This is a genomic window from Candidatus Zixiibacteriota bacterium, assembly GCA_018820315.1.
In the GTDB taxonomy this organism is placed as follows: Bacteria; Zixibacteria; MSB-5A5; order JAABVY01; family JAHJOQ01; genus JAHJOQ01.
Genome location: JAHJOQ010000073.1, coordinates 1 through 168,228, shown reverse-complemented (window position 1 = coordinate 168,228; position 168,228 = coordinate 1). Strand labels below are relative to the sequence as shown.

Here is a 168,228-nt window from a genome sequence, read left to right as displayed (position 1 = left end):
GAGGAAGAAGGAACAGTTGATCCGGATTGTACTCTCGAAAATGTCTCTTGTTCTTCATGCCCCAATTCTAATACAATTCTATAACTCCTCAAAATGATCTGATAAAATCAAAAAGCAGAGGTTCTCCGACAGGCTCCTAGTTGTTGGGATATTCGAGTTCACAATGATGCGGACCGGCAGCAACCTCAACACGAAAGAATGGGCACGGCTCTTCCACTCATATCTTGATGATCAGAGTACATTCTATAAGGCTAATCTCAGCAAAGGGCAGTCGGTCATGCCTCTGCGGGCACTCCCCCACGAGGAAGTTATCGATACTTCCGACTATGTGGAGATACTCGACTACGAGAAAGCATCTGCCATTGTAGAAGACTCGGACAAATTCGCGATAGGTATCTGTTCCTGCCGCCATGAGAAACTGCATACCGGGAAAAAGAGCTGCGACATTCCACTTGAGACATGCTCCACATTAGGGCCGTCAACCGACTACATGATCCGTCACGGATTTGCGAAGGAGGTCTCCAAGACGGAGATGGTCGAGAACCTTGCGCGCTCACGGGAGCTGGGTCTCGTGCTGTGTGCAGACAATGTTCAGCAGAACGTTTCGTTCATTTGCCATTGTTGCGGCTGCTGCTGCAACGTGTTGCTTGGAATCAGCCGCTTTGGATATACCAACGCGATTGTTACGTCGAGCTTCATCGCTGAGATTGACAGAAGCAGCTGCATCGAATGCGCAGAATGCGTCGATCGGTGCCCGATAAACGCAATCAGCATCGGTCCCAATGGAGAATCCGTGATTGATGAGTCTGTCTGCATCGGCTGCGGCGTTTGCGGACTGGAATGCTCAAGCGGAGCGATGCGACTTGTGAAGCGGGGTCAGCGAGTTCTTCATCCCGAAAATACATTCCAGAGAGTCATTCTGCAGAGTCTTGAACAAGGAACTCTACAGAATCTTCTATTCAGCAATCCTCAAAGCATGACACACAGATTCATGCGGGGATTCGTCGGCGGATTTCTGAAGCTGCCGCCTCTAAGAAGAGCGCTTATGAGCGACACACTTCGCTCCTCCTTCCTCGACTTCATGAGCAAAGGCGCCTGATACTCTACTCCGGCAGTTTGAATCCTTGACAGCATCGCAGATTGATATATATTGAGAGTAGAGTTACTTGCAGATGAATATCATCTCATTTCTTGGAACGATGAAAGTCGAATGACCCAATATCTGTGCTTCCCTGCATAAATGCGTGGAGTTTTATGTCACGGATGCGGGGTCAAATGCCGAATAGGAAACTAGTTAAACATGAGGCAGGCACCAGTCGTGCCAGCCTGCGAATGACATGGCGGAGCGGGAGAGTTACGCCGTGCACGGATCGAGAGGATTGATATCATGTCAAAGAGACAGAGATTCTTAGCAGCGTTTGATTATCGGCAACTAGCCTTTGTCATTCTCCTTCTGGTAATGGGAGCTTCTTTGCTCTATGGCGCGGCAGAACGAGCCGTCACTCCACTTTACTATGTTGAAACCGGCCCTGTGCAGGAAGCGATTGACCGCATCGATGGATCTCTGACTCAAATGCCTACAAACATCCTCTGGCGTCCCGTGCTCGATCAGCAATCGGATGATGTCTCTCTCGAGGAGTTTGAGAACTACATCCGCGAGAGAAGAACCAGGCACCCTTTGACATATGGGAAGATTGACGCAGCGAAATCTCCGCAAGCAGGTCTCAACGTAATGTTTTTTACGGATGGGACTGTCCCGGCAGAAGCGGTGACTGCGCTCGGAGTAGTGGAAGCATATCTGGAAAGCCTCTTCTCTGATCCTGTGACGGTATCCGTCTATATCGATTTCGACAACACACTGCCGTCCGGCGTCCTCGGTGCGACGGGTACATACACCGCTGCCACGCCGCCGTCATGGAGCGCGACACGCACCCATCTGCTTGACGACAGAGATGCGGACGATTTTATTCAGAGTTGGCTGCCGGTGACCTCACTACCTGTGCGCTATAACGGAGCCAGTTCGACTGTAACAAATGAGAACCGCTGCAATTTTGCCTGGGCAAACTACGGAGCCGTCGGATACACGATTGGCGGCGCGTCCGGAGAGACCTCTTTCAACCCAGACGTGAACTGGGACTACGACCCATCAAACGGCGTCGTTTCATACAAGTACTGCTTTCAGTCGGTCGTGGCGCACGAGGTGGGGCACGCTTTGGGCTTCCTGTCGAGGGCCGAACAGTGGTACGATCCTGCCTCTGATGTCTTCAGTATGGATATCTTCAGATTCCAGCGAACCGACGGCACGGAAGACTACAATCCGGATACGTATGAGGAGTTCCAAACCTGCCCGCGGCTGGTCGACTACAATTATCCTAACGATTCTCACAACTCCAATCTCTTCTATTATGATGGTACAGATGTCGAGTACCGGATGCAGGACGGAAGTCCTGCGCAGGCATCGCATTTCAGAGATGGATCAGTCTACGGCATAATGTGCGCGTACGCGAATGCCGGCCAGACTTACTATCCGGACTTCTACAAAACAGCCGACAAAGACATGTTCGACGCCATAGGATGGGACTATTCCGGTTACATACCTGACCTCGACAATGATGGTATCGCCGACTTCAACGACAACTGTCCGCAGAACTACAATCCATCGCAGGAGGACAACGACAGCGATGCTGTCGGCGACAGCTGTGACAACTGCATATATGCTGCAAACAACAAGCAGGAAGACCGCGATGGCGACACGGTGGGTGATAGTTGTGACAACTGCCTGTTCATTCCAAACCCCGATCAGACTGATACGGATGGCGATCAAATAGGCGACGCTTGCGATTGGATTTGCGGCGACGCTGACGGTAGCGAAGCGGTCGATATCGACGACGTTGTATTTCTCATAGCTTATATTTTCGGCGGTGGCCCAGCCCCCGATCCTGAGATAAAAGCTGATGCTGACTGCTCCGGCGCGGTCGACATCGATGATGTTGTGTATTTGATAGCCTACATTTTCGGTGGCGGCACGGCCCCTTGCGATCCGAGCGGCGACGGCATTCCCGACTGTTGATTGGGTCGCGCGCTCAGCACCTTTCGAGAACAGCGCATCTTCGCAAAATGGTTAGCGCAGCGATTGTGTCGTTGCGCTGAAGCGCGTCTGCAATCTCTTCTCTACAGACATTTAGATACGTGAGATTTAAGGAGAATCTGTGCATCGGAGATGCGATGAATTGGCCGCTAAACCCAGAGTGAGGCTGTTATGTCCACGATAATGTAGCTCTAAGTGAACATAAGTACCTCTGATCCTCACCCAAGACAATCTGCATGGGAGCCGCTCTCACGGCACCCATGCTCTTTTGAGAGACTTTCTTCAGCGAATCAGCAATCCGGCACTTCATCACTATCCGGATCGCAGGAATCGGGATCGTCTAAACAGGGCCGCGAGTAGTGGCCGTCAAGCCAGCCATTACGTCAAACGGCTTGGCACTCATCTCGCTAAGGGCCGGATGACCTTTCACTTTAGCGCACAGTGGTCCCTCCAAATACGCCTGCAGCGACGCCTCGTCATCAAAGAGATAGATGCCGCCAGCCTCACTTTCCGATTCATTCATGAGCCAAATCTTCCAGCGAAGGCCAGCAACCTTGGCAAACTCCTCAGCAAGCAAGGATGCAGCCTGCTCATACTCGGCACCCGTTACGCTGAACTTAAAATTGACTTGCAGGATTTTCTCAGCCATGGCTGTTTTTCCCCATTCTTGTTTGGTCACATTTACATTTGCCCGTCGTTGCTGTTTTCTGGATGCTCTATCACTACTATAGACATATATTCTCAGTTCTGTCAAGCAAGTTTCTCGAGTACCAACACTCCGGCACTTCATCACCGTTCGGATCACACGGGGCGTTTGGTGTCCGAAGAGGACTGAACAGAGCTTGGCGCGAATTCATGATAGTACCGGCAGATTGAGCAGTCTCTCTTGAAGCCCAGCAATCGACAAGAACTCGTCTTCTCATGTTCCCAACAGTTCCGGCTGCTATCAAGATAGGCCGGACACCCACAACGAGTTGATTCGGGGCAGAAATTGAAATCCCAGCAATGCTCAGGTCTATTATTCACGCTATGTTCCTTTGAATTCAAATGCCAACATATAGTAAATTGCTTAGATTCGACTGATTACTCAGTATAACTTCATGACCCATCAGACGCAAGCGGAAATAGGTGGCAGGTTGCGATTCTGTGTCCACATTGATGGTGATATCAGCCACCAGGATTATCCTGATCCCCGACATAACTCGTGGATTAAAGTTCAAATGCGAAGACGAATGGCAGGTCTTGACTGGCGAGATTACATGTTTACGATAATTATAGTTTGGGTGCTCATACCTGCACCCGTCCTGCGAGCTTCTTGGCTATTTCGCCAACGTGCAGAAATCCAATATCCGCTATTCCCAGTTTACGGACATTGATAGCCCAACTGACGGGTTGAATCGGATCTGTTTCTTGAGGTGAGTACCGAGAATGCTGAAATTGCTCGGAATGGTCGACATCAAGGCACGTACGAATGATCGATCTCATTACCTCGAGCCCCCATATGACAGCCCACTACAGCAACATGCACTCGAGCAACTGAAAAGGCAACTGCTGGATGAAGAGCGGTACCAGACCATCGCAGCCCTGCAAAAGAAACAGTTTCTGGCAGCAGGCGGCGATCCCGATGACTATCAGCGATACAGAACAACCGTGGACAGGCAGATGACCATTTTCCGCGAGCAGATCGAAGCAGGCGAATACTACACTTGCTCGTCCGGCGGTTTCTTATATGCTGTGCGAGCCCGGAAGCCATCGGAATAGAACTCGATTGTTGTGTTTGACGTATTCATATCATTGGATTATGTTCGCTTAATCTGTGGATTGATTAGATTTGATGAAATTATCCGATCTGACAGACCGATCCTGTATTAATAAGAGAAAGGAGCTACACCATGAAAATCCGGGGACATATACTGCTGGCCGCATTCGCTGTTTTCCTTATGGCAATCACGGGAGCATTTATCGGATGCGGAGATGATGAGACTGTCAATCCGCCTGTTGTCACTCCACCGGATCTTCCGCCACAATCGACATTTGTGATGGATTTCGACGATTTCACACAGTACGTGCTTTGGTCTTCAAATGCTGGAGATAACACTGAGGCATTGACAAAGCAGAACTGGGGGCAGTCGGCAGTTCGCGTCGCGTTCTGGAATATCGCGCTGACAGTCACTCTTGCCGTGCCGGTTGCAGCATTTGTCGAAGCATTCCAACATGATCCGATGCAGCTTGAAGATGGCTCATGGCAGTGGACGTACAGCGTGACTGTAGGCGTCGAACACACATGCCGTTTGGTCGGAAATGTCGAAGAAAACGAAGTTTCGTGGAGCATGTATCTCAGCAAAGAGGGCGAATTCACAGACTATCTCTGGTACAGCGGCACACACAATCTTCCGGCAACCGAGGGTGAATGGACCGTCAATCGCGGCCATGATCAAGCTAACCCCTTCCTCGGCATCGAATGGCATCGCAATGTCTCGACCGCTACGGGCGATCTGAAGTACACCAATATCATTCCAGGTGACGCGGAGAACGGCGGCTACATCTACTATGGATCGACAACGGATACTGACTATGACCGATTCTATAACATATACAATAAGGGTCAGGACAACCTCGCAGAAATCGAATGGAACTTCACAGACAAGAATGGCCATGTAAAAGATGAGAACTTCTACGGCGACACCGACTGGCATTGTTGGGACACAAACCTCGATGATGTTGATTGCCCGTAGATTGTAGTATGCAGGTCAGGCCCCGGCGAGATCTGCCGATTACCGGGAAAGTGGTCGGTGTTCACCAAGTGTGTCGACTTGGGATTCTTGCCTACCCCTATTGCGAAGGCCCGCAGGCATTGCCTGCGGGCTCTTATATTTCGTGCCGAGGGCGGGATTTGAACCCGCACGAGTTGCCTCACTACCCCCTCAAGATAGCGTGTCTACCAATTCCACCACCTCGGCTGAGGTCTCTATATCATCAGGCCTGTCTTTATGCTTCCCTGCATGCAGATTCAGACCCGTGAATATCTACTATTCTCCGCCAGATCCTTCCGGCGGTTTCTCCTTCTGCTGACCCTGGTCGGTTTGACCTGTTGGCGTCGGCGTCACAGTGATCGGAAGATCCTGCTGCGGCTGGCCTTCCATCGGCTGTCCAACATTGACCTCCGGTACGTCAGTCGGCGTCACCTGTCCCGCCTGGTCGCGTGCATAGTCCTGCACTGCGGATGAGCCACCGGCAACAGCTTCGCTACTACGCCCACCACCTGTGGTCAGCGTCAGCAGAAGACACATCCCCATGAACATGATCGCCAGGGCAGTCGTAGCTTTCGAAAGAAACGGCGCCGCGCCGCGTCCACCGAATACCGCTCCGGAAACACCTCCGCCACCGCCGAACGCTCCAGCCAGGCCCTCACCCTTGGAGGACTGCATCAAAACGCTGATGATCAGCCCAAAGGAGACGAGAACATGAATCGTAATCAGAATCGTGAACAAGAACTGTTCCTCCTCATGCGCCCCGCAACATGCGAATGCGCTCTATTTTATCGTAGATGCAATTCCAAGAAAACTATCGGCTTTCAACGATGCTCCGCCGATCAAACCACCATCGATGTTCGGCTGCGCCAGAAGTTCGGCTGAGTTTGTCGGTTTCATCGATCCGCCGTAGAGTATCCTCATCTTCTCAGCGCTGTCGCGTCCGAATCTCTCCTCCACCTTCCCCCGTATGAACCTGTGAACATCGTCGGCCATCTCGGGAGTTGCGGTCTTTCCGGTGCCGATCGCCCAAACCGGCTCGTAAGCGATCACACACTTATCAAAACCAGCTTTGTCGATATTGGCAAAAACGCCGTCGAACTGACCGCCGACGACATCCTCCATCCGTCCCGATTCGCGCTCATCAAGCTTCTCGCCGACGCAGACAATCGGAACGAGTCCTTCCGACAGTGCCAGTTGAACCTTCGTGCCAATCAACTGGTCACTTTCCGAGAGATATTCCCTTCTCTCAGAGTGGCCCAAGATAACATATTTGCATCCCGCTGTCAAGAGCATCCGCGCGCTCACTTCGCCCGTAAAAGCGCCTTCCGCCTCCCAGCAGATGTTTTGTCCCCCGATGGCGATATCTGTGCCTTTGACCGTTTCGACGGCACTGGCGATCGACGTGAAGGGTGGACAGATAACGAGTTCATAACGATCATCCGGCTTGTAGCCGCTCCTGATAGCGTTGCAGAGTTCAACCGTTTCGTGGTCATCTTTCTGCATTTTCCAGTTTCCCGCAATTACGTATCTTCTCATTTCTAATCTCGTTCCTTGAGATGAATCCTATTTGTCGCTGAGTGCGGCAAGTCCCGGAAGAGGCTTGCCTTCGAGCAACTCCAGGCTGGCGCCGCCGCCGGTGGAGATGTGCGTCATTCTATCCTGCAGTCCGGACTTGGCGACCGCCGACGCAGAGTCACCACCGCCGACTATGGTCACCGCACCTCGACCGGTAATGTCGGCGAGTATTTTGGCGATCCTGTATGTTCCAGTTGCGAACTTATCGACCTCGAACAGACCCATCGGTCCGTTCCACACGACGGTTTTCGCACCGGACAGAATCTTCTCGAATCGGGTAATGCTGACCTCCCCGATATCAAGGCCCTTCAGGCCTGCTGGAATCCCATCGAATGGTACTGTCCTGATTTCGCCACTTCCGTCCGCAGCGTTTGAGACAACAATATCCACAGGGAGAGTCAATTCAACATTCTTAGCTTTAGCCTTGGCGAGAACCTCCCCCGCCATCTCGACTCTATCCTCTTCGAGTAGTGAATCGCCAACCTCATATCCCATGGCTTTGAAAAAAGTAAACGTCATTGCGCCACCGATGAGAATCGAATCAACTTTATCGAAGAGGTTCTTGATTACTTCTATTTTGCCTGAGATCTTCGCCCCACCGAGGATTGCGACAAACGGTCGCGCAGGATTCGAAAGCGCTCCGATCAAATACTGAAGCTCCTTCTCCATGAGATATCCCGCTGCGCATTGATCGAAGAACTTCGTGACTCCCTCGGTTGATGCGTGCGCTCGATGCGCCGTTCCGAATGCATCATTGACATACACATCACCCAACTTCGACAGCTTCTCTGCAAAGGCGGGATCGTTCTTGGTTTCCTCGATGTGGAATCTCAGATTTTCGAGTAGGAGAGTTTCGCCCGGCTCGAGCAATCGCGATTGCTCTTCGACATCAGTGCCAACACAGTCAGAAGCGAACTTCACCGGACTGCCCAGCAAACCAGTGAGACATTGCGCCACCGGTTGCAGGCTGAACTCGCTCTTGCGTTCACCCTTGGGACGGCCAAGATGCGACATCAAGACAGGAAAGCCACCGGAAGAAATGATCTTCTTGATAGTCGGCAGTGCAGCTCGAATCCGAAGATCATCGGCAACCATGCCATCAGGAGTCAGCGGAACATTGAAGTCGACCCTGACTAAGACTCTCTTGTTTGATAGGGACAGATCATCTATGGTTAGCTTGTTCATGATCTTTCTTCTCCGCTTCGGAGAGCAGTCAGATTACTCTCCGATTATATATCTGTGAAATACGGTCTATTCTACAGCATTCTCTCCATCATGTCGACCATGCGGCAGGAGAATCCCCACTCATTGTCATACCACGAGAACACTTTCACCATCCGCTTCGCCATGACAGATGTCAGCAGCGAATCGAAGATCGACGAATGCGGGTTACCTACAATATCGATCGAGACGATTGGATCGGTGCAGTACTGGAGATATCCCTTGAGTGAACCGCTCTCTGAAGCCTTCTTCATTGCGGCATTTACTTCATCCTTCGTGACATCTTTGCCGACTGTGGCGACCAGGTCCACTATCGACGCATCGGGTGTTGGAACACGAATCGAGAGACCGTCGAGTTTGCCTGCCACGTCCGGGATCACAAGTGAGATAGCCTTTGCCGCGCCTGTCGTGGTCGGGATCATAGATACCGCCGCCGAACGAGCACGGCGCAGGTCCTTATGCGGAAGATCGAGTATGCGCTGATCATTTGTGTAAGAATGGATGGTCGTCATAACACCGTGCAGGAGGCCGAAATTATCATTGAGCACCTTCACAACCGGCGCGAGGCAGTTCGTGGTGCAGGAACCGATCGAGATTATGTGGTGTTTTGATTTGTCATATTGAGCACAGTTTACTCCGATGACGAATGTGCCATCCGGATCCTTTGCCGGTGCTGAAATCAGGACTTTCTTGGCGCCGGCTTGAATGTGCTTACCGGCACTCGCTTTGTCGCGAAACAGACCGGTGCATTCTATCACTATGTCCACACCATGAGCCTTGTGAGGAAGCTCCGCGGGGTCCTTTATCGCTGTCACAGCGACCTTCTTGCCATTGATGACCAGGTTATCGCCGTCAACCTTGACCTCGCCGTCGAAGATGCCATGCACTGAGTCATACTTGAAAAGATGTGCAAGCGTTTCGGCGCTTGTTATATCATTGATGGATACGAAATCGAGTGCAGATTTGTTCTTCATGGCGGCGCGCAGAACGAGTCGTCCGATTCTGCCAAATCCGTTAATAGCTACCTTCGATCCCATGGTCTCCTCCTTGAGTTTACTCCTATTTCTTTCTGAAAATATAGGCTATCCCTACGGATATCTGATAGCCGGAATGATCTTTGTATCCTGCGATATACTTGGAGTAGTCGATAGAATAGTATTTGAAATTCGATGTCACTGCAATTGTCGACGACACGTAAGACTCGAATCCGCCTCCAGCCCACCAACCAAAAGCGGTTCTCGATTTTGATCCGAAATCGTAGTATGCATACTGATCAGTGTAGAGAGTTCCCCCCTCGAATATCTCTCGCGTGACAACGAGAGAGCCGCCCCCATGAATATACGGCTGATAATGACCGCTGACAATCCCCGATAGCGGCGTGATCTTGAGACCTAACGTCATCGGATAGACGCCTGCCGATCCGAAGAGCCTCCCTATCGATTCATTCTCGTACAGAATGTCCCCGCGATTTGCATTTCCGAGAGAGACTTCAAGCGCCGTCTGATCAAGGAAGAAGTAATTGAAGAACACTTCTGCTGCAAATCCGTTATTCGTGGTGCTTGACGATATGAGGTTGTCCCCGAAAATCGATTCCTCGTTTGACGTAAAATGATAGATGCCAAGGCGCACGCCTACAAGCTGATTGCCTCGATTGCCCTTGATGGTGTTGTGGGAATCATCTTGAGCCCAGGCAGCTTGAAGAAGCAGGGTGAACAGCAACGCTGTCATGAGTCTCAATCTCAAGAAATACTCCTAACCGAAAAACACCGCAGCCGTCTCATAAAGCTCGTCATCAATTGTTCTTGTCTCATACACAGCCTTTCCGAGCTCGACCGCTACAATATCTTTGCCGCGCAAAGCGACCATCTTGCCGAACTCTCCGCGCTCTATTAGATCCACAGCTTTGACCCCGAATCTGGTGGCGAGAATCCTGTCAAATGCCGTCGGCGATCCACCGCGCTGAATGTGCCCGAGAATCACCATGCGACTCTCGAAACCGGTTCGCTTCTCTATCTCGCGAGCAATAACATTTCCTATGCCGCCCAGACGTACATGTCCGAATTCATCCGTGCCGAGCTCCTGGACAATGAATGAGCCATCTCTGTCTTTCTCTTTCTCCAGCGATATTTTGGCACCCTCGGCCACGACGACAATCGAGAAATCTTTCCCCCGATTGTGACGCTTCTTAAGCAGTTCACACACGTTGTCCATTTCGACCGGACGTTCAGGAATAAGAATAACATCTGCGCCGCCCGCGATTCCGCAGCCAATAGCAATCCATCCGGCATGCCTTCCCATCACCTCACAGACCAGAACTCGGTTATGTGATTCCGCTGTTGTGTGAAGCCTGTCGATCGCTTCGGTCGCAATATTAACAGCCGTATCATATCCGAAAGTATAGTCTGTCCCTGAAAGGTCGTTGTCGATTGTTTTCGGAATACCGATCATATTGACACCTTTGTGGAATAGCTTTTCGGCGACTCCCAGCGTGTCCTCTCCACCCACTGCGACGAGGCAGTCTATTTCAAGCTTCTTGATGTTTTCCAGAACCCGTTGCTCACCATTCTCGATCTTCTTGCTGTACGGATTTGTACGGGACGTCTTGAGGATTGTCCCTCCTCGGTGGAGTATTCCGGACACTTCCGCGAGTGTCATCGGACGGGTCAGGCCTTCATCGATGAGCCCACGCCAGCCCTCGAAAATGCCAATTACTTCCCACTGTTTCTGAGAGATCGATTTGCGAACTACTGCCCTGATGACAGCGTTCAACCCTGGACAATCACCGCCACCCGTCAAGATTCCTATCTTCATACAATCCTCCGACTCAGATAAAGGCCGAATATAGCCGATTTCAAGCACCTGTCAAGCATGTCGGTCTATGCCTGCTCCCACAATCAGTTATCGGCCAACTTCGGTCAAACCAAATGCCTGATTTGCCGAGGGTTTCAATATAATGGCGTGCTCTCCAGCTTCACCCTCGTCACGATGCCATCCCGTTCTATTTCAAGTTCTATTACAGCGTCGTTGTCTGAATGTAACATCTCGTTGACCTGATAGAGTTCCATCGATTCTACAGAGATGCCGTTGACGGCAATAATAATGTCCCCGACCTTCAATCCATTCTTGTCGGCAGGGGTTTCATCCAAGACAATATCAACGATTATCCGATCATCAACCTTCCTGAGGGATATCCCGGTTGAAACGACTTCGTCCTTTTCGCGGATACTGGCATTCGGCGTCAGAAACAGCAACTCGTGAGGATAGTCGAAGGTACACGTAAACTTGGCAAGAAGCCCGCCACCGATGTTGCCGTCAACACCTTCGATCGCCATAATTCCTGAGTCGACAGTCGTGAAACTGCATGGGACATCACGGAGTATCTCTGTTCCAAGACGAAACGATTCGAGTCTCCCGCTCACAGACATGACGGTCGCGCCGCCGATACCTCTTAGCTGCATTCCCTCCCGCGTGCTGCGGGATTCTTCGATCAGATTGTATTGATTCACTACATCAAAACCGAGATCGAGATAATTTGCCGAGCCAGTATCGATCCTGAATCTCCGCAGAATCGTATCGTTGATCGTCGCGGCAACCATCGGGTGGTTCGACTCGATCTCCAGAGCAAGAGTATCCCTGCCACCGTATGTCAGTGAATCATCCGGAAGGAAGAGGGTCAGAAGCGAATCATAATAGTCAATCTGCACCACAAAGCGAGCGAACAAACCGTAACCGAGGATGCCGTCGATCGGCTCTTGTGCAATCTCATTGATCGATGACAGATCAAGCTCTCCGGCAACCAGGTTGCGCATCACTGCCTGGCCTACAGACAGCGAGTCTATTGCAACGAAGCTCCCGGCTTCCACTCCGCCGACACCGACCGCAGGAAGTTCTCCTGTTCTTTCAAGAACAAGACTAGTGGCAGCATCCCTTCCGATAATCGTCATGCCCGCACCGCTGTCGAGAAGGAAATTGTAAGGTCCGTCGGCACCGATCATCACCGGCAAGTAGATGTGATTCGAACGAATCTCCAGATCAACGGTCGTGAATTTTTCTCTATAGATTCCAAAATCGGGACGATCCGCTCCCTGAAATTCAAAAAGCTCATCATCGATAGAAACATTGAATTCTTGAGAGATTGTGACGGCCTCGGCATCCAGCATCGCGACACCGGTCTCCTGCCTCGTGCGGAAGGCAACCATAAGACCGTCGACATCTCTGTAGTCCTCCTGCCAGGATCGGACTTTGAACATCTGAACAGTTTGCTCTGAGAATGCTATCAGATTTGTCTCCGGATCGATGAAGAGGGTCATATCGAGTCCGCCATCAGGGGCGATAAGAAGCTTGTGATAGCTCACACCCTCAGATTCCTGGTCGCCGGTATAAGTAACCGCTGTTCCGCGATACTCTTTCCTGATATAGCCGCCGGATGTGACAAACAGAGTAGTCACGAGCTCCTTTGCTTCCTCCCCGGCAGCACGTCTCTGCTGGCCGTTCAAATCGACCATCCAGAGATCATCGCCATCCGCAGCTTGGATTATGGTTGCCATCGGAAGCTGCACTTCGCTGCGGAACTTATCAGGATGCTTGTAATAGATGGTAGACGTTCCCTCCATTCCGGCAACCTTGATCTCGGACACAGTCCGGGAAGACTGAATGTTCTGTATTCTATCGAACCCACCCATAGCCTCTATGTGATTCTCCAAGATCTCATCAAGTGTAACAGCGCAGGAATCTCCAGCCATCGCCATCAAGATCAGACAAAGGAGTATTAAAACCGCTTTCATTCCATATCTCCTTCAGACAATAGATAATCTGGCTCCACAGACATCATCAGCAAGGACGCGTGATAAGGCCTTGAGTGAATCATCTTCGTTCCGGCTGCTTCCGGCATGTCAGTACTCCTGCCAATTCAGCTCAGCGTTGAACATAAGGCCGAGGATGATCCAGCACAGTAGCAGGGATGAACCACCATACGACAGAAATGGCAGCGGCAGCCCCGTGACAGGCATTAGTCCAAGTGTCATACCCATATTCACTACGACCTGAAAAGCGAGAATCGTAATTCCCCCGATCGTCACTAATGATGCGAAGCGATTGCGGCACTTATATGCAATCCTTACTCCGACGAGGATTATCGCAAGGAAAGCCAGCAGGGTTAATGCTCCACCCCAGAACCCGAATTCTTCCCCCAGAACCGAGAAGATGAAATCGGTGTGTCGTTCTGGTATAAACGCAAGACTTGTTTGAGTTCCTGCCATGTATCCTTTTCCCCACAAACCGCCGGAGCCGATTGCGACTTTCGACTGAATAATCTGGTATCCCGCTCCCAACGGATCGCGCGATGGATCAAGGAACGCCAGGATTCTCAGCTTTTGATAGTCCTGCAGCTTGTTCCAGACAAAAGGCATGATCATTCCGGAGCCGAGGTTGGTAGTGATCACAAGTGAACTGAACAGTGTTCCCGGTTTGATGACCTGCAGCAATACCAGCAGCAGAACAAAGAATACTACCCACGATACCCAGTGAGAGGATGCCACCAGGCTGACCGCCGGAGATATCAACAGCAGCATATAGGTAGCGGGCAGTCCCGACCAGAATAGTATCAGAACAAGCACCGCAAGAAAGACGAGAGAAGTGCCGAGATCGGGCTGTCTCAAGATCAGGAGCATCGGTACGAGAACCAGAAACAGCACAACTGCGAGCTTCAGGACAGAATTGGGCAGTCTCCTCGAGTAGGATAGATACCTTGCGAGAACGAATACCACTACGATCTTGGCCAACTCAGAAACTTGAAAATTGAAGAATCCGAGACTGTACCATCTCCCGGCCTTTCCGGAACCGACAAACAGCAAACCTATCAGAAGCACCACTGTTATTGCATAAAATACGTAGGAAAATACTTCAAAGAAGCGCATCGGCATCAATGCCACCACCGCAAAAGCTACCAGTGAGGCAACCAGCCACACAATCTGCCGCTTGTAATAATCCTGCTGGTACTTAGATGACGCGTCGGACATGGCGCTGTGGATCGTCAGCACTCCGGCAATACTGAGAAACAGGCCGCATGCCAGAATGATCAGAGCCATCCTTGACACTCTTCCCTCAAGGAACGGCATTGGCAACCTCCGGGACTATCAAACTTGTAGGAATTGTATCTTGAATGATCCCCTTCGACTTGAGATACTGATCGATCATCTTTGCGACCAGAGGAGCCGCCACTGAGCCCCCATGCCCGGCATTCTCGACGATGCACGCGATGGCTATTACCGGATTATCAGCGGGCGCATAGGCACAGAACCATGCATGCTCATTGCCGTGTGGATTTTGCGCTGTTCCAGTCTTACCCGCGACAGTGGTCCCCTTTACCTGCGCCAGATGCGCAGTCCCGAGCTTACCATTCACAACTTCGACGCACGACCTCCGCAGGATACGCATGGTCGATTCCGAAAATGGTAATCCGCCGACTTCTTCCGGCTCCTTGAATATCTCTTCTCTGCCGGTACCGAGGCTGTACAGAACATGCGGCCGCAGAATTCTGCCACCATTAGCAAGTGCAGAATAGAAAGATGCCATTTGAAGTGGAGTAACAAGGATCTCCCCCTGACCTATCGCCAGGTTGAGAATCAGAGCCGACGACCATTTTTCCTCTCCAAATCGCTTGTCATAATAGGCCACGTCAGGAACAAGTCCGGAGACTTCGTCGGCGAATTCTATGCCGGTTTTCTTGCCGAATCCGCAGGCGCGCGAATACTCCGCCCATCTGGTGACTCCAAGCTGCCTCCCGAGCTGATAGAAGTAGACATCGCAGGATGCGGCAATCGCGTCGACCAGAGTAAGGACCCCATGTCCCGATTGCTTGTGACAGCGAAAAGTCCTCGTTCCGTAGCGATAACCACCGGTGCAAGAGAGAAACCGCGTGTGCTCTGTTATTGTACCCGTTTCGAGCCCGGCCCCCGCCACAATAAGTTTGTACACTGAACCGGGAGGATATGTGGCCTGAATACATCTATTGAGAAGCGGGTGTCGCTCATCCGTCGACAGCATATTCCAATCCTCAGGAGACAAGGGTCCCGTGAAGAGGTTTGCATCGAAGCTGGGCTGCGAAACGAATGCCAGCACAGCCCCGGTGTTCGGATCCAGCGCGACGACAGAGCCCGTTAGCGTATCCCCAAACAGAGACTCGCCAAGCTGCTGCAAATCGTAATCAATTGTCAGCTTGATATCGTAACCGGGAGATGGGTTAATCGGAGCACGCTCCTTGAGGGGACCAAGAATCTGCCCTTTCGCAGTCACTTCCAGATATGTGGTGCCGTCCGCGCCTCGCAAGTAATCATCAAATGCTCTTTCCGCACCCTTCCGGCCGACCAACGAACCTGAGTGATACCCTTTGCTCCGAAGCTTCTCCAGCTCATCACCCGTAATTTCGCTGAGATAACCAAGGAGATGTGCAGCCATGCCCCCTGACGGGTAGTTCCTCGATTGATTCAGTTGAATCACAACCCCTGGATATCGGCCCGAAGTCTCTTCGATGTTGCACACAACTTCGAATGGAGCGTCGCGCTTCAGCCGCACAGGTTCGTACCTTCGGAATCCACTTTCGCTAATTTTCTTCGAGATGCGCTCCTGTGGCATTTCAAGGAGCTCCGAGAGGTTTCCAGCGGTCGAATCGAGATTGGTTATCTCGCTCGGCACAGCCGCAACTTCATAGGAGGGCCGATTGTCGATAAGCAGTCTGCCGTTGCGATCGGTGACTCGTCCTCGCACGGCCATCTCCGGTACTATTCGAATGCGGTTCTCTTCTGAGATCTCCAGATAGCTCTTATGCTGGAATACCTGCATGTAGAACATTCGTCCGAGAAGCAATAGCATCAGCGCCGCGAGGATACCTGCCAGCAGGTTCGCTCTCAACTCTTGTGAATAGTGACTCTCCATCAGGACTCGAATCTGATTGTCAGTTGACGCTCGGACAAGTACAGCACTCCCGCCGCGACCAGAGACGTGTAGAGTGCGGATGGGATTATCATATTGAGAAGCGTGATCAATTCAAGATGAGGGTCAAACGAGTAAACAACAAGGAAATACAGAATATCATGTGCGGTCACGACACCGGCGACGAGTCCGATACGAATGACAAGGCTTTCGGTACGAACCCTGTGTGAGATCAGGAAAACCGCGATCGCTGCGAAGACTTTCAAGAACGCACCCAGACCGAGGAACTGTGGGCTCTGCGAATCGAGGAGAATTCCAGCTCCAAAACCGAACGCAACTCCCCAGGTGAGATCACGTGTGAGCGTAAGCCACACAATAATGATAATGATCAGGTCAGGCCTGGCCAACCCAATGTTGACAACATCTACACCGAGCGTCTGGTAAAACAGAACGACCAGGATCAGTCCCAGGAAAAGTAGTATGTCTCTGACCATGCTATCAGTTCTCACTTCGCTTCAAAATTGTCAATTCATCCAGTGCCCTGAATTCTACGAACGGCCGGATATAGATCGACTTGAAAAACGGAGATTTCCCCCGGGATATCGAGACGATCGTGCCAATCGGGAGATTCTCCGGGAATACCCCGCCCAGGCCGGAAGTAATGACGGTGTCGCCCATACACACGCTGTCAGACAACTCGACGTTGTCGAATAGCAGATGCCTGCCACCATCCCATCTTACGATTCCAAGCACACGTGTGTTTGCATCGCGTGCGGCAGCCCTGCAATCAGGTGACGTCAGCAGTTCTATGGTCACTACATCGCCCATCGTCGACATCGTCTTGCCCACCAACCCTTCAACATTCACGACAGGCAGATTCGGTGTGACAACTGCGTCTGAGGCTACTTCGGCAATTACCGCATTCTGCCGCCTCTTTGGATCGACAGCGACGATTTCCGCGGGAATCAGCTCGTATTCGACAGATTCTTTGAATCCGAGTAGGTCTCTGAGCCTGATATTCTCTCTCTCGTGCGCACGTAGCGTCGACAACTCGAGCATCTGCCCGGTAATCGTACGCTTCAACTGCCGATTGATCTCATAGACCTCAAAGGCGCCTGTCAGCTTGCTTGAAATGCCCCAGAAGGGCGTGTAGACGATGTTGAGATTAGAGGATATGAACGCCTTGACACCGAAAGGCAAGAGCAGACAAGCGAGGCTGACTCCGGCCAGAATCAGGCTCGTCCTAAACGGTTTCTGCTTTATGACAAAAGGCGAAATCCATTTCATTCCATTGTCATTCTACTGTGTCGATTATCTGCAGTAGTTCTCCCGGGCTCTTGACATTCATCAGCTTCTCGCGATTCTCCTCGCTTTTCATGATGAAAGACAAGCGAGCCATAACATTTAGATGCGCTCCGATGGCGTCCTCGGGAGCAGCAATCAGAAAGAAAAGACTCACGGGTTTCTTATCCATGGCATCGAAATCGACTCCATCGTCTGATCTTCCGAAAGCGATTACGATCCCGCGGGTGGCTCTGGTCTTGGCATGCGGAAAGGCGACACCATAGCCTACTCCGGTCGTGACAAGATTTTCTCTCTCTATGACATCTCGATACAAGTCGTCTCTGTCTTTCACAAGATTCGATTTGGCAGCTAGATCGACAAGTTCTCGGATCACTCCTTCTTTGTCCGTGCTTTTGATCTCGAAGGTGATCAACTCCTCAGAAGAGAACTTGGATAACTTCATCGCAAACTCCTTGGGCTAATTTAGAACTGTTCCGCTTCATCAATGACCATGACAGGAATGTCGTTCTTAACTCCATATTTGAGTCTGCAAGCGTCGCAGATCAATTGGTCGTTGTTTCTATCATATTCAAGACTGCCCTTGCATTTAGGACAGGCTAATATCTTCAGTAGCTCATCGCTTGGCATTCCGCCACCTACTCATGGTAGAAGACTCCCATATTACGGAATTTCTCCAGCCGTTTGTCCAGGAGTTCTTCGATACTGAGTTCCACTAACATGTCGAGATATTCTTTGATCGCAGAGCCGAGAACTTCCGCAACGCCCTTGTGGTCTCTGTGGGCGCCGCCTGCCGGTTCCGGCAATATCTTGTCTATTATCTGCAGCTCTATGAGATCATCCGCGGTGAGCTTCAGCGACTCGGCCGCATCCGGAGCTTTGGCAGCGTCACGCCACAAAATTGCTGCACATCCCTCCGGCGAAATAACGGAATACCACGAATTCTCCAGCATGAGCACCACATCGCCGATCCCAATACCGAGCGCGCCCCCTGATGCACCCTCACCGATAATAGAGATTACGATGGGGACCCTGAGCCTCGCCATTTCCTTGATATTGCGAGCTATTGCCTCCGCCTGACCCCGTTCCTCGGCACCCAACCCTGGGAATGCGCCGGGAGTGTCGATGAATATCAAGACGGGAAGACTAAATTTATCGGCCAACGTCATCATTCGCAACGCCTTGCGATAACCCTCCGGATGCATCATGCCAAAATTTCGATACAGTTTTGACTTGGTGTCACGCCCCTTCTGCTGACCGATAATCATCACCTTCCGTCCCCTAAAGTACGCTGGGCCGCAGACTACCGCTTTGTCGTCGGAGTAGCCCCTATCGCCGTGCAGCTCCACAAAACCTTCCGTCATGTGCTCGATGTAATCAAGCGTGTACGGTCGCTTCGCGTGACGTGCGAGTTGCACCCGTTGCCATCGCGTGAGATTCGAGTATATCTCTCGCGTGAGCTTAGCGAGCTTGCGCTCAAGGCTCTCTATCTCTCGTGTGAGCTCAATAGATTCCCCCTGCGCGAATTCGCGCATTTCGAGAATCTTCTTTTCAAGCTCCACGATCGGCTTCTCAAAATCTAGTAATACACCATTTGCCATTTCACCGACCCTGGCTGCGTTTCAGCTTTAAAACAAATGACGAAGCGAACAAAATCAAGATAAATGTTGCGAAGATTGAAAATACTTTGAGCCGATCAAACCAGAACAGCGCCGGAATGAACGCCGTAAACGCAAGCGATACACCGGAAAGGATTGTCAGAGTTGTCTTCTGGCTGAACCCGTAGTCAAGAAGGTAGTTATAGATATGCCGGTTGTCCGCCACATAAAATCTCTGCCCGGTCACTGACCGTCTTATAAATGTGACAAGAACCTCAGTAAGCGGCACACCGACAGCGACTAAAGGAACAAACATCGCCACTGCGGTGAAGCTCTTGATCGGGCATATCACTGCAAGCATTGAAAACATGAATCCGAGGAAAAGCGAGCCTGAATCCCCCATAAAAAGCTTCGCAGGAGGCTTGTTGAAGAACATAAAGCCGACTATTGCTCCCGCAAGACACACAGTGATCGCTACCACCGACTCGACTTCAAGAAGCACACCAGTCAGAAGCATACCGAAGCAGACTGTCAGCGATACCGAGCCGGCGAGCCCATCCATCCCGTCGATGAGATTCACGCTGTTCGACAGAACTACAATCCAGAGAGTTGTGACGGGATAGGCAGCCCATCCCAGTTCGACAGCCCCAGAGAACGGAATGTGAAACATCGGGATCGTAAAACCGCCGAGCATCACTATTGCTGCCGCGACGAGCTGTCCGAGCAGCTTATGTACGAATGAGAGATTTCGCAGATCATCCACAAGACCGGTGAGAAACACCACAAGCGATGCCAGAAATATCACAATCAGTCGACCGGACAGTTCCTCCTGAATGGTAGCAGAGGCCTGGAAAGCTACTGCGAACACTATCCAGAACGAAATGAATATAGCAGCGCCGCCGAGATGCGGCATGGGCATCTGATGCCGCTTGCGAGCAGTCGGCATATCAAACACGCCGAGACGCCTGCAAACCTGTATCGAGACCATTGACAGAAGAACTCCGCCTACGAGAGCTGTAGCGAAGTACAGCGGATATGTGCTCATCTCGGCCTCCGTAAGATGGAGAGAATGATCCTCACACCGAGGCCCAGAATAAGCAATAGTTCCAGAAGGACAAGTTTGACTCTTTGGTCAGGGAAATGCTTTTGAAATAGACGATTGACCGAGCTGTGGTGATGGTAATAGCGAGTGTGAATCGACTGCCGCCAACTCGCCGCCCACTCGTGCACAATTTCCGCTGCGGGAAGAAATACGACTTTCCATCCCCTCTCTGCAAACCTGATGCACAGATCAGTATCCTCGCAGTACATGAAAAACCGGGCGTCAAACCCGCCGACCTCCTCGAAACAACTCCGTCGTATCATTGTGTGAGTACATGAACAGGCTTCTACCGACGTCGGTTGACTGTAATCCGGAAGCGTGTAATCATGCCGAGATGACCAAACTAATGATAATGGCGATTGCCGGGAATGAAGCACGTTGCTGAAAGTCGGAAATCGTCTGCAGGATGCCTGAAATGAACCATCATTAGAGACAAGCCTACCGGCAACCGCAGCAGTGTCGGGATGTTCGTCAAGATATTCCGTCATGACGATCGATACATCGCTCCGCAGTCTGCAGTCGCTGTTAAGCAGCCACAAGTACTCGCCGGTGCATTCTGATGCTGCAAGATCGACAGCAATTCCGAATCCCAGATTCGTATCTGAAGAGAGAAGCTTCACGTCCGGGAATCTGCGGCTTATAGACTCCACCGAACCATCGCAAGAATCGTTGTCGATGACGCATACTTCGTACTCTGGCTGCCTGACATGCCGATAGATCGAATCGATCAGCGCGAGCGTGAGCCGACGTGTATTATAATTGACAATTATGATGGAGAACACGCTATTGGGCCTACTTGAGCTTGCCAAGAATGCTCCAGATTCTGAGTCGCCACACCATTACGACAGCTTCGCGAATAATCTTCTTCGACATTTTCGACTGGCCCGCCGTGCGGTCATAGAAGATGATAGGTATCTCCTTGATCTTGAAGCCCTTCTTATGTGCACGCAAACTCATCTCTATCTGAAACGAATAGCCGTTTGACTTCACATCATCAAGGTTGATCGCCTCGAGCACTTCCCGTCTGAAACATTTGAACCCGCCCGTGGCATCTCGCAAAGGAAGCCCTGTCACAATTCGTGAATAGACATTGGCATAGTAGGATAGCAGCAGCCGCATGATCGGCCAATTGACTACATTGACGCCGGAGATATAGCGCGATCCGAGGACAATGTCATATTTCTTGATACTTACCAGAAAATCCTTGAGATATATAGGATCGTGAGAGAAGTCGGCGTCCATCTCGAATATGTAATTATAATCACGCTCCAGAGCCCACCTGAAACCTGCAATGTATGCCTGCCCGAGGCCCTCTTTCTTCTCCCTGTGCATAACCATCACGCGTGGGTTTGCACTCGCGATTCGATCTGCAATATCGCCGGTGCCGTCCGGGGAGTTGTCATCAATAACGAGCACATAAAGGCGATCATCCTGTTGAAGGATCTTCGGGATAATCCTCTCAATGTTTTCCTTCTCGTTGTAAGTCGGCAGAAGAACCAGCGCTTTGTCAGCCATGTCTCTCTCCTCGTCTGGTCCGTGAAGCAACAAATCCTATCACCAGCGACAGTGCGACAAATATGACAGCACCGTAAGTCACTGCCCGGGACGTCTCATATATCTCTGACTCATAGACAAATTCAACAACATGCTCACCTTTCGGAACACCGATCGCCATGAGTGCGCTGTATGCTCGATAGACTTTAGTCGGCTCTCCATCAATGAAGGCCTTCCATGCCGGGTAATGCGGATCGGTGAGACAAATGAACGCATCTTCCTTAACCTGAGTAGCAATCTTTGCATAACCCGGTTCGTACTCGATCAGCTCGCAATCCTCGACCTTGTCATAGAGGGGCTCCTTCGGCTTGAACTCCGGCTCTTCATCGAGCAGCATGAATCTGCGCGGATCGAATCTCTGATCACCTACTATTGCAACAGTGGAGTCAGGGTCGGCGATCACTCTGTAATCGTGAACCAGAAACGCGCGCGGCAGTGCTGATCTGTTCATATAGATCGTGACACCATCGGTGTCGTAGACTCTCGATAGAGTTGTATCCGATACTTGAAATCCGGCTCTGTACACAAGAAACTTCGTGCTAAGCAGATTCAATACCGGCAGTTTCGGTGCACCTCTCCGGTCATAGAGGTTTGTGAATGACAAACCACCGATCAACCTGTCATATGCCGCAATCTGGTTGCCGTGATATCCGGTCACCTGGGGAAGATTGAAATAGGCATAGTAGTCCATCGATCCGAACATCCGGCCGGTCATGTCAATCAAGCGATCGTTTCCTATGTTCCTCTGGAGATATGCCACCGACGAATGCGGTGAGAATCGCAGCGTCGGGTCCTCAATACTGATAAACTTGAAATCTACGCGCCAAGCCTCGGCCACAGAGAACAATGCGATCAATGCCAGCGCGGCAATCCCAACCTTGCGTTCGCCAAACATCTTGATCAGGAGAAACGTGCCCGCGACAAACAGCGCAATCAGCCAGAGTCCGCCCTGAATCGTGCCGATATTCGCCGATGATGCCGCAAACTTGTTCTGGCTCATCGCCGAATACCGCGCGATATCCATAAGCGTTTCGCCGGCAACCGTCCAGAACAGCGCGAATGCAGCATAGACTCCTGTCACTACGAGCAGAACCGTCAGCAGCTTCTTCCGCCTAACAGACTTATCACCCCGGAATTCCTTCACAAGATACTGGATTCCCATCGCACCGAGCAGTGCAAACGAGAATGACGCCAGAAACATAATCATACTCGGCGCGCGCATCGACTTGACATTCGGCACCAGGTAGTAAAATAAGTAGAACAGAGGCGTGGTGGCGCCAAGTGCATATATCAATGCTATGATCCCGAGGCCGAGAAAGAACCATTTCCGTTTGTCATGGAAGAAAATCAGGCCGAGAACACCGAGCAGCAGAGGGAAAAATCCAATGTACTCCGAGTTGTCTTTAAAAGGATTCCTTCCCCAATATGTCTGCCCTGAATGACCATCGACACCGGCATACAAAGGCACGAACATCCCGACGAGCTCTTCGGGATGCATCGACCACGATGTTGCCCACTCGTATCCGCCTCTCCCCTCGCCCGCTCTCGGAGAGTACTCTTTGACATACTTGTAACCGGGATAGAACTGGATCGCGGAGAGCGCAAGCCCGATTATAATCGCGACCAGGAAGAATCCGGTCAGGACGCCCCCAACCGCGAGCGATCTTTCCCTGATATATCTCGTTATTAACTTGAAGATGAAATACGATCCGATTGCCCAAAGAGAGAAGTATGCCATCTGCGGATGTGGTGTCAGAATTATCAACCCGATGACTGTACCGAGGCCGACAAAATCAAGGTATGATTTCTTGTCCATTCCCCGTTCAAGAAACATGATCGTAAGTGGGAAAAGTGCCGTTACGAACATCTTGCCGTCATGTCCCGGCGCGACAAGCGACACGAAGTATGGCGCGAACATGTAGAACAGTCCCGCGAATGTAGCCGCGAACTTGCCAAGTTTGAATGCGCGTGTACAGAGATACATCGTTATGCCCGCCAGGAAGACATGAAACACAAGCGCCCAGCCGAGCGCCCTGAAAAGCGGGAATATCATCTTGAACACGAAGCTGATCGGGTAGAGAATGTCACCGTGGAACGCATCGACATACGGCATCCCGCCAAAAATATACGGATTCCACTGTGGCACAGAGCCATGAGCCTTAACATACTCGACAAAGAAATTGCGGAAGAAGACCCCTGCCTGCAGCATATCTGATCCGAAGAGCATCTGATTGGAGAAGACAAACTTGTGGAAGAGGATCAGTGTCAGGATACCGATTGCGACGGCATAGTAGAGAAAATAGAACTTTGACTCAAAGATGGCATCGAGCGCAGGTGGTTTCGATGATCTCGGTTTCTGTTCGCCTTCAGCCGCCTTCTTGCTCTTTTTCTTTGCCACAATCTATCCTTTCGAATAGTGTCTGCAAGAAACGGCCTGTCGATATATCTGAAGTGACATCAGAAAGTTATAGCGCGCCAGGCCATCCGAGTTCCAGCCGACAAAATACACTAAATGATCTACACCGCCAACCTTTTTCTTGAGCCCAACTGAATGCCAAGATAGCAGGGCAGAATCCCGAGCGAAGCGGAGCGAGCAAAGTGGTTCTGCCAGACTTCGAGTGTAGCGAAGCGCCGTCATATCGTCAAAGGGCTTGTTGAAAAACCACAGACATTTTGTCATTGTGTGGACGGCAGATGTCCACATCGGTACTCCCCTTTTCCCACAAACCGCTTGACATCCGAGATTCCCAGCATTATTTACGCCTCAACGTGAACCTTTAATCCGGTCCCGCGAGGCCGGAAAGGGAACAGAACATGGAAACCACTCCAGAACCTCCCTCCACAATGCACGGGAGGATTTTTTCTATATACAATCTGACAATAGAAAGGAGGAGTCTTGACTTCCAGTGTGACAGAAGTACTCGATGACAAGAAGGTCGAGCGCGCATTGATGCGCATCGCCCACGAGATTATCGAGCGAAATGCCGGCGCGGATGACTTGGTTATCATCGGTATACGAACACGCGGTGATCATCTCGCGGACCGAATAGCCGAGAAGATCAGCGAGGTCGAGGGAACCGAAGTGGATGTCGGCTACATGGACATCACCTTCTACCGCGACGATGTCCACTCGCGACTTGAACAGCCGGAGATTCACCAAACGGAGATACTCTTTCCAATCGACGACAAGATTGTCGTGCTTGTGGATGATGTCCTCTTCACAGGCCGTACAATTCGCGCCGCGCTCGATCAGATAACCGATTTCGGCAGGCCGCGCGCAATTCAACTCGCGGTGCTGGTAGATCGCGGCCATAGAGAGCTGCCGATCAAAGCTGACTATGTCGGGAAGAATATCCCAACGTCACCGGATGACGAAGTTGTCGTGACGCTCAAAGAGACAGATGAACATGACTCGGTCAAACTGCATCAGGTGATGCGTAAGTCCACGGCCAAGTCATCGAAGAGTAAACCTTCCAAAAAGAGAAAGTGAGGTAACCGATGGCTTTTGGACTCAAGCACTTGCTCGGCCTGGAAGGTGTGGATCGCGAGGATATCGAAGAAATCCTTAATGCAGCAGACAGTTTCCGCGAAGTGCTCGACAGACCGATCAAGAAAGTCCCGACTCTGCGCGGTGTCACAGTTGTCAATCTCTTCTACGAACCATCCACGAGAACCAGACTATCGTTCGAACTCGCTGAAAAACGACTCTCCGCCGATCTGCTGAATTTCTCAACATCAGGATCATCGGTATCGAAAGGCGAGACATTCAAAGACACAGTCCGCAATATCGAGGCTATGAAAGTCGATATGATCGTCATGCGCCACAACTGCTCCGGCGCGCCGAAATTCCTGACCGAGTTTTCATCCTCACAGGTGATCAATGCCGGTGACGGTTCCCACGAACATCCGACTCAGGCTCTGCTGGACATGATGTCGATCCGGCAGAAATACGGCAAGCTCGACGGCCTGCGTGTCGTGATAGTCGGCGACGTGCTTCACTCGCGAGTCGCACGATCGAATATATGGGGACTTAAGACAATGGGAGCGTCCGTGGCTGTATGCGGGCCGACGACCCTTCTGCCTGTCGAGATCGAGAAAATGGGCGTTGACGTTTACTACGATATTAACAAAGCTCTCGATGGAGCCGATGTCGTAAACGTTCTGAGGCTTCAGTTGGAGCGTCAGCAGGCGGGCCTTCTCCCATCGCTTCGCGAATACACGAATCTCTTCGGCATAACATCAGCGCGACTCCGCCTGCTGAACAAGAACCACACGATCCTGCATCCCGGTCCGATGAATCGCGGAGTCGAAATATCATCAGAGGTCGCAGACGCCGACGATTCGGTCATTCTCACTCAAGTTACAAACGGCGTTGCGGTACGAATGGCCGTGCTGTACCTCATCAAGGGAGGAGGAGCAAAAGAAGATGAATGAGTCAAATCTGAAAGTAATAGCCGGCGGCCGGGTAATTGATCCCCAAGCGAATCTGGATTGCAAGGCTGATGTATATATCGAGAACGGAAAAGTGAAGAAGATCGAAACAGGCTCTCTGCTGGCAAAGAAAGATGTGAAGAAATACAAAGCTGGCGAGTGCATCTGGGTAGAAGGATTCATGGTCACTCCCGGGCTGATTGATATCCACGTCCATCTGAGAGAACCGGGTCGCGAGGATGAGGAGACAGTCGTCACGGGCGCCGAAGCTGCCGCTGCCGGTGGATTCACTGCGATCTGCTGCATGCCGAACACATCACCACCGATTGACAATCAGGAAACTGTGCAGTTCATTCTCGATCGCGCAGCCAATGCGCCGGTCAAGGTTTTCCCCATTGCCGCCGTCACAAAGGAGCGCAAGGGCGAGCAACTCTCTGAGGTGGGTGATTTGGTCAACGCAGGTGCGGTTGCAATCTCTGACGATGGCTCCCCGGTGAGCAGCGCGGTCGTCATGAAGCGCGCTCTCGATTATGCGCGGATGTTCGATATCGCAGTCATTTCGCATGCTGAGGATAATTCTCTGTCAGGCGGCACTCACATGAACGAGGGATACACTTCGACCACGCTCGGCATAAAAGGAAATCCGTCGATATCGGAAGAGATTTGCATCACCCGCGATATGCTTTTGGCTGATTACACAAAGTCGAGGCTTCACATTGCGCACGTTTCTACGAGAGGATCGGTTGAGCTGCTCCGTGAGGGCAAGCGTAGAAATATCGCAGTGACGGCGGAAGTCACGCCGCATCACTTTACGCTCACCGATGATCTGATCGCTGAACGATTCGACACCAATCTCAAAATGAATCCGCCGCTGCGCACCAAAGCTGATGTCGAAGGAGTGATTGCCGGATTGCAGGACGGCACAATCGACTGCATTGCGACCGATCATGCGCCGCATTCAATCGAAGAGAAGGATGTAGAGTTCGATCTTGCTCCCAACGGAATAATCGGCCTCGAAACTGCACTCGGCCTCGCGGTCACACATCTCGTCAAGCCGGGTCTCCTCAGCTGGTCCGACCTGATCGAGAAGATGTCTGCAAATCCGGCGAAAATCATGAAGCTGGAGATGGGAACGCTGAAAAAAGGATATCCAGCGGATATTACCGTGATAGATCCGGAACGATCATGGCAGGTAAATGTCAAGAAGTTCAAGTCCAAATCGCGCAACAGCCCGTACCATGGCAGACGATTGACCGGTCGTGCAATCATGACAATTGTCGACGGCAAAGTGGTCTACCAGACGGTGTGAATGTAACGGCTGCTTTCGAACATTTCATTTGCGGCAGGTACACGCGTCTGCCGCAACGATCGAGTGAGGATTAGGAGTATGAAACTTGCAGGAGAAGCAGTACAATAGCATATATAGCGAGCATTCTAACTATTTCGGTGATAAGCCGGATGAGATGCTTGAGAATCACTGCCGACTAATCAATAGAAGCAAGCCGGTGCTCGATATCGGCGCCGGGCAGGGGCGCAATTCACTCTTCCTCGCCGGACAAGGTTTCAATGTTGACGCAATCGACACTTCGTATGTGGCAGTCGAGCATCTCGCAAGCCGCGCAAGAAAGCAAAACCTCCTGATCAACCCATGCAATGTGAGCTTTGAGGACCTTCGAGTTGAGGATGGATACTATTCCGCAATCCTGCTGTTTGGAATCATCCAGCTCCTTAGATGGGAGGATATATCTTTCCTCATCCACAAAATTCACAAATGGCTAACCGATGACGGTCTCGTCTTCGTGCTCGCATTCAGAAAAGATGATCCATCGTACGAGCGCTTCTCGAAAGAGAAGCAGATCGGCACGAATTCATTCATCACCACTTCAGGTGGCGTGAGAACATTTCTGGAACCGAATGAAATTCTTAAACTGTTCGACGGCTTCGATGCTGTCTATCATTGGGAAGGTCTCGGCCCGGTACATAAGCATGTCGATAACCCGCCGGAACAGCATGCGGAGGTGCATGCAGTGTTACGGAAACATTGACTTGCTAATTCTCGGGAATCAGGAACGAGCAGTGTGACTCATCTTTAGTTCCTCCCACACCGGATACATTCCCGCCGCACATTTCGACGGGTCACCAAAGCTGCCACAAGCACCTAAAGATGTCAATGAACTATCTACAGAAGTTGGATCGAATGGGGTCGAGGACAATCGCTACGCAACGAGTGAGCACAGCCATGCGGCGGCAAGTGCACCGTAGTTGCCGATTGCATAACCAATCAGCGCCATCAGAATGCTGACGGGTACGAGCGCCTCATTATGGTATGCGGCTACTATTGGCGCAGATGCAGCGCCTCCGATGTTAGCGGCCGACGCAATCGCGACTGTATGAACATCAACTTTAAAGATCTTCGCCCCGAGCAGGCAGAATACTCCGTGAATGAATATCCAGATATATGCTCCCGCAACGAACCATGGTGCATCTTCCGCGAGTCCGGAAATATCGGCGCTTCCTCCCATTTTGGCCACAAACAGATAGACCAGAGCCATGGCGAGAGGATGCGATCCGGGGATTTTCCTCGCTCTGGTCAGAGACAGCAGCAAGGCCAACGAAGTTACGAGGAGTATCTTCCATGTGCTGGCTGTGAGGATAGGAGATTTGGTAGGCAGCACGCCTGCAAGAGAACTCGCGACAAATGTCACCGCAAGTCCGAAGAAGAGGAGATAGAGAATATGCCTCATCTCCACTTTTCCCTTGTCGGTGCTCAGCTCGCCCGCGGCAGCATGCATATCATCGAGCCGTTTCTGACTAACTCCGGTAAACTTATTGAATCGTTTGGCCAGGTTCTTGGAACCGAGCATGATCGGCAACCAAATGAGATAAACCATATTGTCGGCGATAGCGGCAAGTCCATAGTTCTTGGCAGCAATCTGTTCGGCAATCGACGGATCGACACCCTGAATTGTCTTCAAAGCCTCGTTGACAGCCGCCATATTGCCGGTTCCTCCGATCCAGCTTCCGGCGAGAGTTCCGAATCCGCGCCACGCTTCCGGATCGAGCGCGGACTTGACGCAGAAGTAGCCGATCGGTGCGCCGACAATGACTCCGACGGTGCCGAGCAACATGACAAAGATCCCTCTCCCCATTACCCTTACGGCTCCCTTTACGTCGACATCGAGCAGCATGATGGTCAGAAACAGCGGCAGCAACAAATCGCTCATCCAGCCATACACTGGAGAGTCATTAGTCATCACACCGGTATTCGACAATACCGCAGGAATCATATAGATGAAAATCAGAGGAGGAAAGAAATTGAATATCTTCCAACCGGTCTTCTTCTCCAGCATGAAAAAGAACGAACAGACGCCTGCAAGGATTGCGAGAATGCCGGTCGGGGACGTGATTAGTGGTGTCTCCAGAAGTTTCCTTTCGTCAACTTATTCAGTAACGATGATAATAAATAAGATCGATTGTAATCGCAATGCAAATCTGACCGTTTAATCTTGACAGAGTCCTGCCGAGAGATATATTCACCCCGAGCGAGGCACCGTGGCGAGTCCGATACAATGCAATTCTCGCCACCGATGACTTATCGCACAACTTTGATTGAGGATTCGCTTTGTCTAAAGCATTTGGCATCACATCGCTTCTTGTCATTCTGACTGTTGCAACGCTTCTCTCTTTCGCACTTTTGGGCCACAACAACCCGGAGACAGATCACTTCTTCACCGCTGTGTTGATCGCCGCTGACAGCATGGAGGCACCAGATTTGGAATACGTCGGTGCCCAAAAATGCAGATTGTGTCACTTCGAGATCTACGAATCGTGGAGAGGCACAAAACATGCCAGGGCGATAACGCTTCTTGAGGGCGACCAGCCAACCAGCCCCGAATGCATCCGCTGCCACTCGACCGGCATCAAGGCTGACGGCACATTGATTGAGAATGTCGAGTGCGAGTCGTGCCACGGGCCCGGATCCGAATATCGCAAAATGCGAGTAATGAAGGACCTTGGCAAAGCGATTGAACTCGGCCTGGTAGTCGCCGGCGAAACAGCTTGCCTGGGATGCCATAACGAGGATTCACCCGACTTCAAAGGTTTCGAATATACCCCTGGCCAGACAACAGGCGTGCACATTCTCGTGTCATCTGCCTCAAAGTAGACATGCCCGCCTAAAATTCGGAATTTGGTCGATCTCTTTATCGAGAGCACCTCCAATGTCAGATATTGGATAAGCACAACCGAGCGCTACGTGCACAAAAACTATTGACGATCTGCTATGCAACTGTCTCCGGCGCCTGGTTGTGATCTGCTTGTGGCTTAACGGTTAAGGAATGTCGAAATGTTGACGATAATGCTACTGACGCTTGGACTGCTTCTTCACGAGAGGACTTGAGTATGCTCGCATTGCTAGGCTTTCTGGTAGTACTCGGAGCTGTAGTAGGCGGTTTCATATGGGAGGGTGGACATCCGCTCGCCCTTAACCAGCCCGCCGAGTTCCTAATTATCGGCGGCGCAGCTATGGGCATGCTCCTGATCGGAACTCCCCTGAAAACACTGAAGAGGATGATTCACCAGGTTTTGAGCATTACCAAGTCCGGCCCACAGAAAAGTGATTACATAGAGCTGCTCGTGATGATGTACGAAATCTTCAATATAGCTCGTCGAGACGGCGTCATCGCGCTGGAAGTTCACATTGAGAAACCAGATGAAAGCGAAATCTTGAACAAGTACAAACGATTCATAAATGACCATTTCGCTGTCGCGTTTTTCTGCGACACTGTCCGCAGCATCACAACCGGAGCGGTGCCGGGGCACGAACTTGATGAAATAATGGACCTGGATCTGGATTCGCATCACAGCGAAGAGGAAACACCGACCGGCATACTCAGCAAAGTTGGTGATGCGCTGCCCGGTTTCGGTATCGTTGCCGCCGTGCTCGGTGTCGTTATCACGATGGGTGCTATCGATGGTCCCCCCGAAGTGATAGGACACAAGGTCGGAGCGGCATTAGTCGGCACGTTTCTTGGAATTCTCGCATCCTACGGATTCGTTCAGCCGTTGACAATCAACATCGAGCAGAAGACGAATGAGGCTCTCGGCTATTATAAGTGCCTCAAACAAGGATTGCTTGGATTCAACCGAGGATATGTTCCGTCGTTCGTAGCCGAGTTCGCACGCCGAGGTATCTCACCGGAAGTCCGGCCTACATTTAAAGAAGTCGAAGACGCCTGCAGAGAAGCTAAACAAAAGAAAGGCTAAGCACCGGAGTCATGGTCGACGAGAATCAGGACAACAATCAGCAGCCAATCATAATCAAGAAGAAGAAGGGTGGCCACGGCGGCCATCACGGCGGGGCGTGGAAAGTAGCCTATGCGGATTTCGTCACCGCGATGATGGCATTCTTCCTGGTCATGTGGATTGTCAGCCTTGATGACTCAATCAAGGAAAATGTCGCCCAATATTTCAGGGACCCGGGCGGCCTCTCAGGAGCCGGCGCCGAGGGAGTCCTTCCCGGAAAGAAAGGGCTGTTCAAGGATGGGTCCGGGAGCAAACCCGTAAAGGATCTGAAACGTCAAGAAAAAGCCGCAGAGACCTTCAAGAGTCTCAAAGATGTCGGCAAGAGAATCGGCGAAAAGCTCGAGTCTATGAGCAGCTTCACAAGATTCAAAAACCAGATCGATATCGAGCTCACACCTGACGGCCTCAGGATACTGCTGATAGAGAACAATGACAAATCGTCATTCTTCGCGAGCGGATCTGCAGAGATGAGCATAGATGGTCAGGCGATCCTGGATGCTATTTCCGCCGAAATCTCGACACTCTCCTACAGTGTAGTGATCGAAGGTCACACTGACAGCAAGAAGTATCGGGATGGTGCGAATTACACTAACTGGGAGCTGTCCGCCGATCGCGCTAATACTGCGCGACGCGTTATGCTGAGCGCTGGCATGGATGAATCGCGGATCAAGGAAATCAGAGGATTCGCAGCCAATCAACCGAGATTTGAAAACGATCCAGGGAACCCCGGCAACCGACGAATTGCTATCATAGTCTTGAACGAATTCGCTGCCAACAACTACAAGGACGTCATCGCTTCTTCTGATGGAGAGTTCTCGGTCGAGTAGTCTCCCTTCATGACTAAGGCAATCCTCATTGTGTCAGTATGACATCCTTGTCTCATTCGGAGTTTTCTCCTGTTGCGGTCGACACTGCAAATTGATTATAATAAGATGGCGATGACATCATGAGCGAACTGAGGTGAAGAATGAAGAAATACACTATCCTTGTAGCTGCGCTTGTCCTGCTCTTCCTGGCGTACAAGTTTCTGTTGAATACCGACAATGAGGCGACATCCACAGCCAACACCTCCGCCGACGCGACCGAAGGTGAACACCCAAGGATCGTCGATGGCGCCGATTTTGCCATCTCCGACTACGCCGGCAAAGTGGTCATACTCGATTTTTGGGCTTCATGGTGCGGACCGTGCAAGAGACAGATACCCGTCTTGGATCGATTCTACGAAAGTCTGAAGAGCCACGATTGCCTGGAAGTGATCGCTATTAACCTCGGTGAATCGCAGAATAAAGTGGAGCGATTTCTTGCACGATATCCAATGCCTTACGATGTAATGCTGGATCAGAGTCGCGCTCTTGGTAACAGGTTTGGTATACGCGCGATTCCAACACTCATTGTGTTCGATGCATCGGGGAAGATTATAGACAGAATGCAAGGATTTAACCCAAATCTTGACTCTCACTTGCGATCCCTCCTTAGAGATTTGATCCCGGATTGCATTTCATCCTGACGGCGATCAACCCGATTCGTATCTCAGACGTCTGATACCCGCGAAGAACTCAACTATAGCTCACCCACCACCACCCACGCTTATAATCTATTCCATATTAACGACTTAGCTGGAACACTGGCAACCGTTGCATCGTCTGCCTTCCCAGATGGACCGACCTGGTAATCCTGCCGGGAACCTGGAGAGATCGGGATCGGTTCAATGTGTAGATAATGGTTCCAATTAGGAATTTTTCCCTTGCGTTGCAAAGGAAAATGCGTAAACTGAACGGGTTATAATGGTGGTGTTTGGAGTTCGGTATTATCCATGTTGGAATTGCAAACAGCTAGAAGTTGTCTCAAGCAGTGAGGAATTATGCACATTTCAAGAAAATCCGACTACGCACTCAGGGCACTGGCGTATATCGCAGGACAGAAACCGGAGAAGAAAAGCTCCATATCGGAGATCGCGGAAGCAGAAGCTATACCTCGCGACTTTCTCGCCAAGATTCTCAAAGAGCTTACCAGAGCAGGAATCCTGAAGTCATTTCAGGGTGTCACCGGCGGTTACCAACTCGCGAAACCGAGAGAGACAGTTTCCTTCCTGGATGTCGTGGAAGCTATGGAAGGTCCACTTCAGGTGAATCTGTGCGCAGGCTCAGACATCGATTGTGGATGCAGCCGATTCAGCAATTGCTCCATGAAGACATTCTGGGATGAAGTTCAGGACAGCCTCAAGAAGACTCTTACAGCGGCTAACTTCGGAGATCCTCGCCTTAGATCGCAATAATAGATCAAGAGTCAGCTTTCTCGCACTGTCGCTCATCCGTATTACTTGCCGCCGCCGCACGAGGACTCACTGTCCGGAAAACCAGGCTTGGTATGTCTTCGGGAAGGCCGATGGCACTCCGCTGGAGCGCTCCGAATGATCACTTTGCTGGATTGTCGACACCTTGTTGGTGTATTGATCTCGCACTAAGTTGAGCAGAATTCTCTTGTAAATGTCCCGGTCTCGCTTTATTATTGGTCAGCCGTGGGGCAGTAGCTCAGCTGGGAGAGCGGTACGTTCGCAACGTACAGGTCGGCGGTTCGAGCCCGCTCTGCTCCACCAAAATATCAGACCCTCTAACGAGGGTCTTCTTAGTTAAGACGATTCAATATCATAAGAAAAAGTAAAGGCGCTGATCAAATCAGCGCCTTGAATATCCGCTCTTCAACGTCAGAAAGCTTACATGGATTTCTTGCGTAACCGGGTGCCCAGACCAAGTAGTCCCAATCCGAGAAGTCCGAGAGTGGTCGGTTCCGGGATAACCTCAGTATACGTATCCGGCCGCAGAATCTTATATCCGATCGAACCATCGGATGGAGCATCCATCGGGTCCGGATCAAAGAAACCGGTATTCCAGGCATAATTGAAGATCCCCTGGTCGTTTCCGGCGGTGCCATCCTTCGCGAAGAAGTCACCCCACACCGGGGCGCGGTTGGAATAGAATGAGTAATGCGTCGCACCATAGTCGAGCTTGAGAGCACGTCCGACAAATGTGAACCCAGCCGCTGTCTGCCAGTTGTCCTGCACCTCTGTTCCACCACTAAATCCCCAGAAGTCTGTTCCCGTATCAGTACGGGGTGAGACTTCCAGCAGCCAGTGACTGACAGCACCTACAACCAGAGGCTCATTATTGGTCTGTGTCAACCAGTACTCGTAATACCAGTCATTGCCCTGCTGAGTGACATCCCAGGATATCTTGAAGTTGTCAGCCCAGATTCCTGTGCCAGTCACTCCTGATGGCGTCGAAAGCCAACCTGTGAAGCCGAACGCCGACGAAGCGAGAAGGCTAACAATAGCCAGTGTGAGCAAGATAAATTTCATGTGCTCTCTCCTTCTGATAATACTCGAATATACTATTAATATGTATTCTTCAGCATCAATCCCAATACTTAGCTATGAAGTCAGCAATTAATGAACCGATTTGCAGGAAATTTCTCGAACCTAAACACATTTCAGCCAGAATCCAGTCACTGACACGTGCCGAAAGAACTTACAGTGCGACAAGCACTTACGAAACACTGACGGGGTCGCATGGATTTGTGTGATGGAAGATCGAGCTGTCGGGCGCAGAAAGGCGAAATCGCCTGATTTCGAAGACAAATCAGATTCACAAAAAGTGCAACCGTACAACCATATATGATTGCGCTGGCATGCGCAGAAGATAAAATGCTCCAGCGACAGACTGAAACTGGGAGTGAAAGCCATCTTTTCGAGACCTTGAGGCAACCGACACTTGCCCACGCCGTGCGAAAGTCTTATATTCAGTCTGTTCGTTTTCGGCTATATGGCGAGTAATGATTCGCCGAGCCGAGCACATAGGCTGAAGGCGCGCGAAAATATTCCCGTGCTAAGTGGGGAGCTAGCGGTGCCCTGTTACCCGGAATCCGCTATACCGGGACTGATGCCCACCCGAGGTCCGTCAGCAGCTTGCACGGCCCGGTTAAGTGGTGTTGACGGTCAGGTCCCGTGCAACTTGAGGCTGCCCAATCCCGTCAGGTCCGGAAGGAAGCAGCGGTAAGCATGTCTTTGAGTGTGATGCGGGGAAGCTTGACCTGAGCTAACTGGCCGTACCGTTGTTAGGTCAGCGGGATCGGAGGTGGGTGCACGGGTCAAATATGGAGCTGTCGAATTCGTGACATATCTGGTACTTGCACGGAAACTCCGCCCTCAGACGTTCGACGAGATCGTTGCGCAGGAGCATATCACTGAGACGCTGAAGAAGGCCGTCCAGATGGGACGAATCGCTCACGCATACATCTTCTGCGGCACGAGAGGAACTGGGAAGACGTCAACTGCGCGAATCCTGGCGAAAGCCCTCAATTGTGTTGAGGGACCGACTGCGGAACCGTGCCTGAAATGCGTCAACTGCAGGGAGATCGTTTCATCATCGTCGATGGATGTCATCGAAATCGATGCTGCGTCGAACACAGGTGTCGATTCCATACGCGATCTGCGTGAGAATGTCCGCTACGCTCCTGCCGGAAGCAGGTACAAGATATATATAATCGATGAAGTGCACCGCCTTTCCGGCGCAGCGTTCGATGCGTTGCTCAAGACTCTCGAAGAACCTCCTGCACACGTTGTCTTCATGTTTGCGACTACTGAACCGCACAACCTGCCGGCGACGATTCTCTCCCGGGCGCAGCGCTACGATTTCAGGAGGATACCACTAACCAAGTTGACGGAAAGTCTTAGAAGCGCCGCCGAGAAAGAAAATATCAATATCACCGACGATGCCCTCGCGCTGATCGCCAGGAAAGGTGATGGATCACTGCGCGACGCGCTGTCGCTGTTCGAGCAGGTGCTGGCTTACGCCAATGATGGTGTCACTGTTGAATTAATCTCCGATGCACTCGGTCTTGTCGATCTAAACCTCTTGTTTAATCTAACTGAGACGATCCATAATCACGACACCAGGTCACTACTTGAGCAGGTTTTGAAATTAACTGAGAGCGGATCCGATATTGGACAATTCCTGATCGACTTTCAGGAGCATCTCAGAAATCTCTTGATCACTGCCTCTGTACCGGAACCATCCCAGTTTCTCGAACTCTCAGACCTTTACATCGAGAAGTACGTTGCACAAGAGGGCTATTTCTCCGAAAGCGACATCCTTCGAATGGTGCAGGTAATCTCCGACTTGAGACAACAACTGAAAGAAGGTGCCGAGCCGAGAATATTCCTCGAAATGGCTCTGCTGAGATTGGCCAGGATGGACACGACCGCCACTCTTGCTGACGTGCTCAAGAAACTTTCGGAGATCTCTTCATCGCGACAGGAATCCGCCCCTCCCAAGGATCTCTTTAATGGAACATCGTCGGGAGAGTCTTCACCGGCGGAAAAAAAAAGCCCGATTCTGAATAAACCTGCCGGGGACGATGAGGAAGTGCGGAGTAAAGCCCCCTCGGATAAACCCGGCACCGGATGGAAGGGATTTCTGGACGGCTACACACAGATCAACGGCATGCTTTCGATGATGCTCAGGAAAGGCAACGCGGAATTTGTCAGTGACGGCATCCTGCAGTTGACTTTCCCTCCTGATTCCGGTATTGATACTTTGTTGACGTCGGCGAAGATCAAGCAGCTCGAGATGGAGCTCCAAAAATACTATGGAAGGTTTGTCAAATTCCGAGTGGAGACGGATCCCGGGTTGCGGCTGGATGAACCGAAGATGACACTCGATCCGAGGTTTGATATTAGTCCGGAAGATGTCTTCAGGAAGAACCCCGACATCCAAAAAATCGTTGAGAGATATGATGGAAAGATTACCAGCATAAAAAGGATAACCCCCAAAGGAGCAAACAATGGGTAAAGGTTTAGGCGATATGATGAAACAGGTTCAGAAGATGCAGGCCAAAATGGAAGAGATCCAGGCCGAGCTCGAAGAGGAGCGCATCGAGGGAACTTCAGGCGGCGGCATGGTAAAAGTGATCGCCAACGGTAAGCAGGAGATCGTTCAGGTCAAGATAGAAAAAGAAGTCGTGGACCCCGAAGACGTTGAGATGCTCGAGGATCTGATAGTTGCAGCAGTCAATCAGGCTCAGCAGAATGCACAGGAACTTGCTGCCGAGAAAATGGCCGCAATAACCGGTGGCATGAAAATCCCCGGCATGAATTTGCCGTTCTAACTATTATGTTCAAGTCAGCACAATCGGTTGAGAAGCTGATCGGAGAGCTGTCGAAGCTTCCCGGCATAGGTCGCAAGACCGCCCAGAGACTTACATTCTGGATTCTCAAGATGAAGAAAGAGGATGCCAGAAGTCTGGCGAGGGCGATTGTCGATGTTAAGGAAAAAATCGTCCGCTGCTCGATCTGCTCCAACATCACCGAGACCGACCCGTGCGCTATATGTACCGATCCCAAACGGGACAATACGACAATCTGCGTCGTCGAAGAAGCCAACGACATCCTGGCGATCGAGAAAAGCGGCGAGTACCGAGGATTGTACCACGTCCTTCAGGGTGCCCTCTCCCCTCTCGACGGCATCGGCCCTGAGCAACTTAGATTCAAAGAGTTTGTTTCGCGACTGAAAGACGAGATCAAAGAGGTAATAATCGCAACCAATCCTAATGTCGAGGGCGAGGCCACAGCCGTCTATGTCTCTCGACTCGTCAAACCGCTAAAAATCAGAGTCACGCGGATCGCGCGCGGCCTGCCGATCGGATCCGACATCGAATACGCCGATCAGAACACCCTTACCAAAGCGCTTCAGGGCAGACAAGACTTCTGACGATTCCATTCCACTGCAGTCCCTCATCGTCAGTTTTTTCTTCACAACTCCCGAATCGTGTGCTACATTTACTAGTGAGTCCATCAGGTAGCAACAACTCGAATGTACATCAGGGATGACCTCTCGATAAGTAACGACCAATTGGTCATACTAATAGATCGAAATTAACGGAGGTGTTCAAATGAAGACATTTATGCTGATGACGAAACTGTCGCCAGAGGTCGCAGCGAAGATAAAGGACCGCGAAACAATCGGCAAGAGCTGGCTGGAACAGGTCAGGGAAAAATGTCCCGAGGTGAAATTTCTCGCTCACTACGCCCTGCTCGGTTCTTATGATTTCTGTGACATCTATGAAGCTCCCGATGAGGAGACAGCTGCCAAAGTCTCGATGATCAGCATGGCCAACGGCGCATTTTCGGCAGAGAGCTGGATCGCGATTCCGTACAAGCGCATTGTCGAACTGGCAGGTGAGATTTAGTCATAGAATATTGGTTGGTGTATATCCCCGCGCACCAACAGAACACGATTTGTGGTTGGTGTACGTCCTCGTGCTGTCAGTAATTATCATGCTCAAAGTCATCAAACGTATCAAGACCAGAAGTCAGCGCAAAATCAAAGAATAGCGTCCGTTTCAAGCTGTGTTCAGCATTAGGATTAAGATACATGTGCGCGATCAAATTGTGATGATCAGGATTCTCACCCTGTATGACATTGTCCTCTAAGAAGAGTATCCCAGAAAGGCTCTGCGATACTTCGCATATAGTACAATCACTATGAAAGTCATCAAGTACGGTATCTAAACGCGTCTTATGACCGATCCATTGACAGAAAACCCGTCTAGTTAACGCCCGATAAAATGTCAGACTTTCGCCCCCATGCGGCCTGAGAGTGTTGTTAAACCATGGGAATACGACGTACACAAGCATAAACGGGCTGTTTTTCACAAACTTGTCACAATGCCCGAAAACTCTAGACCAATAGACTTCTGCATGACGGTACGGATTGTGGCTGCTTTCGGTTGCCATTACTCCGGGTCCGCGCTTCAGACTGAAACCAAGCCCTTTCACGACATTTGATTTCACTTGATTCACTACTTGGTTGTGTCGTGCAGCCCGAATTAATTCGTGCTTGAGGGCACACCAATTGTCTTGAATCAGCTCGTAATCCAAGTCCTTCGCGAATTCCGGGACTATCCACAAACCTGGAATATCGAGTTCGCTAACGATCTCCTTGATTGCACTTCTAAGCAACGCCGAAGCAGCGTCACCGAGACATTTGACGTCGAAGTAAACGTCAATTCCCCTAAAACAACCGTCAACATTTGCGAACTTCTTACCGAGTTCCGCCGCATATGTCTGCTCCTTTCTCAGATCTACATTCAACTCGGCAGGTTCAGACAGTATCCGATCCCCTTCGAGTATCTTCCAACTTAAGAAGTCGTAGGCAGCCAACTCGGCTACTGCACCACGCCAAAGACCACTTTCAGCTACAATATTGACTTGTCTGAGGAGGTCGCCGAACGAGACATGGCCTTCGTAAGTCGTTCTAAGTCTCTCCAGTCTGGCGACAAAGTTTCTCGTGAATGGCCGGTAGTTTTCATTATTGATGGCACCGGTCACATTGTTTCGAATGTCCTTGCTGCAATCAAAAGTGCTCACGCCAGCCCCGAAGATATCCTCAATGACCTGTTGGTAGCTTTCTCTGCTATTCACCCTGCCCTCCTTCACCATTGGCAATTGCCGGGCGACCAGAGATCGCATCCGTTATGCTGCGCCCCACAGCCATCTACCTCCTCTTCGACTCGTCCCAGAGTTTGTCCATTTCCGCAAGGGTGGCGTCTGCGACAGTGCGATCCGATTCAGCGAGGCGGGTCTCGATATATTCGAACCGTGTCTTGAACTTATTCGTGATGCGATTCAATGCGCGTTCGGGGTCGATCTTCAGGAACCGCGCGATATTTACGACGGTGAAGAGCAGATCGCCCAGTTCCTCGATAATGCCGGATTCATTCTTATCTGCAAGTTCAGACTTCAATTCAACGGTCTCTTCGTCGAGCTTGACTATTATATCCTCGATCTTCTCCCAATCAAACCCGAACCGCGCCGCCTTCTCCTGCACCCTATACGCCCGCAGTAGCGCCGGAAGGCTCTTCGGCACACCAGACAACACCGAGTTCCGCTCGCCGTCGCGAGGCTCGTCTTTTTCGAGCTTTATATGCTCCCAGTTGACCGTTACCTGATCAGGCGTGAGATCAGCCTTCTTCTCGAAAACATGTGGATGCCGCCGTACAAGCTTATCAGATATAGCCTTCGAGATATCCTCTATGTCGAATTCGCCCACATCGGACGCGATCTGAGCATGAAACACGATCTGCAGCAGAAGATCCCCCAGCTCATCCTTCAGCTTCACCGGGTCAGCCTCTTCAATCCGCTCGATAACCTCGTACGTCTCCTCTAATAAATAGGGAATCAATGACTTATGGGTCTGCTCTATATCCCATGGGCAGCCCTCAGGTCCCCGCAGTTTCTTCATGATATCAACGAGTTCATAAAAGCTTGACATAAGAGAGAACCTTTCGTCAACAATACACGTATTAATCCGATACTTCTGGATAATAGTCAACTGGACGCCCCAGGTCAAAGTCTAAATAGGTTTGCCTTGACTTCCGGGCACATTTCCCTGTAATTGACGGCTGAATTTTCAGGAAGCGGAGAAATGACAGAGATACCGAAACATTACGACTTCAAGTCCGCCGAGAAGAAATGGTACAAGCATTGGCTCGACGGCGGGTATTTCCACGCTGACGCTACCGACAATGGCAAGACACCGTACACGATTGTCATTCCGCCGCCGAACGTCACTGATATACTCCACATAGGCCACGCCCTCAATAACAGTCTGCAGGACATAATGATCCGTTACAGACGCATGGCTGGCTTCGAAACCGAGTGGCTGCCGGGCGTAGATCATGCCGGAATCGCCACTCAGGTTGTGGTCGAAAAGCAGCTCGTGAAAGAGAAAACGACCCGCCAGGAGATCGGAAGAGAGAAGTTTGTCGAGCGTGTCTGGAAGTGGAAAGAAGAGAAATTTGACGCCATCATAGACCAGTTGAAGCTCATTGGCTGCTCCTGCGACTGGGATCGTACGAGATTCACGATGGACGAGGGACTATCAGATGCCGTGAAAGAAGTCTTCATCCGGCTATTCAACGAGAAGCTGATTTACAAGGGTCATTACATCACGAACTGGTGCCCGAAGGACCTTACATCGCTGTCGGATGACGAGGTCGAATATCAGGATCAGCATTCGCACCTCTGGTATATCAAATACAAAATCGCCGGAGCGGACCAGTTTCTGACGGTGGCGACGACACGTCCCGAGACTATGCTTGGCGATGCCGCGTTGGCTGTGTCCCCAAAAGATCAACGCTACCAGAAATATGTCGGCCAGACGGCGATCCTGCCGATTCTCGATCGCGAGATACCGATCATTGCGGATGACTATGTCGACCCCGAATTCGGCACCGGTGTGGTGAAAGTCACACCCGCGCACGATCCGAACGACTTCCAGATCGGTCTTCGGCATGATCTGCCGCAGATCAATGTCATGAATCCCGATGCCTCTCTCAATGAGAACGCAGGCAAGTTCAAGGGTATGGATCGTTACGAGGGTCGCAAGGCGCTGCTCAAAGAGCTTGAGAAGAAAGGGCATCTCGAAAAGACGGAGAAGTACGATCTTTCGGTTGGCGTCTGCTATCGATGTGGTACTGTTCTCGAACCGTACCTGTCGAAACAGTGGTATGTTCGCATGAAGCCGCTTGCAGAACCCGCAATCGAAGCTGTTAAGAGCGGCAAATTGCGGTTTCATCCAGAACATTGGGAAAAGACTTATCTCTACTGGCTGGAGAACGTGCGCGACTGGTGCATCTCGCGGCAGCTCTGGTGGGGACATCGGATTCCGATATTCTACTGCCAGGATTGCGATCATGTCTGGGTGGCAAAGGATACACCGCGAGAGTGCCCTGAATGCAAGTCGAAGGATGTTGAGCAGGATCCCGATGTTCTCGATACATGGTTCTCGTCATGGCTCTGGCCGTTCTCGACATTCGGCTGGCCGGAGGAGACTCCGGATCTGAAGAGATTCTATCCGACGAATTCGCTCTTCACGGCGTCCGAAATCATCTATCTCTGGGTGGCCAGAATGGTGATGGCCGGGTACAAGTTCCTCGGAGATATCCCTTTCACCGATGTTTACATTCATGGCACAGTTCGCGATTCGCAGGGACGCAAGATGTCGAAATCGCTCGGCAACGGCATCGATCCGCGCGACATCATCAAGGAACATGGCGCCGATGCGCTCAGGATTTCGCTCGTGCTGTCGACACCTGAAGGTCAGGACCCATGCATATCGTTCAATACGTTCGAGCAGGGTCGCAATTTCGCGAACAAGCTTTGGAATGCATCTCGCTTCGTGATGATGAATCTCGGCGACAACATATCGCCGGAGTACTTCGCAGATATCAAACAGAACGGCAACCTCGCGCTGATGGACGAGTGGATTCTGTCGCGGTTGAACCAGACGATCAAAGCTGTACGAACCAACCTCGATACATTTCGTTTCAACGCCGGCGCGAAAGTGCTATACGACTTCATCTGGCACGATTTCTGTGACTGGTATGTGGAGCTTGTCAAGTCGCGCCTCCGGGATGATGCGAATGCTGATGATAAAGAGGCAGCGCGCAACGTTGTGAGCTTTGTGCTCAACAAGATTCTGCTGCTGCTAAATCCATATATGCCGTTTGTGACCGAGGAAATCTGGCAGGGACTGCACAGCTCCGACGGGGAGGCTAAGGGCCACACTATCATCGTGGCGGAATATCCGAAACATGACAACAAGTGGATCGATCCGCAGCTTGAATCGGGAATGGAGAGCATCCAGTCGGTGGTGAACGCGATAAGAGCGGTCCGTGCCGAGATGAACGTTCCCCCATCGAAGCGTGCTGATGTGCACGTGAGAGTAGCGTCAGAAGAGCTTGCCGAGGCCCTGAAGACTCATTCGACCTACATTACTGAATTGGGCAGAATCAACGATTTCCACGTCGGGTCCGACACCAAACGGCCGAATTTGTCGGCTTCTGCAGTGATCAAGGACGCGGAAGTGTTTATACCGCTTGAAGGTCTGATCGACATTGATAGAGAGCGATCGCGGCTCAAGAAAGACCTCGATCAGGTCCGGGATCAGTTGTTCAAGATCGGCCGCAAACTCGGCAATCCGGAGTTTCTGTCGAAGGCTGCGCCCGATGTTGTTGAGCGCGAGAAGCGGAAACGGGACGATTTTGAGTCGATGGCAGACAAGATAAATAACAATCTGGAACAGCTCATGGGCTGGTAGAAAAGACTTGCCAGATCGGATTCTGTACATATATTACAGGGCTAACTTCTTAGAGGAGCAAAAATGGCGAAAGTTTGTGACATATGCGGAAAGAAGCCGATGTTCGGCTCTACGATCTCTCACGCGCACAATGTGAGCAACCGGAGATTCAACCCGAATCTTCATCCGGTGCGCGCGAAGATCAACGGACAGACGAAGAAGATCAGAGTCTGCTCTTCCTGCCTCAAAGCAGGCAAAGTCACCAAAGCCGCATAATAAGAATCTCGATTCCGATTTCAAAACCCTCGGCATGCCGGGGGTTTTTTGCGTTTGTGATTGCGCGACGCACTGGTTATCGATATAATGAACTGATTAAGAATACGCGGCAGAGCAACAGGGGCACAGCAAGAGACGCAACGGCAAATGCGCCGTCAGGAATCCCTTCCTGACGGAATCGCAAAGAACAATGCAAAGCTGAGGACGTTGTATGTGGATTGATTTCAGCAAAGCGAGCAGTTGTGAGCTGAACTACCTTGCAGCAGTGGGCCGAGCGTTGGTGCTGAGTCAGCATTTTGAGTATACATGCAAGGATGTCCTTTGCCTTTTTGACTTTGTCAAAGGCGTCAGAGAAGGCAAAGAACAAGACCTTGACACTTGGCAGAATATAGCGGAGAAGACGATGGAGAACCGGCTTGCCAACGCCGTGAAGAAGTATGGCAATGTGCACGGAACAACGGAAGGCAATCTGTCACTGCTCGACATGGCGAGACTTGCCCGGAACTATATTGCTCACGATGCAGCTCTTCTGTGGTACTTTCCCAGTAATGACGATTTGAGACTATCCGCACGAATCTCCACGCTACGAGAGGCCGCCAATGATCTCGCCGCAGCGCACAATCTCGTGAGCGACTGGGGATACTCAATGAAAAACATCAAACCACCGCCGCCTGCTCTTGAATCCACGTATGTACACCGAGCCGTTGGATGGGTCATGGAACCTCTCCAAAGTACTAAAGAACTGCAAAGCGGGACTCGGGACGATAGCTCTTCACAAATGACTGATTCCCCGGAGCCGTCAGGAAGGGATTCCTGACGGCACAAGTGCTGACCCAGCAGCATTCCGCCAGGAAAGAATTCCTGACGAAACAAAGGAGGCGTAATTGAGAAGCCGCGACCGTGCACTTTTCGATGTCCACGGAAAAGTGCACTTCGTAACATCCACAGTGGCGGGATTCATCAACGTATTCAATAACAAGCAGACATGTGCCATCTTCGTCGACTGTCTTCGCTTCTGTCAGAGGCGAGGTGATTTCACTCTGTTGGCATGGGTTCTGATGGCGAATCACTTCCACATGATCGTCAAACGGGCAGAGGACAAGACAATCTCTGAAATAGTCGGCAACCTCAAACGCTACACAGCAAGACAAATCGGGCGGCTGGACGCGGGGCCAGACATACAGGAGACTATCTGCCGCGCTCGGCGCGCCACAGCGCGCGAATCGGGGAAGGGATCGGCTCTATGGAAGCCACGGTTCGATAGTCTGGTGATCTCATCTGAGGATATCTTGCGACAGAAGATTGAGTACATTCATAACAACCCTGTTCGTAAGGGTCTGGTTGAGGAACCGTGGCAGTGGCGGTACTCGAGCGCGTCAGCATATGGTGGCAGGGAGGACATATTGATTCCCGTTGACAGTGAATGGACGTGCATTGGTTACGGTGGGATTCCGTCAGGAAAGGATTCCTGACGGCGTTGTATCAGAGCATGAGCAGCGTGTCTTGCAGAAGACCATCAGGTGAGAGCCTCCGAGTGGGTGCGGAGGCTCTCGTTATCCCTATCCTCGGCTGGTTGAGGAACAGGGTGGGACTAATTACCTGTTGTCGATAGCCTTTCTCAGAAACGTCGGCACCTCGAGATCGTCGCGATCGATATCGCCGGCATGAACCATCTCGGCACCTACCGCAACCCTCTTATCTCTCGATATTGTCACGACCTCTTGTGTCGAGGCAACCCGTTGCTGATGAAACAGATCGACAACATTGGTATCGTAATCGTAAACCTCTTTCTCATATCTGCCGAATCCGGTGGCGATAACCGTTACGCGCATCTCGTCGCCGAGAGTCGGATCAATCACCGCGCCGAATATGATTTCGGCATCGCTTCCGGCAGCATCATAAATCACGTTTGTCGCATCGTTGACCTGCGTGAGAGTCATGTTCTCGCCACCGCAGACATTGATCAAAACGCCCTTCGCACCGGATATGCAGGTGTTCTCCAACAGTGGTGAATTGATAGCTGCTTTGGCAGCATCGGCACCGGCATTCTCGCCCTCGCCGAAACCGGTTCCCATCAAAGCCTCTCCCCTGCCGCGCATCACGGTTCTCACATCGGCAAAATCGCAGTTGATAATTCCGGGGATTGTGATGAGATCCGATATTCCGCGTGTCGCGTGCAGCAGGGTCTCGTCAGCCATCAGGAATGCCTGAGTGAACGTCGTGCCCTTGTCGACGACTTCGATGAGTCGCTGATTCGGAATTACGATCATCGTGTCTACACGGCTCTTCAATTCGTCGATGCCGAGCAGCGCCTTGTTAAGACGCTTCTTCCCTTCAAAAGTGAACGGCTTCGTAACGACAGCCACAGTGAGAGCACCGACTTCGCGAGCGATCTCAGCGACGATCGGTGCCGCGCCGGTGCCGGTTCCGCCGCCCATGCCTGCGGTGACAAACACCATGTCGCAGCCACTGAACCCTTCAGCAACAAGTTCCCGGTCCTCTTCGATAGCCTTTCGACCGATTTCCGGATCGGCTCCGGCTCCAAGGCCTTTTGTGCAGCGGCTACCGATCTGCACTTTGTTCGCACATTTCGAGCCCTCCAGCGTCTGGGCGTCAGTGTTGATCGCCAAGAACTCGACCCCAACCAGACCTGCATCGATCATGCGATTGACTGCGTTGTTGCCTGCTCCCCCGACGCCGACCACTTTGATCCGGGCTTTGTTAAGATAGTCTTCAGCAAAGCTGATCATACATCCCTCCTATATATTTAATATTGCATTAAAAGCTTTCTCGAAGCTGCGCCCCATTCTACCAAAGAATCCGGGATCAGCCTCTTCTTCCACACGTTGCATGAGACCGTACTTCAACAAGCCGACCGCCACTGCAACGCTGTATGGACTGCTATAATAAATCTCATCATCAAATATCTTCGGTGTCGCGAGTCGAGCAGGAAACTTGAAAATTCGTTCAGCGAGAGCTTCAATGTCATTGAGACACGCACCTCCACCGGTCATCACAACTGTGCCCTCCATTTTGTCGTAGACTGAGATCTTGACAAGTTGCCTCCTGATTATTCCGAACATCTCTTCAACCCTCGGTTCGATGATCGCCGCGAGGACAGTGCGGGAGATGCGCCGCTGGTAGAATTCACCAAGGTCCGGCAAAGCGAGCTTTTCGCTTGGATCGACACGAGATATGACCGCCGATCCCTGACATATCTTCAATTCTTCGGCAGCCTCCATCGGAAGGCGCAGTCCATAGGCGATGTCGGAAGTCACGTTTCTGCCACCGAGAGGAATCGATGCCGTGTGCCATACGGTGTTACGGAAGTGAAGCGCTACGTCTACAGTTCCGGCGCCAATATCCAGAAGAATTGCACCCTTCTGTCTCTCTGCGGGCGTTAGCAGTACTTCCGCGGACGCAATCGGGCTGAAGACCATTTCGACGACATTCGCACCCGCTTCTCTCACACAATCCAGCAGGTCCCCTGCTGCGGACATCGAGGCTGTGACGATGTGAACTTCGACTTCAAGGCGCTCGCCTGACATCCCGACAGGATCGCTGATGTCTGTTCTTTCGTCGACTGAATAGTGCTGAGGAATGACATGCAGGCGTTCCTGATCTTCGGGGATTCTGACAGCTTTCGCAAGATCCACAACTCTCTCGATCTCGTCCTGAGTAATCTCCCCTTCGATCATGGAGATCGAGACAGCGCCACGGCTATTGAGTCCGCGTATGTGCTCACCGGCGATGCTTACATGCACCGGCCCCGGCTTCACACCTGCCTTCTCTTCCACACGTCTAAGAACCTCTGAAATCACGTTGCTTGCACGTTCCTTGCTAATGATCGTGCCGTTCTTGATCCCTTCGGAAGGAAGTTCACTTACGCCACATAGTGCCAGCTCCCCGTCAGGTCCTATTTGTCCAATCGCGCAGCAGATCTTGTGCGATCCAATGTCGAGTCCGGTGACAGTGTTTCTCGCTTGCATCATGTATTCCTTTTGCTAAGTCAGATCTCTCGCAACAATTGATCGTCCGTACTGCATATCAAACTCTCCCGCCGGTGCATTCTTCAGACGGTCGAGAATTAGATTCAAGCAGGATAACTTCTCATCCAGATCACCACATCCAATGATTATGCGGGTCTCGGAATTTCTCAAAATGAGAACCGGAGCATCACTGGATTCGAAATCTATCTGGGATATCGCACTGCAGAGCTCGGGATACCGGTTGTGGAGCAGTTTGCAGAATCGTAATGCCTCTTTCAATTTCGGCGATGGCACGGGAGCATAGCTCTCAACCTTCTCGATCTTGATCCCTGTCACAAGAGGCAAGGCTTCAACATCGCCGCATTGTCTGAATGGCAGCAGTTCACATCGGGAAGATATCCCATAAGTTTCCGGGAGGCAAATCAGCGCAATCGGCAGTTTTCTTTCACCCCTGCACACGACCTTTCCGGCGAGATCAATTCTGCAAGTCACCGATGATAACTCCGGTAGTCTGGACAGTAGAGCCTCCGAGTAATCCTGCAGTGGTTGCCTGAACAGATTGACATCAGCAGTGGTATCCAACAGAGTCGCAAAGTCAATATCTACATCTTTGTCACAAACCATCATCCTGTGGCCGGTCACGGTCAGAAGCGGATAGAAATAGCAGAAACCGAAAAACCCTGCTGACAATGACACCGTAATTGCGATCACAATTCTGACGCGCGTATTCAACGCTTCAACTCCTTCAAAATATCATCACCGATGTGATATATATCTCCTGCACCTATCGTCATTACTATCGAGTCATCGATGCGATTTTCCCTGACGAACTGCGGAATGCTGTGCATGTCTTCGACGTAGTGGCAGTTTCTGTGACCGTACCCGGCGGCGGCGGTGACGATCATCTCGCCCGAGATGCCCGGCATCGGTTTCTCCCGCGCAGCATAGATTCCCGTCACGATCAACATATCCGACAACAGAAGAGCCTTTGCGAATTCACGATAGAAATCATTGGTCCGAGAATAGAGATGCGGCTGGAATATCGCCACGATCGGACGATGGTAACCGACTTTGGCGGCACGGAGAGTTACCTCAACTTCTGTCGGATGATGCGCATAGTCATCAACGACCATCACACCACCCTCCTCACCTTTGATCTCAAACCTCCTGATAACTCCCTGGAAGCTTTCGAGCGCACTTCTGATCTTATCGAGCGGCATCTCGAACTCGAGGCCGACAGCAATCGCCGCCAGAGCATTCCTAACATTGAACAGCCCCGGCAGATTGATCGTAAACTCGCCAACTTTGTTGCCATTGTGATGCACTTTAAACGTTGATGAGTGCTTATCGTACGTTGGATTCGACGCCCTCACATCCGCCTGAGTCGTCAATCCGAATGTGACAATCGGGCGCTTCAATTCCGGGATGAGCGATATGACATTTTCATCATCCATGTTCAAGAATATATTCCCGTAGAACGGCACCTTATTGGCGAACTGAATGAACGCTTCTCTGATATTCTCGAACGATCCGTAGTAATCGAGATGATCGGCTTCGAGACTTGTTATGACCGCCATCGAGTGAGTCAGGTTCAGGAAAGATCTGTCGTATTCATCCGCTTCGGCCACCATGCAGTCGCCGGTGCCGAATTTGACATTTGTGCCGTACTGCTGCACCCGACCTCCTACGATGACAGTAGGATCGAATCCTCCTTCGGTCAGCACATAACCGGTCATTGATGTTGTTGTGGTTTTGCCGTGAGTTCCGGCGATACCGATACCAAATTTGGTACGCATCAACTCACCGAGCATTTCTGCCCGTCGAATCACAGGTATTCTCGATTTCACAGCAGAGATTACTTCAGGATTATCGCTGTGCACAGCCGATGAAATCACCACGGCATGAGCATCGCCAACATTCTTCGAGTCGTGCTCAAATGATATTGTGATGCCTAAATCGACGAGATGATCCGTAACCTCAGTCGCTACAAGATCACTTCCGGTTATTGCAAAGCCCTCGTTGTGAAGCATCTCTGCAATACCCGACATTCCGATTCCGCCGATACCGACAAAGTGGAGTTTCTTAATCTTTCCGAACTTCATCCTGTAACCTCCAACAGTATTGCTCTCGCAATTGCATCAGAAGCATTCGGAGTGTGGAGCTTCCGGGAAGACTCGGACATTCTTTCCAGCGTTTTGACATCGCGCATGAGATCGAGAGCTTTCCCTACGAGATCGTCTTCCGCAATATCTTTCTGCTTCATCACAATCGCTGCGCCATTTTCAGAGACGAGGTTCGCGTTGTATTCCTGATGACTCTCGGCAGCGTAGGGATAAGGAACGAGAATTGCCGGTTTACCAGCCGACGCCAGCTCCGCCAGAGTCATTGCACCTGAGCGGCAGATCACCAGGTCAGCGCAGGCGTATGCCAAGTCCATTCTGTCGATGAATGGCAACACCACCCCTCGCGCTCGTGATTCGTCGAATCGATCTTGACACTCCTGGAACATCCCCCGCCCGGTCTGCCAGATAAGCTGAAGATCCTCCTGCTCAGCAAGTCTCTCAAGATTGTCCATCACAAGCAGGTTTATCGCTTCAGCTCCCTGACTGCCTCCGAATATCAACAATGTTCTCATCGATGGATTGAGTTGGAACAGTTCCACGCCTTTATCCCGACTGCCGATTTCGAACCCGGGTCGGAGCGGATTTCCTGTTTCGACAACATTCGTATCCGGATGCATGAAGTCCTTCACTGAACGGTAAGCAACGAACACGGCGACAGCGTGCCTTGCAAACAACCTCGTGGTTAGACCGGGATAGGAATTCTGCTCCTGCAGCAGTATTTTTATTCGAGCTAGGCGAGCAGCGAGCAAGACAGGCACGCAGACAAAACTACCCGTCGCAAAGACAGCCCTTGCATGTGTCTTTCTCAGCAGCCTCAGTGATTGCAAAGTTCCGCGAGCAAGAACAAATGGGATCGCGAGATTCTTGATGCTCATGTTTCTCCGCAATGGAATGGCGGATATCGAAAAGAACGGGTAGTCGGCTTCGGGTACGACCCTGGCCTCCATCCCATCCTTAGTACCTATCCAAAACAAGTTGACATCCTTGCTCATTGTCTTCAGACTTTCGGCCACAGCGAGTGCCGGGAACAGATGCCCCCCGGTCCTGCCACCGGCTATTGCAATTGTTATCTCATCCATGCTTTTCAAACAGAGACACTTTCTTCTTCTGCCTTCGAGATATATTCAATAAGATTCCGACTGCGGATGCGGAGATCAGAAGAGACGTTCCGCCGTAGCTGACAAACGGCAGCGGCATCCCTGTGGTCGGAATCAGGTTTACTGTTACAGCGATATTGATCAAGGCGCTGGCCGTCAGGACCATCGTTATCCCAAATGCAAGGAAGAAACCAAAACGATCCTGCGACGCTACCGCGATTCTCATCCCTCTCCAGAAGATGATGAAGAAGAGCGCAAGCATTATAAACACCCAGATAAACCCGCCTTCCTCGGCGAAATTCGCAAATATGAAATCTGTATGCACTTCGGGAAGGAAGAATAGTTTCGCGGCGCCTCGCCCGATGCCCTTCCCTAGAAATCCGCCGGAGCCGATATACAAAATCGATTGCTTTACCTGATACGCTCCCTGCAACGGATCCTCAAGCGCATTGAGATACTCCACCAGCCTTCCGCGCTTGTAACCGAAAACAAAGACAGCGACATATCCAGCCATCGAGAGAATACTCCCCCCAAGGACCACTTTACCGAGACCTACACCGCCGACGAAGAGCAGGCCAATCGCTACGATGGACAATACTATCAGCGTACCCAGATCCGGCTCGATGAGAATCAACCCCATGCCGAGGCCTATGATTACCATTATCAATACAGAGTAATGCGGGCTGCTCGTCCTCTCACTGTCATTGGCAAGGAAGTCTGCCAACAAGAATACCATAACATACTTAAACAGCTCGGATGGCTGAATGCTTGCGAATCCCAGACTGATCCATCTTGATGCGCCATTGATCTTCGGCATAAACAAAGCTATAACGAGGAGCGCAATCGATGCCGGCGCAGCCAGCCAGATGATCTTCCTAATCCATCGATAATCCACAGCGGCGAACACAAGCATCGAGAAGAGAGCCACTCCGAAGAAGAGAAGTTGTCTCCCGAAGAAGTGAGCATGTTGTCCGGAGAACTTGCTATCGGCAAGGAACACCGATGAAGAATAGACCTCGACCACACCGATCGTCATCAGAAGCAGTACCGCCGTATAGAGCATCAAGTCGACGCCATGTCGAGATGTTCTCTTCATTTCGATTCCCTTCGAAGTTCAGCTACAGCATCTTTAAACGCTTTTCCGCGATGCTCATAATCCGTGAACATATCGAATGATGCACATGCCGGAGACAGAAGCACTGTCCCATCAGGTTTGGCTGCATTGAATGCCATCCGAACAGCGTCATCCATACTTTCAGCTCTGCGGATTGATGTGACGTCGCCAAAGGCTGATTCCATCTTTTCCGTAGCCTCGCCAATCAGAACGACAGTGTCGACGCGATCAGCTACCAGCTCGCGCAATCTCGAGAAATCTCCAGCCTTGTCTCGTCCACCCATAATCACAACAAGCCTGCCGGAAATGCTCTGGAGCGCGTACCATACCGAATCGACATTCGTGGCCTTGGAGTCATTCACGAACGCAACGCCATCTACTTCGCCGCACTTCTCCAGTCGATGCTCCACTCCGGGGAATGAAGAAAGAGACTCCCGAATCGCGCTATCAGGAATATCAGCCAGGAGCGCGATGAGCGCTGAGGCTGCGCAGTTTGCCAGATTATGCGGTCCCGGAAGTGAAATTTCTGAGATGGGCATGATCGAACGAACTCTTCCGTTTGCATTGAAAAGCAACGCTTCATCCTGAATATAAACTCCGGGATTCACTTTCTCTGAAAGGCTGAAGTAGTATTTCTCAGCAGCGAGTCTGGCAGCAAGCCCTACAAGATAGGCATCGTCGAAATTAGCAATGAACGCGTCATCATCGCTTTGATTTTCCCCGATTCTCATCTTCATCTCAGCATAGGTCGAGAACTCTCCATACCGATCGAGATGATCCGGAGTCAAATTCAGCACTGCAGCGATTTCCGGTTTGAATTCGTAGCACTTCTCCAGTTGAAAGGATGATATTTCCAGTACCACCCAGCCATCTTGTGGAACTTCATCGCAAATATCACAAAATGGAGCTCCGATGTTGCCTGCCACGAAAGTCGGCTTCCCGGAACGCTTGAAGATATCACCAGTAAGCGAAGTCGTGGTAGTCTTGCCATTAGAGCCTGTCACCGCAGCGATATGACCGTCGCAGAGCCAGTAGCCGAGTTCAATCTCGGAAATGGTCGGGACCCCTGCCGCCTCGATCTGCTTAACAATCGGAGCGTCGGGTGGTACGCCGGGGCTGAGCACCACATAATCTTTTTCCCGGAAGACCTTAGCTGTATTGCCTCCCGTTTCGTATTCGATACCCCTCGGTCTGAGGCTGTCAATCGCATCGGCAAGCAGATCAGCATTACGCGAATCAGACACGAATACATCCGCACCGTGCCGATTGAGCAGCAGAGCAGCCGCAATGCCGGATCTTGCGGCACCGACCACACCGACCTTCTTGTTTTCAGCTCTGTCCACTCTCATATCAGACTCTATCTCACTTTGAGCGTCGCCAACGTCAGCAAAGCGCAAATCACACCAATTATCCAGAAGCGCGTAACCACCTTGGTTTCCGGCCATCCCAATTGTTCAAAATGATGGTGCAATGGCGCCATCTTGAATATTCTTACGCCGCGCAGCTTAAACGATGACACCTGCAATATCACAGAAAGCGCTTCGGCGACGAAGACGCCTCCGACAATGAGAAGCAAGAGTTCTTTTTTGAGCATTATCGCGATCGCGCCCATCGCTCCTCCGAGTGCCAGCGCGCCCGTGTCACCCATGAATATTTCCGCCGGATGCGAGTTGTACCAGAGAAAGCCGAGCGCTGCGCCCATCGTTGCAGCGCAGTATATCGTCAATTCGCCTGCGCCTTCGAGATACATGATCTGCAGGTACTGCGAGAAATCGTTACGCCCACTCACATAGGCAAAACCTGCAAATGCAACAAACGCGATCCCACAGAGACCCGTTGCCAACCCGTCGAGCCCGTCCGAAAGATTGACCGCGTTCGATGATCCCGTTATTACGAGGACAACGAACGGCACAAAGACGATCACCGAACTGAAATTGAGAATGTAGTCTTTGACGAAAGGTATCTCCGTGGTGGTTCCGAATGTCGGAAACGGAGCATAATAGTACAGCACAAGACCGAGAATCAAGCCGCAGATCACCTGGCCAGCCAATTTGTATTTGCCAACCATGCCCTTCGGATGCCGGAGTATCGCCTTCATATAATCATCCATGAATCCGATTGCTCCCATCCACACGGTCACGAAGAGAATCAACTGTATAAACCGGTTCGTCAGGTCGGCCCAGAGCAATGTCGGAATTATGATCGCAGCAAGGATGATGATCCCTCCCATTGTAGGTGTGCCTTCCTTGGCATAGTGCGATTTCGGTCCCTCCTGCCGAATCGTCTCCTTCACCCCCCTGCCTTTCAGCACGCGTATGAAGAGCGGCCCGAAAATCAAACTCACAATGAGCGCAGTCAAAATGGCACCGGCACTCCTGAATGTGATGTACTTGAAGAGATTGAAGAACGATACGGAGTCGGTCAATGGATACAGGAGATGGTAGAACATCAGTTGCTCCTCCCGAGTTGCGACTGCAATCCCGTAGTGATGCGATCGAAAGCCATTCCGCGTGATGCTTTAATGAGCACGGCATCGCCCGAGTGCAATCTTGCAAGAAGATGTTCGGTAACGTCATTCACGTTCGCGAAGTGCTTTGTAGCGTCCGAGGGATATCCCATCTCGACTGCGGCCGCAGAGATATCTCTGGCACGATCGCCGCACGTAATGAGGAAGTCGGGACCTGATTTCGCGGCGTGAGCTCCCACTTGACGATGCAGCTCGGATTCGGTCACGCCGAGCTCGAACATATCGCCGAGCACTGCGAATTTCCGCCCCCTCGCGTTGATGGATTCGAGCGTATCGAGCGCATATTTCATGGAATTCGGATTGGCATTATACGAATCATTGATGATCAATACACCGGCGACCGTGAACGTCTCCATTCTCATCTCTACCGATCTGAACGATTCGAGCGCCGCCTTGATCTCACGCCCGGGAATCTTCAGATAATGCGCGACCGCTGCAGCGCCGATCGCGTTGTAAAGGCTGTGCAATCCCGGCATAGCCAAATGCACCTCACCGATGCTTTCAAGCTCGAATCTCGCGCAGCCTGAACCATTGATTTCAAATCTATCAGGTGAGAAACCCGTTCTGCTATGAACCCCGAATCCATACTTTTCGTGTCTCTCTGTATCGAATCGCCGCCGGAGATAATCATTGTCAAGATTGATGAAGACTGTGCCATCGGAAGGCATGTTGTCGAAAAGTTCGAATTTCGCTGCTGCGATGGCGTCGACACTCAACATTGTCTCCAGATGGGCTGCGTCGATGTTGGTGATGAGGCCGTATTGCGGCTGCACGATTCGGGTCAACCGTGCAATCTCGCCAGTGGTGCTCATGCCGAACTCGAATACAGCGAAGTCATAACTTCCTTCCATCTCGAAAATAGAAAGCGGTATTCCGAACAGATTGTTGAAGTTGCCGGGTGATCGATACACCGAGTGCAGTCGCGAGAGGATTGCGGCAATCATTTCCTTTGTCGTGGTCTTGCCGTTCGTGCCCGTAACAGCGATCTTCTTCAGTTCGAATCTGGAAAGCCACCACGCGGCCAGTTTCAGCAAGGCTTCGAGAGTATCCTCAACCGCGAAAAATACTACACCCTTTTCGCCCGGATCATACTCATAGTCTGCCTTGGCGATGATCCCTGCCGCGCCGCGCTTGATTGCATCCGGGATGAACCTGTGACCATCCTCAGATTTGCCTGCGACCGCCACGAAGAGATTTCCCTCCCGGATTGTCCGACTGTCGATCGATACACCCGTGAAAGAGACTCCGGAGAGCCTGCCTTCAGATCTAACAGCGCTAATGATTCGAGCGATGGTATCAAATTCAGCGCGTATCATGCATTCTTTCTTAACAACTCGCGAACAATTTCGCGGTCATCAAAGTGAGTTTTCGTTTTGCCGATTATCTGATAGTCTTCGTGACCTTTGCCGGCAACAAGCAACACATCATTCTCGGAGCAGCTATCTAGAGCTGCCTTGATGGCTTCTTTTCTATCCGGGACAATGTCAGCATGAACCGCTGAATCGAGACCTGGTTTGATCTCTTCTATAATAGCCAGTGGATCTTCCGAGCGAGGATTGTCCGAGGTCACAACGATTCGATCAGCGTATCGGGAGACAGCCTCACCCATCAGCTTTCGTTTCGATTTATCTCGGTCTCCGCCACATCCGAACAATACTACCAGCTTGCTTTCGGTTAAACTTCTGCAGACAGAACAAGCGTGTTCGAGTGCATCGGGCGTATGAGCGTAATCGACGAATATGTGAATTCCCCGGTCATTTTCAATGGGCTCAAGCCGGCCCGGTACGTGCGATGCTTCATCTAAACCGCGTTTAATCGCGCCAATGTCCATTCCGGCAGCCATCGCGAACGCCGCCGCGCAGACCGCGTTCGAAACATTGTGTTCACCTGCGAGTTTCAAGGCGATATCTTCCTCACCAAGGGGCGTAATCAGGTGAAAACTCGATCCTGTCGGACTGGTGCGAATATCAGTTGCAGACAAATCAGCCTGACGGTCGGAGATGGAGTACGACAGATAAGGTGACTTCACTCTTGCCCGAAAGAACTCATATTCTGAATCATCCAAGTTTAGCACCGCCCACTTGTCATCACCGGCAGCCATATCGAAGAGAGTGGCTTTCGCGTCTCTGTATTCCTGCATAGTCTTGTGAAAGTCGAGATGATCCTGCGTGAGATTTGTAATCCCAACCACATCGAAATCGATCATCCTGACGCGTCCTGCCACCAGGGCATGGGACGACACTTCCATAACGACTGTCCGAATGCGCTCACTCTTCATAATCATCAGGAGGCGCTCCAACTGCAGAGACTCCGGTGTCGTGTTGACTGCGCTTATCCTATGCTCACCCGTGAGATATTCTATAGTGCCAATCAAACCGATTCTGCGACCGCGCTCCTCGAATATGGACTTGATCAGATACGTCACTGTCGTTTTCCCATTTGTGCCGGTCACAGCAAGGGTCTTCATTTGCCGGGAAGGGTAATCGTAGTACTTCGCCGACAGAAGGGCCAGTGCCTCACGAGTATCCGGTACCGTCACGCAAACGGACGCGTGCGTATCGGGCGTCCTCTCCACCACAAGACATGCTGCCTTCTTGTCCACTGCATTAGATATGTAATCGTGACCATCGACATTCGCGCCGACAAGAGCGACAAAGACATCGTCAGGCTCGATCTCCCGAGAATCGTATTCGATCTTGCCGATTTCGATAGTATCGGAGCCGATGACTTCCTTGACGGGAAGCACACTTATCAAATCATTGAGTCGGATTTCAGCCTCCACTATTTGATCCGCACACAAGCGATACAGTCTCTATGTCAGCTATCCTGCAACCTGCGCTCGGCACCTGACTCTCTATCCTGCCACTGCCGCTCACAGAAATTCTACAATTGAGGTCCTGGAGCAGAATCACAACGTCACGCGCAGACAATCCCTTCATGTCCGGCAGAATGCCTGACTGCATCTGTTCTCTGCACTTCAGCAGTTGCCGGTTACACGGGGAACTGAGCGTCTCTGAAGGCTTCGATAACCATGCGAGTGATTCCTGAAGGCTCATTGAACTTGCCATGCTTCGACTCTCCTCCTCCGGGTTGTCAATGCTGTTGTCTTTGCTGCGCTCGGTGACGCGCGTGTCGGCCGCATCGGCTTTACTATTCTCCTTCGCCCAGTTCTTGCGAGTTTTTTCGAGAAGGGTTGTTCTTCGCGCGAATTCTGCGAGCACTGGTGCTGCGGTGTAGCCTCCGTAGTGAACTCTTTGAGGTTCGTCGATTATGACTACTCCTGCGATTCGCGGATTTTCCCTCGGGAAGAAGCCTCCGAATCCTGCCATATACTTGTCCCAGAAATATCCGCCATTTTCAAGATCAGGCTTCTGTGCAGTCCCTGTTTTTCCGGAAAACGGGACATCTTCGATGCGGGCCACCTGTGCAGTGCCGGAGTCGACAACGCCACCCATCAAATCGCGCATTGTCGCCGCTGTCTCCTTTGACACAACGCGTCTGACAGCATGCGGCTGAAACTTCTCCTCCACTCTGCCTGACTCATTTCTGATCTCCTCGACCAGATACGGCCTCATAAGCACACCATCGTTGGCGATCGCGGCAAATGCAGAGGCGAGCTGCAGGGCGTTCACCGACACCCCGTGGCCTATCGATATCTGCGCCGTCCAAAACTCGTTCCATCTTCTCGGCTTGGCAAGCTGCCCTCTCTGCTCACCGGGCAGATCGGTACCGGTCGGCTGACCGAAACCGAAAAGCCGGGCATATTTGTAAAGGCGCTTTCCGGATAGTGTCTGGCTGAACCTGCCGGTTGCTATATTCGAGGAGAGCTCAAACGCCCTCCTGAATGTGATCGTTCCCAGTTTCTTGTCATCATGCATAGTACGACCGTTGAACCTAAACTCGCCCATTCCGGCCCACATCGTATCATTGAGAGAAAAGAGTTTCTCCTCGATCATTCCCGCGAACGCGACCAGCTTGAAAGTGGAACCAGGTTCGAACAGATCAGTCACGATCCTGGTCTTAAAAATCTGTTCACTACCTGCATTCTCATCGACTGGAGAATAGCAGTCGGCGGCGAGTATTCGTCCGGTCGAGACTTCAACGAACACTGCGATGCCGGATTTGGCGTTCCACTTGCAAACGGCCTTCTTCAACTCCTCTTCGAGTATCTGCTGATATTCATAATCCAGCGTCAGCTTCAGATCGGCGCCAGGTTTGGGGCGCACAAGGGGAGCATCGGAGATGCGGTAGACCTTGCCCCGGCCATCTCTTTGAAATGTCGCGATACCGGGAGTGGACTTCAGAAGTCCATTGTATGCAATCTCGAGACAGGAAATGCCGGAATGATCAGCGTCCACCTGCCCAATAAGATCCATTCCAAGAGATCCGTAGGGATAGGTTCGTTTGAATTCCGAGTGAAATCGCACGCTGTCCATATCCAACGATTTGATTTCGTCCGCGAGTTTGGGATCTGCTCTGCGTACAAGCCAGTTGAATTTGCCGGGCCTGATGATGATTCGTTCGGTCATGGCGGGATCGCCTGCCAGGTAGCCAACTCGCTTGCCTATTTCACGGAGATGCTGTCTGCCTGCAGCATATGTATAGAAAGATTCTGATGGAACGTCGAACGCTAGTAGGTTCTCGTTGCAGTCATAGATGGCGCCCCTCTTGGCGGAGAGCTCGAATTCACCCCAGCACTGCCTGATGACGAGTTCATCGTACCGTGCGCCTTCAAGAATCTGGACCTGAGCGAAGCGAGCCATGATCGCGCACCAGCCTAGCGTGACGAGTACGAACATTAGCGCCAGCCGTCTGGTCGAGATCTTTGGCTTCTTCACTCTGATGTCCTCACATTTGCGGCCGCGCTCGAACGCACGACTGATGGCACCTTCAAACCCGCGTACAGATAGCCGATGCGGTTTATGGCTCTCGTCAGGACAGACCGGCCTTGTGAGGAACCCAAGACCGAATCTGTGAGCCAGGCTATTTGATCGGGATGCGGGATGCCGAGTCCGAATTTCTCGGCTGCGACTGAACCGACATGATCGAGCGACTCAAGTTGGGAAACTTGAGATTGAAGATACGCCTTGTTTTTGTGGAGTTGTTTGACTTCGCCTTCAAGTCGTCCGCTGTCGATTGCCACGCGCGCGATGTGATAGCGCTCGAGCACAAATGAGGCCGCAAGAAATATTACAAGAAGCAATATTCCGATTGTTTTGCCAAAGGACACAAGTCCGGCAAATCGTCCCTGAAATGCCAACGATACCATGATGTCCCAGCCGAGGAAATGCAGGCCTCCCATTACGGGAGACCTGCGTCCCCCCACTCATACCATTACTATGAAGATTACACTCTCTCCGCCACACGGAGACGAGCGCTGCGCGCCCGCGGGTTCACGCGAACCTCTTTGTCGGCGGCTTTCACCGCCCTCCGTGTGACCGAGCGCAAGGTGAGGCCTATGCCCTTCATACAGGCCTCTATTTCAGGCGGCAAACCCGAATCTCTGCTTGACTGCCTGATAAACCTCTTTATTCTTCTGTCTTCCTGGCTGTGGTATGAAATCACAGCGAGCCGTCCACCCGGTTTAAGAAATTCAACCAGCGTGGGAAGAGCTCTGTCGAGCTTATCCAACTCCCCATTGACGGCAATTCTCACACACTGCAGTAATCTCGCCGTGAGCTTGTTCTTCTGTTTTCTCGGAAACAGATCCTCCACGCACGATACTAAATCGCCCACACTGCGAAGAGGAGACTGCTTACGGCGCGATATTATCCGTTCAACTATTTTCCGGGGATTGACAAAATCACCATAGGATCGGAGTATGGTTGAGAGTTCTTCTGACGAGACCGAGTTGACATACTCTTCGGCGGTCGTACCCGACTGCTGATCAAAACGCATGTCGAGAGGAGCATCAAAACGATAGCTGAAACCACGAACATCATCGTCAAGCTGTGCGGAACATATCCCAAGGTCAAGCAAAATCCCGTCCAGCGTACTGTTCTTGACTTCGGAGACATTGCCAGCTTGATCGTATGAGGCGTGATGAAAACTCACGCGATCCGAATGTTCCTGCAGTCTATTCCTGGCAACTTGAAGCATTTTAACGTCCCTGTCGATGCAGATGAGCTTTCCCTCGTCAGTGAGTTCCTTCAGTATCGATTCAGCATGACCACCAAGTCCGCAAGTCCCATCCAGATACCGTCCTGATCGATTCGTTAAGAGGAGTTCCAGAACTCGCTCGACCAGTACCGGCAAGTGTAATATCTCGCTCATAGTCCCGGGTTGAGATCCCTGGCGGCATCCTCCCAACTCTTTCCATATCCGGCCACGTACTGCTTGTACCGCTTCGGATTCCAAATCTCGATGAAATGCCCATGCCCGGTTACCGTGACGTCACGAGCAATTCCTGCCATCTCCTGGTGAGGCTTGGACACAGGTATCCTCCCCTGTGAATCAAGGACAACTTCAATCGCAGAGGCATACAAAATCCTACTGAAATATCTGGTGTCAGGATGAGTGAACGGACCCTCAGACAACTTCGCCTCAATCAGTATCCACTCCGAAACAGGATAAAGCGCAAGACCGCCATCAAGAGTACGTGTCAGCACAAACCGATCCTGCGTCTTCTTTGACCGAGACTTTGCCCGAGGCGGAGTCTTCCTGAGTGGAGCCGGCAGAGTTAGACGGTTCTTATCATCAAGAATTGCGCTGTACTTGCCTTTGTATCCCGTGACTCTGATTTTTGTTTCGTCTCTGAGGGCCGGCATTGCCTTCCCGCTTTCATTCTCAGTTTGTCCGACAGATGAGCTAAGGGGTCAATCGAGGCTAAACCCACTAGCTCCCCACATTCGACCACTTTGACCCATTAACAACCCACCGCTAATATCTTCTTGAAGTGCCCTACTGTCAAGTTTAAAAGTATGAGAAAAATATAAAAAGAGTGTTGCGTTACCTCCAGTCCTGTAGGGACTTCCCCACATTATCGGCTTTTAGAAATCGTCCCAATCCGGAACAATCGACATGAATGACGAAGATGCATACGCAAACCATTGCCTGGCAACATCTTGCCAGCGCACAATATACCCATCACATGAGACGCCTGCTGGCAGACCAGTTGCGTTTCTAATTCCCGGCTAAACTGCTGGATAACAGGGAAAGGGTCAGCCGTGAGGGGACTAATGATCGCGCTTACATTGCTGGTGTTGCCTCTGATTTCAACCGCAATCGACGTTCGGGCCGAGGTGTTCCCAATCTCGTGCAGCGACGAGGTCACCTCATATTACGGCGAATCACACGCGAGCACTCAGGAATATGAGATACCCGGATGTGATTATCCGGTTCGGAAAATCCGCTTTATCTGCCGTGGAGATGTTTCAGATATCATTGCTACGTCAAAGGCAATCGACTCAATCGAAATATCTGACTTCGACGATGAACGGATGCAGCTAGCGTATCTCACAACAGACGCGGTTGGATTTTTCGACACGTCAGGAATTACCGGGGAACCACTCAATTTTCAGGGTCAGCCACGCACTGCCATAGCGGGGACTCTGGAGCTGGATGAAATCACCGTAGTCGATATCTGGGTTTCACTCTACACCTATGATTCTGCAGAGTGTCGCCTCTGGTATTACAATGACGTCAGTGTAGAGATCACCGGTGCAGCTGTAGAACTATGCGAGGAATCTCGATTGGCGCAACAAGCTCTCTTCGAGTCGATTTCCAGAAGCATCTCTGATACCAGAGCAGTTCCGGATGATGATTCGCTGTCGCACACATCATTTTCGCCAGCTTCATTTTCGGCGGAGTACATAATCATAACCTCTGCATATCTGGCAGAAGCGTTCCGGCCATTGATCAAATGGAAACGGCAGCTCGGATACTCTGCAGAAATTGTCACCACCGAAGATATCTACTCGCAGAGTTCCGGTGTTGACAATCCGGAAAGAATCAGAAACTACTTGATCGATGCGTATGATGGCGGAACTCGGTGGGTTCTTCTCGGTGGCGATGAGACTGTCGTTCCGATCAGATACGCATTTCATCTCGACAGATCCACCGATATTGCTCTCGACATGCAGCAAGTATGCGATCTCTATTATGCCGATCTCACAGGTGAATGGGATGCCGACGGAGATGGAATCTACGGCGAGATGTACGACGACTCCCCCGATATCACTCCCGAAATAATGATCGGCAGAGTTCCTGTGGACACACCGACTGAAGTCGCTGCATTCATTGAGAAATCGATCGCATACGAGAGAAACCCCGGTGATGGTGACGATCAATTCGCGCTCAAACTCCTGACAGCAGCATCTGACCAGATGCGTGACTATCACGATATCGGTCAGGATTCTATGTTGGCAGAGCAGCTTCCGGCCTATCTCGACGTCGATACCTGGTCGCTTGCGGAAGCGCCTTCGGGATCCGACGAATCTCCGGCGTCACCCGCGGCCGTGGACTTCATATCGAAGCTTTCGGAGGGTTTTAACCTGGCATATATATTCGCACACGGCATGGCTAACGGATTCGTCTCGCGAGCCGCAGCATATAACGAATGGCCCAAGTCATTCGTACTTACGGCTGAGACTGCCCCTCCGGGCCACGCGACAATGTGCGACGCAACCAATTCGAATCGTTGCGGTATCATCTACTCAGTGGGATGCAACAATGGTGCGTTCGATATGGATGTGCCGCCGTATGAAAACACAGATCCGTGTGTTGCGGAAAGGCTGTTGACACAGCCCCAGGCGGGCGCGGCAGCATTTATCGGCTATTCTCGCTGGGGATGGGTAGCCAGTTCATATAGATTCGCGATTGATTTCAATGAATGCATATTCAATCTTGACAATCGCCTCGCACCGGCGAATAATTACTCAAAGGCCAACAACCACACTATCAGAGATCTTGTATACGGACTCAACGTCTACGGAGATCCATCGCTACGCATCTGGACGGATATTCCCCAGCAGGTATCGACAGCCTTTCCGACTGAGTTGGACTTCGGCGAAAACAGCTTCTCTCTGGATGTCAATTCTATTGGCGATCCAATCGATTCAGCACAAGTGACAGTAGTCGGAAAAGAAGCAATCATCTTTGACGGCTTCACCGGGTCTGACGGCGTGATCGAAGTCGCCTTCACGCTAACTGTCGACACGACAGTCACGGTGACGGTAAGCAAGCCGGGATACGTCCCCATCGAAGAGAATCTCTCCCCATCTCTGCTCCTGGATGCTGACGACGATACGGACGACTTACTTCTCCCCTCAGCTTTCAGTTTGAAGCAAAACTACCCCAACCCGTTTAATCCCACCACAAAGATTGCATTTGACTTGCCTCGCGCGACCTACGTAGAACTTGGAATATACAATGTACTCGGACAGTTGGAGGAAACTCTGCTGAGCGAACAGATGGGCGCAGGCGCTCACATCACACAGTTCGACGCCGCCGGATGGCCGAGTGGAGTCTATTTCTACAGACTGAAGACAGACATGTTCTCAGATGCGAAGAAGATGGTCATTCTGAAATAAACGGATGTCTGATCAATTGCCACACCATCCTGACGAAACCTGAAAACACCAGCAAGACAGCCATCAGTAGATTCGGCAGCAGGTATGCAGCGCCGTGGTAATGCTTGAGGAAGTATCTGATAAATCCACGATGCGCATCGAGAATCTTGCGCAGTGGAATCTGAGCGGTCGATTGTCCACGCTGGTGTGTCACTTTTGCGGCGGGCGAGAAGAGAATCTTTCCGCCATGTTCTGCCATTCTTCTGCAGTAATCGACATCATTGAAGAATATTCTGAATCTCTCATCCAGAAGTCCGACAGCCTCAATAGTGGACCGCCTGAGCAAAATCGCCGAGAATGAAGGTTGCTCGACGATCAACTCCTCATCGTGCGTAAAGCCTGGCATGCGCCAGCGTGAGAAGATGCGCGATTCGGGAATCAGATATGCGAGCAGCAAATGATAGCTGATCACGTCCCAATGCTCGGGAAGAAAGCGGCACGATCTTTGGATTGATCCATCCAGATTCAATAGCTGTGGCGCAACGGCAGCGATATCTTCGCGTTCTTCCAAAATGCGAACAAGCGTCACCACTGAGCCTGTCTCGACTACTGTATCCTGATTCAGAAGCAGGATGTATTCTCCGCCAGCCGTCGACAACCCACGATTCACGCTCGCCGCATAGCCAATGTTCTTTTCATTCACCAGCATCCGGATGCCGGGATAAGCAGAACTGACGAATTCTCCAGCACCGTCCGGTGAGCAGTCGTCGATTACTATTATCTCGCAACCGGAATCGTCCCTGCAGTCAATAAGGCTGTCGAGACACCGACCTATAACACCGCGTCCCAGATAGAGCGGAATAATAATCGAGATTCGCACTAAGCTGTAACCTCTCTCAATAGCGCGTCATATCGTTTGGCTAGATTGTGCCACTCGAATTCGTCTATACCAGTACGTACACCGATATCGCTGCCTGCTCTGTCGATCAGATTGGCGATATCGTCTTTGGATGCAGACACGTTTGATGCATCAACAATCAGCACATCATTGAAGCTGGTTAGAAGTCTCCAAGCCGAGCTTTCACGAGGGACCGCCGCAATGGCAGGCTTCTCAATTCTCAAAACCTCGTACGTTTTCCCCGGAATGGTAGCCTCAAGATGAGAGTCGGGCGCAAGTGTTATCAAATTCACGTTACAGGAACGACCGAATTCAATCGCCTCCGAATGGTTCCTGTAGCCATGCAGCTTGATCACACTCTGATCGGGGTCGATTCGTCTGATGTCGTTCGTGACACTCGCTGTCACCACACCGAAGATGTCCACAGTCAGGGGGCGCTCTTTGGCAAGGTCGAAAAAAACATCAAACAGACCGCTAACATAGGTGAGGCGATTCAGTGTTCCACTGTAGCCTATCTTTAATGTCCCCCGCTTGACGATAGATGGGGCAGATTTGTAGTCAGATTCATCAAAACCGTTCGGGATATGTCGAACTTTGCTATCAATGCCTTCATATTTTGTTCTTAGCATTTGGAGGTGGCCATCAGTGACCACGACAGCGGCATCGGCGTTCCTGAAATAAGTGCGTTCGAGATGCCGTTGAAGCCTACGGTGGAGCTCCGTCCTGAAATCGATTGATGATTGCGGAAACCATATGTCCCGAAAGTCCGCCACCCACTTGATGCCGTGATGCTTCCTGACGTGCAGCCCCACCAGATGAATCGACGGTGGTGGCGATGACGTCAGCACAGCGGCAGGACGGGATTGCTTCATAATCTCCGGCAGCAGCATCAACATATTCGGAAGCGAAATAATCTTGCTGTCAGGAAGCATTGCCCACCGGGCTAACTCTGTTCCCGTATGAGTCAGCTCTGCGCCAGACTTCGCATCATTTCTGGAGAACATGTTCTTCAGCTTCTCAGCGCCGAACGGCGCCGCGCGGAAGATTCTCACCGACTTGGGTACTTTGTCAATCAGGGAATTGTCATGCGAAGGATATACGGAAGGTTTGACCGTCAACACGCTGACATTCCACCCCAGTCGCGACAAGTGAGATGTCAGTGACACAACTCTCTGCACACCTCCCATACCGAAAGGTGGGAAGTAGTAGGATACTATCAGGAGATTTTTATCGGGTGCGGTGGACAACTTCTTCAAACGCCCTTTCTATCGCGGCCATGTTCTTTTCCCAGATCGCGCGCGATTCAATTGTCTTTCGATTCATAGCTGCGGCATCATCTCGCAGTACCCTGTTTTTCGCAGCTTTCAACAGCGCGGCTGCAAGCGCATCGACGTCGCCATCCGGAAACGTAAGTGCCGATTTTCCATCTTCTACCCACTCGGTATTCCCGGGGATAGCCGTAACTACCGGAAACAATCCACCGGCCATTGCTTCGAGAAGTGAGACAGATGTCGAGTCGGATCGCGAGCATGAGACATAGACATCCGCGCCACCAAGCATATCCAGATACTCTTGTCCAGCCTTCCATCCCACGAATGATACCGTATCAAGTCCATACTGCCTTGCCAAATCTTCGATTCTCTTCCTTTCAGGACCATCCCCGCAAATCACACAGTTGAATGGCGGAAGGTCGTTTCTCACTCTAGAAAGAGCCTCTATCAGCAGATCAACCCGGTATATCGCTTCGATTCTGCGCGTCGAGAGAAAAGTAATCCTATCGACAATTCTCTCTCTTGATAGCGAACTTAGCGCCCGAAACTCAGATTCTGAAATCCCCATCGGTTCAGTGATTATCTCAGTTTCGAATTTGCCCAACTTATGGGCTTCCTGAGTCATATACTCGCTGTCGGACGTAATAATATCGCAGTTGCGCAATACCCAGAGAGCACGTGCCAGATGAAGCTTCGACTTACGTGGCGAAACAAGGATATCTGACCCCCATAGCGAGACTGCTGCCGGCTTGAAGTCGGTCGCAACAGCGAGAAGACCATACGTCGGTACAAAATGACCATTGATGATATCGGGCTTGAACTCGAGAATGATCCGTCGCACACTGTTTCTTTCAAGATAGTACTTGAATGATTGGATCGGCACGCTGCTCTTCAGTTGGAGATAATCCCTATCAGCGACGTCCTCTTCGAGAGAGATTGTCATGACGTCATGTCCGGCATCCTTGAAATACGATCGCCAGCGTTTCAGGTGTGTCGGTCGTATGTCACCAAGCAATAGTATTCTCACCGTCCCAACCAGTCCTTTATCTGTTTCATGCCTCGATACGTGACACTCGACCAGTTATACTCGAAGTAGTTCACCTGCTTCGCCCCCCATCCCCTCTTGAATCGTATCAAATCCTGAGCCGCTTCCGGACTTGATCCTAAATTCAGGTGCGCAAATCCCTCATCCTCAAACTGTCGAATATTCCTCCAGAACAAATAGAAGTTAGCCAGGGCTTCGAGACCTGCTCCACTTGATGCACCGTCCCAATAGAACACGCTGTTCGCCCACTTGAAGTAAATATGTCCGGTGCACGGTTTGTCATCAAGACAAACCAGTTCCCACAGCAGATTATCTCCCGGAATGTGATTCAGCAGAGATGTGTAGAAATCAAAATCATAAAACGGCTTCGCACCCCGACACTTTGCGCCATCCTCAACCAGAGAGAAATAAGCAGCAACATCACAGTCGGAGCCAACTCTCCTGCAACTCAGGTTATAGTTGCGGCATTTTTCTATATTCCTGCGATGATTCTCAGACAAGGCGCTTCGCAGCAGTTCCTCGCCGCCACCCAGGTCGACGATCTGTGTCGTCAACTCCCTGATCTCGAATTGCTCGAGTACTTGATCTGTCTGCGAACTGAATTCTACCACATTTATTCGAGAGCAGTTCTTCTTCCTGCACCAGTCAAGGAAATGACTTGTGAGAAGGTCCCGGATGTCTCCTGAATCGTCGAGAGCGACTGCACTTCCATATGTACCCATCGGCATTGAGTAGCACTCGACAATACCGTGATTTGTCCTTGTACAGAATGGGAGATACCCACGGAGATGCTTATTGTCAAAGGCAACAACTGCGCATGATTCGAAGCCTTGCTGAGCATTCCAGAATCGGAGCCAATCAAGACTCTGGAAGAAGCTTGTTCGCCCAGCCGCCACACCGGTTTCCGTCAGTGCCGAAATCAATTCACTGCCTGTCAGGATATTATCTTCAGACATGGAGCTACTTGCGAACAAGGGCTATCTTGCCTGTATGACTCTCGCCGTTCGGAGTCACTATGTAAAAGAGATACAGACCTCCGGCAACCAGTTCACCACTATCGTTGCTGCCATCCCAGCCACGCGATGTAGACGTCTCCGCCACCAGCTCACCTGCAAGAGTGTAGATCGATACATCTGCCACTCCTTCGAAGTTGAAGAAGACTTTCCCATGATCCGGGACCAGAAACGGACTTGGATAAGCTAGGACTTCATCCACCTGAGTAGTCAGAATTCCAATCGCGTAGTCAAGTCGCGATAAACCGGAGGAAGTTCCGATCCACAGAAAACCATCATCAGCGTAATGCAACGACGTGATTTCATTGCCTGCTATGTTGCTGTTGGCAGTGGTGAAGACTTCGAATCCCGATCCATCGGCGGTGAGCGATACCAGGCTGTTTGACGTCCCTATCCATAGGTTATTCCTTGGGTCAATCTCGATAGCATTTATCTGCGGACCTGCTCCGGATGGCAGTTCAACCCGTATGAATCTGTCTATTCCTTCATCGAAATATGCCAGTCCGGCGTTGGTTCCTACCCAGACCGTACCGTTCAGATCACTTGAAATAACTCTGATATCGTCAGAAGGCAGATTCTCCAGCGTTGTATACAGTCGGCTGGAAACATCCGAATGATCAAAGGGATCACTGCCTAAGGTGGTGCGGTATAGACCCGCATTCTCGTATCCGGTCCAGAGGATTCCATCGACAACGTGAATCGAAATTATGAAGTGATCGGTCAGCCCCTCCAGATTGGTGTAGTAATCCCATCTGTCCGTGGCGGGATCATAGAAGCTGACAGGCCGCATCGGATACCCTCGGTAGCACGGAAACCAGATTCTCCCCGCTTCATCGACATCGAGATCTCGCAGCACGATATAGTTCTCTCCATCCGCATCCCCATTACCGTACAGCGAACTATTGGTTGTGTCGTACTTGATTAGCGAATCACCATGAAGGCGCAATGCGCCATTCTGCCAGGTACTCACCCAGATATCATCGTTATGATCCACCTCAAGTGCCCACTGTCCAGCGTCAGAAACAGGCAGCGTAATATGCGCCCACTGATCGTCATCGAAGCTGGATACAAACGGCGGCTTAAGAACGGTCCATATTGTTCCTTTGCTGTCGGCAGCCACATCAACAATCGCGTTGGATGCCGGACCGCCAACCAGGACATTCGTCCAGCCGGTCGAACTGATGAAAAGACCCTGTTCCTCCGTGCCGACGATAACGTTGTCACCTGCAATTACCGAAGTCCTGAGGGTGACATCCGGCAATCCGGTGAGATCATGCTGATCCAGTGACGCACCATCGTAAGTGTAGATGCCGGAAGTCGCCGTAATCCGAAGCTGCCCTGTATCACTTCGTATCTGTCTGACGGCAGCATTCGCCAAACCGACTCTTTCCCATAAATATGCACCGTCCACCTCGATGACTGTGTACAGCCCGGAAGTAGATCCAACTACATAGACACCACTCAGGATCGCAACAGACGTGATATCCCCACTGGCAAAGTCGACAGAATTCGCCTCAGTCACTGAGCTCCAGTGGGTGAAATCCTGAAGGAACTCGTCGCTGATATCAGCAATAGAGAGCCCTTCAAGACTTGCGGCTACAATGACGCTTCCCTCGATGAATACTGAAACAACAGGCGATTCAACGGTCAAATCGCCCAATCGACGGTAAGTCTCCTTTATCTCTCCACCATTGCGAAACATGTCAAACTTGCTGACTCCAATATCGGTAGCAAGCCAGAGGAAATCGGCCGAGGTCTCCATATCATGAATTGCGATGCTGTTGCCATCTCGATCGCGAAGTACGAAGATTCGCCAGCTGCCATCAGAGGGATCGAATCGCGATAGCTTTCCAGTATCCGATCCAAACCAGATGTAGCCGCCGGCAGCTATGCCAGAGCTTATCGTATTATCTCCGAGCCCTTCGGAATTCGTGTACTGGATCAGGTTGGAACCATCGGGATGAAATCGCAGCACACCACCGCCGGTCCCAGCCCACAATTCTCCTCCATACTCGAGTATCGAATTGACTTTCCGTGAATCGGTGTAGGTCTTCCACGAGATCGCTTCCGGACTGGAAGTCCATAGAAATACCAGCGTAAGAGCCGCAATTATTGCTATTATCAGACGCATATCAGTACCTGATTAGTTTAACAATCAAACCTGCCAAAAGAAACAAAAAAGTCACGACAAGACAGAGTTGCGGCAACCAGAATCCATGAGTAGTGAAGAAGGTCTTCTCCGCAATTCTCCCAATCTCGCCGTACACAATCGTTCTGACTTCAAGATCGCTACGCCCGTGCTTTCTTCCGTATGGATCAACTGTAAACGAGAATCCCGAATTCGCGGAGCGGCCAATCCATGTCCTGTTCTCAATGGCGCGGAACGAAGCCATCTGCATATGCTGGTAAGGTCCGGCAGTTCTGCCGAACCATGTATCATTTGTTATCGCGACGAAGAACTCCGCACCTTCGATAACAAATCTTCTGACAAGATCGGAGAAAGTCAACTCGAAGCAGATCAGACAGGCATATTTGCCCTTGTGATGCTCGAAAAGCAAAAGTGTGTCGCCGGCGGAGAAATCTGACTGTCCCAGGTCGATCTTCTTGATGAGAGGAAAATAATCAGCATAAGGAACTCGCTCCGAGAATGGAACAAGCTCCATCTTTTTGTACGGAATCTGCGTTTGTCCCTCAGGGGTGAACTGATAGCAGGCGTTGAAAGCTCTACGCTCTCCAGCAGGATTCTGGTCGGATGCAAGCGTGCCGACAAGCATGTAAGTTTGCAGACTCACTGCAAGCTGCTGCGCCCAGGCGTAGTAATACGGCTCTTGCGCGAGATACATGGGAGCTGCCGTTTCCGGCCAGACAATCAAATCGGCACCCTCGGCATGAGCGGCTCTTGTAAGGCTATCGTAGACCTGGAAGTTGTGGTCTCGCATTGCCCTGTTCCACTTGATCTTGAGCGGGAAACTCCCCTGCAGCATTGCCACCTTGATATCTGGATCGTAGTCAACGGGACCGGAATCATACGCCAATGCCCCCACGAACAGTAGCGCAATGCCAACTACTGGTACGGTTGCTCGCTTGAGACTGCGTCTCGCGCGCCACGCAAAGTACAGCAGCAGATTCACGATTGCTATCCAGAAAGATATCCCGATGTCACCCCAGAGATCAGCAGTCTGGATAAGGGGCAGGTAATACGACTGTGTATAGCCGAGATTAGTCCAGGGAAACGCGAACTGCGACAGCGTGCGAACGTACTCGACGGCAGCCCATATGAACGGAAGCGAGACAATGAAAACCCTGCGACGATTCAGAAGCCAGCAGAAGGCTCCCATAATGACAGCATAATATAACGCATGAAAGACAGTCATGCCAAGAAATCCGAGAACTCCGGAGATTGTCGCTGCGATGAAGGGATTGATGAACTTCAACCCGCTGCCGGCATTGAAGGCAAAGGCTGTAACCCAATTCAGACTGAACAGACTGATCTCAAACCCGAGGAGATAACCGAGCTGGAATCCGCGCTTGAACGATTTGCCTTTGGCAACGAAGAAAAGCGGGATCAGGCAGATATATGCAAGAAACCCAAATGGAAGCGGCGCAAACCCGGCTGAAAGGAGAAGTGCGGCTACCAGGATCAGCCTCTTGTCGCGATCGGTGACAAACGAGCTAATGTAGTTGTATATTCGAAGCACGAGCCATCCTATTCCGCCTACTTCCTCCGAGGATCACAACTGTCGCTGTCGATTAGGCAATTAGGGCAAGAAAGATGCACCATGCAATCAAAAAGTGGGCGACTGACTACGGGAGGACTTATGTGAGATAGATCAACTCAACAGGTGACGTACCGGTCGCAATCCTTCCGATCTCAAGTGGCTTCGCTTGGAGACTGCCATCATCGAGAATACTCGTGGCCTGTTCGCGGCTAAGGACAGCGACCAGGCCGATGCCCATATTAAAGGCTCGATACATTTCCCTGGTCTCGATGTTGCCGAGCTTCTGCATGAGGCTAAATATCGGAGGAATCTCCTGATTCCCAACTTCGACCTTGGCGCAGAGACCGTCAGGGATTATCCTGTTCAGGTTACCCGGAATGCCCCCTCCAGTGATGTGAGCCATTCCCTTTACCCCGAGCCTCTTCAGAGCACGAATTTCTTCCAGATAGGAATAATGCGGAACAAGAAGCTCCTCGCCGAGAGTCCTGCCGAACTCCTCGACTTTTCTATCTACTTTCCATTTCGCCACATCGAAAAATACCTTACGGGCAAGCGAGTATCCATTGGTATGCAATCCAACCGAGGGGAAACCGATCACCACATCACCGTCAGTGATTCCGGAACCGTCAATGACTTCACCCGAACCAACCACTCCCACTATGAAGCCCGCGAGATCATACTCTCCTCGCTTATAGAAATCGGGCATCTCAGCTGTCTCGCCGCCGATCAGGGCGATTCCGGCTTTCAGGCAGGCAGTGGCGAATCCTTTAACAATCTGCTCGATCATATCGGGATCGAGCTGTCCCGTGCCGATATAATCGAGGAAGAACAATGGTTCGGCACCGCAAACCGCTATGTCGTCAATGCAGTGATTCACCAAATCGGCGCCGACAGTGCTGTGAATGCCGGTCATGAATGCGATCTTCAGTTTGGTGCCGACACCGTCGCAACTTGATATGAGTATTGGGTCCGCGATTGCCTTCGTGTCGAATTTAAATGCCCCGCCGAATCCACCAAACTTGCCCATCACGTTCTTGGTGAATGTCGCCGCAGCCAGAGACTTGATTTTCTCGGTTGCAGCACCGGCCCGGTCAAGATCGACACCGGCCGAACTGTAGTCTATGTGCTCTTTATCTGGCATGGTGCTCCATATTAAAACAATCAGCCGTTCTGGTCAAGTGCAATCAGATACTCCCCCAACGAGCCTTATCTTGTGGTGATCTCAGTCTCCCTCTATCTGATTGATTCGTTTTACATGACGGCCTCCTTCGAACTCGGCCATCAGCCATGCATCGACTACTTTCAGAATCATATCGGGCGCGATCAGCCGCTGTCCCAGAGATATCATGTTTGCGTTGTTGTGCTCTTTTGCCAGCCGCGCAGAATCCTCGCTCCAGCAGACAGCACACCTGATCCCCTTCACTTTGTTGGCTACCATAGCTTCACCATTGCCACTGCCGCCGAGCACTATTCCGGCGGGAAATTCACCACGTGCGACCGCCTCAGCAACCGGCCTGATGAAGACCGGATAGCCGACCGACTCTTCTGAATTCGTGCCGAAATCGGCGACCTCAAGTCCCCTGTCTCCGAGGTACTTCTTGATCTTCTCTTTATACTCATATCCTGCATGATCGCATCCGATAGCGATCTTCGTGATGCTGTAGGCCATCTTCTCTCCCTGAGTGCCGTTTCATTCCTGCGAACAATGCCTTGCCATCAAAATAACCCCTTGATAAGATCAAACAAACCCAAAAACACCGATGCAGATATTATGACAACCGCCATTAGCAGCCAGCGGACAAAAGCGGCGCCTCGCTTAACTGCCATTCTTGCAGCAACCCACGCACCTGACATATTCCCAACAGCCAGGATCAATCCTACCGACCAGTCAACTTGCCCATTGATGAGAAACACCACCAGCGCAAGAGGAGTAAAACAGAACACTATGAGCACTTTCACAGCATTGGCACGGACCAAGTCGTAGCCAGCGCTCAGCACCAATCCTGCAAGCAGAAATATCCCGACTCCGGCCTGGATGAAGCCACCGTAAGCTCCAATTCCAAAGAAGGTGAGAATCTGAATCCAGCTCAGGCGTCCAACGGCAGATTCCGGCCGCCCCACCAGCCATCTCTTTGGACGGACGATCATCACCGAAAGCATCACGACCATAAGCAGCCCGATGGCTTTGCGCATCATCTCTTCGTCGAGTATGACGGCGATCTGAGCTCCGATGATCGCTCCAATCACTGCCGGTGCCGCGAGTATCAGTCCGCGACGAATATCGAGCACTTTCTGCCTTCGGAAACTGCTAACGGAAACAACGTTCTGAAGCAGTATGGCGACACGGTTGGTTCCGTTGGCAACATTTGCGGGAAGGCCGAGGAAGATCAGGAGCGGCAGCGTGATCAACGAGCCACTACCGGCAAGTGTGTTTATGAATCCGGCAATGAATCCGGCAGCGACGACTGCGATGTAAAGGTACCATTCCAACTATTTACTCCGGGCCGGGAGGAATATCAGGTGGTCCTGGGTCATGTCTGACTCGATCCGAAGTTTTTGAAATCATTTGGCTAAACGCACCGGCAACGAAGATGGCAAACATCGAGTCATTGACGAATACTCCGAACGGTATTCTATTTTCGAAGAGACCATGCGCCATGATAGCGACGATGGCAGCAATAACAAATGACGACAGTCGATGCATTTCTCCGGTCAGTTGACGGCGAATTCTGAATATATAGCTGAATGATGCAGCCAGCGTCCAGAGTGTCAGTGCCGCGCCAATCAGTCCGAATTGGGCGGTCATGTTCAGAATTCCGTTATGTATTATTCCCGCCTCGGCTGGACCGTGTGCCAGCAAAATGACTCTTGGGTCCGTCCAGCGCACATAATCCGAGAATACCGTGCCGACACAACTCGTCCCGACTCCCGCCAACGGATAGTCGGATATCAAGTTCATTGCGGACCTCCAGAGTTCATCGCGCATCGTCAGGCCGCTGGCCAGCCTCAGTATTCGTGAAACCTGTGTGATTGTATCTGAGAAAATCCCCGACAATAGGATTAATGCTATTCCGGCAAAGACAGCACTGTAACCGACTACTACGAGTTTCTTGCGACCGCTGAACCAGAGATAAACCGTGCAGAAGGTTGCCAGCGCAAACATCGCTGAACGTGATCCGGTTAGAACGATCACATACGCCAAACCAATCAGCGCCAGCAGCGACAAGAGCTTCAGAGACTTGTTTCTGAAATAGTCGATTGAGAACAATGATATCGATGCAGCGATATAGGTGTATCCTGCAACGGCATTGGGCTTCATGTTTACCAGCCACAATCTGGAGAGTCCTCCGATAATGTGCTCTGAGACTCCGGCGAGGACGAACGCAATCGCTAGAACTAGTTGAAAAATCAGGATATTCCTGAATATGTCTCTCGCTCTGAGAAGTTGATACGAGAGCATAAAGATGAGTAAAGGCATCAGGAGAAACACGAATCCCCTAAGAGCATGATTCAAGTTCATTGCGAACAGAGTCCTGAAAATGATCCACCCGAAGAGAATCAAGAACGAAGTCAGCACCTTGGAGGGGGGCAGTGCAAACCGTTCTCCCCTGAAGAACAGCCCTGCAGCAGCAACACCTGCCATCGAGAATTCTATGGCGTAGCTGACAGCGTCGTAGCCGCTCCCAAACCGTATAAGCCACTCAAATGCGAAGGCAGCGAGAAGCAAATATAGGAAGCCGTGCCGGATGATTCCGACTCCGGCGACAAGAGCAAGTACAATCACCACTGCAGCAATCTTAGCCGGCTCCACAAGAACAGATGCGAATACGATTATTGTATAGATCAATGCCAGCGATAGCACTGAATGCCAGGAGATCATGTTTGCGGTTCTGAGATCAGCCAATTGCGACACCCATGCACTAGTATTCCAGTCACTCTGGAGCGAATATAAGCCCACCACCCTCAATCTACCAGAATATTTTCTGGTCAGGTGTAGCGAACCGAAAGCATCGGTGATCGCATTGCAGTGGGCGGCAGATCTCCAGAGGCTGCCACAGTCCCGTGTGGCCGTGATCTCTGATCGCGGTTCGCATCACACAAACAAGAAACGCCGACCGGTACAAGACCGGTCGGCGCTCTATATCGAACAAGTTCGAAATAGGGGGCTACTTCAGATTCTTGATGATCTGCGTTCCGTACTCGGAAGTCGACAACTTTGTCGCACCGCTCATTTGACGCTCAAGATCATACGTTACCGTCTTCTTCTTGATCGTCTCCTGAATTGCATCATATATCTTCTTCGAAGCATCATCCCAGCCGAGATACTCGAGCATCATGCAAGCCGAGAGAATCAGCGATCCCGGGTTGACCATATCCTTGTCGGCATACTTCGGAGCAGTGCCGTGAGTAGCTTCGAACAGTCCGATATGGTCGCCGATATTGGCTCCGGGAGCCATACCGAGCCCACCGACCTGCGCAGCGCAAGCATCGGAGAGATAATCGCCGTTGAGGTTCGGCGTACAGATAACGTCGTACTCTTTCGTACGGGTCAGAATCTGCTGGAACATCGAATCGGCAATACGATCCTTGACGACGATCTTGCCATCAGGCGCTTTACCGTCGAATTTCGACCAGAGATCATCCTCGGAAACTGTCTCGTTTGCGAATTCGCGCGCTGCGAGCTTGTATCCCCAGTCACGGAAAGCACCTTCGGTGAACTTCATGATGTTCCCTTTGTGTACCAGCGTGACCGATGAGTGCTTCTTGTCGATCGCGAAATTGATCGCCTTTTTCACCAGCCGCTCAGTACCCGTGATCGAAATCGGCTTGATTCCGATTCCGGAATCGGCGCGAATGTTCAACTTGAAAGTGTTGTTCAGAAAATCGATGACCGACTTGACTTCAGCCGTACCCTGCTGCCATTCGATACCTGCATAGACATCCTCGGTGTTCTCACGGTATATGACGACATTCATGTCTTCGGGATGCTTGACCGGCGATGGGACACCTTCGAAGTATCTGACCGGACGCACACAGGCGTAGAGTTCGAGAACCTGACGAAGTGTCACGTTCAGGCTTCTGAATCCACCACCGACCGGAGTCGTAAGCGGGCCTTTGAGTGCAACGATATACTCACGAATGGCATCGAACGTATCCTCCGGCATCCATTCGCCATATTTCGCATTCGCATTCTCACCGGCATAGACATCAAACCAGACGATTTTCTTCTCGTCGCCGAAAGTCTTCTCGACAGCGGCATCCACCACTCTGCGAGTCGCCTTCATGATATCGCGCCCGATGCCGTCGCCTTCGATCACCGGGATAATTGGCTTGTTTGGTATATTCAGCTTACCACCTTCAACAGTGATTCTGTCACCGTTGGTCGGCGGTTTCAACATCTTGTAATTCATTCAGCGGTTCCTTTCAATTCGAGCTAATATCCCAGCTCTTTCAGATGCTCTTTGTAAGTGTTGCCTGACTTCTGCAGAAGCTCAAGATCCGCTACGCTGAGCTTGAGTTCGAAGATCTTCTCTACACCGTTGGCACCGAGAACGCACGGGACACCGATGTAGACATCTTTGAGACCATACTGGCCGGTTAGGTACGCCGAGCATGGCAAAACTCTCTTGCGATCTGAAAGAACTGACTCGACCATATCGACGGCAGCGCGCGCCGGAGCATAGTATGCCGATCCGGTCTTGAGCAGCTTGACGATTTCGCCGCCACCCGTTCTGGTGCGATCGCAGATAGCCTGGATGCGATCCGCAGGAAGCAACTCAGTGATCGGGATGCCGGCAACGGTCGTGTATGACGGAACCGGTACCATTGTGTCGCCGTGGCCGCCGAGCACCATCGCCTGTGTGTCATTTACGGACACGCCGAGCTCCATCGCGACAAACGTACGGAAACGAATGGAATCGAGAATGCCGGCCTGACCGAATACGCGGTTGGTCGGGAATCCGGTCACCTTCCAGGCATGATACGTCATCAGATCGAGCGGATTCGCAACCATGATGACCATCGATTGGGGGGCGTGCTTGGCAACATTCTCAGAAACAGATTTGATGATCGCTGCATTGGCCTTGAGAAGATCTTCGCGAGACATGCCCGGCTTGCGAGCGAGACCGGATGTGACGACGACAATGTCGGAATCCTTGATTTCCGCAAAGTCGAACGTACCAACTACACTGCAATCGTAGTTATCGATCGGACCGGCCTGCATAAGATCGAGCGCCTTACCGGCAGGCATGCCTTCTTTCTCGGGAATATCGACAAGCACTATGTTGCACAGGTTCTTCTGAGCAAGATACTGAGCAACCGATGCACCAACGTTACCCGCTCCTATAACTGCTACTTTCCTTCGCATGAAATCCTCCTGTTCCGTTTGATACTATGCGGCCCGATCCACGTGTGGAACGACATGGCCTGCATCCAATATAAACATTACCTTTGACTCTTTTCCAAACTTCTCTAATTCTTCATTGATCTTCGACTGCAGATCATCGATCGGATCGAGATACACACGTCGGACAATTTCCGGATCGACATCAGTCTTGGCAAATATGCTGATTCTTTTCTTCGCCAACGCAGTTCTGTACAGCTTGTGGAAACCGAGACTCCATCCCTCGACCTTGGCGTTAAGAACATCCTGAGGCTCAGGATACTTGGCGGCGAGATTCAGGAACTCATCATTGCCGACGCCTTCCTGGCATTTCGAGACGACAATGATCGAACCTCCATCCATCACCAAACCTTTCGTATTCTCATACACTTTCTGCATCTGATAGAGATTCCTGTCAAGCGGAGGCGAATTGACTGCAACTACAACCGGATACTGACGATCGACTTTCTCGACGAATACCGATCTCGCGCAATCGACCGCCCGGCCGAAACTGCTCCACAGATCGCCGGTGAACACGCCAACAACATCCTCGTGCGTGTTCAAGACGAGCTGAATCGCGTAGACTCTCGACAAATCGAGCAGATCGACAGCCTCCCTGAGCGACTCTGCAAAAGGGTTGCCCTCGAGAATGCAAGGCTGGCAGTCACTGCTGACAGCGAGAGAGTGATTCGCTTCAATAGTACTCTTGTGCGCGAGTCCGGGTACAAAAGACTTCGGGCCGCCTGAGAAACCAGCAAAGTAGTGCGGTTCCACGGAGCTGATCACAATCACCTTCTCAGCCCAGCCGAACAGCTTGTGCACAAGAACATCTTTGCCGCTCCTCCACTTGCCGATGCAGTCGAATTGATCTGCGTCGTACGCATCTGAGTATGCGATCCCGGACCGGGAAATATCGCACCCATCTCCCAGAATCCTGTCGATTTCGGAATCAGTAGGCTTTCTGTGCAGGCCGGTTGCCACGATTAATCGCACGTCTGAAATCTTTCTCAAGTATTGACTCAGCTCCGCGAGCACAAGATGCGATGGCGTCCACCGATAGGAGTCATTCACAACAACAAGAACTCTGGTCGAATCTCCGAGAAACTCTCCAAGTCGATCAGCAGCGAGCGAATCCTTGATGAGAGATGACACGTTCCTCGCAGCTACCTGACGCTTCTGTTCGATCAATCCGCCAAAGTGTTCATCCGGCACGGTGATCTCCAGCTTGTCGTCGCCATATGGAATTCTAATTGTCATCATCCGTTGATTCCGTCTCAGAAATCTCCAAAGAAAAACGATATCTCAGCCTTTGCAGTCTCGGTCAAATCAGGCTTGATTATCAGCAGCTTCTTCTCCATCGCTCCAGCTTCTTACGCGTTCTTGTATTCGCGCGCAATCTTGAATCCGAGCTCGAGAGCCTTGAGGTTCTTCTCCTCGGTTCCTCTCGGGGCACGTTTCTTTACTATTTCCGTCAACGCGTGCTTCGAAACGATTCCTGTCAGCTCGCATATTGCACCGAGCGAAATTACGTTGGCTACCATAGCAACGCCGATCTCGCTTTTCGCAAGCTGCACAAACGGGAATCCATAGCAATTGGGAGTAGGTGGCTGTGTCACCATATGAGAATCAATCATGAAAATTCCGCCATCCTTCAGATCATGGAAATACGTGTCACACGCCTCCTGAGTCAGCGCAAGAAGCAAGTCGAGCTTCATCGTCTTAGGATAATAAATCTCATCTTTCGATACAACGACGTCGGCTCTCGACGCTCCGCCACGAGCTTCAGGTCCATAGGACTGCGTTTGTGTGACATTCTTCCCGTCGATTGTCCCTATAGCCTCAGCCAGAATGACTCCGGCAAGGATCAGACCCTGACCACCTGAGCCGGAAAGGCGTATCTCAAATCGGTCGGAACCGACGGCATGTTTGGTTTTATCCGGCATCGTACTACCTCGCTCCAGACTTGTTCATAAGTTCATCGACCAGACGAGCGTACTTCTCGCAATACTCATCCTTCTCTTCATCGTGAAGGAGACCCGTCACGAACTTGCCTTCCATCTTCTCCGGAGGAAGCTTCCTCGCGGCCTGGATCGGCATGGCATGCTTCTTCATCCAGTCGAGCATCTGGACAGCATCACCTGCGCGGTTCAGGCGCCCGAAGTAGGTATGACAGTTCGAGATCACCTCAACGACAGAGAAGCCCTTCTTAGCAAGGGCACCTTTAATCATCTTGTCCATCTGATCGACGTGATATACCGTCGTGCGCGCAACGTAGGCAGCGCCCGACGCAATCGCCAGTTTGGCCGGATCGAATGGTTGCTCGAGGTTCCCATATGGCGCAGTAGAGCCAAACTTGGTCGTCGGTGTCGTCGGCGAATACTGACCGCCTGTCATGCCGTATATCCAGTTATTCGCAAGAATCACCGTTATATCAATATTCCTGCGGCAGGCATGGATGAAGTGGTTGCCGCCAATTGCAAGGCAGTCACCGTCACCAGTCACTACGATCACTTTGAGACGGTCGTTAGCGACTTTCACGCCCGTTGCAAAAGCAATCGCACGCCCGTGCGTGGTGTGCAGAGTGTTGAAATCGACGTACACCGGCAGACGCGACGAACATCCAATGCCCGAACAGACTGTAATATTGTCTTTCGGTATTTCCAGAGCGTCGATCGAACGAATCAGCGATCCGAGGATCACTCCAAGTCCGCAGCCGGAACACCACACATGCGGAAATTTCTTCTTCGGCCGGAGGTAACGATGAATTACATCAGATTTCTGTTCCATGATGCTTTACCTCCTTGACTTTTTGAAGAATCTGGGCGGGCGTTATCAGTTCACCGTCATATCTCTGAAGAGGTATGATTTCGGTGTGCCGCCTGTCCACATGATGTTTGATCTGATTGATAAGTTGTCCCTGGTTCAGTTCAGCTACGATCAGTTTTCTAACCTTTTTCAGCCGCTTTCGCAGGGTGTTTGCTGCCAACGGCCAGATTGCCTTGGGTCGAATCGCACCGACTTTCAGCCTGTGGTCGCGGGCCATCATGACGGCCTGCTTGGCTGCACGAGCGACGATCCCGTAGGAGAATATAGCCACATTTGGATCATCATCCATCTCGGTGTACTCAAACTGGCATGTCAATTCAGCATTCTTGACAATCTTCTGTTTGAGCTTGTCGAGCATGGCTGCGATTTCGGAAGGAACCGCGGTCGGAAATCCGAGTTCATCGTGTGTCAGCCCGGTTATATTAAAGCGATAGCCATCACCGAACTTCGCCATCGCCGAAACCCCGGTCGCCGAGATTGCAAAATGTTTGTACCAATCCGGCGGTACCGTAGGGCGTTTACGCTTCACTACCTGAATCTCGTCAGGAAATGGAATCTCTACCTTCTCTCGCATATGCGCGAGCACTTCATCAAGCAGCAGGATCACAGGCGTTCTGTACGTCTCAGACAGATTCACAGCCTCTATCGTCGCATACAGAATCTCTTCCACGCTCGACGGAGCCAGCGCAATCGCATAATAGTCGCCGTGAGTCCCGAATCCGGCCTGCATCGTATCTGCCTGAGACACTTTAGTCGGGAGGCCTGTCGAAGGGCCACCCCGCTGAACGTCAACGATCACGGTAGGCGTCTCGGTTATGTATGCGTAGCCCAGGTTCTCCTGCATCAGCGAGAAGCCAGGTCCCGACGTCGCCGTCATTGACTTGACACCCGCACATGATGCGCCTATAATCGATGCCATCGAGGCAATCTCATCCTCCATCTGGACGAAACGTCCCCCGATCAGCGGCAGTCTTCGCGCCATTCCCTCAGCGATTTCCGTAGAGGGTGTGATGGGATATCCACCGAAGAAGCGGACGCCGGCCATGATAGCGCCTTCGACACAGGCTTCGTTACCTTGCAGCAGTTTTACTTCTCTCTTCATTTGCCGCTCCTCTACTTCTCGTTGGAAATTATCGCCAAGTCAGGACAGTGCAGCCAACAGAATGCACACTGGGAGCAATCCCGAGGACGTACAATCTGTGGCTTACCATCTCGATCCGGTTCGAAGACCTTCTGAGGACAAAAGGCTATGCAAATATTGCACGCCTTACACCAGTGGTAGAAGATGGTCAGAGGGTCGTCGGATCCAGCACCTTTACCCTTCTTGGCCGGCGCAGCCTCCGTCTGTACCTTCTCTGGAGGCTTTTCTTCTGCTTTTTCCGGTTTATCTGTCATTTGCAAACTCCCGGCGGCCTATTTGCGCTTGCCCGATGTCTTACGAGAGCGCGCGGTCGTCTTCTTGGACGTTTTCTTTGTTATCTTCTTTGCAGTTTTCTTGATAGCTTTCTTCACAGACTTCTTCTTGGTCGCTGCCTTCTTTGAGACCTTCTTGACTACTTTCTTTGTAGCCTTGGGGGCCTTCTTTGCAGCCTTCTTTTTCGCAACCTTTTTGACAGTCTTCTTAGCCGCCTTCTTAGCTACTTTCTTCACGACCTTCTTGACTGTTTTCTTCGCTGCTTTCTTCTTTGCCGGCTTAGCAGTCTTCTTTCTTGCCGCTTTGGACTTTGCGATCAGCTCTGCCATGACTGTAGCGACCTGTGCCGGAGTTTCAGCAACTGGAATACCGGCTGCATTCAACGCCTTTACCTTGTCCGCAGCAGTACCGGTACCGCCGGAAATTATCGCGCCTGCATGTCCCATGCGCTTCCCCGGAGGCGCAGTCTGACCCGCAATGAACGAGACGACCGGCTTTGTTACGTTCTTCTTGATGTATGCAGCGGCCTCCTCTTCGTCAGAGCCGCCTATCTCACCGATCATGACAATCGCTTCAGTCGCCGGATCAGCCTGGAATGCTTCCAGACAATCAATAAAATTCGTCCCGATGATCTGATCGCCGCCAATTCCGATACAGGTCGACTGACCGAGCCCGGCGAGCGTGAGATTGTATACGACTTCATATGTCAACGTGCCGGAGCGTGATACGACTCCGACCTTGCCAGGCTTGCTGATGTGACCAGGCATGATGCCGACTTTCGTCTTGCCGGGGCTGATGATTCCGGGGCAATTCGGGCCGATAAGGCGGCAGTCTTTGTCCTTCAGATAATTGTAGACATTCAGCATGTCATTCGCCGGAACACCCTCGGTAATGCAGACGATTAGCTTCGCGCCAGCATCTGCTGCTTCATAGATTGCATCGATTGCAAACGCCACCGGAACGTAAATCACCGAAGTGTTGGCGCCGGTCGCTCTCACCGCATCCTCAACCGTATTAAAAATCGGAATGCCGTCGAGATTCTGGCCGCCCTTGCCCGGCGTTACACCGGCGACGACCTTTGAACCGTATTCCTTCATCTGTTTCGCATGGAATGAACCGTCACGACCGGTTATTCCCTGCACAACGATCTTAGTCTTTCCATCAACGAATATGCTCATGTTAACCTCTGACCTCTTGTTCCACAATCCTCATTTGGCCGATTCGATTTGATCTCTTTTGATCATCCACGTCAATTTATTCCCGCAACTTCTATCGCCTTCTGGACGACCTCATCCATTGATGTAGCTGCGGGTAGCTTAACTTCTTCGAGAATCCTGCGAGCCTCTTCTTCGTTGGTCCCGGTCAGCCTGATGACGATCGGAACTGATGGCTGCAGCCTGTTGATCGCTTCAACGATTCCCGTCGCGACATCGTCGCAGCGCGTGATGCCGCCGAATATGTTAAACAGGATCGCTCTTACGTTCGTATCACGCAGAATTATTTTCATTGCATTGACGACCTTCTCGGGATTCGATGATCCTCCGATGTCGAGGAAATTGGCCGGATCACCACCGTAGTACTTAACCAGATCCATAGTAGCCATAGCCAGACCTGCGCCGTTGACGATGCATCCGATGTTGCCATCGAGCTTGACAAATGACAGGCCCGCATCGCGCGCATCCATCTCAGATTTGTCTTCGGCATCCATATCGCGAAGTGCTTCGATGTCGGGATGACGGAACAGCCCGTTGTCATCGATGTTGATCTTCGCATCGATCGCAAGCACCTGACCTTCCGAGGTAGTGATCAGAGGGTTGATTTCAGCGAGAGATGCATCACTCGCCATGAAAGCTTCATACAGCTTCAGGATTATCTTCGCCGCCTGATTGACCAGCTTTGGATCATCGTACAGCTTGTATCCAAGCGCGCGTGCCTCATACATCGACATTCCCAGAAGCGGATCGATATGCCGCTTGAAAATCCTCTCGGGCGTCTCCTTGGCGACCTGCTCAATGTCAATTCCACCTGCCGGAGAAACCATGAACACAGGCTTCTTCGCCGATCTATCGATTATGATCCCGACATACGACTCGGAAGTGATATCGACTGCCTCAGTGATCAGCACTTTCTTCACTATCAGGCCTTTGATGTCCATACCCAGGATGTTGCTGGCATGTTGGAAAGCCGCTTCGGGGTTTTCGGCATATTTCACGCCACCCGCCTTCCCGCGACCACCGACATGCACCTGCGATTTCACCATTACTGCTTTGCCTATTTTCTCGGCGACGCGTTTTGCTTCCTCCGGCGTCGTCACGACTTCTCCCGGCGGCACGGGGATACCGTGACGTGCAAAGATATCCTTCGCCTGATACTCATGAATTTTCATCGAGTCTCCTCAGAATGCAAGTATTCCTTGACTGTCTCTACTAATATTTCTTCTTTATTCTTTTCAGGATCATCCAGCACGATCTCCAACAAATGGGAAAGAATATCTCCGATGATCGGTGATTCGGGAATATTGAACAGCATCATCAGATCATCTCCGCCAATTGCAAGATCCTTGACGGAAAACGGCGGTTTTCGATCCAGTTCCTCTTTGATTCGCTTCTCGAACTCGTCTACATCATCAGTCTTGTTGCCCATTCCCTGACCGACAACATCAGCGCGTCTGAGATCGAGCAGATCGAAAATCAGATCAATGCCGGTTCGACGCACAAGCCGACGGAGGCCCTTATCTGAGGGTGGAATCGAAAACATATGTTGGTCTATCAGAGTGGCGACCTCTGTAACGAAGTTATTGGGATAGCGAAGCCGCCTCAGCACCTTCTTTGCCACTCTGGCACCGCTTGTCTCGTGGCCGTAAAATGTGACGCCGCCCTCGACCTCGCACATTGACTGCGGCTTCGTCACATCGTGAAGTAACGCCGCCCACCTGAGACGCAGAGTCGGGATCGCCGCATCGACAGCATAGAGTGAGTGCTCGAAAACATTGTGCGCGTGATATCCACCCGGCTGCGTGACGCCGACAGACTCATGGAGCTCCGGCAGAATCAGTTTGAGGAGACCAATTTCCTGCATCAGCAGGAAACCGACTGACGGCATCTTCGCTCTCGTCAGAAGTTTGTTCAGCTCTTCACCGATTCGCTCGGGCGTTACAGTTGTGATCAAATCCGCATGCTCGCGCATAGCGCGCATCGTCTCCGCTTCGATCGTGAGATCGAATCGCGCCGCAAATTGAATGCCTCTGAGAATCCTCAGTGGATCATCAGTGAAGCTATTAGGGCTGATCATCCTCAGCGTTCGCGTTGCAATGTCTCGCTGACCACCGACAGGGTCGATCAAAGCTCCGGTTTTCATATCTCGCGCGACTGCATTGATGGTAAAATCGCGCCGCAGGAGATCCTCCTCAACCGGGATCATGTGATCGAAATCGACTTCGAAATCTCTGTGAGCTAGGCCGGTTGAGAATTCGCGTCTCGGAAGTGCAATGTCGTATGTGGCAGCCGGTGACGCGCCATCGCCTCGCGGCGTGAATTTGATCACACCGAACGATTTCCCGACAACATCAACCCTGCCGAATCGCCCGAGTAATGCTATGAGTTCATCAATAGGGATTCCGGTAACGAGATAATCGCGATCCTTCTCAGACACATCGCGCCCGAACAGAGAGTCGCGAACGCATCCTCCTACTTCGTAGACGCTGCCACAAGCAAGCAGAGCAGCAAATATATCATTCTTGAGTCCCGTCATCACACATTCACATTCCGCGACCGTTGTCAGACACATCACGCAACTATCCTGGTCCCCTCGTCGCCTTTGACAGCTTCGTAAGCCTTCTCGATCGAAGTTATGATAACTTCCTTACCACCATTTTCTATGAAGCCGATCGCAGCCTCAACCTTAGGTCCCATGCTGCCCGTCGGAAAATGTTCTTTCTCGGAATACTCTTTCATCTCAGCCACGGTAACCCTGTCGAGAAACTTCTGATCGAGCTTTCCGAAATTGAGTGCTACTTTGTCAACACTGGTAAGAATGATCAACAGGTCCGCGCCAATTTCATTCGCAAGAACTGCTGAGGCGCGATCCTTGTCAATTACGGCGTCGAGCCCCTCGAAGTCACCGCTCTCATCAATGTAAACCGGAACACCACCACCGCCGGATGCTATCACAATCATGCCTTTGGCAACAAGATTCTTGATCGACTTGGCATTCACGGTCGTAAGCGGGATTGGAGATGCAACCACGCGCCGCCATCCCCTGTCACCATCTTTCTTCACTTTCCAGCCGCGTTCCCGGGCAAACTGCCGCGCCTCTTCATGAGTATAGAACTGGCCAAGATACTTCGTGGGATTCTTGATCGACGGATCATTCTTGTCGACGATAACCTGTGTAACGATGGTGACTACGTCCCTCTCGATTCCTTCCCTGCGCAGTCGATTCTGTAACGACTGCTCGATCATATAACCCATGCCCCCCTCTGTGTCAGCGACACAGATCCCAAGGGGTAGAATGGGCGCCTTGCCTCTGGCCAGTTCCACCCTGAGCAACGCGTTTCCAGCCTGAGGGCCGTTCCCGTGAGTGATAGCAATCTTGAATCCGTCCCTCGCAAGAGGAACGATACCCGCCAGAGACTGGCGGGTATGTTCGAACTGGTTCGCGATGGTATCGGGAACGCCTTTCTTAGTTATGGCATTGCCGCCAAGGGCGACAACAGCAGTCTTCGACGAAAACTTCATTTCCGTTTCTTCTTGCCCATTACCTCTATAAAGCCGCTGAGAACCTCCGGAAGATTCGGTGAACCGATCTCCTGAAGATCGTACGTTACGCGCGTAGTCGGATGTTTGATTTTGACGATTCGTCTCAGATCGATCGGCGTTCCGATTACGACGCCATCGCATTCCGTGGCGTTGATCGTCTTTTCCAGATCCTTCACCTGCTTACCGCCGTATCCCATGGCCGGAAGAAGCACTCCGATGTCAGTGTACTTCTCAAACGTCTGGACCAGCGATCCCTTTAGATACGGTCTCGGGTCTACAAGCTCGGCAGCGCCGAATTTGCGTGCGGCAACAACACCTGCGCCGAACTGCATTTCGCCATGCGTTAATGTCGGGCCGTCCTCGACGACCAGCACGCGCTTGTCGCGAATCACAGTCGGGTCTTCCACTACTACCGGCGAAGCGCCATCGATAACTATCGCTTCGGGATTGTAGTGGGCTATGTTCTCGCGAACCTGCTCGACATCAAATGGATCAGCGGTATCTATCTTGTTAATGACAATCACATCCGCCGTTACGAAGTTGGTCTGTCCGGGGTAATATGAAACCTCGTGTCCCGGGCGATGCGGATCGACCACTGTAATCTGCAGATCGGGCGTATAGAAACTGGTGTCATTGTTGCCACCATCCCACACGATAATGTCTGCCTCTTTCTCGGCCTCCCTGAGTATCTGGCCGTAATCGACACCAGCGTATACTATCGTCCCGCGCATGATATGCGGCTCGTACTCTTCCCGCTCTTCGATAGTACACTCATGCTTGTCCAGGTCAGAGAGTTTCGCGAACCGCTGGCATGCCTGCTTTGCAAGATCGCCATACGGCATCGGGTGACGGATCGCTACTACCTTCTTGCCGAGTTCCTTGAGAATCTCGCAAACACGGCGAGTGGTCTGTGATTTGCCGCAACCGGTTCTGATAGCTGTCACCGCAATAACCGGAACTTTCGAATCTATCATCGTCTGAGCATTACCGAGCAGAACGAAATTCGCGCCCGCCGCGTTAACCCAGGAGGCTTTGTCCATAACGTAATTGAACGTGACGTCGGAATATGAAAAGACAACGTCCTCGACATCGTGTTTCTCAATCAGTTTGATCAGATTATCTTCTGATTCAATCGGTATGCCCTTTGGATAGAGCTTACCGGCAAGCTTGGCAGGGTACTTGCGACCTTCAATGTCAGGAATTTGAGTCGCAGTAAACGCAACTACTTCGTAACTCTTATTGTCGCGATAGTAAGTGTTGAAGTTGTGGAAGTCACGCCCAGCGGCACCCATTATCAGTACTCTTCGCCCGGCCATAATGTCTCCTTATTAACAGTTTGATGTTTCAGCTACTTGAGTCACTGGCTTTGACAAGCTGTTAAACTGAGGACATCATCCAGATGTGTTCGATGAGATAGTATGTGATGTCAACACCGTCAAGCTTCAGCATACGAATATCAATTGCGCTTTCAATTCCGCCATGCACTCTCGGCGTATCCAAACAATATAAACTGGTCTGATTTGTGAATATTTTCACAGCCTAGACCCAAAACTAATCGACAAATATATATAGTGCATTCCCCTTTGTCAACCGGTTTGAAGGGACTGATTTGTAATAAGTTAAGCTTTGATTCGAGAATCTGGAATCATGCTCCGCGGATGGTCGAACTCAGACCTCGTCGCACTCTCATATTTAGGTGAAACGTCGGTTGCCGGGGCGCCGTTCCGAGGGCCGATGCAGTCTCTGACCCGACTTCTGCCAACACTCATCTGATTGAAACAGTCAACCCCTCCTGAGCGAAGCCCAGACTGTCATATCCTGACTTCTCTAAGAACTGAAGAGTACTTTCACGGTCGAAATCATCGGGTAAATGCGTCAAAATACAGCGCTTCACGCCCTTTTCGGCGAGCAAACCAGGCAAATCGGCAAGATCGACATGCATGCCCTCGGTCAGAAGCAAATCCGCGTTCTCGGCGATTTCATCCAGATCGCTGATGCCAGTGATGTCAGCCGAATATGCAAACTTGCGGCCACCTGCAGTTAGGGCGAAGCTATAGCACTGCATAAGGTTACGAGCCCCAACGGAGTTGGCGAATTCGGCATTGCCCGCAAGATGCGGATTCGGATAGACCTCGATTCGAACTCTGCCGTCATCGAATACGAAGTCATCATCTATGGTCAACACAGATATCTCAAAGCACATTTTCTCAGGAAACAGATACAGCCCCTGCAGCATGTCCGAGAACGCTTGCTCAAACTCAGTGGGGACATGGATTCTCAGCGGTTCCGATCTCTTCTTGAGATGCTCCATCTGTATCAGCATCGGAAGTCCGATAACATGATCGGGGTGAGTGTGCGATATGAAAACATCCCCGATCTGTGATGTGTCGATGCCGCATCTCACGAGAGCCGATGCAGCCCCATCGCCGCAATCGAGCATATACCCCCGGTCACCTTCGTGTATCAAGTAACAGGAATGCGCCCGACTTACAGATGGCGTCCCGGACGCGCAACCAATAACCGTCAGTCTCATGCCGCGACCGCCTCTCTGAATAGTTCCATGGCTTTCCTGCAATCATCTGAGGACACATCGAGATGGGTCACCAACCTGATCCGTCTTGCTGATATCGGCAGAGTCAAGACGCCTTTGGCTTTCCATTTGTCAGTAATCTCCGACGCCGTCATTCCGGTCGCATCGACATCGAAAATGACTATGTTAGTGTGCACTGTATCGAGATCGATTGAAATGCCTTCCACCTTCGCAAGTTCCTCCGCAATGTATCGTGCATTGGCGTGGTCGTCAGCGAGACGTTTGATATTGTTTTCGACCGCATAAATTGCAGCGGCGGCCAGCACACCGACCTGTCGCATTCCGCCCCCGAGCATCTTTCGAATCCGCCTTGCCTTGTCGATGAATGCTTGTGTTCCCGCCACGCACGAACCAATCGGCGCGCCAAGCCCTTTCGAAAAACATACAGACACCGAATCCGCAAGCCTGGCAAAATCTTGAAGTGGGATATTGGTGGAAATGTGAGCATTCCAGAGGCGGGCGCCGTCGAGGTGCATGCCGATTCCGCGATCATCTGCCAGCTCCCGGAGCTTCTTGATCTCCTGAAGTGGAAACACCGTGCCCCCCGCCCTGTTGTGAGTATTCTCGATACAAATGAGTTTCGTACCGGGGCTGTGCAGCGACTCGTCCTTCAAAAGCGGTTCGACCTGCTCGCGCGAAATCACACCATTGATGCCGTCTACCATGCTTGTCTGCAAACCGGAGAACACAGCAACATTCGCGACCTCATAGTTGACTATATGACCATACCGTTCGATAATGATCTCATCTCCCGGAGACGTCTGGACACGCAGACAGATAGCGTTACCCATTGACCCGGACGGCACAAAGAGCGCTGACTCCTTACCGAGTCTCTCAGCAATCATGTCCTGTAGGCGGTTGACTGTAGGATCATCGCCGAAAACGTCATCGCCCACTTCGGCATTGGCCATCGCCTTGCGCATAGCATCAGAAGGCTTGGTCACGGTGTCAGATCGCAGATCAATGTATTTCATTTCAATTCCTTTCAGACTCTGTTAATATCCCGACAGAAAATGCATGGTTGAATAGTAACAAAGAACTGTCTGCCTGCCAAAGGGATTTTATCAGCAATTGATCACTGAGTCGAAAACACCACGAGAACTAAATCGATTCCAGAAGGTCGTCACATTGATATTTTCATCAGTAGGTGCATGGCAAGACCCGACACCAGCGGCACAGAAAGGTTGTCATCGATCTCACTGCTCAGCGCTTCGGTTACAGTGGCTACAACAGCACCGACTGATATCAGCCAGAACGGCAATTCGGGAAGGTATAGTGCAGGTATCAGTGAAAATACAAAGAATGCCAATGATCCCTCGTACGATTTGTTCCGAAACCTGTGCCTGCCCCACTTTCTGCCGATCAGGGCTCCGGCCGTGTCGCCGATTATGATGAACGAGAGCGCGCAGATGGCGACCGGTTTCGGAAACATGACAACTGTCAGTACGGTCGAAAACATGATGTAACTTGCACCGGTGTATCTGCAGTCCTCCTGAGGTCGAATCAATGGCCCCCAGATTCGACTCACGAAATGCCAGAGAGACCACCCGCGAAGTCTAGCGGTGTCGAATAGAATGAAGAGAGCCGCCAACGGTATGAGAACCAACAGACTGACCTGCTTGTCCGTCAACAGATACCCGATAGGAATGACCAGCGCGAAGAGGTGAGTCGCTTTGCGCAAACTCTCATTGAGGTAGGTGATATTCGGCTGAGAATCCGGACAGCCCCCGCTGCCAGATTCATTGGTTACATTGGATGAAACAGCCGACTCCGTTCTCTTCAATCGCTTCATGTTCAGCCTCCGACCGTCTCGCATCCGTGCGAGACCGTCCTCTCAGCCATACGTCGATGCACTGATCGAAGCGATTTCATCGCTTCGCGTCAGTACTTATTGACTAGAGCCTGCAGTATCGGGAGCGGGAGCGCCACCCTCGACCTGTGCCGGCGCCTGAAACACAAACTCGCGCACAAGCGCACTATCGATTACTATCGGATGTCCTGCGAAGAGATCACTGTGCCATCGCTCTTTGTATTCCTCCCGCCTCTCGTCTTTCATCCGACGTTTGACTTTGGCACTTGCCTGATCGAATGTGGTCATTTCCTTGCGATCTATCATCTTGATCAAATGGAAGCCATATTGGGTTCGAACAGGCCGAGACACATCTCCTACTGACAGCAACCAGGCCGCATTCCAGAATTCAATGGGCATCTCGTCCTTGGAGATATAACCAAGATCGAACAATGTCTCCCTGATTTCTCTTTCACCAGGATAATACTTGAGCGCCATCTCTTTGAAGTCAGCACCATCCTCTACCTGCAAGCGGATTTTCTCAGCCTTCATCGAATCCTCGAAGAGGATGTGCTGCACGGATATGGGCCTCTCCGAGTAGTAGTCATCCAAATGTGCGTCATAGAATGCTTCGGCCTCTTCATCGGTCGGTTCCCACACAGGGGGATCAGCCTTCAGGCGGTACTGGTGTTTGGCCTGCTGGAACGTATAATCCGCAAGCTCCTGTTTAGCATCCTCCCTGTCATAATAGCCGCGCTTCTTCGCTTCCACGCCAAGGATGTGCACGGTGACAAATCCGTCGAGCACCTCCTTCTTCGACTCAACATCCAGCTTCGGCAGCCTGTTCTTCATCTTGTATGTGCGAGCATAATTCGAGTACTCATAGACATATATTGTGTCGGAACTATTGACTGTCGCAAGCCAGTCAGTCGGTTTATAAGTGGAATCGTCCCTTTTGAGAAGCTTCTCATTGAATCTCACATTTGCGACCTGCTTCAAACTGTCCAGAAATGCAGCTGCCACCGTCCTGTGCTGCTCTGAGAGCAGTTGATACTCAATCGCCGCGCGAAGTTGATCATCCAGCGGAGTGTAGCCGGAATCCGACCTCTCATACACTCTTATCACATGATAACCGTGCTGAGTCCGGACGGCCGGCGATGTTTCACCGATGGGAATGGCAAAAATCACAGAGTCGAACTCGGCCGGACTCTGATCTTTCTCTATCCACCCCAGTGCTCCGCCATTGCGACCCGAGTTCTGATCGTGCGAGTACTCTTTAGCGAGATATTCGAAGGATTCGCCATCGTCGAGCTTCTCGAGGACCTCAGACATCTTCTGCCTCGCAAGAATATCTATGCTATCCTTGCTTATTTCCGAGTGACTGTGCCCTTCTTCCACATAGAAGGACGGGTTGTTCGATATCAGAATGTGCGCGGCGTTCGCGCTTGCTGGTTTGAAGTATTTCGTTTGGTTCGAGTCATAGTAACTCTCGACGTCTTCGGGAGTTACTGTCACGTTCTCGGTGATCGCATCCGCGTACATCAGTTGCATGACATATCCGCGCATATGCTCTCGAATTCGCTTCTGAGCTTCGAGAACCGTATCGACAGAGATAGTCTCAGCAACTCCACTCACCAGCCTCTCGGTTATCAACTCATTCAGAGCGTTGAAATTGAAATCAGCAGTGTCACCGATGCGTTTCAGCCCTGCGTGCTCGGTCCATCCCATTCTCTCAAGCTGTTCGTTCAGATTGGCAAGGGTGAAAACCGTGTCATCGACCCACGCTACTTCCCGCGAAAGGTCGAACACCTTGGCAGGTTCCTCGTCCGCGCCACCATTACATCCGGCAAATACAGCCAGTACTAGTAATAAGAGTAGATCTTTCTTTGACATTTGGAGCGCAGTCCTTTCGTTTTCAAAATCATTTCATGTTGTAAAGAAGAGATATTCGAAAGCTGTCGTCAATATCGGTCTGTCTCATGTACGCGAGATCGAATTCGAGGGAGGAGACCGAGATTCCGCATCCGAGGGTCAGTCTCCCGATGTCGGACCCGATCCGTCCGAACGCGCGCTCGCGAAATCCAATCTCGCATCCGAGATGCGTGTCGGCCGAGATTGAGCCGCTCCAGTACTGCGCAGCCTCTCGGTAATTCTCGAATCTCACCTCAGCATCTGCAGTCGCAACGATACTGAAATCACCCATTGTCTGCCGAGTCGAGAAGCCAGGCACCATAGTAGGATAGATGCTCTCCTTGGTTCCGGTATCATACGACAAGAGTGTGGTCGATGCGTCGCGAACCATCAGTGCAGCCGTCATATTCGCGCCAAGTTCGCATTGAACGCCAAGATCCGCACCGATGCCATACGCGCTATTATCAGCAATATTCCTATAAAGGATCTTTGCGGATCCCCCAAACCTGAATCGAGAGGAGCTCCCCGCAGCATATGAAAATATCACTTGATAATCCGCATGCCCGCTCTCCTTGACGACCCTCGGCCGGTTGAATTTATAATCCCATTCAGTGAGTTTGATCCCTCCGCCCCCGAGACGGGTGAGACTGATTGCCCCGACTGCCGAACCGGATTGTGACCTCAGAGGTGAGGCAAACGCGATATAGTCATGATTCAGGAGCAATCCGAATGTCTCTGAATGCATGAAGATGACCTGTCTGTTCGGGATCGATGAAAGGCCGGCAGGATTCCAAAAACCTGCAGTCACATCATTAACTGCGGCAGAATGCGCGCCTCCCATACCGACTGCTCGCGCACCGACACCCAACTGGAAAGGATCACCGGCATACTTCGCAGCTACAGAGGTACCTGCATTCGGACAATAGCACAGAAACAGTGCGGCGAATACACAAGTAGCAAACTTAACAATCATTGCATTCATGATATTTTCTAAGAGCTTCGCTGTCAACACAAATCACTCGGCACGATAATAGCCTTGACGACTCTACCAACTATCATACACAAAGAAAGGAGCGGGGTTTCCCCCGCTCCCTCACGAATTATCACGCGATACATCTTCTATTCAGAACCAGCCTTCTCCGTCGCCGTGACAGCCTTGACAGTCGGAGTGGCGCTCACGGATGATACTTCCGGCTTGCCGCCTTTGGCAAATTCCATGAGTTCCTTCTCAGAATAGGGTCCGACCTGGGCATGATAACCAGCCTTCTCGACTGCACTGACCAGATCGCCCGTGGTTACGAACTTGGCATCATATTCGACATCAGCCGTGCCGGTGCGATAATCTACGGCCACAGATTGCACACCCGATACACCTTTGAGGGCAGTGCTGACTTGGCCCGCACAGCCATTGCAGGTCATGTATGCGACACCAAGAGTCAACTTGCCGAGCTTATCGGACGTTGCCAAACTGGCGCCACACGCCTTTTTCTCCGCAGGAGTGCAGGCGGCCGCGGCTTTCGAGCCACATGTCTTGGCGCAGCCAGCCTGAGCGGACTTAGTATCAGTCGATTTGGTGCTGCTCGCTTCGGCTTTAGCCTTGCTGGCGGGACATCCATCACCTGCAATCAGCGATCCGGCAAGAAATGCCATGAGCACGAATGCGATAAGAATTGCCTGTGTTCTGCCTGTTCTCTTCATCAGTTCCTCCATCAATGTGACTTATGTTAATATCTTCTCTTCTTCTGCAATACAACCTGATAATCGAAATACCAGATCAGCCCATTTCTGATACAAGCCTGATCTGTTCTTCGTACACTTCCTTCTCGTAGCTCCCAATGATCCGGCTCTGAAGCTTCCCGTTCTTGTCGAAAATGTAGGTCACCGGCAACGCGCCAAGCAGATCGGGACTCAGCGTAAACTGACCCACACCAGCGACGATTGGATACGGCAAACGGTGTCTATCGACAAAACGGCGAAGCACATCTCCGTCTGGCAAATCCAGTGAAATGCCGATCATTTTGAACCTGTCGTCGCCATGCTCAGCCAGCAACTCATTAAGAAACCCGAGTCTCTCGATACATGGATCACAATCAGTCCGCCAGACATCAATCATCACAACGTAACCTCTGAGATCGGAGAGGGAAAAAGTGACACCGTCGATGCACTTGAATACAAGGTCATCACCGTCTTCGAGGCTGTCAGGAATTGACTCCGCAGCTCCCTGAACAGAGGCTGCAGATAAGGCACTCGTATCGGTCGGAACTGGTGAAGTCTCGGATGTCTCTCCGTTGTTTCCACAACCACAAATAAGTGACACGAAAGTCAGGGCAAGGATAGAAGCAAAGCTCCCCGCCAGAGTAGAGAAAAATCTTCTTTTCATCTTTGAATACGCTTCGTCATCCCTGCTTCTGAGAGGCGAAGTCTTTGAATGACATCTTTTCGTAAGAATCTGTGCTGACAAATCTCAGGGCTATCTCGAATTGATCAGCCGCCCAATAACCTGAGATCGGGGCTATCGTTGTACCGTCCGGTTTCAGGAATATTGTCGTAGGATATCCCTTAACTCCAAACGCACGGGAAAGCTGCTTTTCGGTCATCACTAACGGCTCACCTTCCTTGTCTGTCAGATTGAGCTTGTTCTTGGAATCACCGTCGACGACTGCAAGTATAAATTTTCCTGTCATGAGAGCAAGAACTTTGGGATCGGTGAATGTTGTTTTCTTCATCTTCTTGCAGTAGCCACACCAGGTAGTTGTGAAGAACACCATCACATGCTTGTTCTGCTCTTTCGCGAGTTCAAGAGCTTTGTCGTACTTGTGCCAGGTGAGAGCATTCTCATCTTTCGGAGCCTGCCCTTTCGAACCTGTCTGCGCTGTTGCATAAATTGTAAAGCTTAAGACCAGTATTCCAACCATGAATACGATTGCAGACTTCCTCATCTCAATCTCCAGACTATATGTATCAGACTCTGATTCTCATCGGCAATAACTGTCTACCAATGTAAACAAAATCCACCAAAAATCAACCTATTTCGTTGCTTATAACCCTGTGACTATGCGGTAGTTCCGTTCTTATGCGCTGATGCTCTCGCTTCCCAACGTACTTTGTCGGAGCCGAGAAGCCCCGAAAGTCTCCGTGTAAGTCCAGGTTTCGCAGATGCTTTCAGCCCTTCAGCTTCCACGACCACGTGTTCATTTCCGGTATCGAGGACGAGTATTACCTGGGCAGAGCCCGGATAATCGCCGAGAATCTCTTCTATCGATTCAAGTCGCCCACCGTTGAAATTAGGACCTTCAATGAATAGTGTGAGAGTCAACTCTCCACCATCCGCGATTGTATCAAGAGACTCGACCCTGTCTGCTACTATCTTCGGTTTTTCTTCCTCGCGCTTCGATAATCTCCCGGATATCATTACCAGGGATTTCTCTTTGATAATATCCTGCCGAGTTGCGTAAAGAGCCGAGAAGATGATAATCTCAATTGTACCGCTGAGATCTCTCAGCGTAGCAAAGGCCATCCGATTGCCTTTCTTGTCTGTGTTTTCTCTGATTCTCGTCAGAACACCCCCGATAGTCACGCTCGAATCATCGGGATAGTCCTCTGCCTCGAATGTATTGCATGTGGCAGCGGCAGACAGCAGTGTCCTGTAGGAGTCGAGCGGATGCCCGGAAATATACTCTCCGAGAAGCTCTTCCTCGAAACTCAGCTTTGTCATGTTATCCCATTCGGTCTCGTCCGGAAGAGCCGGCTCCACAACTCCGATTGTATCGGCATCGGCGCCAAACAGGCTCGCCTGATTCTCGTGTTGTTTGCTGGCATGTCTCGCCTGACCGAATGCCAGCACCGATTCGACAGCCGCCAGCAATTGCGCCCTGTGCCCCGGCAGAGAATCCAACGCACCAGCCTTGATCAGCGATTCGAGAACGCGTCGATTCATCGCCTTGATATCCACCCTCGAGACGAAGTCGAAAATCGAAGCAAAATCTCCATCCTTCTCACGTGCTTCCATGATCTTCTCAATAGCACCGAGTCCCACATTCTTCACCGCCCCAAGGCCGAACCGAATCCTGTCACCGTCCACCGTGAACTGAGCGCCACAGCTATTTATGTCCGGCGGAAGCACCGGGATTCCAAGCCTCCGGCACTCCTCGATCAGGATGATCACTCGATCCGTGTTGCCCATTTCCGACGTCAGCGACGCAGCATTGAACTCGCGCGGATAGTGAGCTTTCAAATATGCCGTTTGGTATGCCAAATAGGAGTATCCCGCGGCATGCGATTTATTGAAGCCATATCTGGCGAACGTCTCTATCTGCAGAAACACAGCGGCAGCAACTTTGGGATCGACACCGTTGGCGGCGCACCCGTCAAGGAAAGTCTTCTGTTGCTGCTCCATTATCTCGACGACTTTCTTTCCCATCGCCTTTCTGAGCACATCACCCTGTCCGGCTGTAAAGCCGGCCAGTTCCATGGCAATCTTGATCACCTGCTCCTGATAGACGATGACACCATATGTCTCCTTCAGAATCGGTTCGAGCTTCGGATGATCGTAGATCACCTCCTCCTCGCCGTGCTTCCGCTTTATGTAATCATCAATAGTGCCGGCATCAAGGGGACCGGGTCGATAAAGCGCGTTCATTGCAATCAGATCGCCAAGATTCTCGGGACCGAGCTTCCTCAGGTAGTCCTGCATTCCGCTCGATTCAAACTGGAATATGCCGACAGTATGGCCACCGCAGAATAGTTCGAATACGCGCTCGTCGTCCAGAGGTATCTTTTCAAGATCAATCTCAATGCCGTGATTCTCTTTGATCATTGCGATAGCGTCATCAATAACCGTCAGCGTCCGCAATCCCAGAAAATCCATCTTCAGAAGACCGATCTCTTCGATACACTTCATGTCGTATTGTGTCGTTGTCTCTTCGCCTTTCGGCGCCCGGAAAAGCGGAACGAACTCTGTGAGCGCCTTGGGAGCTATAACTACTCCCGCTGCATGCGTCGATGCGTGCCGAGCCAAACCTTCAAGAGTTTGAGAGAATTCCAGTAGCTTGCGCGACTCCTCATCTCCTTTGGCGAGCTTCTTCAATTCCGGTTCTGTCGAAAGCGCTCCGGATATAGTCTGGCCCGGTCCGGAGGGAATCAACTTCGCGATGCGATCGATTTCGCTGTACGGCACCTGCATAACTCGTCCGACATCTCTGATCGACTGACGAGCTGCCATAGTCCCGAATGTAATAATCTGGCACACATTGGCTTTGCCGTACTTGTCAATAACATAATCGATAATCCTCTCCCGCCCTCGATCAGCAAAGTCTATGTCGATATCCGGGAGCGAAATTCTCTCAGGATTAAGGAACCGCTCGAAAAGAAGCCCGTACTTCAGCGGATCGAGATTTACGATTCCGAGACAGTATGAGACAATTGAACCTGCTGCGGAGCCTCTTCCAGGACCTACACGGACACCCAGCCTCCGGGCCTGATCGATGAAGTCTTTGACGATGAGGAAGTAGCCGGAGTATCCCATCTTGATTATCACATCAAGTTCGAAGTCAAGTCTCTTTCTGTGTTCGTCAGTTATCTCCGAGTACCGCTGTTTCAATCCATCCTCGGCCAGTAGCCGTAGATAATCATCCAGATTGCTGTGCCCCTCCGGCAATGGAAACGCGGGCAGATGATTCTTGCCAAGTTCGATATCGAGATTGCACATCTCTGCAATCCTCAGCGTGTTCTCGATAGCATCCGGATAATCGGCGAACAGTTCCTTCATTTCCGCAGGTGTCTTCACATAAATCTGGTCAGTGTTGTATCTCATCCTGTCGGAGTCGGAGATGAACTTGCCGGTCTGGATGCACAGGAGGGCGTCGTGCGCACTTGAGTCTTTCTGATGCAGATAGTGGCAGTCATTTGTGGCGACAATTGGAAGGCCGATCCGCTTAGCAAGCGCCAACACCTTGGACCTGGCCTCGTCCTCCTTTGGTATGCCGTGATTCTGTATTTCAAGATAGAAGTTGCCTTCGCCGAAAATGTCTGTGAATTTCTTGGCAGCGCGAGCTGCCTCGACATCATCATTCGCTAACAAAAGCCAGGGAATCTCGCCCTTCATGCAGGCTGAGGTTGCAATCAATCCTTCGGCATGTTCCTTCAGGAGCTTCTTGTCTACGCGCGGTCTATGGTAGAAACCTTCCAGATAACCGGCAGAAACGAGCTTCATCAGATTCTTGTAACCTGTTTCGTTCCTGGCGAGAAGAAGCATATGGTATCCAGCGCTCGGTTTGCCCGCTATCGGCTCCTTGTGCGTGTGACTTTTCGGGGCTACGTAAATCTCGCACCCGATTATCGGCTTGATGCCCCTTTTTCTCGCCTTCTTATAGAATTCTATCGCTCCGAACATATTTCCGTGATCAGTGATAGCCAGGGCAGGCATTTTCATGTCGTGGGCAAGTTCAAGGAATGGGTCAATGCGGCAAGCCCCGTCGAGAAGCGAATATTGCGTATGATTGTGGAGATGGATAAAATCTGCTGTGCTCATTCTTTATCTCCGGACATCTGATCCTTGAGCTCTTTGACTGTCTTTAGCGCTTCATGTGCCTCCGGAAGTGATGCATCCAATGCGATAGCCCTGTTGTACATCACTATTGCGCTATCGAGCTTTCCGATTCCGGCGAGTGCATTTCCCCAGCCGATGTATAACGGAGCCATGCTGCTGTCGATAGCAGCTCCCTTCTCGAACGCAACTATGGCGTTACGCGGCTCCCCGAGGAGGTTGAGCGTGAATCCGAGATTCATGTATGCTTCCACGAAAGTCGAATCGAGCGCAATAACATCCTTAAAAGCATTACGTGCTCGTGTATAGAGAGATTTGTCGAAATAGGTCACACCCTTCTGCATCAACACCGGAATCTGCATCTCCTTAGCGGTGTTGTCCAGATTCTCAAAGCTTGACTTGGTGAAGAAATTCTGTGGATCGTATTTCAGCGCCTTCTCAAACAGAGATCGCGCCTTCTCAACATCGCCTTCTGCGAGATAGAGACTTGCCAATGAACTCAGAGTGTAAACATCAGTCGAGTCTATTTCGTATGCGCGCTGTACATACTTGAATCCCTCCTCCGGTCCTCTCTGCAATGCCACTGCCAGGCCGAGATTTGACAGAATCAGGGTGCTCTTCGGAAATTGCTTCTGCGCAGCAACCAGCAGGCTCTCCGCTTCGGCGAGCCGTCCTGTTCCACGGTAGACTATAGACCGATAGGCAGGTATTTTCTCGTTTGGCAACACCGCTACAAGCTCAGCAAGATCAATATACTGATTGGCGATGTCGAATTCTCTCGCCAACCAAGCGAGACGTCCAGCTTCCAGATATGAGTTGGCATCCATCTCCTGATACTCTATCAAGAGCTCCAGTGCTTGTCTCGCCATCTCAAACTCGCCTAACCTGATCGAAATTCCGACCAGCTTCCGCATGGCATCGAAATTCCCTTCGTCTGCGCTGTAGGCCTCTCGGAGAGCATCTGCGGAGCCAGCGAGATCTTTCACCTTCAGGAGTGAGTCGGCGAGCTGCATGTATTGATCCGATGTCTGGCCGGGCGCCGGCATGGCAAAAAGAACAGCCATGAGCACAACACCGATTTGCAGATTCAGAAACTTGATCATACGTCAAAACCCATCATTCTTTATAGTACACATGTGGAGCCCTCTTCACAAACAATATGAATACGACGACTCCGAAAATGAACCCGCCTATATGCGCAAACCACGCCACCACCACCCTCAGATCCCGGCACTCCGGCAATCGCTCCGGATGCGCACACCATCGTAACCACAGGTTTGTGCTGTGTTAGTATGTCATCCTTGATCGGAAGCATCTCAAGCCTAACCTATAGTTTCTTCAACCAGCCGCAGAATATTAAGCAGTTTCTTGGATAATTTCAATTACTATCTCTGGCCACTCCCCTTGACATAGCGAAAGCTCGACGAATATGCTGTCTCATTACCCGCTCGGTCGCGGACGTGTATACGCAGTACGTGGTTGCCGGGATCGAGGTCTTGGCTGGAATATGTAACCATCCATTTGGAAGCCGTATCGTATTCAGGAATCGCCCAGATGCCGTCTACAGTAATCTCGATTGAGGTGTCGTCCTCGATGCCTGACAGTGCATCATCGAGCTTGAAGCTGATCTTAGGCCTCGAGCTGTTGACTCTCCCTCCATCACCCGGAGTCACTTGCCAGATTCTCGGTCCAACCGTATCGCTAAGAACCGCATAAGATACAAGCCTGGAGACCTTTGCGTGGAGGACTGAATTGCTGTCGAGACTGCTCGATACGAATGAGACTCCCCCATCTTCGGTGACACTGTAGAGATGGCATCGCGCCGCACTTTCGCATTCCACGGAAGGTACGCCAATATCGATCCAGTCATTAAGAAGCAAATCAGCCGGTCCGAGAATTATTGCCTTCGCCATCCCATAGTCCGTAACCGATATCGTTGCAGTGTCTACTCTGACAGCGCTCGCTCCAAGGAGATCGCCTTTCTCCAGAATAAACTCTGCTCCCGGGAATTTCACATTATGAGCGGATGATCCGTTGCCACCCGCGACTATCGGTGTGCCATATTGACCAAAGAACGTCTCAGGAATCGATATTTCAGAGGGATCGACCAGAACCAACGAGTCCGCTGTATCAAACATTACGGGCAGTACAAAGCAGACACTGCGAGCCGTGCGGCTCTTTGCATCCCAGAAATCCGCAAGTTTCCTGGTGTCGAGCTGGAGCGGGTCGTAGCGTGATTCAAGCCGAGACGGAGACAGCACATCTGCCCCAAGCCCTGCTGTGGGAGCTGGGATCGGAACTCCTGTCTCGGAGACTCTCACAAGGTGATCGAACCTGGCACCGTCGTCGGTGAAGATCGAATACAGTACAAGTCGTTGAGTGAGATCGCGAAACTGAGCAAGGAGGTTTATGTCCCCGTCTATATAATCACCGAACGCCGATGCATTTTCACCGGGAAGATACGGAGCGAAGGTACCGGTGGCCTGATCAAGTAATGCCACCTCATGTCGTACGACATTTGAATGGTCACTACACAGGCTGCCAGCCACTTCAGAGTGGCCGTCAAAAGCAGGTGGGCATCTCAAATCGATAATAACACTCGCACGGGAGACATTGCCTGATTGATCATAGACTCTGAACAAGAGCGTGTGAACACCCGGCCCGATACCGATTCCGTTTTCTGACGCGCCTGCCTCGATCCACCCCTTGTTCCACGTATGATCATTGACCAGCGGCGGATTTGTACCTGAGAATTGATATAGGTTATGAACAAAGTTGTCGCCCTTGAGCGACCGTGTGTAGTTCAACTCAAGATTGACCTCGCCCCATCGATCGAATGACAGCGTGTCATAATTTGTGACAAAGAGAGCGGTCTCGTAGCTATCGACGAACATCTCTATCCGCGATACTGCATAACTTCTGCTGGTGTTTGAGCGCTTGTCTACGCAATCAATCTCCACGCCTACGGGACCGTAGACAGTACACGTGTCGCTCGACGTGAGATTCCCCTTACCGCGCAATAGCGGCACTTCCGTCACTCCTGTATGCCCATCCACTCTGCTCTGCGTCGGTGACAGAGATCGAAAGGATATCTTGCGAATGACAGGCGAGAGATCGTCCACCAAATCAGGGTAGAATGTCAGCGGTGAGAGCGGATTCTCGTCACGCGCGCGAATTTCGAAGTGAAGGTGCGGGGCGGCTCCACCAGATTTGCCCGACACTGCAACAGTCTCACCCGCCTTGAATCGGAATCTCCCCTCAAGCGGGTACAGGTCGACCTGATAACGCCGCTGAGCCAGTTGCTGCTCCTGGACATAGCGATCGATCTCAGGGGTGAATTTCTCCAGGTGAGCATATACGGCGATTCGGCCATCATCGAGCTTCAGATAGAGTGATTTTCCATATCCTCGCCACCCGGTCCGCACCCGCCAGACATGCCCGCCAGCTATTGCGCTGACTTTGTAGCCGGTTTTGCCGAAGGTTCTGATATCTATGCCCGAATGCCAGTGCCCGGACCGCCATTGGCAAAATCCTGAAGTCAATTCTCTGGATGCCGGCAATGGCCATAAGTAATTGTCTCCATTGGCAATACAGGGAATGGTTATGGCAAATACAATGAGTGCGACGATGACTGCTCTCTGTGGGTGACTGGCAAATTGCTGCATAATTCTTAAGGTTATGGGAAACATACCGCACGTGTCAACCATATTATAACATTTGCGATAAGTCAAGGTTGCACGCACTTCTCGACAAAAAAGACTTGTGGTTCTGCCGATGATATGTATATATTACTGGCTTGTGTTGTTACCATATCATCACTTAGAGGAGTTTGGCAGGTATGTTGCAGAATTTTCGGAAATTTAGTAAAGCTTTTCTATACATAGTCATCGCCGCCTTCGTCGGGACGATCATCTTCGCCTGGGGAGCCGATATCACCAGGTCCAAAGGTGAGAAGGGTATAATCGGAGAGATCAATGGTGAAGATATTGATTATAAGGCTTACGGGCAAATAGTCGACAACTACTATCAGCAGGCATCACAGTCATCCCAACGCGAGATCAGTCAATCCGAAATGATTGATATCAGAAACAGAGCGTGGAGCGATATGGTGACCGATCTCATATACCAACAGAAGTTCAATGAGTTGAAACTGAATATCACCAACGTCGAGTTAGCCGAACATCTCAAGCGGTTCCCGCCACAATTCCTGCAACGGCATCCTGAGTTCCAGAGTGAAGCGGGAGGCTTTGATTATCAGAAATATCTATCGACCATGCAGGATCCTCGATATGTGCAGTTCTGGATTGAGGTCGAGAATGTCGCGCGAAATGACATAATGAGCGTGAAGTTACAGGAATTGGCCGTGACTGCTGCGCGCGTGACCGGCGAGGACCTGAAAGAGGAATTCATCGATACAAAAGAACTGATGAAATTCGAATATGCCCTTGTCATGAAAGACAACATGCGCGATCCGGAAATCGTCAACGACACTGCGGAAGTCCTCGAGTATTACAAAAACCACTTAGACCGCTATTTCAAGCCTGCTGAGGCCAAGCTCAGATATGTAGAGTTCAAGAAAGATCCGACTGCAAGTGACAGTCTCGGCATCAAGCAACAGATCGAGAGCATTGCACAGGAGATCAGGGACAGTGTCGATTTTGCAGAGTTGGCTATGAATCTCTCGGAGGATGGTTCGGCTCAGCAAGGTGGGGATCTCGGTTGGTTCGGTACAGGGAAGATGGTCAAAGAATTCGAAGATGCGGCATTCGCACTCGCGGATTCGGGTGATGTCTCGGAACCAGTTGAGACTCAGTTCGGATGGCATCTGATAATGAAGACCGGTGAGCGCGAGCAGGATGGAAACAAGGAAATCAGGGCTAGCCACATCTTGATAAAGTTCAAGCCATCGGGACAGACTGTGTCTGATATGCAGAACCTCGCACAGAGTTTCATCGAAGAAGCCAACTCATCCGGATTTGAGCAGACGGCGAATGATCTCGGTTATGAAGTTCTCAACACCGGCCCGTTCCCCAAAGGTAACAATGCCGGTGCAATGGGGCAGGTACCGAAAGCTAATGAGTTCGCTTTCTCAAACGATGCCGGCGCAATATCACATGCTATTGAGGATGCCACTGGAATAGTCGTGGCACAAGTGGAGACATACAGGCCGGAGGGCGTGAGGGGAATCGATGAGAGCTTCGGTAGAGCATCCTCAGACCTCACTCAGAAGAAGTTGATGGCTCGAGCGTTCGCCAAAGCAAGTGGAATCTACGATCTCGTGATGGAAGGAACCTCACTCGAGGAAGCTTCTGAGCAGCTGGTAGCGGAGTACGACGTCACAGAGATGATTTCCCGTAAAGGAACAATACGAAAGCTGGGACGCGATCCTAATTTCCTCGGTGCAGCTTTCAAGCTCAGCTCCGACAACCCGATCAGCGGTCCAATTATGACCGGTAAAGGAGCCGCGGTCGTCAAGTTCCTCGATAGGCAGGCAGCAAACCTGCAGGATTTCGCTAGTGAACAAGATACAATAAAACAGCGGATGATCGGCACGATTCGGCAGCAGGACTACCAACAGTGGTTCGGAAAACTGCAGGATGCGAGTAATGTGAAGGACTATCGCGATCAGCTATACGGCAGCTATTGATCGTTTGACAGAATAAACTCCTCGTACAAAAAGCCCCGTCAGCTACGGCGGGACTTTTCTTCTGCAATTTCTGGTCAACATATCATTTAACTTCAGCCTTCGTCTTATACAGATCAGTGACCTCTACATTATCATCGAGAGAAATCACTTTGTAGTTCTCCGGTCTAAGAGAATCATCTTCAATAATCTCAATCTTGAATCTGAGTTGCATTAAAATCCTCTTGAGACTGTTCGATTCGCGAGCGCGAAGATGCTTTGCGACCTCAGGATGAACTATCAACTGGAATTTGCGAGTCCGCGTGCCTGCTCGCGCGCGCTGGAACCAGCGATCAATCTTCGTTGCAATTGTGTCCTTGGACAATACTCGTCCGAAGCCGTTGCAGGTCGGACAGGGCTCGGAAAAAGTCTGAATCAGGGACGGGCGCGTTCTTTCGCGAGTCATTTCGATGAGACCGTAGTCCGACACCGGACTGATTGCATTCTTCGCGCGGTCATTCCTGAAGTGCGACTTGAACTCCTCGAAGAGCCTGCGACGGTTTTCGCGACTATACATATCGATGAAGTCGATTATGATCAGTCCGCCAAGATCCCTCAACCTGATCTGGCGAGCTATCTCTCTTGCTGCCTCAAGGTTCGTCAGTAGAATCGTCTGTTCCTGGGCCTTTCGGCCTACAAATCGGCCGGTGTTGACGTCGATAGCCCAGAGCGCCTCAGTCTGATCAATGACGATGAATGAGCCCTTTCTAATCCATACCTTGCGATTGAGCGTTCGATCGATCTCATCTTCGATACCATAGAGATCGAATATGGGGACATCACCTTTGTACAGCTCGACTTTGTCCCTGAGACCGGGAGCTACCATTTTCACGAATGCGATCACTTCTTTGTAAATATCACGTGAGTCGACTATTACGCGTTCCGTGTCCTCTGTGAAGAAATCCCGCACTATACTGGTTGTTATACCGGCATCGCGGTGCAGGAGCGCGGGCGCGCTCTTGCGGTCGGCGGACTTCCTGATACGGTCCCAGATCTTGACAAGCCGCTTTATATCTCTTCTGAAGTCTCTCTCAGTCTTGCCTTCACCCTCCGTGCGGACAATGAATCCGAAACCTTCGGGGCGAAGATCGAAAAGCATCCGGCGCAGCCTCTTGCGCTCCGCCCAGTTCGATATTCTCTTCGACACACGGATGTGCTTCTCGTTCGGAACGAGCACCAGGAATCTCCCGGGCAGACTTATGGCCGTGCTGACGCGCGCCCCCTTGTCGCCCAGTGGCTCCTTGATTACTTGAACCAGAATCTCCTGATCCTGATGGATTAGCTTCTCGATGGGATTCTGACGGCTCGTCTTGCGGATTATGTCGCTTTCGGTCTCATTCTCGTCATCATCATAATCAAAATCATACCTGCGTGCCGACGAGTCGGTGCCGACATCGGAGATATGCAGGAACGACGTGCGATCGAGTCCCAAATCAAGAAATGCCGCCTGCATGCCCGGCAGAACTGCCGTCACCCTCCCCTTGTGGATAGCCCCTACATTTCGTTGATCCCCCGGTCGCTCAACCAGGAGTTCGACAAGCTTGTCGTTCTCCAGAATAGCTATCCGGGTTTCGTGCTGTGCACAGTTAATTACAATCTCTTGCTTCAAATTCTGCTCCTCTCTGCGTGATCGGAGCGTCTGATTATCCGAGCGCTTCGCCGGATACTGGTGGATAACCCCTGAGGTAATCTTCAGCCTTCATTCGCTTCTTGCCCGCCGGCTGGACTTCGTGGAGTCTCAACCAGCCATCGCCAGTCGCGACCACGAGACCGTCCACACCGCTTTCCATAACCAAGCTTCCGTCCTCCGGAGAATTCTTCGCGGCATGCAAGACTTCACTTCGCAATATCTTCAGCTTGCTTCCGTTTCGAAAGGTATAAGCTCCCGGTTTGGAGCAGAATCCTCTGATACGGTTGTTGATGGACTCAGCGGACTGCGACCAGTCGATCTCTCCCTGTTCCGGTTTGATTTTCGGCGCTTTTGACGCAAGAGCAGGATTCTGCTCCGCCGGTTCAAGAATGCCTTTTTCAAGGCCATTGACTGTTTCGAGCAAAACATCAGCCCCCAGAAGACTCAGTCTGTCATACAGACTGTCGTAAGTGTCATCGGGGAGAATTCTCTCTTTTCGCTGTACGAGAATCCCTCCTGTATCAACCTTTTGTTTTATCTGGAAGGTCGTGACACCGGTCTCTGTTTCCCCCGCCATTATCGCATGATTGATTGGGGCGGCGCCTCTGTACTTGGGCAGCAGTGAAGCGTGCAGGTTGATCGCACCGAGCGCCGGTATTGCCAACAATTCCGGCGGAAGGATCCGAAATGCGACGACTACGAACAGAGCAGCAGCTAACTGGGCAAGTTTCTCCAGAAAGGAGGAATCTGTCAAGTCTTCTACCTGTAAAACAGGCAGCCCATACTGTTCGGCCGCAATCTTGACTTCCGGCACATGAAGCTTCCTGCCACGTCCCGCAGCGCGGTTAGGCGAGGTCACTACGCACATTATCTCGTGCGGGGACGACGCCAATCGCTGGAGGCTGGGCAGAGCAAATTTGGGGTTACCAAAAAAAATCAGACGCATACTCAGCCGACTTTGATCTTCTTGAGCTTGCCGGCCAGGATCTCTCGATCTACTGAAGGTATGTGGTCGATGAACAAAACCCCGTTTAGATGATCATTCTCATGTTGGATCGCACGGGCTGCGAGACCGGTCGCTTCGATACGATGAGTCTTCCCTTCCAGATCCTGGAATTTCACCGTAATCTTCTCGGCGCGAACCACCTGTAAGAAGAGGCCGGGGAATGATAGACATCCCTCTTCGGCGGTCTCTGTGCCATCGGTGCTCTCTATTTCGGGGTTTACAAAAGCCATCGGCTCAGCGTCAAAAGTCTGCGAGGACAAATCAATTACGAACATACGCCGAGTATCTCCCACTTGGGGAGCCGCCAATCCGATGCCATTGGCGGATTTCATAATGGAGAATATCTTCTCCGCAAATCTTTTCAGCTCCTCATCGAATACCACTACCGGTTCACACGGTTCTCTCAGAACCGGATCACCATACTTTCGAACAAGATTTCCAGCCATACCTGCTCAATCAGTTTTCTACAAGTCCAGCTATTGAACTTTTTACAAACTCTATTTTAACTTGATCGGCCACTTTGAGCACGACTTTATTCTTATCGTCGTGAATACCGACAACTGTGCCGATCATACCACTATTGGTGACTACCTTGTCACCCGTTTTCAGCGCTGCCAACAGATCCTGATGCTCTTTCTGCCGCTTCTTCTGAGGGCGAATCATGAAGAAGTACATGATCAAAATGATCGGCACGAAAAATATCAGCATCTGCATAAGCGGATTTCCCCCGCCCGATTCCGGGTTAGCGGCGAATCCTGACAAAAAGTGAATCACAAACTACCTCCTGCTGTTTAGCCCGTTACTTCGACAAACCACTTAATTTCGCCCTAAGTCTGCCAAAGTCAAGTACTTTTTACCTGTCGTTATTAACATAGCGGCCTTTGAATTGTTCCAGAAACACCCCGAAACGACCGTCAGCAATGGCTTTGCGAGAATCCTGCATCAGGCGCGATGTGAAGTAGAGATTGTGTATCGTGGATAATCTAAGAGCTGATGGCTCATTGATATTGAAGAGATGGCGCAAATACGCCCGGTGATATTGCCGACAGGTCAGGCAGCCGCAATCTTCATCGATTGGACGAAAATCTCTCTTATAACGAGCTGCCTTGATTATCATTCGACCATTGGTGGTCAAGAGGGTCGCATTGCGCGCGTTGCGGGTCGGAAGCACGCAGTCGAACATATCATAGCCGAGGGCGATTGCTTCCAGAAGCTCGACCGGAGTACCGAGCCCCATCAGATATCGCGGTCGATCTTCCGGGAGATACTGCACAGTGTGATCGGCAAGCTCCAGCATCAGATCATTCGGCTCCCCGACAGACAGCCCACCGACTGCATAACCGGGCAATTCGAGTTCGACTGTGGTCTCGGCCGCTATGGTTCGAAGGTCTTTGTACGTTGATCCCTGCACTATTCCGAACAGCGCCTGCTTATCTGATAGCGGCCTCCATGCATCAACAGATCGCTTCAGCCAGTCGAGCGTCAGATCGACCGCCTTGGCCGCATCATCGTGCTCCGTCGGGAACTTTACGCATTGATCGAGCGGCATCATGATATCTGACCGCAGTATCCGCTGAATATCGACGACTTTTTCCGGCGTGAAGAGATGCGATGACCCATCGAGATGCGATTTGAACGTCACACCCTCGTCATTGATTTTGCTCAACTCACCGAGGCTAAACACCTGGAATCCACCCGAATCGGTCAGGATCGATTTCTTCCATGAATTGAATCTGTGCAATCCACTTGCATGTTCGATAACATCGGTGCCGGGACGCAGATAGAGATGATATGTGTTACCGAGGATGATATCAAAACCGAGCGCTTCGAGATCATCGGCGGATACAGCCTTGACCGCACCCGCAGTCCCGACCGGCATAAACGCCGGCGTCGGGAATGTCCCATGCGCAGTCGTCACTTCACCCGTGCGCGCACGGGAAGAAGGATCATAATGTATTATGTTGAAATGTATTACCATGTTCGCGAAGTATGCCTTTTGGTGAGCATGTATACTGAAGCAAGTGCCCGACAATTCTGCAATGTGGCGTTTTTACCATCTCCGCGGCCAGCAGCACGTTAGGAAGCATCGTCCGTCATGTTTCCACTATTGAATTTGACAAGCTTATCCCAGCATATTTGGCCACTGCCGCAGAATTCCTTCAGGAATTCCGCTGTAAATGTGTTGATTATGACTGCCTTTTGTTTCAAGAATTCTTCATTGTGCTTCTTCGCATCATGACCTAACGGTTCAATTATGTCAGTATACAGATTTGGATTGCCGCCAAGAAGATTCCAGAAGAGCTGTCCCATGACCTTTGTGTAACCTCTTAGATGCTTCGTCTTAGACTTGCCATAGCAGATTCCCAGAACTGGTTCGACCATAGCTTCAGATCGGGACTGCTTGAGTACTCCGACTGCCTTCTGAAAGTCAGTCTGTTGCTTCTTCTGTTGAGAGCTGTTTCCCCAATTGGGTCCAGATTTCACTGAAACCAGATAATGTCTACCACACTTCTCAAACTCTAGGTCAATGCCAGTTGCCGATGACTTTCTTCCCCCGTATGTCTTTCCGGCAACAAAAATCGCCAGTTCCTCCAGAAAATCACCGAAGAGTTTCTCCTCAGAAGCATACAGGTAAGCATCCATTATGTTGGTAACCAAGTCCGAGGCGATGAGAATGTTCTTGGCCTTGAAGAGATACGGATTCTTATCTCTTAGAAGCTTCTGAAGTTTTTTCCGCTTCAAAATCTCAAGTTTGTTCTTGTGAAAGGTGACGATTTCCGTGCTAACAAATTTCTCTACATCCTTCAAACTCAGTTGTTCCATATGACTACCTGCCTGTCTTCGCTCTTCAGAAGCCTCTCGGCCATTAAGCAGTACTCGAGGTTCGAATCCACGCCGATATACTTCCGCCCCAGCTTCCTGGCGGCAATGGCAGAAGTCCCCGATCCATTAAAGGGATCAAGCACGAGGTCGCCTCTCTTGGTGAAGAGCTTAATGAACCACTCTGGCAGCGACAAGGGAAATGCCGCGCTGTGATTCTTGTTAGAACATTCGGTGGCCAAATGCAAGACATTTGATGGATAAGCCTTATCTCTCCGGAGCCAATTGGAAATATTCTTGCCAAAACCGCTACCGACCCTTGACTCATCCCGGATTTTGTCGGTTTCGCTGAGGTTCTTGAGCCGCGATTTGGCCCATTCTCCCATCGGCACCATAACCTCATCTTGATACATGGCGAATTTCTTCTGCTTATTGAATTGAAGGCATCGTTCCCATGCATCCCTAAATCTGTTCGGCCATTTGCCTGGATAGCAGTTCTTCTTGTACCACACGAATTCCTCCGTCCAAAGCCAACCCTCTTCGCGGAGCCGGAGTATCAACTGTAATACATAAGTGTGGCGCTCTCCACGGACGGCCTTCTCCTTGATGTTCAATATGAATGTTCCCGTAGGTTTTAGAACACGATGGAATTCAACTGCCTTGGGCAAAAACCAGTCCACATACTCATCAGGATGTATGCCGCCATATGTACTGTTCCTGCTATCGGCGTACGGTGGAGATGTAACGATAAGATCCACCGAGTCCTCAGGGAATCCCTTCAAGACTTCTTCGCAATTCCCGCAGATTATCTTATTAACCGGCAACAGATTTCTTTGGATCACCATCTTCTCCTGTGGATGTTCTCGAATCGATAATATATACAAAGGTGATCCAAGGCAATCACATTTTCGTAAAACAGGCAAATAATAAACGCGGTCGGTGGCTGTGCAGGCGACTGGCTGTGTAAGTTTGCCCGAAACCTGCCTCTTATATCCTAAATCGTGTCTTACTCATCACTGTCTAGTCTCACCTCTGCCGGTCAGGCCAGCCACAGCGGTCTTACAGGATTGAATCAGGTCAGTGAAATCACCCGGCCTCGGCAGGAAACCGCTCCAACCTCTGACCTTGACGTAATATCTGAAATAGAGCACCGCAGCTATGAATCCCAATACATACGTAACCGCCAGCGATGCTGCTGCGCCGGCGGTGCCCCACAGATTCATCAGTACCAGGTTCAGGATTACGTTTATCGCGCACAATGGAAGCCACATCAGGACTATGAACAGAGGATAACCTCTGCCTGCCAGATCATTCAAGAATATGACCCCGAGACCAGTTGCGAATCCGCCGATGAACAGGATTCGCATAAGAAGCACTGCGGGCAAAAAGTCAGCACCAAAAAGCAACAGCACCAGCTCTCGTGTGAAGATTTGCCCCAGTATGAAAATGGGCAGCATAACCATCAGCATGAATCTGAAGCTCTTAAGAGTCAGTGTATGAGTCTTCTGGTCGGCTGCCACTCTGGAGAAAAGCAGAGTGCCGATGACGCCAGGTACGATCAGAAACAAATCATTGGCCTGCATCGCAACGGAGTATTGCCCCGCTTCGGTCGCTCCGAGTTGTGCGTTCACGAAGTAAAGTCCAAGTCGAGAGAGAACAAACGGCAGTGACACCGCTATGTACGCACGGAATCCATATCGAAGCGATTCTTTGAGCACACCGAGATCGGGTCTCATAATCGTTGAGAGGCTCACTCTCTGCCCCAGAAAGAATATCACTCCCGAAAAACAAAATATGGCCGCGTAAATCATTAGATAGGTTGAAAGTGTCACATGCAGAAGATAGAGTCCGACAAAAGTCAGTATCAATACCAGCAGCTTACTAATGAGATCATAGGCGTTGAACTGCACAATTCGATTCTGCCCCAGATATATGCGCTGCAGCATCAATCCCAGCATCACGAACGGAACAGATATCAGTCCGACAATCATAAGACTCAATGGAATTGCTTCGAAAATGTCCGGCGAAATCAAATAGAGCGCTACGATCACGCAGCCGGTCAATGTTCCAAATCCCATAGAGCTCCAGAGGCTGTTGACAGTCAACTTGGCCGATTTGCGTCGGTCTCCCGCCGCCATGTATGCGTTGGCCTCGATCAAGCCAAACTCACCGAATATGACGCCGATCAAAACTGTCGAGAGGATAACAGACAGAGTACCGCGCCCCGATGGTCCGAGCGCTCGCGCCGTAAGCACTCCGGTGAGTGTGCCGAATAATATTGTGAGTACTTTTGATGCGAGGGTAGTGACTGTGCTTGCGAAGAAGTTCATTGTACGTTGTAATCTAAGATCAGGATCGCGCTTATAAGAACGATCAAAACCATCAGCCAGAGGCAGATTTCAAATCCCTTCCTATATAAACTGCGAAGCAAGGTGCGCCTCGATCGCTGATACAACATGCTCGCTATACAGCGAGTTGATCCAGAGCAACCCGCGGCTTTCCCAATCTAGCTTCTCAGCAAGATTAAGAGTCTCCGGAAGCCGAAGAGGAACGCCTCTCGCGGCCAGAAAAGGAAGCAGTGATGCATCTCTATACGATCGCAAAACCAGCTCGTAGTCCTCCATGCCAGTCTTGTGATCAAACCTTTCGTCAAAAAGTCCCACTCTTTCAAAAACACCTCTCCTCCACACTGCGCACGTGTTTCTGGGAACAAAATAAGTCGGTTCTGACCGCCCTTTAAAGTGTACGTAACTACAGGAAGCATCTTTCGAGGATGCCTTCTCAGCAAGCGCATCGATTTGAGGTATCGTGATTGCGACCTCATTAGATATCATCATGACAAGCTCATTCTCGTGCTGCTGACGTGGCAAGGCATCAATACCGGCATTCAAGGCTCTGGACCATCCATAGTTCTCCAGAAGGACTGTTCGTATGGATGTGCGTGTCCGCATAGCTGAAACACTGTCTGCAGTCCCAGTTGAGTCCCGATCGCTATCGACTACAACAACAATCGCCGTAAACCGATCACTACTGTCAAGTCTCTTGATTAAGCCTCGCAAGCGAGGCGCATTGTAAGATCTGGCTATGGCGTACATATGTTGACTTCTCCTTACCCAGTTGATCGAGATAGATTTCAACCGGCTTCGCCCCCCATCGCAAACTTAACAGTGAACCAGTTCTGAAAGATCTTCCGCAGAACTTGCAGATCATCGGAATTGCCGCAGCTTTCCACGCAAAGTCGTCGACTGTGGAACCCACGCATCACCGGATCGAGGAAGTAAGACGAAAGACAAAATGCATCATCATCAAAGAGGAAACCTGCAAATAACGGCGTATCAAAGTACGTTCTGCACTTTACCCTTTCGGCACCGTACTTATTGGACCATCTCTTAACAATCGAGAACGTCTGGGTTAGATCATGGGCATGCAACTTTCGCAATTCCATAGCGGCTTTGTTCCATTGACTCGGCGTAAATAACTCTGCCTGGCGATCGAATGACTCCAGTAGTGTCTTCTGTACGAAACTAGGAGAATGCGGTTGCAGAAGGAGAATGCGCAAACGACAAGTACTGTCTTTCTGAAGATATTCCTCGAGAGCTTGCTCAAGCTGGGTCTCAAGTGACACAAAAGAGTACGATACAATCGAAATCTGCTTCTTGGCATTCTTAATTCTATTCTGGAGCCACTCAAGGCCAGCTAAATGCTCAGTCTTCCATTCATAACTGCTATCCTCTGTATCAGCCTTTAATTCAAATGCCCCTATTGTCTTGATTTCATCCAAAGCGTCTTGCGTTACAATATCCGTCATACTTGATTCATAGCCGCCTGACCGCACTTTCGGGAATCGCAATCGGCGAATGTTGATGATACACAGTAGTAGTAGAAGAAGAACAACTCCTGAATAGACCGCTTTCCACACTCTGGTTACTGGAGCCCACTCTTCGCCCTGCACTTCATCACCTATTAGCTTGATAACTTCCAATTCTCTCGGCAGACTATCCTGCGAACTGGCGAAAACGTAGATCTCTGATGCGCTTCCTTTGGGTATTCGCGAGAGTCCGATCTCAATGTCAGTTTGCCCTAGTACCACTGACTGGGTATCAGAAAGTCCGAGATTGAAATTGGCTGAGTCTAACTGACCATATTCCAGACTCGCCACGAACGTTACATTAAAGGCATCACGTAACCCCTTGTTGGCGATTAACAGTGTATATTGTCCGCGATCTCCCGATTCTGTCATATGTTCAGTGGTTTCAATGTGTCGCCATCTCAATTCCGGCTGCTGCAAGTAACTCCATACGCCAATTACTGCCGCTGCGGCCGCTATCACTCCGAATATCCAATCTCGATATTCAAGTAGTCTGTGCCAACTTTTCGCTCCACTCACTTTTCGCCTCACTTTGTTTCCACTAATTGCGATCTAATATCGCAACAACGATGCACTATTGCATCGTTCGCTTCTTTGCTGCAAACCCACTCCTGCCGAGAAGGTTGTCAAATCCACCGACATACTCACTCGAACCGGGGATATACACAAATGGTTTCACTTTGCCGATATCGACATGACCTTTGTCGTTGAGACAATTCTCATCTACCTGTATTGCGACTATCTCGCCGATAAAAAGCTCATGCGATCCGAGCACAATCGACTGAGTCACTCTGCACTCGATATTAATGGGGCATTCCTTGATGATCGGCGCCGAAACGACACTACCCTTTTCCGCTGTTAACGAACACTCCGCGAATTTATCCTTCTTGCGGCCGGAAACATGCCCGCAATAATCTGACGCAGCCACCTGATCTTCATTTGGCACATTGATAACAAACTCACCGGTCTCCTTCACAATGCCGTAAGAATATCTGCCGGGCCTGATACCGACTCCGATCAGCGGTGGTTCGCTGCAAAGCACACCGACCCATGACAACGTGATGATGTTAGGTGTCTCCCCCGGCTTCTGACAGGAGAGCAGGGTCGCAGGCAGTGGAACCATGAACCCGTCTGGTTTGATCAATGTTTTGGCCACAGTACCCTCCTGCTCTATTCTAATGCAGCTCTGAATGCCTCGTCGAGTGTCGACACAGGCACTATCTTGATTCCCGACTTGCTTTTCAAATCACCCAGCCCTCGATTGGGGACGACAATTCTTGAGAAACCGAGATTAATCGCCTCCTTGATTCTCGCTTCAAGCTTCGGAACGGACCGTATCTCCCCGCCCAGTCCGACCTCGCCGACCAGCACAGAATCGCTTCTCACCGGCGTATCCTGATGGCTCGACACTATTGCGCTCATCACTCCAAGATCGATTGCAGGCTCATCGATTCGCAATCCTCCAGCCAGATTGACGAACACATCCTTGCCCGCAAGGCGAAATCCCTGCTTCTTTTCGAGGATCGCAAGCAACAGACTCAATCGCTTCTGGTCAAAGCCGGATGACACTCGCTGAGAAACTCCGTACGATGAATCCGCAACCAACGCCTGAATTTCGAAGAGAATCGGTCGAGCGCCCTCGACTGAGCAGACGATTGCCTGACCGGAAATGCCGCCGGTGCGCTCCGACAAGAAAAGTTGTGATGGATTTGCGACAGGCTCAAGGCCGGCGCCACCGATTGTGAAGATACCGATCTCTGAAGTCGATCCGAACCGATTCTTCTCTGCGCGCAGAATCCGATAGAGATGATTCTTCTCGCCTTCAAAATACAAAACCACATCAACCATATGCTCGAGGACTTTCGGACCGGCTATTGCGCCTTCTTTGGTAATATGTCCAATGAGCAGCAGGCACATGCCTCTCGCGGAGCAGATGTCCTGTAGCACGGCTACACATTCGCGTATCTGGGTCACGGTTCCCGGCGATGACTCGTATTCCCGCGAACGCAATGTCTGGATCGAGTCTATAATCACAAACGAATGATATTCCCGATCGATGATAGCCTTGATTTCATGCATCTCCGTAGTTGTGGCGACAGTCACTCTGTCAGACATTATCCCGAGCCGATCTGCGCGATTCTTTATCTGCTCAGCCGATTCCTCGCCCGAGACATATAGCACCGACTGACCGTTCAATGCCAAACTTCCGGCTGTCTGCAGCAACAACGTCGATTTCCCGATCCCGGGATCGCCACCCAGCAGCAGCGACGCACCCGCGACAAGCCCACCGCCGATAACTCGGTCAAACTCACCAAGAGCAGTCGGCACGCGGAAGTTGTCCGAGGTTTCGATTTTGTCGAGACGAGTCACGACTGTCCCAAGGCGGTCGCTGTCGATCTGCCTCTGTGTCTTTTTCTTCTGCTTCTCTTCAGTCAGCGTGTTCCACTCACCACACTGCACGCACTTGCCCGACCATTTCGGATAAGTCGATCCGCACGACTGGCAGACATAGATCGTTTTTTCAGCAGTGGCCATAAATTCAACTTAACAGATTGATTGCCATCTTATCGATGCGCAAGGAATTCGCGTACTTCCGGATCATCTGATGCTTCGATTTCTTTTGATGTTCCGACAAAATGAATCTTCCCGTTGCTTAGCATAGCCATCCGATCGGCGACCATGAATGCCGACCGCATGTCGTGAGTCACTACGACAGAAGTTATGTTTAGACGACTCTGCAGTCGTTGGATCAGATCGTTTATCGTGTCACCAATGACAGGATCGAGTCCGGTCGTCGGCTCGTCGTAGAGCACTATTGCCGGATCCATGCAAATCGCTCGCGCCAGCCCGACCCTCTTTCGCATACCACCAGAAAGCTCAGATGGAGACATCTCCTCGGTATCGGAAAGCCCGACCAATTCCAACTTGTCTCTCACTATCTCGCGCTTCTCCGCTTCCGACAGGGGTGAATGTTCAGTAAGACCGAGCGAAACGTTTTCGTATACTGTCATTGAATCAAACAGGGCCGCAGATTGAAACAGCATCCCAAAATTGCGCCTTACTTCGTACAGCGCTCTCTTGGACAAAGAGGTGATATCCGTTCCGTCGACTATCACGCTGCCTTCATCCGGCATCATCAGACCTATGAGGTGTTTCAACAGGACACTCTTGCCGCAGCCGGACGAGCCAAGAATGACCATAACCTCGCCATCGAGGATTTCGAGGTCGACTCCCCGGAGCACCAGCTTGTCATCAAAACTCTTATGCAGATTCTCGATTCGAATCATCTCATCCAACCCTGAAGAGCAGTGTCGCGATTACATAATCAGATACTAATATCAAGACAGATGATGTTACGACCGCTCTTGTTGTGGCAAGGCCGACGCCCTCTGCGCCGCCAGATGCCTTGAAGCCGTGGAAACAGCCGAGTGTCGATATGATAACTCCGAATGACACCGCCTTGACCAGTCCCGACAGCACGTCAGACACTCTGAAAAAAGCCTTCATCCCGTTCATGAACAGTTCCGGTTCGATGCCAAGAAGTGCGGTAGCTACGGCCAGCGCTCCCAGAATGGCAATGATATCAGCGAAAATGACTAGCACCGGCAGCATGATCATTCCGGATATGATACGCGGTGTCACGAGGTAGCCGATCGGATCGATAGCCATCGTTTCCATGGCATCGATCTGTTCCGTTACCCGCATCGTCCCGAGTTCGGCGGCTATTGAGGCTCCTACACGACCGGCAACGACAAGAGCAGTCAACACAGGTGCCAGTTCAATGAAAACGGCCTTCGACACGCCAGTGCCGAGGTATCTGAGCGGGACATAGCCCTCCATCTGATACGCCGCCTGCCATGCGGACACCGCCCCGGTGAATATCGATGTCAATACGATCAGCGGGAGTGAATTCACACCCATTCGAAGCATCTGTTCGGTGATAAGTCCGAAATGTCTGAATTGTGAGGGCAGCGAACGAATGACCCCGGCCAGCATCAGACAGATGCCACCGAGATCAGAAAAGAGCGACGTTGTGACTCTCCCAAGGTACCGCAGAAATATCAAAACGGCACATCCCCCGCATTATCATCATCGTACGCGACGCCAGCCGGCTCCCTGTGGTGAAACTCAGGATTGACAAACTGGATGTAGTCCTTCAGGAACGTCAACTTTACAACCCCTGTCGGACCGTTACGCTGCTTTGCGACAATTATCTCGGCAATCCCTTGCTTGTCGGGCGGGCAGCCATCCGGCGTCCTTTCCAGATAATATTCTTCTCGATAAACAAATGCTACAAGATCGGCATCCTGCTCGATTGCGCCCGATTCACGAAGGTCCGCAAGCTGCGGTCGTCTGTCGCCCCCGCGCATCTCAGGAGCACGAGAGAGCTGTGAAACTGCCATCACCGGAATGCTGAGATCTTTGGCAAGAGCCTTGAGCGATCTCGAAATCTGTGATATTTCCTGTTGACGGCTCTCTGAGGATGCTCCTCCGTGCATCATTTGCAGATAGTCTATCACAAGCAGTCCTATATCCTCACGCACTTTTAACCTGCGCGCTTTGGATCTCAGTTCGAGAATACTAATGTTCGGTGAATCGTCGATGAATATCGGCGCCTCGGAGAGTGGTCCGACAGCGATTCCGAGCCGGGTATAATCCTCATCCCGCAGCATCCCGGAGCGGAGCATGTGAGGACTGATGTGTGCTTTGGCGCAGAGCATCCGTTGCGAAATTTGGTTTGCGGACATTTCGAGCGAGAATAACCCCACTCCTCTTTTCTCTTCCATCGCTATGTGCGCGCAGATGTTGAGAGCAAGCGCAGTCTTGCCCATAGATGGACGCCCGGCAACGACAATCAGATCGTTGTCCTGGAGTCCCGATGTCATCCGATCGAGATCATGATAGCCGGTCGGAGTCCCGATGATCGAACCTTTGCGCTGACGGTAGTTTTCGATCTCATCGAATGTGCGTGGGAGGATCGTGTTTATCGACACGAACCCCTCACCAAGTCGCCGCTGGCTGATTCTGAATATCTCGTTCTCGGCGTGGTTTATGATTTCTTCTGCACCCTCCTCGGCATTGCGAGCCTGAATAGATATATCATCAGCAGCTCGCTTTAGCCGCCGTAGAAGAAACTTGTCATAGATAATCTCGGCATGGTGGCGGACATTGGCAGACGAAGATACCACGGTCAACAGATCGGTCAGCATCTCGATTCCGCCGATTTTGTCGAGCTTGCTTTTCTTGGTCAGGTCATCTGAAATCGTTACAAGGTCAATCGGGATGCCATCATTGTAGAGCTCGATAGCTGATGCAAATACGACCTCATGGCGACCATCGTAAAAACACTCCGGGGTCAAAACGTCGGCTGCGTCATGAATGGAGTCTCTGTAATTCAGAACTGCACTTAGTACCGCGCGCTCGGCTTCAACTGAATGAGGGGGCTGTTTCTGTGATGTATCTGAACCTGCCATCGGAAGCTTCCCTGCGTTAGTATGATTGTCAGACTATACCCTTCAAAACCACTGGGCAGCCCACACCCTGAAGTGGGATTAATGACTTAAAATACACAATCCCAACGCGCCGGTCAAGAACGAACCCTCTCGACACGATTGTAGTGCAGGATTCTCCGAAATCTGCCATCGTTAATGTGGCTGGGGTACATCCCATGCGCCATATCCACAGCCATTACGCAAGAATCCGCATAGGTCACCTCGCAGAAGTGTTTCGAAATGAACGCCGCATCACATTTACCGCAAGTTCTATGATCCTCAATATGGACATCGCAGATAATCGGCCGATAGTGGATATGAAAGGGGAATATATGAGAAAAACATTGTTCGTACTCGGGATGATCGCGCTGATAGCACTTTACGCTTACAGCTGTGCTGGTCCGATGGTCATCACCGAAGCGCCGCCACCAACTAAGTCGGAGATCAAACCACCCCGGCCGGGCCCCAAAGCTGTCTGGATCGATGGTTACTGGAAGTGGAATAATCACATGTACGTCTGGAACAGTGGGCACTGGGAGAGGAATCCCAGAGGAAATTGGGTGCCGGGCTATCACAAGAGACAGGGTCGTGGCCATGTCTGGGTAGCCGGTCATTGGACGAAGAGATGAACTGCTGAATTGGTGATTCGCTACTGGTTGAGTGGTCTTGGTGATTAGAAGCTACTTGCCGATCATCCAGTCGTACTCGGCGCGAAGCATCTGGACATCTTCCCATGTCGGACGCTTGTACTGCTGGAATCGAAGCAGCGCGGCTGGATGATATGTCACCAGCAGCTTGATGCCCCGGAAATCGTGAAACTGGCCTCGTAGTTTTCCGAGTTGCTGCGTGGTCTGAAGCAGCGCCTGAGCCGAAATGCGCCCGAGGCAGCAAATCAGCTTTGGCTGGATGATTTCAATCTGGCGAAAAAGATACGGCATGCAGGTCGTCATTTCGTCCGGCTGTGGATCGCGATTTTGCGGAGGGCGACATTTCACGATATTGGCGATGTAGACAATCGACCGATCAAAGCCGATCGCCGCAAGAATCTTGTCTAGGAGCTGCCCGGCACGTCCCACAAACGGCTCGCCCTTGAGGTCCTCGTCGCGCCCCGGACCCTCACCGACAAACATCACATCCGCATCGGGATTGCCGACTCCGAACACAAGTTTGTTTCGCCCTTCATGCAACCTGCAAAGAGTACAATTCTTGATCTCTGAATTGAACTCAGCCAGCAATTTCGCACTATCCTCGGACCCGGAGCCGAGGCTAATGCTCTTCAGCACTTCGGTTCCGATCTGCGGCGCACCAGTCCCAAGCTCTTCAGCCTGCAACAGAGCCTTCTTGGCCGTTTCAGCAATTTCTGCCAAATCCCACGGGTCAGGCATGATTAGATAAGTTTCTTTATGCGGTTGAGGATTTCATCGGCAAGGTCGCGCTTAGACATCAATGGCAACTTCTCGGCCTTTGATTTGCCGCTGAGAATAGTGACTTTGTTCGTCTTGGTTCCGAAACCGGCCCCTTCGGCATTTGGATTATTGACGACAATCATATCGAGCTTCTTGTCGGTCATTTTCTTGCGAGCGTTGGCAACTTCTTTCTCAGTCTCCAAGGCAAATCCAACCACGATCTTGCTGCCCTTCTTCTTACCGACTTCCTTCAAAATATCCATAGTCGGTGAAAGCTTGATCGACAGCGGCTTGGTCGATTTCTTGATCTTCTGATTGCTGTATGAGTTCGCCGGGGAATAATCGGAGGGTGCCGCAGCCATAATTACAATATCTGCATTCTCGACTCGAGACAGAACCTCTTCCGCCAACTGATCAGTCGATATAATCGAGCAAAATTCGCTGACAACAGGCGGTTCGAGCTGCGTTGGGCCGGATATCAGCGTGACATCGGCGCCTCGCTTCCGAGCAGCGTCCGCCAACGCAAAACCCATCGCTCCGGTCGAGGGATTCCCGATAAACCTGACAGGATCAATATATTCGTATGTCGGACCAGCAGTTACGAGGACTCTCTTCCCGACGAAGTCAGTCTGCTTCCCAAAGAAATTCACCACAAACTCAACGATCGTGTCAGGCTCGGGAAACCTCCCCGGTCCCACCGCCCAACTGGCCAGATCGCCTTCCTCCGGATCGATAAACTCATGTCCGAACGACTTCAGTTTGGCAATATTCTGCTGAGTTACCGGATTATTCCACATGAATGTGTTCATTGCGGGAGAAAATATCACCTGACTCTGCGCGGCACCGATTGTAGTCGAGAGAAGATCATCCCAGACACCCGATGCCGATTTTGCGATAATGCTCGCCGTCGCAGGCGCAACAAGAATCAAATCAGCCCACTCCGCTGCAAATACATGCTGCACAGAGGAAAACTGATCCCGAGGAAACATCTCGACAGCGACCGGTCTGCCCGACAAAGCTTCAAAAGTCAGGGGTGTTACAAATTCGCAGGCAGCCTTGGTCATCACGACTCTGACCTCTGCACCTTCCCGCATCAGTGCGCGTAAGACGTAGCCCGCCTTATAGGCTGCAATACAGCCGGTGATACCTAACAGAATCTTCTTACCTGATAGTCGCACTTAGATCAATGGACAGTCTCGTCGCCCGAGACATTGAACCAGTTGAGATCCATATTGGGAGAGGCGCCGGAGAACAGCACCGTCGAGGTGAGCATCTTCATTCCTGCGACGTCTACTTGCTCAGGAGCCAACATCATCGCCCGCTCAATCGTCATTTCGAATTCTTCTTCGCTGAGCAGCCCCATCTGATGAATCTGGATTAGATATCCCTGAGCGGCAGGCTCAATCTGCTGTCTTTCAAGCTCTGAGAATACACGCGGCTGGCAATTGCCGATGTCGTTAGAAAACACGAACTTCTCGCTTCGAGACTGCACTTCCTCCAGAAACCAACCGTAAGCAGATGAGATTTCGCTCTCGGTAAACCCGAGATTTCTCAGTGACTTCGAGATGTCATCAAGGTGCGCGAGCGAACCATTGTGCGTTCTGACATACTGCACAAGATAGAACACGATGTCTAGAATTCTTTCTCCCAAGTGTCCTCCACGGTTAGGTGAAATCTACTAAATCATCAACCTAACCGCAAGGCAAAAAAGATCCGTCAGTGCTTAAAATGCCGTATTCCCGTCAAAACCATTGCCATTTTGTGTTCGTCTGCCGCCTCAATAGCTTCGTCATCGCGCTTTGATCCCCCCGGCTGGATAATCGCGACCACGCCCGCCTCGGCAGCCTTATCGATGCCGTCACGCATCGGGAAAAAGGCATCTGAAGCTAGTACAGCTCCGTTGGATCGGTCGCCCGCCTTGTAGGCAGCCATCAGTGAAGCGTCTACCCTTGAAGTCTGACCGCATCCGACTCCAACTGTCTGCTTCCCCTGGACTAACACAATCGCGTTCGATTTGATATGCTTCACTATCTGGAATCCGAACAACATAGACTCAATTTGGCCTTCATTAGGCTGGACTTTTGACACCACCTTCAGATCTTCCCGTGTAACCCTGTAATTGTCCACCGTTTGAGCCAGTAGTCCCCCCTGAAGGAACGTCTGGCGCACCTTTCCATGCTTTCCAGGCGCAATGGACGGGAGCGCGAGGAGCCTACGAGCCTTCTTCTTTCTCATCATCTCGACAGCCTCATCGCTGTATCCAGGGGCGATTATGCATTCTACGAATGGCGTCTCGTGGAGGAGCATCGCGATCTCCATATCGACAAATCGGTTGATACCGATGATCGATCCGAACGCCGACATCGGGTCAGACTCGTATGCCAGTTTGTACGCTTCGGTTGAAGTCTCCGCAACTGCTGCCCCGCATGGGTTAGTGTGTTTGACAACGCATGCAAATGGATCTTCAAAATCGAGGAGCATGCCGAGCACAGCCTCGAGATCATTGTAGTTGTTGTAAGACAGCTCTTTGCCGGCGAGTATCTGAGCATCGACCAGCGATGGTCCTGAGTGCCCCACAAGCGAGTAGATTGCTGCCTTCTGATGTGGATTCTCACCATACCGGAGACTTGTCATTCTGCTGTATTCAGGCTTAAGAGTGTCGGGGAATTCGTCGCTTTTTCCGGCATCTTCTCTACCGAAGTATGCCGCAATCATGCTGTCGTAGCGCGCCGTAAGCTTGAAAGCTCTCTTAGCGCAATTGAATCGCGTCTCATACGAAATTGACCCATCTGCGGCAGCCATCTCCTCGACTATCGGACCATACTGTGCCGGTTCAGTCACGACGACAACATCGTTGTGGTTCTTCGCTGCCGAGCGTACCATCGAGGGTCCACCGATATCAATGTTCTCGATGATTTCGTCATCGGTTGCATCGGGACGCTCTACAGTCTCCTCGAACGGGTACAGATTCACGACAACCATGTCAATAGCGCGCATATCATGCTCGCGCATCTGTTTCACATGATCGGTGTTATCCCTCTTGTAGAGAATGCCGCCATGCACCGCCGGATGCAGGGTCTTGACTCTGCCATCGAGAATCTCCGGCGCACCCGTAAACGAAGACACTGGCAGTACCTGCACACCGGCTTCCTTCAGGACACGTTTCGTACCGCCTGTCGAGATAATCTCGATGTCCATCTCGCAGAGCTTCTTCGCGAACTCGACTATTCCTGTCTTGTCCGAGACACTCAACAGCGCCCGGCGAACTCTGACAGCTTTGTTCTTCTTATCTGCTTCCATGCCTACCTCTCAATTGCAAACGGTTTACCGTCTGGTCAGAATTTCAAGTGCGCGCGTGTAGATTTCAGATGTCTTCCTGATTACATCATCAGGAAGCGCCGGACCAGGAGGCGTCTTATCCCAATGCGCACTATTCAGCCAATCACGCACATACTGCTTGTCGAAACTCCGCTGAGATCTTCCCACTTCGTACTCGTCAGCGGGCCAGAACCGCGACGAATCCGGCGAAAGCACTTCGTCGATCAGGATAAGCTCGCCAGCTTTGAATCCAAACTCGAATTTGGTGTCGGCAATTATTATCCCACGTGACCGGGCATAGTCAGAGGCTTTGGTGTAGAGATCAATCGAAACCTGGCGCAGCTTTTCGCCCACGTCTGTGCCGGTTGTACGCACCATGTCCTCAAACGAGATATTCTCATCATGTCCGCTGTCAGCCTTCGTGGATGGCGTGAAGATCGCAGCGGGGAGTTTCTGTGACTCCCTGAGGTCATCAGGAAAGGAAATCCCGTTGACCACCACTTCCCCGCTGAATGAATCATCCTGCTCGGTCATATATTCTTTAAACAGAGAGCCGGTGATATATCCTCTGACGATGCATTCTACATCGAGTCGCTGACACTTCGTGACCAGCATCGAGCGACCATCGAGCATCTGACGATACTTCTGTAGCGGCTCTGGATACTCATCGACGTTCGCAGTCACGAAGTGGTTCGGCACGACGTCTCGCAGGTAATCGAACCAGAAAACGGACATCGCGGTAAGTACTTTGCCTTTGCCGGGAATCGGAGTTGGCAGGACGACATCGAATGCCGAAAGGCGGTCGCTTGCGATGAACAGCAGCTTGTCATCGAGATCGTATATCTCCCTCACTTTGCCCCGGGCATACTTCGGATATTCAGATATCTCAAACTCCCATATCTGATCAGTCATCTTCATTTATTTCCTCTTTTCCTCTGAGATTATCTTCTCTGCAAGTGCTCTCAGCGCTTCCGGGTAGAGCTTGTGTTCGGCCTCGAGCACGCGCTTCTGCAAGTCCTCCGGCGTGTCACCCGGCAGCACTGGGACTCTCATCTGCATTACAATATCACCGTGGTCGTAAATCTCGTCAACCAAATGGGCAGTTGGTCCCGACTCGGTCTCCCCAGCCGCAATCACCGCTCCGTGCACCCGCATGCCATACATACCCTTGCCGCCGAATTTGGGGAGCAGTGCCGGGTGTATGTTAAGGATACGATCCCTGAAATGCCGAATAACTTTCGCCGGGATCAGCTTCATGTAACCCGCAAGACAGATGACATCGATTCGATGAGCTTCGAGAGCATCCATGATTGCATTGGAGAATTCATCGCTTGATTCGAAGTCTTTTCGCCGGATGACTCCAGTCGGTATCGAATGCTTCCGAGCACGCTCTAAACCGTATGCATCCTCATTGCTCGACAATACGAAGGCGATCTCAGCCGGAAAGCCTTCAGCCTGACTGCTATCGATCAGGGACTGGAGGTTCGTTCCCCCTCCCGAGATGAAGACGGCCACCCGTATTTTACCTCTCATCAAGTCTCCTCTTGAGCAATCTGTTCGCAATATCCGGATTTGCCCGTCCATTTGTTGCTTTCATTATCTCGCCAATGAGGAAGCTGAATATCTGCTTCCTGCCTCCGCGGTAGGCTTCGACATTCTCACGGCTGCATGCAAGCAACTCAGTGATCACGGCATCAAGCATATCCTCATCATTAATCTGCCGCAGACCTTCCCTGTTTATGATGACCAACGGCGATTCGCCCGTCTCCGCCATCTGCCGAAATACATCCTTTGCGATCTTGCCGGAAATCAGACCATCATCAACAGCCTTCAGCAACTCACCGACCTGAGCCGGAGACACCGGGAACTTGTCGATACCGATCCCCAAATCCTTCAGGACTCCGAGCACCTCGGTCATGGTCCAGTTTGAGACCTTCTTCGGGTCGGGGAAGAACCGCATCGCCTCAGTAACATAATTAGCTAACTCGCGGCTCATTGTCAATACTTCTGCGTCATATCGGGGGAGTGAATATTCGCTCATGAACCTGATATACGTCTCGTGCGGCAGTTCCGGGAGCGAATCTGCAACGGCCGAAACCCACTCATCGGAGATAGCGAGATCGACAAGGTCCGGTTCCCGGAAATAGCGATAATCGTGTGATTCCTCCTTGGAACGCATGGAAACACTGATATTTCGGTCCTCATCCCAAAGCCTCGTCTCCTGAACCACACTGCCGCCTAATTCCAAGATTTCTATCTGGCGGTCTATCTCATACTTAAGTCCCCGCTCGACGCCCCTGAATGAATTGAGGTTTTTCAACTCCGTTCTCGTCCCGTACTCATCAATGTCTCTCAACCGGACAGAGACATTAGCATCGCACCTCAGAGCACCTTTTTCCATATCGCCCGAGCAGATTCCAAGATACTGGACTATTTGTCTGAGTCGTGAAAGATACGCGTACGCCTCCTCCGGACTGCGAATTCCCGGCTTCGATACGATCTCAAGCAGCGGCACACCGCAGCGATTCATATCGATCAGGGACATAGCATCGCCGGAAACCTCGGTTGGATGGACAGACTTACCGGCATCCTCTTCCAAATGAATCCGGGTCAAGCCGATACGATGCGTCTCGCCATCGAGATCGAACACTATCGCTCCACCCACTCCGATAGGCTCGTCAAACTGCGAAATCTGATAGCCTTTGGGAAGATCCGGATAGAAGTAGTTCTTTCGTGCAAAGACTGACCTGGCGCTGATCTGTCCTCCGCAGGCGAGTATCATCTTGATAGCAGAATCCACAGCAGCCTCGTTGAGTACTGGCAATGCGCCCGGAAGCCCGAGGCAGACGGGACAAACCTGTGTGTTGGCAGGTGAACCGTAAGCAGACGCACAGCCGCAGAACAACTTCGATCTGGTTTCGAGCTGAGCATGTACCTCGAGACCAATCACAGATTCGTATCGATGCACTTCAGTCATCCTCACCCGCCCGAAAATCGAGCGCCGACTCAAGTCGGTGCGCTAATCTGAAAAGATTCATCTCGTCGAAATGCTTTCCGATTACCTGAACACCGATTGGGAGGCCGAACGCTCCATGACCGCACGGTATTGACATCGCACATGTCCCGGTGAGATTTGCTATCACTGTGTAGACGTCTGCGAGGTACATTGACAGGGGATTGTCAATCTTCTCGCCAAGCCTGATCCCCGCTGTAGGCGATGTCGGAGTGACTATGACATCTGCTTTGTCAAATGCATGCATAATATCACGCCTAATGATCTCCCTCACCTGCATTGCCTTCTGATAGTATTCTTCGTAGTAACCTGACGACAACACATACGTACCGAGCATGATTCTCCGCTTGACCTCGTCACCAAAACCCTCGGATCTCGTGTTCGAATACATCTCCTGCATAGCGGCCGCACGCGGGGACCTCTGTCCGAACTGCACACCGTCGTATCTGGCCAGGTTGGATGAAGCCTCTGCGGTCGCAATCACGTAGTATGCCGCAATCGCTTTGTCGAGGATTGGCATCGACAAATCCACAATCTCACAGCCGATTGACTTCGCCGTTTCGAGAGCGCTGCCAACTGCTCTGCCGACATCATCATCAAGCCCTTCTCCGAAGTATTCTCTCGGAACGCCGATCCGCACCGGCTTGAATTGATCGATGGCGGACATCAAGTTGGTTGTATCGTTGTCAACAGATGTCGAGTCTCGTCGATCGCGCCCTGCAATTGCAGCGTACAGCATTGCAGTATCTCTGACATTTCTCGCGAATGGACCGATTTGATCGAAAGAAGATGCATAGGCGATGAGGCCGTAGCGCGATACAGCGCCGTATGTCGGCTTAAGGCCGACGATCCCTGTCAACGAGGCTGGCTGGCGAATCGAACCGCCTGTATCTGACCCGAGCGCTACCGCCACATGAAAGGAAGCAACCGCAGAAGCGGAGCCCCCCGATGATCCGCCGGGTGAATACTCTGAATTCAGGGGATTCTTTGCCGATCCGAAGTAACTGCTCTCGGTGGTAGAGCCCATCGCGAACTCATCGAGATTCGTCTTTCCTATAATCAGTGCTCCCGCATCAATTAGCTTTTCGACCACTGTGGCATTGTATGGCGGCCTGAAATCGGCGAGAATGCGCGAAGCGCAAGTTGTGGGGTATCCTTCGAGACAGATGTTATCTTTGACAGCCACCGGAACACCGGCAAGGCTGCCGAGGGATTCGCGTTTCTCCAGGCGAGATTTCACTTCTTCCGCAGACCTGAGGGCTAGGTATGGCGTTAACGCAATGAAACTATTAAGGTTAGCCTGCGAGCGCTGTGCAGAATCCGAGAAGATTTCGGCAGTTTCGATCGGATCAAGCTCGCCGCAAACCGTCCTCCGGTGGATTTCCTCAGCCGAGGCACGCTGGATATTCATCCAGTGAGTTTACAGCATTGGCAGATATTTGTCAAGTTCGTACCGGGAAACGTGTACCCGGTAGCTGTCCCATTCCACTTGCTTGTTGGCAATCAATGAGCCGAAAATGTGCTCCCCAAGAGTCTCGCGCACGAGCTTAGAGTTTTCAGTCTCCCTGATCGCATTTTCGAGACTATTCGGCAGCACGTCTATTTCTCTCTTCTTGAAGTCGCCCGGCTCTACATGAAAGATGTTGTCTTCAACCGGTGCCGGAATCGCGTACTTCTCGTTGATGCCCTTAAGTCCCGCAGCCAGCATAACCGAAAACGCAAGATATGGATTGCACGCAGGATCGGCAGATCGAAGTTCGATTCTTGTCGCCTTCTCTTTGCCGACCCGATACATTGGCACTCTTACCAGCGACGATCTGTTACGCCGCCCCCACGACACATAACACGGAGCTTCGAATCCCGGAACGAGTCGCTTGTATGAGTTAACCCACTGATTCGTTATGAGAGTGAATTCTTTTACATGCTTGAGCAAGCCGGCGATATAGTGCTTTGCCTCAGCCGACAGATTGTACTCGTTCTCCTGCGAGAAAAAGATGTTCTTATCGCCTTTGAAAAGCGACTGGTGAACATGCATGCCGCTACCGTTCTGACCCAGTATCGGCTTTGGCATAAACGTTGCATAATAACCTGCGTGCTGGGCGACCTCTTTGACGATCAGGCGATATATCTGGACACAGTCTGCCATGCGAAGCGCAGACTGATATTGCAGATCGATTTCGTGCTGGCTGTGCGCAACTTCGTGGTGGGAACATTCGACAGGAACACCCATCAGCTCAAGAAAATTCACGGTCTTCTTCCTAAGACGAACGCCCTCATCGACAGTAGAGAAATCGAAGTAGCCACCCTTGTCCATTGTCTCGGGATTCTCGCTGTTCTTGAAATAGAAGTACTCCAACTCCGGACCAGTGTAGAAAGTCAGCCCCTGCTCTGTTGCAGCTTCCAAATTCCGCCGCAGACAGTAGCGAGGATCACCATCGTAGGGAGTCCCGTCGGGGTTCTTGATGTCGCAGAACATCATTGCTACTTTTTCGCCACCGAGATCCCACGGGAAGATCGTAAACGTATCAAGGTCGGGCCAGGCCATGAGGTCAGATTCCTCGATGCGGACAAAGCCCTCGATAGACGAACCATCGAAACCCTGGCCGCTTTCGAGAACGTTTTCTATCTCACTTAATGTAATAGACATGCCCTTCAACTGACCAAGGATGTCGGTAAACCAGAGGCGAATGTATTTCACGCCGTTGTCTCGGATCTTCCTCAGGATATCTTCATTCGTCAGCGACATACAAGAAACTCCTTTCAAAATGCAAAGATCACGAATACTATCTTGATATCGGCTCTGTCAACATAAATCTGGAACCAAATATATCCATGATAGTGAGTTGTCTGCAGCCCCTGAAGACTCACAATCCACAAGTCTGTTGAGACAGTTCCCAACCAATGACTCGCGTAACACGGCCATTTGCCAAGAGTTCCCGGCAGCTGAGGCAAAGACTGGCGATCGCTGTTCACTGCGCTCAGCATGTCAGAACCTGGAGATGCCGTACTGAAATAGCAGCGGCTATCTTAGGACTCTAATCTCGCTTAAGCATGCCGCCCAGCATCTCAATCGGGAGCGGGAAAATCAGCGTAGAGTTCCTCTCGCTCGAAATCTCCGTCAGGGTCTGCAAATACCTCAACTGCAACGCACCCTGCTGCGTGGAGATGATGCCAGCCGCATCTGCAAGCTTCTGGGCCGCCTGAAATTCACCCTCAGCATGGATGACTTTGGCTCTTCTCTCACGCTCTGCCTCAGCCTGACGAGCGATTGCACGTTGCATCTCGAGTGGCAGATCGACATTCTTAACCTCAACAACAGACACCTTGATACCCCATGGCTCGGTCTGTTCATCGATGATGTGCTGCAGCTTCTGATTGATATCCTCGCGTTTCGACAGGAGATCGTCCAGCTCGACTTCGCCCAATACCGACCGAAGCGTCGTCTGTGCTATCTGTGAAGTAGCATAGAGAAAATCCTCGACTGCGATGATAGCCTTGTTTGCATCCATTACGGAGAAATAGATCACAGCGTTGACTTTTACCGTCACGTTGTCCTTGGTTATCACATCCTGTGGCGGAACATCCATTGTGACAGTTCTCAACGACACCCTCACCATCTTATCGACGATCGGTATCAGAAGAATCAGCCCGGGTCCCTTGGTTCCGATCACACGACCGAGCCTGAAGACCACTCCGCGTTCATACTCTTTTAGTATTCTTACCGCATTGGCAAGTATGAACAGAGCGAGTACGACGATTGTTATTCCATATGTCGAAATCATTCGATCCCTCCTTCTTTATGCTTTCCTTTTGACCTTAACGATCAGACCGTCCACGCTGACGACCTCTACCTTGGTTCCGACTTCAAGCGGCTCATCGCTGACAGCTTTCCACAGGGCACCGGAGACATAGACCAATCCCTCTGCATCTATCCTCTCCTTGACTTCTGCCGTCAGACCGATGAGTCCTTCTCCTCCGGTCGTTACCTGCCTTCGGTGCGCCTTAAATACATACCGAATTGCAATCATGAAGAATGCAGCAGTGACGGCTACGACAGAGAATATCACTCCTTTCGAGACTTCCATATACGGGCCCGGAGAATCTATCAGGAATAATCCTCCGAGAGCCAGCGAGACAACACCACCAATCGAGAGAATCCCATACGATGGGACTTTTATCTCAAGCAGGAAGAGTATGATAGCAAAGATAATCAGCGCAATGCCGGAGTAGTTGATCGGAAGTGTCTGGAATGAGAAGAATGCCAGAATGATGCAGATGCCCCCCACAACACCCGGTACGATCGCGCCTGGATTGTACAGCTCCATGACAAGGCCGAGCGATCCGAGAGTGAAGAGAATGAAAGCTATATTAGGATCAGATATCACTTCAAGTATCCTCTCCGAGAAGCTCTTCTCCACTTTGACCGTCACAGCCGCTTTCGTAGACAATGTCACGGTATCTCCACTGTGCAGGGCAACTTCCATTCCATCAACTTTGAACAACAGTTCAGAGATATCCTCCGCGAGCAGGTCGACAACATTCGAGTCCAGCGCAACGCTTGCCGTGATGGATTCACCGTCCCTGATTGCTCTCTCAATCCACTCCTGATTGCGCCCTCGCTTCTCGGCGATGGATTGAAGATTGGCCACGGCATCATTCGTCACCTTCTTCGCCAACGTCGAGTCCATCTCTCCTTCCATCTGGATCGGTGTCGCTGCTCCAATGTTGGTGCCGGATGACATTGCCGCTATATGCGCAGAATACGTGATGAACACACCCGCTGAACCAGCCCTCGCCCCGGGCGGCCAGACATAGACGATCACCGGCACATCGGCGCTCAATATGGCAGTTGTGATCTTCCAGGTCGAGTTGGTTAGCCCTCCGGGCGTGTTGAGGCGAATCACCAGCGCCTCAGAACCTGAATCCTCAGCCACCTTGATAGCTTTCTTAATCATCTTCACCGCAATCGGTCCGATGGCACCATCGATATCAAGGACGGTGACCTCCTTGGCCTTCGGGGGAAGAGGGAACACCGACGCGGCGAGAATCAGAAATACCAAGGCTAACGCCAGCGTCCTACCTATCATCAAACACCTCCCTGCATTCTTGTATACGAGTCGACCTACTAAACATATTGCAATCTTACCTTCTCTCTGTCAACAAAAGTATTGCGCCCACTGCTCTATACGATTCTGCAGCCCCAGCTGTTCCTCTATCAAATACATCCGAAAACAGAGAAAATCCACAAGAAAAGGGCGGGATCGCTCCCACCCTCAAACTCGGCTCATGCCGGATCGGCTATTTCGACTTCAGGTACTTATCAAAGAAATCGACCATCTGTCTATAGTAATCCAATCGATTCGAAAGCTTTGAAATGCCATGCCCTTCGTCGGGATAGATCAGACTGACGACTTCCGCTCCCCTGGCCTGCATCGCGTCGATTATTTGTCTCGCCTCACCGACCGGCACTCTCGGATCGTTTTCGCCATGCACAACCATCAGAGCAGCTTTTACTTTATCCATCTTATGAATAGGACTGATCGACGAGAGGAAAGCCGAATCCGACAAAGGACCATACTCTGACTCTCGCATTGCTCTGCGGTAATCTCTCGTATTCTGAAGGAAGGTCACAAAATTCACGATCCCGACATTATCGATGCCTGCTCGGTATAGACTCGGATATTCGGTGAGCGACGCCATCACGACATAGCCTCCGTACGAGCCACCCTTGATGCCGAGCATGCTCTCTCTGGTATAGCCGTTCTTGATCAGCCATTTGGCCGCCCAGGCATAGTCCTTGATAGAATTCAGGCGCTTCTTGTAATCATCCATCGCCATATAATCCCGACCGTATCCCGAGGATCCGCGAGGATTGACCGCAAGAATGCCATAGCCGTTAAGGAGGAGATATTGGAAATGTCGGGCAAAACTCGGTCGATACTGTCCCTCAGGGCCGCCGTGGGCATCGATGATAAACGGAATCTCGCCACCCTTGTAACCCGCGGGCAGGAAGATAAATGCCGGTACTTCAAGCCCGTCGAATGACTCGTAGTGGATGAGTTCGGGGTCGGTGAAGAGGCTTGGGTCGATCCCGGCATAGGTTGAATACGTGATCCGCTTCAAGGTCTGCGTTTCCCAATCCCAGAGCCACAAATCGGGCGCCATGGTCGGAGAATTGAATGAGAAGAGAAGGCTCTTCACCTCAGACATCCAACCGTCGCCGAACATGCCTTCCAGTGGAGGTGTGGGGAGCATCGTGCCGGTCTTGATATCTTTGATATAAGGTTTTGAATAACCCTCGTCATTTACACGCCACGCCAGGTAGCGGCCATCGTCAGAAAGCAGGCAACCTTCGTTCTCCCATTTGGAGTTATCTTCAAGGAACTCTATCTCCAGAGAAGCAATGTCCATTTTGGCGAGTCTTGCGATTCCATCTTCATTGGCATTTGTAACGATATAGGCCGTTGTGCCATCGGGAGTCAGCGAAAACGATTCGCACATCGCATCGCCTTCATGCGGGGTCAGAAGTCTCTCTTCGCTGGTCGCAAGATCATAGAGATAGTAATTGTTATCAACATTTGATGTATAGGTGTAAGTCAGGAGATATTTGCCGTCCCGGCTCAGACCTGCTGGACCATTATATCCAGTCTTGTCCTGAACCAGGATCTCCTCACCATCCAGAATATTCATCTTCCAGACCTGAAAATCCGTACCATTTGTTTTGTTTGAGCGGAAATAGATGGTACTGCCATCCCGTGTCCAGATCGGAGCTCCGTACCTGACTTCAGGACTATCTGTGAGCTTCTTAATCCTGCCGGTCATCACGTCAAGAAGGTAGAGTTGGGCATCCTCATTACCTCCAACCGACGCTCCTACAACAGCATACTTGAAGTCGTACGATGGAGAATAGAAATCGATCCCGTCCTTGAATGTTGTCAATTGGTACGGCCAGCCTTCCGGTGTGAGCCTGAAGAGCTGATTCGCATCAGTAAACGAGGTCATAAACAGTATAATCTTCCCATCCGGAGATATGCTGCCGTCCGATGACCATCCTATCTGCATAAACGTCTCAATGTCCGGAATGAATGCTGAATCAGACTGGAAAAGATCCATGCAGTAAGAATTTGCCGATAGCATTAGGGTGATCATCAGGGTGACGCTAAATTTCCTCAAACCGACCTCCTGTTGTTAGATTTCTTCTGTTCTGATATTAACTTACGCCGCCATGCCTGTCAAGGGTAATGAAGGCGATTTTTCTGTTGCGTTTCACCGCATTTTCGGTATATTTGTGGGCTAAATTACTGATTACGCTGGAGTGTGGTTTTACTATGCCGGGACCCATAAAACTGATTGCAGGTCGATCCAACAAGCCTTTGGCTGAGAAAATCGCCGGTTATCTGGGCATTTCTCTGACAAGTACAGAAACGACCAATTTTATGGACGGCGAGTTTCGCGTCCAGGTTAACGAGAACATTCGCGGTCACGATGTCTTCATTATCCAGGGAACCAATCCCCCGGCGGAGAACCTCCTTGAATTACTCATGCTTATTGAGACAGCCCGCAGGGCTTCGGCGGATAAAGTGACGGCGGTCGTCCCATATTACGGTTACGGTCGGCAGGACAGGAAAGACCGTCCAAGAGTCGGCATTACGGCCAAGCTCGTCGCAAATGTGATCTCTGTTGCCGGCGCCGACCGGATCGTGACGCTCGATCTTCATGCACCCCAACTCCAGGGGTTCTTCGATATACCATCTGACCATTTGTTCGCAAATCCGGTCTTTCTCAATGAATTCAGGAGCCGCAGGTTCGACAATCTCGTCATGCTCGCTCCCGATATCGGATCTGTCAAGATGGTCAGAGCATTCGCGAATTCACTGCATTGCGGTCTTGCGATAGTCGACAAGAGACGGCCTGATTATAACAAGTCAGAAGTTCTGAACATCATTGGTGAAGTCGAGGGCAAGACGGTGATAATCAGAGATGACATGTGCGACACCGCTGGAACACTTACCGATGCCGCCCGAGGGGTCATCAGCCGGGGCGCTTCGGAAGTATATGCCTGCTGCACGCATGGTCTCTTCTCAGGCGACGCCATCGATAAAATAGAGAATTCTCCGATCAAGGAGCTTTGGGTTACCGATAGCCTGGATCAGGACAAGAGCAAGGATTGTTCTAAGATCAGGGTTATGTCCACGGCGCAGCTCTTCGGCGAGGCAATCAGACGAATTTCCAATAGAGAATCTATTTCAATACTCTTCGATTAATAATGCAAAGGAGCCAATAAGTGGAAACGAGAACATTAACCGCGGTACCGCGCGCTGACGCTGGCAAAGGCGTTGCCCGAAAGCTACGCGAGCAGGGCATGCTACCAGCCGTCGTCTATGGTCCCGACCTTGATGCGATCCCTATAGCGATTAGTCTGCGCGATCTGGCCGCCCTCTTTAGAAAGTCCGAATCGGATAATATTCTGATCGATCTGACTATAGAGGGAAAAACCAGTGAGCCTTACAAAGTCTTGATTAGAGAAGTCCAGCGCGGACCGATTCAGAGCAAAATGCTCCATGTTGACTTCCAGCAGATTTCTCTCACCAAGAAAATCACCGTCAGCGTTCCCATTCATCTAAAAGGAATTCCGGACGGCGTGAAGACCATGGGAGGAATCCTCGAGTTCACCCGGAGACAGATCGATGTTGCCTGCTTGCCGACCGATATGAGAGATTTCATCGAGATCGACGTCTCTGAAATGGCAATCGGTGACTCTGTTCATGCCAGAGACCTTGACCTATCAGGGCTGGAGCTCGTCACTAATGAGAGTCAAGTCATAGTGACCGTGGCCGCCCCGACTGTTGCAAAGGTGGCCGGGACTGCCGGAGAGGCTGCTGAAGGCGAAGTGGCCGAAGGTGCTGAGGGTGAAGGCGCCGGTGAAGGTGAAGGCGAAGAGAAGAAGGAGCCTGAGGTCATCACCGAAAAGAAGAAGGAATAGTCAGACGAGCAGACACTATCGCTCGGTTCTTGACCTGCAAATAGAAAAGCCGGGACTCTGTCCCGGCTTTCTCATTCCAATATCTTGTACTATTTGACGAAAATCTTCCCCGCGCCGGTTCCGGTAACTTTTCCAATGATAGCCGCGTATTTCACTTCGGCATCCTGAAGCGCCCGGACTGCCTGTGGAGCATCAGCACTATCCAGCGCAATCAGGAGGCCGCCGGAAGTCTGGGCGTCGCAGATAAGAGTCCGCGCGATGCGGTCGACCGAGTCATCCCACTCGATCTTTCCCTCCATAAATTCCATATTCGAAACAGTGCCTCCCGGAATCGCACCAGCCACAGCCGCTTCGCGCGCGCCGCCTATCACCGGAATGACTGAAGAATCGAGTTCAACTTCTACCCCGCTGGCGCGAGTCATTTCATGAAGATGTCCCGCTAATCCGAAACCAGTCACATCGGTACACGCATGAACGGAGTAGTCCGCAAGAATATCTGCAGCGCCTTTGTTAAGCGTAGACATGTGCAGCACAATTTCATCCATGCTGGGCTGATCGATCATCCCCTGCTTAGCGGCTGTGCTCAGTATGCCGATGCCAATCGGTTTGGTCAGGATGATGCTATCACCGGGGCGTGCACCTCTGTTCATCCAGATTTTCGACGGGTGCACACTGCCAGTAACGGCCAGGCCATATTGGGGTTCGGTGTCATCAACTGTATGACCGCCGATGATGCATATCCCCGCCTCCTTCGCCTTGTCATGCGCACCTCGCAGTATCTCTTCGAGGACAAACTGTGGTAGGCGATTCGATGGGAAGCCTACTATGGACAGGGCAAACAGAGGCTTCGCACCCATTGCATATATATCGCTGAGCGAATTGGCTGCAGCCACCTGACCGAAATCGTATGGATCGTCCACGACCGGAGTGAAGAAATCGACCGTCTGCACGATAGCCAGATCATCGCTGATTAGATACACTGCGGCGTCATCGGCGTTCTCTGTCCCGACCAGGACATTCTTGTCATCCGGGATCGGCAGTTTGCTCAAGACTGATTCAAGCACCTGTGGTCTCAGCTTGCACGCACATCCAAGTCCGTGTGTATATCGGGTTAGCTTATACTCCCCTTGCTTCGCAGATGTGCCATCACTCCCGCTAGCGCCAGACAAAAGTCCACTCACAACTCGGCTCAGCTCCTCGAAAGCCTTCTCGATGTCGTTGTCGGTAGTAAATCTGCCGGTTGAAATCCGCAATGTCCCCATGGCAATATCCTCAGGGATACCCATCGCTTCAAGCACGTGTGATATATCAACAGATTCCGTATGGCAAGCCGCTCCGGCAGATATTGCAACACCGGCAGCCTCAGAAATGATTATGTTTGCTTCGATTCTGGGGAAGCTGACGCTGAGGGTATTCGGCAGTCGCTTCTCAAGATGACCGTTAATCTTCATCGAAGGGAACCCGGCAAGCAGAAGCTCCTGCATCCGATCACGTGTTCGGCGCATACTTGAGGCATAGCTATCGAAATTCTCGTGTGCAAGTTCGGATGCCTTGCCTAAACCGACTATCTCGAGCACATTCTCGGTGCCTGCACGTCGATTTGATTCATGATCGGCGCCGAACATAAATTTCTCGATTTCGATTCCGCGACGGACATACAGCGCGCCGATCCCCTTCGGTGCGTATAGCTTGTGCCCCGCTATGCTGAGCATATCGACTCCGAGATCGTTAACACGCGTCGCAATCTTGCCGACAGCCTGAGCAGCATCGGTGTGAAAACCGATTTGACGGTCGGTGAGAATCTCTGCTATTTCAGCAATCGGCTGGATTGTTCCTACCTCATTGTTTGCCAACATGATCGTCACGAGAATGGTGTCGGCGCGAATCGCATCGTCCACTGCCGAGGGATTCACCATACCGAATTCATCGACTGGGAGGCGCGTTATGTCGAAACAGTGCTTCTCGAGGTAGCTGCAGACTTCAAGCACCGCCGGATGTTCGATCTGAGACGTGATTATGTGCTGTCCTCGATGCCTGTTCGCAAAGGCATATCCCCGGATTGCGTAGTTGTTCGATTCGGTGCCGCCACTTGTGAATATCACTTCATCGGAATCACAACCGAGAAGAGAGGCGATCTGCAAGCGCGCAATCTCTACCGCCGCGCGTGTGCGATATCCATAGTAATGCCCGCTTGACGGGTTGCCGAAATCATCCCGGAGAAACGGCAGCATGGCGTCGGCAACACCGGGATCGATCGGAGTCGTGGCGTTATAATCTAAGTAAACTGGTTTCATGAGGCTCCGCCGGATCAGACAACAGTTATTATCAAATCTTGTCCAGTACTCTTCTTAGGCGATCGTTGGCTTCTTTAGCAACGCCTGACAGGCTCTCATTACCAATGAACCCGAGCGCCATCAGCGGATCCATGAATGATACAACAGCCTTGCCGCTGTCATCTTCATACACTATCACATTGCACGGAAGCAGAGCGCCGATCTCAATCTCGGCTTGAAATGCCTGATATGCAAGCTTCGGATTGCATGCACCCAAGATCTTGTACTTCCGAAATCCGACATCAAGTTTCTTCTTCATCGTCTCTTTGACATCGATCTCGGTGAGCACTCCGAAACCCTCTTCCTTGAGGAGATCAGGCAGCTTTGCAAGCGCCTCGTCGTAAGTCATCTTCGTCAGCTTACCGAATGTGTATTTCATCTTTTCCATATAACCTCCAGTTAATTCGATACCACTATCCCAAGCCATTCTTATAGTAGAGCCTTACCATAGCGCTACAGATTAGCCAACGCGTCGTCAAGATCAGCTATCAGGTCGTCGACATACTCGATGCCGACCGAAATCCTGATGAGACTGTCTGAGAGCCCTTTCTCGTGCCGCACTTCAGCCGGAATAGACGCATGCGTCATCAGACCGGGATGCTCGATCAGGGATTCGACACCTCCCAGCGATTCGGCCAGCGCAAACAGCTTAACATTTTCGAGAAACTTGACTGCGTCCGCCTGCGAACCGTCGATCTCAAACGAGATGAGCCCGCCAAAGCCGGTCATTTGCTTCTTAGCAATCTCATGCCCCGGATGCGACTTCAATCCCGGATATATGACTTTCCTGACTTTAGGATGCGCCTCCAGCCAGTTCGCGATTTGACCGGCATTCTGTGCGTGCCGCTCCATGCGCACAGCAAGCGTCTTCACGCCCCGCAGTACCAGCCAGCAGTCGAACGGTCCCGGAATTGCTCCGACGGCATTCTGGCAGAACTTCAGACGGTCATAGAGTTTGTCACTCGATGTCATCAGCGCTCCACCGACCGTATCCGCATGCCCACCGAGGAATTTTGTGACCGAATGCATCACAATATCAATGCCGTAATCAAGAGGCTTCTGGAAGTATGGGGTCGCAAAAGTGTTATCTACACAGGAAATGAGATTGTGCTTTCGGCAAATTTCGGCTACACCTTTGAGGTCGGTGATTTTCAGCAGCGGGTTAGTGGGGGTCTCAACCCAGACCATCTTTGTTTCAGGCTTTATTGCGCTCTCTATTTCAGAGAGATTCGATATATTCACATAATCGTACTTCAGGCCGTAGTCACGAAATACATGTTCGAAGATCCGATACGTGCCACCATAGACATCATCCGATGACACGATATGATCGCCCGCTTTCAGGAGATTCATGATCGTCGAGATCGTGCTCATCCCGGAAGCAAACGACAGTCCGTACTTTGCGTTTTCGAGTGACGCAAGGCACTCCTGCAGCGCTGTGCGGGTCGGATTGTCAGTGCGGGAATACTCATAGCCCTTGTGTCCTCCGACACCCTCCTGAACATATGTCGATGTCTGGAATATCGGTGTTGTTATTGCGCCTGTGGATGGATCCGGAGATTGTCCGGCGTGAATGGCTCGTGTTTCAAACCTTGTTTTGTCTTTGCTCATATCGAGATCCTTCTTGTGCGTCGCCAGAAATGTTGTCGTTGTCGAGAAATCCGTTTTCGCGCATCCATTCATCCGAGAACATCTTCGACAGATACCTGTCGCCAGAGTCGGGGAACAGTGTCACTACCATCCTGCCTCTGCCCGCTTCTTCAGCAACCTTGAGAGCAGCAACCATCGCGGCGCCGGATGATCCTCCCGCATAGATACCCTCTTCCGTCATCAGACGCCTCGCCATCAGGAATGACTCTTTGTCTTTGACCTGAATGATATCGTCTACTACATCAAAATCCATCGCCTTGACAAGCATATCCTCGCCGATGCCTTCAAGCTTGTAAACATGAGGCTCTATCAGCTTGCCCGTCTTGAAATAGTCGTAAAACACCGACCCTTCAGGATCGACAGCTATGATTTTGATATTGGGGTTTTGCTCCTTGAGGAACCTCCCGATTCCAGAGACTGTCCCTCCGGTTCCGATTCCACCAACGAAATAATCGAGCTTGCCCTCGGTCTGCTCCCAAATTTCCGGCCCGGTGGTGTTGTAGTGAGCTTCGATATTTTTCGGGTTGTGGTATTGATCGAGATAGAATGAATTGGGAGTCTCTTTTGCAATTCGCTTTGCAATCTCGTAGTATGACTCCGGCGAATCTGGTGGAACATCTGTCCGAGTGACAATAACCTCGGCGCCGTATGCCCTCAGCCTGTCTATCTTCTCGCGTGACATTTTGTCGGGAATGGTCAGTATCGCCTTGTAGCCCTTAACCGCCGCGACCATCGCCACACCGACACCCGTGTTTCCCGACGTATTCTCGACAATTGTTCCGCCCGGTTTGAGCAGCCCGCGTTTCTCGGCGTCGTCGATGACATAGAGCGCCATCCTGTCTTTGACAGAGCCACCGGGATTCATATATTCCGCCTTTGCGTACAAATCAGCCCATCCATCCGGGACCAGATTGTTGATCCGCATCATCGGAGTTCCACCTATTGCTTCAAGAATCGAATTGACAGCCTTCATGATATTCCCCATCCACAAGTAATCAATATTGAGCCACGTTGGACAATATAACAATTAATGACCGTACAGACAAAAAGTTCCTGTGGTGTCGGGGCACAATTCGTTCAGCGGAGCTAAGACGAGCCATACTAGTGCACACAGTAGCTGTGCTGCTTTGATTTCACAGTGAGCGGACCATCAATTTCTAATGAGGCTGTTCACCATCTCGCTTCCGAACGTTCGAAGAGAATACTGCCCTTTTAATTCACGTCTCAACCTAAGTCTTGCCCGGTGGATATACCAACGCACGGTCGCTTCCGGCATGTTGAGTATCTCAGCCACCTCGCTCACCTCGTGCCCCTCCATATCTTTCAGAATAAAGGCCGCTCGCTGCTTCGCATTCAGTCGATCAGCGGCTTTCAGAATCGCGAAGCGGAGATGCTTCATCTGATAGACCTGAGCCGGAGATGCATCGAGGTTTTCCAGCGAGTCTGCGTAATTGTCGAGATGTTCATGATTGTGACGTCTGTGCTTGCGAATATAGTCGATCGACGCATTCACTGTAATTCTGTAAAGCCATGTCGAGAACCTCTTGGAGGGATCGTAGCTGTTGATATTATCGGCGGTCTTGACAAACACCAATTGACTAACATCCTTGGCGTCGTCATAATCGTTTACCATCCGATAGGCGATGTTGGCGACCTGAGATTGATAACGATTCACAAGCTCTCCGAACGCCCGGTTGTCTCCAGCCTTGACGAGTCCGATCAGGTGCAAGGTCTCCTCTTCACTGTTATCCTTCGTGTTCCGTGCGCCATTTGTCGGGGTCTGACCCTGCTTTGCCGAACCCTGTTCGGAGATCGCAGCAGTCCTCCCAGCTTCCGATTCTGGCGCATTCCTATTCATTCTTATACACCTGACTTTCTTGCTGCCCGCAAGTGAGTCCATTCGCGGGCAAAACAGCCTTCACTTTCTAGAACTGCATCATTCGCGCAGAGTTCCTATAGAGGATTCGATCACCCATGTAGGTAATTATACGTCACTTGCTCTCGGTGACGCCAAGTCCGATCTGACTCCGCGAGGAACGTGAGAGAATAACAGTCACTATTCTTGACAGCAGGGAATGAAGAATCTATATTGCGTTCAGATCAAGTCGCTGAGCATTCATCAGGTATGAATGACGAATCTTGGCATCTCGCATTGGAAGCAAATGCTGTGGCAATAAACCTCCTCACCGACGTTGATATCCAATCAGTGTAGCACAGTACGATCGGATTGTTCCGGTACGGGCGATATCGTATTGAAGGAGGATCAAGTGGTACATAAGGGCACCAGCATCTGTATAGCCGCAGCCCTGACGATGCTCTGGGGCCTCCTGGCTGATGAGGGCTTGTCGAAGTCGAAAGCGCTCAGTCTGCAGAAGCTCGCAGATTCATCGGAAGTGATCAAAGGAGGCTATGTAAAAGAGTATTCGAGCAGCTTCAGTGTTCCAGAGTACGAACTCCTGGGAACATTCTGCTGGTCCATAGCGGTCTGGAACCATACGCGGACAGGGACAGGATATCTGTCAGAGGAAGGGAACTTATACTGGTATGACATAGGCGAGTCTATGTTGTTTGACCAGAGTTTGGTGATCAGCTATGCTAATGATCCCAGCACAACATGGTTCTCGATGTATGATGGTTCAGACAGCGAAGTCAGCCTGATCCCGATGAGTGTGTTGGCAGTTACTCATACACCAACTTACACACAGGCCAGCTGTCAATGGGCTACACCTGACACAGTTGTTGTCGGTGGTATCGAGTATTACATTCCCATGCATCCCGACACGTGCGTTATGGTCCAGCGAATCGAGGTCTGCAACAATGCTGACACGACTGTGAGGATACATCTGGGAGAAGGTATCGACTGGGATATCCCGGATGGCGCTGGCGGAGTGAATAACAGATCCGGTGCAGACCCATGGAGAAACGAAGTCTATCAGTTCGGTCCGATCGGATCACCGACGGAGAATTACAGTTGTGGTGCAGGATTCGGTCCCTGGGAGATCAAGGCAGCAGCCGATGTCGATTATATCGCAGGTGCAGCCGTTCTTGAAAACGACAACTGGGTTGATCCAAACAACGGGTATACGCCTGCCGAGATAGGCACCTTCATGGCTACGCACGCGGGATTCGTAGCAGGTGACCCAGACTCAATAGAAAACCTGAGTTCATTCTATATCATCGCTCAGGATGTTGAACTTGAACCGGGAGAATGCACGGTGACCTGTATGGTGCTCGCGTCCCGCCTTGACGGACTGTATGAACTGCAGGAGCTTATCGACAAGGGAGGACACTGGACATTTGCCAACGGCATCGAATGTGGTGCAAGTGGGCAGTGGTGCGTTCCGGGTGACGCTGACGGTAGCGGATTTGTCGATATCGACGACGTGGTCTATCTAATCGCGTATATTTTCTCAGGCGGATGGCCACCAGTCCCGATTACCTGTTGCGCCGATGCAGATGCCAGCAATACGGTTGACATCGACGACGTCGTATATCTAATAGCATACATATTTTCGAGTGGATTTGAACCGGTCATTAACTGCGATCCACCGTGGTAAAATGCACCTGGCGAGAATTGTGAGCCATTCGGACATTGAGTAAATCAAAACCACGCCACGCACAACGCGAGGCGTGGTTATAATATGCGAGTGCCCAAGATAGTATCACCCAATCCGCAAGGAATTAACCCGCTCCACGCAATCAAATATATGTAGGGAGAATCTAGTAAACCGAAGAATGCTCGTTCACCATCTCGGGTGACAGAACAAATTTCTGAGGATTGACCGACTGGCCGTTGAGTTGTACTTCGTAGTGCAGGTGAGTGCCGGTGGAATAACCGGTGCTTCCCATCTCGGCGATCTTGTCGCCACGGTTGACTTTCGTGCCCTTCTTGACAGTGTATTTATTGAGATGGCCATATTTCGTCTTGATGCCGTTGCCGTGATCAATCACGACTGTCTTCCCGAGCCGTCCATTGTTGCCGACTGACGAGACAACACCGCTGGCGGTAGCATACACCGGAGTCCCCGTGCGATTGGCGATGTCGAGACCTGCGTGCAGACTCTTGAAACCGGAAATGGGATGCTTCTTGATTCCGTACCCGCGCGTGAGATAACCGGCACATGGCATGATCGACGGCATGTGATCCAGGTCATCCTTCTTATCCAGAAGTTTCTCATAAATTGCTTTGAACTGCTGCGTCTCAAAAGTCGAGAGCCGTACCAGCTCATCGATTTCTGATTCGGTCTGGTACGCCAGCATTTCCGCGTCGCTCTTATCTGTGTAATCGAACAGTTCCGGACCACCGATACCGAGCTGTCTTTCCTGCGGGTCGATATCTGGCAAATCGAATATCGCGCGGATAGCCTTTTCTTTATCGACAATGTTCTCATAGCTATCCTGCAGATCGATGATCGTGCTGCTCATGCCATCTATTTTATTGCACAAGAGTACTTTTTCTGACTGAAGATGTGCCAGCTTGCTCTTGTCAAATTGTTCGAAGAAATAATCGTACGAGAAGAAGAAAGTGAACGCGGCGAATATTATCGAGAATGCTGCGAGTGATGTCAGGATAACTGAATCGACCGAGAAACGGTAAGACTTGCCCTTCCCATTGGGGATGACAAGTATGGTGTATTTCCTACGTTGCATTCGCGCGTCCTCTACCACGGCCAAAATTTCCGTGCATGTTATCAGTGTTGAACTGTTTTGTCAAGAAATATTTCGACTACCTTCATCCCTGAGGGCATTTTAGCAAGCCCCGTCGCTTCCCAAAGGACTTCCTAACGCCGAAACAAGCTGCCGACTTGCCGCCAAAACGGCCTTTTGTTACTTAATCAGTGTAAACTCTTTTTTCAGGATCTTGTTCACCACTTTGACAAACTTCTCAGATTCGAGACCCTGAAGACTGTACAAATGCCAAAATGTCTTCTTTGGCAGCTTGAATGTGTCTTTTCTTCCCTTGCCCATTTTACTTCACCCTTCCAGCCGTTCTGTCAGGGCAAAGTCCCTAACAGATTTATCGGTTTTGCATTTCGATAATTGACCTCTCACAGGTATTGAGCAAGAGGATTGCCGCAAAGCTGCTCAAAATCCGATCAATCGCGCAGTACAGTAACATATTGCAAGACAATATGTTATACCCACATGCGCACAAGACGATCCGAATGGTTGCCGAAAGACTTGGTCTTCGAAGTGGTTTCTATCCATAAATAATGGGATTTTATCAACATAGTGGCGTATTCCCGGCCTTCTCCTGGCATCGAGTGCATTGAGATCGAGACGTCATTCGACGCTCGCGCCCATCAAATTGTCTCAGCCCGTCGCGCCTCACCGGACCGGACGGCCTCACTACTCGCTAAGAGTCTGGAACATCGACCATAACTATCGTCATGGCAAGCCTTGCTCGATCAGACACTGAAAATGTGAGCCTCAAACCGATCCAAATGCGATGCAGCGAGCTAATCACATTCAAGACCATCAGTTGAGGATTGAAACAGAGCGGTCAGATCGAGGCTAACAGGTGAGAAACAGATTTTGTTTGTATTTTGTGGTGATGCAATCTATTTTACAGCTTGAATTTGTGAAACATAGTGCTACGGGAATCGTAAGTTCATGGCAGAGGGACCAGAAAAGCAGGTTCAAGACGATCTTCTGATTGCCAGGGCTCTTGAGGGCGATCAGAAAGCCTATGAGTCCCTTTTGGTCAGACACAGAAAGGCGATATTCCATGTAGTCACGAAGATCGTCAGGAATCAGGATGAAGCGCAGGATCTTGTGCAGGAGACCTTCATGAAGGCCTTCAATGCACTTGCTTCATATCGCTCCGAATACCGATTCTCGACGTGGCTGTACAAAATCGCCGCCAACTGTGCAATAGACTTCGTGCGGAAGAAACGGATTGAGGCGTTGTCGCTTGACAGGCCAATCCAAACCAAGGATGGTCAGGTAGAATTCGAGTTGCCCGACCGGACATGGGACCCGGAGCGAAACCTGGTTCGAAAGCAGAAGCTCCAGTCCATTGACGAGGCTATTGATTCACTGCCGGACAAGTATCGGGAGGTTATCATCTACAGGCACAGGGACGACAAGTCGTATGAAGAGATCGCCGATATACTTGGTACACCTGTCGGGACAGTCAAGGCACGAATATTCAGAGCGCGAGAGCTGCTGAAGAAGAAGCTCAAGTCGATTCGGTAGGACAAAGCCATGTGCAAGAAAACATTAACATTGTCTAATCTTCCCTGGCAAGTCGTAGCCAATCTCCAATTTGTCAACTCAGACTTAAGTTCCAGCTCTGAACTGGACGAAAAGCAGAGGTAATCTTGACCCGTGCGCTCCTCATACTGCTGATTATGGCTGTTCTGGTCCCGGTCGGACTGCCGGCGCCACCTGAACCGCCGCCCGCTCCCGATGTCGAAGAAATCGATTCTATCCTTCAGGAACTTGATCAGTCGGAGTCTCTTGACAAGGCGAGAGATCAGTCTGAGAAGGCGCAGGAGCTAGAAGAACTCCAGCGACAGGAGGCCCTCGACGCTTTGGACGAATTGGATGCTCTCGACGAATCAGGTGCTCTTGACGAGTTGTATTTTGAGGGCAAGAAGTTCGTTGAAATCCGTATCGACGATGATGGCATCCGCGCAACCGACGTAGATGGCAACGAGTATGTTTTTCAACCGCCTCAAGACGAACTCGACTACGATCCACCATATGACGCACCACAACCCGGAAGTGGAAAGCCGCCTATCGTTGAATTCGGCGATGTCTACATAGCATACGATGATGAAGTGGACGGTGACGTTGTTTGTGTCGGCGGAAATGTAACAGTCGATGGCGTGATCGATGGTACGATATTCTCTACCGGGTCAGTCACTCTGGGACCAAACGCGATTGTGACAGGCGATGTTGTTGCAAAGAGGATTCAGAAAGACCCGGGTGCGGAAGTCCAGGGACGATTCAAGAAGTTCGACCCCAAATATTTCCCGTTCCCGTCCGGCGGTGACATAGGTCTGCCGGGACTTTTCACTTGGTTCATGGTGGCGCTCTATATTGTAGTCTTCTCATTCCTGGTCATGGTGATATTCCGCAGGCCTGTGGAGCGCATCAAGTATCAGATTGAAAGAGGTGCCGCAAAGAACCTGCTGGTGGGCTTTCTCCTGGTTCTCGGAATAGGTCCCTTCTTTGTGCTACTCTGCATCACTATTGTTGGCATTCCGGTAGCCGTGTTGATATATCCATTTGCGATAGTAGGCGCAACCATACTGGGGACGGTAGGGACTGCGCACTATATTGGCCAGCGACTCGGAAAAACCTCCGGCAGTCTCAGGTTCACATCCAGATTCATGACTATGATAATGGGAGTCATTGCTTTCATGTTGCTGTGGCTCATTTCCGGGTTCTTCCAGGTGACAGGGGCTGAAGTTGCCTCTGGTATTTTCTTTGGATTCGGCACAGCCGTAGTTGCAGCTGTGCTCTGTATCGGATATGGAGCAATCTGGTTCTCGCGATTTGGGACTCGCCCCAAAGACATAGGCAACTGCGCCGGAAGCAGCGATTCGACGCGTAACGGTGGCTTGGGCGGCGACGAGACAGTCTTGCCCGACGCTGTGCAGGAGAATTGATCATGACTGGAAACAGAACTGCTCTCACATTTTCGACGCTGATTGCTGCGTTCCTGTTCGCATCATCAGCCATAGGCGAAATGGTGACGGAGGAGAAAGAAGTTGTCCTCACTGATGAAGAGGCGCTCGATATTGAGATTGATTTCGGCTTGGGTGAGCTTTTCATCGACGCCTGTGATCCAGACAAGGCATTTCGCCTTGAAGGTGATTACGAGGACGAGCGATTCGAGTACGATTACGATTACCGCAAGAATAAACGCGAAGGGCGGCTGTATTTTGACATTTCTGCCGAGAGCGGCAACTGGCATGACCGGGATGTTGACAATGAATGGAGATTAGGATTAACCGACCGTATCCCCATTGAGTTTAAAGTCGATATTGGTGCCGCATCCTGTGAAATGCGACTCGGAGGACTGTCAGTGAGACGCCTCTGGCTCGATATCGGGGCTGCGGACTGCAACATCAGCTTCGAAGAGCTGAATGGTTGCGAACTGGACAGAATTGTGGTGGATGCCGGAGCGAGTTCGGTCACGCTCGAAGAACTCGGAAATGCGCGTTTCGGAATGCTCAAGTTCAAAGGTGGCGTCGGATCCTCTGACATCGATTTCTCCGGCAAGTTCGATTTCGATGCAGAAGCGGACATTTCTGTCGGATTGGGATCGGTAAATATAATCGTACCGGAGCACATTGGCGTGAGAATCTATGCCGAGGACACATTTCTCTCCTCGATTGATATCCCGAAGAGGCATTTCGAGGAGATTGAGCGCGACTTCTATGAGTCAAGGAACTGGGATGATGCAGAAGGGCATCTTGAGATTACTCTACAGGTTGGAATGGGCTCGGCAAACATCGACGTGAGGTGATCAGCAAAGTTTTCGAATTTGAATCTATCCGAAGCTTGCGGAAACTAAGAGAGGGAAGGCGTTCTGCCTTCCCTCTTCTTCTAATTAGGTACCTTAATCTTGTTTAGCTGAGGTATGCTCTCAGAGATCTCGACCTGGAGGCGTGCCTAAGCCTGCGAATTGCCTTTTCCTTGATCTGCCGGACTCTTTCACGAGTCAACGCGAAACGGGCTCCAATCTCTTCCAGAGTCAGAGCTTTTTCATGGCTCAACCCGAAATAAAGATTGATAACCTCTGCCTCGCGCGGCGTGAGTGTTTCCAGCGCTTTCTCGATTTCGAGCTTCAGAGAATGCTGGAGCAGAGCTTCGTCTGGGGCAGGCTGAAATTCATCCTCCAGAACATCGATGAGACTGTTATCCTCAGAAGAAGAGAAAGGAGCGTCGAGCGATAAATGCGTGTTCGATATCTTGAGCGTATCGGAAACTTCCGCCGTAGTCAGCTCTAACTCTTCCGCTATTTCGTCCGGCGAGGGCTCTCTGCCATATGTCTGTTCGAGCGAGCTCGAAATCTTACCGATTTTGTGCAGAGTTCCCACGCGATTAAGAGGAAGCCGTACTATTCTTGACTGCTCAGCAAGAGCCTGCAAGATAGCCTGTCTGATCCACCACACCGCATAGGAGATGAACTTGAATCCACGGGTCTCGTCAAATCTCTTTGCCGCTTTGATAAGGCCAATATTGCCTTCATTAATTAAATCGGCCAGTGACAAACCCTGATTCTGATACTGTTTGGCTACTGAGACAACAAAACGCAAGTTCGCCTTGGTAAGTTGCTCAAGTGCTGCCTGATCTCCATCGTGGATCCTGCAAGCCAGTTCTACCTCTTCCTCTGGTTTCAAAAGAGGAGTCTCACCGATTTCGCGAAGATAAAGGTCAAGTGACCTATCTTCGTCGCGATATTTTCTCGATTGCCTTGGCAACTATTAAGCCTTCCTCCCGATTAAAGGTTTCCCTTGGTATACGTAAGCGTAGCCTCTTATTGCGGTTTTATGGCAACATAGCCTATCCGGCCAGTCACATCAAAAACATGAAATGCTATAGCCCTATCTCTATTTCCAATGTCTTTTGCGACTTTCTCAAAGTCGTCCTTCCCTTTTACTGGTACGTAGTCGATCTCAACGATGATTGTCCCGGGAACAACTCCTTTGACATCGGCAGGCGACCTGCCGTCCACCGAAACGACTATTGCACCCTCATGATAATCCACACCCATGCTGTATGCAAGCTCTTGACTGCAATCGGCGACTGTCATCCCAAGCCAGTTCGATGAAACGTTCTCAGATTCCGCCGGCTTATTGCCCGTACTCGGTGTTGCGGGAGTGTAGTCAGCAAGAGCAGCTTCTCGATCGGCGAGGACAACCGTCACCTGCTGCTGCTTGCCCCGTCTTATGATCCCAAGCTTAACTTCTTCTCCATTCTTGGCGGCGGCGACTCTCAAGCGAAAATCCTGTTCACCATTGATCTCCTGCCCATTGAATGTCGATATGACATCGTCATTTCTCAGGCCACCAACCGCAGCAGGAGAACCGGGAGTCACTTCGTCAATATAAACTCCCATGAGCCGATCGAGACCGACCATCTCCGCCTCATCGGTCGTGAGATTTCTCGGCAGCACCCCAAGATACCCTCGAGCAACCTTGCCTTCGGTTATTATCTCCGAGACAATCTGCTTAGCCAGGTCGGAAGGAATTGCAAATCCGATACCTACAGAACCACCGCTCGGCGAAGCTATCGCGGAATTGACGCCGACCACTTTGCCTTCCAGATTGATCAGCGGCCCGCCGGAGTTACCCGGGTTGATGGATGCGTCGGTCTGTATATAGTCCTGATAAATTGGCGTCTCCGATCCAAAGGAGAGCTGCGATCTGCCCTTGCCCGAAACCACTCCGACGGTAACCGTTCGATCGAGTCCGAGAGATGGGAAAGGATTCCCGATAGCAAGGACCCAGTCACCCACCCTCATATCAGATGAATTTCCGAATTCTACCGTCTGAAGCCTTCTATTGGTTTCGATCTTCAAAACTGCGAGGTCAGTCGGCTGGTCTGCGCCGACAACTGTCGCCTTGTGTGTGCTCTTGTCCGATAGAGTGACAGTGATATCTTCCCCGCCGTCGACAACATGATTGTTGGTGACAATGTACCCATCGTCGCGAACAACGAATCCGGACCCGAATGAAGGGATTACCTGCTCTCTGTCCGGCATCTTGAAGAAACGGCGCCAAAAATCGTCATACATTTCGTGATAACGAGACTGCACTCGCCGGTTGGAGGAGATATTCACGACAGCGTCATAAGACTTCTCGACCACCGCAACGAATGGGCTCTCCCCACTCTGAGTAATCGGCGTGGGAGGGAGCGAAACCGCCTGTGTATAAGTCACCTGAGGCGCAGGAAGAGAATGATCTACATCGCGCCGCACGCTCACGACATTGGAAACCCCAAAGCCTATGGCAGCGAAGATTATTGCTGTTAATGCCAGTGAAACAAAAAAAAGCCCCCACCGGGTGACACTTTTATTCTCGCGCAAGTGAACCACCTCCATCCTCGACAGACAAGTAATATACGAACTAATCGCAAATTGTCAAGCCAAATTGCGCAACTTCCAAAGATATATACGGTCCATTCTTCGAGTATGTTCCCGTACACGTCGATTATTCCGGAAAAGCGGGTCTACATATTCCAGTTCTCCGGATGAATTGGGAACGGAATTGTCTGGGAAACTGCTCCGATTACCGACTTGTCAGCAAATAGGCACGACCGTCCAGTTCGGACATGGTAAAATAGAGGCCGCTGGAGAGATCGGCAGCGGTTGTGCTTATTACTTCCTCGGTTGCAAAAAGATCGGTCATCTTGATCCTGGCCCCCTTGAAGCCTAGAGCCTTGAGATCTAACCTGACTGCTGTACGAGTAAGTCCACCAGCTGCCTCTTTGAACTGTAACGGAGGAGTGGAGTTCATCAGGAATAAAACGAGCTTCTTATCACCTTTATGGACCAATGCCCTGATCCTCGGGTTCGACGTCTCGACATATCTCTTGATTTTGCAGCTTCTTAGAATCTGTTCCAGGAAGGTCATCTTGTGGTGATTGGTCTCAGTGGAGGGATCGAAAGAAATCAGCACCACGGTCCCCTTGTACTTCGAATACGACAGAGCAACCACCTTCTGCGCCACCTTAGCCAGAACTTTCTTACGCTTCTCGGTGGTCTTCAGGAATCCGAAAACCATCGATGAGAATTCCTGACCGTCGGCAGTGACTCTCCCCAGCTTAAACTCTTTAGTAGTCTTGCATCTGAGAGCCTTCACCAACACAGTGCAAGGCTGCATTGCAGTATCGTACTGAGGCAGCGTACCAATCAGGATAATATTGTGACCACTCTTCGCAAGATCAATGATGTGGTTCTGCTCCTTTTCATCCATAACATCCGAAACAGGGATGACCAGCGTACCAAACTTGTCCAGACTTGCAGGATTGCTCAGCGACGGCACACCGAAATCGAATTTCAGCATATCCAGATCACGGCCGAACTTCGGCATCGTATAAGAATGGAGATACTGCGACAGCGACTTGTGCTCGTTCTCAAACTTTAGGAGCGACTCCCACGCGTACGGTTTATATGTGACAACACCAATGTCCGCGATCGGATTGCATGCAGATATCTCGTGCATCTGGGCGTTTATATTAAAGGTCTTCACCAGTTCGTACGAATCCTGAATTGTCCCATCTGATGCCAGCGCCGAACCGTACCAGTGATCACGCCCGGCAAACATGTGATAACTGACCCCCTTGGCACCGCCGGCAAATCCCACAGTCATCATGTAACGTGTGGCATCAGCTCCTATAGGATAGTATTCCCTGCTTCTTTCCGGTTTGTAGCTCCAATTGCCGACCGGTAGTTCGCAGACATACGGAAATTCCGATACAGTTCTCAGATGCCTCACACGGCTAAGGTTCTCGCCCGTAGTGTGATCCCACGATAGGGAGACACTGTCCAGACAGCCTTCACCCGGCAACCGCGGACTGTCCAAAGGAGACTGGAAATCGTTTGTGAAGGAGAGTGTTCTGATGAACATCGGCTCGCAGGAAAAAGTCTTGTACATCTCTCTGAGCTCGATCAAGTGGTTCTCCATCAAGCTCTCTTTGAACTTGAACCAGTCGAAGACCTTCGCCATCTGCTTGGGAGGAACATTCGTGAACTCCAGAGGCGGCTCGACATCCTGAAACTCTTTGTATTTCGATGAATATACTTTGTTGAGACCCTTGATCTCTTCGTACTGATCCTGCAGCCATATCGGGAAAAGCTCCTTGACAACAAATTCATTATAATCAGCGAGGTGTGGATCGAAATGCCCGCCGAAATAATTGCCCGAGTCGAGCTCCATCAGAAAGAGAGGACCACGCGGATATACGTAATTCTTTATGATTTCCGTCAGTCCGTTGAAATAATGTCGCACGAAATTCATGTACCGAGGAGTACCGATCGAAGGGTAGTAACTTGCCGGAACGTCAGCCCTGTTCACAGAACGGAGCAGTTCGCCTGTAGCCGTGCGCGCGAATATCTCCGGATATTTCTCCAGAAACTTCGGCAAGCCATTCAAGTTGTACTCGGAAAACACCCATGGTCCCGGCCTGAGGATAAGCTTAAAGCCGAATTCTCGGACAAGTTCAACGAAAACGATCAGATCTTTGGTGGGATCTGAGAATCCAGAGAAATCGAAATTCCGGGTGTCATCCTCGTGAAGATTCCAAGGGACGATGCTAGAAATTATCTTGAAACCAGCCTTCTTGATCCGCTCAAAGCAGATAGACCAGTACTTCTTCTGGATACGGAAGTAATGGAGCTCGGCCGCATACGGCGCGTACTCCTCTTTTCCGATTATGAATCTTCTATCGTTATACGTGATCATACAGTCTATTCAACGGTCATACTAAAGAAATGAAAAGTAGTCAATGAAGATGCAAAAGTCAATAGAATTTGCGTTTTTTCACGTAAACAAAGGCTTATAATTGCATAAGTCCTTGAAAGGCATTGCAATACAGTCACAGCTTTTGTCGGATGTGAGGCAAACCTCGCTGCCACATTGAACTGCCATTATGGCAGCATTCCGACATGCCTCCTGCTGCTGGTGCACGGGGACCTACGCCAGCCACCCTCGATGATAGCCGTGTGGTTGTCGTACGTCTCATTCGTGGTTGGCGTACGTCTCATGCGCCGACCTATGATAAAAAAAGCCGCCAGGATCGAAATCCTGACGGCTCATATCAATCTGTGAGAGAAATCTACTTGACCAGAAGCATCTTCTTGGTTTCAGTGAAATCGTTGGCATCCATCTTATAGAAATAGAGGCCGCTCGAGACCTGTTCGCCCTGACTGTCGACACCATCCCAGATGACCTCCTGCCATCCGATATCCATGTCGGAATCGACCAGAGTCCTGACTCTCTGCCCCATAATATTATAGATGGTCAGATTAACATGACTCTTCTGAGCGTTATAGAACTTCAGAGTTGTCGATGGGTTGAACGGATTTGGATAGTTCTGAGCCAGCTCGTACGACTTTGGAAGCACAGGGTCACCGACTTCTATGTCTTCACCAGCATCCAACACACTGTTATTCACATTGATAGTCGCCTTGACGAAGTGAGGAGGGAATCCAGTGCTACCGGTTACCGAGTACTTGAACGCGCCAGCAGGCGGGTAAAACGCGGAATCTACTTCAATGGTGAAAGCATTGGGAAGCGTGCCCCAATTCTTCACCTTCAGCACCAAATCGCCCAGCTTTGTGGAAGTACTGGGCGTCCACAGTGCACTTGCCGGTACAATGTTAACGAGCCCGATCAACATGCCGACAAACCCTTTGGTTGTGTCAATGTCAGTAGTCTTGTAGTCATAGACATTCTTTAACAGTGATCTGCGAAACGTAAATATCTGGGAACTAATGCCGCCACCTTTGATGAGAGTGTCGGCGGCCATCGCTGTATCAACGCGTGAACTCCAGTAACTGTCGCCGCTGGTCGTGATTCTCAGCGGGAAGGAGAACCCGCTGACCGTTTCATCGGCCCAGACCCAGACTTCAATTGTGAAGAGCGAATCTGCCTCGCTTGTAATCACCCAGTCAGCTGGCGCAACCAGCCGCAAGGTGTCTGTAATACCACTGTCCTGAGCCGACGCAGAGCCAATACATGCGATCAAGACAATTGCGCATGATAAATTCAATAACCAGTGCATCTTCTTCATGCAATTCCTCCTAAAGCTATTACTGAAAAAACAACTGTTTTCTATTCAGTGACGGTGCTGAAAATTCTGTATAAATTACCTCAGCCACACCTCCCTTCCTAAATAAGAGCGGCTCCAAGGTACTCAGTAACATAGCAAAGCAGCAACAATGCTGCATTTGGAATGCCATGCTTCCAATACCAATGTAATGCAGCACCACTGTTTATGTCAATATAAATTTCGAGAAAGTTATGGAAATTGGACTTCTTGGAAGAAACAGGGATACTGAACGACAAGGTATCCCCTTGAGTCGGGTTTTCGGAGTAATCGTGGTTGGCGTACGTCTCGTGCGCCAACTGAACGACCATGCTGGTGCACGAGGAGGAACACTAGCCAAAGAGAAACGGGCGGGAAGGGATTCCCGCCCGCGCATCTAATCCGCTCGAGACAACCAAAAAAAGCGGCCTCTGACAGAGGCCGCTTTGATATAGGCGATTTCAAATCGATACTATGGACAATCGCAGTTTGGAGGAGCACCGCCGGTGAATATGTACGAGACCAGGTGAGTCACATCATCGATGTCTACAACCACGAGTGGGCAGTCAGTCCTGTGAACATCTGCCGCTATCAGAGGCTCCGGATAGGGACCGCCGGTGAAAATCCACGCTATCAGGTAAACCACATCATCAATGTCTATATCACCACTGCCATCCACATCACCGCACACAAACTCCTGCACGAAGAATTCGACTGTGACCGAATCGTCATAAGTCCCATCACTGCTGATGAATGTGACGAAGTAGGTGAAATTCGCCTGCGTAGCATCAGGATCGAAATAGAAGCTGCCTGCGCCGTTTGTTGAATCAACGAATGACGAATGCAGAGGCATGTTGATTGCCGACAGCGTGATGGCATCACCTTCGGGATCGATCGAATATATCCTCTGGTTAAATGCGCTGCCGAGATTCACAGTCGCCATCGGTGCGAATGGCACATAGAGTATCGGCGGCTGCGGGCCAGCCTCAAGGACCTGGAACAGCACGGTTTGAGTATCGATCTTGAATTCGAAATCTCGAACCTGGAAGACAACCAGATAGTCGCCTGCCTGATCGAACCAAGGATAGAAATGGAAGTCTGCTGAGTTCTGATCAATCACGTTAATGCCGGCATTTTCGAGCACCGGATTCATAAGTAGAGTAAGAGGCAAAGTTGGAGGCGAATCAGCATCGGTGTATGTGATTACAAGATTTACGCTGTCTCCCTCTGTTACCACAATTGGCGTAGGTATGGGATCAAGAACAGGGTTCTGTTTCAGGTCATGCACCGTTACTTCGAAATCTTTCTGAATGTAGAGAGTAGTATCCTCGGCATCCTTGGCAAACACCCTGAACACGTATGGGGTCGTCGAGGACTGGAAATAGTTCGGAGAGAAAGTGACCGAACCGAAATTGTTGCCTTCGTCAGTGACAACCACGTTGGCAGGCAGCGGAAGCAGTGTGTCGGCATCATAATCAACTCTGCTCAGACGAAGTATCGGCGATACCGAATCCGGGTCAATCATTTCGACGTCGTAAACGCCGGTCTCCCCTTCGTTCAAATCGTCATGATACGGAAAAGGCCAAATGTCACCATCCTTTTCAAACCTGATGACGAACGGCGGCCTGTTATCGTTCGCAATGACAATAGTCATGTCAACACTATCCACTTCAAGCGGATCGACTCCATCAACGGCATAGAACCTGATATCGTAGACCCCGGAATCGGAATAGCTTGTCTCCCAAGAGAATGAGGCCGTAAAGTCGAGATTGTCGGTAAACGTTGCAGTGCTGGGTATCGGTGACCCCGAAATCAGAGGTGGCACTGAATCAGCATCCGTCGTGAACAGCTCAAACTCAAGTACGTCGCGCTCTTTCAGGAAGATCGTATCCTCGAACGGTTGCGGCAATCCATCGACTTGCAGCTCCATGAACAGCGGTGACTGATTACCGGCATCAAGTACCGTGACAGTCACCACACCGGTGTCAGCAAGCCCCGACTCGTCGAAAGCTATGAATGAGAAATCGTAGATTCCCGCCTGGACAAAGACAGGTGCAAATCTGAACCCGCCATTTCCGTTTCCGGAATCGACGAATGTTGCGTACGGCGCAGTGACTATCGTATCCATCCGCAGTCCGGGAGTAGTCGAATCTGGATCGATCGCTGTGATCAGGAATTCCAGAATCTCTCCCTCTGTGAAAGTCGTATCACTCGACACCGTGATGATCGGCGCCTGTGGATTGTCATATATCTGGATGAGGACCGTCTCATAATCGGTTTTCATGCCGTCACTTGCCGTGAATTTTACGCTCTTGAGTCCGCTCTGAACGAAGTCAGGCATGAAGGTGAACGTTCCGACGCCATTGCCTGAATCGACAAAGGTGGCGTTTCTCGGCAGCGTGCCGGTATAGAGAAGAATGAACGGACCATCCGGATCTGTCGCATATACATTGAATTGGAGCGTATCGCCCTCAGTGACGACTTTGGGTCCGATTGGGGCCAGCACCGGTGGCTGGTTGCTGAGAACCGTCGTGATCTCTACCGAAATGATTCCCGAGAGTGCCGGATCTTCGTCATCGAAGCAGACGAATCTTGCGGTATCAACTCCGACCTGAGATACTACCGGTATGTACTTGAGACCGCCAATGCCATTTCCTGAATCGACGAATGTGGAATTCAGCGGTTTCTTGATGGCGCTGAGGAACATCGGTCCGCCATCGGCGTCAGTCGAATCTGTCGCGACCAGCCTCAGCATAAGTGAATCTCCGAGCAGCACAGACTGCGGTGGAATCGGTCTGAAGGTTGGCGGTCTGTTGACGTCAGTAGTAGTGATAATGACTTTGCGCGTCCCTGCCGCGGGTGGATTGCCGTCGTCGATGGCAAGGAACTTGACCGTATCGATGCCGGCCTGATAATAGCTTGGCTGGTAGGTGAACAAACCGTGACCGTTGCCGGAATCTGCGAGTACTGCGTTCTCGAATGGATCGGCGATATACAGCGATATGCCATGGCCTTCAGGATCTGTGGCCGTGATCACAAATTCCAACAAACCACCTTCAGCCACTGTCTTTGGAGTGATTGCAGTGATTACCGGCGGCATATTGGACAGATTGACGTTGATGGTTACTACCTCCGTATCGGCAAAGACCCCATCAGATGCAACAAACGTAACAAGGTGATTGCCCACCTGCGAAGAATCGGGAGTGAAGTTGAACGCTCCGGTACCGTTGAGCAAATCTGTAAACGAAGCGTTAAGCGGCACATTTGCTGCAGTCAGAGTCGGGTATGTGCTGTCGGGGTCAGACGATGTCACCACGAAGTTCAGATTGTAGCCCGGGTTGATCACACGCGGCCCAATCGGATCGAGCGTAGGTGGCTGATTGACATCGTTCACCGTTACGACGACCGAATCAATATCTGTGAGCGCACCATCACTCGCTTCGAAGAGGACGGTGTACTCGCCCACTTGTGCGAAACTCGGATTGAAGTCGAACGTGCCGGTGCCATCACCGTTGTCGACAAACGTCGCATTCGTCGGCAGATTCTGTGCTGTCAGCGCCGGTATGGTCGAATCCGGATCTGTCGCCGAGACAGCAAAGTTGAGGTTAGCACCTTCGTCTACGAACTGCGAGTCCACTACCACGACATCCGGTGCCTGGTTACCGGCATCGACGACCGTGATCTGCACATCTTCAGAATCTGCAAGGGCACCGTCAGAAGCGATGACTCTAACCGAATAGACGCCTGCCTGGAGATAACTTGGATTGAAATCAAATGTGCCGGTACCATCCCCATTGTCGACGAATGCCGCATTCGTCGGGACATTCTCCGCCGTCAATGCCGGAATTGTAGCATCCGGATCGGATGCGGATACGCCCACATTCAGGTTAGCGCCTTCATCGACCACTTGCGGCCCGATGGCTGCCAGCACCGGAGCCTGATTGCCGGCGTCATTAACGGTAATCGCGACAATTTCAGTGTCTGCCAGTGCGCCGTCAGATGCTATGAATCTCACACTGAATAACCCGGCCTGTGCGAAATCGGGATTGAAGTCGAATGTGCCGGTGCCGTCGCCATTGTCGATGAACGTCGCATTAATCGGAATGTCTTCAGCAGTCAACGCCGGAACCGTACCGTCAACATCGGTGGCAGAGACTCCGAAGTTCAGATTCGTGCCTTCATCAACAAGTTGAGGACCGATAGCCGCAAGTACGGGTGCCTGATTACCTGCATCATTGACCGTAATCGCTACGATTTCAGTATCGGCAAGTGCACCGTCAGAGGCGATGAATCTCACATTGTATGGTCCGGCCTGCGTGAAATCAGGGTTGAAGTCAAAAGTGCCGGTACCGTCGCCATTGTCGATGAACGTCGCATTTGTCGGAATGTCTTCAGCGGTCAGCGCTGGTATGGTGGCATCGGGATCGGATGCTGATACAACGAAGTTCAGATTCGCGCCTTCATCAACAAGCTGAGAACCTATTGTGGCAAGCACAGGTGCCTGGTTGCCAGCTTCGTTGACAGTGATCGAGACTATTTCCGTGTCTGCCAGCGCGCCATCAGATGCAATGAACCTGACGTTATAAGTCCCATTCTGCAAGAAGTCCGGATTGAAGTCAAATATGCCGGTGCCGTCGCCGTTATCTGTGAATATCGCATTGGTCGGAACATCCTCTGCGGTCAGAGCCGGCGTTGTGCCATCAGGATCGGACGCCGACACGCCGAAATTCAGGTTCGCACCTTCATCAACTGCCTGTGCGCCAATAGCCGCCAGGACAGGGGATTGATTACCTGCATCGTTTACGGTGATCGCAACGATTTCGGTATCGGCCAAGGCACCGTCAGATGCTATGAACCTGACATTATACGGGCCTGCCTGCGTGAAGTCAGGATTGAAGTCGAATGTGCCTGTGCCGTTGCCATTGTCTGTGAACGTCGCGTTCACAGGAACATCCTCGGCTGTCAGACTCGGTATCGTCGCATCCGCATCAGATGCAGACACGCCGAAGTTAAGGTTCGCACCTTCATCAACTACCTGCGCGCCAATAGCCGCGAGTACCGGTGACTGATTGCCGGCCTCATTGACCGTGATCGCAACAACCTCTGTGTCTGCAAGTGCACCATCAGAAGCTATGAATCTCACATTGTATGGCCCGGCCTGCGTAAAACCAGGATTGAAATCGAACGTGCCGGTACCATCTCCGTTATCCGTGAACGTCGCATTGGTGGGAACATCTTCAGCCGTCAGGGATGGAATCGAGCCATCGGGATCAGATGCCGTCACGCCGAAGTTCAGGTTCGCACCCTCGTCGACCAATTGAGAGCCGATAGCTGCGAGAATTGGTGCCTGATTGCCGGCATCGTAAACAGTGATCGAAACTATTTCCGTGTCGGCGAGTGCGCCATCAGATGCGATAAATCTGACGCTGTATGGACCCGCCTGAGTGAAGTCGGGATTGAAGTCGAATGTGCCGGTGCCGTCGCCGTTGTCTAAGAATGTCGCATTGGTCGGAACATCCTCGGCAGTCAGAGTGGGAATGGTTGCATCAGGATCAGTAGCTGAGATGCCGATATTCAGATTAGCGCCTTCATCGACAACCTGTGAACCAATCGCGGCAAGAACCGGGGCCTGATTGCCTGCATCGTTGACCGTAACTGCGACCACTTCAGTATCGGCCAGTGCGCCGTCTGAAGCTATGAATCTCACGTTGTATATGCCTGCCTGTATGAAGTCAGGATTGAAATCAAACAGACCTGTGCCGTTGCCGTTGTCAGTGAATGTCGCATTCAATGGCACGTCCTCTGCCGTGAGTACGGGAATGGTGCCATCCGGATCGGATGCCGATATGCCGACATTCAGATTCGCACCTTCATCAACATTCTGCGCGCCGATAGCTGCAAGCACCGGCGCCTGATTGCCAGCCTCATCGACCGTGATCGCAACGACCTCTGTGTCAGCCAGTGCGCCGTCAGATGCTATAAATCTGACACTGTACGGTCCTGCCTGAGTGAAATCAGGATTGAAATCGAATGTACCAGTGCCGTCGCCGTTATCGGTGAAAGTCGCATTCGCAGGAACATCCTCAGCAGTCAGTGCTGGAATCGTGCCATCGGGATCAGAAGCTGATATGCCAACATTCAGATTCGCACCCTCGTCGACCAGTTGAGATCCGATAGCTGCAAGAACCGGGGCCTGATTACCGGCATCATTAACAGTGATCGAGACTATTTCCGTGTCTGCGAGGACACCGTCAGAAGCTATGAATCGGACACTGTACGGGCCCGCCTGTGTGAAATCCGGATTGAAATCGAATGTCCCAGTGCCGTCACCATTGTCTGTGAACGTAGCGTTGGCAGGAACATCTTCTGCGGTCAACGCCGGAACTGTCGCATCCGGATCGGATGCGGATACGCCGAAGGTCAAATTCGCGCCTTCATTAACAATCTGTGAGCCTATAGCTGCAAGAACAGGTGCCTGGTTGCCGGCATCGTACACAGTTATTGCGACTATTTCGGTGTCGGCGAGCGCGCCATCTGACGCGATGAATCTGATGTTATATGGACCCGCCTGTGTGAAATCGGGATTGAAGTCAAATATCCCGGTACCGTCGCCGTTATCGGTGAATGTAGCATTTGTCGGGACATTTTCTGCAGTCAGCGCCGGAGTAGATCCGTCGGGATCGGATGCAGATACGCCGAAGTTCAGATTTGCGCCTTCGTCCACTATCTGCGAACCGATAGACACCAGAATAGGTGACTGATTACCCGCTTCATTCACGGTAATCGCGACAACCTCTGTGTCTGCATGTATACCATCTGACGCAATGAACGTCACGCTGTGTGGACCAGCTTGTATGAAGCTGGGGTTGAAATCGAATGTGCCGGTACCATTGCCGTTGTCCGTGAACGTAGCATTAACAGGTACATCTAAAGCAGTCAGTGCCGGTGTTGTGCCATCCGGATCGGTTGCCGATATACCGACATTCAGATTGGCGCCTTCGTCAACCACCTGCGATCCGATTGCAGCAAGAATAGGTGCCTGATTGCCCGCATCTGTTACTGTTATCTGGACTATTTCTGTATCAGCCAGCGCGACATCGGATGCGATGAAGATCACATTGTAGACGCCCGACTGAGTGAAGCCTGGATTGAAGTCGAATGATCCTGAGCCATCGCCATTGTCCGTGAACGTTCCGTTTGTCGGAATATTCTTGGCTGTTAGCGTCGGGATGGTCCCATCGGGATCGGACGCAGACACGGCGAAATTCAGATTCGCGCCTTCATCAACAATCTGTGCACCAATGGCCGCAAGAACAGGCCTTTGGTTACCCGCGTCGTTGACCGTAATTGCGACGATTTCAGTATCGGCAAGTGCACCGTCGGAGGCGATGAATCTGACGCTGTACGGCCCCGCCTGTGTGTAGTCCGGGGTGAAGTCGAACGTACCGGTGCCATCACCATTGTCGGTGAACGTTGCGTTTGCCGGAATATCTTCAGCGGTCAGTGCCGGTGTTGTGGCGTCAGGATCAGAGGCAGACACGCCAAAATTCAGGTTTACATTTTCATCTACCACCTGCGAGCCGATAGCAGCAAGCACCGGGGCCTGATTGCCCGCGTCGTTGACGGTGATCGCAACGATTTCTGTGTCTGCGAGGACACCGTCAGAAGCTATGAATCGGATACTGTACGTGCCCGCCTGTGTGAAATCCGGATTGAAATCGAATGTCCCTGTGCCGTCGCCGTTATCTGTAAATGTCGCATTTATCGGCACATTTTCAGCCGTAAGTGATGGTGTCGTACCGTCAGGATCGGATGCAGAGACGCCGACGTTCAGATTCGCGCCTTCGGTGACTATCTGAGATCCGATTGCCGCAAGAACGGGAGCGCGCTCGACGACCTCCACTCTAACAGTGTCAGGATCGGAGTAATCGATTGCGTCGTCAACCAGCAGCTCGAAGAAATAATCGCCGTTCGTGGCTACTGTAAATGAGGGATCGACCACATTACTGTCAGAAAGCACCACGGCCTCCGGGCCGGAGATTTGCTTCCAGTGATAGCCGAGAATGTCGAGATCGATGTCACTCGAGGCTGAGCCATCCAGCGTTATCAGAGTAGTCTTGAATTGTCCCAGTTGATCTGGACCAGCGTCAGCGATCGGTGCGGAGTTTCCGTAGTAGGTGAATGCTGACGGAAGCGTTCCGGACAGAGTCGAGGCTGTATTTGTGACAGTCACATCAACTACGCTAGTTCCGGCAGGAGTGTTCGCGGTGACATGGTACGGTGACACAACCGTGATTGAAGTAGCTGAGACTCCACCGAATGTTACACCGACTCCTGCGGGATCGAATTCGCTGCCGTAGATACTTACGAACGTTCCACCAATAGTGACTCCAGTCGCTGGATCAAGAGATGTCACAGCCGGAGCAGCCGGAGCAGCAGAATTTCCCGTCACTTGTGCAGAGTGAGGAGAATAGTTGCCTGACACATCTTCGGCAATCAAAACATAGACATACGATGAGACACCATCTGTGGTGTTGTCGACGAAGTATGTCTCACTGACACCCGGGTCTGATAGACTGCCGGCAGTATTATCGAGTCTGAAAAGCGATCCATTAGAGGACGCGTTTCTGCGATAAACATGGTAGGTCAATCCGGCCGAACCGGTCCAGGAGACGAGCATAGAGCTCGTCGAGAGCGCCGTGGCAGCTAATCCGGTCGGGGCTGACGGGAGGCTTGCGGCCTCAAGCACGATGTCTTCCTGCTGGAAGCTGTTGATAGGGATCAGCTTTGCCAGATGGTATGCCTCGCCATTTGTACTATTGTGAAAATAGTAGTCGTACGGGTTCCCCGCGGCCTCGGTCTGGTAGTTCTGGAAATCATCGAACCAGTTACCAGTATCATAACCGGCACCATCGGACGTTTCAATTCGAATCTCCTCGTCCGTATCGTCGAGAAAACCTACAAAAGAAATGTCTCCGTTCGCGGGCGTGCTCACATCAGAATTCTGCACCGATCCGAAAATCGAGCCTTGCGCGAACGCTGCCGATGGCAGAGTTAGTATCGACAGAATCAGGACTGCCAGAAGAGCTTTCCGATGCTCTCCCAGTCCTTTGATAACTATGCTTTGTGACTTCACGTCATCCTCCATATATGTGTATCGACACGCTTTTCTCTACCTTAAATCAATGCTAAGGCGCTGGAAATACTCCCGGCGCAGCACCGTTAGCCTGATAGACTCTGCCCGCTCTCAGCCCGAAGTTTATGCCAAAACCTGCCGCAAACCTTGATCTGAACGATTGGGAGGTCGGGACAAACTCGTTGAGTGTATTCAACAGGCCGGGTACATTATCTATTACGTCCTGAGCGACGATAAATATATCTTCATATTCAAACGGTATCATAACCAGCGAGAAACTCGTTGTCGGCGTAGTCACAATCTGGTAGCTGAGACTGCCCGGATCCGGAACCTGACCCGCTATTGACCAGACAAAATTCTGTGCTGCATTCACCTGAAACACGCTGCCTGCCGAGACGGAGAAGTTGGTTCCAAATCCGGCAGCAAACCAGGCCTGATAACTCTGAGACGACGTAATATACTTGTTGACCGTCAGCACATTACTTGTTCCACCCATTGAAGCTACAAGCTGCTGAGCATTGGTGATTCCGGTCGCCACAAATGGCAGGGCACAAAGGTTGTAATTTGTCGTCGAAGTCGCGATGATTTGCATGTCCATACAACCGACTCTATTAGAGTTGCCCGATGAAAGCCCACCGATGTCGACAGACTTTATGAGATAGAAATAATCTGTCGTTGTGTCGCCTACCACATCAGCACCGCCTGTATCGTTGTCGAAGAACTCGGCAACTCCGGGGAGGATCCCGGCAATCGAATCCGCAGGTGTCGGATCGAAATATGCCTTGGTACCGCGATAGATGACGTAGCGGCTCACCGTAGTGAAGGCGCCTGCTGTGTCCGTGCTTACATCCGACCAACTCAGTCTTATCGAACTGCCAGAGACTTCCGCATCAAGGTCAGTGACCGAAGCAGGCGGTGTGCCCGTTCCCAATTCGGTGACTGTAATGCTCACATACTCGCTGTCCGACAGAATGCCATCAGTGGCGATAAAGAGCACCGTATACGGACCTGATTGATCGAATCCAGGAGTGAAGTCGAAAACACCCGTGCCATCACCGTTATCTGTGAATGTCGCATTTGTTGGGACATCTTCGGCCGTCAAAGCCGGTGTCGTAGCATCCGGATCAGATGCCGATACGCCCACGTTCAGGTTTGCACCTTCGTCAACACTCTGTGATCCAATACCTGCAAGCACCGGAGCGAGATTGATGTTGTTGACTGTGATGGCTACGATCTCAGTATCTGCAAGTGCGCCATCAGAGGCGATGAATCTGACATTGTATGGACCAGACTGAGTGAAGTCCGGATTGAAATCCAGTGTGCCGCTACCGTTGCCATGGACAGTGAAAGTGGCATTCGCGGGAACATTTTCTGCCGTCAGAATGGGAATCGTGCCGTCTGGGTCGACCGCCGAAACACTGAAGTTGAGATTCGATCCTTCGTCAACACTTTGTGGGCTTGTGGCGGCGAAAATCGGCGCCTGGTTCCCGGATTCGTATACGGTTATTACAACCGCCTCGGTATCGGCAAGCACCCCATCTGATGCTATGAACGTAACCAGATAGATCGCCGACTGAGTGAACACTGGATTGAAATCAAATGTCCCTGTACCATCGCCATTATCGGTGAAAGTCGCATTCTCAGGAACTGTTTCCGCACTTAGCTGCGGCGTTGTACCGTCTGGATCGCTGGATGTCAATGTGAAGTTTAGATTCGCTCCCTCTACAACGGCTCTGGGTCCGATTGGATCGATAATCGGCGGTAGATTAATGTGATTGACTGTGATAGCGACAATCTCTGTGTCGGCCAATACACCATCAGAGGCGATGAACCTGACATTGTATGGTCCAGACTGTGTGAAGTCGGGATTGAAGTCGAATGTCCCCGTGCCATCACCGTTATCTGTGAACATCGCATTGGTCGGAACATCTTCGGCCATCAGTGTTGGTGTCGTAGCATCAGGATCGGAGGCTGAAACTCCGAAATTGAGATTTGCGCCTTCGTCAACACTCTGTGATCCAATACCTGCAAGTACCGGAGCGAGATTGATGTTGTTGACTGTGATAGCTACAACTTCTGTGTCTGCGAGTGCGCCATCAGATGCGATGAACCTGACACTGTATGGACCTGACTGTGTGAAGTCGGGATTAAAGTCGAATGTTCCGGTGCCATTGGCATTATCTACAAACGTAGCGTTGAGAGGAACATCCTCGGCAGTCAGTGTCGGAATCGTACCATCAGCATCAGATGCCGATATACCGAAGTTCAGGTTAACGCCCTCGTCGACCACCTTCGAACCGATGGCAGTCATTATTGGAGCGAGATTCACGTTGTTG

The 168,228-nt window shown here is 51.2% G+C and carries 139 protein-coding genes, 2 tRNA genes, 1 other RNA gene and 1 pseudogene; 32 read left to right on the top strand and 111 right to left on the bottom strand.

Going from position 1 to position 168,228, the window contains the following annotated elements; genetic code table 11:
- The first annotated feature begins 106 nt into the window (after positions 1–106).
- Positions 107–1,099: a 4Fe-4S binding protein gene (locus KKH67_07250; protein ID MBU1318979.1), complete on the top strand. Its 993-nt coding sequence runs from the start codon at positions 107–109 to the stop codon at positions 1,097–1,099.
- A gap of 1,392 nt (positions 1,100–2,491) precedes the next feature.
- Complete coding sequence (locus KKH67_07245; protein ID MBU1318978.1) at positions 2,492–3,070, top strand: thrombospondin type 3 repeat-containing protein; 579 nt, start codon at positions 2,492–2,494, stop codon at positions 3,068–3,070.
- Positions 3,071–3,428: 358 nt separating this feature from the next.
- Here the strand turns inward: KKH67_07245 and KKH67_07240 are convergent, their stop codons facing one another.
- Positions 3,429–3,737 carry a YdhR family protein gene (locus KKH67_07240; protein MBU1318977.1) on the bottom strand — a complete coding sequence of 103 codons (309 nt, stop codon included), beginning with the start codon at positions 3,735–3,737 and terminating at the stop codon, positions 3,429–3,431.
- Between the two features lie 779 nt (positions 3,738–4,516).
- Between KKH67_07240 and KKH67_07235 the strand changes: the two genes are divergently transcribed.
- Together KKH67_07235 and KKH67_07230 are read left to right on the top strand one after the other, a co-directional pair.
- Positions 4,517–4,849 (top strand): hypothetical protein, encoded by a 333-nt coding sequence (locus KKH67_07235; protein ID MBU1318976.1) that lies wholly within the window; start codon positions 4,517–4,519, stop codon positions 4,847–4,849.
- A gap of 131 nt (positions 4,850–4,980) precedes the next feature.
- A complete protein-coding gene (locus KKH67_07230; GenBank protein MBU1318975.1) occupies positions 4,981–5,823 on the top strand; it encodes a hypothetical protein in 843 nt (280 codons plus the stop codon).
- A gap of 143 nt (positions 5,824–5,966) precedes the next feature.
- Here KKH67_07230 and KKH67_07225 read toward each other — a convergent pair.
- The 19 genes from KKH67_07225 to KKH67_07135 all read right to left on the bottom strand — a co-directional run bounded on the left by KKH67_07225 (position 5,967) and on the right by KKH67_07135 (position 24,520).
- A tRNA-Leu gene (locus KKH67_07225) sits at positions 5,967–6,048 on the bottom strand.
- 69 nt (positions 6,049–6,117) lie between these two features.
- The gene (gene secG, locus KKH67_07220) at positions 6,118–6,579 is read right to left on the bottom strand and encodes a preprotein translocase subunit SecG (protein ID MBU1318974.1); all 462 of its coding nucleotides are present in this window, start codon (positions 6,577–6,579) and stop codon (positions 6,118–6,120) included.
- A 42-nt stretch (positions 6,580–6,621) separates the two neighbouring features.
- Positions 6,622–7,377, bottom strand: coding sequence for a triose-phosphate isomerase (tpiA, locus tag KKH67_07215; GenBank protein ID MBU1318973.1), 756 nt, complete (start codon positions 7,375–7,377; stop codon positions 6,622–6,624).
- Positions 7,378–7,404: 27 nt separating this feature from the next.
- Positions 7,405–8,601 carry a phosphoglycerate kinase gene (locus KKH67_07210; protein ID MBU1318972.1) on the bottom strand — a complete coding sequence of 399 codons (1,197 nt, stop codon included), beginning with the start codon at positions 8,599–8,601 and terminating at the stop codon, positions 7,405–7,407.
- Positions 8,602–8,672: 71 nt separating this feature from the next.
- Complete coding sequence (gene gap / locus KKH67_07205; protein ID MBU1318971.1) at positions 8,673–9,674, bottom strand: type I glyceraldehyde-3-phosphate dehydrogenase; 1,002 nt, start codon at positions 9,672–9,674, stop codon at positions 8,673–8,675.
- A 22-nt stretch (positions 9,675–9,696) separates the two neighbouring features.
- Entirely contained in the window at positions 9,697–10,380 is a 684-nt protein-coding gene (locus KKH67_07200) for an outer membrane beta-barrel protein (protein ID MBU1318970.1), read from the bottom strand.
- A gap of 9 nt (positions 10,381–10,389) precedes the next feature.
- The gene (locus KKH67_07195) at positions 10,390–11,448 is read right to left on the bottom strand and encodes a 6-phosphofructokinase (protein MBU1318969.1); all 1,059 of its coding nucleotides are present in this window, start codon (positions 11,446–11,448) and stop codon (positions 10,390–10,392) included.
- A gap of 134 nt (positions 11,449–11,582) precedes the next feature.
- Positions 11,583–13,421 carry an aspartyl protease family protein gene (locus KKH67_07190; GenBank protein ID MBU1318968.1) on the bottom strand — a complete coding sequence of 613 codons (1,839 nt, stop codon included), beginning with the start codon at positions 13,419–13,421 and terminating at the stop codon, positions 11,583–11,585.
- 108 nt (positions 13,422–13,529) lie between these two features.
- Positions 13,530–14,753 carry a rod shape-determining protein RodA gene (rodA, locus tag KKH67_07185; protein MBU1318967.1) on the bottom strand — a complete coding sequence of 408 codons (1,224 nt, stop codon included), beginning with the start codon at positions 14,751–14,753 and terminating at the stop codon, positions 13,530–13,532.
- A complete protein-coding gene (gene mrdA / locus KKH67_07180) occupies positions 14,740–16,569 on the bottom strand; it encodes a penicillin-binding protein 2 (GenBank protein MBU1318966.1) in 1,830 nt (609 codons plus the stop codon). The genes rodA and mrdA overlap by 14 nt, the downstream gene beginning before the upstream one ends.
- Positions 16,569–17,075, bottom strand: coding sequence for a rod shape-determining protein MreD (gene mreD, locus KKH67_07175; GenBank protein ID MBU1318965.1), 507 nt, complete (start codon positions 17,073–17,075; stop codon positions 16,569–16,571). Before mreD ends, mrdA begins: the two co-directional genes overlap by 1 nt.
- Positions 17,065–17,853 (bottom strand): rod shape-determining protein MreC, encoded by a 789-nt coding sequence (mreC, locus tag KKH67_07170; protein MBU1318964.1) that lies wholly within the window; start codon positions 17,851–17,853, stop codon positions 17,065–17,067. Before mreC ends, mreD begins: the two co-directional genes overlap by 11 nt.
- A 7-nt stretch (positions 17,854–17,860) precedes the next feature.
- Entirely contained in the window at positions 17,861–18,313 is a 453-nt protein-coding gene (locus tag KKH67_07165) for a PTS sugar transporter subunit IIA (GenBank protein ID MBU1318963.1), read from the bottom strand.
- 20 nt (positions 18,314–18,333) lie between these two features.
- The gene (locus tag KKH67_07160) at positions 18,334–18,498 is read right to left on the bottom strand and encodes a Trm112 family protein (protein MBU1318962.1); all 165 of its coding nucleotides are present in this window, start codon (positions 18,496–18,498) and stop codon (positions 18,334–18,336) included.
- Positions 18,499–18,506: 8 nt separating this feature from the next.
- Positions 18,507–19,469, bottom strand: coding sequence for an acetyl-CoA carboxylase carboxyltransferase subunit alpha (locus KKH67_07155; GenBank protein MBU1318961.1), 963 nt, complete (start codon positions 19,467–19,469; stop codon positions 18,507–18,509).
- A 1-nt stretch (position 19,470) separates the two neighbouring features.
- Positions 19,471–20,511: an undecaprenyl/decaprenyl-phosphate alpha-N-acetylglucosaminyl 1-phosphate transferase gene (locus KKH67_07150; protein MBU1318960.1), complete on the bottom strand. Its 1,041-nt coding sequence runs from the start codon at positions 20,509–20,511 to the stop codon at positions 19,471–19,473.
- Complete coding sequence (locus tag KKH67_07145; protein MBU1318959.1) at positions 20,508–21,377, bottom strand: glycosyltransferase family 2 protein; 870 nt, start codon at positions 21,375–21,377, stop codon at positions 20,508–20,510. The genes KKH67_07150 and KKH67_07145 overlap by 4 nt, the downstream gene beginning before the upstream one ends.
- A complete protein-coding gene (locus tag KKH67_07140; protein MBU1318958.1) occupies positions 21,361–22,083 on the bottom strand; it encodes a polyprenol monophosphomannose synthase in 723 nt (240 codons plus the stop codon). Before KKH67_07140 ends, KKH67_07145 begins: the two co-directional genes overlap by 17 nt.
- Entirely contained in the window at positions 22,076–24,520 is a 2,445-nt protein-coding gene (locus KKH67_07135; GenBank protein ID MBU1318957.1) for a hypothetical protein, read from the bottom strand. The genes KKH67_07140 and KKH67_07135 overlap by 8 nt, the downstream gene beginning before the upstream one ends.
- Positions 24,521–25,072: 552 nt before the next feature.
- Between KKH67_07135 and pyrR the strand changes: the two genes are divergently transcribed.
- The 4 genes from pyrR (at position 25,073) to KKH67_07115 (ending at position 28,598) form a co-directional block, all read left to right on the top strand.
- Positions 25,073–25,612 (top strand): bifunctional pyr operon transcriptional regulator/uracil phosphoribosyltransferase PyrR, encoded by a 540-nt coding sequence (pyrR, locus tag KKH67_07130; protein MBU1318956.1) that lies wholly within the window; start codon positions 25,073–25,075, stop codon positions 25,610–25,612.
- Between the two features lie 8 nt (positions 25,613–25,620).
- Positions 25,621–26,556, top strand: a complete 936-nt coding sequence (locus tag KKH67_07125; GenBank protein ID MBU1318955.1) for an aspartate carbamoyltransferase catalytic subunit — start codon at positions 25,621–25,623, stop codon at positions 26,554–26,556.
- Entirely contained in the window at positions 26,549–27,862 is a 1,314-nt protein-coding gene (locus KKH67_07120; protein MBU1318954.1) for a dihydroorotase, read from the top strand. The genes KKH67_07125 and KKH67_07120 overlap by 8 nt, the downstream gene beginning before the upstream one ends.
- Positions 27,863–27,947: 85 nt before the next feature.
- The gene (locus KKH67_07115) at positions 27,948–28,598 is read left to right on the top strand and encodes a class I SAM-dependent methyltransferase (protein MBU1318953.1); all 651 of its coding nucleotides are present in this window, start codon (positions 27,948–27,950) and stop codon (positions 28,596–28,598) included.
- 171 nt (positions 28,599–28,769) lie between these two features.
- Here the strand turns inward: KKH67_07115 and KKH67_07110 are convergent, their stop codons facing one another.
- On the bottom strand, positions 28,770–29,903 hold the full coding sequence (locus tag KKH67_07110; protein MBU1318952.1) for a DUF819 family protein: 1,134 nt from the start codon (positions 29,901–29,903) through the stop codon (positions 28,770–28,772).
- Between the two features lie 272 nt (positions 29,904–30,175).
- Between KKH67_07110 and KKH67_07105 the strand changes: the two genes are divergently transcribed.
- From KKH67_07105 to KKH67_07080, 6 genes are all read left to right on the top strand, one after another.
- Positions 30,176–30,718, top strand: coding sequence for a cytochrome c3 family protein (locus KKH67_07105; GenBank protein MBU1318951.1), 543 nt, complete (start codon positions 30,176–30,178; stop codon positions 30,716–30,718).
- 236 nt (positions 30,719–30,954) lie between these two features.
- Positions 30,955–31,818 (top strand): flagellar motor stator protein MotA, encoded by an 864-nt coding sequence (gene motA / locus KKH67_07100; GenBank protein ID MBU1318950.1) that lies wholly within the window; start codon positions 30,955–30,957, stop codon positions 31,816–31,818.
- Between the two features lie 11 nt (positions 31,819–31,829).
- Positions 31,830–32,684 carry an OmpA family protein gene (locus KKH67_07095; GenBank protein ID MBU1318949.1) on the top strand — a complete coding sequence of 285 codons (855 nt, stop codon included), beginning with the start codon at positions 31,830–31,832 and terminating at the stop codon, positions 32,682–32,684.
- A gap of 140 nt (positions 32,685–32,824) precedes the next feature.
- A complete protein-coding gene (locus tag KKH67_07090; protein ID MBU1318948.1) occupies positions 32,825–33,364 on the top strand; it encodes a TlpA family protein disulfide reductase in 540 nt (179 codons plus the stop codon).
- Positions 33,365–33,718: 354 nt separating this feature from the next.
- A complete protein-coding gene (locus KKH67_07085; GenBank protein ID MBU1318947.1) occupies positions 33,719–34,132 on the top strand; it encodes an Rrf2 family transcriptional regulator in 414 nt (137 codons plus the stop codon).
- A 245-nt stretch (positions 34,133–34,377) separates the two neighbouring features.
- Positions 34,378–34,453, top strand: a tRNA-Ala gene (locus KKH67_07080).
- Between the two features lie 117 nt (positions 34,454–34,570).
- On the opposite strand, the gene KKH67_07075 is transcribed toward KKH67_07080, so the two are convergent.
- Complete coding sequence (locus KKH67_07075; GenBank protein ID MBU1318946.1) at positions 34,571–35,212, bottom strand: PEP-CTERM sorting domain-containing protein; 642 nt, start codon at positions 35,210–35,212, stop codon at positions 34,571–34,573.
- 521 nt (positions 35,213–35,733) lie between these two features.
- Here KKH67_07075 and ffs point away from each other — a divergent pair.
- The 5 genes from ffs (at position 35,734) to KKH67_07050 (ending at position 39,099) form a co-directional block, all read left to right on the top strand.
- An RNA gene (ffs, locus tag KKH67_07070) (signal recognition particle sRNA large type) lies at positions 35,734–35,999 on the top strand.
- Positions 35,988–37,703 carry a DNA polymerase III subunit gamma/tau gene (gene dnaX, locus KKH67_07065; GenBank protein MBU1318945.1) on the top strand — a complete coding sequence of 572 codons (1,716 nt, stop codon included), beginning with the start codon at positions 35,988–35,990 and terminating at the stop codon, positions 37,701–37,703. The genes ffs and dnaX overlap by 12 nt, the downstream gene beginning before the upstream one ends.
- Positions 37,696–38,019, top strand: a complete 324-nt coding sequence (locus tag KKH67_07060; protein MBU1318944.1) for a YbaB/EbfC family nucleoid-associated protein — start codon at positions 37,696–37,698, stop codon at positions 38,017–38,019. Before dnaX ends, KKH67_07060 begins: the two co-directional genes overlap by 8 nt.
- 5 nt (positions 38,020–38,024) lie before the next feature.
- The gene (gene recR, locus KKH67_07055) at positions 38,025–38,621 is read left to right on the top strand and encodes a recombination mediator RecR (GenBank protein MBU1318943.1); all 597 of its coding nucleotides are present in this window, start codon (positions 38,025–38,027) and stop codon (positions 38,619–38,621) included.
- Between the two features lie 181 nt (positions 38,622–38,802).
- Entirely contained in the window at positions 38,803–39,099 is a 297-nt protein-coding gene (locus KKH67_07050; GenBank protein ID MBU1318942.1) for a GYD domain-containing protein, read from the top strand.
- A gap of 76 nt (positions 39,100–39,175) precedes the next feature.
- On the opposite strand, the gene KKH67_07045 is transcribed toward KKH67_07050, so the two are convergent.
- Together KKH67_07045 and mazG are read right to left on the bottom strand one after the other, a co-directional pair.
- A complete protein-coding gene (locus KKH67_07045; GenBank protein MBU1318941.1) occupies positions 39,176–40,333 on the bottom strand; it encodes a hypothetical protein in 1,158 nt (385 codons plus the stop codon).
- 73 nt (positions 40,334–40,406) lie between these two features.
- A complete protein-coding gene (gene mazG / locus KKH67_07040) occupies positions 40,407–41,183 on the bottom strand; it encodes a nucleoside triphosphate pyrophosphohydrolase (GenBank protein ID MBU1318940.1) in 777 nt (258 codons plus the stop codon).
- A gap of 153 nt (positions 41,184–41,336) precedes the next feature.
- Between mazG and KKH67_07035 the strand changes: the two genes are divergently transcribed.
- The 4 genes from KKH67_07035 (at position 41,337) to KKH67_07020 (ending at position 45,739) form a co-directional block, all read left to right on the top strand.
- Positions 41,337–44,012: a valine--tRNA ligase gene (locus KKH67_07035; GenBank protein ID MBU1318939.1), complete on the top strand. Its 2,676-nt coding sequence runs from the start codon at positions 41,337–41,339 to the stop codon at positions 44,010–44,012.
- Between the two features lie 63 nt (positions 44,013–44,075).
- Positions 44,076–44,267, top strand: a complete 192-nt coding sequence (rpmB, locus tag KKH67_07030) for a 50S ribosomal protein L28 (GenBank protein MBU1318938.1) — start codon at positions 44,076–44,078, stop codon at positions 44,265–44,267.
- A gap of 211 nt (positions 44,268–44,478) precedes the next feature.
- The gene (locus tag KKH67_07025; protein MBU1318937.1) at positions 44,479–45,084 is read left to right on the top strand and encodes a hypothetical protein; all 606 of its coding nucleotides are present in this window, start codon (positions 44,479–44,481) and stop codon (positions 45,082–45,084) included.
- Positions 45,085–45,151: 67 nt separating this feature from the next.
- Positions 45,152–45,739 (top strand): transposase, encoded by a 588-nt coding sequence (locus KKH67_07020; protein MBU1318936.1) that lies wholly within the window; start codon positions 45,152–45,154, stop codon positions 45,737–45,739.
- Positions 45,740–45,862: 123 nt separating this feature from the next.
- Here the strand turns inward: KKH67_07020 and ftsZ are convergent, their stop codons facing one another.
- The 14 genes from ftsZ to KKH67_06950 are packed head-to-tail and all read right to left on the bottom strand — an operon-like array spanning position 45,863 to position 61,884.
- Positions 45,863–47,017 carry a cell division protein FtsZ gene (gene ftsZ / locus KKH67_07015; protein MBU1318935.1) on the bottom strand — a complete coding sequence of 385 codons (1,155 nt, stop codon included), beginning with the start codon at positions 47,015–47,017 and terminating at the stop codon, positions 45,863–45,865.
- Positions 47,018–47,026: 9 nt separating this feature from the next.
- Complete coding sequence (gene ftsA, locus KKH67_07010; GenBank protein ID MBU1318934.1) at positions 47,027–48,256, bottom strand: cell division protein FtsA; 1,230 nt, start codon at positions 48,254–48,256, stop codon at positions 47,027–47,029.
- A 15-nt stretch (positions 48,257–48,271) separates the two neighbouring features.
- A complete protein-coding gene (locus tag KKH67_07005) occupies positions 48,272–48,988 on the bottom strand; it encodes a hypothetical protein (GenBank protein MBU1318933.1) in 717 nt (238 codons plus the stop codon).
- On the bottom strand, positions 48,985–50,358 hold the full coding sequence (locus tag KKH67_07000; GenBank protein MBU1318932.1) for a UDP-N-acetylmuramate--L-alanine ligase: 1,374 nt from the start codon (positions 50,356–50,358) through the stop codon (positions 48,985–48,987). Before KKH67_07000 ends, KKH67_07005 begins: the two co-directional genes overlap by 4 nt.
- Positions 50,355–51,458 carry an undecaprenyldiphospho-muramoylpentapeptide beta-N-acetylglucosaminyltransferase gene (murG, locus tag KKH67_06995; GenBank protein ID MBU1318931.1) on the bottom strand — a complete coding sequence of 368 codons (1,104 nt, stop codon included), beginning with the start codon at positions 51,456–51,458 and terminating at the stop codon, positions 50,355–50,357. The genes KKH67_07000 and murG overlap by 4 nt, the downstream gene beginning before the upstream one ends.
- On the bottom strand, positions 51,451–52,572 hold the full coding sequence (gene ftsW / locus KKH67_06990) for a putative lipid II flippase FtsW (protein ID MBU1318930.1): 1,122 nt from the start codon (positions 52,570–52,572) through the stop codon (positions 51,451–51,453). Before ftsW ends, murG begins: the two co-directional genes overlap by 8 nt.
- Positions 52,569–53,939 (bottom strand): UDP-N-acetylmuramoyl-L-alanine--D-glutamate ligase, encoded by a 1,371-nt coding sequence (locus KKH67_06985; protein ID MBU1318929.1) that lies wholly within the window; start codon positions 53,937–53,939, stop codon positions 52,569–52,571. Before KKH67_06985 ends, ftsW begins: the two co-directional genes overlap by 4 nt.
- A gap of 8 nt (positions 53,940–53,947) precedes the next feature.
- On the bottom strand, positions 53,948–55,039 hold the full coding sequence (mraY, locus tag KKH67_06980) for a phospho-N-acetylmuramoyl-pentapeptide-transferase (protein ID MBU1318928.1): 1,092 nt from the start codon (positions 55,037–55,039) through the stop codon (positions 53,948–53,950).
- Positions 55,039–56,433, bottom strand: a complete 1,395-nt coding sequence (locus KKH67_06975; protein ID MBU1318927.1) for a UDP-N-acetylmuramoyl-tripeptide--D-alanyl-D-alanine ligase — start codon at positions 56,431–56,433, stop codon at positions 55,039–55,041. Before KKH67_06975 ends, mraY begins: the two co-directional genes overlap by 1 nt.
- Positions 56,430–57,899 (bottom strand): UDP-N-acetylmuramoyl-L-alanyl-D-glutamate--2,6-diaminopimelate ligase, encoded by a 1,470-nt coding sequence (locus tag KKH67_06970; protein MBU1318926.1) that lies wholly within the window; start codon positions 57,897–57,899, stop codon positions 56,430–56,432. The genes KKH67_06975 and KKH67_06970 overlap by 4 nt, the downstream gene beginning before the upstream one ends.
- A complete protein-coding gene (locus KKH67_06965; protein MBU1318925.1) occupies positions 57,889–59,955 on the bottom strand; it encodes a transpeptidase family protein in 2,067 nt (688 codons plus the stop codon). Before KKH67_06965 ends, KKH67_06970 begins: the two co-directional genes overlap by 11 nt.
- Positions 59,952–60,419, bottom strand: coding sequence for a cell division protein FtsL (locus tag KKH67_06960; GenBank protein MBU1318924.1), 468 nt, complete (start codon positions 60,417–60,419; stop codon positions 59,952–59,954). Before KKH67_06960 ends, KKH67_06965 begins: the two co-directional genes overlap by 4 nt.
- A 44-nt stretch (positions 60,420–60,463) precedes the next feature.
- Positions 60,464–61,390, bottom strand: a complete 927-nt coding sequence (rsmH, locus tag KKH67_06955) for a 16S rRNA (cytosine(1402)-N(4))-methyltransferase RsmH (protein ID MBU1318923.1) — start codon at positions 61,388–61,390, stop codon at positions 60,464–60,466.
- Positions 61,387–61,884, bottom strand: coding sequence for a division/cell wall cluster transcriptional repressor MraZ (locus KKH67_06950; protein ID MBU1318922.1), 498 nt, complete (start codon positions 61,882–61,884; stop codon positions 61,387–61,389). The genes rsmH and KKH67_06950 overlap by 4 nt, the downstream gene beginning before the upstream one ends.
- Before the next feature lie 411 nt (positions 61,885–62,295).
- Here KKH67_06950 and KKH67_06945 point away from each other — a divergent pair, with 411 nt between their 5' ends.
- Positions 62,296–64,647, top strand: coding sequence for a T9SS type A sorting domain-containing protein (locus KKH67_06945; GenBank protein MBU1318921.1), 2,352 nt, complete (start codon positions 62,296–62,298; stop codon positions 64,645–64,647).
- Here KKH67_06945 and KKH67_06940 read toward each other — a convergent pair.
- From KKH67_06940 to KKH67_06780, 33 genes and pseudogenes are all read right to left on the bottom strand, one after another.
- Entirely contained in the window at positions 64,634–65,506 is an 873-nt protein-coding gene (locus KKH67_06940; GenBank protein ID MBU1318920.1) for a glycosyltransferase family 2 protein, read from the bottom strand. The genes KKH67_06945 and KKH67_06940 overlap by 14 nt on opposite strands.
- The gene (locus KKH67_06935; GenBank protein ID MBU1318919.1) at positions 65,506–66,780 is read right to left on the bottom strand and encodes a glycosyltransferase; all 1,275 of its coding nucleotides are present in this window, start codon (positions 66,778–66,780) and stop codon (positions 65,506–65,508) included. The genes KKH67_06940 and KKH67_06935 overlap by 1 nt, the downstream gene beginning before the upstream one ends.
- Positions 66,752–67,822 carry a glycosyltransferase gene (locus tag KKH67_06930; protein ID MBU1318918.1) on the bottom strand — a complete coding sequence of 357 codons (1,071 nt, stop codon included), beginning with the start codon at positions 67,820–67,822 and terminating at the stop codon, positions 66,752–66,754. The genes KKH67_06935 and KKH67_06930 overlap by 29 nt, the downstream gene beginning before the upstream one ends.
- Positions 67,819–68,796 (bottom strand): GNAT family N-acetyltransferase, encoded by a 978-nt coding sequence (locus KKH67_06925; GenBank protein MBU1318917.1) that lies wholly within the window; start codon positions 68,794–68,796, stop codon positions 67,819–67,821. Before KKH67_06925 ends, KKH67_06930 begins: the two co-directional genes overlap by 4 nt.
- A gap of 4 nt (positions 68,797–68,800) precedes the next feature.
- Positions 68,801–70,984, bottom strand: coding sequence for a hypothetical protein (locus tag KKH67_06920; protein MBU1318916.1), 2,184 nt, complete (start codon positions 70,982–70,984; stop codon positions 68,801–68,803).
- Between the two features lies 1 nt (position 70,985).
- Positions 70,986–72,551 (bottom strand): apolipoprotein N-acyltransferase, encoded by a 1,566-nt coding sequence (lnt, locus tag KKH67_06915; protein ID MBU1318915.1) that lies wholly within the window; start codon positions 72,549–72,551, stop codon positions 70,986–70,988.
- 118 nt (positions 72,552–72,669) lie between these two features.
- Complete coding sequence (gene purM, locus KKH67_06910) at positions 72,670–73,713, bottom strand: phosphoribosylformylglycinamidine cyclo-ligase (protein MBU1318914.1); 1,044 nt, start codon at positions 73,711–73,713, stop codon at positions 72,670–72,672.
- Positions 73,714–73,794: 81 nt separating this feature from the next.
- Positions 73,795–74,241: a ribose 5-phosphate isomerase B gene (gene rpiB, locus KKH67_06905; protein ID MBU1318913.1), complete on the bottom strand. Its 447-nt coding sequence runs from the start codon at positions 74,239–74,241 to the stop codon at positions 73,795–73,797.
- A 47-nt stretch (positions 74,242–74,288) separates the two neighbouring features.
- A complete protein-coding gene (locus KKH67_06900) occupies positions 74,289–75,062 on the bottom strand; it encodes a sulfite exporter TauE/SafE family protein (GenBank protein ID MBU1318912.1) in 774 nt (257 codons plus the stop codon).
- A gap of 4 nt (positions 75,063–75,066) precedes the next feature.
- Entirely contained in the window at positions 75,067–76,476 is a 1,410-nt protein-coding gene (locus KKH67_06895; protein MBU1318911.1) for an O-antigen ligase family protein, read from the bottom strand.
- 262 nt (positions 76,477–76,738) lie between these two features.
- Positions 76,739–77,983, bottom strand: coding sequence for an isocitrate dehydrogenase (NADP(+)) (icd, locus tag KKH67_06890; GenBank protein ID MBU1318910.1), 1,245 nt, complete (start codon positions 77,981–77,983; stop codon positions 76,739–76,741).
- A gap of 23 nt (positions 77,984–78,006) precedes the next feature.
- Positions 78,007–78,939, bottom strand: a complete 933-nt coding sequence (gene mdh, locus KKH67_06885; protein ID MBU1318909.1) for a malate dehydrogenase — start codon at positions 78,937–78,939, stop codon at positions 78,007–78,009.
- A 24-nt stretch (positions 78,940–78,963) separates the two neighbouring features.
- Positions 78,964–80,214, bottom strand: coding sequence for a nickel-dependent lactate racemase (gene larA, locus KKH67_06880; GenBank protein MBU1318908.1), 1,251 nt, complete (start codon positions 80,212–80,214; stop codon positions 78,964–78,966).
- 110 nt (positions 80,215–80,324) lie between these two features.
- Positions 80,325–80,897, bottom strand: coding sequence for a 2-oxoacid:acceptor oxidoreductase family protein (locus KKH67_06875; protein ID MBU1318907.1), 573 nt, complete (start codon positions 80,895–80,897; stop codon positions 80,325–80,327).
- A gap of 4 nt (positions 80,898–80,901) precedes the next feature.
- Positions 80,902–81,741 (bottom strand): 2-oxoacid:ferredoxin oxidoreductase subunit beta, encoded by an 840-nt coding sequence (locus tag KKH67_06870; protein MBU1318906.1) that lies wholly within the window; start codon positions 81,739–81,741, stop codon positions 80,902–80,904.
- Entirely contained in the window at positions 81,725–82,882 is a 1,158-nt protein-coding gene (locus tag KKH67_06865) for a 2-oxoacid:acceptor oxidoreductase subunit alpha (protein MBU1318905.1), read from the bottom strand. The genes KKH67_06870 and KKH67_06865 overlap by 17 nt, the downstream gene beginning before the upstream one ends.
- An 11-nt stretch (positions 82,883–82,893) precedes the next feature.
- On the bottom strand, positions 82,894–83,175 hold the full coding sequence (locus tag KKH67_06860) for a 4Fe-4S ferredoxin (protein MBU1318904.1): 282 nt from the start codon (positions 83,173–83,175) through the stop codon (positions 82,894–82,896).
- Positions 83,176–83,358: 183 nt separating this feature from the next.
- Positions 83,359–84,372: pseudogene (sucD, locus tag KKH67_06855) on the bottom strand (succinate--CoA ligase subunit alpha).
- Between the two features lie 71 nt (positions 84,373–84,443).
- A complete protein-coding gene (gene sucC / locus KKH67_06850) occupies positions 84,444–85,580 on the bottom strand; it encodes an ADP-forming succinate--CoA ligase subunit beta (GenBank protein MBU1318903.1) in 1,137 nt (378 codons plus the stop codon).
- Positions 85,577–86,980, bottom strand: coding sequence for a CCA tRNA nucleotidyltransferase (locus tag KKH67_06845; protein ID MBU1318902.1), 1,404 nt, complete (start codon positions 86,978–86,980; stop codon positions 85,577–85,579). Before KKH67_06845 ends, sucC begins: the two co-directional genes overlap by 4 nt.
- Positions 86,980–87,930: a carbamate kinase gene (arcC, locus tag KKH67_06840; GenBank protein ID MBU1318901.1), complete on the bottom strand. Its 951-nt coding sequence runs from the start codon at positions 87,928–87,930 to the stop codon at positions 86,980–86,982. Before arcC ends, KKH67_06845 begins: the two co-directional genes overlap by 1 nt.
- The gene (locus tag KKH67_06835; GenBank protein ID MBU1318900.1) at positions 87,927–89,267 is read right to left on the bottom strand and encodes a cyclic 2,3-diphosphoglycerate synthase; all 1,341 of its coding nucleotides are present in this window, start codon (positions 89,265–89,267) and stop codon (positions 87,927–87,929) included. The genes arcC and KKH67_06835 overlap by 4 nt, the downstream gene beginning before the upstream one ends.
- 449 nt (positions 89,268–89,716) lie before the next feature.
- Entirely contained in the window at positions 89,717–90,484 is a 768-nt protein-coding gene (locus tag KKH67_06830) for a ribonuclease Z (GenBank protein MBU1318899.1), read from the bottom strand.
- On the bottom strand, positions 90,481–91,515 hold the full coding sequence (locus tag KKH67_06825; protein ID MBU1318898.1) for an aminotransferase class I/II-fold pyridoxal phosphate-dependent enzyme: 1,035 nt from the start codon (positions 91,513–91,515) through the stop codon (positions 90,481–90,483). The genes KKH67_06830 and KKH67_06825 overlap by 4 nt, the downstream gene beginning before the upstream one ends.
- 149 nt (positions 91,516–91,664) lie before the next feature.
- Positions 91,665–92,333 (bottom strand): SEC59/DGK1/VTE5 family protein, encoded by a 669-nt coding sequence (locus KKH67_06820; protein ID MBU1318897.1) that lies wholly within the window; start codon positions 92,331–92,333, stop codon positions 91,665–91,667.
- Positions 92,334–92,429: 96 nt separating this feature from the next.
- Complete coding sequence (locus tag KKH67_06815) at positions 92,430–94,223, bottom strand: peptidylprolyl isomerase (GenBank protein MBU1318896.1); 1,794 nt, start codon at positions 94,221–94,223, stop codon at positions 92,430–92,432.
- 28 nt (positions 94,224–94,251) lie between these two features.
- The gene (locus KKH67_06810; GenBank protein ID MBU1318895.1) at positions 94,252–95,223 is read right to left on the bottom strand and encodes a hypothetical protein; all 972 of its coding nucleotides are present in this window, start codon (positions 95,221–95,223) and stop codon (positions 94,252–94,254) included.
- A 137-nt stretch (positions 95,224–95,360) separates the two neighbouring features.
- Positions 95,361–95,939: a heavy-metal-associated domain-containing protein gene (locus KKH67_06805; protein MBU1318894.1), complete on the bottom strand. Its 579-nt coding sequence runs from the start codon at positions 95,937–95,939 to the stop codon at positions 95,361–95,363.
- A gap of 76 nt (positions 95,940–96,015) precedes the next feature.
- Complete coding sequence (locus KKH67_06800) at positions 96,016–96,621, bottom strand: TlpA family protein disulfide reductase (protein MBU1318893.1); 606 nt, start codon at positions 96,619–96,621, stop codon at positions 96,016–96,018.
- Between the two features lie 16 nt (positions 96,622–96,637).
- Complete coding sequence (locus KKH67_06795; GenBank protein ID MBU1318892.1) at positions 96,638–97,180, bottom strand: thioredoxin family protein; 543 nt, start codon at positions 97,178–97,180, stop codon at positions 96,638–96,640.
- A 113-nt stretch (positions 97,181–97,293) separates the two neighbouring features.
- Positions 97,294–100,770: a DNA polymerase III subunit alpha gene (locus KKH67_06790; GenBank protein MBU1318891.1), complete on the bottom strand. Its 3,477-nt coding sequence runs from the start codon at positions 100,768–100,770 to the stop codon at positions 97,294–97,296.
- The gene (locus tag KKH67_06785; protein MBU1318890.1) at positions 100,767–101,888 is read right to left on the bottom strand and encodes a tetratricopeptide repeat protein; all 1,122 of its coding nucleotides are present in this window, start codon (positions 101,886–101,888) and stop codon (positions 100,767–100,769) included. The genes KKH67_06790 and KKH67_06785 overlap by 4 nt, the downstream gene beginning before the upstream one ends.
- Before the next feature lie 282 nt (positions 101,889–102,170).
- The gene (locus tag KKH67_06780) at positions 102,171–104,450 is read right to left on the bottom strand and encodes a M23 family metallopeptidase (GenBank protein MBU1318889.1); all 2,280 of its coding nucleotides are present in this window, start codon (positions 104,448–104,450) and stop codon (positions 102,171–102,173) included.
- 173 nt (positions 104,451–104,623) lie between these two features.
- Between KKH67_06780 and KKH67_06775 the strand changes: the two genes are divergently transcribed.
- Positions 104,624–106,432 carry a peptidylprolyl isomerase gene (locus KKH67_06775; protein MBU1318888.1) on the top strand — a complete coding sequence of 603 codons (1,809 nt, stop codon included), beginning with the start codon at positions 104,624–104,626 and terminating at the stop codon, positions 106,430–106,432.
- 82 nt (positions 106,433–106,514) lie between these two features.
- Here KKH67_06775 and KKH67_06770 read toward each other — a convergent pair whose 3' ends face one another.
- From KKH67_06770 to dnaB, 15 genes are all read right to left on the bottom strand, one after another.
- Positions 106,515–108,077, bottom strand: coding sequence for an Rne/Rng family ribonuclease (locus tag KKH67_06770; protein ID MBU1318887.1), 1,563 nt, complete (start codon positions 108,075–108,077; stop codon positions 106,515–106,517).
- A gap of 34 nt (positions 108,078–108,111) precedes the next feature.
- Positions 108,112–109,044, bottom strand: coding sequence for a methionyl-tRNA formyltransferase (gene fmt, locus KKH67_06765; protein ID MBU1318886.1), 933 nt, complete (start codon positions 109,042–109,044; stop codon positions 108,112–108,114).
- A 2-nt stretch (positions 109,045–109,046) separates the two neighbouring features.
- A complete protein-coding gene (def, locus tag KKH67_06760) occupies positions 109,047–109,550 on the bottom strand; it encodes a peptide deformylase (protein ID MBU1318885.1) in 504 nt (167 codons plus the stop codon).
- Positions 109,551–109,560: 10 nt separating this feature from the next.
- Complete coding sequence (yajC, locus tag KKH67_06755; GenBank protein MBU1318884.1) at positions 109,561–109,818, bottom strand: preprotein translocase subunit YajC; 258 nt, start codon at positions 109,816–109,818, stop codon at positions 109,561–109,563.
- Positions 109,819–109,957: 139 nt separating this feature from the next.
- Positions 109,958–111,082 carry a tRNA guanosine(34) transglycosylase Tgt gene (gene tgt, locus KKH67_06750; protein MBU1318883.1) on the bottom strand — a complete coding sequence of 375 codons (1,125 nt, stop codon included), beginning with the start codon at positions 111,080–111,082 and terminating at the stop codon, positions 109,958–109,960.
- Positions 111,083–111,180: 98 nt separating this feature from the next.
- A complete protein-coding gene (locus tag KKH67_06745) occupies positions 111,181–111,927 on the bottom strand; it encodes a cytosolic protein (GenBank protein ID MBU1318882.1) in 747 nt (248 codons plus the stop codon).
- Complete coding sequence (locus tag KKH67_06740) at positions 111,915–112,769, bottom strand: site-specific DNA-methyltransferase (GenBank protein ID MBU1318881.1); 855 nt, start codon at positions 112,767–112,769, stop codon at positions 111,915–111,917. Before KKH67_06740 ends, KKH67_06745 begins: the two co-directional genes overlap by 13 nt.
- A gap of 168 nt (positions 112,770–112,937) precedes the next feature.
- Positions 112,938–114,254, bottom strand: a complete 1,317-nt coding sequence (locus tag KKH67_06735) for an oligosaccharide flippase family protein (GenBank protein MBU1318880.1) — start codon at positions 114,252–114,254, stop codon at positions 112,938–112,940.
- A gap of 81 nt (positions 114,255–114,335) precedes the next feature.
- A complete protein-coding gene (locus KKH67_06730; GenBank protein MBU1318879.1) occupies positions 114,336–115,019 on the bottom strand; it encodes a hypothetical protein in 684 nt (227 codons plus the stop codon).
- A gap of 38 nt (positions 115,020–115,057) precedes the next feature.
- Entirely contained in the window at positions 115,058–116,311 is a 1,254-nt protein-coding gene (locus KKH67_06725) for a hypothetical protein (GenBank protein MBU1318878.1), read from the bottom strand.
- 55 nt (positions 116,312–116,366) lie between these two features.
- Positions 116,367–116,948, bottom strand: coding sequence for a flavin reductase family protein (locus KKH67_06720; GenBank protein MBU1318877.1), 582 nt, complete (start codon positions 116,946–116,948; stop codon positions 116,367–116,369).
- Positions 116,949–116,962: 14 nt separating this feature from the next.
- The gene (gene radA / locus KKH67_06715) at positions 116,963–118,327 is read right to left on the bottom strand and encodes a DNA repair protein RadA (protein MBU1318876.1); all 1,365 of its coding nucleotides are present in this window, start codon (positions 118,325–118,327) and stop codon (positions 116,963–116,965) included.
- A gap of 29 nt (positions 118,328–118,356) precedes the next feature.
- Entirely contained in the window at positions 118,357–119,079 is a 723-nt protein-coding gene (locus KKH67_06710; GenBank protein MBU1318875.1) for an ABC transporter ATP-binding protein, read from the bottom strand.
- 1 nt (position 119,080) lies between these two features.
- Complete coding sequence (locus KKH67_06705; GenBank protein ID MBU1318874.1) at positions 119,081–119,788, bottom strand: ABC transporter permease; 708 nt, start codon at positions 119,786–119,788, stop codon at positions 119,081–119,083.
- 65 nt (positions 119,789–119,853) lie between these two features.
- On the bottom strand, positions 119,854–121,266 hold the full coding sequence (gene dnaB, locus KKH67_06700) for a replicative DNA helicase (protein ID MBU1318873.1): 1,413 nt from the start codon (positions 121,264–121,266) through the stop codon (positions 119,854–119,856).
- A gap of 350 nt (positions 121,267–121,616) precedes the next feature.
- On the opposite strand from dnaB, the gene KKH67_06695 reads away from it, so the two are divergent.
- Positions 121,617–121,913, top strand: a complete 297-nt coding sequence (locus tag KKH67_06695; GenBank protein ID MBU1318872.1) for a YXWGXW repeat-containing protein — start codon at positions 121,617–121,619, stop codon at positions 121,911–121,913.
- Positions 121,914–121,964: 51 nt separating this feature from the next.
- Here the strand turns inward: KKH67_06695 and KKH67_06690 are convergent, their stop codons facing one another.
- The 12 genes from KKH67_06690 to KKH67_06635 form a co-directional block, all read right to left on the bottom strand.
- Positions 121,965–122,669 carry a uracil-DNA glycosylase gene (locus tag KKH67_06690; GenBank protein ID MBU1318871.1) on the bottom strand — a complete coding sequence of 235 codons (705 nt, stop codon included), beginning with the start codon at positions 122,667–122,669 and terminating at the stop codon, positions 121,965–121,967.
- 2 nt (positions 122,670–122,671) lie between these two features.
- Positions 122,672–123,868 (bottom strand): bifunctional phosphopantothenoylcysteine decarboxylase/phosphopantothenate--cysteine ligase CoaBC, encoded by a 1,197-nt coding sequence (coaBC, locus tag KKH67_06685; GenBank protein MBU1318870.1) that lies wholly within the window; start codon positions 123,866–123,868, stop codon positions 122,672–122,674.
- Positions 123,869–123,873: 5 nt separating this feature from the next.
- Positions 123,874–124,341, bottom strand: a complete 468-nt coding sequence (locus KKH67_06680) for a DUF494 domain-containing protein (protein MBU1318869.1) — start codon at positions 124,339–124,341, stop codon at positions 123,874–123,876.
- Between the two features lie 65 nt (positions 124,342–124,406).
- Positions 124,407–125,990 (bottom strand): bifunctional phosphoribosylaminoimidazolecarboxamide formyltransferase/IMP cyclohydrolase, encoded by a 1,584-nt coding sequence (gene purH / locus KKH67_06675; GenBank protein MBU1318868.1) that lies wholly within the window; start codon positions 125,988–125,990, stop codon positions 124,407–124,409.
- Positions 125,991–126,014: 24 nt separating this feature from the next.
- Entirely contained in the window at positions 126,015–126,920 is a 906-nt protein-coding gene (locus tag KKH67_06670; protein MBU1318867.1) for a phosphoribosylaminoimidazolesuccinocarboxamide synthase, read from the bottom strand.
- 6 nt (positions 126,921–126,926) lie between these two features.
- Positions 126,927–127,544, bottom strand: a complete 618-nt coding sequence (gene purN / locus KKH67_06665; GenBank protein MBU1318866.1) for a phosphoribosylglycinamide formyltransferase — start codon at positions 127,542–127,544, stop codon at positions 126,927–126,929.
- Positions 127,531–128,985, bottom strand: a complete 1,455-nt coding sequence (gatB, locus tag KKH67_06660) for an Asp-tRNA(Asn)/Glu-tRNA(Gln) amidotransferase subunit GatB (GenBank protein MBU1318865.1) — start codon at positions 128,983–128,985, stop codon at positions 127,531–127,533. Before gatB ends, purN begins: the two co-directional genes overlap by 14 nt.
- A complete protein-coding gene (gene gatA, locus KKH67_06655; GenBank protein MBU1318864.1) occupies positions 128,978–130,432 on the bottom strand; it encodes an Asp-tRNA(Asn)/Glu-tRNA(Gln) amidotransferase subunit GatA in 1,455 nt (484 codons plus the stop codon). The genes gatB and gatA overlap by 8 nt, the downstream gene beginning before the upstream one ends.
- A gap of 9 nt (positions 130,433–130,441) precedes the next feature.
- Positions 130,442–131,767: a glutamine synthetase family protein gene (locus KKH67_06650; GenBank protein ID MBU1318863.1), complete on the bottom strand. Its 1,326-nt coding sequence runs from the start codon at positions 131,765–131,767 to the stop codon at positions 130,442–130,444.
- 289 nt (positions 131,768–132,056) lie between these two features.
- On the bottom strand, positions 132,057–132,803 hold the full coding sequence (locus tag KKH67_06645) for a slipin family protein (GenBank protein MBU1318862.1): 747 nt from the start codon (positions 132,801–132,803) through the stop codon (positions 132,057–132,059).
- Between the two features lie 15 nt (positions 132,804–132,818).
- Entirely contained in the window at positions 132,819–134,108 is a 1,290-nt protein-coding gene (locus KKH67_06640; GenBank protein ID MBU1318861.1) for a nodulation protein NfeD, read from the bottom strand.
- A 211-nt stretch (positions 134,109–134,319) separates the two neighbouring features.
- Positions 134,320–136,194 carry a S9 family peptidase gene (locus KKH67_06635; GenBank protein MBU1318860.1) on the bottom strand — a complete coding sequence of 625 codons (1,875 nt, stop codon included), beginning with the start codon at positions 136,192–136,194 and terminating at the stop codon, positions 134,320–134,322.
- A gap of 155 nt (positions 136,195–136,349) precedes the next feature.
- Between KKH67_06635 and KKH67_06630 the strand changes: the two genes are divergently transcribed.
- Entirely contained in the window at positions 136,350–137,285 is a 936-nt protein-coding gene (locus tag KKH67_06630; GenBank protein ID MBU1318859.1) for a ribose-phosphate pyrophosphokinase, read from the top strand.
- Positions 137,286–137,305: 20 nt separating this feature from the next.
- A complete protein-coding gene (locus KKH67_06625; protein ID MBU1318858.1) occupies positions 137,306–138,004 on the top strand; it encodes a 50S ribosomal protein L25 in 699 nt (232 codons plus the stop codon).
- Positions 138,005–138,093: 89 nt separating this feature from the next.
- Here the strand turns inward: KKH67_06625 and selD are convergent, their stop codons facing one another.
- From selD to KKH67_06600, 5 genes are all read right to left on the bottom strand, one after another.
- Positions 138,094–140,298: a selenide, water dikinase SelD gene (gene selD, locus KKH67_06620; protein MBU1318857.1), complete on the bottom strand. Its 2,205-nt coding sequence runs from the start codon at positions 140,296–140,298 to the stop codon at positions 138,094–138,096.
- 31 nt (positions 140,299–140,329) lie between these two features.
- Entirely contained in the window at positions 140,330–140,716 is a 387-nt protein-coding gene (locus tag KKH67_06615; protein ID MBU1318856.1) for a DUF302 domain-containing protein, read from the bottom strand.
- A gap of 74 nt (positions 140,717–140,790) precedes the next feature.
- Entirely contained in the window at positions 140,791–141,948 is a 1,158-nt protein-coding gene (locus KKH67_06610; GenBank protein ID MBU1318855.1) for a cystathionine gamma-synthase, read from the bottom strand.
- Positions 141,923–142,960, bottom strand: a complete 1,038-nt coding sequence (locus KKH67_06605) for a cysteine synthase family protein (GenBank protein ID MBU1318854.1) — start codon at positions 142,958–142,960, stop codon at positions 141,923–141,925. The genes KKH67_06610 and KKH67_06605 overlap by 26 nt, the downstream gene beginning before the upstream one ends.
- A gap of 177 nt (positions 142,961–143,137) precedes the next feature.
- Positions 143,138–143,845, bottom strand: coding sequence for a sigma-70 family RNA polymerase sigma factor (locus KKH67_06600; GenBank protein ID MBU1318853.1), 708 nt, complete (start codon positions 143,843–143,845; stop codon positions 143,138–143,140).
- Between the two features lie 409 nt (positions 143,846–144,254).
- Here KKH67_06600 and KKH67_06595 point away from each other — a divergent pair, with 409 nt between their 5' ends.
- Positions 144,255–145,544, top strand: coding sequence for a dockerin type I repeat-containing protein (locus KKH67_06595; GenBank protein MBU1318852.1), 1,290 nt, complete (start codon positions 144,255–144,257; stop codon positions 145,542–145,544).
- Between the two features lie 163 nt (positions 145,545–145,707).
- Here KKH67_06595 and KKH67_06590 read toward each other — a convergent pair whose 3' ends face one another.
- Positions 145,708–146,637: a M23 family metallopeptidase gene (locus tag KKH67_06590; GenBank protein MBU1318851.1), complete on the bottom strand. Its 930-nt coding sequence runs from the start codon at positions 146,635–146,637 to the stop codon at positions 145,708–145,710.
- Between the two features lie 177 nt (positions 146,638–146,814).
- A complete protein-coding gene (locus KKH67_06585) occupies positions 146,815–146,955 on the bottom strand; it encodes a hypothetical protein (protein MBU1318850.1) in 141 nt (46 codons plus the stop codon).
- Between the two features lie 645 nt (positions 146,956–147,600).
- On the opposite strand from KKH67_06585, the gene KKH67_06580 reads away from it, so the two are divergent.
- From KKH67_06580 to KKH67_06570, 3 genes are all read left to right on the top strand, one after another.
- Positions 147,601–148,185, top strand: a complete 585-nt coding sequence (locus KKH67_06580; GenBank protein ID MBU1318849.1) for a sigma-70 family RNA polymerase sigma factor — start codon at positions 147,601–147,603, stop codon at positions 148,183–148,185.
- A 125-nt stretch (positions 148,186–148,310) separates the two neighbouring features.
- Entirely contained in the window at positions 148,311–149,606 is a 1,296-nt protein-coding gene (locus KKH67_06575) for a polymer-forming cytoskeletal protein (protein ID MBU1318848.1), read from the top strand.
- 2 nt (positions 149,607–149,608) lie between these two features.
- Entirely contained in the window at positions 149,609–150,469 is an 861-nt protein-coding gene (locus tag KKH67_06570; GenBank protein MBU1318847.1) for a hypothetical protein, read from the top strand.
- A gap of 103 nt (positions 150,470–150,572) precedes the next feature.
- Here the strand turns inward: KKH67_06570 and KKH67_06565 are convergent, their stop codons facing one another.
- The 6 genes from KKH67_06565 to KKH67_06540 form a co-directional block, all read right to left on the bottom strand.
- Complete coding sequence (locus KKH67_06565; protein MBU1318846.1) at positions 150,573–151,427, bottom strand: sigma-70 family RNA polymerase sigma factor; 855 nt, start codon at positions 151,425–151,427, stop codon at positions 150,573–150,575.
- A gap of 56 nt (positions 151,428–151,483) precedes the next feature.
- On the bottom strand, positions 151,484–153,034 hold the full coding sequence (locus tag KKH67_06560; GenBank protein ID MBU1318845.1) for a Do family serine endopeptidase: 1,551 nt from the start codon (positions 153,032–153,034) through the stop codon (positions 151,484–151,486).
- A 202-nt stretch (positions 153,035–153,236) separates the two neighbouring features.
- The gene (locus tag KKH67_06555; protein MBU1318844.1) at positions 153,237–155,411 is read right to left on the bottom strand and encodes a beta-galactosidase; all 2,175 of its coding nucleotides are present in this window, start codon (positions 155,409–155,411) and stop codon (positions 153,237–153,239) included.
- A gap of 373 nt (positions 155,412–155,784) precedes the next feature.
- Positions 155,785–156,741, bottom strand: coding sequence for a T9SS type A sorting domain-containing protein (locus tag KKH67_06550; protein ID MBU1318843.1), 957 nt, complete (start codon positions 156,739–156,741; stop codon positions 155,785–155,787).
- A gap of 487 nt (positions 156,742–157,228) precedes the next feature.
- Positions 157,229–165,892 carry an IPT/TIG domain-containing protein gene (locus tag KKH67_06545; protein MBU1318842.1) on the bottom strand — a complete coding sequence of 2,888 codons (8,664 nt, stop codon included), beginning with the start codon at positions 165,890–165,892 and terminating at the stop codon, positions 157,229–157,231.
- A gap of 52 nt (positions 165,893–165,944) precedes the next feature.
- Positions 165,945–168,228, bottom strand: a 2,284-nt coding sequence (locus KKH67_06540) for a tandem-95 repeat protein (GenBank protein ID MBU1318841.1), incomplete at its 5' end; no start/stop codon positions are given.

Bases quoted from the DNA above. Each gene is read 5' to 3' on its own strand.
- KKH67_07245 (MBU1318978.1), top strand. From the start codon at position 2,492: ATGTGCGCGTACGCGAATGCCGGCCAGACTTACTATCCGGACTTCTAC.
- KKH67_07240 (MBU1318977.1), bottom strand. From the start codon at position 3,737: ATGGCTGAGAAAATCCTGCAAGTCAATTTTAAGTTCAGCGTAACGGGT.
- KKH67_07235 (MBU1318976.1), top strand. From the start codon at position 4,517: ATGCTGAAATTGCTCGGAATGGTCGACATCAAGGCACGTACGAATGAT.
- KKH67_07230 (MBU1318975.1), top strand. From the start codon at position 4,981: ATGAAAATCCGGGGACATATACTGCTGGCCGCATTCGCTGTTTTCCTT.
- tpiA (MBU1318973.1), bottom strand. From the start codon at position 7,377: ATGAGAAGATACGTAATTGCGGGAAACTGGAAAATGCAGAAAGATGAC.
- KKH67_07210 (MBU1318972.1), bottom strand. From the start codon at position 8,601: ATGAACAAGCTAACCATAGATGATCTGTCCCTATCAAACAAGAGAGTC.
- gap (MBU1318971.1), bottom strand. From the start codon at position 9,674: ATGGGATCGAAGGTAGCTATTAACGGATTTGGCAGAATCGGACGACTC.
- KKH67_07195 (MBU1318969.1), bottom strand. From the start codon at position 11,448: ATGAAGATAGGAATCTTGACGGGTGGCGGTGATTGTCCAGGGTTGAAC.
- KKH67_07190 (MBU1318968.1), bottom strand. From the start codon at position 13,421: ATGAAAGCGGTTTTAATACTCCTTTGTCTGATCTTGATGGCGATGGCT.
- rodA (MBU1318967.1), bottom strand. From the start codon at position 14,753: ATGCCGTTCCTTGAGGGAAGAGTGTCAAGGATGGCTCTGATCATTCTG.
- mrdA (MBU1318966.1), bottom strand. From the start codon at position 16,569: ATGGAGAGTCACTATTCACAAGAGTTGAGAGCGAACCTGCTGGCAGGT.
- mreC (MBU1318964.1), bottom strand. From the start codon at position 17,853: ATGAAATGGATTTCGCCTTTTGTCATAAAGCAGAAACCGTTTAGGACG.
- KKH67_07165 (MBU1318963.1), bottom strand. From the start codon at position 18,313: ATGAAGTTATCCAAGTTCTCTTCTGAGGAGTTGATCACCTTCGAGATC.
- KKH67_07160 (MBU1318962.1), bottom strand. From the start codon at position 18,498: ATGCCAAGCGATGAGCTACTGAAGATATTAGCCTGTCCTAAATGCAAG.
- KKH67_07155 (MBU1318961.1), bottom strand. From the start codon at position 19,469: ATGGCAAATGGTGTATTACTAGATTTTGAGAAGCCGATCGTGGAGCTT.
- KKH67_07150 (MBU1318960.1), bottom strand. From the start codon at position 20,511: ATGAGCACATATCCGCTGTACTTCGCTACAGCTCTCGTAGGCGGAGTT.
- KKH67_07140 (MBU1318958.1), bottom strand. From the start codon at position 22,083: ATGGCTGACAAAGCGCTGGTTCTTCTGCCGACTTACAACGAGAAGGAA.
- pyrR (MBU1318956.1), top strand. From the start codon at position 25,073: ATGCGCATCGCCCACGAGATTATCGAGCGAAATGCCGGCGCGGATGAC.
- KKH67_07125 (MBU1318955.1), top strand. From the start codon at position 25,621: ATGGCTTTTGGACTCAAGCACTTGCTCGGCCTGGAAGGTGTGGATCGC.
- KKH67_07120 (MBU1318954.1), top strand. From the start codon at position 26,549: ATGAATGAGTCAAATCTGAAAGTAATAGCCGGCGGCCGGGTAATTGAT.
- KKH67_07110 (MBU1318952.1), bottom strand. From the start codon at position 29,903: ATGCTGGAGAAGAAGACCGGTTGGAAGATATTCAATTTCTTTCCTCCT.
- motA (MBU1318950.1), top strand. From the start codon at position 30,955: ATGCTCGCATTGCTAGGCTTTCTGGTAGTACTCGGAGCTGTAGTAGGC.
- KKH67_07095 (MBU1318949.1), top strand. From the start codon at position 31,830: ATGGTCGACGAGAATCAGGACAACAATCAGCAGCCAATCATAATCAAG.
- KKH67_07090 (MBU1318948.1), top strand. From the start codon at position 32,825: ATGAAGAAATACACTATCCTTGTAGCTGCGCTTGTCCTGCTCTTCCTG.
- KKH67_07085 (MBU1318947.1), top strand. From the start codon at position 33,719: ATGCACATTTCAAGAAAATCCGACTACGCACTCAGGGCACTGGCGTAT.
- KKH67_07075 (MBU1318946.1), bottom strand. From the start codon at position 35,212: ATGAAATTTATCTTGCTCACACTGGCTATTGTTAGCCTTCTCGCTTCG.
- KKH67_07060 (MBU1318944.1), top strand. From the start codon at position 37,696: ATGGGTAAAGGTTTAGGCGATATGATGAAACAGGTTCAGAAGATGCAG.
- recR (MBU1318943.1), top strand. From the start codon at position 38,025: ATGTTCAAGTCAGCACAATCGGTTGAGAAGCTGATCGGAGAGCTGTCG.
- KKH67_07050 (MBU1318942.1), top strand. From the start codon at position 38,803: ATGAAGACATTTATGCTGATGACGAAACTGTCGCCAGAGGTCGCAGCG.
- mazG (MBU1318940.1), bottom strand. From the start codon at position 41,183: ATGTCAAGCTTTTATGAACTCGTTGATATCATGAAGAAACTGCGGGGA.
- KKH67_07035 (MBU1318939.1), top strand. From the start codon at position 41,337: ATGACAGAGATACCGAAACATTACGACTTCAAGTCCGCCGAGAAGAAA.
- rpmB (MBU1318938.1), top strand. From the start codon at position 44,076: ATGGCGAAAGTTTGTGACATATGCGGAAAGAAGCCGATGTTCGGCTCT.
- KKH67_07025 (MBU1318937.1), top strand. From the start codon at position 44,479: ATGTGGATTGATTTCAGCAAAGCGAGCAGTTGTGAGCTGAACTACCTT.
- ftsZ (MBU1318935.1), bottom strand. From the start codon at position 47,017: ATGATCAGCTTTGCTGAAGACTATCTTAACAAAGCCCGGATCAAAGTG.
- ftsA (MBU1318934.1), bottom strand. From the start codon at position 48,256: ATGCAAGCGAGAAACACTGTCACCGGACTCGACATTGGATCGCACAAG.
- KKH67_07000 (MBU1318932.1), bottom strand. From the start codon at position 50,358: ATGAAGTTCGGAAAGATTAAGAAACTCCACTTTGTCGGTATCGGCGGA.
- murG (MBU1318931.1), bottom strand. From the start codon at position 51,458: ATGGATGAGATAACAATTGCAATAGCCGGTGGCAGGACCGGGGGGCAT.
- ftsW (MBU1318930.1), bottom strand. From the start codon at position 52,572: ATGAAGAGAACATCTCGACATGGCGTCGACTTGATGCTCTATACGGCG.
- KKH67_06985 (MBU1318929.1), bottom strand. From the start codon at position 53,939: ATGAGAGTGGACAGAGCTGAAAACAAGAAGGTCGGTGTGGTCGGTGCC.
- mraY (MBU1318928.1), bottom strand. From the start codon at position 55,039: ATGTTCTACCATCTCCTGTATCCATTGACCGACTCCGTATCGTTCTTC.
- KKH67_06975 (MBU1318927.1), bottom strand. From the start codon at position 56,433: ATGATACGCGCTGAATTTGATACCATCGCTCGAATCATTAGCGCTGTT.
- KKH67_06960 (MBU1318924.1), bottom strand. From the start codon at position 60,419: ATGGGAGGCCTGCATTTCCTCGGCTGGGACATCATGGTATCGTTGGCA.
- rsmH (MBU1318923.1), bottom strand. From the start codon at position 61,390: ATGAGCGAGATATTACACTTGCCGGTACTGGTCGAGCGAGTTCTGGAA.
- KKH67_06950 (MBU1318922.1), bottom strand. From the start codon at position 61,884: ATGCCGGCCCTCAGAGACGAAACAAAAATCAGAGTCACGGGATACAAA.
- KKH67_06945 (MBU1318921.1), top strand. From the start codon at position 62,296: ATGATCGCGCTTACATTGCTGGTGTTGCCTCTGATTTCAACCGCAATC.
- KKH67_06925 (MBU1318917.1), bottom strand. From the start codon at position 68,796: ATGTCTGAAGATAATATCCTGACAGGCAGTGAATTGATTTCGGCACTG.
- KKH67_06920 (MBU1318916.1), bottom strand. From the start codon at position 70,984: ATGCGTCTGATAATAGCAATAATTGCGGCTCTTACGCTGGTATTTCTA.
- purM (MBU1318914.1), bottom strand. From the start codon at position 73,713: ATGCCAGATAAAGAGCACATAGACTACAGTTCGGCCGGTGTCGATCTT.
- rpiB (MBU1318913.1), bottom strand. From the start codon at position 74,241: ATGGCCTACAGCATCACGAAGATCGCTATCGGATGCGATCATGCAGGA.
- icd (MBU1318910.1), bottom strand. From the start codon at position 77,983: ATGAATTACAAGATGTTGAAACCGCCGACCAACGGTGACAGAATCACT.
- mdh (MBU1318909.1), bottom strand. From the start codon at position 78,939: ATGCGAAGGAAAGTAGCAGTTATAGGAGCGGGTAACGTTGGTGCATCG.
- larA (MBU1318908.1), bottom strand. From the start codon at position 80,214: ATGATGACAATTAGAATTCCATATGGCGACGACAAGCTGGAGATCACC.
- KKH67_06875 (MBU1318907.1), bottom strand. From the start codon at position 80,897: ATGCCGGATAAAACCAAACATGCCGTCGGTTCCGACCGATTTGAGATA.
- KKH67_06870 (MBU1318906.1), bottom strand. From the start codon at position 81,741: ATGGAACAGAAATCTGATGTAATTCATCGTTACCTCCGGCCGAAGAAG.
- KKH67_06865 (MBU1318905.1), bottom strand. From the start codon at position 82,882: ATGAAGAGAGAAGTAAAACTGCTGCAAGGTAACGAAGCCTGTGTCGAA.
- KKH67_06860 (MBU1318904.1), bottom strand. From the start codon at position 83,175: ATGACAGATAAACCGGAAAAAGCAGAAGAAAAGCCTCCAGAGAAGGTA.
- sucC (MBU1318903.1), bottom strand. From the start codon at position 85,580: ATGAAAATTCATGAGTATCAGGCGAAGGATATCTTTGCACGTCACGGT.
- KKH67_06845 (MBU1318902.1), bottom strand. From the start codon at position 86,980: ATGTGTCTGACAACGGTCGCGGAATGTGAATGTGTGATGACGGGACTC.
- arcC (MBU1318901.1), bottom strand. From the start codon at position 87,930: ATGAAGTTTTCGTCGAAGACTGCTGTTGTCGCCCTTGGCGGCAATGCC.
- KKH67_06835 (MBU1318900.1), bottom strand. From the start codon at position 89,267: ATGGCCGGGCGAAGAGTACTGATAATGGGTGCCGCTGGGCGTGACTTC.
- KKH67_06830 (MBU1318899.1), bottom strand. From the start codon at position 90,484: ATGAGACTGACGGTTATTGGTTGCGCGTCCGGGACGCCATCTGTAAGT.
- KKH67_06825 (MBU1318898.1), bottom strand. From the start codon at position 91,515: ATGAAATACATTGATCTGCGATCTGACACCGTGACCAAGCCTTCTGAT.
- KKH67_06820 (MBU1318897.1), bottom strand. From the start codon at position 92,333: ATGAAGCGATTGAAGAGAACGGAGTCGGCTGTTTCATCCAATGTAACC.
- KKH67_06815 (MBU1318896.1), bottom strand. From the start codon at position 94,223: ATGTCAAAGAAAGATCTACTCTTATTACTAGTACTGGCTGTATTTGCC.
- KKH67_06810 (MBU1318895.1), bottom strand. From the start codon at position 95,223: ATGAATGCAATGATTGTTAAGTTTGCTACTTGTGTATTCGCCGCACTG.
- KKH67_06805 (MBU1318894.1), bottom strand. From the start codon at position 95,939: ATGAAGAGAACAGGCAGAACACAGGCAATTCTTATCGCATTCGTGCTC.
- KKH67_06800 (MBU1318893.1), bottom strand. From the start codon at position 96,621: ATGAAAAGAAGATTTTTCTCTACTCTGGCGGGGAGCTTTGCTTCTATC.
- KKH67_06795 (MBU1318892.1), bottom strand. From the start codon at position 97,180: ATGAGGAAGTCTGCAATCGTATTCATGGTTGGAATACTGGTCTTAAGC.
- KKH67_06790 (MBU1318891.1), bottom strand. From the start codon at position 100,770: ATGAGCACAGCAGATTTTATCCATCTCCACAATCATACGCAATATTCG.
- KKH67_06785 (MBU1318890.1), bottom strand. From the start codon at position 101,888: ATGATCAAGTTTCTGAATCTGCAAATCGGTGTTGTGCTCATGGCTGTT.
- KKH67_06780 (MBU1318889.1), bottom strand. From the start codon at position 104,450: ATGCAGCAATTTGCCAGTCACCCACAGAGAGCAGTCATCGTCGCACTC.
- KKH67_06775 (MBU1318888.1), top strand. From the start codon at position 104,624: ATGTTGCAGAATTTTCGGAAATTTAGTAAAGCTTTTCTATACATAGTC.
- fmt (MBU1318886.1), bottom strand. From the start codon at position 109,044: ATGCGTCTGATTTTTTTTGGTAACCCCAAATTTGCTCTGCCCAGCCTC.
- def (MBU1318885.1), bottom strand. From the start codon at position 109,550: ATGGCTGGAAATCTTGTTCGAAAGTATGGTGATCCGGTTCTGAGAGAA.
- yajC (MBU1318884.1), bottom strand. From the start codon at position 109,818: ATGCAGATGCTGATATTTTTCGTGCCGATCATTTTGATCATGTACTTC.
- tgt (MBU1318883.1), bottom strand. From the start codon at position 111,082: ATGGTAATACATTTCAACATAATACATTATGATCCTTCTTCCCGTGCG.
- KKH67_06745 (MBU1318882.1), bottom strand. From the start codon at position 111,927: ATGGAACAACTGAGTTTGAAGGATGTAGAGAAATTTGTTAGCACGGAA.
- KKH67_06740 (MBU1318881.1), bottom strand. From the start codon at position 112,769: ATGGTGATCCAAAGAAATCTGTTGCCGGTTAATAAGATAATCTGCGGG.
- KKH67_06735 (MBU1318880.1), bottom strand. From the start codon at position 114,254: ATGAACTTCTTCGCAAGCACAGTCACTACCCTCGCATCAAAAGTACTC.
- KKH67_06730 (MBU1318879.1), bottom strand. From the start codon at position 115,019: ATGTACGCCATAGCCAGATCTTACAATGCGCCTCGCTTGCGAGGCTTA.
- radA (MBU1318876.1), bottom strand. From the start codon at position 118,327: ATGGCCACTGCTGAAAAAACGATCTATGTCTGCCAGTCGTGCGGATCG.
- KKH67_06710 (MBU1318875.1), bottom strand. From the start codon at position 119,079: ATGATTCGAATCGAGAATCTGCATAAGAGTTTTGATGACAAGCTGGTG.
- KKH67_06705 (MBU1318874.1), bottom strand. From the start codon at position 119,788: ATGCTGGCCGGGGTCATTCGTTCGCTGCCCTCACAATTCAGACATTTC.
- dnaB (MBU1318873.1), bottom strand. From the start codon at position 121,266: ATGGCAGGTTCAGATACATCACAGAAACAGCCCCCTCATTCAGTTGAA.
- KKH67_06695 (MBU1318872.1), top strand. From the start codon at position 121,617: ATGAGAAAAACATTGTTCGTACTCGGGATGATCGCGCTGATAGCACTT.
- KKH67_06690 (MBU1318871.1), bottom strand. From the start codon at position 122,669: ATGCCTGACCCGTGGGATTTGGCAGAAATTGCTGAAACGGCCAAGAAG.
- purH (MBU1318868.1), bottom strand. From the start codon at position 125,990: ATGGAAGCAGATAAGAAGAACAAAGCTGTCAGAGTTCGCCGGGCGCTG.
- KKH67_06670 (MBU1318867.1), bottom strand. From the start codon at position 126,920: ATGACTGATCAGATATGGGAGTTTGAGATATCTGAATATCCGAAGTAT.
- gatB (MBU1318865.1), bottom strand. From the start codon at position 128,985: ATGACTGAAGTGCATCGATACGAATCTGTGATTGGTCTCGAGGTACAT.
- gatA (MBU1318864.1), bottom strand. From the start codon at position 130,432: ATGAATATCCAGCGTGCCTCGGCTGAGGAAATCCACCGGAGGACGGTT.
- KKH67_06650 (MBU1318863.1), bottom strand. From the start codon at position 131,767: ATGTCGCTGACGAATGAAGATATCCTGAGGAAGATCCGAGACAACGGC.
- KKH67_06645 (MBU1318862.1), bottom strand. From the start codon at position 132,803: ATGATTTCGACATATGGAATAACAATCGTCGTACTCGCTCTGTTCATA.
- KKH67_06640 (MBU1318861.1), bottom strand. From the start codon at position 134,108: ATGATAGGTAGGACGCTGGCGTTAGCCTTGGTATTTCTGATTCTCGCC.
- KKH67_06630 (MBU1318859.1), top strand. From the start codon at position 136,350: ATGCCGGGACCCATAAAACTGATTGCAGGTCGATCCAACAAGCCTTTG.
- selD (MBU1318857.1), bottom strand. From the start codon at position 140,298: ATGAAACCAGTTTACTTAGATTATAACGCCACGACTCCGATCGATCCC.
- KKH67_06615 (MBU1318856.1), bottom strand. From the start codon at position 140,716: ATGAAATACACATTCGGTAAGCTGACGAAGATGACTTACGACGAGGCG.
- KKH67_06610 (MBU1318855.1), bottom strand. From the start codon at position 141,948: ATGAGCAAAGACAAAACAAGGTTTGAAACACGAGCCATTCACGCCGGA.
- KKH67_06605 (MBU1318854.1), bottom strand. From the start codon at position 142,960: ATGAAGGCTGTCAATTCGATTCTTGAAGCAATAGGTGGAACTCCGATG.
- KKH67_06600 (MBU1318853.1), bottom strand. From the start codon at position 143,845: ATGAATAGGAATGCGCCAGAATCGGAAGCTGGGAGGACTGCTGCGATC.
- KKH67_06590 (MBU1318851.1), bottom strand. From the start codon at position 146,637: ATGCAACGTAGGAAATACACCATACTTGTCATCCCCAATGGGAAGGGC.
- KKH67_06585 (MBU1318850.1), bottom strand. From the start codon at position 146,955: ATGGGCAAGGGAAGAAAAGACACATTCAAGCTGCCAAAGAAGACATTT.
- KKH67_06580 (MBU1318849.1), top strand. From the start codon at position 147,601: ATGGCAGAGGGACCAGAAAAGCAGGTTCAAGACGATCTTCTGATTGCC.
- KKH67_06570 (MBU1318847.1), top strand. From the start codon at position 149,609: ATGACTGGAAACAGAACTGCTCTCACATTTTCGACGCTGATTGCTGCG.
- KKH67_06555 (MBU1318844.1), bottom strand. From the start codon at position 155,411: ATGATCACGTATAACGATAGAAGATTCATAATCGGAAAAGAGGAGTAC.
- KKH67_06550 (MBU1318843.1), bottom strand. From the start codon at position 156,741: ATGAAGAAGATGCACTGGTTATTGAATTTATCATGCGCAATTGTCTTG.